Annotated in this window: 156 protein-coding genes (1 of these 156 only partly in view); 44 read left to right on the top strand and 112 right to left on the bottom strand. The window is 71.6% G+C overall.

What is annotated here, in order from left to right; genetic code table 11:
* Nucleotides 1–402: 402 nt before the first annotated feature.
* From QQM72_RS02820 to thyX, 3 genes are all read right to left on the bottom strand, one after another.
* Nucleotides 403–2,088, bottom strand: a complete 1,686-nt coding sequence (locus QQM72_RS02820) for a ribonuclease J (RefSeq protein ID WP_314219146.1) — start codon at nt 2,086–2,088, stop codon at nt 403–405.
* Nucleotides 2,089–2,215: 127 nt separating this feature from the next.
* Nucleotides 2,216–3,115, bottom strand: coding sequence for a 4-hydroxy-tetrahydrodipicolinate synthase (gene dapA, locus QQM72_RS02815; protein ID WP_314219145.1), 900 nt, complete (start codon nt 3,113–3,115; stop codon nt 2,216–2,218).
* Nucleotides 3,116–3,343: 228 nt separating this feature from the next.
* The gene (gene thyX / locus QQM72_RS02810; RefSeq protein WP_314219144.1) at nt 3,344–4,084 is read right to left on the bottom strand and encodes an FAD-dependent thymidylate synthase; all 741 of its coding nucleotides are present in this window, start codon (nt 4,082–4,084) and stop codon (nt 3,344–3,346) included.
* 167 nt (nt 4,085–4,251) lie between these two features.
* Between thyX and QQM72_RS02805 the strand changes: the two genes are divergently transcribed.
* Both QQM72_RS02805 and QQM72_RS02800 read left to right on the top strand, forming a co-directional pair.
* Nucleotides 4,252–4,488 carry a hypothetical protein gene (locus tag QQM72_RS02805; protein WP_314219143.1) on the top strand — a complete coding sequence of 79 codons (237 nt, stop codon included), beginning with the start codon at nt 4,252–4,254 and terminating at the stop codon, nt 4,486–4,488.
* A 90-nt stretch (nt 4,489–4,578) separates the two neighbouring features.
* Entirely contained in the window at nt 4,579–5,130 is a 552-nt protein-coding gene (locus QQM72_RS02800) for a YdbT family protein (protein ID WP_314219142.1), read from the top strand.
* Between the two features lie 94 nt (nt 5,131–5,224).
* Here QQM72_RS02800 and QQM72_RS02795 read toward each other — a convergent pair whose 3' ends face one another.
* From QQM72_RS02795 to rpsO, 5 genes are all read right to left on the bottom strand, one after another.
* On the bottom strand, nt 5,225–5,680 hold the full coding sequence (locus tag QQM72_RS02795) for a tetratricopeptide repeat protein (RefSeq protein ID WP_314219141.1): 456 nt from the start codon (nt 5,678–5,680) through the stop codon (nt 5,225–5,227).
* A gap of 7 nt (nt 5,681–5,687) precedes the next feature.
* Nucleotides 5,688–6,440, bottom strand: coding sequence for a 4-hydroxy-tetrahydrodipicolinate reductase (gene dapB / locus QQM72_RS02790; protein WP_314219140.1), 753 nt, complete (start codon nt 6,438–6,440; stop codon nt 5,688–5,690).
* Nucleotides 6,441–6,486: 46 nt separating this feature from the next.
* Nucleotides 6,487–7,866: a M16 family metallopeptidase gene (locus tag QQM72_RS02785; RefSeq protein WP_314219139.1), complete on the bottom strand. Its 1,380-nt coding sequence runs from the start codon at nt 7,864–7,866 to the stop codon at nt 6,487–6,489.
* The gene (locus QQM72_RS02780) at nt 7,863–10,082 is read right to left on the bottom strand and encodes a polyribonucleotide nucleotidyltransferase (RefSeq protein WP_057601401.1); all 2,220 of its coding nucleotides are present in this window, start codon (nt 10,080–10,082) and stop codon (nt 7,863–7,865) included. Before QQM72_RS02780 ends, QQM72_RS02785 begins: the two co-directional genes overlap by 4 nt.
* 423 nt (nt 10,083–10,505) lie before the next feature.
* A complete protein-coding gene (gene rpsO, locus QQM72_RS02775; protein WP_020128575.1) occupies nt 10,506–10,793 on the bottom strand; it encodes a 30S ribosomal protein S15 in 288 nt (95 codons plus the stop codon).
* 370 nt (nt 10,794–11,163) lie between these two features.
* Between rpsO and QQM72_RS02770 the strand changes: the two genes are divergently transcribed.
* Nucleotides 11,164–11,460, top strand: coding sequence for a DUF397 domain-containing protein (locus QQM72_RS02770; RefSeq protein WP_314219138.1), 297 nt, complete (start codon nt 11,164–11,166; stop codon nt 11,458–11,460).
* A 303-nt stretch (nt 11,461–11,763) separates the two neighbouring features.
* Here the strand turns inward: QQM72_RS02770 and eccD are convergent, their stop codons facing one another.
* On the bottom strand, nt 11,764–13,275 hold the full coding sequence (gene eccD / locus QQM72_RS02765) for a type VII secretion integral membrane protein EccD (protein WP_314219137.1): 1,512 nt from the start codon (nt 13,273–13,275) through the stop codon (nt 11,764–11,766).
* 318 nt (nt 13,276–13,593) lie between these two features.
* Here eccD and eccCa point away from each other — a divergent pair, with 318 nt between their 5' ends.
* From eccCa to QQM72_RS02740, 5 genes are all read left to right on the top strand, one after another.
* Nucleotides 13,594–17,559 (top strand): type VII secretion protein EccCa, encoded by a 3,966-nt coding sequence (gene eccCa, locus QQM72_RS02760; RefSeq protein WP_314219136.1) that lies wholly within the window; start codon nt 13,594–13,596, stop codon nt 17,557–17,559.
* A 259-nt stretch (nt 17,560–17,818) separates the two neighbouring features.
* On the top strand, nt 17,819–18,367 hold the full coding sequence (locus tag QQM72_RS02755) for a hypothetical protein (RefSeq protein WP_314219135.1): 549 nt from the start codon (nt 17,819–17,821) through the stop codon (nt 18,365–18,367).
* A gap of 441 nt (nt 18,368–18,808) precedes the next feature.
* The gene (locus tag QQM72_RS02750) at nt 18,809–19,252 is read left to right on the top strand and encodes a hypothetical protein (protein ID WP_314219134.1); all 444 of its coding nucleotides are present in this window, start codon (nt 18,809–18,811) and stop codon (nt 19,250–19,252) included.
* Nucleotides 19,253–19,261: 9 nt separating this feature from the next.
* A complete protein-coding gene (locus tag QQM72_RS02745; RefSeq protein WP_314219133.1) occupies nt 19,262–21,088 on the top strand; it encodes an alpha/beta hydrolase in 1,827 nt (608 codons plus the stop codon).
* Nucleotides 21,089–21,197: 109 nt separating this feature from the next.
* A complete protein-coding gene (locus tag QQM72_RS02740; protein WP_314219132.1) occupies nt 21,198–21,644 on the top strand; it encodes a hypothetical protein in 447 nt (148 codons plus the stop codon).
* Between the two features lie 630 nt (nt 21,645–22,274).
* Here the strand turns inward: QQM72_RS02740 and QQM72_RS02735 are convergent.
* The 7 genes from QQM72_RS02735 to eccB all read right to left on the bottom strand — a co-directional run bounded on the left by QQM72_RS02735 (nt 22,275) and on the right by eccB (nt 29,634).
* Complete coding sequence (locus QQM72_RS02735; RefSeq protein WP_020128583.1) at nt 22,275–22,577, bottom strand: WXG100 family type VII secretion target; 303 nt, start codon at nt 22,575–22,577, stop codon at nt 22,275–22,277.
* 52 nt (nt 22,578–22,629) lie between these two features.
* The gene (locus QQM72_RS02730; protein WP_020128584.1) at nt 22,630–22,968 is read right to left on the bottom strand and encodes a WXG100 family type VII secretion target; all 339 of its coding nucleotides are present in this window, start codon (nt 22,966–22,968) and stop codon (nt 22,630–22,632) included.
* Nucleotides 22,969–23,016: 48 nt separating this feature from the next.
* Complete coding sequence (locus QQM72_RS02725; protein ID WP_399075696.1) at nt 23,017–24,291, bottom strand: S8 family serine peptidase; 1,275 nt, start codon at nt 24,289–24,291, stop codon at nt 23,017–23,019.
* A gap of 28 nt (nt 24,292–24,319) precedes the next feature.
* Complete coding sequence (locus QQM72_RS02720; RefSeq protein WP_314219131.1) at nt 24,320–26,038, bottom strand: hypothetical protein; 1,719 nt, start codon at nt 26,036–26,038, stop codon at nt 24,320–24,322.
* Complete coding sequence (locus QQM72_RS02715) at nt 26,038–26,421, bottom strand: hypothetical protein (protein ID WP_314219130.1); 384 nt, start codon at nt 26,419–26,421, stop codon at nt 26,038–26,040. The genes QQM72_RS02720 and QQM72_RS02715 overlap by 1 nt, the downstream gene beginning before the upstream one ends.
* Before the next feature lie 265 nt (nt 26,422–26,686).
* Nucleotides 26,687–28,021, bottom strand: a complete 1,335-nt coding sequence (gene mycP / locus QQM72_RS02710; protein WP_399075692.1) for a type VII secretion-associated serine protease mycosin — start codon at nt 28,019–28,021, stop codon at nt 26,687–26,689.
* A gap of 86 nt (nt 28,022–28,107) precedes the next feature.
* Complete coding sequence (gene eccB, locus QQM72_RS02705; protein WP_314219129.1) at nt 28,108–29,634, bottom strand: type VII secretion protein EccB; 1,527 nt, start codon at nt 29,632–29,634, stop codon at nt 28,108–28,110.
* A 223-nt stretch (nt 29,635–29,857) separates the two neighbouring features.
* Here eccB and eccE point away from each other — a divergent pair, with 223 nt between their 5' ends.
* The 3 genes from eccE (at nt 29,858) to QQM72_RS02690 (ending at nt 35,966) form a co-directional block, all read left to right on the top strand.
* Nucleotides 29,858–31,162 (top strand): type VII secretion protein EccE, encoded by a 1,305-nt coding sequence (gene eccE, locus QQM72_RS02700; RefSeq protein WP_399075688.1) that lies wholly within the window; start codon nt 29,858–29,860, stop codon nt 31,160–31,162.
* A complete protein-coding gene (locus QQM72_RS02695; protein ID WP_314219127.1) occupies nt 31,159–31,935 on the top strand; it encodes a hypothetical protein in 777 nt (258 codons plus the stop codon). The genes eccE and QQM72_RS02695 overlap by 4 nt, the downstream gene beginning before the upstream one ends.
* 422 nt (nt 31,936–32,357) lie before the next feature.
* Complete coding sequence (locus tag QQM72_RS02690) at nt 32,358–35,966, top strand: SCO5717 family growth-regulating ATPase (RefSeq protein WP_449657426.1); 3,609 nt, start codon at nt 32,358–32,360, stop codon at nt 35,964–35,966.
* 102 nt (nt 35,967–36,068) lie between these two features.
* Here QQM72_RS02690 and QQM72_RS02685 read toward each other — a convergent pair whose 3' ends face one another.
* From QQM72_RS02685 to rimP, 9 genes are all read right to left on the bottom strand, one after another.
* Nucleotides 36,069–37,013 carry a bifunctional riboflavin kinase/FAD synthetase gene (locus tag QQM72_RS02685; protein ID WP_314219125.1) on the bottom strand — a complete coding sequence of 315 codons (945 nt, stop codon included), beginning with the start codon at nt 37,011–37,013 and terminating at the stop codon, nt 36,069–36,071.
* A 277-nt stretch (nt 37,014–37,290) separates the two neighbouring features.
* Nucleotides 37,291–41,184 carry a trypsin-like peptidase domain-containing protein gene (locus tag QQM72_RS02680; RefSeq protein WP_399075684.1) on the bottom strand — a complete coding sequence of 1,298 codons (3,894 nt, stop codon included), beginning with the start codon at nt 41,182–41,184 and terminating at the stop codon, nt 37,291–37,293.
* 396 nt (nt 41,185–41,580) lie between these two features.
* On the bottom strand, nt 41,581–42,486 hold the full coding sequence (gene truB / locus QQM72_RS02675) for a tRNA pseudouridine(55) synthase TruB (protein ID WP_314219123.1): 906 nt from the start codon (nt 42,484–42,486) through the stop codon (nt 41,581–41,583).
* Nucleotides 42,486–42,935, bottom strand: a complete 450-nt coding sequence (gene rbfA, locus QQM72_RS02670) for a 30S ribosome-binding factor RbfA (protein ID WP_054239652.1) — start codon at nt 42,933–42,935, stop codon at nt 42,486–42,488. Before rbfA ends, truB begins: the two co-directional genes overlap by 1 nt.
* A gap of 46 nt (nt 42,936–42,981) precedes the next feature.
* Nucleotides 42,982–43,275 carry a DUF503 domain-containing protein gene (locus QQM72_RS02665; protein ID WP_020128606.1) on the bottom strand — a complete coding sequence of 98 codons (294 nt, stop codon included), beginning with the start codon at nt 43,273–43,275 and terminating at the stop codon, nt 42,982–42,984.
* Nucleotides 43,276–43,459: 184 nt separating this feature from the next.
* On the bottom strand, nt 43,460–46,588 hold the full coding sequence (gene infB, locus QQM72_RS02660; protein WP_078615639.1) for a translation initiation factor IF-2: 3,129 nt from the start codon (nt 46,586–46,588) through the stop codon (nt 43,460–43,462).
* Between the two features lie 147 nt (nt 46,589–46,735).
* On the bottom strand, nt 46,736–47,032 hold the full coding sequence (locus tag QQM72_RS02655; RefSeq protein ID WP_314219122.1) for a YlxR family protein: 297 nt from the start codon (nt 47,030–47,032) through the stop codon (nt 46,736–46,738).
* A gap of 159 nt (nt 47,033–47,191) precedes the next feature.
* Entirely contained in the window at nt 47,192–48,178 is a 987-nt protein-coding gene (nusA, locus tag QQM72_RS02650) for a transcription termination factor NusA (protein ID WP_020128608.1), read from the bottom strand.
* A 2-nt stretch (nt 48,179–48,180) separates the two neighbouring features.
* Nucleotides 48,181–48,726 carry a ribosome maturation factor RimP gene (rimP, locus tag QQM72_RS02645; RefSeq protein ID WP_314219121.1) on the bottom strand — a complete coding sequence of 182 codons (546 nt, stop codon included), beginning with the start codon at nt 48,724–48,726 and terminating at the stop codon, nt 48,181–48,183.
* A 225-nt stretch (nt 48,727–48,951) separates the two neighbouring features.
* On the opposite strand from rimP, the gene QQM72_RS02640 reads away from it, so the two are divergent.
* From QQM72_RS02640 to QQM72_RS02630, 3 genes are read left to right on the top strand one after another with little or no spacing between them, the layout of a single operon-like run.
* Nucleotides 48,952–49,542 carry a hypothetical protein gene (locus tag QQM72_RS02640; protein ID WP_314219120.1) on the top strand — a complete coding sequence of 197 codons (591 nt, stop codon included), beginning with the start codon at nt 48,952–48,954 and terminating at the stop codon, nt 49,540–49,542.
* On the top strand, nt 49,539–50,057 hold the full coding sequence (locus QQM72_RS02635; RefSeq protein ID WP_314219119.1) for a ferritin-like domain-containing protein: 519 nt from the start codon (nt 49,539–49,541) through the stop codon (nt 50,055–50,057). The genes QQM72_RS02640 and QQM72_RS02635 overlap by 4 nt, the downstream gene beginning before the upstream one ends.
* A 28-nt stretch (nt 50,058–50,085) precedes the next feature.
* Nucleotides 50,086–50,985 (top strand): aminoglycoside phosphotransferase family protein, encoded by a 900-nt coding sequence (locus tag QQM72_RS02630; RefSeq protein ID WP_314219118.1) that lies wholly within the window; start codon nt 50,086–50,088, stop codon nt 50,983–50,985.
* A gap of 215 nt (nt 50,986–51,200) precedes the next feature.
* Here QQM72_RS02630 and QQM72_RS02625 read toward each other — a convergent pair whose 3' ends face one another.
* From QQM72_RS02625 to QQM72_RS02570, 12 genes are all read right to left on the bottom strand, one after another.
* On the bottom strand, nt 51,201–51,416 hold the full coding sequence (locus QQM72_RS02625; RefSeq protein ID WP_314219117.1) for a ferredoxin: 216 nt from the start codon (nt 51,414–51,416) through the stop codon (nt 51,201–51,203).
* Nucleotides 51,417–51,419: 3 nt separating this feature from the next.
* Nucleotides 51,420–52,637: an NADH-ubiquinone oxidoreductase-F iron-sulfur binding region domain-containing protein gene (locus QQM72_RS02620; protein ID WP_314219116.1), complete on the bottom strand. Its 1,218-nt coding sequence runs from the start codon at nt 52,635–52,637 to the stop codon at nt 51,420–51,422.
* Nucleotides 52,634–53,215, bottom strand: a complete 582-nt coding sequence (locus QQM72_RS02615) for a ferric reductase-like transmembrane domain-containing protein (protein ID WP_314219115.1) — start codon at nt 53,213–53,215, stop codon at nt 52,634–52,636. Before QQM72_RS02615 ends, QQM72_RS02620 begins: the two co-directional genes overlap by 4 nt.
* Nucleotides 53,212–54,186: an FAD:protein FMN transferase gene (locus tag QQM72_RS02610; protein ID WP_314219114.1), complete on the bottom strand. Its 975-nt coding sequence runs from the start codon at nt 54,184–54,186 to the stop codon at nt 53,212–53,214. The genes QQM72_RS02615 and QQM72_RS02610 overlap by 4 nt, the downstream gene beginning before the upstream one ends.
* A complete protein-coding gene (locus tag QQM72_RS02605; RefSeq protein WP_314219113.1) occupies nt 54,186–54,590 on the bottom strand; it encodes a hypothetical protein in 405 nt (134 codons plus the stop codon). The genes QQM72_RS02610 and QQM72_RS02605 overlap by 1 nt, the downstream gene beginning before the upstream one ends.
* A gap of 115 nt (nt 54,591–54,705) precedes the next feature.
* Nucleotides 54,706–56,406, bottom strand: a complete 1,701-nt coding sequence (locus QQM72_RS02600; RefSeq protein ID WP_314219112.1) for a proline--tRNA ligase — start codon at nt 56,404–56,406, stop codon at nt 54,706–54,708.
* 107 nt (nt 56,407–56,513) lie between these two features.
* Nucleotides 56,514–57,044 (bottom strand): GNAT family N-acetyltransferase, encoded by a 531-nt coding sequence (locus QQM72_RS02595; RefSeq protein ID WP_057601439.1) that lies wholly within the window; start codon nt 57,042–57,044, stop codon nt 56,514–56,516.
* A 21-nt stretch (nt 57,045–57,065) separates the two neighbouring features.
* The gene (locus QQM72_RS02590; RefSeq protein WP_314219111.1) at nt 57,066–57,914 is read right to left on the bottom strand and encodes a GNAT family N-acetyltransferase; all 849 of its coding nucleotides are present in this window, start codon (nt 57,912–57,914) and stop codon (nt 57,066–57,068) included.
* A gap of 431 nt (nt 57,915–58,345) precedes the next feature.
* Complete coding sequence (ispG, locus tag QQM72_RS02585; protein WP_028806657.1) at nt 58,346–59,503, bottom strand: flavodoxin-dependent (E)-4-hydroxy-3-methylbut-2-enyl-diphosphate synthase; 1,158 nt, start codon at nt 59,501–59,503, stop codon at nt 58,346–58,348.
* A gap of 181 nt (nt 59,504–59,684) precedes the next feature.
* Nucleotides 59,685–60,989 (bottom strand): M50 family metallopeptidase, encoded by a 1,305-nt coding sequence (locus QQM72_RS02580; RefSeq protein ID WP_314219110.1) that lies wholly within the window; start codon nt 60,987–60,989, stop codon nt 59,685–59,687.
* Nucleotides 60,986–62,239 (bottom strand): 1-deoxy-D-xylulose-5-phosphate reductoisomerase, encoded by a 1,254-nt coding sequence (gene dxr / locus QQM72_RS02575; protein ID WP_314219109.1) that lies wholly within the window; start codon nt 62,237–62,239, stop codon nt 60,986–60,988. Before dxr ends, QQM72_RS02580 begins: the two co-directional genes overlap by 4 nt.
* A gap of 316 nt (nt 62,240–62,555) precedes the next feature.
* Nucleotides 62,556–64,526 (bottom strand): acyl-CoA dehydrogenase family protein, encoded by a 1,971-nt coding sequence (locus QQM72_RS02570; protein WP_314219108.1) that lies wholly within the window; start codon nt 64,524–64,526, stop codon nt 62,556–62,558.
* A 413-nt stretch (nt 64,527–64,939) separates the two neighbouring features.
* On the opposite strand from QQM72_RS02570, the gene QQM72_RS02565 reads away from it, so the two are divergent.
* The 3 genes from QQM72_RS02565 to QQM72_RS02555 all read left to right on the top strand — a co-directional run bounded on the left by QQM72_RS02565 (nt 64,940) and on the right by QQM72_RS02555 (nt 69,416).
* On the top strand, nt 64,940–65,953 hold the full coding sequence (locus QQM72_RS02565) for a LacI family DNA-binding transcriptional regulator (RefSeq protein ID WP_314219107.1): 1,014 nt from the start codon (nt 64,940–64,942) through the stop codon (nt 65,951–65,953).
* 74 nt (nt 65,954–66,027) lie between these two features.
* On the top strand, nt 66,028–68,070 hold the full coding sequence (locus QQM72_RS02560; RefSeq protein WP_314219106.1) for a glycoside hydrolase family 31 protein: 2,043 nt from the start codon (nt 66,028–66,030) through the stop codon (nt 68,068–68,070).
* Between the two features lie 158 nt (nt 68,071–68,228).
* Nucleotides 68,229–69,416 carry a sulfotransferase family protein gene (locus QQM72_RS02555; protein WP_314219105.1) on the top strand — a complete coding sequence of 396 codons (1,188 nt, stop codon included), beginning with the start codon at nt 68,229–68,231 and terminating at the stop codon, nt 69,414–69,416.
* Between the two features lie 27 nt (nt 69,417–69,443).
* On the opposite strand, the gene QQM72_RS02550 is transcribed toward QQM72_RS02555, so the two are convergent.
* The 7 genes from QQM72_RS02550 to QQM72_RS02520 form a co-directional block, all read right to left on the bottom strand.
* Entirely contained in the window at nt 69,444–70,157 is a 714-nt protein-coding gene (locus QQM72_RS02550) for a glycoside hydrolase family 12 protein (RefSeq protein ID WP_314219104.1), read from the bottom strand.
* Nucleotides 70,158–70,183: 26 nt separating this feature from the next.
* Entirely contained in the window at nt 70,184–72,427 is a 2,244-nt protein-coding gene (locus QQM72_RS02545) for a glycosyl hydrolase family 95 catalytic domain-containing protein (protein ID WP_314219103.1), read from the bottom strand.
* Nucleotides 72,424–74,403, bottom strand: a complete 1,980-nt coding sequence (locus QQM72_RS02540; RefSeq protein ID WP_314219102.1) for a beta-galactosidase — start codon at nt 74,401–74,403, stop codon at nt 72,424–72,426. Before QQM72_RS02540 ends, QQM72_RS02545 begins: the two co-directional genes overlap by 4 nt.
* Nucleotides 74,400–76,613: a beta propeller repeat protein gene (locus QQM72_RS02535; RefSeq protein ID WP_314219101.1), complete on the bottom strand. Its 2,214-nt coding sequence runs from the start codon at nt 76,611–76,613 to the stop codon at nt 74,400–74,402. The genes QQM72_RS02540 and QQM72_RS02535 overlap by 4 nt, the downstream gene beginning before the upstream one ends.
* Nucleotides 76,614–76,881: 268 nt before the next feature.
* Complete coding sequence (locus QQM72_RS02530; RefSeq protein WP_314219100.1) at nt 76,882–77,808, bottom strand: carbohydrate ABC transporter permease; 927 nt, start codon at nt 77,806–77,808, stop codon at nt 76,882–76,884.
* On the bottom strand, nt 77,805–78,857 hold the full coding sequence (locus QQM72_RS02525; RefSeq protein WP_314219099.1) for an ABC transporter permease: 1,053 nt from the start codon (nt 78,855–78,857) through the stop codon (nt 77,805–77,807). Before QQM72_RS02525 ends, QQM72_RS02530 begins: the two co-directional genes overlap by 4 nt.
* On the bottom strand, nt 78,857–80,536 hold the full coding sequence (locus QQM72_RS02520) for an extracellular solute-binding protein (protein WP_314219098.1): 1,680 nt from the start codon (nt 80,534–80,536) through the stop codon (nt 78,857–78,859). The genes QQM72_RS02525 and QQM72_RS02520 overlap by 1 nt, the downstream gene beginning before the upstream one ends.
* Before the next feature lie 325 nt (nt 80,537–80,861).
* On the opposite strand from QQM72_RS02520, the gene QQM72_RS02515 reads away from it, so the two are divergent.
* On the top strand, nt 80,862–83,750 hold the full coding sequence (locus QQM72_RS02515; protein ID WP_314219097.1) for a glycoside hydrolase family 3 C-terminal domain-containing protein: 2,889 nt from the start codon (nt 80,862–80,864) through the stop codon (nt 83,748–83,750).
* Between the two features lie 97 nt (nt 83,751–83,847).
* Here QQM72_RS02515 and QQM72_RS02510 read toward each other — a convergent pair whose 3' ends face one another.
* From QQM72_RS02510 to gabT, 3 genes are all read right to left on the bottom strand, one after another.
* Nucleotides 83,848–85,293, bottom strand: coding sequence for an aldehyde dehydrogenase family protein (locus QQM72_RS02510; RefSeq protein ID WP_314219096.1), 1,446 nt, complete (start codon nt 85,291–85,293; stop codon nt 83,848–83,850).
* A 40-nt stretch (nt 85,294–85,333) separates the two neighbouring features.
* Nucleotides 85,334–86,092, bottom strand: coding sequence for a phosphatase PAP2 family protein (locus tag QQM72_RS02505; protein WP_314219095.1), 759 nt, complete (start codon nt 86,090–86,092; stop codon nt 85,334–85,336).
* Nucleotides 86,093–86,542: 450 nt separating this feature from the next.
* A complete protein-coding gene (gabT, locus tag QQM72_RS02500) occupies nt 86,543–87,877 on the bottom strand; it encodes a 4-aminobutyrate--2-oxoglutarate transaminase (RefSeq protein ID WP_314219094.1) in 1,335 nt (444 codons plus the stop codon).
* A 237-nt stretch (nt 87,878–88,114) separates the two neighbouring features.
* On the opposite strand from gabT, the gene QQM72_RS02495 reads away from it, so the two are divergent.
* Both QQM72_RS02495 and QQM72_RS02490 read left to right on the top strand, forming a co-directional pair.
* Entirely contained in the window at nt 88,115–90,490 is a 2,376-nt protein-coding gene (locus tag QQM72_RS02495; protein WP_314219093.1) for an ATP/GTP-binding protein, read from the top strand.
* Nucleotides 90,491–90,594: 104 nt separating this feature from the next.
* Nucleotides 90,595–92,223 (top strand): PucR family transcriptional regulator, encoded by a 1,629-nt coding sequence (locus tag QQM72_RS02490; protein WP_314219092.1) that lies wholly within the window; start codon nt 90,595–90,597, stop codon nt 92,221–92,223.
* Between the two features lie 470 nt (nt 92,224–92,693).
* Here QQM72_RS02490 and QQM72_RS02485 read toward each other — a convergent pair whose 3' ends face one another.
* The 7 genes from QQM72_RS02485 to QQM72_RS02455 all read right to left on the bottom strand — a co-directional run bounded on the left by QQM72_RS02485 (nt 92,694) and on the right by QQM72_RS02455 (nt 100,452).
* A complete protein-coding gene (locus tag QQM72_RS02485) occupies nt 92,694–93,146 on the bottom strand; it encodes a bifunctional DNA primase/polymerase (RefSeq protein WP_314219091.1) in 453 nt (150 codons plus the stop codon).
* A gap of 152 nt (nt 93,147–93,298) precedes the next feature.
* The gene (locus QQM72_RS02480; RefSeq protein WP_314219090.1) at nt 93,299–94,717 is read right to left on the bottom strand and encodes an NAD(P)/FAD-dependent oxidoreductase; all 1,419 of its coding nucleotides are present in this window, start codon (nt 94,715–94,717) and stop codon (nt 93,299–93,301) included.
* A gap of 23 nt (nt 94,718–94,740) precedes the next feature.
* The gene (locus tag QQM72_RS02475) at nt 94,741–95,547 is read right to left on the bottom strand and encodes an ABC transporter permease (RefSeq protein WP_054239690.1); all 807 of its coding nucleotides are present in this window, start codon (nt 95,545–95,547) and stop codon (nt 94,741–94,743) included.
* Nucleotides 95,548–96,477: an ABC transporter permease gene (locus QQM72_RS02470; protein WP_314219089.1), complete on the bottom strand. Its 930-nt coding sequence runs from the start codon at nt 96,475–96,477 to the stop codon at nt 95,548–95,550.
* Nucleotides 96,477–97,628, bottom strand: coding sequence for an ABC transporter ATP-binding protein (locus QQM72_RS02465; RefSeq protein ID WP_199875765.1), 1,152 nt, complete (start codon nt 97,626–97,628; stop codon nt 96,477–96,479). The genes QQM72_RS02470 and QQM72_RS02465 overlap by 1 nt, the downstream gene beginning before the upstream one ends.
* A 5-nt stretch (nt 97,629–97,633) precedes the next feature.
* Nucleotides 97,634–98,881 (bottom strand): ABC transporter substrate-binding protein, encoded by a 1,248-nt coding sequence (locus QQM72_RS02460; RefSeq protein ID WP_314219088.1) that lies wholly within the window; start codon nt 98,879–98,881, stop codon nt 97,634–97,636.
* Between the two features lie 56 nt (nt 98,882–98,937).
* Nucleotides 98,938–100,452 (bottom strand): gamma-aminobutyraldehyde dehydrogenase, encoded by a 1,515-nt coding sequence (locus QQM72_RS02455; RefSeq protein WP_314219087.1) that lies wholly within the window; start codon nt 100,450–100,452, stop codon nt 98,938–98,940.
* A gap of 222 nt (nt 100,453–100,674) precedes the next feature.
* Between QQM72_RS02455 and QQM72_RS02450 the strand changes: the two genes are divergently transcribed.
* Entirely contained in the window at nt 100,675–101,235 is a 561-nt protein-coding gene (locus tag QQM72_RS02450; protein ID WP_314219086.1) for an NADAR family protein, read from the top strand.
* A gap of 195 nt (nt 101,236–101,430) precedes the next feature.
* On the opposite strand, the gene QQM72_RS02445 is transcribed toward QQM72_RS02450, so the two are convergent.
* A complete protein-coding gene (locus QQM72_RS02445; protein ID WP_314219085.1) occupies nt 101,431–102,372 on the bottom strand; it encodes a DUF4190 domain-containing protein in 942 nt (313 codons plus the stop codon).
* Nucleotides 102,373–102,893: 521 nt separating this feature from the next.
* Here QQM72_RS02445 and QQM72_RS02440 point away from each other — a divergent pair.
* Nucleotides 102,894–104,024 (top strand): adenosine deaminase, encoded by a 1,131-nt coding sequence (locus tag QQM72_RS02440; RefSeq protein WP_399075650.1) that lies wholly within the window; start codon nt 102,894–102,896, stop codon nt 104,022–104,024.
* Between the two features lie 26 nt (nt 104,025–104,050).
* Nucleotides 104,051–104,737 (top strand): glycerophosphodiester phosphodiesterase, encoded by a 687-nt coding sequence (locus QQM72_RS02435; RefSeq protein ID WP_314219084.1) that lies wholly within the window; start codon nt 104,051–104,053, stop codon nt 104,735–104,737.
* 443 nt (nt 104,738–105,180) lie between these two features.
* Here QQM72_RS02435 and QQM72_RS02430 read toward each other — a convergent pair whose 3' ends face one another.
* Entirely contained in the window at nt 105,181–106,872 is a 1,692-nt protein-coding gene (locus tag QQM72_RS02430; RefSeq protein WP_314219083.1) for an RNA polymerase sigma factor, read from the bottom strand.
* Nucleotides 106,873–107,196: 324 nt separating this feature from the next.
* Here QQM72_RS02430 and QQM72_RS02425 point away from each other — a divergent pair, with 324 nt between their 5' ends.
* Nucleotides 107,197–108,360 (top strand): serine hydrolase domain-containing protein, encoded by a 1,164-nt coding sequence (locus QQM72_RS02425; protein WP_314219082.1) that lies wholly within the window; start codon nt 107,197–107,199, stop codon nt 108,358–108,360.
* Nucleotides 108,361–108,373: 13 nt separating this feature from the next.
* Here QQM72_RS02425 and QQM72_RS02420 read toward each other — a convergent pair whose 3' ends face one another.
* The 6 genes from QQM72_RS02420 to QQM72_RS02395 all read right to left on the bottom strand — a co-directional run bounded on the left by QQM72_RS02420 (nt 108,374) and on the right by QQM72_RS02395 (nt 113,651).
* Nucleotides 108,374–108,910 carry a hypothetical protein gene (locus QQM72_RS02420; RefSeq protein WP_314219081.1) on the bottom strand — a complete coding sequence of 179 codons (537 nt, stop codon included), beginning with the start codon at nt 108,908–108,910 and terminating at the stop codon, nt 108,374–108,376.
* Nucleotides 108,894–109,394: an RNA polymerase sigma factor gene (locus QQM72_RS02415; RefSeq protein ID WP_054239701.1), complete on the bottom strand. Its 501-nt coding sequence runs from the start codon at nt 109,392–109,394 to the stop codon at nt 108,894–108,896. The genes QQM72_RS02420 and QQM72_RS02415 overlap by 17 nt, the downstream gene beginning before the upstream one ends.
* The gene (locus QQM72_RS02410) at nt 109,391–110,023 is read right to left on the bottom strand and encodes a class F sortase (protein ID WP_314219080.1); all 633 of its coding nucleotides are present in this window, start codon (nt 110,021–110,023) and stop codon (nt 109,391–109,393) included. The genes QQM72_RS02415 and QQM72_RS02410 overlap by 4 nt, the downstream gene beginning before the upstream one ends.
* A complete protein-coding gene (locus QQM72_RS02405; protein ID WP_399075643.1) occupies nt 110,020–110,394 on the bottom strand; it encodes a sortase-dependent protein in 375 nt (124 codons plus the stop codon). Before QQM72_RS02405 ends, QQM72_RS02410 begins: the two co-directional genes overlap by 4 nt.
* 121 nt (nt 110,395–110,515) lie before the next feature.
* Nucleotides 110,516–111,709, bottom strand: coding sequence for an ABC transporter substrate-binding protein (locus QQM72_RS02400; protein ID WP_314219079.1), 1,194 nt, complete (start codon nt 111,707–111,709; stop codon nt 110,516–110,518).
* A gap of 484 nt (nt 111,710–112,193) precedes the next feature.
* Nucleotides 112,194–113,651 (bottom strand): gamma-aminobutyraldehyde dehydrogenase, encoded by a 1,458-nt coding sequence (locus QQM72_RS02395; RefSeq protein ID WP_314219078.1) that lies wholly within the window; start codon nt 113,649–113,651, stop codon nt 112,194–112,196.
* A gap of 164 nt (nt 113,652–113,815) precedes the next feature.
* Between QQM72_RS02395 and QQM72_RS02390 the strand changes: the two genes are divergently transcribed.
* The 7 genes from QQM72_RS02390 to QQM72_RS02360 all read left to right on the top strand — a co-directional run bounded on the left by QQM72_RS02390 (nt 113,816) and on the right by QQM72_RS02360 (nt 120,738).
* The gene (locus QQM72_RS02390; protein ID WP_020128673.1) at nt 113,816–114,334 is read left to right on the top strand and encodes an Lrp/AsnC family transcriptional regulator; all 519 of its coding nucleotides are present in this window, start codon (nt 113,816–113,818) and stop codon (nt 114,332–114,334) included.
* Nucleotides 114,335–114,353: 19 nt separating this feature from the next.
* Complete coding sequence (locus QQM72_RS02385) at nt 114,354–115,718, top strand: aspartate aminotransferase family protein (protein ID WP_314219077.1); 1,365 nt, start codon at nt 114,354–114,356, stop codon at nt 115,716–115,718.
* A 195-nt stretch (nt 115,719–115,913) separates the two neighbouring features.
* Nucleotides 115,914–116,657 carry an ABC transporter ATP-binding protein gene (locus QQM72_RS02380; RefSeq protein WP_314219076.1) on the top strand — a complete coding sequence of 248 codons (744 nt, stop codon included), beginning with the start codon at nt 115,914–115,916 and terminating at the stop codon, nt 116,655–116,657.
* Nucleotides 116,639–118,162 carry a hypothetical protein gene (locus QQM72_RS02375; protein WP_314219075.1) on the top strand — a complete coding sequence of 508 codons (1,524 nt, stop codon included), beginning with the start codon at nt 116,639–116,641 and terminating at the stop codon, nt 118,160–118,162. The genes QQM72_RS02380 and QQM72_RS02375 overlap by 19 nt, the downstream gene beginning before the upstream one ends.
* 108 nt (nt 118,163–118,270) lie before the next feature.
* Entirely contained in the window at nt 118,271–118,690 is a 420-nt protein-coding gene (locus tag QQM72_RS02370) for a VOC family protein (protein WP_314219074.1), read from the top strand.
* A gap of 35 nt (nt 118,691–118,725) precedes the next feature.
* Entirely contained in the window at nt 118,726–119,853 is a 1,128-nt protein-coding gene (locus tag QQM72_RS02365; protein WP_314219073.1) for an LOG family protein, read from the top strand.
* A gap of 162 nt (nt 119,854–120,015) precedes the next feature.
* Nucleotides 120,016–120,738, top strand: coding sequence for an LAETG motif-containing sortase-dependent surface protein (locus QQM72_RS02360; RefSeq protein WP_314219072.1), 723 nt, complete (start codon nt 120,016–120,018; stop codon nt 120,736–120,738).
* 102 nt (nt 120,739–120,840) lie between these two features.
* Here QQM72_RS02360 and QQM72_RS02355 read toward each other — a convergent pair whose 3' ends face one another.
* From QQM72_RS02355 to rpsB, 9 genes are all read right to left on the bottom strand, one after another.
* Nucleotides 120,841–121,860: an ABC transporter ATP-binding protein gene (locus QQM72_RS02355; protein ID WP_314219071.1), complete on the bottom strand. Its 1,020-nt coding sequence runs from the start codon at nt 121,858–121,860 to the stop codon at nt 120,841–120,843.
* Nucleotides 121,861–123,531, bottom strand: coding sequence for an ABC transporter permease (locus QQM72_RS02350; protein WP_314219070.1), 1,671 nt, complete (start codon nt 123,529–123,531; stop codon nt 121,861–121,863).
* The gene (locus tag QQM72_RS02345; protein ID WP_314219069.1) at nt 123,507–124,583 is read right to left on the bottom strand and encodes a thiamine ABC transporter substrate-binding protein; all 1,077 of its coding nucleotides are present in this window, start codon (nt 124,581–124,583) and stop codon (nt 123,507–123,509) included. Before QQM72_RS02345 ends, QQM72_RS02350 begins: the two co-directional genes overlap by 25 nt.
* 258 nt (nt 124,584–124,841) lie before the next feature.
* Nucleotides 124,842–125,948 carry a 23S rRNA (adenine(2503)-C(2))-methyltransferase RlmN gene (rlmN, locus tag QQM72_RS02340; protein WP_054239714.1) on the bottom strand — a complete coding sequence of 369 codons (1,107 nt, stop codon included), beginning with the start codon at nt 125,946–125,948 and terminating at the stop codon, nt 124,842–124,844.
* Between the two features lie 160 nt (nt 125,949–126,108).
* A complete protein-coding gene (locus tag QQM72_RS02335; RefSeq protein WP_314219068.1) occupies nt 126,109–127,290 on the bottom strand; it encodes a phosphatidate cytidylyltransferase in 1,182 nt (393 codons plus the stop codon).
* Nucleotides 127,290–127,847 (bottom strand): ribosome recycling factor, encoded by a 558-nt coding sequence (gene frr / locus QQM72_RS02330; protein ID WP_020128692.1) that lies wholly within the window; start codon nt 127,845–127,847, stop codon nt 127,290–127,292. The genes QQM72_RS02335 and frr overlap by 1 nt, the downstream gene beginning before the upstream one ends.
* A gap of 183 nt (nt 127,848–128,030) precedes the next feature.
* Nucleotides 128,031–128,789, bottom strand: coding sequence for a UMP kinase (gene pyrH / locus QQM72_RS02325; protein ID WP_054239716.1), 759 nt, complete (start codon nt 128,787–128,789; stop codon nt 128,031–128,033).
* 185 nt (nt 128,790–128,974) lie between these two features.
* Nucleotides 128,975–129,820: a translation elongation factor Ts gene (tsf, locus tag QQM72_RS02320; RefSeq protein ID WP_314219067.1), complete on the bottom strand. Its 846-nt coding sequence runs from the start codon at nt 129,818–129,820 to the stop codon at nt 128,975–128,977.
* Between the two features lie 146 nt (nt 129,821–129,966).
* Complete coding sequence (gene rpsB, locus QQM72_RS02315) at nt 129,967–130,911, bottom strand: 30S ribosomal protein S2 (RefSeq protein WP_314219066.1); 945 nt, start codon at nt 130,909–130,911, stop codon at nt 129,967–129,969.
* A gap of 280 nt (nt 130,912–131,191) precedes the next feature.
* Between rpsB and QQM72_RS02310 the strand changes: the two genes are divergently transcribed.
* A complete protein-coding gene (locus tag QQM72_RS02310; protein WP_314219065.1) occupies nt 131,192–131,767 on the top strand; it encodes a murein hydrolase activator EnvC family protein in 576 nt (191 codons plus the stop codon).
* Between the two features lie 187 nt (nt 131,768–131,954).
* Here QQM72_RS02310 and QQM72_RS02305 read toward each other — a convergent pair whose 3' ends face one another.
* The 18 genes from QQM72_RS02305 to proS form a co-directional block, all read right to left on the bottom strand.
* A complete protein-coding gene (locus QQM72_RS02305; protein ID WP_314219167.1) occupies nt 131,955–132,512 on the bottom strand; it encodes a TetR/AcrR family transcriptional regulator in 558 nt (185 codons plus the stop codon).
* A gap of 117 nt (nt 132,513–132,629) precedes the next feature.
* Nucleotides 132,630–133,472, bottom strand: a complete 843-nt coding sequence (gene whiG, locus QQM72_RS02300; RefSeq protein WP_307165625.1) for an RNA polymerase sigma factor WhiG — start codon at nt 133,470–133,472, stop codon at nt 132,630–132,632.
* A 263-nt stretch (nt 133,473–133,735) separates the two neighbouring features.
* Nucleotides 133,736–134,893 (bottom strand): DNA-processing protein DprA, encoded by a 1,158-nt coding sequence (dprA, locus tag QQM72_RS02295; RefSeq protein WP_314219064.1) that lies wholly within the window; start codon nt 134,891–134,893, stop codon nt 133,736–133,738.
* Entirely contained in the window at nt 134,890–136,515 is a 1,626-nt protein-coding gene (locus tag QQM72_RS02290; protein ID WP_314219063.1) for a YifB family Mg chelatase-like AAA ATPase, read from the bottom strand. The genes dprA and QQM72_RS02290 overlap by 4 nt, the downstream gene beginning before the upstream one ends.
* 1 nt (nt 136,516) lies before the next feature.
* Nucleotides 136,517–136,894, bottom strand: coding sequence for a YraN family protein (locus tag QQM72_RS02285; protein WP_314219062.1), 378 nt, complete (start codon nt 136,892–136,894; stop codon nt 136,517–136,519).
* 117 nt (nt 136,895–137,011) lie between these two features.
* Complete coding sequence (locus tag QQM72_RS02280) at nt 137,012–137,320, bottom strand: DUF2469 domain-containing protein (protein WP_005311352.1); 309 nt, start codon at nt 137,318–137,320, stop codon at nt 137,012–137,014.
* 56 nt (nt 137,321–137,376) lie between these two features.
* Nucleotides 137,377–137,913 (bottom strand): NUDIX hydrolase, encoded by a 537-nt coding sequence (locus tag QQM72_RS02275; RefSeq protein ID WP_314219061.1) that lies wholly within the window; start codon nt 137,911–137,913, stop codon nt 137,377–137,379.
* Nucleotides 137,903–138,679, bottom strand: a complete 777-nt coding sequence (lepB, locus tag QQM72_RS02270; protein WP_314219060.1) for a signal peptidase I — start codon at nt 138,677–138,679, stop codon at nt 137,903–137,905. Before lepB (QQM72_RS02270) ends, QQM72_RS02275 begins: the two co-directional genes overlap by 11 nt.
* Before the next feature lie 121 nt (nt 138,680–138,800).
* Nucleotides 138,801–139,784, bottom strand: a complete 984-nt coding sequence (gene lepB, locus QQM72_RS02265) for a signal peptidase I (protein ID WP_314219059.1) — start codon at nt 139,782–139,784, stop codon at nt 138,801–138,803.
* A complete protein-coding gene (gene lepB / locus QQM72_RS02260) occupies nt 139,672–140,769 on the bottom strand; it encodes a signal peptidase I (RefSeq protein ID WP_314219058.1) in 1,098 nt (365 codons plus the stop codon). The genes lepB (QQM72_RS02265) and lepB (QQM72_RS02260) overlap by 113 nt, the downstream gene beginning before the upstream one ends.
* Nucleotides 140,762–141,493, bottom strand: coding sequence for a signal peptidase I (gene lepB, locus QQM72_RS02255; RefSeq protein ID WP_314219057.1), 732 nt, complete (start codon nt 141,491–141,493; stop codon nt 140,762–140,764). The genes lepB (QQM72_RS02260) and lepB (QQM72_RS02255) overlap by 8 nt, the downstream gene beginning before the upstream one ends.
* A 45-nt stretch (nt 141,494–141,538) precedes the next feature.
* On the bottom strand, nt 141,539–141,889 hold the full coding sequence (gene rplS / locus QQM72_RS02250; RefSeq protein ID WP_020128707.1) for a 50S ribosomal protein L19: 351 nt from the start codon (nt 141,887–141,889) through the stop codon (nt 141,539–141,541).
* A 137-nt stretch (nt 141,890–142,026) separates the two neighbouring features.
* Nucleotides 142,027–142,860, bottom strand: coding sequence for a tRNA (guanosine(37)-N1)-methyltransferase TrmD (gene trmD, locus QQM72_RS02245; RefSeq protein ID WP_314219056.1), 834 nt, complete (start codon nt 142,858–142,860; stop codon nt 142,027–142,029).
* Nucleotides 142,860–143,450, bottom strand: coding sequence for a ribosome maturation factor RimM (rimM, locus tag QQM72_RS02240; protein WP_314219055.1), 591 nt, complete (start codon nt 143,448–143,450; stop codon nt 142,860–142,862). The genes trmD and rimM overlap by 1 nt, the downstream gene beginning before the upstream one ends.
* Nucleotides 143,451–143,563: 113 nt before the next feature.
* Nucleotides 143,564–143,803: an RNA-binding protein gene (locus QQM72_RS02235; RefSeq protein ID WP_003973401.1), complete on the bottom strand. Its 240-nt coding sequence runs from the start codon at nt 143,801–143,803 to the stop codon at nt 143,564–143,566.
* 5 nt (nt 143,804–143,808) lie between these two features.
* Nucleotides 143,809–144,228, bottom strand: coding sequence for a 30S ribosomal protein S16 (gene rpsP, locus QQM72_RS02230; protein ID WP_054239730.1), 420 nt, complete (start codon nt 144,226–144,228; stop codon nt 143,809–143,811).
* Between the two features lie 286 nt (nt 144,229–144,514).
* Entirely contained in the window at nt 144,515–145,111 is a 597-nt protein-coding gene (locus QQM72_RS02225; protein WP_028806665.1) for a hypothetical protein, read from the bottom strand.
* 261 nt (nt 145,112–145,372) lie between these two features.
* A complete protein-coding gene (proS, locus tag QQM72_RS02220) occupies nt 145,373–146,788 on the bottom strand; it encodes a proline--tRNA ligase (protein ID WP_314219054.1) in 1,416 nt (471 codons plus the stop codon).
* Between the two features lie 199 nt (nt 146,789–146,987).
* Between proS and QQM72_RS02215 the strand changes: the two genes are divergently transcribed.
* Nucleotides 146,988–147,869 carry a class I SAM-dependent methyltransferase gene (locus tag QQM72_RS02215; RefSeq protein WP_314219053.1) on the top strand — a complete coding sequence of 294 codons (882 nt, stop codon included), beginning with the start codon at nt 146,988–146,990 and terminating at the stop codon, nt 147,867–147,869.
* Between the two features lie 193 nt (nt 147,870–148,062).
* Here the strand turns inward: QQM72_RS02215 and ffh are convergent, their stop codons facing one another.
* From ffh to nsdA, 5 genes are all read right to left on the bottom strand, one after another.
* A complete protein-coding gene (gene ffh, locus QQM72_RS02210; RefSeq protein WP_028806666.1) occupies nt 148,063–149,613 on the bottom strand; it encodes a signal recognition particle protein in 1,551 nt (516 codons plus the stop codon).
* A gap of 122 nt (nt 149,614–149,735) precedes the next feature.
* Complete coding sequence (locus QQM72_RS02205; RefSeq protein WP_314219052.1) at nt 149,736–152,186, bottom strand: [protein-PII] uridylyltransferase; 2,451 nt, start codon at nt 152,184–152,186, stop codon at nt 149,736–149,738.
* Nucleotides 152,187–152,212: 26 nt separating this feature from the next.
* The gene (locus QQM72_RS02200) at nt 152,213–152,551 is read right to left on the bottom strand and encodes a P-II family nitrogen regulator (RefSeq protein ID WP_003997576.1); all 339 of its coding nucleotides are present in this window, start codon (nt 152,549–152,551) and stop codon (nt 152,213–152,215) included.
* Entirely contained in the window at nt 152,548–153,888 is a 1,341-nt protein-coding gene (locus tag QQM72_RS02195) for an ammonium transporter (protein ID WP_314219051.1), read from the bottom strand. Before QQM72_RS02195 ends, QQM72_RS02200 begins: the two co-directional genes overlap by 4 nt.
* Before the next feature lie 336 nt (nt 153,889–154,224).
* A complete protein-coding gene (gene nsdA, locus QQM72_RS02190; protein WP_314219050.1) occupies nt 154,225–155,709 on the bottom strand; it encodes a transcriptional repressor NsdA in 1,485 nt (494 codons plus the stop codon).
* 447 nt (nt 155,710–156,156) lie between these two features.
* Between nsdA and QQM72_RS02185 the strand changes: the two genes are divergently transcribed.
* Nucleotides 156,157–156,813 carry a bifunctional DNA primase/polymerase gene (locus QQM72_RS02185; RefSeq protein ID WP_314219049.1) on the top strand — a complete coding sequence of 219 codons (657 nt, stop codon included), beginning with the start codon at nt 156,157–156,159 and terminating at the stop codon, nt 156,811–156,813.
* Nucleotides 156,814–156,977: 164 nt separating this feature from the next.
* Here QQM72_RS02185 and ftsY read toward each other — a convergent pair whose 3' ends face one another.
* Together ftsY and QQM72_RS02175 are read right to left on the bottom strand one after the other, a co-directional pair.
* Nucleotides 156,978–158,177, bottom strand: a complete 1,200-nt coding sequence (ftsY, locus tag QQM72_RS02180) for a signal recognition particle-docking protein FtsY (protein ID WP_314219048.1) — start codon at nt 158,175–158,177, stop codon at nt 156,978–156,980.
* Nucleotides 158,178–158,235: 58 nt separating this feature from the next.
* On the bottom strand, nt 158,236–158,439 hold the full coding sequence (locus QQM72_RS02175) for a hypothetical protein (protein ID WP_314219047.1): 204 nt from the start codon (nt 158,437–158,439) through the stop codon (nt 158,236–158,238).
* A 91-nt stretch (nt 158,440–158,530) separates the two neighbouring features.
* On the opposite strand from QQM72_RS02175, the gene QQM72_RS02170 reads away from it, so the two are divergent.
* Nucleotides 158,531–159,502 (top strand): LLM class flavin-dependent oxidoreductase, encoded by a 972-nt coding sequence (locus QQM72_RS02170; RefSeq protein ID WP_314219046.1) that lies wholly within the window; start codon nt 158,531–158,533, stop codon nt 159,500–159,502.
* 96 nt (nt 159,503–159,598) lie between these two features.
* Here the strand turns inward: QQM72_RS02170 and QQM72_RS02165 are convergent, their stop codons facing one another.
* The 4 genes from QQM72_RS02165 to QQM72_RS02150 all read right to left on the bottom strand — a co-directional run bounded on the left by QQM72_RS02165 (nt 159,599) and on the right by QQM72_RS02150 (nt 165,923).
* The gene (locus QQM72_RS02165) at nt 159,599–161,017 is read right to left on the bottom strand and encodes a sugar porter family MFS transporter (RefSeq protein ID WP_314219045.1); all 1,419 of its coding nucleotides are present in this window, start codon (nt 161,015–161,017) and stop codon (nt 159,599–159,601) included.
* Between the two features lie 216 nt (nt 161,018–161,233).
* A complete protein-coding gene (gene smc, locus QQM72_RS02160; protein ID WP_314219044.1) occupies nt 161,234–164,791 on the bottom strand; it encodes a chromosome segregation protein SMC in 3,558 nt (1,185 codons plus the stop codon).
* A gap of 267 nt (nt 164,792–165,058) precedes the next feature.
* On the bottom strand, nt 165,059–165,262 hold the full coding sequence (locus QQM72_RS02155; protein ID WP_020128723.1) for a hypothetical protein: 204 nt from the start codon (nt 165,260–165,262) through the stop codon (nt 165,059–165,061).
* Nucleotides 165,263–165,641: 379 nt separating this feature from the next.
* Nucleotides 165,642–165,923, bottom strand: a complete 282-nt coding sequence (locus QQM72_RS02150; protein ID WP_020128724.1) for an acylphosphatase — start codon at nt 165,921–165,923, stop codon at nt 165,642–165,644.
* 198 nt (nt 165,924–166,121) lie between these two features.
* On the opposite strand from QQM72_RS02150, the gene QQM72_RS02145 reads away from it, so the two are divergent.
* On the top strand, nt 166,122–167,258 hold the full coding sequence (locus QQM72_RS02145) for a CAP domain-containing protein (protein WP_314219043.1): 1,137 nt from the start codon (nt 166,122–166,124) through the stop codon (nt 167,256–167,258).
* 45 nt (nt 167,259–167,303) lie between these two features.
* Here QQM72_RS02145 and QQM72_RS02140 read toward each other — a convergent pair whose 3' ends face one another.
* Nucleotides 167,304–167,891, bottom strand: a complete 588-nt coding sequence (locus QQM72_RS02140) for a flavodoxin family protein (RefSeq protein WP_314219042.1) — start codon at nt 167,889–167,891, stop codon at nt 167,304–167,306.
* A gap of 107 nt (nt 167,892–167,998) precedes the next feature.
* Between QQM72_RS02140 and QQM72_RS02135 the strand changes: the two genes are divergently transcribed.
* Nucleotides 167,999–168,400 carry a winged helix-turn-helix transcriptional regulator gene (locus tag QQM72_RS02135; RefSeq protein WP_314219041.1) on the top strand — a complete coding sequence of 134 codons (402 nt, stop codon included), beginning with the start codon at nt 167,999–168,001 and terminating at the stop codon, nt 168,398–168,400.
* On the opposite strand, the gene mutM is transcribed toward QQM72_RS02135, so the two are convergent.
* The 8 genes from mutM to recG form a co-directional block, all read right to left on the bottom strand.
* Nucleotides 168,373–169,233: a bifunctional DNA-formamidopyrimidine glycosylase/DNA-(apurinic or apyrimidinic site) lyase gene (gene mutM / locus QQM72_RS02130; RefSeq protein WP_314219040.1), complete on the bottom strand. Its 861-nt coding sequence runs from the start codon at nt 169,231–169,233 to the stop codon at nt 168,373–168,375. The two genes, QQM72_RS02135 and mutM, sit on opposite strands and share 28 nt — an antisense overlap.
* An 89-nt stretch (nt 169,234–169,322) precedes the next feature.
* Entirely contained in the window at nt 169,323–170,138 is an 816-nt protein-coding gene (gene rnc / locus QQM72_RS02125) for a ribonuclease III (protein ID WP_054239747.1), read from the bottom strand.
* Between the two features lie 19 nt (nt 170,139–170,157).
* Nucleotides 170,158–170,331 (bottom strand): 50S ribosomal protein L32, encoded by a 174-nt coding sequence (gene rpmF, locus QQM72_RS02120; protein WP_007493396.1) that lies wholly within the window; start codon nt 170,329–170,331, stop codon nt 170,158–170,160.
* Nucleotides 170,332–170,333: 2 nt separating this feature from the next.
* On the bottom strand, nt 170,334–170,981 hold the full coding sequence (locus tag QQM72_RS02115) for a YceD family protein (protein WP_314219166.1): 648 nt from the start codon (nt 170,979–170,981) through the stop codon (nt 170,334–170,336).
* Nucleotides 170,982–171,139: 158 nt separating this feature from the next.
* Nucleotides 171,140–172,240, bottom strand: a complete 1,101-nt coding sequence (locus QQM72_RS02110; RefSeq protein ID WP_314219039.1) for an ATP synthase F0 subunit B — start codon at nt 172,238–172,240, stop codon at nt 171,140–171,142.
* Between the two features lie 110 nt (nt 172,241–172,350).
* Nucleotides 172,351–172,830 (bottom strand): pantetheine-phosphate adenylyltransferase, encoded by a 480-nt coding sequence (gene coaD, locus QQM72_RS02105; protein WP_314219165.1) that lies wholly within the window; start codon nt 172,828–172,830, stop codon nt 172,351–172,353.
* A 26-nt stretch (nt 172,831–172,856) separates the two neighbouring features.
* A complete protein-coding gene (gene rsmD, locus QQM72_RS02100; protein ID WP_020128733.1) occupies nt 172,857–173,441 on the bottom strand; it encodes a 16S rRNA (guanine(966)-N(2))-methyltransferase RsmD in 585 nt (194 codons plus the stop codon).
* A gap of 153 nt (nt 173,442–173,594) precedes the next feature.
* The gene (gene recG, locus QQM72_RS02095) at nt 173,595–175,826 is read right to left on the bottom strand and encodes an ATP-dependent DNA helicase RecG (RefSeq protein WP_314219038.1); all 2,232 of its coding nucleotides are present in this window, start codon (nt 175,824–175,826) and stop codon (nt 173,595–173,597) included.
* A gap of 167 nt (nt 175,827–175,993) precedes the next feature.
* Between recG and QQM72_RS02090 the strand changes: the two genes are divergently transcribed.
* Together QQM72_RS02090 and QQM72_RS02085 are read left to right on the top strand one after the other, a co-directional pair.
* Nucleotides 175,994–177,841, top strand: coding sequence for an HSP90 family protein (locus QQM72_RS02090; RefSeq protein ID WP_314219037.1), 1,848 nt, complete (start codon nt 175,994–175,996; stop codon nt 177,839–177,841).
* Nucleotides 177,841–180,849 carry a tetratricopeptide repeat protein gene (locus QQM72_RS02085; RefSeq protein ID WP_314219036.1) on the top strand — a complete coding sequence of 1,003 codons (3,009 nt, stop codon included), beginning with the start codon at nt 177,841–177,843 and terminating at the stop codon, nt 180,847–180,849. The genes QQM72_RS02090 and QQM72_RS02085 overlap by 1 nt, the downstream gene beginning before the upstream one ends.
* 131 nt (nt 180,850–180,980) lie before the next feature.
* Here the strand turns inward: QQM72_RS02085 and QQM72_RS02080 are convergent, their stop codons facing one another.
* On the bottom strand, nt 180,981–182,741 hold the full coding sequence (locus tag QQM72_RS02080) for a DAK2 domain-containing protein (RefSeq protein ID WP_314219035.1): 1,761 nt from the start codon (nt 182,739–182,741) through the stop codon (nt 180,981–180,983).
* Between the two features lie 279 nt (nt 182,742–183,020).
* On the opposite strand from QQM72_RS02080, the gene rpmB reads away from it, so the two are divergent.
* The 3 genes from rpmB to QQM72_RS02065 all read left to right on the top strand — a co-directional run bounded on the left by rpmB (nt 183,021) and on the right by QQM72_RS02065 (nt 187,815).
* Complete coding sequence (gene rpmB, locus QQM72_RS02075) at nt 183,021–183,206, top strand: 50S ribosomal protein L28 (protein WP_013000438.1); 186 nt, start codon at nt 183,021–183,023, stop codon at nt 183,204–183,206.
* A gap of 268 nt (nt 183,207–183,474) precedes the next feature.
* Entirely contained in the window at nt 183,475–186,552 is a 3,078-nt protein-coding gene (locus QQM72_RS02070) for a BTAD domain-containing putative transcriptional regulator (RefSeq protein ID WP_314219034.1), read from the top strand.
* A gap of 57 nt (nt 186,553–186,609) precedes the next feature.
* Nucleotides 186,610–187,815, top strand: a complete 1,206-nt coding sequence (locus QQM72_RS02065) for an FAD-dependent monooxygenase (RefSeq protein WP_314219033.1) — start codon at nt 186,610–186,612, stop codon at nt 187,813–187,815.
* Here QQM72_RS02065 and thiD read toward each other — a convergent pair.
* Together thiD and QQM72_RS02055 are read right to left on the bottom strand one after the other, a co-directional pair.
* Nucleotides 187,790–188,605: a bifunctional hydroxymethylpyrimidine kinase/phosphomethylpyrimidine kinase gene (thiD, locus tag QQM72_RS02060; protein WP_314219032.1), complete on the bottom strand. Its 816-nt coding sequence runs from the start codon at nt 188,603–188,605 to the stop codon at nt 187,790–187,792. The genes QQM72_RS02065 and thiD overlap by 26 nt on opposite strands.
* Nucleotides 188,602–189,573, bottom strand: a complete 972-nt coding sequence (locus QQM72_RS02055) for a thiamine-phosphate kinase (RefSeq protein ID WP_314219031.1) — start codon at nt 189,571–189,573, stop codon at nt 188,602–188,604. Before QQM72_RS02055 ends, thiD begins: the two co-directional genes overlap by 4 nt.
* A 206-nt stretch (nt 189,574–189,779) precedes the next feature.
* Between QQM72_RS02055 and QQM72_RS02050 the strand changes: the two genes are divergently transcribed.
* Together QQM72_RS02050 and QQM72_RS02045 are read left to right on the top strand one after the other, a co-directional pair.
* Nucleotides 189,780–190,013: an Lrp/AsnC family transcriptional regulator gene (locus tag QQM72_RS02050; protein ID WP_020128743.1), complete on the top strand. Its 234-nt coding sequence runs from the start codon at nt 189,780–189,782 to the stop codon at nt 190,011–190,013.
* Between the two features lie 20 nt (nt 190,014–190,033).
* A protein-coding gene (locus tag QQM72_RS02045; RefSeq protein WP_314219030.1) for a DUF3515 domain-containing protein crosses the window boundary here: on the top strand, nt 190,034–190,226 show its start. 290 nt of this gene lie beyond the right edge of the window; 193 of the gene's 483 nt are visible here — the first part of the coding sequence; it begins with the start codon at nt 190,034–190,036; its stop codon lies beyond the right edge, outside the window.

Genomic DNA, 190,226 nt, shown 5'->3' with positions numbered 1-190,226 from the left:
CCGGGGACGGGGTATCAACATATCTGGCGTTGATTTTTGGCACGCTGTTGAGTTCTCAAGGAACGGACGCTTCCTTTGTACTCACCCGAGAGACTCTCTCAGGCTTTCCTCCGGGCGCTTCCCTTCGCTCTTGCGTTTCCGACTCTATCAGATCTTTTCTCGACCCGATTTCCTCGGTGCTTTCCAGGTTCCCGCTTTTGTTTCGCGGTTTCCTTTCCGGCGGTTCCGACTTTATCAGAAGTTCTGAGTCGGTTTTCCCGGCCCCTCCCGGGAGTGGATCCGGAGCGCGAGGCGTACCGGGTTCCCGTTCAGGCGGAGCCGTAAACGTACTGGAGCGGGGCTCCTCGATGCAAATCGAGGAGCCCCGCTCCGGGTTCACGCGTACGGGGAGCCGTACGTCGCTCAGACCTCGACCACGACCGGGAGGATCATCGGCCTGCGGCGATAGGTGTCCGAGACCCACTTGCCCAGCGTGCGGCGGATGAGCTGCTGGAGCTGGTGGGGCTCGACCACACCGTCCTGGGCGGAGCGCTCCAGGACCTCGGCGATCTTCGGGGTGACGGCCGAGAAGGCGGAGTCGTCGATCCCCGAACCGCGGGCCTGGATGTGCGGGCCTCCGGTGATCTTGCCGGTGGAGGAGTCCACGACGACGAACACCGAGATGATGCCCTCGTCGCCCAGGATCTTCCGGTCCTTGAGGGCCGGCTCGCCCACGTCTCCGACCGAGAGGCCGTCGACATAGACGTATCCCGCCTGGACCTTGCCGGCGATCTTCGCCTTGCCCTCGACGAGGTCGACGACCACGCCGTCCTCGGCGATCACGATGCGGTCGTGCGGGACGCCCGTCATGGCGCCCAGCTCGGCGTTGGCGCGCAGATGACGCCATTCGCCGTGGACCGGCATCAGGTTCTTCGGGCGGCAGATGTTGTAGAAGTACAGGAGCTCGCCCGCGGACGCGTGGCCCGAGACGTGCACCTTGGCGTTGCCCTTGTGGACGACGTGCGCGCCCCAGCGGGTCAGGCCGTTGATCACGCGGTAGACCGCGTTCTCGTTGCCGGGGATGAGCGAGGACGCCAGGATCACCGTGTCGCCGGGGACGATGCGGATCTGGTGGTCGCGGTTGGCCATGCGGGACAGGGCCGCCATCGGCTCGCCCTGGGAGCCCGTGCAGACCAGGACCACCTCGTGGTCGGGCAGGTCGTCGAGCGTCTTGACGTCCACCACCAGGCCCGGCGGGACCTTCAGGTAACCCAGGTCGCGGGCGATACCCATGTTGCGGACCATGGAGCGGCCCACGAAGGCGACCCTGCGGCCGTACTCGTGCGCGGTGTCCAGGATCTGCTGGATGCGGTGGATGTGGCTGGCGAAGCTGGCCACGATGATCCGCTTGCGGGCGTTCGCGAAGACCGTGCGCAGGACGTTGGAGATGTCCCGCTCGGGTGCCACGAAACCGGGGACCTCGGCGTTCGTGGAGTCGGAGAGAAGGAGGTCGATGCCTTCCTCGCTCAGACGTGCGAACGCGTGCAGATCCGTGAGACGGCCGTCCAGCGGGAGCTGGTCCATCTTGAAGTCGCCCGTGTGGACCACCATGCCCGCCGGCGTGCGGATGGCGACGGCGAGGGCGTCCGGGATCGAGTGGTTGACGGCGATGAACTCGCAGTCGAAGGGGCCGATGCGCTCACGGTGCCCCTCCGCCACCTCGAGGGTGTACGGACGGATCCTGTGCTCCTGGAGCTTGGCCTCGATGAAGGCGAGGGTCAGCTTGGAGCCGATCAGCGGGATGTCCGGCTTCTCGCGCAGGAGGTAGGGAACGGCGCCGATGTGGTCCTCGTGACCATGGGTGAGGACGATGCCCTCGATGTCGTCGAGGCGGTCCCGGATGGACGTGAAGTCCGGCAGGATCAGGTCGATGCCGGGCTGCTCCTCCTCGGGGAAGAGCACGCCGCAGTCGACGATCAGCAGACGGCCGCCGAATTCGAAGACCGTCATGTTCCGGCCGATTTCGCCGAGGCCGCCGAGCGGGGTGACCCTGAGGCCGCCCGCCGGGAGCGGCGGGGGCGGGGCAAGTTCGGGATGCGGATGACTCAAAAGACTCTCCTCAACCACACACGCCACGTACCGGTGGGCACGTGGCGCGCATGACGTTCGTGCAGTAGCAGTTGTCGTTGTGGATTGCAGGCACCGGTGGCCTGCTATTCAGTTGTGAAGTCTGTTGTCAGAGCTGTACCCCGCCCGCCGCAAGATCGATCTTGAGCTGTTCGATCTCTTCGGGCGAGCACTCGACCATGGGTGAGCGCAGCGGGCCGGCGGGCAGGCCCAGCAGGGTGAGAGCCGCCTTGGTGGTCATCACGCCCTGGGTACGGAACATGCCCGTGTAGACGGGGAGCAGCTTCTGGTGGATCTCGGTCGCCTTCTGGACGTCCCCGGCGCTGAAGGCCTCGACGAGGGCGCGCAGGTCCGGGGTGACCACGTGGCCGACGACGGAGACGAAGCCGACCGCGCCCACGGAGAGCAGCGGCAGGTTCAGCATGTCGTCACCGGAGTACCAGGCCAGCCCGGAGCGCGCGATGGCCCAGCTCGCGCGGCCCAGGTCGCCCTTGGCGTCCTTGTTGGCGACGATCCGGGGGTGCGCGGCGAGGCGGACCAGCGTCTCGGTGCTGATCGGGACACCGCTGCGGCCGGGGATGTCGTAGAGCATGACCGGCAGCTCGGCGGCGTCGGCGACGGCTGTGAAGTGCCGGTACAGGCCCTCCTGAGGGGGCTTGTTGTAGTACGGGGTGACGACCAGGAGGCCGTGTGCGCCCGCCTTCTCGGCGGCGTGGGCGAGCTCGACACTGTGGTGGGTGTCGTTGGTGCCGACGCCCGCGACGACGTGGGCACGGTCTCCGACGGCCTCCAGGACGGCTCGTACCAGGTCCGATTTCTCCGCGTCACTGGTGGTGGGGGACTCGCCGGTGGTGCCGTTGACGATCAGGCCGTCGTTGCCTGCGTCCACCAGGTGGGTGGCGAGCCGCTGTGCGCCGTCGAGGTCGAGTGCGCCGTCCGCCGTGAAGGGCGTGACCATGGCGGTGAGGACCCGCCCGAAGGGGGTCTGCGGAGTGGAGGTCGGAGCCATGGGTGACACGCTACTCGTTGCTCACCGTGGGGTCTGCCCACGGGGGGTGCGGAAAGTCATGACAAAGATGGAACCCGGCACTGCCTGCTCGGGGGTTCAAGCAGTGCCGGGTCCGTTTGATCAGGCTAGATGAACTTCTCTAAATGCCGCAATACGGACACTTCGCACGGATGATCCGTACATACGTCTCCGTCGGCCCGTCGCCCGCGCCCGCCTTCGCGGCGTTCGTCAGGGCGCCACTCGGCCGTTGGCGTTGAAGGCCGCGTAGGTAAGGGGCATGAGCCTGGCCCACTCGGCCTCCATCTTCTCGCCCACCATCTCGATCTCCCGCTGCGGGAAGGACGGGACCTTCGCCAGCTCGTGCTGGGTGCGCAGGCCGAGGAAGTGCATCAGCGAGCGGGCGTTGCAGGTGGCGTACATCGAGGAGAACAGGCCGACCGGCAGGACCGCACGGGCGACCTCGCGGGCGACGCCCTGCGCAAGCATCTGCTGGTAGGTCCGGTACGCCTGACGGTACGACTCCTCCATCGCATGGCCCACCAGCTCGTGCTGCTCCCGGGTGCCCTCGGCGAACACGTACTTGCCCGGCCGCCCCTGTTGGACGAGCTTGCGTGTGGTGTCCGGCACGTAGAAAACGGGCTGCAGCTCCCTGTAGCGGCCCGACTCCTCGTTGTAGGACCAGCCCACGCGGTGCCGCATGAACTCTCTGAAGACGAAGATCGGGGCACTGATGAAGAAAGTCATCGAATTATGTTCGAACGGGCTGCCGTGCCGGTCGCGCATGAGGTAGTTGATCAGGCCCGTCGACCGCTCCGGGTCCTTGTTCAACTCGTCCAGGGACTGCTCCCCGACGGTCGACACACGGGCCGCAAACAGCACATCGGAGTCCGACGCGCTGTGCTTGACCAGCTCGACTGTGACATCACTGCGAAGATCGATCTTGAACTCGTCGTCGGGGGTGGGGGTCACGATTCGGAGGGTCCTTCCCATCACATCTGGAGTGGGCGCCCACTCTACGGGGCCGTCATCGGCGCGCCGGAAGCGCCTTGCCGCGATCGTTATGAGGTGTGAGGCACCTTTTGGGGGACTCGTTCGTCTGTACTGGCAACGAGTTGTTCGAGAGGAAAGACATCACCATGTTCCGCCGGCGCGAGCCCGTACCCTTCGCCTTCCTCGCCGAGGCCGACCGGTTCCGTAGCAATGTCGCTCCCCCGCCCTCCGAGCGGTCCTCCGCCGGTCAGATAGCCGGACGGTGGCTGTTGGGGCTCACCATCGTGGCCGCGCTGGTGGGCTCCCTGGTCATCGGGATGCCGGCGCTGAGCCTGGACCACTCGGCGCAGACACAGCAGTCGCAGGCGTCCCAGGAACGCTGACGCCATCCGGCCCCCCGATGGTGGTGAGCCGGGACACAGGCGGATAACCTCACCGGGCACAGCCCACGCATGGACGAGTGAGGACCAGCCGTGCCCCTGCCCTTCCTGACGGCCGACCGCGCATTCGAGGCGACGGACGACGTCGCGCTGCCCTTCGAGGACCGTGAGCGCTGGCGGCGACCGTACCGGCCCGGACCCTGGCGGGTCGGGGTGGCCGCGGTGACGCTGCTGCTGGCCTCGTACGTACTGTTCGCGGCCGTCATCATCGCGTTGACCGGGTCGATGTCCGAGGCCGGCGCGGTCTTCGGCTTTTCCCTGCTCGTGATCGCCGCTGCCCTGCGGTTGCTGCGCATGGGTGTCTGGGTCAGCGACCGCGGGCTGCGGCACGTGCGTTTCCTCCTCACCCGCACGCTGCCCTGGGAGCGGGTCGTGGCAGTGCGGACGGTGCAGCAGCCGGTGCGCTGGCTGGGGCTGCCGCGGACCGTCCAGGGGCAGGCCCTGATCATGGGACGGCGGGACCGCCCCGAGGAGGCGACACAGCTGCTGACCACGCACGGGGCGGACTTCCTGGCACGTGCCGAGGCGTTCGACCGGGCGGCGGACGCGATCGAGGCGTGGGCCGCGGAGAACCGGCGCGGCTGATCCCCCGGACGCCGATCCGGCATCCGGCCGTACGCCGAAGGGGCCGGCCCGCACCCGCGGCGGACCGGGCGGACCGGCCCCTTCGGCGTACGGCTCAGACGGTCTGCACCGGCTTGCCGTCGTGCAGGGCGATCGCGCGTTGCATCGCCTTGCGGGCCCGCGGGGTGTCCCGGGCGTCGTGGTAGGCGACGGCGAGGCGGAACCAGGTGCGCCAGTCGTCGGGGGTCGCCTCGGTCTCGGCCTTGCGCCGGTCGAACACCTCGTCGGCGGAGTCTCGGTCGACGCGGCCGCTCGCGGTGCGCTTCAGTTCGTCGACGGGCAGTCCGCCCTCGGCGTCGAGTTCGGCGGCGAGGGCGTTGGCCCGGCGGACGAACTGGGTGTTCTTCCACAGGAACCAGACGCCGATGACCGGCAGGATCAGCACCGCCACGCCGAAGGTGACGGTCAGGAGTGTGCCGGCCTGGATGAGCATGACGCCGCGGCTGCCGACCAGGGCGAAGTAGAAGACCAGGACGGCGGCCGTGATGGCGTAGGAGAGCTTGGCGCGCATGTCAGCCTCAGCCGAGGTCGAGGAAGTTTTCCAGGCCGAAGGTGAGGCCCGGAGTCGACACCACCCGGCGGGCGCCCAGCAGGATGCCCGGCATGAAGCTGCTGTGGTGCAGCGAGTCGTGGCGGACCGTGAGGGTCTCGCCCTCGCCGCCCAGCAGCACCTCCTGATGGGCCAGCAGCCCGCGCAGCCGGACAGCGTGCACCGGGATGCCGTCGACGTTCGCGCCGCGCGCCCCGTCCAGGCCCGTCTCCGTGGCGTCCGGCGCCGGGGCCGTGCCCGCCTCGCGACGGGCCTCGGCGATGAGCTGGGCGGTGCGCGTGGCGGTGCCGGAGGGCGCGTCCACCTTGTTGGGGTGGTGCAGTTCGACGACCTCGACGGACTCGAAGTACGGCGCGGCGATCTGCGCGAACTTCATGGTCAGAACGGCTCCGATGGAGAAGTTGGGCGCGATGAGCACGCCCGTCCCCGGAGACTCGGCCAGCCGGGCCGTCAGGTGCGCGAGGCGCTCCTCGGTCCAGCCGGTCGTGCCGACCACGGCGTGGATGCCGTGTCCCACGCAGTAGTCGAGGTTGTCCATGACCGAGGCGGGCGTGGTCAGTTCGACCACGACCTGGGCGCCGTTCTCGGTCAGTGTCTCGAGCTTGTCGCCGCGGCCGAGGGCGGCCACCAGCTCCATGTCCTCGGCGGCTTCGACCGCCCGTACCGCCTCGGAACCGATCCGGCCCTTGGCGCCGAGGACCGCCACGCGCAGCTTGCTCATCTGTTGTGCTTCCTTACCGAAGTTGCCGAAGGCCTGTCGAAGAGGGTCAGGCGACCGCGTCGTGCAGCCGGGCGGCCTGTTTGTCCTTGAGCGGGCCGATGACCGACAGCGACGGGCGCCGTCCCAGGATGTCGCGGGCCACCGAGCGGACCTCGTCCGGGGTCACGGCCGCTATCCGGGTCAGCATGTCGTCGACCGACATCTGCTCGCCCCAGCACAGCTCGCTCTTGCCGATGCGGTTCATCAGCGCGCCGGTGTCCTCCAGGCCGAGGACCGTGGAGCCCCTCAGCTGGCCGATGGCGCGGACGATCTCCTCGTCGGAAAGACCGTGCTCGGCGACCTGGTCGAGTTCGTCCCGGCAGATCTTCAGCACGTCGTGCACCTGGCTCGGGCGGCAGCCCGCGTACACGCCGAAGAGGCCGCAGTCGGCGAAGCCCGAGGTGTACGAGTACACGCTGTAGGCCAGGCCGCGCTTCTCGCGGACCTCCTGGAAGAGGCGGGAGGACATGCCGCCGCCTAGGGCCGTATTCAGCACCCCGAGCGCCCAGCGCCGGTCGTCCGTGCGGGCCAGACCCGGCATGCCGAGGACGACATGCGCCTGTTCCGTCTTGCGTCCGATCAGCTCGACGCGGCCGGCCGAGCGGATCGCGCGCCGGCCGTCGCGCGGGGCGATGGGCGTGGCGTCCGGGTTCTTGAAGGCGCCCGCCTTCTCGAAGGCCGCGCGGACCTGGCGTACGACCTTGTTGTGGTCGATGTTGCCGGCGGCCGCGACCACGAGGTGGGTCGGGTCGTAGTGCTTCTTGTAGAAGCGGCGGATGCGGTCGGCGGTGAGGGCGTTGACCGTGTCGACGGTGCCGAGCACCGGGCGGCCGAGGGCGTTATCGCCGAACATCGTCTGCGCGAACAGGTCGTGCACGCAGTCGCCGGGATCGTCCTCGGTCATCGCGATCTCCTCGAGGATCGCGCCGCGCTCGACGTTGACGTCCTCCTCGCGGATGAGGGAGCCCGTGAGCATGTCGCAGACGACGTCGATGGCGAGCGGCAGGTCGGCGTCGAGCACGCGCGCGTAGTAGCACGTGTACTCCTTCGCCGTGAACGCGTTCATCTCGCCGCCGACGGCGTCTATCGCGGAGGAGATGTCCAGCGCGGACCTGCGGTTCGTCCCCTTGAAGAGGAGGTGCTCCAGGTAGTGCGTGGCGCCGTTCAGGGAGGGCGTCTCGTCGCGGGAGCCGACGTGCGCCCAGATGCCGAAGGTGGCGGAGCGGACCGAGGGGAGGGTCTCGGTGACGATGCGCAGGCCGCCCGGGAGGGTGGTCTTGCGGACGACACCGATGCCGGCCGTGCCCTTGATCAGGGTTTGGGTACGGGCGACGGCCCGCGCCTCCGAAGAGGTGCGGGCCGTCGCCTGCGAGCTACTCGACGTCACTTGTCGGTGTCGTCCTTCGTGTCCTCATCAGCTTCCTCGCCCTCGATCACGGGGATCAGGGAGAGCTTGCCGCGGGAGTCGATCTCGGCGATCTCGACCTGGACCTTGGAGCCCACACCGAGCACGTCCTCGACGTTCTCCACGCGCTTGCCGCCGGCGAGCTTGCGGATCTGCGAGATGTGCAGCAGACCGTCCTTGCCCGGGAGCAGCGACACGAACGCACCGAAGGTGGTGGTCTTGACGACCGTACCCAGGTAGCGCTCGCCGACCTCCGGCATGGTCGGGTTGGCGATGCCGTTGATCGTGGCGCGGGCGGCCTCGGCCTGCGAGCCGACCTGGGCACCGATGTAGATGGTGCCGTCGTCCTCGATCGTGATCTCGGCGCCGGTGTCCTCCTGGATCTGGTTGATCATCTTGCCCTTCGGGCCGATGACCTCACCGATCTTGTCCACGGGGATCTTGACGGTGATGATCCGCGGGGCGTTCGGGGACATCTCGTCCGGCGTGTCGATCGCTTCCATCATCACGTCGAGGATGTGGAGGCGGGCGTCGCGGGCCTGCTTGAGGGCCGCGGCCAGGACGGAGGCCGGGATGCCGTCCAGCTTGGTGTCGAGCTGGAGGGCGGTGACGAACTCCTTGGTGCCGGCGACCTTGAAGTCCATGTCGCCGAAGGCGTCCTCCGCACCGAGGATGTCGGTGAGGGCGACGTAGTGCGTCTCGCCGTTGATCTCCTGGGAGATCAGGCCCATGGCGATACCGGCGACGGGGGCCTTGAGGGGCACACCGGCGTTCAGCAGCGACATGGTGGAGGCGCAGACCGAGCCCATGGACGTCGAGCCGTTGGAGCCGAGGGCCTCGGACACCTGACGGATCGCGTAGGGGAACTCCTCGCGCGTCGGCAGGACCGGCACGATGGCGCGCTCGGCGAGGGCGCCGTGGCCGATCTCGCGGCGCTTCGGGGAGCCGACGCGGCCGGTCTCGCCGACGGAGTACGGCGGGAAGTTGTAGTTGTGCATGTAGCGCTTGCGGGTCACCGGGGAGAGGGTGTCCAGCTGCTGCTCCATCCGGAGCATGTTCAGGGTGGTGACGCCCAGGATCTGGGTCTCGCCACGCTCGAACAGCGCCGAACCGTGCACGCGCGGGATGGCCTCGACCTCGGCGGCGAGCGTACGGATGTCCGTGACGCCGCGGCCGTCGATGCGCTTCTTCTCCTTGATCACGCGCTCGCGGACCAGCTGCTTGGTGAGCGAGCGGTACGCGGCGGAGATCTCCTTCTCGCGGCCCTCGAACTCCGGCAGGAGCTTCTCGGCGGCGAGCGCCTTGACGCGGTCCAGCTCGGCCTCGCGGTCCTGCTTGCCCGCGATGGTCAGCGCGGAGGCGAGCTCCGGGCGGACGGCGGCGGACAGCGCCTCCAGGATGTCGTCCTGGTAGTCGAGGAAGACCGGGAACTCGCCGGTCGGCTTCGCGGCCTTGGCGGCGAGGTCGGCCTGGGCCTTGCAGAGCACCTTGATGAAGGGCTTCGCGGCGTCCAGACCGGAGGCGACGACCTCCTCGGTCGGCGCCTCGGCGCCGCCCGCGACGAGCTGGATGGTCTTCTCGGTGGCCTCGGCCTCGACCATCATGATCGCGACGTCGCCGTCCTCCAGGACGCGACCGGCGACGACCATGTCGAAGACGGCGTCCTCGAGCTCGGTGTGCGTCGGGAACGCGACCCACTGGCCGTTGATCAGCGCGACGCGGACGCCGCCGATCGGGCCGGAGAAGGGCAGACCGGCCAGCTGCGTGGACGCGGAGGCGGCGTTGATCGCCACGACGTCGTACAGGTGGTCGGGGTTGAGCGCCATGATCGTGGCGACGACCTGGATCTCGTTGCGCAGGCCCTTCCTGAAGGACGGGCGCAGCGGGCGGTCGATCAGGCGGCAGGTGAGGATCGCGTCCTCGGACGGCCGGCCCTCACGGCGGAAGAAGCTGCCGGGGATCTTGCCGGCGGCGTACATCCGCTCCTCGACGTCCACCGTGAGGGGGAAGAAGTCGAGCTGGTCCTTGGGGTTCTTGGAGGCGGTGGTGGCCGACAGCACCATGGTGTCGTCGTCCAGGTACGCCACGGCGGAGCCGGCGGCCTGCTTGGCCAGGCGGCCCGTCTCGAAGCGGATGGTGCGGGTGCCGAAGGTGCCGTTGTCGATGACGGCCTCGGCGTAGTGGGTCTCGTTCTCCACTAGCATTTTCTCCGTTACTTGTCGTCTTTCGTCCCTCGCTGCCCGTGTGGCAGGGGGACGGTGGCGGAGAAACGCTCGGTGCGGGCCGGTCTTCGATCGAAGCACCCGGGGTTCTCTTGCCCGGGGGCCACTACCGAGGACCGGCGGCGGCTAGGCGCGCTTCTCCTCGTTCGGTGGGCGTGGTGACGTTTACCCGCAGCGAGTACACGTCATCACGCTGTGTCGTACGTATGGCGTTGTGCTACCACACTACAAAGCGTTGGTGACACTCCGCACGTTTCCGCACGGCGACAGGGCGTACGACGGCCCCGTCGTCGGGGGGTATGGGTATCCGTGTGCGCCGGTGCGTACCGCTGTGTACCGGTACGTACGGCAAAGGGGAGCGGTCCCGATGGTCCGGGAACCGCTCCCCCTCACGGCGTGCTACTTGGCGCCCGCCGCACCGCGACGGATGCCGAGGCGGTCGACCAGCGCACGGAAGCGCTGGATGTCCTTCTTGGCCAGGTACTGGAGAAGGCGGCGACGCTGACCGACCAGGATCAGCAGACCACGACGGGAGTGGTGGTCGTGCTTGTGCGTCTTGAGGTGCTCGGTCAGGTCCGAGATCCGGCGGGACAGCATGGCGACCTGGACCTCGGGGGAGCCGGTGTCGCCCTCCTTCTGGCCGAACTCCGTGATGAGCTGCTTCTTCGTAGCGGCATCGAGCGGCACGCGTACTCCTCGTAGTCTTTGAGTGGCCACCGAGTGCCCCCGGTCTTGGTCTCGGGGGAGCTTCCGTTACTCGGGTGGCGGGGATCCGCTGGGCGCGGCCTCCGGAACCTTCAGGGACTCCCTGAGGGTGTTTCCGGGGGTGCGTACACAAACGGCCGAAAGCCAGGGTAGCAGGCCGGGACAGCGGGCCCGTCCGGGATATCGCGGCGGGCGCTCGGCCCGTACCGCGCCGTGCGGGGGCAGTGTACGGGCGACGACGGCGGGCCGGAACGTAAAAGAAGAACCTCTGAGCTGGGGGAACGTCGGCAAGTAGGCTGGCGCCACAGCTCGTTGGAACAGCGGGAACTCAGGGGAAAGGGTCGGAGCCGACATGGCGGATGCCGAGGACGAGGACGTCAAAGCGCGCAAGGAACGGGAGCGGGACGAGCTGTACGCGCTCGACATCTCCGGCGTCGAGTGGCAGTGCGCCCCGGGCACGGAGGAGCACGAGGAGCGCGTCGAGATCGCCTACCTGCCCGCGGGGGCCGTGGCGATGCGGTCGTCGCTCGACCCGGAGACGGTGCTGCGCTACACGGAGGCGGAGTGGCGGGCCTTCGTGCTGGGTGCCCGCGACGGCGAGTTCGATCTGGAGCCGGCGCCGCACAACGGGGGATCTGCCGCGCGGTAGCCGGGGCGGCGGCCGGTACGACGCGACTCCTACCGGCCGGCGGTCGCTACGACTGCGACCGGCAGGCTCCGACCGGGCCGACGTCCGCTACGACTGCGACCGGCAGGCTCCGACCGGGCCGACGGCCGCTACGACTCCGACCGGCCGACTCGGACCGGGCCGGCGGCCGGCAGGTGTCGGCCGTCGCTCGTCCGCACCGCGTACGGCACTGAACCCGGGCCGGAGCCGGTGACGGTGTGGCCGGGCGGGGGTGAGTCGCGGCTCGCGGCTCGCGCCCGGCGTTGCCTCGCGGCCGCCCGCGGGTCAGCCCGTCATCGACCGGGCTGCCGCGTACACGTCGAAGACGGCCAGCGCCAACGGGACGAGGGTCAGCAGCACGAAGCCCTCGGCGAGCTCCATGAAGCGGCCCCAGAACGGCGTGAGACCGCCGCGCGAGCCGATCAGGCCGATCGCGGTGACGATCGCGGACGCCGCCGCGATCGCCGCGACGAGCCAGACGGTACGGATGTCCAGGTCGGTGCGGTCGCCCGTCAGCGCGTCGCGGATCACCGAGTGCGGCGGGTTCAGCGCCAGGCCCAGCCCGAGCAGGACGAGGGAACCCAGACCCGCCGCCAGTACCGGGGCGACCTGGGCGGTGTACCGGAACAGATGGGCGCGCATCAGCAGAGCGATGCCCGCGGCCAGGGCGAGGAGCCGGGCCCAGACGTCGTCGGAGAACCCGAGGACCGCGCAGGCGCCGACCGTGATCACCGCGCAGCCGCCCACCAGCCCGACCAGGAGTTCGTGTCCGCGGCGGGCCTGGGCGGCGATCCGCTCGGCGTCGACCGGCTCCCGCGGGATGGGATCGGCGCCGTACGCGCTGCGCGGAGCGGTGGCCGGGGTGTCGAAGCCGATCGGCAGCCGGGCGAAGCGCATGGACAGGCCGGGCAGGAAGGCCAGCGCGCCCACGCCGACGGGGGCGCACAGGGCGGCGGTCTCGGCCGGGGTCCAGTGCGCGAGGATCGCCGCGAACACCGCTGCCAGGCCGACCCCGGAGGCGACCACGAAGGCGACGAACGGGCCGTCCCCGCGAGGGGAGCACAGAGTGAGCAGCACCGCGGCGAGCAGCACCGCGGCACAGGACAGCAGGAACGCCAGCCTGCCGATGCCCTGGCCGTCGGCGAGCGGGAGGAGCCCGGAGCCGGCCACCCCCACGTTGGGCAGCGCGCCGAGCCCGAGGGCGACGGCGGAGCCCCGGTCGTCGTAGACGCGGGCCCGGACACAGGCGAGGGCGACCAGCAGGACTCCGACGACCGCGGCGAGGATGCCGGGCGGGCTGTGCATGTCGTGACGCGGGTCGCCGCTCCAGGCGACGAAGGCGAGCAGGGCCGGCAGGACCCCTCCGCCGACGAGGCCCGCGGCGCGGGTCAGCTCGCTGCTCCACAGGGTGTGCTCACGCGTCACGGCCGAGGCGACCGCCTCCGACACGTCGTCGAAGACGGCGGGCGGCAGCGACTCGGAGAAGGGGCGCAGGGTGAGGAGCTCGCCGTCGAGGATGTGCTGGGCGGCGAACGAACGGGAACTGTCGAGGACGGTGCCGTCCCGGCGGACGAGGTGATAGCCGACCGGAGCGCCCTCGGCGGGGCTCTGCCGGGAGAGCCTGAGGATCTCCGGGTGGATGTCGGCGACGGGGACGTCGTCGGGCAGCGCCACGTCGATCCGGCTGTCGGGGGCGACGATGGTGACCCGGCAGAAGCCGAGCCCCGTCCCCGCCGCGGGAGCGGCCCCGGTGCCGCGCCCTTCTCCGGTGGCTGCCGCGGAGGCCGCGATACTCACCTGCTGCTCCCCCTCAGTGATGGTTCCGCGTCGGCATGTGCGGTGTAGGCGTGTGCAGTGACGGCGTGGTGTGCGGTGTCGGCGTGTGCGGTGTCGGTGTGCGGTGTCGGTGGGCGGTGTGAAGGTTGCGCGCCGGTCGGTGCGCGGCACGGCCCGCGGGTGTGCTCACGCGAACATCCGGCACCCTACCGCCCCTTGGTCGAAGGGGCAGTCAGTAGGATCACGCGGCGGCCCGCGTCCGTCCGGAACGGGGCGGCGGACGAGGTCTTCCGGGGTCGCGCAAGGGGATTCGGGGCCTCGCAAGGGGATTGGTGAGCAGTGAGCCACATCGTCGTGAAGCGCCAGCCACGGGTGCTGCCGTCCGAGGTGCCCACCGGTGAGGTTGTTCTGCAGCCTCCGCCGGAGCTGCCGCGGGGCCATCAGGAGAGCGTGCTGATGCAACTGCTGCCGACGCTCGGCATGGGCGGCTCGGTGGTCTTCTTCTTCACGAGCGGGCAGCCGTTCATGCGCATCATGGGCATGGTCATGATCGCCTCGACGGTGGCCATGTCGATCGCGATGGTGGTGCGCTTCCGGCGCGGCTCGCAGGGGCAGTTGGCGGATCTGCGCCGCGACTACCTGAGTTACCTGGCGCAGACCCGGCGTACCGCGCTCGACACCGCGCGGGCGCAGCGTGACGCGCAGTACTACCTGCATCCCTCCCCCGAACAGCTGTGGGCACTCGTCGCCGAGGGCAGCCGGGTGTGGGAACGGCGGCCCGGGGACGAGGACTTCGCCCAGGTGCGCGTCGGCCTCGGCGCCCAGGCTCTCGCCACCGCGCTGATCGCTCCCGAGACCGGTCCGGTGGAGCAGCTGGAGCCGCTGACCGCGGGCGCGCTGCAGCGCTTCCTCGCCGTCCACGACAGCCTCGACGACCTGCCGATGGCCGTCTCGCTGCGCGCCTTCTACCACGTCACGCTCAGCGGTGAGCCCCGGTCGGTGCGCTCCTGCGCCCGTGCCCTGGCCGGTTCGCTGGCCGCGCTGCACTCGTCCGAGGATCTCGTTCTCGTCGTCGCGGCGGGCCGGGAGGAACTGCCGCACTGGGAGTGGGCGAAGTGGCTGCCGCACGTCCAGGCGTCGGGGGCCGTGGACGGAGCGGGCAGCCGCAGGCTGATCGGCGCCGACACCCGTGAGCTGGAGAACCTGCTCGGGGCTCGGCTGACGGGCCGCCCGCGGTTCCATCCGCACGCGGCACCGCTGCCCGACGAGCCGCACATCGTCGTCGTCCTCGACGGCGTCTCGCTGCCCCCGGACTCGGTCCTGGCCAATCCCGAGGGGCTCCAGGGCGTGACGGTCCTCGAGATCGTCCCCGGTGAGCCGACGGGGGCCGGCGGCGAGCTCGACATCGTCGTACAGCCCGGCGTGCTGCGGCTGGAATCGGGGCACGGCGCCGTCTACGAGGGGACGCCGGACGCGCTCTCCCCCGAGTCCGCCGAGGCGCTCGCCCGGCAGCTCGCCCCGCTGCGGATGGCGTCCGGCGGGGACGACGACGAGCCGCTGCTGGCCAACCTGGAGTTCACCGACCTGCTGAGCCTCGGGGACGCCGCGGCCGTGGACACCCGGCGGACCTGGCGGCCGCGTTCGCTGGCGGAGCGGCTGCGGGTGCCGATCGGGGTGGGCGAGGACGGCCGTCCGGTGATGCTGGACCTCAAGGAGGCGGCGCAGGAGGGCATGGGCCCGCACGGTCTGTGCGTGGGCGCGACGGGTTCCGGCAAGTCCGAGCTGCTGCGCACGCTGGTGCTGGGTCTGGCGGTCACCCACTCCTCCGAGACGCTGAACTTCGTCCTCGCCGACTTCAAGGGCGGCGCGACCTTCGCCGGTATGGCGCAGATGCCGCACGTGGCGGCCGTGATCACCAACCTGGCGGACGACCTGACGCTGGTGGACCGGATGGGCGACTCCATCCGGGGTGAGCTCAACCGCCGTCAGGAACTGCTGCGGGACGCGGGCAACTACGCCAACATCCACGACTACGAGAAGGCGCGGGCCGCGGGCGCCGCCCTCCAGCCGATCCCCTCCCTGGTGCTGGTGATCGACGAGTTCAGCGAACTGCTGACGGCGAAGCCGGACTTCATCGAGATGTTCGTGCAGATCGGCCGCATCGGCCGCTCGCTCGGCGTGCACCTGCTGCTGGCCTCGCAGCGCCTGGAGGAGGGCCGGCTGCGCGGCCTGGAGACCTATCTGTCGTACCGCGTCGGTCTGCGCACCTTCTCGGCGGCGGAGTCGCGGGCGGCGCTCGGGGTGCCCGACGCGTACTCGCTGCCGAACGTGCCGGGTTCCGGCTTCCTGAAGTTCGGCACCGACGAGATGGTGCGGTTCAAGGCGGCGTACGTGTCCGGGGTCTACCGCTCGGGCGCCCAGCGGACGGCGGCGGGGGGCGGCCCGCTGCCGGTGGACCGGCGGCCCGTGCTGTTCACCTCGGCGGAGGTGCCGGTGCGGTACGCGCAGGTGCCGCAGGCGCGCCCGTCCGGCGACGCGGAGGTCGACGACGCGTTGGCGGACACCGTGCTCGACGTGATCGTGCGCCGGCTGGAGGCACAGGGCCCGGCGGCGCACCAGGTGTGGCTGCCGCCGCTGGACAGTCCGCCGTCGCTGGACGCGCTGCTGCCGGGACTCACGGCGGTGCCCGGCCGCGGCCTGACCCAGCCGGGGTACGAGGGCGCGGGCCGGCTGGTCGTGCCGGTGGGTCTGGTGGACAAGCCGTTCGAGCAGCGTCGCGACTCCCTCTGGGTGGACTTCTCCGGCGCCGCGGGCCATATGCAGATCGTCGGCGGCCCGCAGTCCGGCAAGTCGACCCTGCTGCGCTCGCTGGTCTGCGCCTTCGCCCTGACCCACACGCCGCACGAGGTCCAGTTCTACGGCCTCGACTTCGGCGGCGGCGCGATGGCGTCGGTGGCCGGTCTGCCGCACGTGGGCGGGGTCGCCTCCCGGCTCGACCCGGAGCGGGTACGGCGCACGGTGGCCGAGGTGTACGGCGTGCTGACCCGCCGTGAGGAGTACTTCCGCTCGGCCGGCATCCCGTCGATCGCGGAGTTCCGGGCCAGGCGGGCCCGCGGGGACATCTCGGTCACGGACCAGCCCTGGGGGGATGTGTTCCTGATCGTCGACGGGTGGGGCAACTTCCGGTCCGAGTACGAGGCGATGGACCAGGTGATCCTCGACATCGCGGCGCGCGGGCTCGGCTACGGCGTCCACCTGGTGCTGACGGCCTCGCGCTCGATGGAGGTCAGGGCCGCCCTCAAGGACCAGCTGATGAACCGGCTGGAGCTGCGGCTCGGCGACACGATGGACTCCGAGATCGACCGCAAGGTCGCCGCGAACGTCCCGGCCGGCGTGCCGGGCCGGGGCCAGTCGCCGCAGAAGCTGCACTTCATGGGGGCGGTGCCGCGCATCGACGGCCTCGCCTCCGACACGGACCTCGCCGACGCCACCCAGGCGCTGACCGCGGAGGTCTCCCGGCAGTGGCAGGCGGCGCCCGCGCCGGAAGTCCGGCTGCTGCCAAGGGAGTTCCCGGCCGACTCGTTGCCGCCGGGCGACCGCTTCCCGCGCCGCGGGGTCGCCTTCGCCCTCGACGAGGACCGGCTCGAGCCGGTCTACGTCGACTTCGAGCAGGATCCGTTCCTCCTCGTCTTCGGCGAGAGCGAGTCCGGCAAGTCGAACCTGCTGCGGCTGCTGATCAGGCAACTGACCCAGCGCTACTCGGGCGACGAGTGCAAGCTGTTCGTGGTCGACAACCGGCGGTCCCTGCTGGACGTGACGCCGGAGTCCCACCTGGCCGAGTACATCCCGATGTCCAACGCCATGGACCACCACATGGCCGCGCTGGCCGACCTGATGAAGCGCCGGGCGCCGACGGCAGAGGTGACGGCGCGCCAGCTCCGGGACCGCAGTTGGTGGCGTGGACCGACGGTGTTCGTCGTCATCGACGACTACGACCTGGTGGCGACGTCGAGCGGCAACCCGCTGGCCGGACTGACGGAACTGCTGCCGTTCGCCCGGGACGTCGGGGTGCGGTTCATCATCGCGCGGTCGACGGCGGGCGCGGGGCGGGCGTCGTACGAGGCGTTCATGCAGCGGATCAAGGAGCTGGGCGCCCAGGGCGTCGTGCTGGCGGGCGACCCCGGAGAGGGAGACCTCCTCGGCGGGGTACGGCCTCGGCCGATGCCCGCGGGACGGGGGATCTTCGTCTCACGGCGCCGGGGGAAGCCGTTGGTGCAGGTGGGGATGGCACCGGAGGGGGTGTGACGGGCTGTCCCTCGGACGTACTCGCCGCCCGTCCGAGGGGCCGTTCGAGGGACTTGCCGGGTGCTGGAATCGGCGGCTCGGCTTCGCCGCCGTCAAGCCGGACGGCGGTGAATCGGGGCGCGGAGGGCGGTTTCAAGGACTCGGGGACGAACTCCACCGCCATGGCTCCCGATCTCAAGACGGACGTCTGATGCAGGACCACGGCCGCACCTGTCGCACGCCCGCACAAGGATCAATCCGCCCAGAGAGGTCCCTGACCTTGAAATACGCACCGCTCCCGCTCTCAACAACGCTTCGACGCCTTGCAATCCTGACGGCATCGCTCGCTGTCGGAACCGCCTTGTCCGGATGCTCAAGCGGCGAGGAAAGGGAGTATTCCCTCCCACAGTCCCTGTGCGGGGTGGCCGTGGACCCCGACCTTCTGGCACCGTTCCTGCCGCCCGGAGAAAAGGTTTCCACCCGGCAGACCACACCCAACGGCGGAACCCAACGCTGCAATGTGAGCGTCGACGGTGAACTGGCCCTTGCGGCAGGCCGACTGTGGTGGGAGAAGACAGGAAGCGTAATCGACGTCGCAGCCGTGCACGCTCAGGTCAACAAGGGAGACGTGATCACCGGCGACGAGTCTCTCTATTCGGGGACCGGCGCGGTCGAGAAGATCGAGGAATGCACGGATTCAGCCCACCCGGACCAGGCTCTCTTCACTGTTGTCCAGGTCTTCGCCTCCGGTCGGGAGAGCTCGTCCACGATGAAGCGTCTTATCACCGAATACACCGAGCAAGTACAGAAGGAGAGTGACTGTACCTGATCTCGATCTCGACCCAACTCGATCCTCAGGACGCCAGCGCAGGAGTGTACGTGCCTTCCTCCCGTCGCCTGTTGCTACACCGCCTCCGCGCTTGCCGGGGCACCGCCGAGGTGAGTGTCAGCGGAGAGACCCGGCCGCCAAATCCCGCCGCCACCACCTCCCCTTCCGCAGACCTCTTCTCCTCGGACGACTTAATCGCTTGGGCTTCCGGTTGGCCGACGCATCCGGCCGTGGACCCCCTCGCACCCGGGCAATTGAGCCAACTGACTTCCGGGACGCCGCTACCAGGCAGACGACGGTGAATTGGGGAAAGTAGGGTGAGATCCGTGAACTCACTTGAACGGGGTTCATGGATCTGTCCTGTTGGTGGATCGGTGGAACGTCCGGTAGGACGGACGGGCTTGCTCTGTCCGACGGGCTTCACGGGGAAGGGGCTCACGCATGGCGTGGGAAGAGTGGGAGCAGCTCAAGAGTGCGGCGGCAGATCAACATGCGGCCCAGATGCAACTGAACCACGTACCACTCGGCCCGGGTGGTGACACCGGCACTCTGGTGTCGAACAAGACTGCCTGGTCCAAGGCCGGCCAGGACGTCGGCTCGCTCCGTCAGGGCATCAGCAAGGCGATGGCCAAGCTGACGGACGGCCAGAAGGGCCTCGGTGAGGACGCCGGCTGCCTGACCGCCGCGGCCCAGAAGGACGTCCACGACTCGTGGGAAACCTACGTCAAGAACGTGAGCGGGCGCTGTGGGAAGCTCTCAGGTCTGCTGGAGAAGGCGGGCAACGACCAGCTCAAGACCGATGAGGCGATCGAGGTCGAGATCGGCAATCTGACGGTGGAGTACGCGGACACTCCGACCGTCGGCGGTCAGGAGAAAGGGCGGTAACGGGACGTCATGGACCTCGCAATGCTCAAGGCCTTCAAGCCGACCGAGTACTCGGAAGCCGCCGACGGATACCGCAGCACCTCCGACATGGCGAGCGCGGCCAAGGACCGCATCGAGCATCAGATCGCCGTGGCGATGCGGAACTCGCTGAAGGGCGAGGCTGCGACCGCGGCGATCATGCAGTTGGGGGAGCTGGGCAAGAACTTCCACTACATCCAAGTCGAGTGCGGTCTGGTCAGTACGGCGCTCGAAGCCTTCTCCTACGAGGTGGGAGCAGCCAAGGTCAAGCTCGACTCGGCCCTCGACGGTGCCCAGGCCGCCGCACTCACCGTGCACGCCGACGGTTCGGTGTCCTACCCGGCGGGCGGGGAGAAGGATACCGACGGGAAGATCCCCGACGGCGGCACGGTAAGCGGCCTGACGGACGGCACGGCCGCGGCAGTGGGCCGTCAGGCGGCGAACTTCGACCCCAACCCCCATCACCGCCTCGCGCAGGACTACGCCGACCAGATCGCCGCCGCGCTCAAGGAGGCCACGGAGGCCGACGAGAAGTGGGCGCCGAAACTACGGGCGTTGAAGGCCGACGACGACCTCACCGTCTCCGACCGCGACTGGGCCGACGCGTCTTCTGATTCGAGCGGTGTGCGCGACGCGGGCAAGAAGTACCTCGACTCGTTGCCACAGCCGCCGAAGGAGGGCAGCCCGGAGGAGAACGCCGAGTGGTGGAAGCGCCTGAGCCCGGAGGAACAGTCCGCGTGGGTCTCCATGCGGCCGGATGCCATGGGCGCGCTGAACGGACTGCCCGCCACGGTCCGGGACGAGGCGAATCGCATGGTGTTCGACGAGACACGCGCACAGCTCCGGATAGAACTGGACTCGATCCCCAAGCCACCCGCCAACGAATGGACGTGGATCACCGCAGGACCGTACCCGTCAAAGGTGCACACCGATGAGTGGATGGACTGGTACAAACAGTACGGGGATCGCTCCGAACAGCTGAAGCAGACCCTCACAGGCATGGGCTACATCCAGGATCGCTTCAACCGGACTGGTGAAGGCGGCCTGCCCGAGGCATATCTACTCGGCTTCGACCCCACCGGACTGGATGACGGAAAGGTCATCCTCGCCAACGGCAATCCCGACGAGGCGGATCATGTAGCCGTCTACGTGCCCGGTACCCACGCCGGCCTCGAAAAGATCGGGGAAGGTGACGATCATGGGGACCTCGGCCGCGGGGAGACGCTGTGGGCGGAGAGCTCCAAGCTAGCGCCTGGCCAGAACGTGTCCACTATCACCTGGCTCGACTACAACGCTCCGGACAGCATCGTTCCGCAAGCGAGTAGCGGGAAGTACGCGGAAGAGGGCGGTCCGCGTCTGTACGACTTTCTCCAGGGAAGCAGAGCAGCCCACGAGGAACTCTCCGGGAACAGCGCCCACACCACGGTCCTCGGGCACAGCTACGGAAGCACGGTCGTCGGTGTCTCGGCCCAGTCCGGGAGTTGGAGGGACTCAGAGGCTGTCGACGATTACATGTTCGCGGGGAGCCCGGGTGTTCAGGCAGATCGTGCGGCCGACCTTGGCGTCGGGGCGGACCACGTCTGGGCGATGGGCGGGCCGGGGGATGACCAGTTCGTACGCCAGGGCGGTCGTCTCATGGGACTCGGCGATAACTCGATCATTCCCACCGATGAGTCGTTCGGCGGGAACGTAATGAAGAGCGACTCGGGTGGTCACAGCGGCTTCTGGGATACAGATGGGCACAACGCGTCGCTCAGCCTGGAGAACCAGGCCCGAGTGATCGCAGGAAGGTACGGAGATGTCGTTCTGGACGACTGAGAGTCCCCAGCCCTGCCGGGGAGTCCGCCTCGGCTCAGGGGCACTGATCGCTGTGTCCGCTCTTATGTTGGCAACAGGCTGCTCATCTACTCAGGGGAGTGAGAATTCGTTGGACTACGAGCCGAAGTCCCGGTCCACCGAGACGGTCAAGACCGAGGTCTCGGAACTGTCCAGCCAGATCTTCGATGTCATGAGCGTCAAGAGCAAGGTCACGGAGCCGGGACCGACTGTTCAGCCTTGCGAGTCCGGTGACGATGACTCGGGGAAGTTGTACAGGGTCCGGCACTCCTGGTCGGCGTACCAAGCGGGAAACGACATCATGGAGAAGGCCATGGCCAATCTGCGCCAGGGGCTCCCCAAACAAGGCTGGAAGGTCGAGAAGGTCGGCAACGACGGCAGCAAGAACAAGAACATGCAAATCCTGACTGTCCACGAAAATACCCTGAGTCAGGCTGAAATCACCTGGCTCAAGGGATTGGACGGACACGAGCCGCTCATAGAGGTGAACCTCTACTCCAGGTGCTTCCGGTCGGCGAATGACTCGGAGCAGCGATGAGTTTCCGGCATGTCGCGGCGCGGCTCGACTCGAAGAGAAAGTGAAGAGCGCCCAAATCAATGAAGAGGCGAACGGGTTTCCTCATGCATAAGGACATACGAATACTGACTCTCAGCGCGGCTGTCCTGGGTTTCACAGAGGGAACTACCGAAAAATGGATGGGAGATCGTCCAGCACGGTCCGGACACCAGCAAGAACAAGAACGTCGTTCTGGCCGCCGAAAATAGCAAGAAGAAGGTCAGTAAAGGCCATCGCAATGGCCAGGGATGACCCGCCGATGCTGACCCTGGACCTGGTGTCCGGCTGCTACAAGGTCCCCAACGGCCAAGAGGTCGAACGCTTTTGACGCTCAACTCCAGGCCGGCAACGCGGGTAAGCAGCAGGGTCTCGGTCGGGCCGACCCGTCCGGCCCGACCAGGCCCACGCGGCAGATGCTCAACCTCGGGTGTTGGACGCCCGCTCGGACGGGGTGCCGGTGCCCACTTCCTGGATCCTCTCCGCCGACGGACTGTGGCACGAGACCGTTGGCGCCGCGGCTGAGGCGGTCGGTGAAGGTTCCGGGCGCCGCAACACAGCACAGGGTGGGCACCTCCCGTGCGTGCCCACCCCGGTGTTGTGACGTACGCGCTGCTACATGAAGTAGCTGGCGCCCTTCAGGTCGCCGCCGCGGTAGTCACCGCCGGCGCCGTGGACCTGGTGCGAGATCTGGAGCAGCGCCGCGTGGATGCCGCGCGCGTGCTTGTTCCACTCCTCGCTCTTGCTCTGGAACTGCTGGAACGCCTCGCCGCCCCAGCCCGAGGACACGTTGAGCACGGCCTGCCTCAGCGCTTCGAGGTCCTCCTCGAGCTTCCTGGCCTGGTCGCCGAGCTCGGTGGCGAGCGCGTCCATGGTGCCGTAGGTGACGGCGAGTTCCTCGTAATGGGCTCCGGACATGATTCCCCTCGTTTCTGTGAAGACTTCAGCCGGACTTCGCCGGATTGGTCAGTCAGTAGCTGTTGAGCGCCGAAGTCTTTCCGCCCAGATCCTCGACCGAGATCTTGTTCATGTCGGCGGTGATCTGGTCCTCGAGGTTCTGCTTGTCGGTCTTCGTCATGTGGATGCCGTCGAGGAAGTCGTCGAGCATCTTGCCGATCGCGACCATATGGCCGTTGATCTCCGTCTGCTTGGTGTTGAAGGCGTTGGCACCCTGGCCCGTCCACGCCCTCTCGATCATGTCGATCGTGCCCTGCAGCTTCGCGAGGGAGCCCCGGATGTTGTCGTAGCGATCGATAACTTCCTTCTGGAGCTTCTGTACATCGCCGTCGTTTAGCTTGCGGTCGACCATTTCGGCACTCCTTTTCGCTTTCGTGAGCTGTGGTTCGTCATGTGTGGGTCATGTGGCTCGCCGTGAGCGGAGAACGGCGAAAGCGCCGCCTCCGATCACCAGGACTGCCGCCGCCGCGCCGAGCGCAATCCACATCGTGGTGTTGTCGGAGGTGTCCGAGGTTGATGCCGCCGCCGAGGTCTGGCCCCCTGACGTGGCCTTCGAGGGCGGGGAGGAACTTGACGCCGATGCGGAGGGTGCGTTGCCCGCCTCGTCCGTGACGCCCGTCGCGTTCTCCCTGGCGAGCGGGTCGGTGCCGGCCGGGCCGGGGTTGAAGTTGCTTTGCTTCAGCACCATGCGGGGGCGGATCAGTCCGTAGCCGAGGTACGTACTCGGGTCGTCCTTCGCCCAGTCGCGTCCGGCGGTGTCGATCAGGCTGGCGAGGACCTGGTTGGCCGTCCAGTTGGGGTGGGCGGACCAGATCAGGGCTGCGGAGGCGGAGGCGATAGCGGTGGCCATGCTCGTACCCACGCCATCGCAGTAAGAGCGGAACGTCTTGTCACACCACGCAGGTATGTCGAGCCCAGGAGCCGCCAGGTCGACGTAGTTTCCGTACTCCGAGAACTTTCCGACTGTTCCGGATTTATCGGAAGCAGCGACGCCGATTACGTACGGATAGGCAGCCGGGTAGCCGATGAGGTTCTTGCTCTCGGCATCGTTGCCGACACTGGCGAACATCAATTTCCCCTTGGAATGGGCGTACTTGATCGCCGCCGCTTCCTCTGGGTCCTCGCCAGGACTTCCGAAGGACATGCTGAGAATCTTGACGTCAGTGTCGGCGGCCGCCCGAATAGCCTGTGCCGAGCTTGCAGTCTTAGTGATCTCAGCCTTGTCTTTCAGGCTGTCGGCCACGATACGGAACGGCACAATCTTGGCCCCAGGTGCGATTCCTTTCAGTCCGTCTCCGGTTCCCGTGCCAGCGATCAATTCCGCCATCGTCGTTCCGTGACCCGTGTAGTCCCTTGTGGCACCGTAGGCGACGGCTGATGGCACCTCACCGGAAAGCACCTGCCCCTTCAGCGAGGGGATTGCAGCGTTGACGCCCGAGTCAATGACAGCAACCTTGATTCCCTGGCCGGTGCTCACCTTCCACATCTCGTCGGCTTTCATCGCCGCCAGGTACCACTGCCGGGACTGAACATCGGCAGCCGACGCGCTTGAAGCCATCCCTGCCGAAAGGATCGCGAAGGCACCGAGCGCCGAGCAGGCGGCGGAAACCCGTTTCCCGTTTCGTCCCCCGAAAGACGCGCTCCGCCCGCCGCGTCGGCTGATCAGTGCAACCATGCCTCTGTCTGTCCTCGCTCTTGTCCGGTCAGTCCGTCGTCGACGAGTCATCGCGCCGCTCGTCGCGGCGGGAACGAGCCTTGCCGGAACCCCGGTTGCGCCTGGAATCACGCGCCGCTCCCACGCCGCCCGACGCGTTTCCGTTGCTCTTGCTCTGGGCTACTCGTCCCTTCGGCGTTCCGACCACGCCGTCGGGGGTACCGGCAGGTCGGCGAGCCGCTTGCCCTGTCCCCGCGCCCGTCGTCGAACCGGGCGTCCCGATCACTCCACGCCGGCCGGGCCTCTCGCCTGCTGCGCGTGAGGTGGACGCGGCTTCACCGCCGACAACCGTGCCGCGCGGCAACTTGGAACCGCTGGCACCGGCGCCACTCCCTGTGACACGTTTCCCGCCGACAACCCCATCGCCCGTACGCCCGGCGCCGGTGCGCCCGGCGACCGGACGCCCGGGGTTCGTGGCACCCATGCCGGATGTGGGACCGCGTAAAATACCACCGGAACGTCCTGCCGCCTGCCCACCAGTTTTCGGCACCCCGCCGACTACGCCTCGTCCCGTGGGGCCATTGCTGCGACCGCTCGTTTTACCTGCTGCGGCGGTGCGTCCCGCCTGACCCATGGGACCGGTTCCCGTACGCCCTGCTGAGGTACCGCCCTGCATACCACCGACGCGCCCCCCAGCCGCAGCTTGAGCCCTGCTTCCCGGAACTGCGCCGAACCCTGTGGTCCGTCCGGCCGACCCTCGGGAGACGGGCGGTACGCCGGTGGAAGTAAAGGAAGGAACCGTTCCCGCGGGGGTTGCGCTGGGACCTGCCGTCGAGGGCGATACAACGGTGGTCGGCTTCACTGAATCCTGCGGCGGTAGAGTGCCGACGCTGTCAATCTCCGTGCCGACGGGCTTTTCCGGACGCGGGCCGGGATTGTCCGGCCCTACGGCGGATGGGAGAGAGGCGTGAGGCCGTGACCGCCCAGCCGTGTCACTCGGCGAGTCATGGGGCACTGCTTCCGAGCCGTTCGTGGCCGCGCCAAGTCCCCCGATACGTTCCCCTGGAGGCTCCGGGATCGCGTAACCCGGCGGTGGCTCAGGCACCCCCACGCTAGGCATCTCCGGAAACACCGGCTCCTCCGCCAGTTCCATCATCCCGCTCGACACCGTGTAGAACGACGCCAGCCGGTACATCTGGTTGATGGCTTCCTGGCGGTTCTTCTCCGCCGTGACCGCTGCCGTGTACTCCTCGTTGCCTTCGACCCGTTGGGGCGTCGGGATGTCCTCGACCTTCTTGGGGACCAGGCGGCTGTCGCGCGGGGGCATCGACTTGCGTACGGAGGCGAGGCCGGAGCTTGCCGCCAGGACCTGGGTGCCCACCTCGTCGGCGTAGCCGGCCAGGGCGAGAGCCGTGGTGGTCAGGTTCATGCCCCAGGTGTAGAAGGCGGTGTGGGCCTCGCCCTCCCAGTCGACGTCGCCCAGGTTGCGGCTGAGTTCGTTGGCGGCGTCGTTGATGGCGTCGCGGGCGTCGACGAGGGCCGTGGCCGCGCTCTCCATGGTCCCCGGGTTCGCCGACTCCACGATGTCGATCATCGCGTTGAGGTCGTAGCCCTCGAAGCTGGTGTTGCCGAAGCCGCCCGGACTGCTGAGGGACCCAGGGCTGATCACCACGGCCTTGTTCACGGCGTCGTCCACGCCGCTGTTCTGCTGGGCGGCGTCCTGGCGTTCCGTGCGGTAGTGGTCCGGCTGCTTCTTCTCGCCGCTCATCAGTACCCCGCGTCGGTGTGGTCGGCGTCGTTGGTCCGCTCGGTCTGCTTGTTCAGCGTCTCTTCACGGTCCCGGTTGACCTCGGTCCGGATCTCGTGGAACCGGTACCGGAGGTCCTCTTCGAGGTTGTCGAAGGTGACGTCCACACCGTGCACGGCGATCTGCATGGCCTCCAACTGGAGCCCCAGCGACTTGGAGAGGGACGTGATGCGTTCGTGGACGCGCTCGTACTGGAGGTGAAGCGTCTTTGCCTCCGGGAAGTTCCCCGCGCCGAAGGTGTGCTCCGCAAGACTGTGGTCCGCCACCTTCGCCGATCCGCCGGCCGACTTCTCGAAGGCCGTGAGCAGGTCGTCCACCCGCTTTTTGAACGTCGAGAGCGCCATATATCCGCGCCGTACGTCGGTGGGGCCCCCGCCCATGTCCGCAGGAATCACGCCAACCACTCTCCCCGTTTTCCCGCCGCCCGTCCCGGACGGAACCGCTCACGCCTTTCAAGTGTTCATGACCGCAACGCAACCACTGTAATGACTCCCTCTGACAGCCCCAACTGCCTTACGCAACAACCGCGTCACCACCGATACGCATGTACGACCCATTCGTCGGGTTGGGAGTGATTTCCGCTGCGCCCGGCGTCGATGGCCGCCGCCCCTATAGCGCCCCCGCGACCCTCCGCGCCCGCCGCCGCGCGTCGCGGATCGCCACCGCCGTGCCGCCGAGGATCGCCACCAGGACCGCCGCCGCGACGACGGCGTAGGTGGCAAGGCGGGTGTTGCGTTCGTCCGGGGTCTCGCCCGTGTGGAACTTTGCGGGGCTCGGGGCCTCGGCGGCGCCCAGGCCGTTCCGGGGGGTCGGGGACTCGATGGGGCGTTCGTCCTCCGTCAGGGCGCGGACCGGGTCGACGACACCCCAGCCGACGAGTCGGTCGTGGCCCGCGATGGTGCGTTCCGCGGTCTGTTCGATCTGGGCGACGATCTCGCGTGCGGTCCAGTCCGGGTGTCTCGCCTTGAGCAGCGCCGCCACGCCCGCCACGTACGGCGCCGAGAAGCTCGTCCCGTTGTCGGAGCAGTGACCGCCCTGGGGGACCGTGGAGACGATGTCGACGCCGGGGGCGGCCACGCCCACGAAGTCGCCGGACTGGGAGAAGGAGGCGCGTTCGTTGTTGCGGTCCGAGGCGGCGACCGCGAGGACACCCTCGTAGGACGCCGGGTAGGTCTCCTTGACGTTGCCGCCCAGGCCGTCGTTGCCCGCCGACGCCACGACGACGACGTTCCGGTCCAGGGCCTCGTCGACGGCCAGCTCCAGGTCGGAGCTCGGCCGGACCGCGTTGGAGGTGTCCTGGGAGATGTTGATGACCCCGGCCCCCGCCTGCACGGCGTAGCGGATCGCGGCGGCCAGGGACTTGGTGTCGCCGTGGCCCTCGGCGTCGTTCTGCTGGATCGGGATGACGGTCGCCTCGGGGGCGAGCCCCACGAAGCCGGTGCCGTCGAGGGGGCGGGCCGCGATGATGCCGGCGATCTTGGTGCCGTGGCCGACGGTGTCCGTGGTGCCGTTCTCGGCGCCCCGCTCGATCGGGTCGCCGTCGTCGTCCTTGAGGTTCTTCGGGAGGAGGTTGCGGCCGGCCTTCGCGTCCACCGCTTCGGTGAGCTGCGGGTTCTTCACGTCCACGCCCGTGTCGATGACGGCCACGCGGACGCCCTTGCCCTTGGAGCGGCTCCACAGTTCGTCCAGGAGGACCCGCTGGAGGGCCCAGGGGCGGCCCGGGTACGCGCCGTTGGGGAACGTGCACTGGTCCGAGTAGGGCAGCTTGTCCGCCGCCGACGCGGGGGGCGCGAGGACCGTGGCCGTGGCCGTGGTGAGGAGGGTCGCGGTCAGCACCAGAGCGGTACGGAGGAACGGAGCGGTGCGCGACACCAAGCCTGGCCGCCGTACCAGGGCCGTCCGCCGTAGCAGGGCCGTCCGCCCCACCAGGGACGTCCGCCGCATCAGGACCGTCCGCCCCACCAGGGCCGTTCGCCGTACTGTCGCCGTCCCAGGTGTCGTCGCCGTCCGCCGCACCGTCGTCCTCCTCCTCACGAGCCCTGCGGCTGGCGGGCCGCCGCCGTCGACAGGCGCGGGCCGGTGGGCAGGAACTCGGACCAGGCGGCCGGGATCGGCGCCGGGTCGACGTCCTTGTAGCCCAGCAGGGTCTGGGCCTGCCGCGCCTCCTGTTGCCGCTGTGCGCGCTGCTCGGCGGTGGTGCCGATGCCCGCGTCGTCCGTCGCGCTGTCGCCGTTGGACTGCAGGACGTAGCGCAGGCCCGTGTCGGTGACGAGGAAGACCGGGCCGTCCTTGGTCGCCTCACCCTGGAACTGGCGGTAGAGCTGGCCGGAGCCCGGCGTCACATACGCGCTGGAGGAACCGGTGGGCAGCTTGGCCGGGAAGTCCGTGCCCGCCCAGGTGCTCAGCGTCGTGGCGCCCGAGCCGGAGTTCACGCCGCGCAGGACGTTGCAGACCGTGCTGCGGCTCCCCGCGGCTCCCGACGCCTCGTTGACCGGCTCGGGGTCACCGCTGGGCCAGCGGTGATCGGTGCCGAACGCCTCGCCCGGCACGATCGCGCCGGGGCTCAGCTCGCGGGCGTGCCCGGCCTGGCCGAGGGGCGCCAGCTCCTTGCTGAACAGCAGCAGTTGGGCGACGAAGGCGGAGACGGGAGCGACACGGCCGCTCAACACCACGTAGTACTGCTCGGTGTTGTTGTCGAACGCCTTGAGCACCATCCCGACCCGGTCCGCCGACGTGTCCAGCTGGCCCGGCGCGCCGGCCTCCTCACCGGGCTGTCCGGGTACGTCCGGGAAGGCGATCGGATCGCCCTGGTGCAGGGTCGCCAGCCACTGCGCCGACACCCGTTGGGGCTCCCGGCCGGAACCGACCACCGCCCGCAGCAGCAACTCGTCGCTCTTGCCCACCGGGTACGCCGTGCCGCCCCCGTCCACGACGTAGCGTCTGCCGTCCGGGTCCGCCACATAGAGCAGTTGGCCGTCGTGCAGACGCCCCGCGCCCTCGGTCGCGTCCTTCTCGCGGGCGGCGAGGACCAGCGCCGCCTTCTGGACGGAGTCCCCGCCCCCCGCGCTCGGCCGCTCGCAGACCACCCACCGCTTCGCCTTGCCCGCCTCGGACGCCGACGGCAGCCGGTCGGGGGCGTACGGGATGCCGACGGTGACGCCGTGCGGGATCTTGCCGCTGTCGAGGACGGACTCCGAGACGGTCACCACCTGGCCCTGCCCCTCGTCGAGGAGCAGTTTCGCGGAGGCCATGTTGAGGACCGGGTGCAACTGGACCTCGTCGCTGGTCCGCAGCACCACGTAACGGGTGGTCGACTTGCTCGCGACGATCACCTTGGCGTTGGGCGTGTCCCAGCCCTTCGGCGCGGTCGGTCTGAACATGCCCCACGCCCCGAAGACGGCCATGACGAGCACCCCGACGACGATTCCGGGCAGGATCGAGCGCAACGGCCGCGGTGCCCCCTCCTCCGAGCCGTCGGGCGACGACTGGAGGAAGGCCGCGAGCATGCGGCGCTTCGCGAAGGTGTAGGCGTTGAGCTGGTCCCGCCGAGATGCCATCTGTGCCCGTCTCTCCCCGATCACCGGCCGATCCGCGTGGTCCGCAGCGCGGTTGACCGGCTCCCCGTCTCCGATGTCAGAGCGGCCACCTACTATGCCCGGTAACCGTGGGGACTTGAGGAGCGGGTAGGGTTCCCGGGCCGTCGAGTGCCCCGTGCGGTGCTGGAACACGGGCGGTTCGTGAGCGGAACGGGGGGACGGAGTGAGGGTTTCGGGAACGGGCGTGCGCTCCGCCGGCCGGTCGCGGACGCGGGGTTCCGCGTCGACCGGTCCGCGGCCGCCCGAGCGGCCCGACCGGTCGTCGGCACCGGGCACACCACATCTCAGGACGCGTGCGGGACAGGGCGGGACATTCCGCTTGCAACGCCTCGTCCTGCTGGAGATCGCGGCCGCCGTGCTGCTCATCGGCTGGGTGAGCGGTCCCGTGGTGCTGGTGGCGGCGGTGGTCGTCGCCGCCCTGTTGGTGGCCCTCGCCTTCGTTCGCCGTCGCGGCCGCTCGCTTCCGCAGTGGCTGGCCACCGCGCGGGAACTGAAGTCCCGTCGCCGAGTGGCAGCGCGGCTGGAGATACCGCCCGGGACCGAACCGGGGTTCGGGCCTGCCGTGGAATGCGATCCCGGGCTGCGGACGTACGCGTACGGCGGCCGTGACCGGCGGCCCGTGGGGATCGTCGGGGACGGCACGTTCGTCACCGCCGTTCTCCAGGTGGAGGCGGACACGACCGCGATGCGGGCCGAGCGCGGCCGGCAGCCACTGCCGCTCGCCCTGGTACGGGACGCCCTCGAGGTGGACGGGATCCGGCTGGAGTCCGCGCAGATCGTGCTGCACACCCAGCCCGCGCCCGCTCTGCACCTGCCCCCGCAGTCCGTGGCCGTGGCCAACTACGCGCCCTTGCAGGAGCAGACCGGGGCACCGGCGGTACGCATCACCTGGATCGCCCTGAAGCTGGATCCGGAGCTGTGCCCGGAGGCCGTGGCCGTCCGCGGCGGTGGTGCGGTCGGGGCGCAGAAGTGCGTCGTACGGGCGGTGGATCACCTCGCGAGCCGGCTGACCGGCGCCGGATTCCGGGCGACCGTCCTCGACGAGGAGGAGCTGACGGCCGCCTTCGCCACGTCCGCCTGCGCCAACCCGCTGGTGACGGCGGAGGCCGGGCGGACCGGGACGGTGGAGCGGCGGACCGAGGAGACCAGCCGGAGCTGGCGCTGCGACAACCGCCGTCACACCACCTACTGGTTGCGCCGGTGGCCCGCGCTGGGCGGCGACGGCCCGTCGCTCCCGCAGTTCGTCGCCCTGGTCACGGCCGTGCCCGCGCTCGCCACCACGTTCAGCGTCACCCTCGCGCGCGGTGACCGGCAGGAGGTGTCCCTGTCCGGGCACGTCCGGGTGACGGGACGCAGCGACGACGAACTCGTGGCGGCCCGGCGGGCGGTGCAGGGCGCGGCCCGGCACACCGGCGCCGGGCTCGCCCGTCTCGACCGGGAGCAGGTGCCCGGCATGCTCGCGACGCTGCCGCTCGGAGGTGCTCGATGACGGCGACGACGACACGCGGAGCCTCCGCTTCCGGCGAGCCGAATCCGTCCGCCGGCCGGTCCGGACGCCGCTCGCTGCGCAGCGGCTTCGGCCTGAGAGGGCCGCGGCACGGACGGCACTCGGTGTCCGAGGACCAACTGGCCACGCTCGCGCTGCCCATCGGGGACGACGGTGTCGTCATCGGCGTCGGCGCCGACGGCCGGCCGGCCGTGCTGGGGATCAACCGGCCCACGCCGTACGACGTCGTCCTGATCGGCGGGCTGTGGACCGCGCAGGTCCTCGCCCTGAGGACGGCCGCCACCGGGGCCCGGGTGGCCGTGGAGACGGGGCGGCCGCAGGCCTGGGTACAGATGGTGCACGCGATGGGCGGCGGGCAGAACGGGCTTGCCGTGTACGAGGTCGGCCGGGTGCCTCCGCAGGGCGCTTCGGCGGGCACGCCGGTGCTGGTGGTGCGGGACTGCGGGATGCGCCCGCCGCGCGGCCGGGTCACCTCCGGGCCCTGGCAGTCCGTGCTGACGCTGCTGCCGTATCTCAGTCCGGTCGCCCCGCGACTGGTCCGGCAGGCCCGGCTCGTCGGCGTACAGCGGATCTCGCCGGACGAGGCCGCGGAACTGGGCCGCGCGCTGTCGCTGCCCCGCGGGGACATGGAGGCACTGCCCACACTCGCCGACGGGTTCACCCTGTGGTGCGCCGACCGCGACCGGCAGTACGTGATGACGCAACCCACGGATGCGGAGATCGGGCTGCTGGGCACACCGAGACGAATGGACTGACGCGGCGGCGCCTCCCCTTACCTTCCTTGGCCTTCCTTGGCCTCCCTTGGCCTCCCTTGGCCTTCCTTGGCCTCCCTTCGCCTTCCTTGACCTCCCTCGGCCTCCCTCGGCCTCCCTTCGCCTTCCGTGACCTTCCTTCATGCCCCTTCACCCGTGCGGCACTTCGGCCGATATAGACGTTTTGCGAGTGGCCTTAAGTGCGTTTGCGGCCTCTTCGGGGGGTGCGTGACGTGGTGGACTGGTGCTGAGAGGTGGGCGGGCCTGCCGAGGTGGGCCGTCTGATGATTAGGCTGGTACGGGGCGCGATGCCGGAAACCATGGGGTGGACGTCGGCGTATCCCGGGGGAAAGCCGCATCGGACGACGTCAGACGGCCTCGAACCACTCAAGGACGACAGAAGCGAACGGTCGCCCCGGCACGGCATGAGGGTGCTCGACCAACCAGGAGGAATTGTGAGCAGCGATCGGGACGGGATCCGCGGGGGCTGGGCCACACCCGGCGATGACCAGCCCGACGCGGAGTCCGCCGTCGAGGCGACGGGCGAGTTCACCATCGACTACGCGCCGCCGGCCTGGTACACGCAGAACACGGGCGGCGGTCCGGGTCCGGAACCCGGCGCGGGCCCCGGGGTGGCACCCGGCGCGGCCCCCGGGCCGGGAGCAGGCGCGGAAGCCGGCGCGGGGGCGACGGGCACGCCTCCAGCACCGTTCGCTCCGCCTGCGCCGAACGCTCCGTTCACGCCACCCGCACCCCCGGCAGCGCCCACGTCTGAAGCTCCGTTCGCTCCGGCCGCACCGGCCGTGCCGGATGGGGGCTTCCCCTTGGCCGCACCGGGAGCGCCGGTCACCCCGGTGGCTCCTCCGGCGCCGCCCGTCCCGCCGGTCCCGGCGGCTCCCGCCGTGCCTCCCGGCGCGGGGTCGGTCGCCGTGCCGGGCCTTCCGGCGGGCAGCGGATTCGAGCCACAGCCACAGCCGCACTCGCAACCACAGCCCCACCAGCAGGAAGCCGTGGCCCAGTGGGGAGCCACGGGGGCTTCGGCGGGTCACGAGGAGAGCGGTTCCGGAAACGGGGACCTGGAGAGCGGTGCGACCATGCGCTTCTCCGCGGCCGCCCTCAAGCGGGAGATCGCGGAGCACGCCGCTGCCGTACAGCCCGAGCCGGAGTCGCCCGCCGAGCCGGTGGCCGAGGCCGCCGAATCCCTCCCGCCCGGCTCCGTACCGTCCGAGACGGCGGATTCGCCGGACGCGGCGGATGCGGCAGACGCGGCGGATGTGGCAGACACGGCGGACGCAACCGCCGACGCGGGCGTATCGGACGGCAACGAGGCTACGGTCGCTGCCGCCGAGGCCGGTGCCGAGACCGGGCCCCCGGCGGAAGTCCCCACCGACGGTACGGCCGACGAAAGCGGCACCGCACCGGACGGGGAAGACGCCCCCGCGGCTCCCGCGAGCGACGATGCGGCGATCCAGGACGCCGAGGACGTGACGGGCCCCGCACCCGACGGCGCCGCCGTCACCGAGGACGCGGCCGCGCAGAACGACTCCATCGTCGAGAAGCCCTCGGACGCCGTCCACACCGACCCCGCCGAGCCGCAGGGCAACGCGCCCCAGGCTCCCCCGGCGCAGCCCGCCTGGACTCCTCCGCCGGCCCCGCAGGGCGAACTGCCTCCGCTGCCGCCGTCGTACCAGCCCGCGGCACCCGCACCGGCGGCCCAGTGGCCGGTCCAGCCGCAGCCCGCCGATGCCGCCGCGCACGCTCCCGCACCCGCGGCGCCTGTCCGACAGCCGCCCGTCCAGCCGCAGGCGGCCCCGCCCCCGCCGGTCGGCTGGAACCCGCCGGCCCCGGAGCCGACCCCGGCCGCACCCCAGCCGGGCTACGGCTTCCCGCAGCCCGCCGCTCCCGCCCCGGCGGCCCAGCAGCCGCCCGCCCCGCAGCCGGGCTACGGCTTCCCGCACCCCGGTGGCGCTCCGGTCTCCGCCCCTGCGCCGGAACCGACCCCTCCGGCACCCCAGCCGCCCGCCGACGCCCACGCACCCGCACCCGCACCCGCCGGCTACGGCTTCCCCCAGCCCGCCGACGCACCTCCCGCCCCCGGCGGCTACGGCTTCCCCCAACAGCACACGGGACCCGCGGCACCCACCCCCACGCCGCAACCCGCCCCTCCGGCACCCCAGCCACCCGCCGACGCCCACGCACCCGCACCCGCACCCGCACCCGCCGGCTACGGCTTCCCCCAGCCCGCCGACGCACCCCCCGCCCCCGCCGGCTACGGCTTCCCCCAGCCCCCGGCACCGCAGCCGCAACAGCCGCAGCCGCAGGCGCAGGCGCAGGCGCACCCAGGCTTCCCGCACCCAGGCTTCCCTCAGCCCGGCATCCCGCAGCAGGCGGACGGGCAGTACCCGGCGGCCGCCTCCCAAGGGTTCCCGCAGGGAGCCCCTCAAGGCACGCCTCAAGGCACGCCTCAGGGCTTCCCCGGGCAGCCTCCCCAGCCGCAGCCCCAGCCGCAGGCACCGCATGCCGCGCAGGCACCGCATGCCCCGCACGCGCCCGCTCCCGACGTGTCCCAGGGTCCGCAGCCGCCCCAGCAGCACCAGCCGCCCGTCGACCCACGAGCCGGGGCCGCCTGGCCGCAGCCGATCCAGCACGACCAGCGGCAGCCGGTCAACCCCGGTGCGGCGCCGCTGGGTTACACGGCCGCCGTGGAGCTGTCCTCCGACCGGCTGCTCAACAACAAGAGGCAGAAGGCGAAGAGCGGGCGGCCCGCCGCCGCTCCCTCCCGCTTCAAGCTCGGTGGCAAGAAGGAGGAGGCCGAGCGGCAGCGCAAGCTGGAGCTGATCCGCACGCCGGTGCTGTCCTGCTACCGGATCGCCGTCATCAGCCTCAAGGGCGGCGTGGGCAAGACCACGACCACCACCGCGCTCGGTTCCACCCTCGCCACCGAGCGCCAGGACAAGATCCTCGCGATCGACGCCAACCCGGACGCCGGCACGCTCGGCCGCCGGGTGCGGCGCGAGACCGGGGCGACGATCCGTGACCTCGTCCAGGCGATCCCGTACCTCAACTCGTACATGGACATCCGGCGGTTCACCTCGCAGGCGCCGTCCGGCCTGGAGATCATCGCCAACGACGTCGACCCGGCCGTGTCCACGACCTTCAACGACGAGGACTACCGGCGCGCGATAGACGTGCTCGGCAACCAGTACCCGATCATCCTCACCGACTCCGGTACCGGTCTGCTGTACAGCGCCATGCGCGGGGTGCTCGACCTCGCCGACCAGCTCATCATCATCTCCACGCCGTCCGTGGACGGTGCGAGCAGCGCCAGCACGACGCTGGACTGGCTGTCCGCGCACGGATACGCCGAGCTCGTCTCGCGTTCCATCACCGTCATCTCCGGGGTGCGCGAGACCGGCAAGATGATCAAGGTCGACGACATCGTGTCGCACTTCGAGACCCGCTGCCGCGGTGTCGTCGTCGTGCCGTTCGACGAGCACCTGGCCGCGGGCGCCGAGGTCGACCTCGACATGATGCGGCCGAAGGTCCGGGAGGCGTACTTCAACCTCACGGCGATGGTCGCGGAGGACTTCATCCGCCACCAGCAGCGCCAGGGCCTGTGGACCAGCGACGGCAACCCGCCGCCGGTGGCCGCCCCGCCGCTGCCGGGCCAGCAGACGCCGGGCCAGCCGGTGCCCGGGCAGCCGTATCCGCAGCAACAGGGACAGCCGTACCCGCAGGCGCCCCAGCCCGGCCCCGGGCAGCCGTACCCTCCGCAGCAGGGGCAGCCGTATCCGCAGCAGCAGCCGGGGCAGCCGTATGCGCAGCCGCAGCCGGGGCAGCCGCAACCCCAGCCGGGGCAGGATCCGTACGCCCAGCCGGTGCAGGATCCGTACGCCCCGCCGCAGCCGCAGCCGCCGCAGCAGCAGAACCCGGGGTATCCCCCGGCCGGCTACGGCTACCCGCAGCACCCCCAAGCTCCCCAGGCCCCTCAGCCCGGACAGGCCGGACAGCCCGGACAGCCTCCGCAGCAGTGAGACAGTGAAACGCCGAAGGGCGGCGGGTGTCCTCGGACACCCGCCGCCCTTCGGCGTTCGTCGGTCTTACCGGGGCGGGGCGGAGCGGAGCGGAGGGAGCGGCTAGCGCGCCGCCACCAGCTCCTTGCAGCGCTTCACGTCCTCGGCCATCTGCTCCAACAGCCCGTCCAGCGACTCGAACTTCGCCTGGCCGCGCACGAAGGCGAGGAAGTCGACGGCGACGTGCAGGCCGTAGAGGTCGAGGCCGACCCGGTCGATGGCGTACGCCTCGACCGTGCGCTCGGTGCCGTCGAACTGCGGGTTGGTGCCGACGGAGATCGCGGCCGGCATCGCCTCGCCGTTCGCGTGCAGCCAGCCCGCGTAGACGCCGTCCGCCGGGATCGCGGTGTGGGGCAGGGTCTCGACGTTGGCGGTCGGGAAGCCGAGCTCCCGGCCCCGCTGCGCCCCGCGCACCACGATCCCCTCGACCCGGTGCGGGCGGCCGAGGATCTCCCCGGCGCCCGCGACATCGCCTTCGGCGACCAGCCGTCGGGTCAGCGTCGAGGAGAACGGCTGCCCGCCGCCCGCCTCACCGCACAGCACCAGGTCGACGACCTCGACGTCGAAGTCGTAGACCTTGCCCTGCCCGGTGAGGAACTCGACGTTGCCCGCCGCCTTGTGGCCGAAGCGGAAGTTGGGGCCCTCGACGACCGCCTTGGCGTGCAGCTTGTCGACCAGGACCTTGACCACGAAGTCCGCCGGGGACAGCTTCGAGAACTCCGTGGTGAAGGGGAGGATCAGCAGCGCGTCCACGCCCAGTTCGGCCATCAGCTCGGCGCGACGGTGGTGCGGGGCGAGCAGCGGCGGGTGGCTGCCGGGCCGGACGACCTCGCTGGGGTGCGGGTCGAAGGTGACGACGACGGCGGGAACGCCCAGTTCACGGGCCCGGTCCACGGCGTGCCGGATGATCAGCTGGTGCCCGCGGTGCACCCCGTCGTAGGACCCGATGGTGACGACGCTGCGTCCCCAGTCCTCGGGGATGTCCTCCAAGCCACGCCAGCGCTGCACTGTGACCGCTCCTCGAACCCGTGTCCGTATCTGCCCTTGCCTCTTACGCAGGACTAAGGGTGCCATGCCGGGTGCTCCCGGCCCGCATCGGCATGGAGGCTGTGACCCGACCCACGTGAGTCGGACCACAGGAATCGGACCACGGGACTCTGGCCCCGGGACTCAGGGCACAGGACTCGGGCCCCGGGACTCGGAGCCCAGCAACCGGACCGCGGGAGTCCGGGCACGGGACTCAGGGCACAGGGGTCGGGCCACCCTGGCGGCGTGGCGCGGCTCGTCACGCGGGCACCCGCGCCCCCGCCAGGTTCTCGATCGTCCGGCGGGCGCTGGGGCCGACCACCGCCGCCCACTCCCCCGGCGCGTCCGTGAGCCAGTCCACCACCCGCGCGGCGAAGCCCGGGACGTGCCGGGCCAGCTCGACCAGACCGCGGTCGAAACGGGTCGCGCCGTCGGGCGTGCGGACCAGAAGCATGCCGGTGCGGTGGACGAGAGCCCGCAGGTCCTCGCCGTCGCGCCCGGCGGCCCCGTGCAGTACGGCGTCCAGGACCTCCGGGGCGCGTTCGTGGGTGAGGAGGTGCTCCAGCAGTTCCTCACGCAGCGGGCGGGACTCCGGGGCGCCGGGGGTGGCCAGCACACCGGCGAGCGCGGCCCGCACCTGTTCGGGCCCGCCGCCGTCCAGCAGTCCCGTGACCAGCGGCAGGAGGACGGGCCGGGCGTCGGGGCCGTGGTCGAGGCGCCGGTCGACGTACGTGGCCACCTGCCCGGCGGCCTCCGGCCGGCGCTCCACCGCCTCCCGGACGAGGGCGGCGACCCGCTGGGCCAGCGCGGGCGTGGTGACGTCGGCGAGGGCGCGCAGGACCCTGCCGGTGTCCGCGCGGTCCCGCCCGTGCAGGCGGGACCTGAAAGCGTCCAGGACCGGCTCGGGATGGGTGCCCAGGGCGGCGAGCAACGCGCTCGGCGGCAGTTGCGGGTCCCCCGCCGTGAACCGCTCCAGCGCCTGCGCCAGGTGCCGGGAGCGGGTCCCGGGGTCGCGGACGAGGAGCGCGAGCGCGCCACCGTGCAGGGCGTGGTCGGCGGGGCGGGCCAGCAGGACGAGGGCCGCGTGGCGCAGCAGTCGGCGGTCGGCCTCCGTCCGGATGTGCGGGGCGACGCGCAGCCCGTACGTCATCGCCGCGCCCCGCCGGGGCTGCCGCTCGTCGTGCGACCAGCGGTCGACGGCCCGGCACAGCGCGGACGGCTCCTCCTGCGCCAGCACGGCGAGCAGTTCGGCGGCGCGGGGGTGCGCGCAGTCGACGAGGGCCTCCGTGAGGTCGTCCGGCGCCCGGTGCCGGTGGGTGTGCAGCAGCGCCTGCGCCGCCGTCGCCACGGTGGCGTGCGGGGTCGCGGGCAGCGGCCGCTCGTCGTCGAACCAGTGGGTGAGGCACGGCTGGACGGTGGTGGGGTCGGCGACGAGGAGCCGGGCGACGGCGTCGAGGTAGCGGGGCGCGTCCGCGTCGTGCGGGGCGCCGTCGGCGAGGACCAGACGGCGCAGCAGGTCGAGCCGGGCGTCGGCGGGCAGGGCGAGCCCGGTCCAGAACGCGGGGCCGAAGTCCACGAACCGGCCGTGCGTCTGGGCCCCCGCGCCGATCAGGTCCGCCAGGAGACTCAGGACGCCCGTGTACGGCGTCGCGTCCGGGACGCCCAGCAGGGTCTCGGTGAGCAGCCGGGCGGCCCACCACGAGTCCGGGTCGGCGTCCAGGGCGTGGACCAACTCCCGCAGCCGTAGGGCGAGTCCGTGCGGGCCCTGTTGGCGGGCGAGGACCAGCAGGGCCTGGACCACGGGACCGACCCGGTGGTGCGGGACGGGCAGCGGATCTCCCCCGTCGGGCGCGCGACGGCGGTGGACCAGGGCGCGCAGTGCCTCGTCCAGGTCGAGGTGGATGCCCTGGATCCAGTCGGCGAGCTCCTCCTGGGCGAAGCGGTAGCCGCGGCCCGCGGGCACGAGGATGCCTTCGGCGAGCACGGCGGAAGCCCAGCCGGCACCGCCGCCGAGGCGGGCCGGCGCCTGGCCCCAGGGGAACACCGCCTCGAACGACGCCCGGTCCAGTTCGCCCTGGCCGGGCCCGAGACTGCGGCGGGCGGCCTCGTGCACCTGGCCGGCGACCTTCGCCGCGAGACGGCGTACGGCGGTGCCGCGCAGCCCGTTCACGGCGGCGAGGCGGACCGCGACCCGCAGGCACATCAGGTCGAGGTACGCGGACAGGACGTCGTCGCGGTCGACGGGCGCCGGGGCCTGCGGGCCGGGGAGCGCGGCACGGACCTCGGAGAGGAGACGGAGGGTGAGGGGGTGCCGGTCGTCGGGGGCGGCGAGCGCGCCCTCGGGCAGGGCGTAGCGGACGCGGGCCTCGCGCGCCTCGTCGGCGGTCAGATCGCCCAGGCGGACGCAGGGCGGGAGCGGGTCCCCGGTCGCCGTGGCCCCGTACAGCAGCTCCGGCGGGAACTCCGCCCCGGCCCGTTCCCAGTACTCCCCCCGACACGCCACCACCAGCCGCGTGCCCGTCTCACGCAGCCATTCGGCCGTGCCCTCGGTCCACTCGGCGAGCCGGTGCGCGAGGACCGGGGGCATCTCCTCGGGCCCGTCGAGAAGCAGCAGCAGGGGGCGTCCGACGGCTCGGGCGAGGCGGGCGAGCCGCTCGGGGCTCACATCACCGAGGCCGCAGGGGCCGGACGCCCCGGACAACCCGGCCGCCCCGGACGGACCGAATGCCCCGGACGGAACGGCCGGAACGGCCCCCGGTCCCCGCCCCAGAACTGCTGCCGAGCCCGAGGCCGAGGCCGAACCCGAATCCGAGGCCGCCACGATGCGTGCCGCGCGGCTCAGTGCGCGGCGGGCGGCGTCGGCGAGGGAGTCGTCCCCGGCCCTCAGGTCGGCGCCGCGCAGCCACAGGGTGGGGGCCGGCCGCGCACCCCGGTCGCGGCGCGCGGCGAGGGCGGCGAGTTCCGTCGTACGGCCGCTGCCCGGTGCGCCGACGAGGCCGAGGACGGCCGCCCGGCTCATCGCGAAGGCGTCCAACTCCCTTGCCGGAAAGACGCGTTCGATCGGTTCCGCGACTGCTGCGAGGGAGCCCGACGCGGCCCGCCCGAAGTGGCCGGACAGCGCTCCGGGCGGGCCGTCCGAGCCGACCGACGTGGCGGTGAGTTCGAGGAGGCCGGCCAGGTTGAGGTCGGCGCCGTAGGCGGGCACGGTGGCCGCGTTACGCGCGAGCAGCTCGGCCAGCGGCCCGTCGGCCGTAACCCGCGCCCCGACCCCGCCCCCGGCCGCCCACGCCCCGACCCCCGTCCCCGCGTCACCGCCGCCCTCACCACGACCGCCACCCGCACCCGCACCCGCACCCGCCAGAGCCTCACCCGCTCCCACGAGCGGCGCTCTCATCGCGTCGCCGTCGCTCACGTGGTCGCTCGGCGGCAGCCCGACGGAGTTGTCGTCGGTCGTCCGCATGTCGTCGGTCGGCGGGAGGTCGTCGGTCGCCGGAATGGCCTCGGCCGTGGGCACCCGGGGGCGCAGCGGCACCGCGAAGCCGACGTCGCGGTGGCCGGACCGGAGCGCGGTGCCGAGAACGGCGACGACCGCGCCGGTCTCCGCGTCGAGGACCGGTCCGCCGGCCGCGCCACCGCCGAGCCGCAGCGCGTCCCGGCCCGCCGTGCCGATCGCCAGCTCCAGAGCGTCGTCGAGGAGGTGGGAGCGGTCCGTCGCCGTGTACGTCGCGGACGTCTCGGCCAGCACCCGCGCCTCGCGCCAGCAGCCGGCGGCCAGCCGGACGTACCGGCCGGTCTCGACGCCGTCCCGCACGGTCACCGGCAGCGGGACCCCGCCGAGGCCCTCGGTGCGGACGAGAGCCAGGTCGAGTTCCGGCAGGGGGGTGACCGCGTCGTCGGTCACGACGCAGCTGCGGTCGCCGGCGGCGTACAGGACGAGCCGGGACAGGCCGTCGACGGCCTCGTGACTGGTGACGACCGTGCCCTGGTGGTCGGCGACGAACCCGGTGCCGCGCGGCCGGCCGGCGAGGTCACGGATCCGGACGAGCGAGCCGTCGGCGTCGGCGGCGGCGGCGATGTGCGGGGCGAAGTCCGCGCCCCGGGGATCCGGGGCGAAGCCCGCGTCCAGGGGATCCGATGCGTGCGCAAGAGCCATGGGATCCGGGGGACCCGGAGGGCCCGGGGGATCCGCCGGGCGGTTCCGGGTCGTGCCCCGCAGGGAGTCGTGCCGCGGTGTCCGCGGGCCTCGTCCCGCCATCGTCGTACCTCCCGCCGCGCCCGCGTGCCCTGTGTCCGACGGTAGGGGCGGGATGATCAGCGGGACAGATCACGGAGCGAACGCGCCCCCCTGCACTCCCCGGGTTCACTCCGAGCGCCTGCCCGGACGGGTGAATGAACGGGGGCCGCTGGATACACCCTAGGGGTGGGGGAACCGAGGGGGGACCGTGGAGCGGCGGCGCAGCACAACCCCGTGTTCGCCGCTCCACGGGCACCGGGCGACGCGCCTCGCGCCGCCCTGCCGGACAGCACCACGCGACGCGCCTCGCGCCGCTCAGCCGAACACGGCCAGGCTCTTCGCCTTGCCCTTCTGCTCCTCGACCAGGGCCAGGAACCGGCCCTCGGGGTCGAAGACGGCCACGGCGCCCGCGCCGACGTACGCGTCGGGCATCTCCAGGCGTACGCCGTTGGTGAGCAGCTGGGCCCGCTTGGCGTCCACGTTCCAGCGGGGGAACGCGGCGGTGGCAGCCTCGGCGATCGGCATCACGGCCAGCTCCTGCTGGAGCTGGTCGAGCGTCTTCGCCGAGTCCAGCTTGTAGGGGCCGACGCGGGTGCGGCGCAGGGCGGTGAGGTGGCCGCCGACGCCGAGGTCGGCGCCCAGGTCGCGGGCCAGGGCCCGGATGTAGGTGCCGGAGGAGCAGACGACGGACACGACCAGGTCCAGGACCGGGGTGCCGTCCTCGGCGACCGCGTCACGGACGTCGTACACGGAGAAGGAGGAGACGGTGACCGGGCGGGCCGGGATCTCGAAGTCCTCGCCGTCACGGGCCCGCTTGTAGGAGCGGACGCCGTTGATCTTGATCGCGCTGACCTTGGACGGCACCTGCATGATGTCGCCGCTCAGCTTGGCGACGCCCGCGTCGATCGCGTCCCGGGTGACCTTCGAGGCGTCCGTGGACCCCGTGATCTCGCCCTCCGCGTCGTCGGTCAGGGTCGTCTGGCCCAGCCGGACCGTGCCCAGGTACTCCTTCTCGGTGAGCGCCAGGTGCCCGAGGAGTTTCGTCGCCCTCTCGATGCCGAGGACGAGGACGCCCGTCGCCATCGGGTCCAGCGTGCCGGCGTGGCCGACGCGGCGGGTCCCAGCGATCCCGCGCATCTTGGCCACGACGTCGTGCGAAGTGAAACCCGACGGCTTGTCGACGATGACAAGGCCGTCGGGCGGGGTCTGCTTGCGGTTCATCAGGCGGAGTCGTCCGTCTCGTCCTCGTCACCGGGCTTCTTGTACGGGTCGGCGTCGCCGGCGTACCCGGCGCCCGCGGACACCTCGCGGACCTTCTCGTCGGCGGCACGCGCCTTGTCGAGGAGGTCGTCGATGGTGCGGGCGTTGTCCGGCAGGGCGTCGGCGACGAAGGCCAGCGTCGGCGTGAACTTCACGCCCGCCGCGCGGCCCACCTCGGAGCGCAGGACGCCCTTGGCGCTCTCCAGCCCGGCGGCCGCGGCCGCCCGCTCCTCGTCGTCCCCGTACACCGTGTAGAAGACCGTCGCCTCCCTGAGGTCACCCGTCACCCGGGTGTCCGTGATGGTGACGTGGGAGCCGAGCCGCGGGTCCTTGATCCCGCGCTGCAGCTTCTGGGCCACCACCTGCTGGATGAGGTCCGCCAGCCTCTTGGCACGCGCGTTGTCGGCCACTGGTCCGTCTCCCGTTCTTTCTTCTTCTCTTGCGTTCTGTGGTCGGTCAGTCGTCTTCGCCGTGGAAGCGGCGTCTGACCGACAGCAGCTCCACTTCGGGGCGGGCGGCTACCAGCCGTTCGCACCGGTCCAGCACATCGGTCAGATGCTCCGCGTCACCGGAGACCACGGCGAGACCGATCCTGGTCCTGCGGTGGAGGTCCTGGTCGTCCACCTCGGCCGCGCTCACCGCGTACTTGCGCTGGAGCTCGGCGACGATCGGACGGACGACGGAGCGCTTCTCCTTCAGCGACCGTACGTCGCCGAGGAGGAGGTCGAAGGACAGAGTCCCCACGTACATGTGTAACCGGTTCACCCGCCGGTACGGGATCGATGGCCCTGCCGTCCATGGGACAGGGACATCACGAACGGTACAACGATCCGGGCGGTGGCTCGACGGGGTTTTACCTCGCTCATGCGTCCGCCGGACGCCGTACCGGCCGGCGGGGAGCGATCCCCCGCCGGCCGGTACGGACCTTGGGCGCTTACGCCCTCGGCTTCTCCCGCATCTCGTACGTCGCGATGACGTCGTCGATCTTGATGTCGTTGAAGTTTCCGAGGTTGATACCGCCCTCGAAGCCTTCGCGGATCTCGGTGACGTCGTCCTTGAAGCGACGCAGCCCGGAGATGGTGAGGCTCTCCGCGATGACCTTGCCGTCGCGGATGAGGCGCGCCTTGGTGTTGCGCTTGACCTCGCCCGAGCGGACCAGGACACCGGCGATGTTGCCCAGCTTGGACGACTTGAAGACCTCGCGGATCTCCGCCGTGCCGAGCTCGACCTCCTCGTACTCCGGCTTCAGCATGCCCTTCAGGGCCGCCTCGATCTCCTCGATGGCCTGGTAGATCACCGAGTAGTACCGGACGTCGACGCCCTCGCGCTCCGCCATCTGCGCGGCACGACCGGCCGCACGGACGTTGAAGCCGATGACGATGGCGTCGGAGCCGGTCGCCAGGTCGATGTCCGACTCGGTGACCGCACCCACACCGCGGTGCAGGACGCGGATGTCGACCTCTTCGCCGACGTCGAGCTGGAGCAGCGAGGACTCGAGAGCCTCCACCGAACCGGACGCGTCGCCCTTGATGATGAGGTTGAGTTCCTGCACCAGACCGGCCTTGAGCGCCTCGTCCAGGTTCTCCAGGGAGAACCGGACTCCACGCCGGGCGAAGTTGGCGTTGCGCTCACGCGCCGCGCGCTTCTCGGCGATCTGACGGGCCGTGCGGTCCTCGTCGACGACGAGGAAGTTGTCGCCGGCGCCCGGGACGTTGGTGAGACCGAGGACGAGGACCGGAGTCGAGGGACCCGCCTCTTCCACGTTCTCGCCCTTGTCGTCGAGCATCGCGCGGACACGGCCGTACGCGTCGCCGACCACCATGGTGTCGCCGACCCGCAGGGTGCCTCGCTGGACCAGGACGGTCGCGACGGCGCCGCGGCCACGGTCGAGGTGGGACTCGATCGCGATGCCCTGCGCGTCCTGCTCCGGGTTGGCCCGCAGGTCGAGCGAGGCGTCCGCGGTCAGGACCACGGCCTCCAGCAGGCTCTCGATGTTGAGGCCCTGCTTGGCGGAGATGTCGACGAACATCGTGTCGCCGCCGTACTCCTCGGCCACCAGACCGAACTCGGTGAGCTGACCGCGCACCTTGGTCGGGTCCGCGCCCTCGACGTCGATCTTGTTGACCGCGACCACGATCGGCACGTCGGCCGCCTTGGCGTGGTTCAGCGCCTCGATCGTCTGGGGCATCACACCGTCGTTGGCCGCCACCACGAGGATCGCGATGTCGGTCGACTTGGCACCACGGGCACGCATGGCGGTGAACGCCTCGTGACCCGGGGTGTCGATGAAGGTGATCCTGCGCTCTTCACCGTTGACCTCGGTGGCGACCTGGTACGCACCGATGTGCTGCGTGATGCCGCCGGCCTCGCCCGCGATGACGTTCGTCTTGCGGATGGTGTCGAGCAGTCGGGTCTTACCGTGGTCGACGTGACCCATGACGGTCACGACCGGCGGACGCGCGACGAGGAACTCCTCGCCGCCCTCGTCCTCGCCGAACTCGATGTCGAAGGACTCGAGCAGCTCGCGGTCCTCCTCCTCGGGGCTGACGATCTCGAGGACGAAGTTCATCTCGTCCGCGAGGAGCTTCAGCGTCTCGTCGGAGACGGACTGCGTGGCGGTGACCATCTCGCCGAGGTTCATCATCACGCCGACGAGCGACGCCGGGTTGGCGCCGATCTTCTCGGCGAAGTCGGTGAGCGACGCACCGCGCGACAGGCGGACGGACTGTCCGTTGCCGCGAGGCAGCATCACGCCGCCGACCGACGGGGCCTGCATGGCCTCGTACTCCTGGCGCCTCTGACGCTTCGACTTGCGACCGCGACGCGCGGGACCGCCGGGACGACCGAAGGCGCCCTGCGTGCCACCACGGCCACCGGGACCGCCGGGACGACCGCCGAATCCGGGACGGCCACCGCCGCCACCGAAGCCGCCGCCACCGCCGGGGCCACCGCCACCGGGACGACCGGCGAAACCGCCGCCGCCACCGGGACGGGCGCCGCCACCGGGACCGGCCGGACGACCTGCGAAGCCGCCGCCACCGGGACGACCGCCGCCGCCGGGACGACCCGCACCGCCGCCGCCACCCGGACCGCGGCCGCCGGGGCCACCGCCGGGACGCGGGCCGGCAGCGGGACGCTGCGGCATCATGCCCGGGTTGGGACGCGGACCGCCGCCGGGACGCGGACCGCCGGGGCCTGCGCCCTGCGGGCGGGGCATGCCGCCCGGAGACGGACGGGAGCCGCCCGGAGACTGCGGACGAGGACCGCCGCCCTGGCCACCGGGGCCCTGCGGACGGGGACCGGCGCCGGGAGCGCCACCGGGGCCGCCGGGACGCGGGGCGCCCTGCGGACGGGGCGCCTGCGGGCGCGCCATACCGGCGTTGCCGCCGGAGGTGAAGGGGTTGTTGCCCGGACGCGGACCCGAGGGACGGGCACCGCCCGGACGCGGGGCACCGGCGCCACCGGGGCGCGGCCCCTGAGCGGCGGCCGGACGCTGGCCGCGGTCACCACGATCGCCACGGTCACCGCGGTCGCCACGGTCCTGACCGGGCGCGGGACGGCCGGCGGGGCGCGGCGCGCCGGGGCGCGGGCCCTGCGAGGCCGGCCGCGGGCCGGACGACTGGGCCGGAGCGGCGGGGGCGGCCGGAGCAGCCGGCGGAGCGGTGAACTCCGGGGCGGCCGGGGCCGGACGCGGCGCGGGCTTGGGGCCCGGACGCGGACCGGAGGCCGCCGGCGCGGGGGCCGACGAGGCGGCCGGGGCGGCGGGGGCCGCCGGAGCCGCGGGCGTCTGCGCCGCGGGAGGCTTGGGGGCGGCCGGCCGAGGTGCGGCCGGGCCCGGACGGGCCGCCTGCGCCGGGGAGGGCGCGCCGGGCCTGGGGGCCGCCTTGCGCGGGGCGGGCTTGCCGCCGCCCTGGAAGGCATCTGTCAACTTGCGGACAACGGGCGCTTCGATGGTCGAAGACGCCGAACGGACGAATTCACCGAGTTCCTGGAGCTTGGCCATGACGGCCTTGCTCTCAACCCCGAACTCCTTGGCGAGTTCGTATACCCGGACCTTAGCCACTTCGCTCCTTTTAGGTCCGGGTGTGTCCGGACCGTCGCTACTTCATGGGCGTACTCATCGCGTGCTCATCGAGTGCTCATCGCAATCTCGACCTACTTCCAACTCGCGGGGTACCAGAGCCGCACGGAGGTTCCGTGCGACGCCTTCTTACGGTGTTGCCTGTTCGGCAACGGTCGTCTGCTCGACGTACTGGCGCAACGCCTTTGTGTCGAGCGCTCCCGGGGCTCGCAACGCCCTCGTGAACGCCCGGCGGCGTACCGCCTGGTCGAGACAGACCGGGGCGGGATGCAGATACGCACCCCGGCCGGGCAGCGTACCGCGTGGATCGGGGACGCATGCGTCCCCGATCGCCACGATGCGCAGCAGCTCCGTCTTGGCCGCCCGCTCCCGGCACCCCACACAGGTGCGTTCAGGGCATGCTCCGGTGTGCGTCCGGCCAGACACTCTTAAGTCTACCTCCCCGCGGCGACCTCACCCCTTTGGGCCAGGATTCGAACAGTTGCCGCGTTACATCTGTCGTGATCTGAGCCCCGGCAGGCCGAGATCTATTCCCCGCCGCCGGGTGACCTGGCAGGTGACGTACCCGCCGGGCTACTCGGTGGGCTACTCGGTGGGCTGTTCGACGTCCGGACGGATGTCGATGCGCCAGCCGGTCAGCCGGGCGGCGAGCCGGGCGTTCTGCCCTTCCTTGCCGATCGCCAGCGACAGCTGGTAGTCCGGCACCGTCACCCGCGCGGAGCGGGCCGCGAGGTCGACGACCTCGACCTTGGACACCCGGGCCGGGGACAGCGCGTTCGCCACCATCTCGGCCGGGTCGTCCGACCAGTCGACGATGTCGATCTTCTCGCCGTTCAGCTCGCCCATCACGTTGCGCACCCGGCCGCCCATGGGGCCGATACAGGCGCCCTTGGCGTTCAGACCCGAACGGGTGGACCTGACGGCGATCTTCGTGCGGTGACCGGCCTCACGTGCGATGGCGGCGATCTCCACCGAACCGTCGGCGATCTCCGGCACCTCCAGGGCGAAGAGCTTCTTCACCAGGTTGGGGTGGGTGCGGGAGAGCGTCACGGACGGGCCGCGCATACCCTTCGCCACCCGGACGACGTACGACCGCAGGCGCATGCCGTGCGGATACGTCTCGCCGGGGACCTGCTCCTGCACCGGCAGGATGGCCTCCAGCTTGCCGATGTCCACGAGCACGTTCTTCGGGTCGCGGCCCTGCTGGACCACACCGGTGACGATGTCGCCCTCACGGCCGGCGTACTCGCCGAGCGTCGCGTCGTCCTCGGCGTCACGCAGACGCTGGAGGATCACCTGCTTGGCCGTCGTGGCGGCGATCCGGCCGAAGTCGGACGGGGTGTCGTCGAACGGGCGGGGCTCCTGCCCCTCCTCGAGGTCCTCGGGGTCCTCCTTCGCCCACACGGTCACATGTCCGGTCTCCCGGTTGAGCTCCACGCGCGCGTGACGGCGGCTTCCCTCGGTGCGGTGGTAGGCGATGAGGAGGGCCGACTCGATCGCCTCGACCAGCAGGTCGAAGGAGATCTCCTTCTCCCGCACCAAGCCCCGCAGGGCACTCATGTCGATGTCCACGGCTACGCCTCCTCTTCCATCTCGTTCTCGTCGATCTCGTCGTTCTCGTTCTTGGCGTGCTGGTCGCTCTTGTCCTTGCGGTTGAACTCGACCTGTACGCGGGCCTTGTCGATGTCGCCGAAGGGGAGTCTGCGGGTGGTGGCCTTGCGGCCCTTCACGCCGGGGACCTCGAGACCGAGTCCCTCGTCGTCGACCGTCAGGATCCGGGCGACCAGCTCGCCGCCCTCGGTCAGCTGGAACCGCACCAGCCGGTCGACGGCACGTACGTAGTGGCGGTGCTCGGTGAGCGCGCGCTCCGCGCCCGGGGTGCCGACCTCGAGGGTGTACTCGCCCTCGCCCATCGCGTCCGTCTCGTCGAGCTTCGCCGAGAGCGCGCGGCTCACATCGGCGATCTGGTCCAGGTCCGCTCCGGAGTCGGAGTCGACGACGACGCTCAGCACCCGCTTGCGTCCGACGGAGTCCACGGCGATCTCTTCGAGATCCAGTCCCTGGGAGGCGACGAGCGGTTCCAGGAGCTCTCGCAGCCTCTCGCTCTGGGTGGTGCTCATCCGGGTGACTCCTCGGCCGCGTGTGCTGTTGTGGGATGGGGCTCGTGTCTGGTCAAAGGGTATCCGGTCGCAAGGTGTGTTGCCGTCCACCTGTGCACGGAGGGTGGCGAGCCCTCGCGGGGCGGTGCCGCTGAGTGGTACGGGGCGGCCGCGCGGGTACGGTGATCACGGGCCCGCCGCCCACCAGGACGCCAGTTCCGTACGAGTTCCCCGAGGACGCCCGCCGTGCCGTTGCCCCTCCCCTCGCGAACCCCCTCGGGGCCGCGCAGAAGATCCCTGCTCGCGTCGGCCGCGGGAGCGGTGCTGCTCGCGGGCTGCTCGTCCGGTACGCAGGAGTCCGAGGAGAGCGCGAGCGGCAGCCCGTCGGTCGCCGAGCGGGCACGCGCGCGTGCCGCTCGGGAGAGCGACGAGCTGGTGGCACGGTACGACGCCGTGCTCGCCGTCCATCCGGCGCTGGCAGGGCGGCTGGGGCCGCTGCGGGCGGAGGTCGTACGGCACGTGGAGGCGTTCGGAGGCGCCGCGAAGGCGTCCCCCTCCGCCACTAGGTCCGCCACCGGCTCCCCCGCCTCCGTCTCCCCCACGGCTTCCTCGACGAGCTCCGCCTCGGTTCCGCCGGCCGATCCCTCGGCCGCGCCGTCCGCCGTGCCGGTCACCGACACGGACGCGCTCGCCGGGCTGGCCGCGGCGGAGCGGGCGCTCGCCGACCGCAGGGCGACGGAGCTGCTGGACGTGCCGGGCGAGCTGGCCCGGTTGCTGGCCTCGGTGGCGGCGGCCGGCGCGGCACACGCCTACCTGCTGACGGAGGGGACGCGATGAGTGACGCCACGAGCGCGGAGCTGACGGCGCTCCAGGCGGCGCTGGCCGCCGAACACGCCGCCGTGTACGGGTACGGCGTCGTCGGCGGGCGGATCGGCGAGGTACGGAGCGCCGAGGCACGGGCGGCCTACGACGCGCACCGGGCGCGCCGGGACGCACTCGTGCGCGAGGTGCGCGGCCTGGGGGCCGAGCCGGTCGCCGCGAGCGCCGGATACGCGCTGCCGTTCCCGGTACCGGACTCCGCGGCGGCGGTCCGGCTCGCGACCGAGCTGGAGGAGCGGGTGGCCGGGGTGTACTCCGACCTGGTGCGGGCAGCCGGGGACGCACGGCGCCGGGAGGCCGCGGGCGCGCTGCGGGACGCGGCGGTCCGTGCGGTGCGCTGGCGTGGCGGAAGCGTAGCCTTCCCTGGTCTCGCCGAGCGGACCGGTACGGATCCGGCCACGGGCTCGGCGTCCGCACCGGCAGCGGCCACGCCTCCGGCGGCGGCAGCGCCCTCGGGCACACCGGCGGCTTGACCCGAAGCAGGAAGGGAACGACTCGCGCATGGCTTTCGAACCGCCGCAGCGTCTGGTCCGGGCGCTCGGTGAGACGGCACCGGACGGTGACGGCTGGTTGGAGAAGCTGCCGGAGGCGGCCCGACAGGCCGTCGCCGTGCGCGGGTTGACGGTCGATCGGGTGCAGGTGCCGGGCGGCCGGACCAGCATGGTCGTGCTCGTGCGGCGCGCGGACGGGACACCCGCCGTGCTGAAGCTGGCCCCACCCCGGTTCCGGCCGGAGGCGGAGCGGGCCGCGCTGACGCAGTGGGACGGCCTGGGCGCCGTCCAGTTGCTGCAAGAGCCGCAGACGGCGGGAGCGCTGCTGCTCGAGCGGCTGCACCCCGATGTGTCGGTGCGGTCGCTGGCGGAGGCGAAGGCCCTGCTGGAGGCGGCGGGGACGTTGCGGCGGCTGTGGGTGGAACCACCGGCCGGCCACTCCTTCGAGTCCGTGGCCGACCGCACCGGGCGGCAGGCGCAGGCGATGCGGGCGAGCGCCGAGGCGGAGCCCGAGGTGGCCGCCCTGGTGGACGCGGCGCTCGCCGCCCGTGCGGAGCTGCTGGCGGGACCGCCCGAGCACCGGCTGCTGCACGGCACGTTCCGGCAGAGCAAGGTGCTGGCGGGTGAGCGGATGCCGTGGCTGGCGGTGGGGCCGGATCCGGTGGTCGGCGAGTGCGCCTTCGACCTGGCCCGGCTGGTCCGCGACCGGGTGGAGGACCTGATCGCCTCGCCGTCCGGGGCGTCGACGACCCGGCGCCGGGTGAAGCGGCTCGCGGAGTCGCTGGAGCTGGACCAGGAGCGGCTGCGCGGCTGGACGCTGTTCCGGGCCGTGGAGTCGGGCGTCCGGGCCCGGCGGGTCGGGCGGACGCGGGACGCCGAGCTGCTGCTCGAGTTCGCGAGCTGGCTGTAGCGACGCCGTGCGCCGGGCCCCCCGCGCCGCGGGGCCGACGGCGGTCGCACGGACGCGGTGACGGCTGGGTGACCACGCGGTGACCGGCGCGGTGACCGGCGCGAGCTGGTGCCCCGCGTCGTCTCGGCGGAGTCCGGCGGGAGTCCGGCGGAGTTCCCGCCGGCCGGCCGGCAGAGCGGCACGTCAGCCCGTCGGCGCAGCACGCCGTCAGCGCATCAGCCCGTCGACGCCGGTGTGAGCCGCAGGGCGAGCACCGGGCAGTCGGCCGCCGCGCGGCGGGCCCGTCGCACGGTGCCGGCCGGGACCGGGGCGCCGTCGACCAGGGGGTAGCCCCATTCGTCGAGGACGATGTGTTCGGGGAGGAAGTCAGCGCAGAGGCCGTGGCCCTGGCAGGCCGTCCAGTCGATGTCGATGTGCTGGGCCGTGCTCATGGGTCAGCCCTCCTCGGGGACGGGCAGCAGGGGCCTGTGGTCGGTCGCGGTGCAGTGACCCCGGGCGTGTGCGTCGGCCTCGGCGGCGAAGGTGGTCAGGGCGCTGCGGACCAGGCGGACGGTGCCGTCGGGGTGGTGGCAGGCGCCCCGGCCCTCGACCAGGCCCGACCAGCGGGCCAGGTCGGCGCGGACGGTGCCCTGGGGGCCGGGTGCGGCGAGGGTGCAAAAGGCGGTGGCGATGCGGGGCAGGCCGTTGAGGCAGGGGCCGCACTGGCCGGCCGACTGGAGGGCGAGATAGCGCAGGACGCGCGCGGTCTCGGCGAGGCCGCAGCGGTCGACGGGCAGCGCGGCGAGCACGCCGGCGCCCAGGTAGCTGCTGTCCAGGGCCAGTTCAGCCGCCTCCGGGGCCGGTATCCAGGTGCCGTGGTAACCGCCGACCAGCACCGCCCGGGTGCCTTCCAGCGGCAGCAGTCGCCCCAGGGGCAGGCCGTAGGGCGCCTCCACCACCCGGGGTTCGCGGCCCGGCACATGGACCGTGCACAGCACGCTGCCGGGCTGGGTCGGGGTGCCGGCGGTGCGGTACCAGTCGGCGCCGTAGCGGGCGACCAGCGCGAGGTGGGCCAGGGTCTCGACGTTCTGTACGAGGGTCGGGGCCCGGTGCACTCCGCGCTCGCGGACCGGCGGGCGCTGGTGGGTGGGCAGGGCCGCGCCGCCGGAGACGTACCGGGCGAGGGCGGCGGCCTGGCCGGAGAGGAACGACTTGGGCAGACGGACGACCTTCACCGGCAGCGGGTCCGCGGTGCGCTGGGCGAGGGCGGATTCCAGCCAGGTCGCGCCGTCCTCCACGGCGAGGTACGCCTCCCCCGCGCCGACCGTGCGGGCCGCCAGCTGTAGCCCGTCCAGGACGAGATGGGGCGACCGGCGCAGCAGGGCCTTGTCCTTGCGGCTGGCCGGTTCGCCCTCGGCGCCGTTGGCCACCACGACGGGAGCGCGGCCGGTACGCCGGCCGGCCTCCGCGACGGAGACGAGTTTGCGGTACGTGGGGAAGCCGGCTCCGCCGCGCCCGGTGAGGCCGGACTCGGCGACCGTGCGGAGCAGGGTGTCGGGGTCGCCGTGGGACAGCGGGCCGTAGCGCCGGTGGTGGGCGGCCAGGTCGGCCGGGGTGGCGTCGGGGGCGAGGAGACGTGGGGGCATCTGGAGGTCCGGGAAGGTGGCGGTCACGGTCGGGCTCCTTCGGCGGTGCGCAGGAGGGCCGCGGGGGTGCGGCGGCCGGCGCGGGCGGCGTGTGCGAGGCGGGCGGCGAAGGCGGCGACCGCCGTGGCCACGCAGGCGACGGTCAGCCAGGTCATCCAGTCGGCGCCGGTGTCCGTGCCGATGCCGATGCCGTGGACGAGCGCGACCGGCCAGGAGACGTACGCCAGCCAGTGGACGGTTCGCCAGGTGCGGTGGCCGAGGCGTTCCCGCAGCAGGCTGGTGACCAGGACGGCGAGCATCAGGTCCAGGGCGACCGTACCGAGGCCGAGCCAGAGGGGCTGGTAGTCGCCGACGAAGGGGACGAGGACGTCCACGACGGTGATGTCGACGTAGCCGTCCACGATCGCGGCGGTGATGTGCAGGGCCAGGAACGCGGTCGCGGAGAGGGAGAGCGCGCGGTGCAGGCTCATCGTGCCGAACCGGGGGAGCCCGGGGAGCCGGGTTCTCGACCGGACCGCGATTCCCAGCAGGACGACGACGGTGAAGAGGACGAGGCAGACGGCACCGGTGGCACGGTTGGCGTACCAGAGGGTCTCGGAGGTCACGCGGCCGCCTCCCGTGCCGGAGCGGCCGACGTGGGCCAGCCGGGCGTGGTGACGACGGTGCCGTTCTGGGCCACCAGACGCGCCGGCAGGCCCCGCCTTCGCAGCCACCGCTCCGCGCCCGCGCCCTTCACCAGGGCCGCCGTGCTCGCCGCGTTGGCGTCGGCGCAGGTCGCGGCGGCGACGGAGACCGTGCGCCACGGGGAACGGACCGGCAGGCCGGTACGCGGGTCGACGATGTGGTGCAGGTCGTGACCGCCGCGCCGCCAGCGCCGGGCGGTCGTGCCCGAGGTGGCCAGGCCCCCACCGCGCAGGCCCACCGAGTCGTAGGGACCGTCGGCGGGGGTCTCGTCGACGGGTCCTGTGATGTCCTGGACGCGGATCTGCCAGCCGTCCGCCGGGGGCTCTCCCGCGACGGCCGTGTCGCCGCCCAGACTCACCAGGACTCCGCAGCCGGCCGCCGCGGCCAGCGTCCCGGCGGCCCGGTCGGCGGCCCACGCCTTGGCGGTGGCGCCCAGGTCGAGGCGGATGCCCTCGGGGACGGTCACCGTGCCGGTCGCCCGGTCCAGGCGCACGGTGCGCCACCCCGGGGTGCGCCGGACCGTGAGCCGGACCGGGCGGTCGTCCTCTCGGACGAGGGTGAAGTCGCGGTCGTAGCCGAGGGCGTGCATCGCGGAGCCGACGGTGGGGTCGACCGTCCCGTCGGTGGCCTCGGCCGCGCGCAGGGCCACGTCGAGGGCCTCGGTGAGCAGCGGGCTGACCCGGACCGGGCGGCCGGCGGTGCCGTCGAGGGCGGCCAGTTCGGAGTCGGCGCGGAACCGACTGCACGCCGCGTCGACCTCGGCGAGGTGCCGGGCGAGGAGCAGGTCGCACGACTCCAGCAGGGCCGGGTCGGTGACGACCAGGCGGACCGTGGTGCCGAGGGCCCGCCACTCCGCGGCGGCCGTGGTGCGGGACGCGAGGGGGGCGCTCATCACGACGCTCCCGACGTGGAGTCGGTGGAGCCGCCGGAGGAGGAGGTGAGACCGCTGTCCGAGGAGGAGCTGCCGCTGTCGGAGGACGACGAACCACTCGACGAACTGCTCGACGAGGAGTCCGTACCACTGTCGGTGCTGCTGTTGTCGGTACTGCTGTTGTCGGTGCTGCTGTTGTCGGTTGTGCCGGTGTCCGAGGAGCCGGTGTCCGAGGAGCCCGAGCTGGAACTGGAGTTGCCGCTCGTGCCGCTCGCCGCCGTCTCGGCGTCGGCCTGCATGGTGCCGACCAGGGCGAACACCCCGGCCGCCGCCGCGAGCGTGACCGCCGCGGCCAGGGCGGCCGTACGCCGCGCACCTCTGCGGACCGCTGCCGCGGCCCCCCGTTCCTGTTCCCTGGTCGCCATGACCGTTCCCCTCCGCAGTGACGTTCTGTCACGTCCTACGGTCGGGGAACGATCTGAGAGAAGTCTGTGAGGCAGCCATACGCCCCGGCAGAACTCCCTGAGACGTTGCTTTAAATCAGGCCGTCAGCCGGGCGATCGCCTCGTCGACGGTGAGCTCCTCGCGCTCGCCGGTCCTGCGGTCCTTCAGCTCCAGGACGCCCTCGGCCGAGCGGCGGCCCGCCACCAGGATCTTCGGCACGCCCATCAGCTCGGAGTCGGTGAACTTCACGCCCGGGGAGACGCCGGCCCGGTCGTCGACCAGGACGCGCAGCCCGGCCGCGCGCAGCTTCTCGGAGACGTCGAGCGCCAGCTCGGTCTGGAGGGCCTTGCCCGCCGCGACGACGTGCACATCGGCCGGGGCGACCTCCGCGGGCCAGCACAGGCCCTTCTCGTCGGCGCTCTGCTCGGCGAGGGCGGCCACCGCGCGCGAGACGCCGATGCCGTACGAGCCCATGGTCACGCGGACCGGCTTGCCGTTCTGGCCGAGCACGTCGAGCTTGAGGGCGTCGGCGTACTTGCGGCCCAGCTGGAAGATGTGGCCGATCTCGATGGCGCGGTCCAGCCTGAGGCCGGTGCCGCACTTCGGGCAGGGGTCGCCCTCCTGGACGACCACGACGTCGACGTAACTGCCGACCTCGAAGTCCCGGCCCGCGACGACGTTCTTCGCGTGCACGCCCTCCTTGTTGGCGCCGGTGATCCAGGCGGTGCCCGGGGCCACGCGCGGGTCGGCGATGTACTTCACCTTGTCCAGACCCTGCGGGCCGACATAACCGCGGACCAGGTCCGGACGGCCCACGAAGTCCTCGGCGGTGACCAGCTCGACGGCGGCCGGGGCGAAGTGCGCCTCGACCTTGCCCAGGTCGACCTCGCGGTCACCGGGGACGCCCACGGCGACGATCTCGCCGCCGACCTTCACCAGGAGGTTCTTCAGGGTGGCCGAGGCCGGGACGCCGAGGTGGGCGGCGAGGGTCTCGATGGTGGGGGTGTCCGGGGTGGGGATCTCCTCGAGAGCGGCCACACCGTCGGCGTCCACCGGCTTCAACTCGTACGTGATCGCCTCGGTGTTGGCCGCGAAGTCGCAGTTCGGGCAGTCGGCGAAGGTGTCCTCGCCGGCGCCGGCCGGGGCGAGGAACTCCTCCGACTTGGAGCCGCCCATCGCGCCCGCGGTCGCCGCGCAGATCCGGTAGTCCAGGCCGAGGCGCTCGAACACCTTCTGGTACGCCTGGCGGTGCAGGGCGTAGGACCGGGCGAGACCCTCGTCCTCGGTGTCGAAGGAGTAGGAGTCCTTCATCAGGAACTCACGGCCGCGCAGGATGCCGGCCCGGGGGCGGGCCTCGTCACGGAACTTCGTCTGGATCTGGTAGAGGATGACCGGCAGGTCCTTGTACGAGGACGCCTGGTCCTTCACGATCAGCGTGAAGATCTCCTCGTGGGTGGGGCCGAGGAGGTAGTCGCCGCCCTTGCGGTCCTGGAGGCGGAACAGCTCCGGGCCGTACTCGTCCCAGCGGCCGGTCGCCTCGTAGGGCTCACGCGGCAGCAGGGCGGGGAGGCTGACCTCCTGGGCGCCGATCGCGTCCATCTCCTCGCGGACGATGCGCTCCACGTTGGCGAGGACCTTCTTGCCGAGCGGCAGCCAGGACCAGATGCCGGCGGCGGTACGGCGGACGTAGCCGGCGCGGACCAGGAGCTTGTGGCTCAGGACCTCGGCGTCCGCAGGGTCGTCGCGCAGCGTCTTCGCCATCAACTGGGACATGCGCTGGACCGGTGCGTTCGCCATGGTTCTCGTACTCCTGCCGAAGGGGGTCCCCCGCTCGAGCGCCGCCGAGAGCGGGGGAGGGTGTTGGCTAGGAGGTTAGCCGGGGAGCGTGGCGGGCCGGAAATCCGTTATCCGCGCAGGAGGGGGAGCGGGGCGCCCATCACCGCGTACGGACGGGGAGCGCTGGGGAACAGGACGCGGCGGGCCAGGTCCTGGTAGCCCAGGGAGTGGTAGAGCGCGCGGGCGGGGCTTTCGGTGTCGATCGCGGAGAGGATCGAGCGGGGCTGGGTCGCGGTGTCGGTGATCGTGGTGATCAGGGCCCGGCCCGCGCCGCGGTTCTGGTGCGCGGGGTGGACGTGCAGTTCCGTGATCACGAAGGAGTCGTCCAGCCACTGCTCGTTGCCCTGGGCCCGGAGGTAGGGCTGTACGACCGTCGACCACCAGTGGGCCCGGTCGTTGGGCATGCCGTAGACGAAGCCGACGAGTCGCTCTCCGACGGTCGCGCCGAAGGCTCTCGCACCCGGGTGCGCCATGTGGCGCAGGACGATCTGCCGGCGCACGGCCACCTCGTCGGGGCCCAGTCCGAAGGCGATCGCCTGTACGGCCAGGGCCTCGTCCACATGGGCGGGGAGGTCCAGGGGGCCGATCACGAGGTCCATGGCGGGGAGCCTACAGGGGCCTCAAAAGAGGACGCTCGTGAAGGCGCCGACCTCCTGGAAGCCCACCCTCCTGTACGTGCGCCTCGCCGTGGTGTTGAAGTCGTTCACGTAGAGGCTGACCACCGGGGCCACGTCGGCCAGGGCGTAGCGCAGCACCGCCGCCATGCCGGGGGCGGCCAGGCCCTGGCCCCGGTACTCCGGGGCCACCCACACACCCTGGATCTGGCAGGCGTGGGAGGTCGCCGCGCCGATCTCCGCCTTGAAGACGACCCTGCCGTGGTCGTCGAGGCGGGCGAACGAGCGGCCGGAGCCGACGAGTTCGGCCACCCGGGCCTGGTAGAGCAGTCCTCCGTCGCCGGCCATCGGGGAGACGCCGACCTCCTCGGTGAACATCGCCACGCACGCCGGCATGATCGTGTCCATCTCGTCCTTGCGGATGCGGCGGACGTAGGGATCCGGGGCGGGGTCGGCGGGCATGCGGTCGGTGACCATGAGGGGCTGTCGGGTCCGGATCTCGCGGGCCGGGCCCCAGTGGGGTTCGAGGAGGCGCCACAGCTGGGTGGTCGGCTCGGCGGGGCCGACGATCGAGGAGCAGCGGCGGCCCGCCCGGCGGGCGCGGTCGGCGAAGGCGCGCACCGCTCTCGGTGTCGCGCAGATCGGGACGAGGTTGGCGCCCGCGTAGCACAGGGACGTCAGCATGCCGTCCTCGTACCAGCCCCACATCTCGCCGCCGAGGCGCCACGGGTCGAGGCCCGCGACCTGTACACGTGACGTGACGAAGGCGTTGGCGACCGGCTCGCGGTCGAGGACGGCGAGCGCGGCGTCCAGGTCGCTCGGTTCGAGGACCCGGGAGGTGGTCTGGGTCAACACGCGCGGGGCCTCACACTCAGGTCTGCTGGTCCCCGCACTGTACCTGCGGAAGCTGAGCGGTGCCGACCCGTGTTCAGCCGGCGTTCGTCTGCCGTGACCGTGGGGTGTCGTGCCGTCCCCTGGGGGCTGCCGCCCCCAGACCCCCGGCGGTCGGCCTGAACGGCCTCGTCCTCAAACGCCGGACGGGCTGGACGCACCTGCCTTGCGCGCAAGCTCGGGACGGCCGCCCCTCGCCCTCCCCACCAGCAGCCAGGTGGGATGCACCCGGCCCCGCGCACCGGCTGAGGACGGCCTCGGCCTCCGCAACCGCCGCACGGGCCGGATGCACCGGCCCGTGCGAAAGCTCGGAACAACCACGGTCCCTCGCCCCCACCATCAGCAGCAGCCAGGTGGGATGCACCCGGCCCCGCGAACCGCAGGATCGGGGACGGTCAGCCCGCGACCGACACCGACGGCTCGCCGGAGGTGATGCCGTCCGCCTCCATCTGTTCGGCCAGCTTCATGGCCTCCTCGATGAGGGTCTCCACGATCTTCGACTCGGGCACGGTCTTGATGACCTCGCCCTTGACGAAGATCTGGCCCTTGCCGTTGCCGGAGGCGACGCCGAGGTCGGCCTCGCGGGCCTCGCCGGGGCCGTTGACGACGCAGCCCATGACGGCGACGCGGAGGGGGACCTCCATGCCCGTGAGGCCCGCGGTGACCTCTTCGGCCAGCTTGTACACGTCGACCTGGGCGCGGCCGCAGGACGGGCAGGAGACGATCTCCAGGCCTCGCTGCTTGAGGTTCAGGGACTCCAGGATCTGGTTGCCGACCTTGACCTCCTCGACCGGCGGGGCCGACAGGGAGACGCGGATCGTGTCGCCGATGCCCTGGGAGAGCAGGGCGCCGAAGGCGACCGCCGACTTGATCGTGCCCTGGAAGGCGGGGCCGGCCTCGGTGACGCCGAGGTGGAGCGGGTAGTCGCTCTGGGCGGCGAGCTGGCGGTACGCCTCGATCATCACGACCGGGTCGTTGTGCTTGACCGAGATCTTGATGTCGCGGAAGTCGTGCTCCTCGAAGAGGGAGGCTTCCCAGAGGGCGGACTCGACGAGGGCCTCGGGGGTCGCCTTGCCGTACTTCTGGAGCAGGCGGCGGTCCAGCGAACCGGCGTTGACGCCGATGCGGATCGGGGTGCCGTGCTCCTTGGCCGCCTTGGCGATCTCCTTGACCTTGTCGTCGAACTGCTTGATGTTGCCGGGGTTCACCCGGACCGCGGCGCAGCCCGCCTCGATCGCGGCGAACACGTACTTCGGCTGGAAGTGGATGTCCGCGATCACCGGGATCTGCGACTTGCGGGCGATGGTCGCGAGGGCGTCCGCGTCGTCCTGCGTGGGGCAGGCCACGCGGACGATCTGGCAGCCGGAGGCGGTGAGCTCGGCGATCTGCTGGAGGGTGGCGCCGATGTCGGAGGTACGGGTCGTGGTCATCGACTGCACGGACACCGGGGCGTCTCCGCCGACCGCCACGGATCCGACCTGGATCTGCCGGCTCTTCCGGCGCTCGGCAACCCTGGTCGGAACGGACGGCATGCCGAGAGAAATCGCAGTCATCTGCTGTGCAACCCCAAGTCGTGGATCAAGGCCCAGGTCCCGTCTTCAGGCGGGTTCCCGGCTTCGAGATTACGGCACCGGCCCGCGCGCGGGCACCTCACCGTCGGCAAACCCACTCGATGGAAGGCGGCCCGGAACGATCGTCCCGGGCCGCCGCGAACCATGTGTGACGAGAAGGTGGCTACGAGATGCGCACCGGGTTCACCACGTCCGCGATGAGGACCAGCACCGTGAAGCAGATGAAGATGCCCGCCACCACGTACGCCACCGGCATCAGCTTCGCCACGTCGAACGGACCCGGGTCCGGCCTGCGCAGGACCTTGGCCAGGTTGCGGCGCAGGGACTCCCACAGGGCGCCCGCGATGTGCCCGCCGTCCAGCGGCAGCAGCGGGAGCATGTTGAAGAGGAACAGGGAGAGGTTGAAGCCCGCGACCAGCATCACGGCCATGGCCAGCTGCTGCGAGGCCGGGATGTCGAGGGTGAAGATCTCACCGCCGACGCGGGCCGCGCCGACCACGCCCATGGGTGAGTCGGGCTCGCGCGGAGCGCCGTCGAAGGCGGCGTTCCACAGGGCCGGGATCTTGCCGGGGAGGGCGGCGATGGAGTCGACGGCCTCGCCCACCCGGTCGGTCATCCAGGACACGGAGTCACCGAAGTCCTGCTTGACGACGCCGGTGGCCGCGCTGAAGCCGAGGAAGCCGGCCTTGATGTACTCGCCCTGGACGTAGGTCCCGTCGGAGTCCTTCTTGGCGACCTGGTTGGTGGCGATCTTCGTGTGCAGGGTCAGTTCCTTGCCGCCGCGGTCGACGACGATGGCCACCTCCTTGCCCGCGCTGACCCGGATCAGGTCGGAGAGGGTGTTCCAGTCGGCCGTCTTCTCCCCGGCGAAGGAGACGATCTTGTCGCCCGGCTTCATGCCGGCGGCCGCGGCCGGGGAGGCCGGGTCGGTCGACCTGCACTCGTCGCGGTTCTGGCTCTGCGAGATGACGCAGGGGGAGATCGAGCTGACGGTGGTGGTCTGCTGCTGGATGCCGAAGCCCATCAGGACGGTGAGGAACAGGCCGACCGCGAGCACCAGGTTCATGAACGGGCCCGCGAACATCACGATGACCCGTTTCCACGGCTTGCGCGTGTAGAACATGCGCGTCTCGTCGCCCGGCTGGAGCTCCTCGTACGCGGCCGAGCGGGCGTCCTCGATCATGCCGCGCCAGGGTGAGGTGGAGCGGGCCGTGATCCGGCCGTCGTCGCCCGGCGGGAACATGCCGATCATGCGGATGTAGCCGCCGAAGGGGATCGCCTTGACGCCGTACTCGGTCTCGCCCTTCTTACGGGAGAAGACCGTCGGGCCGAAGCCGACCATGTACTGCGGAACCCGGATGCCGAAGAGCTTGGCCGTGGACAGGTGTCCCAGCTCGTGCCAGGCGATCGAGATCAGCAGGCCGACCGCGAAGACGACTATGCCGAGGATCATCATCAGGGCTGTCATGCACGCGCCTCCGCAGTAGCCGTCAGTTCCTGGGACCGGGCCCGTGCCCAGGTCTCCGCTTCGAGGACGTCCGACACGGTGAGTGAAGTTCCCGTCGCCGGCGTGCCGTGCTCGCGCACGACCCGGGTGACGGTCTCCATGATCCCGTTGAACGGGAGCGCGCCCTTGCGGAACGCCTCCACACACTCCTCGTTGGCGGCATTGAACACCGCCGGGGCCGTGCCCGCGAGCTCGCCCACGTGCCGGGCGAGGTTCACCGAGGGGAAGGCCTCGTTGTCGAGCGGGAAGAACTCCCACGTCGACGCCGTACTCCAGTCGAAGGCGGGCGCCGCGTCGGGGACGCGCCGGGGCCAGCCCAGACCGACGGCGATCGGCCCGCCCATGTCGGGGGGCGTCGCCTGGGCCAGCGTCGATCCGTCCGTGAACTCCACCATCGAGTGGACATACGACTGGGGATGCACGACGACCTCAATGCGGTCGAAGGGAATGTCGTAGAGAAGGTGCGCCTCGATGACCTCCAGCCCCTTGTTGACCAGGGTCGCGGAGTTGATCGTGATCACCGGGCCCATGGACCAGGTGGGGTGGGCGAGGGCCTCCTCGACCGTCACGTGCGCCAGCTGCTGCTTGGTGCGGCCCCGGAAGGGACCGCCGGAGGCGGTGACGACCAGCTTGCGCACATCCGCGCGGGTGCCGGCCGCGAGAGCCTGGAAGAGGGCCGCGTGCTCGGAGTCCACCGGGATGATCTGGCCGGGCTCGGCCAGCGCCTTGACCAGCGGGCCGCCGACGATGAGCGATTCCTTGTTGGCGAGCGCGAGGGTGCGGCCGGCCTCGAGGGCGGCGAGGGTGGGCGCGAGGCCGATGGAGCCGGTGATGCCGTTGAGGACGGTGTGGCAGTCGGAGGCGGCGAGCAGGGTGGCGGCCTCCGGGCCAGCCAGGATCTCGGGGAGCGGCTCCCCCGTCCCGTACTCGGCGGCGAGGGCCTCGCGCAGGGCCGCCACGACGTCCTCGCGGGCGACCGCGACGGTCCGCACCCGCAGCCTGCGGGCCTGCTCGGCGAGGAGGGCGACCCGGCCGCCGTTGGCGGACAGGCCGGTCACCCGGAAGCGGTCCGGGTTGCGCAGCACGAGGTCGATGGCCTGGGTGCCGATCGAACCGGTGGAGCCGAGGATCACCACGTCCTTCGGGCCGTCGCCCGCGACCGGGTCGTAGACGAGGTGCGGGTCGGCGAGGGGGGCTGGACTGTCGCTCATCCCCCCATTGTTGCCGCATCGGGTGTGCGGCAGGACCGGGGTGTCCCCCGGGAGGGTCCACCGGTCGCGTACGCCCCACCCCGCGCGGCCGAAGGTGGTCGACCGTGCGCTCTTCATGTCGTCGGCCGTACGGAGTTTTCCGCACGGTTTCCCATATGGATCATTTGGTCTGTTTCGTTGGTGCTTCACCTCTCCGTGCCGCCGGCTTTCGGGCGGGAAACGCGGTCCGGGTGCCGGCCAGGGGGCACCCGGAGCCGCGGGCCGCGCCGCCGGGGGTGAGTCCGCGACCGTGCGCGGACTCACCCCCGGCGCCCGGTCAGCGGATGGGACGGTGGACGTTCGTCCGCTCGCTGGGTCCCGGTGTGGTGTCGGCGATCCAGGGGCCGTCCCCGGACGGGTCGATGATGCCGTGCTCCAGCCACTCGTAGGTGCCGGCCATGACGCCCTTGACGACCTTGCCGTCCACGTCGTCGGTGTTGCTCCACAGCCGGCCGAAGAGCTCGTCGACGCGGATCCGGGACTGGCGGCAGAAGGCGTCGGCGAGCTGGTAGGCCTCCCGGCCGTTCTCGCCGCGCGAGCGCAGCATCTCGGCGCGCACGCAGGCCGCGCTCATCGCGAACAGTTCCGCGCCGATGTCGACGATCCGGCCGAGGAAGGCCTGCTTCGTCTCCATCCGGCCCTGCCAGCGGGACATCGCGTAGAAGGTGGAGCGGGCGAGCTTGCGGGAGTGCCGCTCGACGTGCCGCAGATGCGGGGAGAGATCGATGCCGTGCTTGAACTCCGAGTAGGAGGAGGGAAGTTGGCCTGGTCCCGCCACGAGTTTCGGCAGCCACTTGGCGTAGAAGACGCCTGCGTTCGCGCCCGCCCTCGCCTTGTCCTGAAGGGACTTGTCGGGGTCGATCAGGTCACCGGCGACCGAGAGGTGGGCGTCGACGGCCTCACGGGCGATGAGGAGGTGCATGATCTCCGTCGAGCCCTCGAAGATGCGGTTGATCCGCAGGTCGCGCAGGACCTGCTCGGCGGGGACGGCCTTCTCGCCGCGGGCGGCCAGCGAGGCCGCCGTCTCGAAGCCGCGGCCGCCGCGGATCTGGACCAGCTCGTCGGCCATGCGCCAGCCCAGCTCGGAGGCGATGAGCTTGGCCAGCGCGCCCTCGATCCGGATGTCGTTGCGGTCCTCGTCCGCCATCTGGGAGGACAGGTCGAGCACCGCCTCCAGGGCGAAGGTGGTCGCCGCGATGAAGCTGATCTTCGCGCCGACGGCCTCGTGGCGGGCGATCGGCCTGCCCCACTGCTCACGGGCCGCGGACCACTCACGTGCGATCTTCAACGACCACTTGCCCGCCGCCACGCAGGACGCGGGCAGCGAGAGCCGTCCCGTGTTGAGCGTGGTCAGGGCGATCTTCAGGCCCGCGCCCTCGGGGCCGATGCGGTTCGCGGCCGGGACCCGGACCTGGTGGAAGCGGGTCACGCCGTTCTCGATGCCGCGCAGGCCCATGAAGGCGTTGCGGTTCTCGACGGTGATGCCGGGCGAGTCCGCCTCCACGACGAAGGCGGTGATGCCGCCCCGGTGACCCTCGCTCTTCGGCACCCGGGCCATCACGACGAGCAGGTCGGCGACCACGCCGTTGGTGGTCCACAGCTTCACCCCGTCGAGGACGTACTCTCCCCCACTCTCGAAATCGGTCGAGCGGGAGGCGCCCCCGTCGTCCGGCACCGCGCTCGTCGCGAGCCGCGCCGGGTCGGAGCCGACGTCCGGCTCGGTGAGGAGGAAGGCGCTGATGTCGGTGCGGGCGCAGCGCGGCAGGAACCGCTGCTTCTGTTCCGGGGTGCCGAACAGCTTCAGCGGCTGCGGCACGCCGATCGACTGGTGCGCGGAGAGCAGCACGCCGACCGCGGGGCTGACGGAGCCCACCAGGGCCAGCGCCTTGTTGTAGTAGACCTGGGTGAGGCCGAGGCCGCCGTACTTGGGGTCGATCTTCATGCCGAGGGCGCCGAGCTCCTTGAGCCCGTTGATCACCTCGTCGGGGATGCGGGCCTCACGCTCGATGAGGGCCGAGTCCACCTTCGTCTCGCAGAAGGCGCGGAGTTTCGCCAGGAACTGCTCACCGCGCCGGACGGCCTCGTCGGTGGGCAGCGGATGGGGATGGATGAGGTCCAGCCGGAAGCGGCCGAGGAAGAGTTCCTTGCCGAAGCTGGGCTTGCGCCAGTCCTGCTCCCGCGCCGCCTCGGCGACCTGGCGTGCCTCGCGTTCGGTGACAGTGGGCTTCTTGAGGGGTGGTGCGGACATGAGGCTCACCTCGCCGCGAATCGGGATCTCGGGCCACATTGGTTACCGATGGGTGCTACCCGATCGTTGGTACCCGATCCAGGGCGAGGTGGCCACCCCACGCGCGTGCGTCCGGCCCGCGCCGGAGGCGCACGACGGCCGTCCCGGTGGCCTGTTCCCTTCGGGGCTCGGCGCCCGCTCCACCGCCGGGGACGCGCCCTTCGCCGGTGCGGAGCTTGCGCCGAACGAGTGGCGGCCGCGGGGGCCGGAAAAGCTTGCCGTACCCTTCTTCACCAATCCCCCACAACTCGCTGTCGAAGCGCTTCGACAACCTATGGACACCCACCCCCGCTAGAGCTACTGTCGAACCACCCTCACCCGCCCCTGTTCGCCCTGCGCACTGTCGAAGCGCTTCACAAAACTTGGAGAGCTGGATGGTCACCCTCGCCGAGGTCGCCCAGCACGCCGGAGTCTCGGCGAGCACGGTGAGCTATGTCCTCAGTGGCAAGCGGTCCATCTCCACGACCACCCGTACGCGGGTCGAGCAGAGCATCCGGGAACTCGGCTACCACCCGAACGCGGGCGCCCGCGCCCTGGCCAGCAGCAGGTCGAACATCATCGCGCTGATGATCCCGCTGCGCACCGACATGTACGTGCCGGTGATGATGGAGATCGCCATCGCGGTGGCCACCAGCGCGCGCACGCACGGGTACGACGTCCTGCTGCTCACCGGCGAGGAGGGTCCCGACGCCGTCCGCCGTGTCACCGGCAGCGGTCTCGCCGACGCGATGATCCTGATGGACGTCGAGCTCGACGACGAGCGGCTGCCGCTGCTGCGCTCCACCGACCAGCCGTCCGTACTGATCGGACTGCCCGCCGACACCTCCGGTCTGACCTGCGTCGATCTGGACTTCGCGGCGACCGGCGCGCTGTGCGTGGAGCACCTGGCGATGCTGGGGCACCGTGACATCGCTGTCATCGGCGAGGCGCCGGCCGTCTACGAACGGCACACCGGTTTCGCCGAGCGCACGCTCGACGGACTCCGCTCCCGGGCGAAGGAGTTGGGCCTGCGGCTGCTGCACCGCCCCTGCGAGGGCGGGTACGACGCGATGGCCGTGACCCTGGCCCGGATCCTCGACGAGCGTCCGGGCACCACCGGGTTCGTCGTGCAGAACGAGTCGGCGGTCGAGCCGCTGCTCGCGCTGCTGCGCCAGCAGGGCCGGGCCGTACCGGAGGACGTGTCGGTGGTGGCCGTCTGCCCCGACCAGGTCGCCGTCCAGGCCTCGGTGCGGCTGACGTCGGTCGCCATCCCCGCGCAGGAGATGGGCCGGCACGCCGTGGAACGCCTCGTCGCCAAGCTGGAGGGGCACGGCGGCGACGAAGTCGTGCTGATCGCCCCCGAGCTGACGGTCCGGGCGAGCACGGGACCGGCGCCCACCGCCCTCTGACCCACCCCGCTCTTCCGCCGTCGCGCCCTTGCCAGGGCACCGCCATGTCTGCACTCCTTCAAGGAGCACCTCACATGAACCAGCCTGCCGAGAACCAGCCTCAGGTCAGCCTCGCGCAGTCGTCGCCCACGGTCGGCACCTTCCGTGAGCACGGCGGCGCCCTGGAGTGGAGCGGCCGCCAGGAGACCCTGCGGGTCGAGCCGTGGGGTCCGGACGCCGTCCGGGTGCGCGCCCGGCTCGGCGGGCCGATCCTCGAAGGGCTGCCGGGCGCGCTCCTCGACGAGCCGCAGGCCACCGAGAGCAGCGCCAAGATCACCGATGCCGAGGGCCGGTTGACCGTCGGCGCGCTCACCGTCGAGGTGAGCGCCGAGGGCGTGATCCGGTTCCTGCGGACGGACGACCTCACCGAACTCCTGGCCGAGGAGCGCGCCCACTTCTGGTGGCCGGGCACCCGCCTCTACACGGCCGTCGGCAACGGCCACCACCGCCTGGAGCAGCGCTTCGCCGCCTACGACGACGAGAAGCTGTACGGCCTCGGCCAGCACCAGCACGGCCGTCTGGACCAGAAGGGCCTGGTCCTGGACCTGGTCCAGCGCAACGCCGAGGTGGGCATCCCGGTGCTCACCTCAAGCCGCGGCTACACCCTGCTGTGGAACAACCCGGCGATCGGCCGGGTGGAGCTGGCCGGCAACGGCACCCGCTGGGTCGCGGACTCGGCCCGGCAGATCGACTACTGGATCACCGCCGGGGCCCCCGCCGACGCCCAGCGCCGCTACAGCGCGGCCACCGGCCGCACCCCCATGCTGCCGGAGTGGGCGGCGGGTTTCTGGCAGTGCAAGCTGCGCTACCGCACCCAGGACGAACTGCTCGGCGTGGCACGGGAGTACAAGCGCCGGGGCCTGCCGCTCGACGTCATCGTGTGCGACTTCTTCCACTGGACCCACCTGGGCGAGTGGAAGTTCGACCTGGCCGAGTGGCCCGACCCGGCGGCGATGGTCCGCGAACTGGACGAGCTGGGCGTCAAGTTGGTGGTGAGCGTCTGGCCGTCCGTGTCGCCGCTGAGCGAGAACCACCAGGTGATGGAGCAGCGCGGCTACTTCATCGGCACCCAGTACGGCCCGATGGCCCACGCCGACTGGCCGGACAAGGGTGTCGCGTCGACGGTCCAGGTGGCGTTCTACGACGCGACGAACCCCGACGCCCGGGAGTTCGTGTGGTCGAAGATCCGCGACAACTACCTGGCCCCGTACGGGATCACGGCCTTCTGGCTGGACGCCTGCGAACCGGAGCTGAAGCCCGGCTTCCAGGAGAACCTGCGCTACTGGGCGGGTCCGGGCCTGGAGGTCGGCAACATGTACCCGGCCGAGAACGCCCGCACCTTCCACGAGGGGCTGCGCGCCGCGGGCGAGAACGAGATCATCAGCCTCAACCGCTCCGCGTGGGCGGGCAGCCAGCGTTACGGCGCCGCCCTGTGGTCCGGTGACATCGGTACCGACTTCGCGACCCTGCGCCGGCAGATCGCGGCGGGCCTCAACACCGCGCTGTCGGGCATCCCGTGGTGGAACACCGACATCGGCGGCTTCCACGGCGGCGACCCGAGCGACCCGGCGTACCAGGAGGTGATGGTCCGCTGGTTCCAGTTCGGCGCGCTGTCCCCGCTGATGCGGCTGCACGGCTTCCGCGACCCGGGCATGCCGCTGGGCCCGGACATGACCGGCGGCCCGAACGAGGTGTGGTCGTACGGCGAGGCGGCCGGCGTGGTGCTGGAGAAGTACCTGCGGCTGCGCGAGCGGCTCAAGCCGTACGTGCTGCGGGTGATGCGGGAGGCCCACGAGGAGGGGCTGCCGCCGATGCGACCGCTGTTCCTGGAGTTCCCGGACGACCGGGCGGCCTGGTCGGTGGACGACTCCTACCTCTTCGGCCGGGACCTGCTCGTCGCCCCGGTGCTGACGGCGGGCGCCACGGCCCGCACGGCCTACCTCCCGGCCGGCGCGACCTGGACGGACGCGTGGACGGGCGAGACCTACGAGGGCGGAGCGGCCGTGACCGTCGACGCCCCGCTGGACCGCCTCCCGCTCTTCCTGCGGGACGGGGCGCGGCTGCCGGTGACGGAGTAGCCGCACGGGGAGAACCCGGACGGCCGGTCCCGGATCAGGGGAGGGACCGGCCGTCCGTAAAACCTGAGTCATCGGTGAACTCCCGTTGAAGCAAAGGTGAGTTGACTGGGTAAGGACCACCCGTCCTGCCCGTCCCCGCTTCGAAGGGTGTCCCGCCCATGTCCTCACCCCCGCTCGCCCTCACCCTGGCAGATCTGCTGCTCCGGCCGGGCCACGGCTCCCGGCGCACCCCCGACCGCGTCTTCGGCCGTCTCCTCGCCGAAGCCGGACAGGCCGACGGCGACCAGCGGTTCGTCGACGACTTCCGGCTGCTGCTGCGCCACTGGTCCCGGGACGAGAACCTCACGCCGGTCGGCTGGTGGTCCGCGCAGGGCCATGTCCGCAGGCATCTCGCCAACCGCGCCCGGGTACGGCGGCTCGTCGCCGAGCACCCCGGGATCGCGAGGGAGCCCATCGAGAGGCCGGTGTTCGTGGTCGGTCTGCCACGCACCGCGACCACCCTCACGCACGGCGTGCTGTCCCTCTCGGAGCAGCACCGATGTCCCCTGCTGTGGGAGTTACTGACCCCGGACCTGGAGGGACCGGCCGAGCGGCGCCGGAAGGCGGTCACGGCCGCGCGTCTGATGGTCGGCGGCATCGACCTGTTCGCCCCGCGCTACCGCGACATCCACCCCCTGGCCGCCGAGGGCCCCGAGGAGTGCACGTTCGCGCTCCCGCACACCGTCATGCCGCTGTCCCAGGCGCGTATCCCGGGCTACCGGGCCGCGCTCGACGAGCGGGACTACGTCCCCGACTACGCGTACCTCAAGCAGATCTACCAGGTGCTCCAGTACGGCCGGCCCCGCCGCCGCTGGGTGCTGAAGTCGCCCCTGCACACCGGGAACCTCGACGCGCTGCTCACGGTGTTCCCGGACGCCACCCTGGTGTGGACCCACCGCGACCCGGCCGCCGTCGTGGCCTCCTTCTGCAGCATGATCGAGCACGGGATGGCCATCACCGCGCGCCCCGTCGACCTGCACGGCCTCGGGGCCACCTGGCTGGAGCTGCTGAGCCGCTCGGTGCGGCGCGGCCTCGCGGTCCGGTCCGCCGTAGCCCGCGAGGCGCTCGTCGACGTCCCGTACTCCTGGCTGGGCTCCGATCCGGCGGCCGGCGCCCCGAAGCTCTACGCGGCCGTCGGCGCCCGCTGGACGGAGGCCGACGCGGCCCGGCTCCCGGCGATCGCCTCCCGACCCAGAGGCGCCCGGCCGCACAGTTACGACCTGTCCCGGTACGGTCTGACCCGCGCCGACGTCGACTCGGCCTTCGCCGCCTACAACGCGCTGCGGGCCGAGGTCGACCGGGCGTAGGTACGCCGGCCGGCCCCGGCCCCGACGTCAGCTGCTGCTGACGGTGAGGTTGTTGGTCACGAAGTCCAGCCCGCCAGAGGACGAGGTGATCTCGTATCCGAACTGCACGTCACCGATGGTCTCGTTGCCGAACCAGCCCTTCGTGTCCTTGATCCACTTGAGGATCGGCAGGATGCTGACGGTGCCGGAGGACGAGTCGGAGGTGCGCAGGAACGAGAACACCTCGTTCGCGCCGTTGTTGCCCTTGTAGACGGTCCAGGTGTGGCCGCCGAGGGTGACGTTGCCCTGCGAGGTGCCGAGCGGACCGACGGCGCCGTTGTAGTTCACCCAGAGCATGATCTCGTAGTCGTAGTCCGTGTCCCAGATGTCGTACGACGTGTTGTAGGCGCCGGACGACGGGACCGTGACGTTGTAGCTGCTGGACAGCGAGCCGAGCGAGGTGATCGTCTTGTTGATCACCTTCTTGGAGTTGGGGTACGACTTGATGCCGCCGGTGTTCGGGTGGTTGGCCCAGACGCCCCAGTTGGTACCGGAGTTGGCCCAGACGCACTGGCTGCCGGCGCCGGAGCCCCAGATGTTGTTGTAGAGCGTGTAGCCGTTCAGGCTGGTGTTGCCCCACTGGTCGCAGGAGTTCCAGACGGCGGCCTGGGCGGGGGCGGCGGCGAGTCCGACGGTCGCGCCGAAGGCGAGCGCCGGGGCCAGCAGGGCCTTGCCGACCCTGCTCGACATACGTGTTGCCATGGTGTCCCTTCCATGGGTGGGGGGAGTCACCACGTCCCCGAGGTGAGGACGTGGTCTTCTCCGGCGACCAGGTCGAGCGGCGATGCGCCGCCGGAGGAAGTCCGGACTTCGATGCGGTGAGCGCGCCGCGGCCGCAGGACGGCCCGGCTGCCGTCGGGACCCCAGGAGAGGTCGAGATCGGCGCCGAACCGGGTTCGCACTCCCCGCAGTTCGCCCGACGGGAGCTCCGGGGGGAGCGCCGGCAGCAGGACCAGCCGGTCGGGGGTCGACTGGACGAGCGTCTCGATCAGCACGGCGGGGAGGGTGTGCGCGGCGTCGGCGTTGTACACGTCGCGGCGGGGGTAGTGGGCGCTCATCAGGGAGGCGTGGAAGAAGTCGCCGTCCAGGACCTCGCCGAGGGCGTGGGCGACCCGCCGGCCGTCCCGGAGGCGGGCCGCGACCAGCGCGTGGTGCAGGTGGCCGTGCGCGGAGTCGTTCTCGGCGCCGCGCAGTTCGAGGGCGCGGCGGGCGGCGGCGGCAGGCCCCGGGGTGTCGTAGGGGTTGATCTCGTCGAGGGGCCAGACGCCGTAGAGGTGGCTCAGGTGGCGGTGGTCGTAGGTGTCGTCGAGGCCGGGCCTGGCCCATTCGGCGAGGGCGCCGTCGGCGTTGGTCCGGTGCGGCGGGAGGCGGTCGGCGAGGGCACGCCAGCGGTCGGCGCGCTCGGGGTCGTCCGGGTGGTACGCGGCGGCGGTCAGCAGTGCGTGCCGGGCAGCCGAGAGGTCCATGGCCGCGTTCACGGCGCCCCAGCTGCCGCCCGTGGGCCGGTTCTCCGGCGAGTAGGAGGGGACGACGACGAGCGGCCCCTCGGGGTCTTCGGGGTCGGTACGGGTGAGGAAGTCCTCGTAGAACAAAGCGACTTCGGCGAGCGCCGCGGCGGTGCGCGGGTCGCGGGCGCCGCGCGTCTCGTCGTGGTCGACGAGGGGTTTGAGCAGCCAGTCGGCGCCGGCCGTCCACAGGTGGAGCGGGTATTCGCGGCTGAAGTGGTAGGTCAGCCCGGACTCGCCGTCGGAGTGCGCGGGCGCGACCGCGCCCCGGGCGCCGAAGACCGCGCGGGCGTTCTCCCGCCAGTCGTCGAGCTGCCGGTGGATGAGGGAGGCCAGTGCCTCGGTGACTTCGGGGAGGGCGGCGGCCGCGGCGGAGGCCGTCTGGAGGTTGACGTTGGCGTCGTTGGTGAACGCCCCGGACCAGGCGGTGTCCCAGTCGCCGGTCCACAGTCCCGGCAGCCGGGGCGGGTTGATGCCGCAGGAGGAGAGGAGGTGGTAGCGCCCCGCCGCGAAGAGGCGTTCGAGCAGCGCCCTGCTGCGGGGGCGTTCCAGCAGCTCGGAGCCGGGGAGCCCGCGCTCCTCGGGCTCGGCGTGGAGGTCGAGGGTGACGCGCTCGTAGGCGGTGCGGTGCAGGGGGAGGTGGCGGGCGAGCAGGTCGTCGTAGAGATGCGGCAGCTCGCTCAGGGCGCGCTGTTCCCCGGTGACGTCCAGTTCGCCGGTGTGCCTGCGGACGCGGGTGAGCAGCAGCACGCACTCCGCGCCGGTGACCCGTACGCCGGGGTGGGTGAGCTCGGTGCGGCCGCCGGTGACGACGAGGAGGGTCACGCCGGTGTAGGCGCGGTCGCTGTCGGGGTAGCGGGCGCGCAGGGTGAGCAGGGCGCCGTCCGGGGTGAGGACGGACCCCTGGCCGACGGCGAGGCCCGCGGGTGCGCCCGGCAGCCGGTGGTCCAGCCAGATGTCCAGGTCGAGACCGGTGACCCGCTGGACGATGACGTCGTCGGCGCGGGAGACGAAGACCCGGCTGGTGCCGCCCGCGCAGGTGGCGGTGGTCTCGCCGGTGGCGAAGTCGACGGTCCGCAGGTGGTGGCGGCGTGGCTCGTCCGAGGTCGCTCTCAGCCGTATCCGGAAGGCCGGGTGGAAGGGCTGGACCCATTGCAGGGGCCGGTGGTCGGTGAAGGTCTCGGCGGCCTCCCACTCTCCGGCCAGCAACTTGTCCTGGAGGGAGGGGAGCTCGGCGGCGAGTTCGGGCGGGCGGGCGTGTTCGGCGCCGTTGGGGCGGACCAGGGTGTGGTGGGTGACGACGACCCGGTCGTCGTACGGATCGCCGAACGTGAGGGCGCCGTGCCGGCCGTTGCCGCTGAGGAAGGCGTCCTCCCAGCGGTCGGCGGGCCGGTGTTCGTGGGTTGCGTGCACGGGGCGGTCGGTGCCCGGGAGGCCGGGGTGCGCAGGCGACGAGGCTTCGGTCATGAGCGCAACACCACCACGCCGTAGCGGCCCAGCGTGATCTCGTCCGTGTGGGAGGTCCCGGTCAGCAGGTCGTGGTGGGTGCCCGGGAGCTCGACGGTCACCGGCTCACGGCCGTGGTGGAGCAGGAACAGCAGCTCGCCCCGGCGTACGGCCTCGACCCGCGGAGGGAGGCCTTCGAGGACGGGCCGGGCGCCCGCGTCGGCGGCGATGCCGGCGAGCAGCGCGCGGAGGGCCTCGGGCTCGGGGAGGGTGGAGACGTACCAGGCGCGGTCGCGGCGCAGGACGGCGGGCAGTCCGTCGAGTTCGCCGCCCTTGTAGCGGGTTTGCACCGCGTCCTGTTCGGCTTCCAGCTCCTCCGACCACAGGGTCCCGCGGAAGCCGTCGGTCCCGACGTGCTCCCCCGCCTCCAGGGGCCACCACTCGTGCAGGGTGCGGATGCCGAACAGCTCGCGCAGGCGGGCGTCCATCCCGCCGGGGCGGATCCGGTCGTCCTCGTCGGCCACGCCGGTCAGGAAGCCGGCCACGAGGGTGCCGCCGCCCTGGACGTAGGCCAGCAGGTTGTCGATGGCCGCGTCCGTCAGTGCGTACAGCTGGGGGACGACGACCAGCCGGTAGCCGCCGAGATCGTGCCCGGGGTGGGCGAAGTCGGTGGTGATCCGGCTCTCCCACAGGGCGCGGTGCCAGGCGTGCAGGACGGCCGGGTGGTCGACGCGGGTGGAGGGGCGGCCGTCCTGGGCGCCGGCCCACCAGGCGTCCCAGTCGTGCAGGATCGCGACGTCCGCCGTGACGCGACTGCCCGTCGCCTCCGGCCCGATCCGGGCGAGTTCGGCGCCCAGCCGCTTGACCTCCTGGAAGGTACGGCCCCGCTCCCCCGCGTGGCTGACCATCCCGGAGTGGAACTTCTCGGCGCCCTGGCGGGACTGGCGCCACTGGAAGTAGCAGACGGCGTCAGCGCCGCGGGCCACGGCCTGGAGGGACCAGAGCCGGTTGAGACCGCGCGGCTTGGGGTGGTTCACCCCGCGCCAGTTGACCGGTCCCGCCGCCTGTTCCATCAGCATCCAGGGGCCGCGCGCCTGGGAACGGGTCAGGTCCTGCACGAGTGCCCCGTGCTGGGCGCCCAGCGGGTCGCGTGGATCGGGGTAGAGGTCGACGGAGACGACGTCCTCCTCCTCGGCCCAGCGCCAGGCGTCCTGGCCGAAGGAGAGCGGCATGAAGTTGGTGGTGACCGGGATGTGCGGGGTGTGCCGGGCCACGATGTCACGCTCGGCGAGGTAGCACTCCAGAAGCATGTCGGAGGTGAAGCGCCTGAAGTCCAGCACCTGGCCCGGGTTCTTCAGGTAGTGGGTGCGGCGGGCGGGCAGCACGGTGTCCCAGCTGTCGTAGCGCTGGCCCCAGAAGTCCGTGCCCCAGGCGGCGTTGAGGGCGTCCAGGGTGCCGTACTTCTCGCGCAGCCAGCGGCGGAAGGCGACGGCCGCCTCGTCGCCGTGATCGGCCGTGCAGTACTCGTTGTTGATGTGCCACATCGTGAGGGCGGGGTGGCCGCCGTAGCGGGCGGCCAGGTCCTCGGTGATGGCGGCGGCGTGCCTGCGGTAGGTGGCGCTGGAGTGCGAGAAGTGCTGCCGTCCGCCCCACCACTCGACGTCGCCGTTCTCGTCGCGGGGCAGGGTGTCCGGGTACAGCCGGCCCAGCCACGGGGGCGGGGCGGAGGTGGGGGTGGCGAGGACGACGCCGACGCCGTTGGCGTGCATCAGGTCCATCAGCGTGTCGAGCCAGCCGAACTCCCGTGCGCCCGGCTCGGGTTCGAGCCGGGACCAGGAGAAGACACCGAGGGTGACGGAGTTGACGCCGGCGTCCCGCATGAGCCGGACGTCCTCGTGCCAGGTCTCCTCGGGCCACTGCTCGGGGTTGTAGTCGCCGCCGAAGAGGATGCGGCCGCGGGTGGCGTCGGCGAGGGAGGGCCGGCCGGCGGCGGTCATCGGACGGGCTCCCCGTACTGGATGCCCCGGCCGTTGGTGGCGAGGTACACCCGGCCGTGGATCCGCGGGTCGGCGGCGATGGCCGCGCCGATCCAGCCCCACTGGTGCCGGTCGTCGTTGATCCGCACCCAGCTGCGCGCGCCGTCGTCGGAGCGGTACACGGCGGTGATCGCCTCCGTGGAGCCGACCTGGTAGACGGCCGGGTACGCGGCGCCGTCGGCGGCCTTCCCGAAGGCGACGGTGTACGAGGCCCAGCAGCTGGTCAGCTTGGTGAAGCCCGCACCGCCGTCGGTGGATCGGTACAGGCCGTTCCACTTGGTGCTCAGCCACAGGTCGCCGGAGCGCCCCGGGGCCGCGGCCAGCTGGAACTGGCTGTCGCCGGAGGGCAGTTGGCCCGCCCGAGCGGTGAAGGTGAGGCCGGCGTCGGTGCTGGCGAACACGGTTCCCGTGTCGGTGTCGTACGCGTAGAAGCGTGCCGGGTCGGCCGGGTCGGCGAGCGGGGTGGCGCCCTTGGGGAAGGAGGCGACCTCGGACCAGGTCGCCCCGTTGTCGGTGGAGCGCTGGGCGGGGTACCTGGTGCCGTCCCGGTGCACGAAGGTCCACAGCAGGACGCTGCCGTCGGTGTTCACGGCGATGGGCCCCGTGGCGTCCTTGGCGAGGGCGGGCTGGGCGGCGAAGGGCGCCCAGGATCTGCCGCCGTCGGTCGACCGGGCGCCGTTGCCGTGGTCGCCCCAGCCGGTGCGGACGACGTACGACGTCCGGTGCGCGGCCTGCGCGAGTCCCGTCACCGTCCCGAACACGGGGTTCGTCGCCATGCCCCGGGACGGCGAGGCCGTGAGCCGCTCGTGGTACATCACCCCGACGTCCCCGAGGCCGCTGATCAGGTGTGCCTGTCCGGTCGGGGGCGAGATCAGGTGTCGTACGGAGGTCTCCTCCAGGCCGCGGATCCGCGGGGCCCAGTGCTTCAGGTCCCGGGTGCCGTAGAGCGTGGCGCCGGTGCCGAAGACGACGTGCTTCGAGTCGTACGGGTCGACGGCGACGGCCTGGATCCACCAGCCGAACTTGGGCTGCTCCTCACCCCACTTCAGGTAGGGCGTCTCGGACACGTCGAGGACTGCGGTGTCCTTGAGGGACGTCCAGGTGCGGCCGCCGTCCGTGGTCCGGTACAGGGTGTCGACCGCCGACCAGCGGTTGTTGGTGGAGACGACGACGGTGCCGGGGCGCCGGGCGTCCACGGCGACGCCGCCGTAGCCGAAGGTGTCGGAGGAACCGTCGCCGGTGGTGCCGCCCGGCTTCACCGGCGTGACGTCCGTCCACTTGCCGCTCACCGTGGCCAGCTTGTGCACACTGCCGTCCGCCTGGCCGTTGGGGCCGGGCGCGTCGGCGTACGTCACGTACAGCTCACGGGTGTGGCGGTCGTGGGCGGCGCGGACGGGCACCTTGGCGGAGCCGCCGGCGGGCCTGCCGGGGACGGCCTCCCAGGTGGTGCCGTCGGCGGTCCGGTACAGGTTGGCGCTCGTCCCGTCGGAGTCGCCCCAGCCGGCGTAGAGGGTGCGGCCGGCGGCGACGAGGAGGGTGACGCCCTGGCCGCTCGCGCTCGGCGTGCCCGGGAAACCGGTGGCGGCCGACCAGGTGGCGCCCCGGTCGGTGGACCTGAGGAGCCCGTCGTGGCGGGTGCCCAGCCACAGGGTGTCGCTGTCCCGCGGGTCGACCAGCAGCCGCTCCCCCGCGCCCCGGCCGTCCTCGTTGCCGCCGAGCTTCACGGTGAGGTCGCCGCGGGTCCAGGTGTCGCCGCGGTCCTCGGAACGCAGCACGGCCCCGTTGCCCGCCCAGGACTGGGCGTAGGCGCCGAGGGCGAGGTAGAGCCGGTCCGGGTGCGCGGGGTCGACGGCGAGGGCCTCCACGCCGAGGAGGTTCCAGTCGTCCCAGCCGAGGTGGTCGGTGAGCGGGGTCCAGCGGGCCGCGCGGTCGTCCCAGCGGTAGGCGCCGCCGATGTCCGTACGGGCGTAGGCGAGACCGCGGACGGCCGGGTGGAAGAGCACACCGGTGACGAATCCGGTGCCGCCGATGACGGCGTTGCGCCAACGGTAGGCGGGGGCGGCGGTCCCGGCGGCCAGGGCGAGCCCTTGCCCGGCGGGCAGCGCGGTGATCGCGGCGGCGGCCGCGGTGCCGGCGAGGAGTGTGCGCCGGCTTGGGGAGGGCGTGTGCATGAGGTACCTCGCAGGGGGTGGTGGACCTGGGTTCGTTCGGTGCCGTGTGCCGTGTCGGCCGGGGGTGGGGTCACCCGCCCGCGTTCGCGGGGTGCCGCCGCGTCCACCGGCGCCGCCCCACCGGCCTGACTGCCGGAAGCTGGGGGGAGGTTGGGGCGCCGCTGACCGCAACCCCCGGGGGTGCGGGGAACCGCGCGACCGGCCACGACGGACCCGCACCGCAGTACGCCGCGGCCCTACGCCGGTCCCCGCTCCCCGACGCCGGGTGTCAGCCCTTGACCGCCCCGGTGAGCATGCCCTTCTTGAAGTGCCGCTGGACGAGCGGCGATGCGATCGCGACGGGGATCAGGGCAAGGACCATGACAGCCATCTGGAGCCCCAGGGAGGAGAGTTGACCGGTGCGAACCGCCTGTTGGAGGCCGGTCGGCGCCTCGGTGTTCTTCTGGACCAGCTGGATGAGGACGTTCTGAAGCGGCATCATCTGCTGGTCGGTCAGGTAGATGGAGGCGTTGAACCAGGCGCTCCAGTACCCCACCGCGTAGAACAGGGAGATGACGGCCAGCACCGCCCGCGACAGCGGCATGATGATGGTCAGCAGGATGCGCAGGTCACTGGCCCCGTCGATGCGCGCGGACTCGGTGAGTTCGGGGGAGATCCCCATGAAGAAGGCCCGCAGGACGAGGATGTTGAAGACGCTGACCGCGCTCGGCAGGATCAGGGACAGATAGGTGTCGGTGAGGCCCAGCGACTGCACCAGAAGGTACGTCGGAATGAGGCCGGCCCCGAAGAACATCGTCGCCATCATGGTGATCAGCAGGAACCGGTGGCCCAGACTGCCCGGCCGGGACAGGCCGTAGGCCGCGAGCACCGACACCGTCATCGAGAACAACGTGCCGAAGAGCGTGACGCCGAGCGAGACCATGATCGCCCGGCTGACCTGGCCGCCGCTGAGCAGTTCCGTGTAGTTGACGAAGGTGATGCCCTGGGGGATCACGACGAGGCCGCCGACCCGGTCGATCACCGGTTTGGGCGAGAGACTGGTGACGATCACGATCCACAGCGGACCGAGCACCCCCAGGCAGCACAGGACGAGGAGGCCGCCCTTCGCGGTGAGTCCGGTCCTGCCCGGCGGCTCCTCCCACGCGGGGCGGGCGGGCGCCTTGAGGCTGCGGACGAGCTGCGTGTCGAGGCTCACTTCTGGTACACCCCCTGCTCGCCGAGCAGGTGCGCGAACTTGTTCGCGCCCAGGACGAGACAGACTCCGATGGCGCCTTTGACGAGGCCGACCGCGGCCGCGTAGCTGAAGTCGCCGTTCTGGATACCCATGTTCCACACGTACGTGTCGAGGACCTCGCTGGCCCCCACGCCGACCGCGTCCCGCTGGAGCAGGAACTGCTCGAATCCGACGCTCAGCGCGTCGCCCACCCGTAGGACCAGCAGGAGCGCGATCACCGGGCGCAGCGCGGGCAGCGTCACATGCCACATGCGCCGCCAGCGCCCCGCGCCGTCCATGGCGGCGGCCTCGTACAGATCGGTGCTGACGGCGGCCAGCGCGGCGAGGAAGACGATGATCCCCCAGCCGGCGTCCTTCCACACGGCCTGCGCGGTGACCAGGTACTTGAAGAGGTCGGCGTCGGTCATCAGGTCGAAACCGCTCCAGCCGTGGTCCTCGAGGGTCTGCGCGATGATGCCCGCGCCGCCGAAGACCTGCTGGAACACGGTGACCACGAGGACCCACGAGAAGAAGTGCGGCAGATACATGATCGCCTGCGCCACGGCCCGGACCCGGGGCCGGATCACGCTGTTGATGAGCAGCGCGAGGGCGATGGGGATCGGGAAGAACAGCACCAGTTGGAGGGAGAACAGAAGGACGGTGTTCTTCGCGGCACTCCAGAACAGCGGGTCGTCGACCATCCGCGAGAACTGCTCCACACCGACCCAGGGGCTGTGGAAGATCGCCGTGACGCCGTTGCTGGACACGTACGGGTCGTAGTCCTGGAAGGCGACGACGTTGCCGAGCAACGGGATGTAGTTGAAGAGCAGGAGCAGCACGATGACGGGCAGCGTCATCAGGATGAGCGCGCGGTCGCGGCGCAGCCGGATCCGCCAGGGGACCTTGCCGGCCCTGCCCGCCTTGCGCGGCACCCGCTCCTTCGCCACGGCTGTGGCGACCGCGGCCGTCGGTTCCTCGACGGCCGCGGGGGGACGAGTCCCTTCGGGTCTGCTCCCGGCCGTGAGAGACATCAGTTGCCACTGCCGTTCTTGTCGAGCAGCTGCTTGTACCAGTCGCGCAGCTTCTCGCCGCCGGAGGACTTCCAGGTGGAGATGGCGGCCTGCACGTCGGACAGCTTCCTGTTGCCGCGCACGTAGTCGATCTCCAGCTGCTCGAACTGGCTGGAGAGGTTCGCGTACCGGGTCGGCTCGACGATGTTCATGCCGTACGTGGACGTCTTCTTCATGAAGGCGCCCATCCGCTGCTGCCACTCGACCTGCTTGCGGGCGATCTCGGGGTGGTCGGGGTGGGCGTAGTAGGCGGCCGGCGCGGACAGCATCACCCAGGCGTTGATGACCTCGGAGTTGCCCAGGTCGGTCTTGACCGGGACGCCGTCCTTGACCGTGTAGTGGGTGCCCTCGACGCCGTAGTCGACGAGCATCCGCTCCTTGGTGCCGTAGGGCGCGGCCGCGAAGTCGGCGGCGGCCAGCGCGTTCTCGATCGTCGTCTTCGAGGCGCCCTTGCGGATCATCGACCAGATGCCGGCCGGCTGGGCCGCCCACAGGGACGGGTCGCCGCCGTCCGGGCCGAAGAGGTCCATGCCCTCGATCACGAAGTCCGGGTTGGCCGCGGCCTGTTCGGCGGTCTTGCCGTACCAGGTGGACATGTCGTTGTTGAAGACCAGGATCTGTCCGGCGGTGAACCGCTGGCCCGCGTCACCGGAGCGCGCCTTGTCGTCGGGATGCACGACACCCGCGTCGAACAGCTTGCGGGTCCACTCCAGGGCCTCGAGGTACTCGGGCTGCTCGATGCGGTAGGTCAGCTTGCCGTCGGACCCGATGTTCCAGCCGATCGGCCCGGAGGCACGGACGCCGAAGATGTTGAAGGCGCTCCAGGACATGTCCCCGCAGGCGTACACCTTGGCCTTGGCGCTGGTGGCCTCCTTGGCCCAGCTGAGGAACTCGTCGGGCGACTTGGGTACGGAGTAGCCCTTCTTGTCGAAGATGTCCTTGCGGTAGTAGGGCACGATGAAGGACGCGGTGGCGGCCGGCATCGGGATGCCGCGCAGCGCGCCGCCGAAGATGCCCATGCGCCAGGCGTCGGAGGGGATCGCGGCGAGGTTCGGGTACTTCTTGACCTTGTCGCCCGCCAGGTGGGGGCCCAGGTCCATGAACTTGGCGGTGACCGCGTTGGAGATCTTTCCGACCAGTTCCCAGCTCGGCACGACCACCATGTCGGGTATGGAGCTGGAGGCGAGGACGGCGCCCAGCTTCTGGCCGTAGGTGTTGCCGTCCTGGTTCTGCCAGGTGATCTTGGTGCCCGCCGCGGCGTCGAGCGCCGTGTAGTAGGCGCAGCCGGCCTTCGGCGGGGAGCCCCAGAACGGGGACATGATCTTGAAGGAGGCGCCGGTGCCGAGCTTCTCCGGGACCGAGGCGGTCAGGGTCGCGAGGTCGACCTTGCCGGTGTAGCCGGCGGACGAACCGTTCTTCGACGGAACGTCCGGCTGGGCGACCGTGCTGGCGACGTACGTCGGCAGCAGCTTGTTCGCGTCCTTGCCCGACGTGGTGCCGTCGCGCGAGCCGCTGTCCGTACCGCCACAGGCGGCGAGCAACGGCATCCCTCCGGCCACCGCGGCGGTGGCGACCGCCGTCGAGGCGAGGAAGCTTCTCCGGCTCGGGCCGGAGGAGGCGGAAGCGGCGTTCGGCGTCATTGCGTCAACCCTTCATGGCGCACCAGGACACCCGGCGGTGGCCGTCGGCTGCGGTGTCTCGAGTGGAACTGGCTGAGCTGAAGCGGTCCTCCGACGATGTTTCGACAATTCCCAGTCGAAGCGCTTCGATGTTGCTGCGAGGTTAAGTGAACACCCTGGGGCGCACAAGGGTCGCTCCCAACATTCCTCCGAGGTATGCGGGGCGACCTCTCCTTATGCGCTGCTTGAAATAGCGGTGAAGTCCCCTTGACACCCGCCCCACCGTCGAATGAGCATCGAAGCGCTTCGAAAGAGCCTCCCCGCTCCACCGCAAAGGGATCCCCACGTGACCGCACACACGCCGCCCACGCCGCCTTTCCGCGATCCGCAGCTGCCGTTCGCGAAGCGCATCGACGATCTGCTGTCCCGGCTGACCCCCGAGGAGAAGGTCTCCTTCCTGCACCAGTTCGCGCCCGCCGTCGAGCGGCTCGGCATCGCCGCCTTCCGCACCGGCCAGGAGGCGCTGCACGGCGTCGCCTGGATGGGCCCGGCGACGGTGTTCCCGCAGGCCGTGGGACTGGGCGCGACCTGGAACACCGACCTGGTGCGCCGGATCGGCGAGGCGGTGTCCAAGGAGGTCCGGGCGATGCGCGCCCGCGACGAGCGGGTGGGCCTGAACGTCTGGTCCCCCACCGTCAACCTGCTGCGCCACCCCCTGTGGGGCCGCAACGAGGAGGGCTACTCCGAGGACCCCCGGCTGACCTCCGCCATCGCCACCGCCTACACGCACGGGCTGCGCGGCGATCATCCGACGTACTGGCGCACGGCCCCGGTCCTCAAGCACTGGCTGGCCCACAACAACGAGACCGGCCGGGACGTCACCTCGTCCTCGGTCCGCCCGCGTGTGCTGCACGAGTACGATCTGCGCGCCTTCCGCGGATGCGTCGAGGCGGGCGCGGTGGCCGGGGTGATGCCGGCGTACAACCTGGTCAACGGCCGCCCCAACCATGTCTCGCCGTATCTGCGCGAGCAGCTGCGCGCCTGGACCGACGAGGAGCTGCTGGTCTGCTCGGACGCGGGCGCGCCCTCCAACCTGGTGGACTCCGAGCACTACTTCGACACCCACGAGGAGGCGACGGCGGCCGCGCTCGTGGCCGGCGTGGACAGCTTCACCGACCACGGCACCGACGGCTCGAAGATCGTCGCCCGGGTCGAGGGGGCTCTGGAGCGGGGCCTGCTGACCCAGGCCGACGTCGACGCGGCGGTCCGCCGCCAGCTCTCGGTCCGCTTCCGGCTGGGCGAGTTCGACCCGCACTACGACCCGCACGCCGGCACCGGCGAGTTCGACTCCCCGGCCCATCGCACGCTCGCCGGGGAGGCCGCCGAGCAGGCGGTCGTCCTGCTGCGCAACGACGGTGTGCTGCCCCTGGCCGCCGACACCCGGATCGCGGTGGTCGGCCTGCTCGCCGACGAGTGCAAGCTCGACTGGTACAGCGGCACGCTGCTGCACCGCTCCACCCCGCTGGAGGGCCTGTACGAGCGGTTCGGCGCCGAGCGCGTGGAGTTCGCGGAGGGCGTGGACCGGGTCCTGCTCAAGACCTCCGCGGGCGCGTTCCTGAAGGTCCCCACCGCTCCCGAGGCCACCGACGAGGTGCGCGGCGCCGAGGGCGCGCTCGACCCGGCGCTGCTCGCGGGCCGCACCGACCTCCCGCCGCTGACCACGGACGCGACCGGTACGGAGCTCGCGCTCGTCGACTGGGGCGAGGGCGTGCTGACCCTGCGGGCGCCCGACGGGCGCTACCTCTCCGTCGCCGAGGACGGCTACCTGCGCGCCTCCGCCGACCAGCCCGGCGGCTGGGTCGTCCAGGAGACGTTCCGCCTGGAACCGCGCGCGGACGCCGACGGGAACACGCCCGGGAACACCCAAGAAAACGGTCACCTCCTGCTGCATCTGGGTACGGGTCGCCACGTCTGTGTCGCCGCCGACGGCGTCAGGGTTGCCGGGCCGGACGAGGAGAATCCCGAGGTCGTCGAGGTCATCGTCGTCGAATCCGGCGAGGACGCAGTGACCCGCGTCACGGCCGGGGCCGACGTGGTCGTGGTCGTGGCGGGCAACGACCCGCACATCAACGGCCGGGAGACCGAGGACCGCACCACGCTGCGGCTGCCGGCCCACCAGGAGCGGCTGCTGGCGGCCGCCCGGGCGGCGAACGCGCGCACGGTGCTGGCCCTGGTGTCGGCGTATCCGTACGCGATCGAGCCGGGCCCGCTGTCCGCGGTGCTGTGGACGGCGCACGGCGGCCAGGCCGCGGGCACCGCTCTCGCGCGGGTGCTGGCCGGTGACGTCTCCCCGGCCGGACGCCTCCCGCAGACCTGGTACGCCGGCGACGCCGATCTGCCCGACCTGCTCGACTACGACGTGATCGGCGCCCGTCAGACGTACCTCTACTTCGAGGGCACCCCGCTGTTCCCGTTCGGACACGGCCTGTCGTACGCGTCGTTCTCCTACGCGGACCTGGCGGTGCGCGTCGAGGAGGGCACGGCGCACGTCTCCTGCACGGTCACCAACACCGGGGAGATGACGGCCGACGAGGTCGCCCAGCTCTACACCCGCGCCGTGGACCCCTCGGTCACCCGGCCGCGCCGCGAGCTGCTGGACCACCGCCGTGTCACGCTCGCCCCGGGCGCGAGCGCGGAGCTCTCCTTCGACGTGCCGCTGTCCGCCTTCGCGTTCTGGGACGTGGCGCAGGGGCGGTGGCGTCTGGAGTCCGGCCCGTACGAGCTCCTGGTCGGCGCGTCCAGCGCGGACGTCCGGCTGCGGACGACCGTCACGCTGGAGGGCGAACCGTCCGCCCCGCGCCCGGTCCGGCTGCGCGGTCTGGAGGCCGCCGACTTCGACGAGCAGAGCGGCGTCGAGATCGTCGACCGGACGAAGGTGTCGGGCGACGCGGTGACGCCGGTGGCGGGCGGGACGGGCGAACTGGTCTACCGGGCCTGCGACTTCGGCGCGGGCACCGGCACGACGGGCGTGACGGTGACGGCGGCCGGCTCGGGCACCGTGGAGCTGTCGCTCGACGGCGGGCCGGTCCTGGCCACGCTGACGGTCGCCCCGCCCACGCCGGGACCGTACGACCACCTCACCGTGGACGCGGCCCTCACCGCCGGGGGCGTCCACGATCTGCGTATCGGACTGCGCGGCCCACTGCGGCTGGCGCATGTCGGCTTCTCCGGTTGAGGGTCCGGAGGAAGCCGGCACGAAGAAGGGGTCCGGCACCGGAAGGCAACGGTGCCGGACCCCTTCGGGGAGCCTATATGAAAATGGTTCCCATGAGCTAGAGCGCGAGCCCGGTGAGGACCAGCACCCGCTCGTACGTGTAGTCGTCCATCGCGAACCGCACGCCCTCACGCCCCACGCCGGACTGCTTGGCGCCGCCGTACGGCATCTGGTCGGCCCGGTAGGACGGCACGTCGCCGACGATGACACCGCCGACCTCCAGCGCCCGGTGGGCACGGAAGGCGACCTGGACGTCGTGCGTGAACACGCCCGCCTGGAGGCCGTACTTGGAGGAGTTGACGGCGGCGAAGGCCTCGGCCTCGCCGTCCACCTTCGTCACGGTCAGGACCGGTCCGAAGACCTCCTCGCAGGCGAGGGTGGTGTCCGCCGGCACGTCGGTGAGGACGGTCGGCGCGTAGGAGGCGCCGTCGCGCTTGCCGCCCGCGAGGAGCGAGGCGCCCGCCGCGACGGCCTCGTCCACCCAGGTCTCGACGCGCTTGGCCGCGTCCTCGCTGACCAGCGGACCCACGTCGGTCCTGTCGTCCGAGGGGTCGCCGGTGACCTGCGCCTCGACGGCGGCGACGATGCGCGGCAGGAGCCGGTCGTACACGGAGGCGTCCGCGATGACCCGCTGCACCGAGATGCAGGACTGGCCGCCCTGGTAGTTGGAGAAGGTCGCGATGCGGCCGGCCGCCCAGTCGAGGTCGGCGTCGCTCGCGAAGTCGCCGAGCACGACGGCCGCGCCGTTGCCGCCCAGTTCCAGGGTGCAGTGCTTGCGCGGCACCGAGTCCATGATCGCGTAGCCGACCTTCTCGGAGCCGGTGAAGGAGATGACCGGCAGCCGCTCGTCCTGGACGAGGGCCGGCATGCGGTCGTTGGAGACCGGAAGGATGCTCCAGGAGCCGGCCGGCAGCTCGGTCTCGGCGAGCAGGTCACCGATGATCAGGCCGGACAGCGGGGTCGCCGGGGCCGGCTTGAGGATGATCGGCGCACCGGCCGCGATCGCCGGGGCGATCTTGTGGGCGCACAGGTTCAGCGGGAAGTTGAACGGCGCGATGCCGAGCACGACCCCCTTCGGGAAGCGCCGGGTGAGGGCGAGCCGCCCCTGGCCGCCGGCGTCGGTGTCGAGGCGCTGGGCCTCGCCGCCGTTGAACCGCCGGGCCTCCTCGGCGGCGAACCGGAACACGGAGACGGCTCGGCCGACCTCCCCCCGCGCCCACTTGATCGGCTTGCCGTTCTCGGCGGAGATCAGCAGGGCGATCTCCTCGGTGCGCTCGACGAGCCGCTTGCTGACGTGGTCGAGGGCGGCGGCGCGCACATGGGCCGGGGTGGCGGCGAACTCGTCCCGCACGGCGTACGCGGCGGCCACGGCCTCCTCGACCTGCGCCTGCGTGGGCACGCTGACCTTGCCGACGAGACGGCCGTCCCACGGCGAGGTGACGTCGAAGCTGTCCTCGCCGGTGACCTGGCGGCCGGCCAGCCAGAAGGCGTGGGTGGCCCCCACATTCTTTTCCTGGGGCATTTGCGAGTCCCGGCCCTTCCGCTTAGGGGGTGTCCTGTGGCTTTCGTGCTCCACGGTAGGGGCGGGAGGCCGAAGGGTCGCTTGTCCGAGTCGTACGGGTGGGCGGCCGGGGTGCGCCGGTTTGGCACGGTCGCCCCGCTGCCGTGCGGAGCCGCTCCCGTGCCTGCCGCTCGCGTTCCAGGACGAGCCACAGCGCACCGAGCAGCACCGTGCACAGACACCAGCTCGCCACGACGTCGAGCGGCCAGTGGTAGCCGCGCCTGACCAGCCCGAAGGACACGGCCAGGACGAGCAGGGCGCTCGTCGCGAGGGCCAGCCGGCGGGCGGACGCGGTGCCCAGCCACGGCAGCAGGACCAGCGCCGCCGCGCCGTAGGCGACGGCCGCCGTCGCCGTGTGCCCGGAGGGGTAGTAGCCGGTGGCCGGAGGCACGGCAGGCGTACCGGGCCGGTCGGTCCACACCTTCAGAGGGACGACGATCAGCGGCACCAGCAGCAGCACGGCGAGCGCGGCGAGGGACGGCAGCCACCACCGCGCCCCGCCCGCCGCTCTCCCCCGCCACGCCGCGTACCCGGCGACCAGCACCAGGACGGGCACCGCGACCTGCACCTCGCCCAGGTCGGCCAGCAGCTCGGAGGCCCGGTCGGGATGGACGAGGGCGCGGCTGAGGCGCTCGTCCGGGCGCAGCAGCGGGCCGTCGGCGGCGACCTGCCAGGTGATCAGCGCGAAGAGCAGGGCGGGCGGCAGGAGACCGAGAACGGCACGGCTGGGGCGGGACGGCATGGGCCCCAGCTTGTCAGGAGCGGCCGGACGGCGGAAAAGGAACCCGGATCGAAAAAAGACCCCGGATCGGATCCGGGGTCTGCTTTGCGTGGTCTGCGCCGGAGGAGGAGGTCGGCCACCCCGGAACAGGGGGGGTGGTTCCGGGGTGGCCGTCCGGACCGGGGTGCCGGCCGCCCCGGGGGGTTTGGGGCGGGCGGCCGTCCGATCGGTGTGGAGATCCGAAGCCTGAAGCTCCGGTTGTGTGCGCGAGGGCACGACCAGGTCGAAGCTGGGGAGGCCCCGGCCTGGATCCGTCCGCAGTCCCCTGTGGACGGGGTGTATCTCTCATCTGGTGAGAACCTACGGCAGAGGCAGGCGGTACGACAGGCCGTATCCCGTCCCGCCATCCTCCTCGCACACCTTCTTCACACCCTCTGCGGCCGATGGGGATCAGCTGTGCGGTACCTCGGCTCAGATGCGCGCGAAAGCCTGCTCGATGATGTCGAGGCCCTCGTTGAGCAGGTCCTCGCCGATGACCAGCGGCGGCAGGAAGCGCAGCACGTTGCCGTAGGTGCCACAGGTCAGGACCAGCAGGCCCTCCTGGTGGCAGGCCTTGGCCAGCGCGCCGGTCGCCTCGGGGTTCGGCTCCTTCGTCGTACGGTCCTTGACCAGCTCGATCGCGATCATCGCGCCCCGTCCGCGGATGTCGCCGATGATCTCGAACTTCTCGGCCATGGCGGCGAGGCGGCCCTTCATGACGGCCTCGATGTGCTTCGCCCGGGCGTTGAGGTCGAGCTCCTTCATCGTCTCGATCGCGCCGAGCGCACCCGCGCAGGCGACCGGGTTGCCGCCGTAGGTGCCGCCCAGGCCGCCCGCGTGGGCGGCGTCCATGATCTCGGCGCGGCCGGTCACCGCGGCGAGCGGCAGACCGCCCGCGATGCCCTTGGCCGTCGTGATCAGGTCGGGGACGATGCCCTCGTCCTGGCAGGCGAACCACTGGCCGGTGCGGCAGAAGCCGGACTGGATCTCGTCGGCGACGAACACGATGCCGTTGTCGGACGCGAACTTGCTGATGGCCGGCAGGAAGCCCTTGGCGGGCTCGATGAAGCCGCCCTCGCCGAGCACCGGCTCGATGATGATCGCGGCCACGTTGTCCGCGCCGACCTGCTTGGTGATCTCGTCGATGGCCTGCGCGGCGGCCTCGGAGCCGGCGTTCTCGGCGCCGGTGGGCCAGCGGTAGCCGTAGGCGACCGGGACGCGGTAGACCTCGGGCGCGAACGGGCCGAAGCCGTGCTTGTACGGCATGTTCTTCGCCGTCAGCGCCATGGTGAGGTTGGTGCGGCCGTGGTAGCCGTGGTCGAAGACGACGACCGCCTGCCGCCTGGTGTACGAACGCGCGATCTTGACGGCGTTCTCGACGGCCTCGGCACCGCTGTTGAACAGCGCGGACTTCTTGGCGTGGTCACCCGGGGTGAGCTCGGCGAGGGCCTCGGCCACCGCCACGTAGCCCTCGTAGGGGGTGACCATGAAACAGGTGTGGGTGAAGTCGGCGAGCTGGGCGGTGGCCCGGCGCACGACGGCCTCGGCCGAGGCGCCGACGGACGTCACGGCGATGCCGGAGCCGAAGTCGATCAGGCGGTTGCCGTCGACGTCCTCGATGATGCCGCCGCCCGCGCGCGTGGTGAAGACGGGGAGCACCGAACCGACACCGGCCGCGACCGCGGCGGTACGGCGGGCCTGGAGTTCCTGCGACTTCGGGCCGGGGATGGCGGTGACGACGCGGCGCTCCTGCGGAAGGGCGGTCATGAGGGGCTCCTGGGGTTTTGCGGACACTTTCGTTCTTTTCTCGCAGGCTAGGACGGGGAGTGGAGGGTGGGCATGCTCCATGTGGGCGGTGTCGGCGGGGCGGCTTGTCCGTCATGGACAGTGCCGCCGGACGGTGATCGTCACAGGCCCGGCCGCGTAAGCGGTGAACTCCCCTTGCGGGCGCGTTAGATTGACTCGCTGATGGTGGACGGAACGGCTGGTCGGGGGGCAGGGGCGATGGACGGCGACGGGACGCAGGACGCGCGGGGTACGCAGGCGAATCCCGTGCCGCGCCCGGCGGGGCCGGCGCGGCCGTCGACGCCGCCGCGGCCGGACCGGGCGCCGGGCGTACCGCCTGCCCCCGGGCACTCCCCGCGGGCCGCGTCCGCCGTCGCCGACTGGCTCGACGAGGCGCGTCCCACGGCGCGGACGGGGATCTGGCGCTACGGGTACCGGCCGCCGAAGGCGGCCCGGACGACGGAGCGGCTCGCGCCGGTGACGGTCTTCGGCATGCTGGTCCCGCTGGTCGTCGCGCTGGTCCTGTGGTCGCTGTGGCGCCGGGGCGGCCTGCCGTACCAGTTCACCCTGCTGCGGCTGTTCACCCCGGACGACTGGTGGTGGGGCGGCACGATCGCGTCCCCGAAGTCCATGGAGGGCGCCGAGGCGCGGGTGGTCTACGACGGCCTGTTCTTCGCCGTCCTCGTCTGCGCGATGGGCCGGCTGGGCAGCTGGGCGCACGCGGTGCGGCACTTCGTGGGCCGCAGGCCGCAGCCCGCGCGGGCTCTCGTCGCCCTGCTCGGCGCGCTCGCCACCCTCAGCTTCGTCTTCCCCGGCGCCTTCGGGGTCGGCTGGGACGCCCTGCCCGTCATCGACCCGCTGTTCTCGCTGATCGTCCTGATCTCCGGCAGCTACGAGCTGTTCGCCTCCCCCCTGTTCACGAACGCGCTGTACACGGTCATCACGCTGCTGGTGGTGTGGCCGTTCGCGAAGGTCGGCGGCTGGTGGCCGTACGTGCAGGAACGACTCGCCACCCGGCGCGCCGAGCCCGGCCGGGCCGCGCCCGCGGTCGAGCTGCCGCGCGCCCAGTGGCCCGAGCTGCGCAACGCGGGGCAGTACGAGGCCGCCGAGCTGCTGACCGCCGAGGTCGCCGCCGGCCGGATGAACGACGTGGACTGCGTGCGGGTACGACGGGCCTGGACGGCGGGGATCCCGGACTTCCGGGACACCGTGCTGCGCCACGGCGGGGCCGCCTGGACCCACCCCTCCGGCGCCCGCGACCTGCCCCGGCGCACCGCGCGCCACGATCTGCTCACCGGGCAGGTGAGGGTCGGCCGCTGGGTGGCCGCCGAACGCACCCCGGACAGCTATCACGACGCGGGCGCCGCGCTCGGCCCTGAGGTGCTGGGCACCTCGCTGCTGGCGGTCGGGCCGTCGGGATCGGGCAAGACCCGGACCCTGGTCGAGCCGCTGACCGAGGCGCTGGCCCTGCAGGCGCTCACCGGGGCGTGCGCGGTCGTCGCGGTGTCGTCGCCCGGCGGCCCGCTCGGCTCCGACTCCGCGTTCGACGTGATCGTCGGGATCGGGGACCCCTCGTCCGTGCACGACCTGGACCCGTACGCGGAGTCCGAGGACCCGGACGAGGCGGCCGCGATCCTCGCCGAGGCGCTGGTCGGCGACCTCGACACGGTGAGCGGCCAGAGCGCGACGACGGCGCTCGCCCAGGTGCTGGGCCCCTACCGGAGCGCGCACGGGTGCTTCCCCACGCTGCCCGAGCTGCGCGAGCTCCTGGAGGGCGAACCGGCCTCGCTGTCCGCGCTGCGGGAGGCCGTGGCCGGTGACGAGGTGATGCGCCGTGAGCTGGAGGCGCGGGTCCGGCAGACAGGGACCCCGGGCGACGCGGGCCGGGCCCTCGCCGACCGGCTGGCGCTGCTCAACCGCCCGGTCTTCGCGGAGTTCTTCGGCGGCGGCAGCAACGCGCACCGGGCGTTCTCGCTGCGCGCCGTCGCCCACCACCCGCTGCGGGTCCGCGTCGACCTGCCCGAGCGGGGTCACGAGGAGGCCGCCCGGCTGATCACCCGGCTGGTCCTCGCGCAGTTCCACACCGTCGTACGGGAGCGGCGCGACCACTTCGCCTGTCTGGTCCTGGACGACGCGACGGGAACGGTCACCGAGGGGTCGGTGCGCCGGCTCCAGCGGCTGCGCTCGCAGAACGCCGGCGTGGTCCTCGCCCTGCGCTCCATCGGCGACGTCCCGGAGGCGCTGCACGGTCCGCTGTACGGGGCCGTCGGCTGCCGGATGGCGTTCTCCGGCATCACCACCTGGGACGGCGGCCGGTTCGCGCAGACCTGGGGCACCGAGTGGGTGGAGACCACCGAGGTCGCCAAGCACACCGTCTTCGCCGACCAGCCGATGACCCGTGCCATCCACGCCCTGCGCAAGCTCGTCACCGGCAAGGCGGTGACCACGGACGCGGTGACCGTGCGCCAGGTGGAGCGGGAGCGGTGGTCGGCGTCCCGGCTGGCGCACGAGGTGCCGCCCGGCCACGCGGTGCTGTCCCTGACCGACGTGCGGGGCGAGCACGCGCCACCGCTGCTGGTGGACCTGCGGGGCTGAAGACGCGTCCGCGGTCCGTACAGTGAGGCAGAATCGGGAGAGACCGTTCATACGCGGCGGCCAAAAGATCACGCCGCCGATCACTCCCCCGACCTGAAGGCCCCATGCCTCCCACGCTCGCCTCGCTCGTCCACCACTCCGCGCTGAAGCTGACCGTGCGGGCCGGCGGGGACCGTCTGGACGTGCCGGTGCGCTGGGCGCACGTCAGCGAGCTCGCGGACCCCGTGCCGTACATGGAGGGCGGGGAGCTGCTGCTGATCACCGCGCTCAAGCTGGACGCCGAGGACCCGGAGGCCATGCGGCGCTATGTGCGGCGGCTGGCCAAGGCCGGGGTGGTCGGGCTCGGCTTCGCCGTCGGCGTCAACTACGAGGACATCCCGAAGGCCCTCGTGGACGCGGCCGAGGAGGAGGGCCTGCCCCTGCTGGAGGTGCCGCGCCGCACGCCCTTCCTCGCCATCAGCAAGGCGGTGTCGGCGGCGATCGCCGCCGACCAGTACCGGGCGGTCACGGCAGGGTTCGCGGCCCAGCGCGAGCTGACGAAGCAGGCGCTGACGGACGGCCCGCAGGGGCTGCTCCGCGCGCTCGCCGCGCAGGTCGACGGGTGGGCGGCCCTGTACGACGCCTCGGGTGCCGTCGTGGGAGCCGCGCCGGAGTGGGCGGGCCGGCGGGCGGGGCGGCTCACGGCGGAGGTGGAGCGGCTGCGGGAACGGCCGGCCCCGGCCTCCGCGGTGGTGGGCGGCGGCGGGGGGCCGGAGCGCTCCGGATCCGACGGCCGGCACGACGACCGGGTCGAGCTGCACTCCCTGGGCACCGGCCGGCGCCCGCGCGCCGCGCTCGCGGTCGGCACCGCCTCGGCTCTCGGCACCGCCGAGCGGTACGCCGTCCACTCGGCCATCGCACTGCTCACCCTGACCACCGAACGCTCGCGCTCGCTGCACGCGGCGCAGCAGCGGATCGGCGCGGCGGTGCTGGGCATGCTGCTGGCGGGCGAACCGGACCACGCGCGGGCCGTCGCCGGGGACCTGTACGGCGGGCTGCTCGACGCCCCGTTCCGGCTGATCCTCGCCGACGCGACGGCGGCGTCGGCCGCGGCCGACGGGGGCGCAGACCCCTTCGACGGTCTCGCCGAGGCCGTCGAGTCGGCGGCCGCACGGGCCGGGGAGGCCGTGCTGGTGGTGCCCGAGGGCGATCGGCTGGTGGCCCTGGTCGCGGACGGGGGCGCGGCCGCGGAGGCGTGCGCGCAGTACACGGCCGCGCTGGAGAACGCGCGGGCGGCCGGGGGCGTCGCGTCCGAGTCCGGCGACGAGGTCGGACTCGTCGTGGGCCTGTCCGCGCCGGCCGGGCCGATCGCGGCGGCATCGGCGTACAAGCAGGCCGAGCAGGCGCTGTCCGTCGCCCGGCGCCGGGGCCGGGTCTTCGTGGAGCACGAGCGGCTCGCGGCGGGTTCCGTGCTGCCCCTTCTCGCGGACGACGCGGTGAAGGCGTTCGCGGACGGCCTGCTGCGCGCCCTGCACGAACACGACGCGACCGGCCGCGGCGACCTGGTGGCCTCCCTGCGGGCCTGGCTCTCCCGCCACGGCCAGTGGGACGCGGCAGCGGCCGACCTGGGCGTCCACCGGCACACCCTGCGCTACCGGATGCGGCGGGTGGAGGAGATCCTCGGACGGTCCCTGGACGACCCGGATGTCCGGATGGAACTGTGGCTGGCGCTGAAGGCGACGTCGACGGAGTAGCACGACGGGCGGGCAGGGCGAGGCGGGGCCGGACAGGTCGGGGCGACGAAGCGAGGCGCGAGGCGCCGTCGCCGAAGCAGCACGACGGGCGGGCAGGGCGAGGCGGGGCCGGACAGGTCGGGGGCGACGAAGCGAGGCGCGAGGCGCCGTCGCCGAAGCAGCACGACGGGCGGGCAGGGCGGGGCGGCGGAGCAAGGCGCCGCCCCGGCAGCATGCGCTGGCACAGGCACAGGCACGGAGACAGACACCGGGCACCAGGCACCAGCACCAGCACCAGCAAGCGGAGCAGCACCAAGTAGCCGTCGCTGCGCCGGAGGCGGAGGCGTCCGCGTCGGCCGCACGGGCGGCCGACGCGGAAAGGATCTCCCGGGATCTCCCGGGATCCGCCGGCTCCCGGTCCGGGGGAGGTGAAGGCGGGCCGGTCCCGACCCGGTCGGTGGTCGGGTACCGCGGCGGAGGTGTCCGGCCGGTCAGCCGCCCTCTCCGCCGGCCAGGACCGCCGCCGCCTCGTGCATCGCCAGTTCGAGCAGCGCGGTATCGGTCAGGGTGCCGGAGCCGTCCGGCGGGACCAGCCAGCGGACACCCCGGGCCGACCGGCCCGGATACGGCACGACGATCCGGGTGCCGGCCCCCGCCGTACGGATACCGGTGCCGAGCCAGCAGGCGGCCGTGCCGGGCGCCACGAAGAAGCCCATGCGGTTGTCTCCGAGGTCGACGAGCACGGGGCCCGGCCGATGCAGGATCCGGGTGAGCACGTCGAGGGTGGGACAGCCGAGCTCGCCCGGCAGGATGAGTACGTCCCAGGCCTTGCCCGCGGGCAGCAGCGCCACCCCCAGGGGGTTGCGCTCCCACTCCCGGCGGCACGCCTCGGGATCCGGTGCGACGGATGCCAGCCATTCGACAGCCGTCTTCGCCCCAGCCATGAGAAGACCTCCCTCTCGCTCGTGGACGCGGTCGCGTCACGAGGGAGAGGGAGGTCCCCGGCGGGCATTACGCGGGTCGGGGCCACCCGTTGGGGTGAACCGGGTCACACCGCACCGGCATCGGTCGGCCGTCGACCGTGGTGCCGCGGCTGTCAGCTGTCGAAGCCCAGCCCCAGCCGGTCCATCGTCTTCAGCCACAGGTTGCGCCGCCCGCCGTGCGCGTCGGCGCGGGCCAGCGACCACTTGGTGAGGGCGATGCCGGTCCAGGCGAAGGGCTCGGGCGGGAAGGGCAGCGGCTTCTTGCGGACCATCTCCAGCGACGTCCGCTCGGTGCTCTCCCCTGCCAGCAGGTCCAGCATCACCTCGGCCCCGAAGCGGGTGGCCCCGACACCGAGGCCGGTGTACCCGGCCGCGTAGGCCACCTTCCCCTGGTGCGCCGTGCCGAAGAACGCCGAGAAGCGCGAGCACGTGTCGATGGCCCCGCCCCAGGCGTGGGTGAAGCGCACCCCCTCCAGCTGCGGGAAGCAGCCGAAGAAGTGGCCGGCGAGCTTGGCGTACGTCTCCGGCCGGTCGTCGTACTCGGCGCGCACCCGGCCCCCGTAGGGGTAGACCGCGTCGTATCCGCCCCACAGGATCCGGTTGTCGGCCGACAGCCGGAAGTAGTGGAACTGGTTGGCCGAGTCCCCGAGGCCCTGCCGGTTCTTCCACCCGATCGAGTCGAGCTGCTCGGCGCTCAGCGGTTCCGTCATCAGCGCGTAGTCGTAGACCGGGACGGTGTACGCCCGCACCCGCCGGACCAGGCTGGGGAAGATGTTGGTGCCGAGCGCGACCTGCCGGGCCCGCACCTGCCCGTAGGGGGTGCCCACGGCCATTCCGGCGCCGTAGGGCTTCAGCGACAGGGCGGGGGTGTGCTCGTAGACACGGACGCCCAGCCGCACGCACGCCTGCTTCAGCCCCCAGACGAGCTTGGCGGGATGGAGCATGGCGACGCCCCGGCGGTCGTACAGACCCGCCTGGAAGGTGGGCGAGGCGACCTGCTCGCGCACCGCGTCCGCGTCGAGGAACTCGAGCCCGCCCGCGAGACCCTTGCCTTCGAGCTCCTCGTACCAGTCGCGCAGTTCCCACGCCTGGTACGTCTCGGTGGCGACGTCGATCTCGCCGGTGCGCTCGAAGTCGCAGTCGATGCCGTGCCGGGCGATCGCCGCCTCGATCTCGTCGAGGTTGCGCATCCCCAGCTCCTCGAGCCGGTGGATCTCGTCCGGCCAGCGGGTGAGCCCGTTGGGCAGCCCGTGGGTGAGGGAGGCCGCGCAGAAGCCCCCGTTGCGGCCCGAGGCGGCCCAGCCCACCTCACGGCCCTCCAGCAGCACCACGTCCCGCTGCGGTTCGCGCTCCTTGGCGACGAGCGCGGTCCACAGTCCGCTGTAGCCACCGCCGACGACCAGCAGGTCGCAGGTCTCGGGGCCGGTGAGCGCGGGCTCGGGGCGCGGCTTGCCGGGATCTTCCAGCCAGTAGGGCACGGGCTGTGCGTCGGAAAGAGAAGTGATCCACCGGTTCATGGCGCTTGGGGCCATGATTTCAACTCCCTACAGGGCTTTTAAGATGACGCCTTTTGCTTGTTGCGGCGATTTCCGATGACCATCGAGGTCAGTACGAACAGTACGGCGATGAGGAACATGGCCGTACCGATGACATTGATCTGAACGGGCGTTCCGCGCTGCGCCGAACCCCAGACGAACATGGGGAAGGTGACGGTGGAACCCGCGTTGAAATTGGTGATGATGAAATCGTCGAAGGAGAGCGCGAAGGCGAGCAGCGCGCCAGCGGCGATTCCGGGGGCGGCGATGGGCAGCGTGACGCGCAGGAACGTCTGCGCCGGCCCGGCGTAGAGGTCCTGGGCGGCCTGCTCCAGGCGCGGGTCCATCGACATCACGCGCGCCTTCACCGCCGTCACGACGAAGCTGAGGCAGAACATGATGTGCGCGATGAGGATCGTCCAGAAGCCCAGCTGGGCACCCAGGTTGAGGAACAGGGTGAGCAGCGAGGCGGCCATCACGACCTCGGGCATCGCCATGGGCAGGAAGATCAGCGAGTTGACGGCGCCCCGCGCGCGGAAGCGGTAGCGGACGAGCGCGAAGGCGATCATCGTGCCGAGGGCGGTCGCGCCGATGGTCGCCCAGACGGCGATCTGGAGGCTGAGCGACAGCGACCCGCAGAGCCCGGCGACCCCGCACGGGTCCTTCCAGGCGTCGGTGGAGAACTGCTGCCATTGGTAGTTGAAGCGCCCCTTCGGTTTGTTGAAGGAGAACACCGTGACGACGACGTTCGGCAGCAGGAGATAGGCGAGCGTGAGAAGTCCCGCGATGACCACGAAATGGCGCTTGAGCCAGTTGACGAAGGGCATTTAGACCAGATCCTCCGTCCCGGACCTGCGGATGTAGAGAGTGACCATGAACAGAATCGCGGCCATCAGGATGAATGAGAGAGCCGCCGCCGTCGGATAGTCCAGGACGCGCAGGAACTGCGTCTGGATCACGTTTCCGATCATGCGGGTGTCCGTCGAGCCGAGGAGTTCCGCGTTGACGTAGTCGCCGGCCGCCGGGATGAAGGTCAGCAGCGTCCCGGAGACCACGCCCGGCATCGAGAGCGGGAAGGTGACCTTGCGGAAGGTGGTGACCGGCCTGGCGTACAGGTCCCCGGCCGCCTCGTGCAGCCGCCCGTCGATGCGCTCGAGCGAGGTGTAGAGCGGCAGGATCATGAAGGGCAGGAAGTTGTACGTCAGACCGCAGACCACCGCGAGCGGGGTGGCCAGCACCCGGTCGCCCGCGGTCCAGCCGAGCCAGCCGGTGACGTCGAGGACGTGCAGGGTGTTGAGGGCGCCGACGACCGGGCCGCCGTCCGCGAGGATCGTCTTCCAGGCGAGGGTGCGGATCAGGAAGCTGGTGAAGAACGGCGCGATCACCAGGATCATGATCAGGTTCCGCCAGCGGCCGGCCCGGAAGGCGATCAGATAGGCCAGCGGGTAGCCGAGCACCAGGCACAGGATCGTCGCGGCGGCCGCGTACAGGACCGAGCGCAGGAACTGCGGCCAGTACTCGCTCAGCGCGTCCCAGTAGGTCGCGAGGTGCCAGGTGACCTTGTAGCCCTCCTCCAGGGAGCCCGTCTGCACGGACGTGGAGGCCTGGTAGATCATCGGCAGCGCGAAGAACACGAACAGCCAGAGCAGACCGGGCAGCAGCAGCCAGTACGGCGTCCAGCGCCCGCGCTTGCGGGGCGGCTTCGCCGTCGGCGCCGTCGGGGACAGCGGCGGGGGCGCCTCGGTGAGCGTCGCCATCAGAGCGCCGCCTCTTCCTGGATGCCGGCGTCGATGTCCTGGGCGGCGTCGAGGCCGAACGTGTGGGCGGGGCTCCAGTGCAGGACGACCTCGGCGCCGGGGGCGAGCCGGGCGTCCCGGTCGATGTTCTGGGCGTAGACCTCGAACTCGGGGCAGACCGGGGTGTCGATGACGTACTGGGTGGAGACGCCGATGAACGACGAGTTCGCGATGCGCCCGGTGATGCGGTTGCGGCCTTCGGGAATCTCGCCGGCGTCGTCGGCGTGGGTGAGGGATATCTTCTCCGGGCGGACGCCGACCAGCACCTTGCCGCCGGTCGTCGTGGGCGCGGAGCAGCGCGACTCGGGCAGCACGAGTTTGCCGCCGCCGGCCTTCAGCACGATGTCGTCGCCGCTCTTGGTGTCGACCTCGGCCTCGATGAGGTTCGAGGTGCCGAGGAAGTTGGCGACGAAGGTGGTGTTCGGGTTCTCGTAGAGGTCGGTCGGCGAGCCGAGCTGCTCGACCCGGCCCGCGTTCATCACGGCGACCGTGTCGGCCATGGTCATGGCCTCCTCCTGGTCGTGCGTGACGTGCACGAAGGTGATGCCGACCTCGGTCTGGATGCGCTTGAGCTCCAGCTGCATCTGACGGCGCAGTTTGAGGTCGAGGGCGCCGAGGGGCTCGTCGAGCAGCAGCACTCCGGGCTTGTTGATCAGGGCGCGGGCCACGGCGACCCGCTGCTGCTGGCCGCCGGAGAGCTGGTGCGGCTTCTTACGGGCCTGCTCGCCGAGCTGTACGAGCTCCAGCATGTCCTCGACCTGCTTCTTCACGCTCTTGATGCCGCGCCGGCGCAGACCGAAGGCGACGTTCTCGAAGATGTCGAGGTGCGGGAAGAGGGCGTAGGACTGGAAGACGGTGTTGACCGGGCGCTTGTACGGCGGGAGTGCCGTCACGTCCTGGTCGCCGAGGTGGACGGTCCCCGAGGAGGGTTCCTCCAGACCGGCGATCATGCGCAGGGTGGTGGTCTTGCCGCAGCCGGAGGCGCCGAGCAGGGCGAAGAAGGAGCCCTGCGGGACGGTCAGGTCGAGCGGCTGGACGGCGGTGAAGGAGCCGTAGGTCTTGCTGATGCCGGTCAGGCGGACGTCGCCGCTGCCGCTGTTGGTCGTCTTCATCGTCGTCACGCCCCGGTGAGCTTCGCGAACTTCGCCTCGTAGGCGGTCTCTTCCTTCGAGCTCAGCGAGCGGAAGGAGTGCGACTTCGCCTGCATGGCCTGGTCAGGGATGATCAGCGGATTGTTCGCCGCATCCTCGTCGATCTTCGCCAGCGCGTCCTTCACGCCGTCCACGGGACAGACGTAGTTGATGTACGCGGCGAGTTCGGCGGCCGGCTCCGGCTCGTAGTAGTAGTCCATGAGCCGTTCGGCGTTCGTCTTGTGACGTGCCTTGTTGGGGATCAGCATGTTGTCGCTGGACGTCAGATAGCCGCTTTCCGGGATGACGAAGTCGACGTCGGGACTGTCCGCCTTCAGCTGCACGACGTCACCGGCCCAGGCGATGCAGGCCGCGAAGTCGCCGCTGGTGATGTCGGAGGTGTAGTCGTTGCCGGTGAAGCGGCGGATCTGGCCGCTGTCGACGCCCTTCTGGAGACGGGCGATGGCGGCGTCGTAGTCGTCGTCGGTGAACTTCTCCGGGTCCTTGCCCATGTCCAGCAACATCATGCCCATGCTGTCGCGCATCTCGGTGAGGAAGCCGACGCGGCCCTTGAGCTTGGGGTTGTCGAGCAGGTCGGAGACCGACTTCACCTCGACGCCGTCGAGCGCCTTCTTGTTGTAGGCGATCACCGTGGAGATGCCCTGCCAGGGATACGAGTACGCCCGGCCCGGGTCCCAGTCGGGGCTGCGGAACTGGGCCGACAGGTTGGCGTAGGCGTGCGGCAGGTTGGCCGGGTCCAGTTTCTGGACCCATCCGAGGCGGATGAGGCGGGCGGCCAGCCAGTCGGTGAGGACGATGATGTCGCGGCCGGTGTCCTGGCCCGCGGCGAGCTGCGGCTTGATCTTGCCGAAGAACTCGTTGTTGTCGTTGATGTCCTCGGTGTACGCGACCTTGATGCCGGTGCGTTTCGTGAAGGCGTCGAGCGTCGGGTGGTGCTTGCCGCTCTCGTCGACGTCCATGTACTCGGTCCAGTTGGAGAAGCTGACGGTCTTCTCCTTCGCCGAGTGGTCGTCGGCGGCCGTGCCGCCCTCGGTCTTGCCGGCCGCGGGGATCCCGCAGGCGCTGAGCGCGCCGAGGCCGCCCAGTGCCAGGGCGCCTCCGGTGGAGGCGCGCAGCAGCGACCGGCGGGTCATGGCCGCCCTGCCGTTGCGGAGGCTGCGCCGCATGGCGGCCACTTGGGCCGGGCTCAGGCGGTCGGGCTCGTACTGCTCCATGCGCGTGGTGCCCTTTCGGGAGGGTCGGCCGTGGTCGGCGGCCGGTCGTAGTCGCTCTAACAGTCCCCGAAGATGGTGCGGTGCCAGGGCTTGCGGGCCACCGCGGTGTTATCGAACATAACGTGCTTTACCTGTGTGTACTCCTCGAACGAGTACACGGACATGTCCTTGCCGAAGCCGGAGGACTTGTAGCCGCCGTGGGGCATCTCGCTGATGATCGGGATGTGGTCGTTGACCCACACGCACCCGGCCTTGATCTCGCGCGTCGCCCGGTTCGCCCGGAAGACGTCCCGGCTCCACGCGGAGGCGGCCAGCCCGTACGGGGTGTCGTTGGCGAGCGCGATGCCCTCGTCGTCGCTGTCGAAGGGCAGCACCACCAGGACCGGGCCGAAGATCTCGGACCGCACGACCTCGCTGTCCTGCGCGGCGTCCGCGATCAGGGTGGGGCGATAGTACGCGCCGTTCTTGAGATCCCCCTGTGGAACCTCACCGCCGGTCACCACGCGCGCGTAGCCACGCGCCCGGTCGACGAAGGCGGCGACCCGGTCGCGCTGGACGTGCGAGACCAGCGGGCCGAGGTCGGTTCCGGGGGCGAAGGGATCACCGAGCCGGACGGTCTCCATCAGGGCGGCCGTCCGCTCGACGAACGCCTCGTAGAGGGGCCGCTGCACGTACGCGCGCGTGGCCGCCGTGCAGTCCTGCCCGGTGTTGATGAGCGCCCCCGCGACCGCGCCGTTGGCCGCGGCCTCCAGGTCGGCGTCGTCGAAGACCACGAAGGGCGCCTTGCCGCCCAGCTCCAGGTGGAGCCGCTTGACGGTCGCGGTGGCGACCTCGGCGACGCGCTTGCCGACGGCGGTGGAGCCGGTGAAGGAGGTCATGGCCACGTCGGGATGCCCGACGAGCCGCTCACCGGCCTCCTGTCCGGTCCCGGTGACGATGTTGATCACGCCGTCGGGGATGCCGGCCTCCGTCGCCGCCTGGGCGAAGAGCAGCGAGGTGAGCGGGGTGAGCTCGGCGGGCTTGAGCACGATGGTGTTGCCCGCCGCGATCGCCGGGAGGATCTTCCAGGCGGCCATCTGGAGGGGGTAGTTCCAGGGCGCGATGGAGCCTACGACGCCGATGGGTTCACGGCGGACGTAGGAGGTGTGGTCACCGGAGTACTCACCGGCGGACTGGCCCGCGAGATGGCGGGCCGCGCCGGCGAAGAACGCGGTGTTGTCGATGGTGCCCGGCACGTCGAACTCGCGGGTCAGCTTCAGCGGCTTGCCGCACTGGAGGGACTCGGCGCGGGCGAGCTCCTCGGCGCGGTCGGCGAGGACCGCGGCGAACCGGTGCAGCGCGTCGGAGCGCTCACCCGGCGTGGTGCCGGCCCAGCCCGGGAAGGCGGCGCGGGCGGCGGCGACCGCCGCGTCGACGTCGTCGGCGCCCGCCAGCTCGTAGGTGAAGACCTCCTCGCCGGTGGCGGGGTCGATCACGGCGTGGGTCCGGCCGGACGTGCCGTGCCTGAGACGGCCCCCGATGTACTGAGCGCCGTCCGCGAATCGTTCCTGCGCGGGGAACCGGTCCTGCATGTCGCTCTCCTCCGCCTTCGCCCCGCTGTGCGCGGCGGCGGCTGGCGTAGCTCCAGCTTGATTTGATTGCCGATCCTGACAGAGCAAGGGCACTCCAACAAGTGATTCCGTTGTTGCCTTTTGGTTACGCGACGGAATCTGTCGAGGGCGGGTCGACCAGGTGTCGAGTCCGAGCGGAAAAGGCGGGACGCACTGTCAGTGGCGCGTGCCAGACTCGCGTGCATGGAGAAGATCGATTGCCAGGAGGCCCTGGTCAGGCAGGTCCGGGCCGGGGCGAGGATCAAGTATCTGCATTTCTGGGGGCACCGTCCGCGACCCGACGGCCGGCTGGGCTCGAGCTGCCTGAGCCAGTGGTGGCCGTCACCCTTCGTGGTCGACGGGGTCACCTACGCGACGGCCGAGCACTGGATGATGGCAGGCAAGGCCCGCCTCTTCGAGGACGCGGAAGCGGAGCGGCGGGCGCTGGCCGCGGCCTCCCCCGCCCAGGCGAAGAAGGAGGGGCGGCTGGTGCGCGGCTTCGACGAGACGACCTGGCAGCGGGAGCGGTTCCGGATCGTGGTCGAGGGCAGCGTCCACAAGTTCGCCTCGCAGCCCGGACTGCGGGCGTTCCTGCTGAGCACGGGCGAGCGGGTGCTGGTGGAGGCGAGCCCGATGGACCGCGTATGGGGCATCGGGCTCGCGGCGGACGACGAGGCGGCGATGGATCCACAGCGCTGGCGCGGGCCGAACCTGCTGGGCTTCGCGCTGATGGAGGCCCGGGAGAGAGTGCGGGCGGCGGCCTGAGCCGCCGCTGCCGCATGAGGGACGGGCTCTGCCCCGGTCGCAGCCGCCTGGGGTGCCGCTGCTCGGCCCGGGTCGCCGCAGCCGCCCGAGGCGTCTGAGCTCTGCCTGAGGCGCGGCCCCGGTTGCCCCCGCGCCCGCGCCTGCCGGGACCTCAGGGCTGCACGATCACCGCCTCAGGGCTGCACGATCACCGCCTCAGGGCTGCACGATCACCAGCACGCCCAGTCCGATCGCGAGCAGGATGCCCACGCTGCCGCAGATGATCCCGGCCAGCGCCTGACCGGGGTTCGAGGCCTCGCCCCGCCTGGCCTTCCCGCGCCCGACCGCGCCGAAGGTGATCCCGAGGATGCCGAGCACGACGGCCAGCGGCCACATGCAGAAGCCGACGGCCGAGACGATCCCGAGGACCATCCCGGCGATGCCCATGCCGTTGCTGTCCCCCGCCCCGCCGGGCCAGCCGTAGGGGCCCGGAGCGCCGCCCCCGTAGTGGGGCGGGGACGGGTAGCCGTAGCCGCCCGGATATCCGTACGGGACCTGTCCGGGCCCGTAGGGCGCGGGGGGCGGCGGCGGGACCGGCCCGCCCGCGCCGGGGGAAGCGAAGGGGTTGCCGGGGTTGAACGGCGGGCCGCCGGCCGACGCCGTGCCGGGGTGGGGCGGCGGGAAGGCGCCGAACGGGGCGTTCCCGGGCGGGTTCCCGAAGGGGGTGGCCCAGGGCTGCGGGGTGACGTCCGCGGGCGGTGCGGGCACGCTGGGCAGGGCGGTGACCGTCCGCTGGTCGTGCACGTCCAACGGCACCTGGTCCGAGGGGACGGAGGGAGAGCCGGGGGCGGGGGTCAGCGGTTCGTTCGCGGCGACGGTGAAGCCGGCCCCGCTCTGCGCGCTGTCGCCCGGGGCGGCCCAGGGGTTCGACGCGGCCGGGGGCCCGACAGGGCCGACCCCGTCTTCCGCCGTGCCGGTCGTGCCCGGGGTGCCCGTCGTTCCGGTGTCCGTGCTGCCCGGGGTGCCGGTGCCCGTGCCGCCCTTGTCCAACGGCACCCTGGGAGCCGCGTCCTGCGGACCGTCCGCCTCGTCGGAAGCGGGCGCGGGCCACGGGTCATGGGCGGCGTCACCGGCCGGAGTCGGCGCGTCGTCGGACATGCGTGGATCCCCTCTGTCGCCCTCTGCCCCGCGTTCCGCCAGGCGTTCGGTCCCGCGCGTACCGTCCCGCGCGTTCCCGCTTGCGTTCCGTCGTCCGTACACCGTTCCGCCCCGCGTACGTTCCGTCATGCTACGGCCCGCGGCCGGCGCGGTGGGCGGCGGTCCGTGCGACGGGCGGCGTCCCGTGGCCAGGGCGGCGGACCATGCGACGGACTGCGGACCATGGCCAGGACGGCGGACCATCCGACGGACTGCGGACCATGGCCAGGACGGCGGACCATGCGACGGGCGCCGTCCCGTGGCCAGGGCGGCGACCACGCGACGGGCGGCGGTCCGTGGCCGGGGCGGCGGCCGGGGGTCCGGGCCGCCGCCCGTGCCGTGGGCGGTGGTTCATGCCGCGGGCGAGACCGAGGCTCTTCTCCCGCGCGCTCCGCCTACGATGATCCCGACTCATCGATCAGCCGATCACCCGCGTCCCGTCCGGCCCGCTCGGCCCGGGGCGCCGTCCCGGGGAGGACCCCATGACCGACCGCTTCGACGCATCCGCCGCCGCCCCCGGCTCTCCGGGCTCCCCCGTCTCCGGCGCACCCGCCGGTCCCACCGCTGCCGCCGCGGCCGGCTCCCGTGACGTGCACGCCTTCATCGCCGGGCTGCCCAAGGCCGAACTGCACGTCCACCACGTCGGCTCCGCCTCCCCCCGCATCGTCGCCGAGCTGGCCGCCCGGCACCCCGACTCCAAGGTGCCGACCGACCCCGAGGCCCTGGCCGACTACTTCACGTTCACCGACTTCGCCCACTTCATCGACGTGTACCTGTCCGTCGTGGACCTCATCCGCACCCCGGAGGACGTCCGGCTGCTGACGTACGAGGTCGCCCGGGACCTGGCCCGCCAGCAGGTGCGGTACGCCGAGCTGACCATCACCCCGTTCTCCTCGACCAGGCGCGGCATCGACGAACTCGCCTTCATGGACGCCATCGAGGACGCCCGCAAGGCGGCGGAGGCGGAGTTCGGGACCGTGCTGCGCTGGTGCTTCGACATCCCCGGTGAGGCCGGTCTCGAGGCCGCCGAGGAGACGACGCGGCTCGCCACCGACGACCGGATCCGCCCCGAGGGGCTGGTCTCGTTCGGGCTGGGCGGGCCCGAGATCGGCGTACCGCGCCCGCAGTTCAAGCCCTACTTCGACCGGGCGATCGCCGCCGGGCTGCGATCGGTGCCCCACGCGGGCGAGACCACGGGACCGCAGACGGTGTGGGACGCGCTGACGCACCTGCGCGCCGAGCGCATCGGTCACGGCACCAGCTCCGCGCAGGACGAGAAGCTGCTCGCACACCTCGCCGAGCACCGCATCGCCCTGGAGGTGTGCCCGACCTCGAACATCGCCACGCGCGCGGTCCGCACCCTCGACGAGCACCCGGTCAAGGAGTTCGTGCGGGCCGGCGTCCTGGTCACGATCAACTCCGACGACCCGCCCATGTTCGGCACCGACCTCGACAACGAGTACGCGGTCGCCGCCCGCCTCCTCGACCTCGACGAGCGGGGCCTCGCCGCCCTCGCCGGCAACGCGGTCGACGCGTCCTTCCTGGACGAGGCCGGCAAGGCACGCATCAAGGCCGAGATCGAGGCCTACACGACGGGCCGGCTCGCTCCCTGAGGACCGGCGGCCGCCACAATGGGCCCATGCACAACGTGACTGCCGTGGCCCATCGTGGCGACCCCTATCGCTTCCGTGAGAACACCGTCGACTCGTTGCGTTCCGCGCTCGACCGGGGCGCGGACGCCGTCGAGTTCGACGTACGGCTCACCCGCGACGGCGTACCGGTCCTGTTGCACGACGAGACGTTGAAGCGGCTGTGGGGGCAGGACCGGCCGCTGCTGTCGCTGTCGGCCGCCGAGGTGCGCGGGCTGACGGCCGGCGCGGTGCCGACCCTCGCGGAGGCGCTCGCGGCGACCGAAGGCAGCCGGCTGATGCTCGACCTGCCGGGGACGCGGGACGTGCGCACGGCACGGCGGATCGTGGACGCCGTCCGCGAGGCCGGGGCGGCGGACCGGGTCTACTACTGCGCCGACGCCGGTGCGATGCTCGCCGTACGCGCCGCCGATCCGTCCGCCGAGATCGCCCTGACCTGCACCAGCCTGGCGCCTCCGCGGCCCGCGCTGCTCGACGCGGTGAAGCCGCGCTGGCTCAACTACCGCTTCTCCCTGGTGGACCGGGAGCTGGCCGCCCGCGTGCACCACGACGGCTGTCTGCTCTCCGTCTGGACCCCCGACACCCGCCGTTCCATGCGCCGGCTCGTCGACTTGGGCGTCGACTCCATCACCACCAACCGGATCGAGGTGCTGACGGCTCTGCGCAAGCAGGGCTGACCGCGCGCGTGGTCGGCGTCCTGCGGCCTGGTCCGAACGACGGCCCTGTCCTGCCGCGTACGCGGGCGGCGGTGAGATCGCCTGGGCGTCCGCGCCCTCCCCCGGCCACGGCCGGATCAGCAGCGGCGCCGTCGCCTCCAGCAGACCGGCCCTGTCGAGGCCCCCGCGTTCAGCGGCTCGCGGCCCAGGTCGCGGACGAGCCGGCGGACGACGGACAGGGCCGCTTCGCCGTCCCCGCACAGCGGGGCCGCCAGGGGGCGGCCGTGGAGAAGACGGGCGGGTCGAGGCGCCGGACGCCGACGTGGACAGGTTGAAGGCCTTCACCACGTGCGCGGCGGGCGGGGCGGGCGGGGCGGGCGATACGTTCGGCCGCCGCCGGGCCGTCCGCCGTGAGCAGGCCGGAATCCGGGCCCACCGCACGAGGTGACCCGGGCCCGGGACCGCTACACGCGCGAGGCCTGAGGGACCGTCGCCGGGTCGGCCGGCGTCTCACGGGTGACGTACTGCGGGACCGGTGTGCCGTCCTCGCCGGTGTCACGGACCAGACCGTAGCGCCCTGCGCCCTGGCCGGGGCCGGTGATGACGTCCTTCCGCACGGCGTCCCAGGTCGTCGGGAAGACGTTGAGGCCGTAGTCGGCACCCCGCTCGTTCACGGTGAGGGTGACGCTGCCGGCGAGGTAGAAGTACTCGTTCTGCCACATCTGCTGGGTGCCGGACGGCAGGACGGCGAAGCCGGTGGCCTTGCTGCCCATGCCGGTGGCGGTGGTGTCCGTCGCGCCGACGGGGTCGTCCATGCGACGGCCGCCGCCGGAGGCCACGTGGAACAGCTTGCCCTTCAGCCCCGTCCAGCTCGGCATGACCAGGGCGCCGGGCCGGTACTGCGGCGATATCTGCCAGCGCACGAGGACATAGCCCTGTCCGCTGAGCGTCACGCCGTCCCCGCGGTGGTTCATGGTGGCGTGCGCGCCGCCGCTGCTGGTGACGCCGGACGCGGGCCGTTGCGGCAGGGCGGCGGGCGGGGTGTCCGGGTCGGGCGCGCCGTCGACGGCGTCGACGACACTCCCGTACCGGGCCGTCCCGCGCTCGTTCGCCGACGCCGAGGGGGATGCCGAAGGCGAGGCCGAGCCGGAAGGCGGGGGGCCGGGGACGGACGGTGCGGTGGCGGGTGTGCTCGCCGTGGGGACGACGGCCGCCCGTGCGGGCGGGTCCTCGGGGGTCTGTACGACGACATAGGCGCCGCCCGCGGCGAGTGTCGCGCCGGCCGTGACCGCGACGGCCGGTTTGGTGAGCGCGGTGAGCACCTTCGCGGACCAGCCGACGGTAGCCGTGCCGGTGGCCGCGGCGGCCGTCTTGCCGCCGAGCGCGAGGGAGAGCGTGAAGCCGGCCGGCACCGGGACCAGCGCGATCCCGACGAGCAGCCGTTCCGCCGGTACGACGGACTCGCGGGTGTCGCCGCAGTAGCCGCAGCCGCGGATGTGCCGGGCCAGCCGCTTGCGCCACACGGAGTCCGGCCGGCCGTTCCAGCGGGCGGTCAGGTCGCGCAGGCCGGGGCAGGCCCCTTCGAGGGCGCGGACGATGCCCCGCGAGACCTCCAGGCGCTCCTTCACCCGCTGGACGCGCACGGCGGCGTGCTGCCTGCTGATGCCGACGGCCGCGGCCAGCTCGCGGCGGGTGAGCTCGCCCGCGACCTCCAGCCACCACAGGGACAGCAGTTGCCGGTCCTCGTCGTCGAGCCAGCGCGCCGCCTCCGCGACCTCGCGCCGCTGCCCCTCCAACTGGAGCCGGAGCACGGTGAGTTCGGCGAAGTCGGCGGCTTCGCCTGCCGGCACGCTCTCGTCGAGGCGCTGTGGTGTCCTGCGCCGCGCGCGGTCGCGGATCTGTCGCATGGCGATCGCGACCAGCCAGGAGCGGAAGCTGTCGGGGTCGCGCAGCGAGCCGAGGTTGTCGACGGCGCGCAGCATGGTCTCCTGCACGACGTCGTCGACGTCGGCGTGGCCGTTCAGAGCGCGGCCGACGATGTTGTAGACCAGCGGCAGCCAGCCCGCCACCAGTTCGTCCAGCGCCCGCCGGTCGCCGGCCTGCGCGTCGGCGATGGTGGCCCGCCAGTGCCGGCCCGCCTCGGCGTACGTCCTCATGCCCGCACCCTCTCAGCCGGGACCCCGCTGTCGGCAATGTCGGAGATCACATCCAGGGAGACGGCCGTGACGGCCCGCGGATAACACTTTTTCACCACCCGGACCGGCACCCGGACCGGCACCCGGACCGGCGCACGGACCGGCGCCCCGCCCCTCACCCGTCCGGCACCCGTAAGGGGCACCCTGATCAACTCCCTTAAGCAACAGGACAGTTGCTCAGGGTTTCCCCAGGGTCGGGCACCCTCCTCGGCGACGATCCACGGCGGTCGCATCCCGGCGGAGGATCACGTCGAACCCTTCGGCACCCCTTCCTCTGGAGCCCGTATGCACGCTCGCCGTCGCACGACCGTCCTCGCCGCCTCCCTGGTGGCCGTCCTCGCCGCGGGCCCGCTGGCCGCGCCCGCCTTCGCGACGCCCGCGCCCGCGCCGGCCTCGGCCTCGGCCCACCCGGCGAACGCCCTGGACGTCGAAGCGCTGAGCGCCGCGCTCACCGGGCTCCCGGACCAGGACGCGACCGCCGCCCTCGTCCGGGTCGGCGGCACCGACGGAACCTGGCGCGGCAGCGCGGGCGTGCGCGACCTGCCGAGCGCCGCACCGGCCGACGCCGACGCCCGGTTCCGGGCAGGTTCGACGACCAAGGTGGTGACGGCGGCGGCCGTCCTGCGCCTGGCGGCCGAGCGGAGGGTCGACCTCGACAGGCCGGTCCAGCGCTACCTGCCCGGCCTGCTCGGCGGGAAGTTCCGGCCGATCACCGTACGGCAACTGCTCAACCACACCAGCGGCATCCCGGCGGGCGACGGCCTGGGGGACTCCTTCGAGGAGGTGTACGCGCACCGCTTCGACACGCTGCCCCCGCGGCAGGTCGTCGCGTCCGCGGCGGCGAAGGGGCCGGAGTTCCGTCCGGGCGAGCGGCAGCACTACCTGAACATCAACTACACGATCCTGGGCCTGCTGATCGAGAAGGTGACCGGCCGGTCGTACGCGTCCGAGGCCACCCGCCTGGTCCTGGCACCCGCAGGCATGAAGGACACGTACTTCCCCGGCGCCGACCCGCGCATCGCCGGCCCCCACAACCGCGGCTACCAGGCGGTGAGGAAGGCGGACGGGACGACGGAGCTGGTGGACGTCACCGAGTGGAACCAGGCGGACCGGTTCGCGGCCGGCGACATGATCTCCACGACCGCGGACCTGGAACGCCTCCTCACCTCGCTCTTCCGGGGCCGCATCGTCCCCGGGCCCCAGTTGCGGGAGATGTTCACGGTCCCCGCGCACATCGACGGCGCCACCTACAGCGCGGGCCTCCAGCGCTTCGTGTACGAGGGGAAGGTCTACTGGCTCAAGTCGGGCGGCCGCTACGGCTACAACGCGCTGATCGCCGGCACCCGGAACCTCGGTCGCACCCTCGTCTACTCGGTCAACTCCACCGACGCGAAGGGCGAGGGCATGAACGCGGTGGCCCAGCGCATCGCCATGGCCGCACTCAAGTGACGGTGCGCCGGGCTCACTCCGCCGAGCGATCCGACGGCTCGACGGACGGGGTGGGCCGCGCCGCCGAGGACGTGCCCGGCTCGCTCGCCGTGGTCGGCTCGCTCGCCGTGCTCGGTTCCGGCGAGTCGCTACGGCCGTCGCCGTCCATGGTCGGGACAGCGGTGCCGCCGGGCGCAGTCGACGTCCGCGGATCCGGGGCCGGGGTCGCGGCCCCCTCGGTAGGGCGCTCGGTGTCCGGTACCGGCGAGGGCGGGGGCACGGTGGACGGACCGCTCACCGACGGCGGGGCCAGCGGGACCGCCGGGCTGGTGGGCGCGTCGGACGCCGTCAGGTGCAACGGCAGCAGGACGGCGAGCGCGGCGATCCCGCAGGTCGCGCCGACCCCGGCCACGGTACGCAGCAGCCGGCGCCGGACCGCGCCGCGGCGGATCTCCTCGTAACGGCCGGGCGGCGGGCCGAGGTGGCCGGGGACGGGCCCCAGGATGACGGTGAGGGGGTCGTCGGGGTCGAGGTCCGGGCCGTCGTCGAAGTCGTCAGTGGGTGTGATCAAGGCTTCTCCTCAGGTGGGCGCGGAGCAGTTCGCGGGCCGCGTGCAGGTCGGCCTTGACGGTTCCTTCCTTGCGCCCGGTCAGCACGGCCACCTCCCGGATCGGCATGTCAGCGTAGTAGTGCAGCAGGATCGGGACGCGCAGCCGGTCGGGCAGGGACTGCACGAGCAGCCGCACCGAGGGATCGGCCGGTTCGGCGGGCGGGGCGACGGCGGCCTCGACGGTGGCCCGGCGCAGGGCCCGGCGCTCGCGTTCGAGCTTGCGCCAGTGGTCGCGGACCAGGTTGGCGGCGGTGACGAAGAGGAAACCCTGGGGCTCCGCGACGGCCGTCCAGCGGGCCCAGAGCCGGGTGAACGCCTCCGAGGCGATCTCGTGCGCCGTCTCGTCGTCGTCGACGAGACGGCGGCACCAGCCGGCGAGGCGCGGGTAGAGGGCGGCGAACAACTCGGACGCCGCCCTCTCACGGGACCGCGAGGGCCGTTTCAACGTTCTCCCGCGGGGGTCAGGGCGGCGAAGACGATCACGTTGTCGCGGTATCCGTCGCCGGCCCGCGGGCCGCCGCACGTGATGAGACGCAGTTCGGGGCGGTCCACGTTCCCGTAGACCTCTTCGGTCGGGAACTGCGCCTTGTCTACGGTCCTCACCTCGGTGACGGCGAACTCGGCCGTGGTGCCGTTCTCCAGACGCGCCCCGATCCGGTCGCCCCGGCGCAGCCGGTCGAGGTGCCGGAAGACACCGTCCCCGTAGCTGCCGACCGTGACATGGGCGAGGATCACCGACGGGCCGGTCTGTCCGGGTGTCGGCGAGTTCTCGTACCATCCCGCCCGGTCGTGCTCCTCGACCGGAGGCACCCCCACGGTGCCGTCGGCGGCCAGCCCCAGCCGCATGACCGGGGTGTCGACCCCGATCGCCGGAATCCGCAGCCCGACCGGCACCGAGCGCGCGAGGGGACGCGCCGCCCGGACGGAGGGAGCCGCGGAGGGGGCCGCGGAGGTGCCCGGCGTACGTGCGGCGCCGCCCGGGGCAGCCGGGTCGGCCGGGTCGCCGGCACAGCCCGCGACCAGCGGGGCCGCCAGGGCCGAGAGGATCAGGGCGCGCCTGGAGAGCGGGCTCATGCGCCGGTCGCCCTCCGGCGCCGTACGACGTAGAAGCCCGTGCCGGCCGCCGCGGCAACCGCTGCCGCGCTGCCGCCGATCAGCCCGCCTCGGCCCTCGGACGGCTCCGCGACCCCGGTGTCGGCACCGCCCCGCGGCACCACACCGACCTGACTCGGAACGGTGGACGGAGCGGTACCGGCCTCGGTCGGGGCCGGGACCGGGGTAGCGTCGGCGCCGTCGTCGGCGGGGGCCGGTGTCGCGCTCCGGCCCGCGGTGGTGGGGCCGGGCGTGGGCGTCCCACCGTCGGCCAGCGCGGGCGCCGCGCCCACCAACAGGGCGGTGCCCGCAACTACCAGGGCGGCAAGGCCCGTTCGCGGCATGAGTCGCATGAATCGCTCTCTTTCATCGGTCCGTTGACGGATCGAGCGAAGAGACGAGACAGCCGGGGACCGGGTTGCAAAGAGATGGCAAAGCCCCGCTCGGGAACCCGCGGGCCGAAAGGAGCCGCCGTCAGAGCCCCGCGATCGCGTTCCACCGCTTGGCGAAGTCCAGGCGCTCCGTGGAGGTGATGTCACGCGCGATCGCGAGGTGTTCGCGCATTTCTGCGTCCGGGAAGATCAGCGGGTTCTCCGCGAGGGCGGCCGTCTCCTCGTCGTCGGAGTCGGCGAGGACGGCCTGTGCGGCGGGGACCGGGCAGACGTAGTTCACCCAGGCGGCGAGCTCGGCGGCGACCTCGGGCCGGTAGTAGTGGTCGATCAGCTTCTCGGCGTTCGCCTTGTGCCGGGCGAGGTTGGGAATCATCAGGGACTCCGCCCACAGTTCGGCGCCCTCCTCGGGGACGACGAAGCGGATGTCGGGGTTGTCGGCCTGGAGCTGGATGACATCGCCGGAGTACGCCTGACAGGCCAGGACATCGCCGCTGACCAGGTCCTTGGTGTAGTCGTTGCCGGTGAAACGGCGTATCTGGCCGCGGCCGACCTGCTTCTCCACCTCGTCGCAGACCTGGTGGAAGTCGTCGGCCGTCCACTTCGTGACGTCCACGCCGTTGCCCTGCATCAGCAGCGCGAACGCCTCGTCCAGACCGGACAGAAGCGTCACCCGCCCCTTGAGGTCGTCGGCCCACAGTTCCGAGACGCTGCGTATCTCCCGGCCCAGTTTCCGCCGGTTGTAGGCGATGCCCGTGATGCCGGACTGCCACGGCACGGTGCACGCGCGTCCGGGGTCGAAGGCGGGCGAACGCAGCAGCGGGTCGAGGTACTCGGTGACGTGGGGCTGCGCGGCCCGGTCCATCTCCTGCACCCAGCCGAGCCGTACGAACCGGGCGCACATCCAGTCGCTGATGACGATCAGGTCGCGGCCGGTCTGCTGATGGTTCATCAGCGCGGGGCTGATCTTGCCGAAGAACTCGTCGTTGTCGTTGATCTCCTCGACGTAGTCGACGGCGATGCCCGTGCTCTTGCGGAACGCGTCGAGGGTCGGCCGCCGGTCGGGGTCCTCGTCGTCGGTGTCGATGTAGAGCGGCCAGTTCGCCCAGGTCAGCCGCTTGTCATCGGCCGAGAGGTCGGCCCCCGCGCGGTCACCCGGCCGCACGTAGGCGGCCGGCACCCCGCAGCCGGCGAGCCCGCCGAGCGCGGCGGTCCCCCCGAGCGCGCGCAGCAGGGAACGGCGGGACACGGCGCGCGAGAGCGAGGGAGTCTGGGGCACGCCGTCAGCATGCCGTGGGGCCGACTCCCGGACAATCGGCGCAGCGTCGAGCACACCGCGCGCGAACCGACACCTTGTCGACCACCGCCCCGACGAGCACAGAGGAAAACGGCCCCCGGTCCAGGAACCGAGGGCCGAACTCCCCAACTCACGCAGGAAATCCGACGGCCACGGGAAACCCCGACCAGCCGAACTCCCCGAGAAACGCGGGAATCCACACCCCCCGGCCGAACCACCCGACGCCCACGGGAACACCGTGAGCGCCGAACCACCCGACGCCCACGGGAACCCCGTGACCGCCGAACCACCCGACGCCCACGGGAACCCCACGCCCAGCCGAACTCCCCAAGGGGCGCGGGGAACTGCGCGACCAGCCACAGCGCACCCGCACCCGAACCGGCACCCGCACCGGTACCGGCTCGGCCCCGGCCCCCGGCCCCCGGACGACCAACCCGGACGAACAACCCGCCCGACCCGCGGAGCGCTACGCGTCGAGGGACGTCATGACGTGCTTGATGCGGGTGTAGTCCTCGAAGCCGTAGCCCGACAGGTCCTTGCCGTAGCCGGACTTCTTGAAGCCGCCGTGGGGCATCTCGGCGACCAGCGGGATGTGGGTGTTGATCCACACGCAGCCGAAGTCGAGCTTCTTGGACATGCGCATCGCGCGGCCGTGGTCCTTGGTCCACACCGAGGAGGCGAGGGCGTACTCGACGCCGTTGGCCCACTCGACCGCCTGGTCCTCGTCCGTGAAGGACTGGACGGTGATGACCGGCCCGAAGACCTCGTTCTGGATGATCTCGTCGTCCTGCTTCAGCCCGGAGACGACGGTCGCGGCGTAGAAGTAACCCTTGTCGCCGACCCGCTGTCCGCCCGCCTCGACCTTGGCATGGGCGGGCAGCCGCTCGATGAAGCCGGAGACCTGCTTCAGCTGGTTGGGGTTGTTCAGCGGGCCGAAGAGCACGTCCTCGTCGTCCGGCTGCCCCGTCTTCGCCTCCGCGGCGGCCTTCGCGAGCGCGGCCACGAACTCGTCGTGGATGCCCTCCTGGACGAGGACGCGGGTGGCCGCCGTACAGTCCTGGCCGGCGTTGAAGAAGCCCGCCACGGAGATGTCCTCGGCGGCCTTGGCGATGGCCGCGCTGTCGAGGTCCCCGAACACCACGACCGGCGCCTTGCCGCCCAGTTCGAGGTGGACGCGCTTGAGGTCCTTGGACGCCGACTCGGCGACCGACATGCCCGCGCGCACCGAACCGGTGATGGAGGCCATCGCCGGGGTCGGGTGCTCGACCATCAGCCGGCCGGTGTCACGGTCGCCGGTGACGACGTTGAAGACGCCCTTGGGCAGGATCGAACCGATGATCTCGGCGATCAGGACGGTGGAGGCCGGCGTGGTGTCGGACGGCTTGAGCACCACCGTGTTGCCGGCCGCGATCGCCGGGGCGAACTTCCACACGGCCATCATCATCGGATAGTTCCACGGCGCGACCTGCGCGCAGACGCCGACCGGCTCACGGCGGACGATGGAGGTGAGCCCCTCCATGTACTCGCCGGCGCTGCGCCCCTCCAGCATCCGGGCCGCGCCCGCGAAGAAGCGGATCTGGTCGACCATGGGAGGGATCTCCTCGGAGCGGGTCAGCCCGATCGGCTTGCCCGTGTTCTCCACCTCGGCCGCGATGAGTTCCTCGGCCCGCTCCTCGAACGCGTCCGCGATCTTCAGCAGGGCCTTCTGACGCTCGGCGGGCGTCGTGTCGCGCCAGCCCGGGAACGCCTCGGCGGCGGCGGCCATCGCGGCGTCGACGTCCGCGGGGCCGGACAGCGGCGCGGTCGCGTACGCCTCGCCGGTCGCGGGGTTGACCACTTCGGTGGTCCGTCCGTCGGCGGCGTCCCGGAACTCGCCGGCGATGTAGTTGCGTAGCTTGCGCAGCCGTCCCAGCTCGGTGCTCACTGCCGGCCCTCCAGGTTCGGTGTCCATTGACTGAGACACCCACACTAATCCTTGCCCCGACGTTTTCAACACCCCCGATCCCGTCGCGGCTGCGGAATCCGCAGATCTCCGTTACGTAAACAACGAATTTCATCGCCTCGGCCTTGCGGAACGGTCGAGACGTCGTGCACAGTGAGGCCGTGGCCAGTCGAAGCGCAGAGCACAGGGACTCCCGCGAGTCCAGGAACGGCAGCACCCCTCACCTGGATGCCGTCAGCCTCGCCATCATCCAGCAGCTCCAGGAGGACGGCCGTCGGCCGTACGCCGCGATCGGCAAGGCCGTCGGCCTCTCCGAGGCGGCCGTGCGCCAGCGCGTCCAGAAGCTGCTCGACCAGGGCGTGATGCAGATCGTCGCCGTCACGGACCCGCTCACCGTGGGTTTCCGCCGGCAGGCGATGGTCGGGATCAACGTCGAGGGCGATGTCGAGTCCATAGCGGAAGCGCTGACCGACATGGCGGAGGTCGAGTACGTGGTGATGACCGCCGGCTCGTACGACATCCTCGCCGAGATCGTCTGCGAGGACGACGACCACCTGCTGGACGTCATCAACAAACGCATCCGTGCCCTGCCTGGCGTGCGCTCGACCGAGAGCTTCGTCTATCTGAAGCTGAAGAAGCAGACCTACATGTGGGGAACCCGATAATCGTGAGGACCCGATAACCGTGAGCACCAAGGACCTCAGCCGCACCGCGTACGACCACCTGTGGATGCACTTCACCCGCATGTCCTCGTACGAGAACTCCCCCGTCCCGACCATCGTCCGGGGCGAGGGCACCTACATCTACGACGACAAGGGCAAGCGCTACCTCGACGGTCTCGCGGGCCTGTTCGTGGTCCAGGCCGGCCACGGCCGGGTGGAGCTCGCCGAGGCGGCGTTCAAGCAGGCGCAGGAGCTGGCGTTCTTCCCGGTGTGGTCCTACGCCCACCCGAAGGCCGTGGAGCTCGCCGAGCGCCTCGCGGACCACGCGCCCGGCGACCTGAACAAGGTCTTCTTCACCACCGGCGGCGGTGAAGCCGTCGAGACCGCCTGGAAGCTCGCCAAGCAGTACTTCAAGCTCACCGGCAAGCCGACCAAGTACAAGGTCATCTCCCGCGCGGTCGCCTACCACGGCACCCCGCAGGGCGCCCTGTCCATCACCGGTCTGCCGGCCCTGAAGGCCCCCTTCGAGCCGCTCGTCCCGGGCGCGCACAAGGTCCCGAACACCAACATCTACCGCGCCCCGCTGTTCGGCGACGACCCCGAGGCCTTCGGCCGCTGGGCCGCCGACCAGATCGAGCAGCAGATCCTCTTCGAGGGCCCGGACACGGTCGCCGCGGTGTTCCTGGAGCCGGTGCAGAACGCCGGCGGCTGCTTCCCGCCGCCGCCCGGCTACTTCCAGCGCGTGCGCGAGATCTGCGACCAGTACGACGTCCTGCTGGTCTCGGACGAGGTCATCTGCGCCTTCGGCCGTCTCGGCACGATGTTCGCCTGCGACAAGTTCGACTACGTCCCGGACATGATCACCTGCGCCAAGGGCATGACCTCGGGCTACTCCCCGATCGGCGCCTGCATCATCAGCGACAGGCTGGCCGAGCCGTTCTACAAGGGCGACAACACCTTCCTGCACGGCTACACCTTCGGCGGCCACCCGGTCTCCGCGGCGGTCGGCCTCGCCAACCTCGACCTGTTCGAGCGCGAGGGCCTCAACCAGCACGTGCTCGACAACGAGGGCGCGTTCCGCTCCACCCTGGAGAAGCTGCACGACCTGCCGATCGTCGGCGACGTCCGCGGCAACGGCTTCTTCTACGGCATCGAGCTGGTGAAGGACAAGCACACCAAGGAGTCCTTCAACGACGAGGAGACCGAGCGCGTCCTGTACGGCTTCCTCTCCAAGGCGCTGTACGACAACGGCCTGTACTGCCGTGCCGACGACCGCGGCGACCCGGTCGTCCAGCTCGCCCCGCCGCTGATCTCCAACCAGGAGACCTTCGACGAGATCGAGCAGATCCTGCGCGCGACGCTGACGGAGGCGTGGACGAAGCTGTGATCGTCAGCCTGATCAGCTGATCAACACCGGCCCCGGTGTCGACCGTTCGAGTGAGAAACGGCGACCCGGGGCCGTGTGCTGTCCGGCCTTCCCCTCCTGGCTGCCTAGCGTGCGAGTGACCGATCGGCCCTGTCTTCGTTCCCCCGCACGGGGGATTGGCACGGGAACCACAGATCTGAACCGAGGTGTACGCCCATGGAGGCCCCGCCGGACAACGACGTGCTGTGGGCACGCTCCCTGTACTTCACGCACCGCGACGGCTCACCGGCGCTCGGCGGTGTCTCGCTGGGCGTGCGGGAGGGCGAGATCCTCGCCGTCAGCGGACCGCGCGGCAGCGGCAAGACGACCCTGCTGCACTGTCTGTCCGGCCTGGTGCCCGCCCAGCGCGGCGAGGTCTGGTTCAACAGCGTCCCCGTCCACACGATGGGCCCGACGGCCCGTGAACGGCTGCGGCGCAACCGCTTCGGCTGGATCGACCCGGCGCCGGTCCTCGTCCCCGAACTCAACGTCTGGGAGAACGCGGCCCTCCCCCTGATGCTGCGCGGCACCAGCCGCCGCCGGGCCAAGGCCGCCGCGCTGGAGTGGCTGGACCGCCTGGACATCGGCGACAGGTCCCGGAGCCGCCCGCACGAGCTCACCCAGGCCGAGCGCCAGCGGGTCTGCATCACGCGCGCCCTGGCCCCGGCCCCCTCGGTCCTCTTCGCGGACGAGCCGACCGCGCCCCTGCACCGCGCGGACCGGGCCCACGTCCTGCGCACCCTGACGACGGCGGCCCGCTCCCACGGCATCACCGTGGTGCTGGCCACCCACGACCCGGAGACCGCCGCCCTCGCCGACCGCACGGTGCCGCTGATGGACGGGCGCCGGGTGAAGACGGTCCATCTGCCGCCGGTCACGGAGCCGGAAGGCCGGGGGGCCGCGTGCTCGCTCTCCGTCTGACGCGCAGCGCCCACCCCGCCGTCCAGCTCCGCCGCCTCCTGGTGGCGACGGCCTCGGCGGGCACCGGCTTCCTGCTCCTGTGCACCCTCGGCCGCGCGCTGACCCACCCCGAGGCCCCGGCCGCGTCCGTGCTCCGCCTCGCCTGGTGCGCGGTCCCGCTGGCCGCGACGGTCTACTTCGCCCAGGCGGTGGCCCGCACCGACCCCGGCACCCGCCCGCGCCCCGGCCTGGCGGCGATCGGCCTGGGCCCGGCCCGCCTGATGGCCGTCTCGGCGATGACGACGGCCCTGTCGACGCTGCTCGGCTCCATGCTCGCCCTCCTCCTCTTCCTGCACCTGCGCGGCGACCTCACGGGCATGCCGTTCGACGGAGCGGCAGACGACTTCCTGGCCGCGAACCAGCCCCTCCCGTTGCCGGCGTCCCTGACCCTGCTGGCACTGGTCCCGGTGACCTCGTCCCTCGCGGTGGCCCTGATGCTCCGCCCGAGGGACGCGCGCGTGGCGGACCGGGCGGCCCCGGGGATGTTCGGCCGGTTCGGCGCGTTCGGCAGAACAGGGCCGGGCGACAGGTTCGGCGAGTACGGCCGCTTCGGGGCGAGGACGGTGAGCGGCCTGCCGACGCGCCCGGCCGCGGAGGCCGGCCCCGCCGAGGCGGCTCCCGACCCGGCGACGAGCGGCAGGCCCTCCCACCCGGCCGCGGGCGGCGGCCCCGCCACGACGGCCGGCCCGGCGGCGGACGGCATCCCGGGGACACCGGGCACCACGGTCCTGTCCTCGGCGTCCTCGACGTCCCCGGCCTCGGCGCCGGCCCTGGTCGACGGCACAGCGGAGGCCTCCGCCGACGGCGCCCCCGCGGCACGGGCGCAGACACGGACACCGCCCCGGACACAGACGGGACCGCCCCACCCCACCGCCCTCCCCTGGGGCATGGCCCTCCTCGCCGCCGGCCTGGCCGTGGAGGCGTACGCGAACCGCACCGCGAACCCCACCACCCTCCCGCTCCCCGGCGGACTCCCCACCGGCCCCGCCGCGGTCCTGGTCGGCTGGACCCTCACCGCCGTGGGTCTCGCCCTCGCCGGCCCCGGCCTCACCCACCTCTGCGGCCGGCTGCTCCAGTCGGCCCGCCCCGGCGCCCTCCGTCTCCTCGCGGGCCGCGGCCTGATGCAGGAGGCGGCCCGGATCGGACAGCCGCTCGGCGTGGTCTGCGCGGTGGCGTCCGGCGCGTACACGATGGCCGCGCTGTACGACCCGGCCGATCCCGCCTTCGGCCCGCTCACCACCCTCGGCGCCCTGGTCGTGGCGGGCTGCGCGGTCGCCACGCTCCTGACCGCGGCCGTGGAGGCGCGGCAGGTCCGTGCCGACACCACCGCCGCCCTGCTCCGCCTCGGCGCCCCGGCCACGACGCTGCGCAGCGCCGCCGCCCTGCGCACCGGTGCCCTGCTCGCCCTCTTCGTCCCGCTCACCCTGATCGTGGCCGAACTGGCGGCCCTCCCGCTGACCGGCTGAGGCCGCGCACGAAGAAGGTCCCCGCCCCGCGATGAGTTCCGCACGGCCCCTCGGTCTACCCCACCGAACGCCACACACCAGCAACGCGCATCCCCTGGGAGAGACCCGATGACCACCCCGGCCTACCAGCAGATGATCTTCGTGAACCTGCCCGTGAACGACCTCGGGGCCTCGAAGAAGTTCTTCACGGAGCTCGGCTACACGATCAACCCGCAGTTCAGCGACGACAAGGCGGCCTCCGTGGTGATCAGCGACACGATCGTCGCGATGCTGCTCACCAAGCCGTTCTACTCGACGTTCACCAAGAAGGAGATCGCGGACTCCTCGAAGACGAGCGAGGTCCTGATCGCCCTGAGCGCCCAGAGCCGCGAGAAGGTCGACGAACTCGTCGACAGGGCGCTCGCGCTGGGCGGTTCGCCGAGCGGCGAGACGCAGGACATGGGCTTCATGTACGGCCGTTCGTTCGACGACCTCGACGGCCACACCTGGGAGGTCGTGTGGATGGACCCGTCGGCCGTCGGGAGCTGACCCACCGCTCGTCCGGCGCTGCCTAGCATGGGCGGGTGCATCCGACGACACCCGCCCAGCCGTACGACGGCTCCCACGACCGTGAGATCGAGTCCCTCGCCGAGTTCGACGAGGTGGCCGCCACCCACGGCACGCTCTCCCACTTCCGCGTCCAGTCCGTCGACCTGACGGCCCGTACGGACGCGCTCCTCGCCCTGGACACCTCGGGCGCCGTCTTCCTCGGCTGCCCGATGGAGCCGGCGGCGGCCACGAAGTCCCGCGCCTCGGGCGCCCTGGTCTTCCCGCCCGTACCGGGTCTGCCGTTCGACCCGTACCGCGGATTCGTCTACTCACCCGACGAGTTGTTCGCGTCCCTGGACGAGGGCTACGAGGCGACCCCGGACGCCCGCACGTACGCGTGGTTCCAGCGCACGAAGGCGGACGGCGACATATTCGGCTCGCTGCTCCGCTCGATCCACGACGACGCCGTCTCCGACGCGCTCGACGAACTCCTCGTCGGGGAGCGCGTGGTGGGCGTCATGGGCGGCCACGCCATGGCGCGCGGTACGGAGGCCTACGCCGGCGCGGCCCGGCTCGGCCGTGAACTCGCCCGGGACGGGCTCATGGTGGCGACCGGCGGCGGTCCCGGCGCGATGGAGGCGGCGAACCTCGGCGCGTACGCGGCCCCCTTCGACGGCGCGATGCTCACGGACGCGCTCCGACTCCTCGCCAAGGCGCCGAAGTTCACGCCCTCGATCACCGACTGGGCGACGGCGGCCTTCGAGGTGCGGGCCACATGGCCGGGCGGCGGCCCCTCGGTGGGGATCCCCACCTGGTTCTACGGCCATGAGCCGCCGAACCCGTTCGCCGCGCACCTCGCCAAGTACTTCTCCAACGCCACCCGCGAGGACGGCCTGTTGGCCCGCTGCACCGCGGGGGTGGTGTTCCTGCCGGGCGCCGCCGGGACCGTACAGGAGATCTTCGACAACGCGACGCCCAACTACTACGGGTCGCGGGGCGAGCCGACTCCGATGGTGCTCGTGGACCGGGAGCACTGGACGCAACGGCTGCCCGCCTGGCCGCTCTTGCGGTCACTCGCCCGGGAGCGGTCGATGGAGTCCCGTATCGCCCTCGTTGACCGGATCGAGGAGGCTCCGGAGGCGTTGAAACGTCTCGGTGGTTAATAAGCGGGCAAAGCCAGCCGCTGGGAGGGGTCCCCGCATTGACACTTCTTATGGAACGCTTATAGACCTGTGAGTCTGCTGGGGATGGTGACGCACTCGGCTCACCGGGGGCGCCATCTCCCCCTCCACCCCCCGCAGTTGCGCTTCCCGTAAAGGACAAACGTGTCCCTTTCCCGCCGTACCGCCGCCCGTTCGGTGCGCATGCTCGGTGTCACCGCCGCCTCCGCCGCCCTGGCGCTCAGCGCCGCCGGCACCGCGCTGGCCTGCGACATCAGCGAGTTCTCCGCCACTGCCGCCTGTGACGGCGCCAAGGGTGTCATCACCGTCACCGACAAGGACCCCACGGGCGTCCCGGCCGTCATCACCGTCTTCCTCGAGAACAACGGCGCCGACCTTCGGCAGGTCGGCGCGGCACAGACGGTCGAGGGCTCACAGAAGGGCGTGACCGTCTCCTTCGCCGAGGCCTGGGAGCCGAACGCCGAGTACCGGATCCACGTCAAGGCCGTCAAGGGCAAGAAGATCCTGGTCGACAAGGACATACCCGGCAACCTGACCACCCCGTCCAAGGCCTGCGAGGCCGAGGACACGTCCACGCCGTCCACCACCCCCTCCACCACCCCGTCCTCGACCCCGTCGGACAGCACGACCACTGCGCCGCCGGCCGGGACGACCACCCCGTCACCGTCCGCCCCGGCGAGCGACAACGCCGCGCCCGCGCCCTCCGCGAGCAACGCCCCGTCGCCCGCGGCCCAGGAGTCCAACCTGGCCGAGACCGGTGCCGGCTCCAACACCGGTCTGATCGTCGGCATCGCGGCGGTCCTCGTCGCCGTCGGCGGTGGCGCGGTGTTCTTCGGTATGCGGCGCCGCGGGTCCAGCAACCGCTGACCCGCACCCCCGGCCGGCCCGCCGGACGCAGCCGAGTGGCCCGCCCCCTGTCTCCGGGGGGCGGGCCACCCGCATGTCACGCTCCCGCGGGGTGGGCCGGTCTCAGTCGAGTACGACGGTCTCGGTCGCGTCGAAGGACACCCCCACCACGCCGCCGACCTCCGGCGCGTCCCGCAGCGTGCACGCCGCCTCCAGCCTCGGTGCGCCCTCCGGCTGGAGGTGCACGGCGACATGGGTACCGCGGAAGGTGCGGGCGGTGACCGTGCAGCGCAGTCCCTCGTCCGCGCCCACCAGGCGCACCCCGGCGGGCCGGACGAGCAGCGTGCGCGCCCCCTGCGCCGACCCGGCCGGCACCGGCACCTTGCCCCACGGCGTGACCGCGGCCTCCTCCGTGACGGTCGCCTCCACCACGTTGTCGAAGCCGAGGAAACGCGCCACGAACGCGTCCGCCGGCCGCTGCCACACCTCGAGAGGCGTACCGGACTGGGCGATCCGCCCGTCCCGCATCACCACGACCCGGTCGGCGAGCGCGAACGCCTCACCCTGGTCGTGGGTGACCGCCAGCACGGTCGTCCCCAACCGGCCGAACAGCTCCCGGAGTTCGACGACCAGGCGCTCCCGCAGCGACCGGTCGAGCTGGCCGAGCGGCTCGTCGAGCATCAGCAGCCGGGGGCGCGGCGCCAGGGCCCGGGCCAGCGCCACCCGCTGCTGTTCCCCACCGGAGAGCGCGGCCACCGCACGGCCCGCCGCGCCCGGAAGCCCGACCAGGTCGAGCAACTCCGCCACCCGCTCGCCCTGCCGGACCCTGGGCATGCCGTGCATCCGCAGCCCGAAGGAGACGTTGCCGCCCACGTCGCGCTGCGGGAACAGCTGATGGTCCTGGAACATCAGGCCGAGCTCCCGCTTGTGCGCGGGCACCCCCGCCTGGTCGCGCCCGTCGAGCAGCACCCGCCCGGCGTCCAGCGGCTGGAGCCCGGCCACCGCCCGCAGCAACGTCGACTTGCCGCTGCCGCTCGGCCCCAGCACACACACCACCTCGTGCTCGGCCACCGCGAGATCGACGGCGTCGAGCACGGGCCGCCCACCGAACCGCACGGTGGCGCGCTCCAGTTCCAGCAGCATCTACAACTCCCCCGTCCGGTCGGTCCGCAGTCGCTCCAGCACCAGCAGCGCCACCACGCACACCACCATCAGAATCGTCGAAAGGGCCATCGCCTGGCCGTAGTTGAGCTCGCCGGCCCGCCCGAGCAACCGCGCCACGGCGACCGGCAGCGTCGGGTTGTCGGGCCGCGCGATGAACACCGTCGCCCCGAACTCCCCCAGCGACACCGCGAAGGCGAACCCGGCCGCGACGAGCAGCGCCCGCCACACCATCGGCAGGTCGACCTCCCGCCACACCCGCCAGGGCGACGCACCGAGCACGGCCGCCGCCTCGCGCAGCCGCTGGTCCACCGCCCGCAGCACCGGCAGCATGGTCCGTACGACGAAGGGGATGCCGACCAGCGCCTGCGCGAGCGGCACCAGGATCCACGTGCCGCGCAGGTCCAGCGGAGGCTCGTCGAGCGCGATCAGGAACCCGAAGCCGACGGTCACCGCGGAGACGCCCAGCGGCAGCATCAGCAGCGCGTCGAAGCCGCGGACCAGCCGTCCGGCGTCGCGTCGGGTGAGCGCGGCCGCGGCGAGCCCGCCGACGGCGACGGCGATCGCGGTCGCGGTGACGGCGTACTGCAGCGAGTTGCCGATCGCGTCGATCGGGGGGACCAGGAAGACGTTGCCGTCGTCGCTGGTCAAAGCCCGGTAGTAGGCGAAGCCGGGCGCGTCGAGCGAGCGCTGCGCCAGCACCGCCAGCGGCAGCACCAGCAGCACGGCGATCGTGCCGAGCACTGCGGCGAGCAGCGCCCACTGCCCGGCGCCGCGCGGCCGCCGCGCCGTCACCGACGCGTCCACCAGCCGCAGCGCGCTCTCGCGCCTGCGTACGGTCCCCGCGTGCACCGCGAGGATCGCGCCGACGGCCAGGAACTGGACGATCGTGAGGACGGCCGCCGTGGACAGGTCGAAGATCTCGGAGGTCTGCCGGTAGATCTCCACCTCGAGGGTGGAGAAGGTGGGACCGCCGAGGATCTGCACCACGCCGAAGGAGGTGAAGGTGAAGAGGAAGACCATCAGCGCGGCAGCCGCGACGGCGGGCCCCAGGGCGGGCAGGGTGACCGTGCGCCACGCCGTCAGGCGGGACGCGCCGAGCATCCGCGCCGCCTCCTCCTGCCGCGGGTCGAGCTGCGACCACAGCCCGCCCACCGTCCGTACGACGACCGCGTAGTTGAAGAAGACGTGCGCCAGCAGGATCGCCCACACCGTGGTGTCCAGCCGTACGCCCCACAGGTCGTCGAGCAGTCCACCGCGCCCGACGAGCGCCAGGAACGCCGTGCCGACGACGACCGTCGGCAGCACGAACGGAACGGTGACGACGGCGCGCAGCACCTGCTTGCCCGGGAACTCCAGGCGCGCGAAGACATACGCGGCGGGCAGCGCGACCAGGAGCGTCAACGCGGTGGAGGCCAGCGCCTGCCAGGTGGTGAACCACAGGACGTGCCGGATGTCGGACTGCGCGAGCACGTCCCACAGCCGCCCGAAGCGCCGGCCCCCGTCGGAACCGAGCCCCCGGGCGACGATCGCGGCGACCGGGTAGGCGAAGAACACCGCGAAGAACGCGACGGGCACGGCCATGAGTCCGAGCCGCGCCGCGTTCCCCGTGCGGGCCGCGCGCCCGGTCACCTCAGTACGAGCGAGGTCCATGACTTGACCCAGTCGTCACGGTTGTCGGCGATCTTCGCCGGGTCCAGGGTCTCCGGGTCCTTCGCCTGCGGGCCGTACTTCGTGAACTCCGCCGGCACCGCGGCCCCCTCCCGCACCGGGTAGACGAACATGTTGAGCGGCATGTCCTGCTGGAACTCCGCGGTGAGCAGGAAGTCGAGGAGCGCCTTGCCGCCCTCGGGGTTGGCCGCGTTGCTCAGCAGACCCGCGTACTCGACCTGGCGGAAGCAGGTGCCGGTGGAGACGCCGGTCGGGGCGGTGGCCGGCTTCGGGTCCCCGTAGATCACCTCGGCGGGCGGCGAGGAGGCGTACGAGACGACGAGCGGCCGGTCGGCCCCCGCCTTCTTGCCGCCCGCGGAACCGGAGAACTCCTCGTTGTAGGCCTGCTCCCAGCCGTCGACCACCTTCACGCCGTTGGCCTTCAGCTTCTTCCAGTAGTCCGCCCAGCCTTCGTCGCCGTACTTCGCGGCGGTCCCGAGGAGGAATCCCAGCCCCGGCGAGGAGGTGGCGGCGTTCTCGGTGACCAGCAGGTTCTTGTACGCGGGCTTCAGGAGGTCGTCGAAGGAGGCGGGCGGGGTCAGCTTGTGCGCGCTGAAGTACGCCTTGTCGTAGTTGACGCAGATGTCGCCGGTGTCGACGGGTGTGACCCGGTGCTTCTTCTGGTCGGCCCGGTACGCGGGCAGGACCTGGTCCGCGCCCTTCGCCTCGTACGACTGGAACAGCCCGTTGTCGAGGGCGCGCGACAGGAGCGTGTTGTCGACGCCGAAGAAGACGTCGCCCTGCGGGTTGTCCTTGGTGAGGATGGCCTTGTTGACGGCCTGGCCGGCATCGCCGTCCTTGAGGACCTTCACCCGGTAGCCGGACTTCTTCTCGAAGTCGGCGAGCACGTTCTTGGAGACGGCCCACGAGTCGTGGCTGACGAGGGTGACGGTCTTGGACTGCGCCGCCGAACCGTCGTCGTCCGACGATCCGCAGGCGGACAGCGTGACGAGGCCGAGGCCGACGGCCGCGGCCACGAACGTCCTGGTGTGCACTGGATTTCCTCCTGGGGTTGACCAGGAAGAGACGCGGCCCTGCCCGGGCACCGGCGGAAGCTTCCGCCGGTGCCCGGGCAGGGCGCAACAGCTTGAGTGATGACCGAACTTCCTACCCAGAATGACCTGGGCAAGGTTCAGAGGGTCTGCGGACTCTCCCGCACTCTCAGCGCTGTGGCGCTCCCCTGTCGGAATATGAAGATGTACTGATACGGACGTACTGATACCCGATACGTCATACCTGATACCGGGGTCAGACTACCGCTCGGTGGCCGCGAGCTGACCGCATGCCCCGTCGATCTCCTGGCCACGGGTGTCCCGCACCGTGACGGGCACCCCGTGCGCGGCGATCGCCTCGACGAACGCCTTCTCGTCCTCGGGCCGGGACGCCGTCCACTTCGAACCCGGGGTCGGGTTGAGCGGGATGAGGTTGACGTGCACGGGCTTGCCGCGCAGCAGCCTCCCCAGCCGGTCACCACGCCAGGCCTGGTCGTTGATGTCCCGGATCAGCGCGTACTCGATGGACAGCCGGCGTCCGGACCGCTCGGTGTACTCGAACCCGGCGTCCAGCACCTCGCGCACCTTCCACCGTGTGTTCACGGGGACGAGGGTGTCGCGCAGCTCGTCGTCCGGCGCGTGCAGGGAGATCGCGAGCCGGCACTTGAAGCCCTCGTCGGAGAACCGGTGGATGGCCGGCACCAGCCCGACCGTCGACACGGTGATGCCCCGCTGCGAGATCCCGAGCCCGTCAGGAGCCGGGTCGGTGAGCGCGCGGATGGCGCCGACGACCCGCTTGTAGTTGGCGAGCGGCTCGCCCATCCCCATGAAGACGATGTTGGAGAGCCTGGCGGGCCCCCCTGGCACGTCCCCGTCCCGCAGCGCCCGCATCCCGTCGACGATCTGGTGCACGATCTCGGCGGTGGACAGATTGCGGTCGAGACCCGCCTGCCCGGTCGCGCAGAACGGGCAGTTCATCCCGCACCCGGCCTGCGAGCTGATGCACATCGTCACCCGGTCCGGGTAGCGCATCAGCACCGACTCCACGAGCGTGCCGTCGAACAGCCGCCACAGGGTCTTACGGGTGGTCCCCTGGTCCGTCGACAGATGCCGCACGACCGACATCAGGTCCGGCAGCAGTGCCTCACGCAGCTTCTCGCGAGCACCGGCGGGGATGTCGGTCCACTCCGCCGGGTCGTGCGCGTAACGCGCGAAGTAGTGCTGCGACAGCTGCTTGGCACGGAACGGCTTCTCCCCGATCTCCGCCACGACCTCCTTCCGCTCGGCGGGCGAGAGGTCGGCGAGATGCCGCGGCGGCTTCTTGGCTCCGCGGGGGGCGACGAAAGTGAGTTCTCCGGGTGCAGGCATAACCCCTCCAGTGTCGCAGATCGAATGCGTGGCCCCGGCTGTGAGCCATACGGCGTGATCGCCGGCGGCCGGGCGCGGCGAACCGCCATGTCACACGGCGACGGGCCCCCTCCCCAAGGCACAGGGAGAGGGCCCGTACGAGCCGGTCGTGCGGTGTGGGTCAGCCGGAACCCACGAACAGGACGAGCAGCAGCCACACCACGGGAGCCGTGGGCAGCAGCGAGTCCAGGCGGTCCATGATGCCCCCGTGGCCCGGGAGCAGCGTGCCCATGTCCTTGATGCCCAGGTCCCGCTTGATCATCGACTCGCCGAGGTCGCCGAGCGTGGCGCTGGCCGCGACGGCCAGGCCGAGCAGCAGACCCTGCCACCAGGTGCCGTCGTCGATCACGAACTGCATCAGCAGCGCGCCGGCGACCATCGCGAACGACACCGCGCCGAGCAGGCCCTCGCGGGTCTTGCCCGGGCTGATGCGCGGAGCGAGCTTGGTCTTGCCGAAGCGCCAGCCGACGGCGTACGCGCCCGTGTCGCTGACGACCGTCAGGACCAGGAACGTCATGACGCGGAAGGCTCCGTCGTCGGCGGTGAGCATCAGGGCGACGAACGTGGCCAGGAACGGGACGTAGAAGGCCGCGAAGACGCCGGCGGTGACGTCCTTCAGGTAGCCCTCGGGCGGTTCGGTCATCCGCCAGACCAGCACCGCGAGCGCGGTGAGGGCCATGGCGACCCAGGCGCCCTCGGGACCCCGGACGTATCCGGCGACGACCATCGCCGCCCCGCCGACCGCGAGCGGCACGAGCGGCGCCTTGATGCCCTTGCGCTCCTGAAGCCTGCTGGTCAGCTCCCACAGGCCGACGACGACGGCGACCGCTATCACGCCGATGAACACGGCCTTGACGACGAACAGCGACGCGATGATCACCACGCCCAGCCCGACCCCGACCCCTATGGCCGCGCCCAGGTCTCGGCCCGCACTCTTCTTCTGGGGTGCGGGCGCCGGGTGAGAGGCGTCGGGCATGGGCTCCGGATTCTGCGGCACCGCCGCGTGGGGCTGTGCCGACGGTGTGTCGTGGCCGTGGGCGGCGTCGCCGTACGGCTGGTTGCCGTAGGGCCGGTCCGGGAACAAGGGGCCGCCCGACCGAGCGGCCCCCCGGTCGTCATCCTGGTTTCCGCCGCGCGCGGGTACGTCGGGGACGATGGGCATGGGGCGAGTCTGCTGCGCCTCAGGCGCATCGTACGCGGGACCCGCCGGGGCGGCCCCCTGGACCGGCCCCTGGTCGACGGGCCCCCAGTACCCGGCCCGCGACCCGGCGTGTGGCGGTGAGCCCCAGGAAGAGTCGTTCATCAGACCTCGAGCAGCTCCGCTTCCTTGTGCTTCAGGAGCTCGTCCACCTGGGCGACGTACTTCGCGGTGGTGTCGTCGAGCTCCTTCTCCGCACGGCGGCCCTCGTCCTCGCCGACCTCGCCGTCCTTGATCAGCTTGTCGATCGCGTCCTTGGCCTTGCGGCGGACCGCGCGGATGGACACCTTGGCGTCCTCGCCCTTGCCCTTGGCGACCTTGATGTAGTCGCGGCGGCGCTCCTCGGTCAGCTCCGGGAACACCACTCGGATGATGTTGCCGTCGTTGCTCGGGTTGACGCCCAGGTCGGAGTCGCGGATCGCCTGCTCGATGTTGCGCAGCGCGGTCTTGTCGAACGGGGTCACGACCGCCATGCGCGGCTCCGGCACGGAGAACGAAGCCAGCTGGTTGATCGGCGTCGGTGCGCCGTAGTAGTCGGCAACGATCTTGTTGAACATCGCCGGGTGCGCACGGCCGGTGCGGATCGCGGCGAAGTCCTCCTTGGCGACCACGACGGCCTTCTCCATCTTCTCCTCGGCCTCGAGGAGGGTCTCTTCGATCACCACTTGCTCCTGCGTGTCTTGAGTAGGCCCGGCTGCGGTTCCTTGCGGAGGCGGCGGCCGGCTGCGTCGCGTCTTCTTCCTGCACGGTTCCCGACCGGCAGGACATTGTCCATCCCCCGGCCAGGGTCCGTCCCCCGGTCAGGTGTTGTCGTACGGAACCGGGGTTCTACGGGGTCGTACCGGTCAGGACCGGCTGCCCTGCTCACCCACAAGCGTGCCGATCTTCTCACCCTTGACGGCGCGAGCGATATTGCCTTCGGTCAGAAGCTCGAAGACGAGGATCGGGAGCTTGTTGTCGCGGCACAGCGTGATCGCGGTCATGTCGGCGACCTTCAGGTCGCGGGTGATGACCTCGCCGTAGCCGAGGGCGTCGAACTTGACGGCCGCCGGGTTGGTCTTCGGGTCGGAGTCGTAGACGCCGTCCACGCCGTTCTTGCCCATCAGCAGCGCCTCTGCGTCGATCTCCAGGGCGCGCTGGGCGGCGGTGGTGTCGGTGGAGAAGTACGGCATGCCCATACCGGCACCGAAGATGACCACGCGGCCCTTCTCCAGGTGCCGCACGGCGCGCAGCGGGATGTACGGCTCGGCGACCTGGCCCATGGTGATGGCGGTCTGCACGCGGCTGTCGATGCCCTCCTTCTCCAGGAAGTCCTGGAGGGCGAGGCAGTTCATGACCGTGCCGAGCATGCCCATGTAGTCCGAGCGGGCCCGGTCCATGCCGCGCTGCTGGAGTTCGGCGCCGCGGAAGAAGTTGCCGCCGCCGATCACGACCGCGATCTCGGCACCGTCACGGACGACGGCGGCGATCTCACGGGCGATCTTGTGCACCACGTCGGGGTCCACGCCCAGGCCCCCGCCACCGGAGAATGCCTCCCCGGACAGCTTCAGCATGAACCGGCCGCGTAGTTTGCCGTCGTCGCTCTTCTGGGCCTTGGTGGTCATGGGAGATCCCGCCTCTTTCACGTGGTGCACATGCGAAGAAGGCCATTGCCGGTGGGGTGTTCCAACCCGTGCGCGGCAATGGCCTCCTCGTCAGATCTGCTGTCGTCCGTCACGCACGCGCGTGACGGCGTACCGGACGACTGCGTCCGACCCTATCGGGCCGGAGCGTCGATCGCGGTACGGACTCAGATGCCGACCTTGATACGCGTGAAGCGCTTCAGGGTGACACCGGCCTCGTCCAGGACCTTCTGGACGGACTTCTTGTTGTCCAGCGCGTACGGCTGGCCGAGCAGCGTGGCGTCCTTGAAGAAGCCGTTGAGGCGACCCTCGACGATCTTCGGCAGGGCGGCCTCGGGCTTGCCCTCGGCGCGGGTGGTCTCCTCGGCGACGCGGCGCTCGGACTCGACGACCTCGGCCGGCACGTCCTCCTTGGAGAGGTACTTCGGCGCGAAGGCGGCGATGTGCTGGGCGATGCCCTTGGCGACGGCCGCGGCCTCATCGGTCTGCTTGTCGAACTCGACGAGGACACCGATCTGCGGGGGCAGGTCGGGCATCGTGCGGTGCATGTACGCGGTCACGAAGCCGTCGGCGAACTGCGCGAAGCGGTCCAGCACGATCTTCTCGCCGAGGTTGGCGTTGGCCTCGTCCACGAACGCCTGGACGGTCTTGCCGGCCTCGATCTCGGACGCGAGCAGCGCCTCGAGGTCGGCCGGGGAGGTCTTGGCGACGTGCTCGGCGATCGCGTTGGCGACGGCCTGGAACTTGTCACCCTTGGCGACGAAGTCCGTCTCGCACTTCAGCTCGACGAGGACGCCGGAGGAGTTGTCGTCGGCGATGATCGAGACCACGGCGCCGTTCTCGGCGGAGCGGCCCTCACGCTTGGCGACGCCCTTCTGGCCCTTGATCCGGAGCGCCTCGACGGCCTTGTCGACGCTGCCCTCGGCCTCGTCCAGTGCCTTCTTGCAGTCCATCATGCCGGCGCCGGTGAGCTCACGGAGCTTCTTGACGTCAGCGGCGGTGTAGTTCGCCATGATCTGTGAATCTCTCTCGGAGTTCGAAGTCTCGAAGATCGGGGGGCTGTGGGTGAACGGCGGGCGATGCGCTCGGCACCCCCCGCCGTCACTTCGTCCCTAGGGCCGTACGGACGATCTGGCGCCCGTACGGCCTACGGCCTGGCTCAGGCCTGCTCGCCCTCGGCGGCCGGAGCGGCCTCGGCGGCGGGGGCCTCAGCCTCGGCGGCGGGGGCCTCGGCCTCGGCGGCGGGAGCCTCGGCGGCCGGGGCCTCAGCCTCGGCAGCGGCCTCGGCCGGCTTCTCGGCGGCCTCGTCCGTGGTCTCGGCGTCGGCCTTCTTCTCGCCCTCGAGCAGGTCGCGCTCCCACGCGGCCAGCGGCTCGCCGGCGGCCTTGTCGCCCTTGTCACCGGTGGCGACGCCGGAACGGGAGATGAGGCCCTCGGCGACGGCGTCGGCGATCACGCGGGTGAGCAGGGTGACGGAGCGGATCGCGTCGTCGTTGCCCGGGATCTTGTAGTCGACCTCGTCGGGGTCACAGTTGGTGTCGAGGATGGCGACGACCGGGATGTTGAGCTTGCGGGCCTCGCCGACCGCGATGTGCTCCTTCTTGGTGTCCACGATCCAGACGGCGCTGGGCACCTTGGACATCTCGCGGATACCACCGAGGGTCTTCTCGAGCTTGGCCTTCTCACGCGAGAGGACCAGGAGCTCCTTCTTCGTCAGACCCGAGGCGGCGACGTCCTCGAAGTCGATGAGCTCGAGCTCCTTGAGGCGCTGAAGGCGCTTGTAGACGGTCGAGAAGTTGGTGAGCATGCCGCCCAGCCAGCGCTGGTTGACGTAAGGCATGCCGACGCGGGTGGCCTGCTCCGCGATGGCCTCCTGCGCCTGCTTCTTCGTACCGACGAACATGACCGTGCCGCCGTGGGCGACGGTCTCCTTGACGAACTCGTAGGCGCGGTCGATGTACGACAGCGACTGGAGCAGGTCGATGATGTAGATGCCGTTGCGCTCGGTGAAGATGAAGCGCTTCATCTTCGGGTTCCAGCGACGGGTCTGGTGACCGAAGTGGACGCCGCTTTCCAGCAGCTCCCGCATCGTGACGACGGCCATGGCCGTTCTCCTTGGGTTTCTCGGTTGTACCGCGGGGACCGGACGGCTCCCGCGCCTGACGCCCGCGATGCGCCGAGCCACGAAGGACCGAGGGGCGCAGATACCGGAGAACCGACCGTGGCCGGCCCCCGATACCGGGGCGTGCGAAGTCGACCCGGTGACCCGGATCGCCAGAAGAAGTGTACGGGACCGGCGGGGCACCGGGTGACGCCGCTGTCCACAACCGGCGGGTGGTCCACAGGCTCCGGCGGCGGTCACGGGGCCACGCGACGGTGGCGTCATGCACGCACAGCGAATCACGGCCCTGCTGCCGGTCCTGTCGATGATGGCGCTGGCCACGGTGGCGTGGGCGGACCCGCAGGTCGCGCGGGGAGCCCGGGCGCTCCCCGCGCCGCCCGTCCCGGCGATCGGCCGGGCCTGGCCGGTGGGCGGCCGTCCGGCGGTGCTGCGGGGATGGGAGCCACCGGCCGGCCCGTACGCCCGCGGCCACCGAGGTGTCGACCTCGCGGCACCCCCGGACGCTCCGGTACGGGCGGTGGCTGCCGGCCGGGTGTCCTTCGCGGGGCGGGTGGCCGGCCGGGGCGTCGTCTCGGTGGAACTGTCGGCGACGGGCAGGCCGCCCCTGCGGACCACCTACGAGCCGGTGCGGGCGTCGGTGCGCAAGGGCGACGAAGTGGCCCCGGGCCAGATCGTCGGCACGGTGGAACCGACGGGCTCGCACTGCGGACGAACGTGTGTGCACTGGGGGCTGCTGAGCGGCAGGACGTATCTGGACCCGCTGTCGCTGCTGCCCCCGTGGCTGCGGCGGACCGGCCCGTCACGGCTGCTGCCGGTGCTCGGCGTCCCCCTGCCATGACCCAGCCCCGCCAGACCGGCCCGTCACGGCTGCCGCCGGTGCTCGGCGTCCCCCTGCCATGACTCAGCCCCGCCAGACCGGCCCGTCACGGCTGCCGCCGGTGCTCGGCGTCCCCCTGCCATGACCCAGCCCCGCCAGACCGGCCCGTCACGGCTGCCGCCGGTGCTCGGCGTCCCCCTGCCATGACTCAGCCCCGGACGCCCCGCAGCACCATGCCCACGGCGGCGTCCGTGATCGCCGTGGGATCCTCCGCGGCCCCGAGCTCGATCCGCCGCACCGCCGCGTCCACCACACCCTGCAACAGCATCGCCGCCAGCCGGGGCTCCGCATGCCCCAGTTCCGCCAGCGCAGCCCCGATCATCGCCACGAGCCCGCCGTGCGCCGCCCGGATCTTCTCCCGGGCCCCCGCGTCCAGCTCGCTCGCCGAGATCGCCACGACGGCCCGGTGCCGCCGGTCGCCCACCAGGGCGAGCTGCCGTCGCACATACGCCTCGACCTTGGCCTCGGCCCCGTCGGCCGCGGCCATCGCCGCCTCGACCTCAGCCGCCCACACGGGGAAGTCGACCTCGCACAGCTCCTCGACCACGGCGGCCCGCGACCGGAAGTACTCGTACACGGAGGAACGCGCGAGTCCCGTGCGCTCGGCGAGGGCCGGGAAGGTCAGCGCCTCCGTACCGCCCTCGGACAACAGGGAGCGTGCCGCGTCCAGCAGGGCGGCACGCTGCATCGACCGGTGCTCGGCCACGGAGGCCGCTCGAATCCTTGGCACGTCGACCACTCTACGGACGCTCCACCCCCGGCGGGAGTGACTGCGCCCGCACTTCCGCCGTCCGGCCGGGGCGGTCCGGCCGGTCCGGCCGGTTCAGCGGCCGAAGCTCGCCAGTTTCGCGCGCAGCTGGAGGACCGACTTGGTGTGGATCTGACTGACCCTGCTCTCGGTCACACCCAGCACGTTCCCGATCTCGGCGAGCGTCAGGCCCTCGTAGTAGTAGAGCGTGACGACCGTCTTCTCCCGGTCGGGCAGCGTGTTGATCGCCCGCGCGAGGAACCGCCTGAGCTCCCGGTCCTCGGCCACCTCCACGGGGTTGTCCGCGGCGGTGTCCTCCAGCGTGTCCATGAAGCTGAGGCCGTCCCCGTCCTCACCCCCGACGTGCAACAGCTCCTCCAGCGCCACCACGTTGGCGAGCGACAACTGACTGAACACCGCGTGCAGTTCGTCCACCGCGATGCCCAGCTCGGCGGCCACCTCGCACTCCGACGGAGTCCGCCGCAGCCGGGCCTCCAGCGTCGCGTAGGCCCGCTCGACGTTGCGCGCCTTCTGCCGCACCGACCGCGGGATCCAGTCCAGCGCGCGGAGCTCGTCGATCATCGCGCCCCGGATCCGGGTGATCGCGTAGGTCTCGAACTTGATCTCCCGTCCGATGTCGAACTTCTCGATCGCGTCGATCAGTCCGAAGACCCCGGAGGACACGAAGTCGGCCTGCTCCACATTGGGCGGCAGGCCGACGCTCACCCGGCCGGCCACGTACTTCACCAGCGGTGAGTAGTGCAGGATCAACTGCTCCCGCAGCCGTTCGTCCCCCGTCGCCTTGTACGACCGCCACAGCTCGTCGAGCGTCGAGGGAGCGGGCGGCCGCACGCTGCCACCGTCACGGGCGGCTGGGGTGATCGCCGCCCGGTCGGACCCGGAGGTGTGCTGGGGCATTCGTCGCCTTGTGCCGTTCTGCCGTGAAGTGCGTGAGGTGGGTACCGCGTGGTGCAGAGGTGCCGTTCTGTGCCGGAATCCTCGTGAGCGTAGCGTGACTGAAGTGTCGCGGTGCGCGAAGAGCGGGCCCCGACCGGTACGCAGATACGTTCCGCTGGACGCACTCCAGGGTCACGGCGGTCACGACGCCGACCTCGGGGGTGGGCCAACTGCCGGAATCCCCAAGGCTTTCGGCGTTCCCCCGGACGGCCGAACACGCCGGGTCAACACCCACGCCGACCCCCTCGAACGGAGACCACCGCCTGGCGTGTCAACTTCCAGCCGTCGCCGTGTCGTTCGACGTAGCCGAGCGCTCTGAGTTCGTACAGTCTCGCGATCGCGTCGTCCGGTGTGGTCCGGGCCTCGCGGGCGACCTCGTCGACCGCCGCCGGTCTGCGGGCGGGCAGCGCGGCCAGGACCCGCCGGGCGGCCGGCTCCAGCAGATCTCGCGGCAGCACGGGGCCACGCCGGTCGGGGGCCAGCTCACCCATGTCACCGACCAGTTCGACGACCTCCGCGGCGTCGGTGACCAGCACGGCCTCTCCCCGCAGCAGTTCGTGCACACCGGCGGAGAGTCCGCTCGTGGCCGGCCCCGGTACCCCCATCGTGTGCCGGCCCAGCCGCTGGGCCGCCCGAGCGGTGACCAGCGAGCCGCTGCGGTAGGCGGCCTCGACGACGACCGTGCCCCGGGTGAGTGCGGCGATCACCCGGTTGCGCAGGATGAACCTGGTCGGGGTCGGATGGTCGCCGGGCGGCAACTCGCCGATCACCAGACCCTGTTCGGCGATCCTGTTGATCAGCACCGTGTGGCCGCGCGGGTAGGGCTGGTCGACCCCGCAGGCGAGGACGGCAACGGTGGCGCCACCCGCGCCGAGGGCGCCCCGGTGGGCGGCGCCGTCCACGCCGTAGGCACCGCCCGACACCACCACCCAGCCCTGTTCGGCGAGGCCGGCGGAGAGGGTGGCCGCCATGTGGGCGCCGTACTCGGTGCAGGCGCGGGCACCGACGACGGCCACCGACCGCAGCGCCCACATCCGCAGACTGGGCCGCCCTCGCACCCAGAGCCCCAGCGGCCGGGCGTCCCCCAGCTCGTCCAGCGTCCCCGGCCACTCGGCGTCTCCCGGGCACACGAACCGCACCCCGGCCTCCCGCGCGAGGGCCAGGTCCCGCTCCGGCTCGGCCTGCGCGGCCCGCGCCCGCAGTCCGGCCCAGCGCCGCGCGGTCACCCCGGGCAACGGCTCCCCGTCGTCCCGCAGCCGGCGCACCACCTCCGGCACGCCCCGCTCCCGCACCCACTGCCCGCCCACCTCGTCGCCGGGCTCGAGGACGCGCCCGAGGAAGACCCGGGCGAGCCGGTCGCCCGCCGGCTCGCCGCCGTTCACGTGAGGGCTCCGAGGGCCATCGGCACACCGCGCGGCACCCCCGTGCGCAGCTGGAGTGCCAGGTTCACGTCCATCAGGCCGGGCCGGTCGTGTCCGACCAGGTCGGCGACGGTCCAGGCGACGCGCAGGACCCGGTCGAGCCCCCGGGCGGTCAGCACGCCTCGCTCCAGGCTGCGCTCGGCCTCGTCCATGGCACCGATCGCGGCATGCCAGCGGTTGCGCAGCTCCCGCCCCGGCACCTCGCTGTTGGTCCGCCACGGAGTGCCCGCCAGCCGGGCCGCCGCACGTTCCCGGGCGGCCCTGACCCGGTCGGCGACGATCGCCGTGGACTCGCCTGCCGGACCGCGGTGCGCGAGCTGGGCCCGGCTGACCGGGTCGACCTCGACCCGCAGGTCCACCCGGTCGAGCAGCGGGCCGGAGAGCCGTGCCTGGTAGCGGCGGATCGCGGAGGGCGGGCACTCGCACAGGGTGTCCCGCTGCGAGAACCGGCCGCACGGGCAGGGGTTCGCCGCGAGCACCATCAGGAACCGTGCCGGGAACCGCACCACTCCGGCGCTGCGCGCGATCACCACGTGCCCGGCCTCCAGGGGCTGCCGCAGGGCGTCGAGTGCGTGGCTGCCGAACTCCGGGGTCTCGTCGAGGAAGAGCACCCCTCGATGGGCCAGCGAGACGGCGCCGGGGCGGGCGAACCCGGCCCCGCCCCCGACCAGCGACTGCAGCGTGGCCGAGTGGTGCGGGGCGCAGTACGGGGCCACGTCGATGAGGGGCTTGCCCGGCGGCAGCAGCCCGGCCACCGAGTGGACCGCGGTGACCTCCAGCGACTCCTGCCGGCTCAGCCGGGGCAGCACGGCCGGCAGGCGCTCCGCGAGCATGGTCTTGCCGGTACCGGGCGGTCCTTCCAGGAAGAGGTGGTGTCCGCCGGCCGCGGCCACCTCCACCGCGGTCCGCGCCGAGCTCTGTCCGACGACGTCCGCGAGGTCGTGCTCCTGGTCCGGATGGGCGGCTCCGATGCCGTGCATGCCGGTGGCCGCTCCCGTGCCGGGCATCCGCAGGCCGGCCAGGAGCGGATCCGGGCGGCCCGCCTCGTCCGGTTCCTCGTCGGGGACCGGCTCGTCGGCGAGGATCGCGATCAGCTGCCGCAGGCTGCGCACCCCGAGCACGGACACGCCGGGGACCAGTGCCGCCTCGGCGGCTGCGCACTCCGGCACGACCACCTGTTCGTATCCGGCGTCGGCCGCGGCCAGCACGGCGGGCAGGATGCCCCGGACCGGGCGCACCCGCCCGTCCAGGCCGAGTTCTCCGATCATGACGATGTCGGCGAGCACCCGCGGGTCGATCCGTTCGGCCGCGCCGAGCACGGCACTGGCGATGGCCAGATCGAAGCCGCTGCCGGCCTTGGGCACCGATGCCGGGCTGAGGCCGACGGTGAGCTTCTTCTGCGGCCAGTCGCCGCCCGAGTTCGCCACCGCCGCCCGTACCCGGTCGCGGCTCTCGGTCAGGCTCTTGTCCGGCAGCCCCACCAGCGTGAACGCCGCCACTCCCGGTTCGAGGTCGGCCTGCACCTCGACGACGACCCCTTCGACGCCCACCAGCGCCACCGAGCACGTACGCGCGAAGCCCATCTCAGGCCACCCCCCGCGCGTGCTCGACGACGGCCGCGCCGCGGCGGGGCAGGACGACGCCGACCAGATCGATGCGGACGCCGCCCGGCGGGGCTCCCCCGTGCGCCTGGACCCACCGCTCGGCCAGGCCGCGCAGCCGTTCGGCCTTCTCCGGTGTCACCGACGCCATCGGGTGCTGGAATCCGCCGCCGCTGCGGGTCTTCACCTCGCAGACGACCAGGACGTCACCGTCCCTGGCGACGATGTCGATCTCACCGGTCCTGCCGCAGCGCCAGTTGCGCTCCAGGACCGTCATCCCGGCCTGGACCAGCCGTCGTGCGGCCAGTTCCTCGCCGTACCTGCCGCGTGCGCCTCGGGCCAGATCCGTGTGGGTGTTCATGTGGGCACCACCTCCGGCACCCACGTTCACGCATCCGCCGCCACGAAAAAGATCTTGGTGGACAACCAGAGGGCTGTGGAAAACCCCGTCACCCGCACGAGCGCTCCCCTACGGGATTCAGCTCCCGGGAAGCTCCAGATCGCTCTTGTTGAGCTCCTCGATGTTCACGTCCTTGAACGTGAGCACCCGTACCTGCTTCACGAAGCGGGCCGGCCGGTACATGTCCCACACCCAGGCGTCCGCCATCGACACCTCGAAGAACACCTCACCCTGGACCGAGTGCACCTGCATCTCGTAGTCGTTGGTGAGGTAAAAACGCCGCTCGGTCTCGATCACGTATTTGAACAGACCGACGACATCGCGGTACTCCCGGTAGAGCTTCAGCTCCATCTCGGTCTCGTACTTCTCGAGGTCCTCGGCGCTCATGGCATGTTCCCCTTCAGCCGTGCGATCTCCTCATTGTGCGCCAGTCCCGTGCGCCTCTAGACGATTTCCGTGTCCAGGGTTACGGGTCCGGCCGGAGGACCTTCGTCGAACAGCCTGCGCAGCAGCTCGGCGAGTCTGGTCGGATACACCGTCTCATGTGTCCGCGTCAGTTCCTCACAGGTCCACCAACGCGCTCCGGCGACGCTGCGCCGCTCCAGCTCGGTCAGGGCCGTGGCACGGGTCGCCGTCACCGTCGTACGGGCCAGGTAGTACCACTCGTCCTGGTCCCAGCGGCGGCCCGCGAACGGGAAGGAGCACATCCGCCGCCACAGCACCGGGCCGAGGTCGACCTCGGTGATGCCGGTCTCCTCGACGAGTTCCCGCAGAGCCGCCTCCTCACGGGTCTCGTCGCCCTCCACGCCGCCACCCGGGGTGAACCACCACTTGTCGGCCGGGTCGTCCGGTTCATGGCCGTGCAGCAGCAGGATGCGGTCCTGCGGGTCGAGGAGGACGACCCGGGCCACCTTGCGCAGCCCGCCCTCGTACGAGTCGACGCCCGCGCCCGTCGGCTCGTCCGTGGTCTCAGCGGGCACCGGCCGCCTCCGGCCGGGCACGGCGGCCGGACGTCCGCTTGGCGATCGGGCCGTACGCAGCGCCACCGAGGACCAGCACACCACCGGCGACGATCAGCCAGCCGATCGTCCCCAACGGACCGGGCTGGGAGAGGGCGCCGAGCGTCTTGAAGCCGGTGGGGCGCTCCAGCATGCCGTTCATGGGCCAGACCACGGCGTCGACACGGGCCGCGACGGCGCTGCGCGCGACCGTGCCCTGGGCCGCGTCCGTGAGGTGGGCGGTGGAGTCCAGGGAACCCTCCCGCTCGTCGCCGAGCAGGAAGAGCCGGCCGTCCGGGACCTTCACGGTCGGGAAGTTCTTGATCTCGGCCAGGCTGCCCGCGGGCAGGTACGGCTCCTCGATCTGCTCGCCGTTGACGGTCAGCTTGCCTTCGGTGCAGCAGGAGACCGTGTCGCCGCCGACCGCGACGACCCGCTTGACCACGGGCGCGTTGCTCGCCCAGGTCTTGTCGGTGAAGACGACGACGTCCCCGCGGCGCACCTCGTCGCCGTCGACGCGCTGGGCCAGCACCCGGTCGCCGGCGGCGATCGTCGGGCTCATGGAGCTGGTGGGCACGGTGTACGGCCGGTAGATCAGGGCTCCCCATCCGAAGCCGCCGAGGAACAGCACGAGGCCCAGTGCGACGGCCAGTCCGGACAGACGCTGTCCGGTCCGGCTGCCCACCGGGCCACTGTTGGTGCCACCGCCGCTGTGCGGGGCCGTACGCGTAGTGCTCTCGCCACCCATGGATCCGCACCCTACCCGGCGGTACCGAACCGGGTCAGCCCTTCCTCCCCGGTCTTCCCGAGCCTTGGTCACAAGCTTGGGAAAGGGTTTGCCGAGTGGCGGCCGCGCAAAGGCCGGAAGGTCAGCGAGCCGCGGAGTCCTCCGTGCGCCGGCGACGCCACAGGACGACGGGGACGACGCCGACGAGGGCGAGGCCCTGCGGAGCGACCGTCAGGGCCGCGGGTCCGGCGGACTGGGTGTTCAGGCCGTCCTGGTCGAAGGTGTCCGGCACCGGCAGCGTGCCCCAGCGGGTGAGCGGCCAGGCCTTGACGACGGCACGGCCGACGACCTGGTCGACGGGCACCATGCCGTGGTTCTTGTCGGACTGGTTGTAGCGCGAGTCGCGCGAGTTCTGACGGTGGTCGCCCATGACCCAGATGAAGCCCTTGGGGACCTTCACGGTGAACTGGCCGCCCTGGTCGTCCTGGCTGCACGGGGTGTTGCCGGCGTACACGTACGACGCCTCGTTCAGCGCCTTGCCGTTGACCGTGAGCGGGCCCGTGCCCTTGCACGAAATGGTGTCGCCGCCGACCCCGATGACCCGCTTGATCAGGTCCTTCTCCTCGGCGGACGGCATCAGGCCGATCCAGCTGAGGACGGTCTGGAAGGCGTTCGGATCGACGGTGGCCTCGCCCGCCAGCCAGTTGTCGGGGTCGTGGAAGACGACGACCTCGCCGCGCTCCGGCTCGGAACCGAACCACGGGGTCAGCTTGTCGACGAGGACCCGGTCACCCTCCTTGAGGGTGTTCTCCATCGAAGCGGACGGGATGGAGAACGCCTGCACGAGAAACGTCTTGATCAGCAGCGCGAGGACGAGCGCGATACCGATCAGGATCGGCAGCTCCTTCCAGAAGGAGCGGGGCTTCTTCGGCTTCGGGGCCGGACCGCCGGACCCTTCGCCACCGCTCCGGGGCGGCTCGTCCGCCGGCGGGCCGTCGCCGCCCGCCGCCGGGTCACTCCCGGAGGTCACGGCGCTGTCGGAAGCCGGGTCGGCGGCTTCCACGGGATGACCGCGGTACTCCTCGCCGTCGTGCCCGGACCGTGCGCCAACCGCCACATCCCCCACGCCAACTCCTCACTCTGTGCCGCTGCCTGCCCCACGTACGACGCAGGCCCACTACTCCCATAACGAGCGGGAGTTCCGCAGGGCTCGGGAGTTGTCGAACCGATCCATTCGGATCGCCGGGGGCAACCCTATGCGACAGCTCGGCGGACGCGGTCGCCGTGGCGGCCGAGCCGGTCACGGATGCGAAAGTTTGCGGTTCCTTGAGACGGACCCAGTGCCCCAGCGGCCAGGCGATGACCATGGCGCGCCCCACCACCTCGTCCTCCGAGACGGTGCCGCCGTAGTCGGTGTTCTGGTGGGCCCGGGAGTCGGCGGAGTTGGCCCGGTGGTCGCCCATCACCCACAGCCGCCCCTGGGGGACGGTGATGTCGAACGACGTGCTGGAGGGGTCGTTCCCGGGATACAGATACGCCCCCTCCTCCAGGGGCACGCCGTTGACGGTGACCCGCCCCTGCGTGTCACAGCACACGACGCGGTCGCCGCCCACCCCGACGACCCGCTTGATGAGGTCCTTCTCGTTGTCGGACGGCAGCAGACCGATGAAGGTGAGCCCTTCCTTGATCTGCTTGACGACGACCGGGTCCTCCTTCTTGACGGTGGTCTGCTCGTCGTTGAGCCAGCCGCCGGGGTCCTTGAAGACGACGACGTCCCCGCGCTCGGGCTTGGAGCCGAACCACGGGGTGAACTTGTCGACCAGGACGCGGTCGCCGATCCGGATCGTCTGCTCCATGGAGCCGGACGGGATCACGAAGGCCTGCACCAGGAAGGTCTTGAGGACCAGGGCTATCAGGACGGCCACACCGACCAGCAGCGGTATCTCGCGGACGGCCGAACGCCTGCGCTTGCGCTTGACCTTGCGCTGGAGCTTGCGCCGCTCCGCGCGCGTGCGACCGCTGCCCGCGCTGGAGGTGCGCCTGGCGCCGGTGGGCAGCAGGTTGTCGGCGGCGCTGGTCGGGATGCCGCGCGGCCTTCCACGGTTACCCATGGGCGCCCTCCGCGCCGGGCACGCGCGCGTAGGCGCTCGGGCGGGGCAGGCGGGTGAGATGCGCGTAGGGCCAGAGGATCCAGTCGGCGCGGCCGATCACCCGTCCGACGGGGATCATGCCGCCGCCGGGTGAACCGAGGTGGTCCCGGGAGTCGCTTGAGTGGCTGCGGTGGTCACCGAGGACGAACAGGGTGCCCTCGGGCACGATGACGTCGAAGTCCACCGTGGACGCGCCGTCGCCGGGATACAGGAACGTCGACTCGTCGACCGACCGGCCGTTCACCTTGATCCTCCCCTCCTTGTCGCAGCAGACCACGTGATCTCCCCCTACACCCACGACGCGCTTGATGTAGTCGAAGTTCCCGAAGTACCCGGCGCCGTCGAACACGACGACATCGCCGCGCCGCGGCTCGGCACCGAAACGGTACGCCAACTTATTTACGAGAACGCGGTCGCCGATCCTCAATCCGTTTTCCATGGATCCGCTGGGAATCTGGAATGGTTGCGCCACGAAAGCGTTGAGGACCAGCAAAGACAGCAGGCAGATCAGCAGGGTCAGACTGATCCGGCCGCCCGGGAGCCACTGCGTGATCCGCCCCGCCAACGCGAAACGCGACCGTCCCTCCGGTCCTTCCGCCTTTGGGGTCTCCTGGGAGACGTCCGCGGGAACGGAAGGGTGGGAGGAGCGGTCGCGCTCCGTCGTCGGCTGAGCTTCGGTGTCCATCGGGGCCAGATGCTATCCGGCCGCTCCATGAACCCCTGAAGGCACTCAGTTGTCGCGCTTCTCCTTGATCTTCGCGGCCTTGCCGCGCAGCTCGCGCAGGTAGTAGAGCTTGGCGCGACGCACGTCACCGCGGGTGACGAGCTCGATCTTCTCGACGATCGGGGTGTGCACCGGGAAGGTGCGCTCGACGCCGACGGAGAAGGAGACCTTGCGGACCGTGAAGGTCTCGCGGACACCGGCGCCCTGGCGGCGGATGACTACGCCCTTGAACTGCTGCACACGGGAGCGGTTGCCCTCGATGACGCGGACGTGGACGTTGACGGTGTCACCCGGGCGGAAGGCCGGGACGTCGCTGCGCAGCGACGCGGCGTCGACAGAGTCGAGCAGGTGAGACATTTCGTCTGCTTTCTTCGCTGATGCCACAGGTCATCAACGGAACTAGATGTTCGAGGATTGAGTGCCGTGTGCCCGTCGAGGCGGGCGTCGTGTCCCCCTGCGGCAGGGGCGCACACCGGACGGCGCACAACAGCGACCTATTGTTCCACGTCGTCGGTCCTGCGCCAAAATCGACCGTACGGCGCACCCTCCGGATCGGGCGTCCAGCCCAGGATGGAGAGCATTTCTCGGTCCTTCTTGTCGAAGGTCCTCGGCTCGCAGCGCTCGATCAGGTCGGGCCGGTTGGCCGTCGTGCGCCGCAGGGCCTCGTCCCGGCGCCAGCGGGCGATCTTGCCGTGGTGGCCGCTGAGCAGCACCTCGGGGATCTCCCTGCCGCGCCAGGCGGGCGGCTTGGTGTAGACGGGGCCCTCGAGCAGGTTGGCCATGGCGCCGGGGGCGAAGGAGTCGTCGCGGTGGGACTCGGCGTTGCCGAGCACGCCGGGCAGGAGGCGCGCCACGGCCTCGGTGACGACCAGGACGGCGGCCTCCCCGCCGGCCAGGACGTAGTCGCCGATGGAGATCTCGTAGACCGGGATCCGGGTGGCGTACTCGTCGATGACCCGCCGGTCGATGCCCTCGTAACGGGCCGGGGTGAAGATCAGCCAGGGGCGCTCGGAGAGCTCGACCGCGAGTTCCTGGGTGAAGGGCCGGCCGCTGGGGGTCGGAACGACGATCGCGGGCGCGTGCGCGCCCCGCTCGTAGCCGTCGGCCAGGACGGTGTCGAGGGCGTCACCCCAGGGGTCGGTCTTCATGACCATGCCGGGGCCGCCGCCGTAGGGGGTGTCGTCGACCGTGTTGTGCCGGTCGTACGTCCACTCCCGCAGGTCGTGCACCTGTACGTCCAGCCGGCCACGCGCGCGTGCCTTGCCGACCAGGGAGACGTTCAGCGGGTCGAGGTACTCGGGGAAGATCGTGAGAACGTCGAGGCGCATTACGGCCGGTCCCCGTCCTCGGCCGCGTCCCCGTCCGAGCCCTCGGCCGCGTCCTCGTCCCGCGCGGACGCGATCTCGGCCCGGTCGTCGATCAGACCGGGCGGCGGGTCGATGACGGCCCGCTGTTCCTCGAGGTCGATCTCGGTGACGATCGCCTCGACGAAGGGGATCATCACCTCGCTGCCGTCTGGCCGCTCGACGATGAAGAGGTCCTGGGAGGGCAGATGCGAGATCTCGGTGATCCGGCCGACCTCGAGGCCGTCCTTGGTGACCACGTCCAGGTCCATCAGCTGGTGGTCGTAGTACTCGTCCTCCTCCTCGGGCAGCTCCGCGGGATCGATCTCGGCGATCAGGAGGGTGTTGCGCAGGGCTTCGGCGGCGGTGCGGTCCCGCACCCCTTCGAAGCGCAGGAGGAGACGACCGCTGTGGACGCGGCCGGTCTCGATGGTCAGCGGGCCGGTCGAGGCCGGGTCCGTGGCCAGGACGGCGCCGGGCGCGAGCCGCTGCTCCGGCTCGTCGGTGCGTACCTCGACGGTGACCTCGCCCTTGATGCCGTGGGCGCGGCCGATCCGCGCGACTACGAGCTGCACTTCTGAAGATCTCCTGTCGTACCTGTCGTACCTGTCATCACGACTGCCGTAACGACTACGGGCCGGGGACGGCCAGTGGCCCTCCCCGGCCCGAGCCGGTGCTGCGAAACGCGTCAGCGGACGTGATCCACGTCGACGAGGTCGACGCGGACGCCACGGCCGCCGATGGCGCCCACGACGGTGCGCAGAGCGCGTGCGGTGCGGCCGTTGCGGCCGATCACCTTCCCGAGGTCGTCGGGGTGTACCCGGACCTCGAGCACCCGCCCACGGCGCAGGTTGCGCGAGGCCACCTGCACATCGTCGGGGTTGTCGACGATGCCCTTCACGAGGTGCTCAAGCGCCTCTTCGAGCATGCTGCTCAGGCCTCGGTCGACTCGGACTCGGCGGCAGCCTCGTCCTTCTTCTCAGCCTTCTTCTTCTGGGTGATGGCCTCACCCTTGCCCGAGTCGTCGCCACCGAGGGCCTCGAACACGGGGCGAGCCTTCTTCGGCTCGGCGACGAGCAGCGGCGCCGGGGCGGGCTCGCCCTTGAACTTCTGCCAGTCGCCGGTCTTCTTCAGAATGGCGAGCACCGGCTCGGTCGGCTGCGCGCCGACACCCAGCCAGTACGCCACGCGGTCGGCGTCGACCTCGATGATCGACGGGTGGTACGTCGGCTGGTACTTGCCGATCTCCTCGATCGCACGACCGTCACGACGGGTGCGGGAGTCGGCGACGACGATGCGGTAGTGAGGCGCGCGGATCTTGCCCAGACGCTTCAGCTTGATCTTGACTGCCACGGAAGTGGTGTCTCCTGGTCTTGACGTGGTTGGGCACGGCGAGATGGCCGCGTGGGGTTGCGGTACCCGAGTGCCCGATGGACGCGTCAGCCGGAGGAGAGAGGGGTCCTGTGCGACTGTCGAGTACAGCTAGCCATTGTGCCACACCGCGCGGGTCCCTTCCGGCCGCGGGTGGTTTCCGGGCATGCGGCAGAAACGCCCGGCGCTTGCGGGGCGCCGCCTTAGACGGCCCCCCGCATCACGCTGAACCGGCAGCCACGAGATGCCGGTGCATGACGGCACGCGCCTAGGCCGCGCCCGCGATCTCCGGGATCCGGAACGGCTTGCCGCAGCCCCCGCACACGATCGGCGCCTGGGCCAGGACCGACGGGACGACCCGCACATTGCGGCCGCAGTCGCACACTGCCTTGACCCGGACGCCGCCGCCGGAGGAGCCGTGCCGGGCCGCCGGACCGCGGAAGCTACGGGTGGTGTCGGAGGAGGTGGCCGCCAGATGGGCCTTGAGGGCCCGCTGGAGGCGCTCGATCGTCGGCCGGTAGCGCCGCTTGGCCTCGGGGTTGAGCGTGACCAGGGAGAAGCCGCTGCTGGGGTGCGGCTCCTCGGGGTGGTCCAGACCCAGTTCCTCGGCGATCGCGAGGAATCTGCGGTTGTGGTAGCGGCCGGCGCGGGAGGTGTCGCGCACGCCGCGGGCTGCGGCGATGCCATGGACTGCCTCGTGAAGCAGTCGCTCGAAGGAGAGCTCGTGACCGCAGGCGGACGACGACTCCCCGATCAGGGACTCTGGCGCGGCAAGATCCGGCAGCTCGGGGTGGTACCGCTGAATGTCGGCCCACGCCTCTGCCAGCTCTGCGGCGAGAACAGGTGGTGTCTGTGTCGTGCTCACGTAATGACAACGAGCGGGGGTGCCCCTGTGTTCCTATTCCGGGCCATCCCAAATAATTTGCACGTACCAGTCAGTTGCCGCTGATGCGTCCTGACGAGGGCGGGTGCGCTGATCTGCGGAGAAGCCTCACAGCTCCTACCAAGGTGGTGCGTAGGCCCACGTACGACCCGGCGCGTAGACGATGTCCGCACGCCGGGGTAGGGATGTTCCGCAGGGGCGCAAGAGACGTTTCGGTCGCTCTCGCGAGCGGAGGGCGCCGTCTCAGTAAGCGCGCGCGACGATCGCGACGTTACCGGGGGCGTCCCCGTCGTCCGGCACCGACCCGTCCTCCGCGACCAGACAGCGCACGGTCAGCGACTGCTCGGCCAGCCTGGCCTCGCCTTCTTCGCCGAGGGTCGCCCACGGGACGCGCGCCCAGCCGCCGGCGACGGCCGCCTCGGCCGCCTCCTCGATCGTCGAGACGTCCGTCGTGCGGGATTCGCGGCGCTCACGGGACTGCTTCAGCAGCAGCGCCTGGTCCGCTTCGAGGACGGCGGGCAGCAGGGCCTCGATCGCGTCGATCGCCACCGGCTCCTTGCCTCCCGGGATGCGCCGGGCCAGCATCGCGGTGCCGTTCTCCAGGTCACGGGGGCCGATCTCGACGCGGACGGGCACGCCCTTGAGCTCCCAGTCGACCGCGCGCCGCCCGAAGGGGACGTCGGTGCGGTCGTCCACCCGGACGCGGAGCCCCGCCGCCTTCAGCCGGTCGCCCAGCTCGCGGACCTTGGCCAGAACCGCCTCGTCGCCCTTGATCGCGAGGACGACGACCTGGATCTGCGCCAGCCGCGGCGGCACCCGCAGCCCGTCGTCGTCGCCGTGGGTCATCACCAGGGCGCCGATCATGCGGGTCGTCGAACCCCAGGAGGTCTGCCAGACCAGTTCCTGGGTGCCGTCCTTCGTCAGGTAGCGGGTGTTGAAGGCCTTGGCGAAGTTCTGGCCCAGCTCGTGGCTGGTGACCATCTGGAGGGCCTTGCCGTCGCCCATCATGCTCTCGAGGGTGAGGGTGTTGACGGCACCCGCGAAGCGCTCCTTGACCGTCTTGCGGCCGGAGACGAAGTCGATCGCGAGGACGTTCTCCAGGAAGTCGCCGTAGACCTCGCGCTGGATGCGCGCGGCGAAGTCGCGGGCCTCCTCGTACGTGGCGTGCGCGGTGTGCCCCTCCTGCCAGAGGAACTCGGAGGTTCGCAGGAAGAGACGGGGCCGCAGCTCCCAACGGACCACGTTGGCCCACTGGTTGATCAGCAGGGGCAGGTCGCGGTAGCTCTGCACCCACTTGGAGAAGTACTCGTTGACGATGGTCTCGGAGGTGGGCCGGACGACCGCCGGCTCCTCCAGCTCCTTGCCGCCCCCGTGCGTCACCACGGCCAACTCGGGTGCGAATCCCTCGACATGGTCCGCCTCGCGCGTCAGGTAGGACTGCGGGATCAGCAGCGGGAAGTAAGCGTTCTCGGTGCCCGTCTCCTTGATGCGGGCGTCCATCTCCGCCTGCATCCGCTCCCACAGTCCGTAACCGTACGGTCGGATCACCATGGTGCCGCGCACCGGTCCGTTGTCGGCCAGTTCCGCCTTGTTGATCAGATCCTGGTACCAGCGGGGGAAGTCGTCCGCCCGCGGGGTGAGAACGGGAGCCTTTGCCATGGCGCGATGGTACGGCCCCAAGTTGCCGGAATGTGAATTCTCGCCACAGGCACAGCCGGCGCACAAGCGGGGCCCCGAGACCCCTGGACGCCGTCGCGTACGGGGAGTTACCTGGCATACGGGGGAAGTGCGAGCGCACTGCACGGGGGCCACCTGATCGGTTACTGCGGCAACTCTCGGCGGATTGGGGCGCTTATCCATGACACCTACGCTCGTGCGGCAGCACCTGCCACTCGCGGGGCCGACGCCCCGCGCGGACCCGGGTGCACGCGCGCGTGACTGGTCGGAGATCCAGGAGCGGATGCTGGTCCCGCTCTACGAGGCCGTCTACGAGCGACTGGACGTGGGGCCCGGCACCAGGCTCCTCGCCCTCGGCTGCGGTTCGGGGCTCGCCCTGCTGATGGCGGCCTCCAGGGGCGCGGCGGCCCTCACCGGTGTCGAACCCTCCTCACCCGAACGGCTGACCCTCGCGCGCGAGCGCCTGCTGCCGAAGGAGCCCGGGGAGCGGGGCGCGGGCGCGCGTGGGGGCGGTGGCGGCATCCGCCTCACGGACCGGTTACCGAAGGACACGGCCGGCCCTGGCACGCGCGCGTACGACCTGGTGACCGCGTTCGAGCCGATCGGGTGCCTCGCCGGCGACGCGGACGGGCTCGGCGGTCTGCTCGCGGCCACGACACCGCTCGCCGCGCGCGGGGCGCCGGTGGTGCTCGTCGGCTGGGGTCCACCGGAACGCTGTGCCACGTCCGCGGTGTTGCGGATCGCGACCAAGCTGGCCGAGCCGCTGCGCGGCAGCACGGTCCGGCTGCGCCCGGCGCTGCGCGACGACCTGGAGGAGGTCGCCGGGCGGGCCGGTCTGAGGCCGGACGGATCGGGGCGGGTGGCCTGTCCCTTCGGGTACGCCGACGTGGAGAGCGCCCTCAAGGGCCTGCTGTCCACCGGGCTGTTCGACGCGGCGGTCGCGGCGACGGACCAGGCGCAGGTCGACAAGGAACTGACCGAGGCGCTGCACCCCTACCGGCGCCCGGACGGGACGGTGTGGATGCCGAACGTGTTCCGGTACCTGATCGCGCGGACTCCCTGAAGCTCCCGCGTCGCCCGAGGACCACACCTCCCCGTGGGTCTGCGCCGGCCGCGTGACGCCCGCGCCGGTGCGCGTGCCCGCGCGCGGCCGCTTCCCGTCCGTACGCCGTGTGGGGCGCCCCTCCGCGAACGGAAGAGCGCCCCACACGGCGTACGGACGGGCTCGGCTCGGTGCCGAGCCGCTGCGGCGGGCGTCAGCCCATGAACTTCTTGAACTCGTCCGGCAGCTCGAAGTCCTGGGCGCCCTGCTGCGGCAGCCCGAGCGCGTTGCCGCCCTGGGCCTGGGCCTCGCGGCGCTGGGCCTCCTCCAGCTCCTGCTGCTTGCGCTTCATCGGGTTGCCGGAGCGCTGCTTGCCCTTGGCCTGCTTCGGCTGCTTCTTCTGCCGGCCGGCGCCGCCACCCATGCCCGGCATGCCCGGCATCCCGGGCATGCCGCCGCCCTGGGCCATCCGGGACATCATCTTGCGGGCCTCGAAGAACCGCTCGACCAGGCCCTTCACCGCGCTGACCTCGACACCGGAACCCTTGGCGATACGGGCGCGGCGCGAGCCGTTGATGATCGTCGGCTCGTGACGCTCGGCGGGGGTCATCGACTTGATGATCGCGGCCGTGCGGTCGACGTCACGCTCGTCGAGGTTGGCGATCTGGTCCTTGATCTGGCCCATGCCGGGCAGCATGCCGAGCAGCTTGCTGATGCTGCCCATCTTCCTGACCTGCTCCATCTGGGCCAGGAAGTCGTCCAGGGTGAAGTCCTGGCCCTTCTTGGACGCCAGCTTGGAGGCCATTTTCTCGGCCTCTTCCTGACTGAACGTCTTCTCCGCCTGCTCGATCAGGGTGAGCAGGTCACCCATGTCGAGGATGCGGGAGGCCATCCGGTCGGGGTGGAAGGCGTCGAACTCGTCGAGCTTCTCGCCGTTCGAGGCGAACATGATCGGCTTGCCGGTCACCGAGGCGATCGACAGGGCCGCGCCACCGCGGGCGTCACCGTCGAGCTTCGACAGCACGACACCGTCGAAGCCGACGCCGTCGCGGAAGGACTCGGCCGTGTTGACGGCGTCCTGACCGATCATCGCGTCGACGACGAAGAGGATCTCGTCGGGCGAGACGGCGTCGCGGATGTCCGCGGCCTGCCGCATCAGCTCGGCGTCGATGCCGAGCCGTCCCGCGGTGTCCACGATCACGATGTCGTGGACCTTGACCTTGGCGAACTCGATCGAGTCCTTGGCGACCTGGACCGGGTCGCCCACCCCGTTACCGGGCTGCGGGGCGTACACGGCCACGCCTGCGCGCTCGGCGACGACGCTGAGCTGGTTGACGGCGTTGGGGCGCTGGAGGTCACAGGCGACGAGCAGCGGCGAGTGGCCCTGCTCCTTCAGCCAGCGGCCGAGCTTGCCGGCGAGGGTGGTCTTACCGGCACCCTGGAGGCCGGCGAGCATGATCACGGTCGGCGGCTGCTTGGCGAACCGCAGCCGCCGGGTCTCGCCACCGAGGATCGTGACGAGTTCCTCGTTGACGATCTTCAGGACCTGCTGGGCGGGGTTCAGCGCCTTGGAGACATCGGCGCCGAGAGCGCGTTCCTTGACGTTCTTGATGAACGTGCGGACGACCGGCAGGGCCACGTCCGCTTCGAGGAGTGCGATGCGGATCTCGCGCGCCGTGGCGTCGATGTCCGCTTCGCTCAAGCGCCCCTTGCCGCGCAAGTTCTTGAAGGTCGCTGAAAGGCGATCGGAGAGAGTATCGAACACGGCGGCGTCGGTCCTCGGAGTCGGGGGCAGTCTGAGCGTCTTCCAGGGTATCCGGCCGCGCAAGACATTCGTCCCCGCCTGCTGCAATCAGCGGGCGGGGACGCGTGCCACGCGGCACACGGTCACGCCCGCAGTGTCTCCTCCAGCTTGCGGGTCACCGAGGCGGCCTCGTCGCCGGGCAGCGGCGCGCCCTCGGCCCCGGTGACGTAGAAGGCGTCCACGGCGTTCGCGCCGAGGGTCGAGACATGCATGCTGCGGACCCGCAGTCCCTCGTCCTCCAGGGCCCGGCCGATCCGGAACAGCAGCCCCGGCGCGTCCTGCGCGCGTACCTCGATGACCGTCGCGTGCCGGGAGGCCGCCGGGGCCACCGTCACCCGCGGCGGAGGCGCGACCACGCCCCGCCTGCGGGGGTAGGCGGCGTCCCGTTCCGCGAGCCGTCCGGCGATGTCCAGGGAACCGTCCAGGGCGCGGACCAGGTCGGCGCGCAGCCGGGCCGCCTGGGGCAGCGAGCCGTACTCGGCGGCGACCCGCCAGTTCAGCAGCAGGACGGAGCCCTCGACCCCGGTGGGCAGGTCCAGGGCGCGCAGCTCCGCGGTGCGGACGGTCAGCCGGTGCATGGCGAGGACGCCTGCCACCGCGGGCAGCACGCCCGCCTGGTCGGGCACGGCGATGAGCAGTTCCACCCCGAGCGGCTCGGGGTCGCCCGCCGGCCCGTCCTCCGTGGGGGGCTCGGTCTGGGCGCGCAGGGCCAGCACCGGGCTGCTGGTGGCGACCGCCTCGATGGCGAGCCGTTCCTGCTCGGCGGTGGGCGCGGCGGCGTCGGGCTCGTCCGGCTCGTCCCCGGCGAGCACCGCCGCCACCCGCTTGACCAGGTCCGCCACGAGCGAACCTCGCCAGGACGACCAGGCGGCGGGGCCGGTGGCCAGCGCGTCCGCCTCGGTGAGCGCGTGCAGCAGCTCCAGGGTGCTCTGCGAGCCGACCGCCTCGGCGACCGAGCGGACCGTGGCCGGGTCCTCCAGGTCGCGCCGGGTGGCCGTCTCGATCAGCAGCAGGTGATGCCGTACGAGCGTGGAGAGGACGGCGACCTCGGCGCGGTCGAAGCCGATCCGGGCGGCGACGTCCTTGGCGATGATCTCGCCCGCGACCGAGTGGTCGCCCGGCCAGCCCTTGCCGATGTCGTGCAGCAGCGCGGAGACCAGCAGGAGGTCGGGGCGGCTGACCCGGCGGGTGAACTCGGAGGCGCGGACGGCGGTCTCGATGAGGTGCCGGTCGACGGTCCAGATGTGCACGGCGTTGCGCTGCGGGCGGCAGCGCACCCGCTCCCAGTCGGGCAGCAGCCGCGTGATCAGGCCTTCGGCCTCCAGCGCCTCCCAGACCTCGATGGTGGGCTGTCCCGAACCGAGCAGGGTGACGAGCTGCTCACGGGCCTCCGCGGGCCAGGGCGTGGGCAGCGGGCGCACGGTGGCGGCGAGGCGCCGTACGGCGTGCAGGGAGAGCGGGAGACCGGCCTGGGCGGCGGCGGCCGCGGCGCGCAGCGGGAGCACGGGGTCGCGTTCGGGGCGTGCGGCACGGGCGAGCACCACCTCGCCGTCCTGCTCCACCACCCCCTCGGCCAGCGGGGACCGTTCGGTGGCGGGCTTGGCACCGCCCCCCAGCATGGCGCGCAGCCGCGGCCGCACGGCGCGTGAGCGCAGCACGCGCCCCACTTCGCGCCAGGTGACATCGCTCGCATACGAAATGACGCGGGCCGCCTCGTACACCTGCCGCAGCAGCGTGTCGGCGTCCAGCAGGCCCAGCTCCGCGGCCACCTGATCCTGTTCCTGGAGGGCCAGGCGGTCGGTGGCGCGGCCGGTGGCCAGGTGCAGGGCGTCCCGCACGTCGAGGAGCCGGCGCCGGGCGTCGTCGAGTCCCTCGCGCGGCGCGTCGGCCAGCCAGGAGGCGGCGACGGCCCGCAGCGCGGTGGCGTCCCGCAGCCCGCCCCGCGCCTCCTTCAGGTCCGGCTCCAGCAGGTACTGGAGCTCGCCCTGGCGTTCGGCGCGCTCGACGCAGAGCTCCTGGAGCTCGGGGAGGCGTTTGGGCGCCTGGTTGCGCCAGTCGGCGAGGACGGCCGTACGCAGTCCCGCCGTGAGGCCGGGGTCGCCGACGAGGTGGCGGGCGTCGAGGAGGCCCAGCTGGACCTTGAGGTCCTCCCCGGCGGTCTTGCGGGCCTCGGCCGGGGTGCGGACGGAGTGGTCCAGCGCGAGGCCCAGGTCCCATACGGGGTACCAGAGCCGGTCGGCGAGGGCGGCGACCGCCTTGGGGTCTGCGCCGTCGTGCAGCAGCAGGAGGTCCAGGTCGCTGCGCGGGGACAGCTCGCCCCGGCCGTAGCCGCCGACGGCGACCAGGGACACGCCCTTCAGGTCCTCGGTACCGGCCGTGAAGAGCCCCGACAGCCAGTCGTCGGTCAGTTCCGCGAGGGCGGAACGGCGCGGCGGCCCGGACCGCGCCCCCTCGGTGAGGAGGCGCAGCCGGGCCGCCGCGTAGCCGCTGGGTCCCGAGTCCTCTGCATCCTTGCGCACGTCCGTACTCGTCACCCAGCGACTCCTGTTCTGTTCTGCCGTCAGAGCGCGTCCGGGCCGCGCTCGCCGGTGCGGACCCGTACGGCCGTCTCGACCGGGAGGGACCAGACCTTGCCGTCACCGATCTTGCCGGTACGGGCCGCCTTGACGATGACGTCGATCAGCTGCTCGGCGTCGTCGTCCTCGGCCAGCACCTCGATGCGGATCTTGGGAACGAGGTCGACCGTGTACTCGGCGCCGCGGTAGACCTCGGTGTGTCCCCGCTGTCGACCGTAACCGCTGGCCTCGGTGACCGTCAGACCGTGGACGCCGAAGGCCTGAAGGGCTTCCTTGATCTCGTCGAGCCGGTGGGGCTTGACGACGGCGGTGATGAGCTTCATGCGTCCACCTTCTTGCTCGCGTCGGTGACCGCGGTCGGGAGGGCGGTCGTGCGGGCGGCGCCGCCGCCGGCCCCGCTGAAGTCGTATGCGGTCTCGGCGTGCTCGGCCTGGTCGATGCCGGCCACCTCGTCGTCCTCGGAGACCCGCATGCCGATCGTCTTGTCGAGGAGGAAGGCGAGGATCGCGGAGACCACCAGCGAGTAGCCGAGGACCGCGAACACACCGGCGCACTGCTTCCAGAACTGGTCCAGGCCGCCGCCGTAGAAGAGGCCCTCGACGTCGGACTGGCCCTTGCCGCTGGCGAAGAGGCCGATCAGCAGGGAGCCGACGACACCGCCGACCAGGTGGACGCCGACGACGTCGAGCGAGTCGTCGTAGCCGAACTTGTACTTCAGGCCGACGGCCATGGCGCACAGGACACCGGCGATGGCGCCGACGGCGATCGCGCCGAGCGGGGAGACCGCACCACCGGACGGGGTGATGGCGACCAGACCGGCGACCGCACCGGAGGCGGCGCCCAGCGTGGTGAACGCGCCGTGCCGGATCTTCTCGTAGACGAGCCAGGCCAGCATGGCGGCGGCGGTGGCGACCTGCGTGTTGACGAACATCAGCGCGCCGACGCCGTCGTCGTTGCCGAGCCACGAGCCGGCGTTGAAGCCGAACCAGCCGAACCACAGCAGACCGGCGCCGAGCATGACCAGCGGCAGGCTGTGCGGGCGCATCGGGTCCTTCTTGAACCCGACGCGCTTGCCGATGACGAGGATCACGCCGAGGGCCGCGGCACCGGCGTTGATGTGCACCGCCGTACCACCGGCGAAGTCGATGACACCCAGCTCGAAGGCCCAGCCGCCGGCGCCCCAGACCCAGTGCGCGACCGGGAAGTAGACGACCGTGGCCCACAGGGCGACGAACAGCGCCCACGCGGAGAACTTGACGCGGTCGGCCAGCGCACCGCTTATCAGGGCGGGCGTGATGATCGCGAACATCATCTGGAAGACCATGAACACGAAGATCGGGATGGTGTAGCCGTCCCACAGCTGCGTCAGGCCGATGTTGCTGAGACCGACCCAGTCGGAGTTCCAGCCGATGAGGCTGCCGGAGTCGGTGCCGAAAGCGAGGGAGAAGCCGTACAACACCCACAGGATGGTGACGATGCCGATGCTGATGAAACTCATCATCAGCATGTTGAGCGTGCTCTTGACGCGGACCATGCCTCCGTAGAAGAAGGCGAGGCCCGGGGTCATGATCAGCACCAGGGCGGAACAGATGAGCATGAAGCCTGTGTTCGCGGACGACAGCGTGGGTGCGTCCGCCGCAAGCGTGATGGCTGCTGCCATCGGCGTCTCCTCGTCGTAGGTACGGCCCCGTGCGGGCGAAGCCAGAGCGGGTCGTGAGGGGTGGGCCGGTTATGCGCCATGAGATTCGCGCAGCGCCGTTTCGGTGGACGCCCCTCGTTGTTTCGCCGCTGTGACGAAGGCGCCTCGTGCGTTACGCCTCGATGAACTGACTGATGTTCGCCGAATGGATCGTTATCGTGGCGCAACCTTCGGAGAACGCAATAAACCGGCCGCGGGCGGCCTTCCGAATGACCTGGCATGGGGGAGCCGAGTCGGGCAGTTCGGGAGGGCCGGCCGCGGCCGGAGTCCAGGGTCGTGCGCTGTGGATCAGCCGGATCAGACCGCTTCGGCCGTCTCCGGCAGCTCGATGGTGAGGCGCTCGGTCAGGTCCACGACCTCGGAGAGATCCCCGAAATCGCGTACGGCGCTGTCGACGGTCTTTCGGATACGAGTGTTGACGCGCTCGGAGCGCACCTTCTTGGCCTCCTTCATGGCCTGGGTGGCGAGGGTGGCGCTCTGCTCGGGCTCGTGCTGGAGGAGGTGCACCGTGGCCATGCCGATCAGGTTCAGCACATAGGACCGCTGGTGGTCGTGGTCGCCCGCGAACAACTGCACGGCCTTGCGCATCAGGGGCTCGGCCAGCGAGGCGTAGGTGGGGCTGCGGCCGGCGACATAGGCGAGGTCGCGGAACGAGTGACTGTTCTCGCCGTAGAGCTCGGCCTCGGAGAAGAAGCGGATCCAGTCGGGGTCCGGCTCGTCCCACTCGTCCGACTCGGCGAAGGTGTCCTCGGCCATCCGCACCGCCCGCTTGCACCGGCCGGGCTGCCCCATGTTGGCGTAGGCGCGGGCCTCCATCGCATACAGCATGGACTGGGTGCGCGGGCTCGCGCAGTCCCGGCTGCCGTACTGCGCGAGGTGGATCAGTTCCAGGGCGTCCTCGGGCCGGCCGAGGTGGATCATCTGACGGCTCATGCTGGACAGCACGTAACTGCCGAGCGGCCGGTCGCCGGCCTCCTTCGCCGCGTGCAGGGCGAGCACGAAGTACTTCTGCGCGGTGGGCTGGAGCCCCACGTCGTAGCTCATCCAGCCCGCGAGCTCCGCCAGTTCCGCGGCGACCTTGAAGAGCCTCCTCGCGGTGGACCCGGGCTGCGGCTCCTGGAGGAGGTCAGTGACCTCGTGCAGCTGCCCGACGACCGCCTTGCGGCGCAGCCCGCCGCCGCACTGGGCGTCCCACTGCCGGAACATCACGGTGGTGGACTCCAGCAGGTCCAGCTCGGGCCGGGAGAGCCGGCCGCGGGCCCGGCTGGTCGGCATCGAGTCCGGTTCCTCGAGCGGGGCCGGCGGCGAGGGGACGAGCCAACGCTGCATGGGCTCGATGAGGGACGGGCCCGCGCACAGGGCGAGCGAGGTCCCGAGGAAGCCGCGCCGCGCCAGCATCAGGTCGCTGCGGGAGAACTCACTGAGCTGGGCCACCGTCTGCGGGGCCGTCCACGGCAGGTCGACGCCGGTCACGGAAGGCGCCTGGCGCGCGGCGCGCAGCCCGAGGTCCTCGACGGAGACGACACAGCCGAACCGCTCGGAGAACAGCTCGGACAGGATCCTGGGGATGGGCTCGCGGGGGTTCTCGCCGTCCAGCCAGCGACGCACGCGCGAGGTGTCCGTGGAGATGTGGTTGGCGCCCAACTGGCGCGCTCGGCGGTTCACTTGACGGGCGAGTTCGCCCTTCGACCAGCCGCTGCGCACGAACCACGAGGAGAGCAGCTCGTTCGGGCGCTTGTCCCCGCCCGCAGCGTTGTTTCCGCTTCCGCCGTTGCCGCTCACTGGAACGCCCCCATCCCTGAGACCACTTGTCACTGAGTGCGCCAAGCCTTATCAGAATGCCGGTAAATACGGCCTGCCGTACGGTACTTGTCACCCTTCGAACGGAAAGCCGACTTGCCTCCGGCATACCCACAAGCGCATGTGCCTCCAGGACCCGCACACTCAAAGTAATCCTACGATCACGGCTCCGGCCACGAGGATCCCGGAATCGCCACCATTCGCCACCCCTTCGAATGAACTCCCGGTGGCTCATACGCGATTCACTTGACATAGGACAGCCGGAAGTGGGCGGAGCGAAGCGCTCAGGGGCGCGCACCGCCCGGCACACCACCCGAAGCGCTTCCAGGCGCTGCCTGGATCGAGCGGTCGACGGGGAGTGAGAACACGCAGAGTCACGATGATCGATCGCTGCGTAACCATCGGCGCGTCGAACCCGTTGGAGGGGGCATGGGCTTCACGATCGGCGGCATTCGCGAGATCCGCTCCGGCGCGCGCAGGCGCGGTCGCTCGTCCGAGTGCACCGCCGTCGCCGAGTTCACGGGACTGTGGGGCTGGGACGCGGTGCCCGGCGCGCGAGCCGCGGCGGGCGCCTGCTCGTGCGGGCGCTCCGACTGCCGCGAACCCGGCGCGCATCCCCTGGCGTTCGCCCCGCGGATCCCCGCCGGAGCCACACTCGACGACGTGAGCAGGACCTGGTCGGAGTTCCCGGGCGCCGCGGTCATGCTGCCCGTGGGGCGCGCGTTCGACGTGATCGACGTCGCCGAACCCGCCGGCCGTCGCGCCCTGGTCCGGCTGGAGCGCATGGGCCTCCCCCTCGGCCCGGTCACCGCCACCCCCGAGGGCCGCACCCAGTTCTTCGTCGCCCCCGGCGGCGCCGCCGAACTGGCCGGCCTGCTCTACCGCATGGGCTGGGACGACCCGACCGCCCTGGACCTGCGCGGCCTCGGCCCCGGCACCTGCATCACGGCCCCGCCCTCCGACCGTGGCGGGCTCGGCCCGGTGCGCTGGCTGCGCCCACCCGCACTGGACTCGGCCACCCGCCCGCCGCAGGCCCGCCTGCTACTGGGCACCCTGGCCTATCTGGCCCACCGGTCGCGCGCCTGAGCCGGACGGCGCGCACACAGCCGAGCGCCCGCTCCCACTGCACCTGGGGGCGGGCGCTTCTCGCTCTTTCACGCCTGGACCGGCGCCGCTCCCGCGGCTCTGGCCGGTCGCCGTCGTGGGACCTCGATGGATGGTCGCGGTCCATGCGTGGCGGCTGACGGCTCTCAGTCGCCGATAAGGGCATCCACGAAGGCCTCCGGCTCGAAGGGCGCCAGGTCGTCCGCGCCCTCGCCGAGTCCGATCAGCTTGACCGGGACGCCCAGCTCGCGCTGGACCGCGATCACGATGCCGCCCTTCGCCGTGCCGTCCAGCTTGGTCAGGACGATGCCGGTGATGTTCACGACCTCGGCGAAGACACGGGCCTGGACGAGACCGTTCTGCCCGGTGGTGGCGTCGAGGACGAGCAGCACCTCGTCGAGCGGCGCGTGCTTCTCGACGACCCGCTTGACCTTGCCGAGCTCGTCCATGAGCCCGGTCTTGGTGTGCAGCCGCCCCGCGGTGTCGATGAGGACGACGTCCACCCCCATCTCCTTGCCCTCCTTCACCGCGTCGAACGCGACGGAGGCGGGATCGCCCGCCTCGGGGCCCCGCACGGTGTGCGCGCCGACTCGCTCGCCCCAGGTCTGGAGCTGGTCGGCGGCGGCGGCGCGGAAGGTGTCGGCGGCGCCGAGGACGACGGTCCGTCCGTCGGCCACGAGCACGCGCGCGAGCTTGCCGGTGGTGGTGGTCTTGCCGGTGCCGTTGACCCCGACGACCATCACGATGCCCGGCTTGCGCTCCTCGGGCTCGGTCTTCACGGTGCGGTCGACCTCGGTGCCGACCAGCGTGAGCAGCTCCTCGCGCAGCAGGCTGCGCAGCTCCTCGGGGGTGCGGGTGCCGAGCACCCTCACCCGCTCGCGCAGCCGGTCGACCAGCTCCTGGGTGGGCTGCACGCCGACGTCGGCGGTGAGCAGCGTGTCCTCGATCTCCTCCCAGGTGTCCTCGTCGAGGTGCTCGCGGGAGAGCAGCGTGAGCAGGCCCTTGCCGAGCGCGTTCTGCGAGCGGGACAGACGGGCGCGGAGGCGGACCAGCCGCCCCTCGGTGGGCTCCGGGATCTCGAGAGGCGGGGCGACGGGCGGTTCCTCGACGGCGGTGCCGGTCGAGCCGCCGTCGGGAAGATCCACCTCCTCTATCGTGCGGCGCGGTTCGTCGCGCGGCGTCTCGGCCTCGTCGCCGACGTGCGGCTCGGCCGGAGGGGCGGTGATGTCGGGCGCGGTGGGGGGCGGCGGGGGCAGCGACTTCTTCCGTCGGCTGCCGACCACGAGCCCGCCGAGCACACCGAGCACGACCACGGCGATGACTACAGCAAGGATGACGGTTTCCATAACCCGTCCAGTATGCGTGACCCCTCCCCGCCGGTGCGGGTGGCGACCCGGCCGCGCGTCAGTCCGTCGGCCCGCTCTTGTGCGGCGCGGCCCTCGCCCAGGAGCGCGGGCGCTGACAGCGGTCCTCGACCTCCGCGGGCGCGTCCGCGGGACAGCGGCAGTGCTCCGCGAGCCACAGCAGGTCGTCGGGGTCGGGCCAGCGGGCGACGCGCCCCCGCCCGGCCTCGCCCCGGGGGGCGGTCGGCACGACGGCTCGGGTCATGGCCGGAGCGTACGGCCGGCTCGTACCGACCCATGGCCATCTGACACATCGTCAGCTACGGTCCCCCACATCCGCCGAAGGGGGGCCTCCCATGCCCGTCACCGTCGTCCGTTTCAACCTCGTCGCTCCCGGCGCGACCCCGGCCGAGCTCGGTGTGCGGTACCGGGCCGCTCTGGAGATGGCCGCGTACGCCGACGAGTGCGGGGTCACGACCGTACAGACCGAGGAGCATCACGGGGCCGAGAACAACTGGCTGCCGTCGCCGTTCGCCTTCGCGGGCGCCGTGCTCGGCGCGACCCGGCGGCTCGCGGTCACCGTCTCGGCGGTGATCGGTCCGCTGCACGACCCGCTGCGGCTGGCCGAGGACATCGCGGTGCTCGACCTGCTGAGCGGCGGCCGGCTGGTCACGGTCGCCGGGATCGGGTACCGGCCCGAGGAGTACGACCGGGCGGGGGTGGACTGGAAGCGGCGCGGGCGGCTCCAGGACGAGCTTCTCGACACCCTGCTGAAGGCCTGGACCGGCGAGGAGTTCGAGTACCGGGGCCGTACCGTACGGGTCACCCCGCGTCCGTCCTCCGCTCCGCACCCCCTGCTGCTGGTCGGCGGCTCCTCGAAGGCGGCTGCCCGCCGGGCCGCCCGGCTCGGCCTGCCCTTCTTCCCCAGCGCGCACCTTCCGGAGCTGGAGGCGTACTACAAGGAGCGGCTCGTGGAGTACGGGACCGAGGGCTGGACGATGATGCCGGCCGCCGAGACCCCGCTGCTGCACATCGCCGAGGATCCGGACCGGGCGTGGGCCGAGTACGGCGAACACTTCCTGCACGAGGCACGGACGTACGCCTCCTGGCAGTCCGGCGAGATCCGCTCGGCGGTGCGGTCGGCGGCGGGCAGCGTCCGGGAGCTCCGGGACGAGGGGGTCTACCGGATCCTCACGCCGGACGAGTGCGTGGCGCAGGGGCTCGACAACCTCGTCCTGCATCCGCTGGCCGGCGGGATGCCGACGGCGGAGGGGTGGCGCGGACTGCGGCTGTTCTGCGAGAACGTGCTGCCCCGGCTCGACGGGTGAGCCGGGGCGGCGCGTCCTACGGGTATCGAGGAGCGGGCAGCGGGGATGTGGCCCGGCTCCTCGAGATCAGGGGGCTCGGGGGCCTCTCGCAGAGGCTCAGCCCATCTCCTCCAGCGACTTGCCCTTCGTCTCCTTGACGTACTTCAGGACGAACGGGATGGAGAGCGCGGCGAAGACCGTGTAGATCACGTAGGTCGCGGAGAGATTCCAGTCGGCCAGCGACGGGAAGCTCGCGGTGATGGCCCAGTTGGCGATCCACTGCGCGGAGGCGGCCACGCCGAGGGCGGCGGCACGGATCCGGTTGGGGAACATCTCGCCGAGGAAGACCCAGACGACCACGCCCCAGGACAGGGCGAAGAAGAGGACGAACACGTGGGCGGCGATCAGGGCGATCCAGCCCTGGGTGGCCGGCAGCTTGCCGTCGACCAGGTCGAAGGAGAACGCCCAGGCCTCCAGCCCGAGGCCGACGACCATGCCGATGGAGCCGATGAGGGCCAGCGGCTTGCGGCCGACGCGGTCCACGAAGATCATCGCGATCACGGTGCCGACGATGTTGATGATCGACGTGGTGAAGGAGTAGAAGAACGAGTCCGTCGGGTCGACGCCGACCGACTGCCACAGCGTCGAGGAGTAGTAGAAGGCGACGTTGATGCCGACGAACTGCTGGAAGACCGACAGGCCGATGCCGACCCAGACGATCGGCTTGAAGAAGAAGGAGCCGCCGAGCAGGTCCTTGAAGGTGGACTTGTGCTCGCTCCTCATCCCGTGCTCGATCTCGGCGACGCGGGCGTCCAGGTCGATCTTCTCGCCCTCGACCTCCTGGAGGATGCCGCGGGCCCGCTCGTACTTGCCGACGGAGATCAGGAAGCGCGGGGACTCGGGGATGGCGAAGGACAGCAGGCCGTAGAGGACGGCCGGGACCACCATGACGCCCAGCATGACCTGCCAGGCCTCCAGGCCCATGAGCTCGCCGCGCTGGTCGCCGCCGGCGGCGTTCAGCAGACCCCAGTTGACCAGCTGCGAGATCGCGATGCCGATGACGATCGCGGCCTGCTGGAAGGACCCGAGGCGGCCGCGGTAGGCGGGCGGGGCGACCTCCGCGATGTAGGCGGGGCCGATGACGGAGGCCATGCCGATGGCGAAGCCGCCGACGACCCGCCACGCGGCGAAGTCCCACAGCGCGAAGGGCAGCGCCGAGCCGACGGCGCTGACGGTGAACAGCACGGCGGCGATCTGCATGACCCGGATGCGGCCGATGCGGTCGGCGATACGGCCGGCGGTCGCGGCGCCGATGGCGCAGCCGATCAGGGCGATGGCGATGACCTGCGCCAGGGCCGCGGAGCCGACGTCGTAGCGGTCCCGGATGGCCTCGACCGCGCCGTTGATGACGGAGCTGTCGTAGCCGAAGAGGAAGCCGCCCATCGCGGCCGCCGCCGCGATGAAGATGACGTGCCCGAGATGATCGGGGTGAGCCGTCCCGGCTCCTGACTTTTGTGCCTGCTCTGTGCTGGTCACGTTCAACTCCTCGGGCCGCCGGCAACGCCGCCGACGGGATCAACACCTCCAGATAGGTGGTACCTGAAGGTAAAAGCAACGGTGCCGAGACTATGCCTTCAAGTGTCGAAGTCAAGAGGGTCCGACTGTGAGGTTTCAGCGCACATGCGAGGAGCATGTGTTCAACTCTTGAAGAGATGCTCGGAGCTTGGTTTCTGGTACCCCGCTCCGGGCCGCTCAGCGCAGGCGCTGGCTGATGACCTTCGACACACCGTCGCCCTGCATGGACACGCCGTACAGCGCGTCGGCGACCTCCATCGTGCGCTTCTGGTGCGTGATCACGATCAGCTGCGAGGACTCCTGGAGCTCCTGCATGATCCGGATCAGCCGCTGCAGGTTGGTGTCGTCGAGAGCGGCCTCGACCTCGTCCATGACATAGAACGGGCTGGGCCGGGCCTTGAAGATCGACACCAGCATGGCGACGGCGGTCAGCGACCGCTCGCCACCGGAGAGCAGGCTGAGCCGCTTGACCTTCTTGCCGGGCGGCCGGGCCTCGACGTCGACGCCCGTGGTGAGCATGTTGTCGGGGTCGGTCAGGATCAGCCGCCCCTCACCGCCCGGGAAGAGCCGGCTGAACACACCCTCGAACTGCCGTGCGGTGTCCCGGAACGCCTCGGTGAAGACCTGCTCGACCCGCTCGTCGACCTCCTTCACCACCTGAAGGAGGTCGGCACGGGTCTTCTTGAGGTCCTCCAGCTGCTCGCTGAGGAACTTGTGCCGCTCCTCCAGCGCGGAGAACTCCTCCAGGGCAAGCGGGTTCACCTTGCCGAGCTGCTGATAGGCGCGTTCGGCCGCCCGCAGCCGCTTCTCCTGCTCGGCCCGCAGGAAGCGCCTCGGCTGGTTGCGCGGGTCCTCGGGGTCCTCCGGCAGCACCTCGCCCTCGGCGGGCGGCGAGGGCGGCACCGGCTGGTGGGGTCCGTACTCGGAGACGAGCCCCGCGGGCTCCACGCCCAGCTCCTCCAGCGCCTTGGTCTCCAGCTGCTCGATCCGCATCCGCTTCTCGGCGCCGAGCACCTCGCCCCGGTGGACCGAGTCCGTCAGCTTGTCCAGCTCGGCCTTGAGGTCGCGTCCGGCGGTGCGGGCGGCGGCCAGTTCCTGCTCGCGCCGCGCCTTCGCGGCATCGGCGGCGACCCGCTCCGCCTCGGCCCGCCCGAGGGACACCTCGACATGGATGAGCAGTTGGCGCGCACCGGAGGCGACGGCCTCCGCGACGGCGGCCTCGTGCCGCAGCCGCGCCCGCCGCTGCTCGGCACGCGCGCGTGCCTCGCGTTCCGCCCGCGCGGCCCGGTCCAGCGAGTCGGCCCGCCCGGCCAGCCCCTTCACCCGCTCCTCGTGCGTACGGACCTGGAGCCGCGCCTCCATCTCGGTCTGCCGGGCGTTGGCCCCGTCCGCGGCGAGCCGGTCGCGCGCGGAGGTGTCGGGCTCCTCCTCGACCGGCATCTCCTCGGCGACGGCCAGCCGTTCGGCCAGTTCCTCGGCCTCTTCCACGGCCCGGTCCAGCGCCTCCTGCGCCCGCACCGCGGCCGCCGTGGACCGCTCGGCCTCACCGGCGGCGCCCCGAGCCTGGCCCGCGAGCCGCCCGAGCTGCTGGGCCACGGCCGACTTCTCCCGGTCGGCGGCCCGCCGCCGCTCCCCCGACTCCTCGACGAGCGCGGCACACTCCTTGCGCCGCTCCCCCGCCGCGAGCTGCGCCCGGGTCAACTCCTCGCACCGCACGGCCAGTTCCTCGAGCTCGGCCGCGGCCTCGTCGACGGACGCCTGCACCTCCAGCAGACTGGGCGCCCCGGCGGACCCGCCGTGCGCGAAGTGCGCCCCCAGCAGGTCGCCCTCGGCGGTGACGGCGGTCAGATCGGGCCTGGCGTAGACGACCTCCTCGGCGTCCTCCAGCGTGCCGACGACGACGATCCCCCGCAGGAGACGCCGTACGGCGGGCAGGAGATCGGCGGGGCCCCGGACGAGGTCGGCGGCGTACCGCGCTCCTTCGGTCTCCCGCGGCTCCTCGGGTACGTCGTCCGAAGCGCCGCTCAGCAACAGCGCGGCCCGGCCGCCGTCCTGCTTGCGCAGCAGGCGGATCGCCTCGGCGGCCGCGGACGGACCGGTCACGGCGAGGGCGTCCGCCGCCGCCCCGAAGGCCGCCGCGAGGGGAACCTCGTACCCCTGTGTCACCGTCAGCAGTCCGGCCGCCGGACCCAGCAGTCCGCTCAGCCGGTCCCGTGCGCCGAGCAGCGCGCCCGTGCCGTCCTTGCGGCGCAGGCCCATCGCCAGGGTCTCGTGGCGGGCCTGGGTCGCGGCGCGTCTGCGTTCGGCCCCCGTGAGCGCCTCGCGGGCGGAGGTGAGAGCGGCCTCCGCCTCGACGAGCCGGCGCTTGGCCGCCTCGTGCTGTTCCCCCAGCTCCTGGTCACCCGCGTCGAGGCCGTCGACCTCCGCCTTGAGCTCCTCGTACTCCTCCTGCGCGGTGACGGCCCGCTCCTGGGCCTCGTCGCGGGCGGCGGCGAGCCGGTCGATCTCGGCCTGGGCGGAGGCGGCACGCGAACGGGCCGCGTTGACCTGGCCGTTCAGCCTGGCCAGGCCTTCACGGCGGTCGGCGATGGACCGGGCGACGTCCTTCAGCCGACGTTCCTCGACGGCGAGCTCCCGCTCCAGGTCGGCGCGGTGGGAGACGGTGTCGTCGAGCGCGTGCTGGGCCGCTTCGAGGGCTGCCTCCAGCTCGGCCTCCTGCTCGCGGACCCGGGCGGCCTCGCGCTCCATGTCCTCGGGATCGCGGCCGCGGCGTTCCTCGGGCGGCGCGGAGGTCGCGCTCTTCACGCGCGCGTCGGCGAGCGAGATCGTGCCGCGGACGCGTTCGGCGAGCTGGGACAGCTCGTACCAGGTCTGCTGGGCACGCTGGAGGCGCGGCGCGAGCCGGCGGACCTCGTCCTCCAGGAGGGCCTCCCGCTGGAGGGCCTTGCGCAGTTCCTGCTCGGCGGCCTCCTTGCGCTCCTTGAGGGCGGCCTCGTCGGCGACCTCGGCCCGGAGGGCCTCGCGCAGCCGTACGAGATCGTCGGCGAGGAGGCGCAGGCGGGCGTCGCGCAGGTCGGCCTGGATGACGGCGGCGCGGCGGGCGACGGCGGCCTGACGGCCGAGAGGCTTGAGCTGACGCCGTAGTTCGTCGGTCAGGTCCTGCACGCGCGCGAGGTTGGCCTGCATCGCGTCCAGTTTCCTGAGCGCCTTCTCCTTGCGCTTGCGGTGCTTGAGGACGCCCGCGGCCTCCTCGATGAACGCGCGGCGGCCCATCGGATCGGCGTGCAGGACGGAGTCGAGCTGGCCCTGGCCGACGATGACGTGCATCTCGCGGCCGATGCCGGAGTCGGACAGCAGGTCCTGGATGTCGAGGAGCCGGCAGGTGTCACCGTTGATCTGGTATTCGCTGCCGCCGTTGCGGAACATGATCCGCGTGATGGTGACCTCGGCGTACTCGATGGGCAGCGCCCCGTCGGAGTTGTCGATGGTCAGGGACACCTCGGCGCGGCCCAGCGGGGGGCGGCCGGTGGTGCCGGCGAAGATGACGTCCTCCATCTTGCCGCCGCGCAGCGACTTGGCGCCCTGCTCGCCCATGACCCAGCTGAGCGCGTCGACGACGTTGGACTTGCCCGAGCCGTTCGGTCCGACGACGCACGTGATCCCCGGTTCGAACCTGAGCGTGGTCGCCGATGCGAACGACTTGAACCCTCGGAGGGTCAGGGCCTTGAGGTGCACGGCGCTGGACTCTACCTTCCGGGGGTGTCTCACTCCATGAACCCGCGGTTTCACCCATGAACGCGCAGGGCACACCAGACGTTAAGAGACTGAAAGGGTGCACGGGGGAAGCAGAAGAACGAGCGGGACGACGGCGGGAAAGACGAGGCGGGGGAAAGAAAGAAGGGACGCCGAAGCGTCCCTTGCAAACTCTGACAACTTAGCGGTCCGACGCGGTGAGATGAGCCGCCCGACCACTGCGTGTGCCGTTGTACAGCGGTGCAGCGATCAGGTGAGCGCAGGCTCCGCCTGGCGTGCGTCGATGCTCTCCAGAAGCGATTCGTGAGAAGCGGCAGCCGTCAGCGCGTCGTTCTCGGCCTGGATCCGTCCGAGCTCGGATTCCAGGTCCTGTACACGCTGCTGGAGCCGTCGCATCTCGGCGAGGAGTCGCGGGTCGGAGCCGCCGACGTAACCGAGAAGCGCCTTTGCCATGATGGATGGTCCTCCACAATGAGTGACCGACCGAAGCGGTGTGGGTCGTGAGGGATTCGCACCCGCGGTGCTTGCCAGGATCTTGGTGGTGCTGCCGTTCATCCATGCCAAACAGCTGAGGTGCGGGGGGTGCTTTCAGCGTCTCACCAAAAAGTTTGACGGTCAACACGATCACGCCCCGTATTGGCGGGCATCCCGGTGGCGCGCGGCCTGAACGGCGGCGCTGCGACTCCTGCGGGGCCCTCGGGGCGTGGCGATCATCCTGACGTGCGGAGCGTCCCACCGCAAGCAGTTCTCGGCAACCACCTGCCCCTTTTCGCCGGGGCAGGTGCCGCTGGCATGTACCGGCGCCCGTTCCGGGCCGCTCCGCGCGAATTCCTCAGCGGATGGCGAAGCCGTCGTAGCCGCCGCGCGGTGTGTCCCATATCTCGGTGACGCCGTCCACCCGCCCGGGCGTGTCGTCACCCAGGAGCCACCCGAGCAGCCCCTCACAGCCCTCTCGGGCCCCTTCCGCGACGACCTGAACCCGTCCGTCGGCCAGATTGAGAGCAAAACCACTCAGTCCGCCGATCTCCAGCGCCTTGGCCCGGGTGAACCAGCGGAAACCCACGCCCTGGACGTGTCCGCGCACCCAGGCGACCAGCCGTACATCCTCGTTCATGGGTGCAACCTAACCGGGCAAAGTCGCTCCGGGCGCTTCCCCCCTCAGGGCCATGCGGTACCGTCCCCACCCAATGATTCTCATATGAAACTCACTCGATCGGGTGAGTCAGGTCGACCAGAGGGCGCAGGAGGCGCGCGTCGCCCCGGCGCTTCGGCCGACCGACGGGAACACCGCTTGGACGAGGAAGGCAAGGACATGGGACGCCACCGACGCTCCGCCGCCGGCCGCGCCGCCACGAGCCGCGCCACGGGGGTCACACAGACGCACGGCTCGCACGCGGACAGTCACACCCCGCAGGACCCGTACGCCGCCGAGCGCCCCACGATGGGCATCGCCCCATATCTGAACCCGGAGGCGTACGCCGACTCCGTCGCCAGGAGCCGGGAGTACCTGTACGCCACCGGCGACGAGTACGCCCACGACGACACCGCGGTCTTCTCGGTGGACGGCTTCCTGCCCGACGACGGTGACCTTCGGCCGGGCTCGAACCGGGCGGCGGCCGGCCGCCGCCGCAAGCGCAAGGTCGCCACACCGGTCAAGTCGGGCCTGCTGGGTGTCTCCGCGGCCGTCGCCATCGGCACCGTCGCGGTGGCCACGGGCATGGTGCCCGGTCTCGACAACTACCAGCTCGGCGGCGGCAGCGGCGCGGGCGACAAGGTGCAGGCCGCCGACTCCCCGACCAACTCGGCCTCCGAGCAGGGCGGCACGTCCGGCTCCGCCGCCGACACCGAACGCGGTGGTACGTCGACCAGCCGCGACTCCGGCCGGTCCACCTCGCCCTCGGTCTCGCCCACGCCTTCCCCCTCCACCTCCACCGCGTCGGCGTCGCCGACCGAGACGGCCACCGAGAAGCCGCAGGCCACGCCCTCGAAGAAGCCGAAGACCACTCCGTCCAAGTCGAAGACGGCCACCAAGGCACCGGAGAAGTCCGAGTCCCCGGTGACGGTCTCGGCCGAGGCACAGGCCGCGGCCGAGGTGCTGAAGCTGGTCAACGAGGAGCGGGCCAAGGTCGGGTGCAGTGCCGTCTCCGCCAACAGCGCGCTGTCGACGCTCGCCGAGCAGTTCAGCGACGACATGGCCGCGCGCGGCTTCTTCGACCACACCGATCCGGACGGGGCGACCCCGTGGGACCGGGCCGCGAAGGCCGGGATATCCGACCTCGGCGGCGAGAACATAGCCCGTGGCCAGGCCGACGCGGCCGCGGTCATGGAGGCCTGGATGAACAGCCCCGGCCACAAGGCCAACATCCTGAACTGCGACTTCAAGACGCTGGGCGTCGGTGTCCACCTGGGCTCAGGCGGCCCTTGGTGGACACAGGACTTCGGCTACTAGGGCCGAAGAGGGATCGGGCGGCGGGTACCGGGCCCGCAGAAACGATCAAGCAGCCTGGGTGCGGCCGGCCAGGAAGACCTTCGCGGTCTCGGCTACGCGCCGCCCCAGGTGTTCCGCCGTCGCCGCGTCGGCCTTGTGGACGGCGTCCGGGCCCTCGTCGACGTTGGTCTGCGCGGCCGCACCCAGGAAGACGCCCAGGCGGTTGAGGTCGTGCTCGGACGCGGTGCTGCTGTTCCAGCCGGGCAGCAGGCCGAGGTTGACCCAGTGCATGCCGAGCTGCGCGGCGAGGATCTGGAAGAACTGCAGCGTGTGCAGCTTGTCGCCGCTCTTGGAGCCGGAGTTGGTGAACCCGGCGGCGAGCTTGTCCTTCCACGCCTGGGTGGCCCAGCGCGCGGAGGTCGCCTCGGCGAAGGCGTGGAAGGCACCGGACGCGGTCCCCATGTAGGTCGGGGAGCCGAAGACGATCGCGTCGGAACCGTCGAGCAGCGTCCACTGCTCCTCGGTGATCTCGTCGACCTTGATCAGGCGCACCTCCGCCCCGGCGTCGGCGGCCCCGGCACGGACGGCCTCGGCGAGTACGGCGGTGTGGCCGTAGCCGGAGTGGTAGGCGACAGCGATAACGGGCGTGGACATGCGGCACTCCTTGAACAGGGCAGGTCGAATGCGGTAACCACAGGAAAGCACTAACTTTTGGTTAGTGCAACCTGCCGGATAGCGCTGCCTTCGAGTACGCTTGACATATGGACGTCACCCAGGAGCGCGCGGAGGACCAGGACCTCCCGTTCGACGTGTTCGCCAAGGCCTGCCCCTCGCGCGGCACGCTGGAGCACGTCACGGGCCGCTGGGGCGGACTCACGCTCGGGGCCCTGTACGAGGGTTCGCTGCGCTTCAACGAGCTGCGCCGCCGGGTGGACGGCGTGAGCGAGAAGATGCTCTCCCAGACGCTGCACGCGCTGGAGCGCGACGGCCTGGTGCACCGCGAGGCCCAGCCGACCAACCCGCCCCGCGTGGACTACGAACTGACGCCGCTGGGACGCGAGCTGGCCGAGCGCCTGCTGTCCCTCATCCACTGCGTGGAGGGGCGCATGAGCGACGTACTGGCCGCCCGCGAGCGCTACGACGGGACGCGCGGCACCTTCTGACACTTCGGGCAGAAGTAGCTGGACCGGTTCATCCACGGGCGCCGGACCATCGGCGTGGCACACCGCTTGCAGGGCAGGCCCTCGCGGCCGTACGCGTCCAGCGACCGGTCGAAGTAGCCGGACTCGCCGTTGACGTTGACATACAGGCTGTCGAAGCTGGTGCCGCCCACGGCGAGCGCCGCGTTCATCACGTCCCGGACATGGCCGAGGAGTTCGAGCGTGCGGGGACGGGTGAGGTTCGCGGTAGGACGGTCGTAGTGCAGACGGGCACGCCACAGCGCCTCGTCCGCGTAGATGTTGCCGACCCCGCTGATCAGCGACTGGTCGAGCAGGGCGCGCTTGATGGTGGTGCGCTTGCGCCGCAGCGCCTGGTGGAACGCCTCGTCGTCGAACAGCGGGTCGAGGGGGTCACGGGCGATGTGCGCGATGACGTCCGGAAGGCCGTCGGGGGTGGTGTCGTGCAGCGACAGTCCGCCGAAGGTGCGCTGGTCGACGAAGCGGAGCTCGGTGTTCACCTCGTCCGCGAAGCGCACCCGGACGCGCAGGTGCTTCTCGTCGGGGGCCTCGTGCGGCTGGACCAGGAGCTGCCCGCTCATGCCGAGGTGGGCGAGCACCGCCTGGTGCGTGTCCGTCAGCGGCAGCCACAGATACTTGCCCCGGCGGCTGGGGGCGCCGATGCGGTGGCCCTTGAGCCGGTGCGCGAAGTCGTCGGAGCCGGCGACATGACGGCGTACGGCACGCGGGTGCAGCACCTCGGCCTCGGCGACCGTGCGATGGGCGACCCACCGCTCCAGACCGCGCCGGACGACCTCGACCTCGGGCAACTCGGGCATGGGATCCCCCGTACGGAGCGCCCGCCTCCCAACGGGGGCGGGCGCTCGTCTCGTACTGCTGTTCTACTTTTCTGCTGTGCCGCTGTTCGTCAGGCGGAGGCGGACTCCGGGTCCGGGCTGCCGTCGGCCGCCGGGACGGCCTCGACGGCCTTCGCCGCCTCGGCACGCTCGTCCGCCGCGGCCCGGATGGACCGCCATGCGGACTCGGCGGCCTGCTGCTCCGCCTCCTTCTTGCTGCGGCCGGTGCCGGTGCCGTACGAGACGCCTCCGACGCGGGCAGCAGCAGTGAAGGTCTTCTCGTGGTCGGGGCCGGTCTCCGTGACCAGGTACTCGGGGACACCGAGGCCTTCGGTCGCGGTGAGCTCCTGGAGACTGGTCTTCCAGTCCAGGCCGGCACCGAGGTTCGAGGACTTCTCGATCAGCGGGTCGAACAGGCGGTGCACCAGTTCGGAGGCCGCGTCGAGGCCCTGATCGAGATAGACCGCACCGATCACCGCTTCGAGGGTGTCGGCGAGGATGGATGCCTTGTCCCGGCCGCCCGTGCCCTCTTCGCCCCGGCCGAGCCGGATGAAGGAGCCCAGGTCGAGGCCACGACCGACCTCCGCCAGCGCACGCGAGTTGACCACCGCGGCCCGCAACTTGGCCAGCTGGCCTTCGGGCAGGTCGGGGTGGGTGCGATACAGCGTGTCCGTGACGACGAGGCCGAGCACGGAGTCCCCGAGGAACTCCAGCCGCTCGTTGGTCGGCAGACCGCCGTTCTCGTATGCGAAGGAACGGTGGGTCAGCGCACGCACCAGAAGGGCGGACTCGAGCTGATAGCCGAGCCGCCCTTCCAGAAGCGTGTGGGACGAGGCCGTGTTCTCCGCCTTTTTCTTGGCGGTCGTGTCCGCCTTGGCGTCAGACATGGAGCCTCTCACCAGCCGCTCAGACCTCGAGAACCTGGCGCTTGTTGTAGGTGCCGCAAGACGGGCACGCAATGTGCTGCAGCTTGGGCTCGTGGCAGCGCTCGCACGCAACCAGGGTGGGGACCGCAGCCTTCCACTGCGACCGGCGGTGGCGCGTGTTGCTGCGCGACATCTTCCGCTTCGGAACAGCCACGGCTACTTCTCCTGCTTCTCGTTGGCGCGCGCCGATCGAGGCGCTTCGCCACTCATCTCGTCCTTCTCGCCGTCTTCGAGTGAACCGGCGAGTCCCTGCAATGCCGCCCAACGGATGTCGGTGGCGTCGTGGTGGTGGTCCGGGTCGTCCGTGAGCCGCGCTCCGCACTCGGAGCACAGGCCCAGACAGTCGTCCTGGCACACCGGCTGCATCGGCAGTGCGAGCACCACCGCATCACGCAGCACGGGTTCGAGGTCGAACAAGCCGTCCTCGATGAAGAGCCTGTCCTCGTCTTCCTCGGCGTCGTCGACCGGCTCCGCTTTGGGGCGGCCCCGGTCGTCGGCGTCAGGGTACGAGAACATCTCCTGGAAGTCCGCTTCGAGCACCAGCTCCAGCGGCTCCAGACACCTTACGCACTCCCCCTCGGCCTGTGCACGGGCGGTGCCTGTGACGAGCACACCTTCCATGACCGACTCGAGTCGGAGATCGAGTTCCACCGGGGCGCCTTCCGGCACTCCGATCACTCCCTGGATCCCGAGATCCCGGGGAGCGTCGAACTCGCGGGTCAGGCGCTGCAGCGCACCAGGACGCCGCCCCAGCTCGTGTGTGTCGAACACGAGAGGCTTGCGGTGGTCGAGGCGGGCGTTCAGGGCCGTTCCTGCTTTCGATCTTCTGAGCTCGGGGGATGCTGCCCTACTACGGTGCTGCGGGCAGCTGTGATCGCGGACGTACACGCGACCGAAGAGCCAGGATACTGGAGCATTCGCCCACAGCCCAATCCGGGGCCTTTTCCCGGGCTGCCCCGGTGCTACAGGCCGCGTTCCTGCTCGAAGGCGCGCAGCTGCTCGGCACTGATCATGCCGGTGTCGAAGAGGCTGGTCTCGTCGAGGGCGTATCCCTGCTGGACCTGCTGCTGGTGTTGCTGCTGGGGCTGCTGCGCTGCCTGGTTCGGGTCGTACGGGGCCTGCTGGGTGTCGTAGCCCTGGACGGGGGCCCCGCCCGATTGAGCGTAGTCAAAAGTGGGGGAATACGGATCGGCCTGCTGCTGGTAGCCGTAGGCATCCTGCTGGCCGTAGCCCTGCTGCTGATAGCCGCCGTAGGGGTCGGTCTGCTGCTGGTAGCCGTAGGCCGGCTGCGGTTCCGGCTGGTCGTACGGCTGCTGGACGGGCTGCGCCGCCGCGGCGTCCTGCTCCGCGAGGGCGGTCAGGTCGGCGAGGTAGTCGGCGTCGGAGGAGTGCTGGAACACCGTGGCGTCGTCGGCGAGGGCGCCGAGGTCGTCCGTGGCGATACGGCCGTGCAGCTTCTGGCGGCCGCGGCCGACCGCGTCCAGGGTCTTGGCGAGGACCGCCTCGAAGGCGCCCAGTTTGGTGTCGACGTAGGCGTCGGCGTCGCGGCGCAGGGTCTCGGGGTCGTGGCTGCGCTCGGGGGCGTCCTCGTCCTCGTAGCCGTGCTCGTCGGTGCCGGGCCCGGTGCCGAGGAGCTTCTCGCGGCCGCGGCCGACGGAGCCGAGCGTCTTGGTGAGGACGACCTCGAAGTTCGCGAGCTTGGAGTCGACGTAGTCGTCGGCCTCGGCGCGGACCTCCTCGGCCTCCTTGCGGGCCTCGGCGAGGATGCGGTCCGCCTCGGACTGCGAGCGGCGGGCGATCTCGGTGTCGGAGATCAGCGAGCCGCGCTCGGCGTGCGCGGTGGAGATGATCCGCTCGGCCTCCTGGCGGGCCTGCTCGACCATCTGCTCACGGCCGCCGATCAACTCCTCGGCCTGGGCGAGGGAGTCGGGAAGGGCCCCGCGCACCTCTTCCAGCAGGGCGAGCAGGTCCGCGCGGTTGACCACACACGAGGCCGACATCGGCATCGACCGGGCACTGGAGACCGCCGTGACGATCTCGTCGAGCTTCTTCTGCACGTCCACCGGTTGCTCGCCACTCTCTGCGCTGTGTTGGAGACGGACGGGACGACTGTACGGCCATGAGGTGTCCGCCGGACACCGGGTGACGAGCCGTCAGCGAACCGGTCCCGGAGTCAGTCCTTCCTGAGCCGTTCGCCCAGTGCTTCCAGGACCAGCGGCGGCACCAGGTGGGAGACGTCGCCGCCCCAGGTGGCGACCTCCTTGACCAGGGAGGAGGAGAGGAAGCTGTACGTGGGGTTGGTCGGCACGAACAGCGTCTCGACGCCCGAGAGGCCGTTGTTCATCTGGGCCATCTGCAGCTCGTAGTCGAAGTCGCTGACCGCCCGCAGGCCCTTGACGATGGCCGGAATCTCGCGCTGCTTGCAGAAGTCGACGAGGAGGCCGTGGAAGGCCTCGACCCGGACGTTGCCGTACTCGGCGGTGACCTGGCGGATCAGGTCGATCCGTTCGTCGATCTCGAACAGGCCCTTCTTGGCCTTGTTGATCATGACCGCGACATAGACCTCGTCGTACAGACGAGAGGCGCGGGAAATGATGTCGAGGTGTCCGTTGGTGATCGGGTCGAACGACCCGGGACAGACGGCACGGCGCACTTGTGGTCCCTCGCTCTCCAGTCCGGTCATCGTGCGTCTTCGCACGTAGAGGCGGCGCGACCGTACCAAAACGTTCCCTCGCCGTAGCGACGGGCCCGAAGTGCCTCGAAGCCGTCCGGCCAGGGGAACTCCCCGCCTCTGGTGCTGCGCTCCACGGTGACGAGGGCATCGGCCGCGAGCCAGCCCCCCGAGCGGAGTGTGAGCAGAATCTCCCGAAGATCGTCGTTCGAGACGGCGTACGGGGGATCGAGGAAGACGAGGTCGTACGGGGCTGTCGGCGGTGTCTGGATGATCTGCTGGGCCTTGCCGGCTCTGACCTCCGCGCCGGGCAGGCCGAGGGCCTTCACGTTCTCCCGGACCGTGCGCGCCGCCCGCGCGTCGGCCTCGACGAGGAGGGTGTGGCCCGCGCCCCGGGAGAGGGCCTCCAGGCCCACGGCGCCGGAGCCCGCGTACAGGTCGAGGACGCGTTCGCCACCGAGGGGGCCGCCCAGCAGGGACTGCCAGGTGGAGAAGAGACCCTCGCGTGCGCGGTCGGAGGTGGGGCGGGTGCCGGTGCCCGGCGGGACCGCCAGGCGACGTCCACCGGCTGCGCCGGCGATCACGCGGGTCATCTCGGGGTCCTTGTTCGGGGGCGGGTACCCGTCCAGTCTGGCAGGCGCAGATGTGCGGGTGCGCTCCGGCGGGAGCGGCCGGGGGCCGTGAAGCGTCGCACCCCGGCGGCGGAGCCGCGCACCGGGGGCGCCCCGCGTCCGGGGCGGCCGGCCTCAGCCCTTGTCCAGGTACTGCTCCCGCTCCTCGTCCAGGAGGGCGTCCAGGGCCGTGCGCAGGCCGGGCAGGGTCTCCAGCTCCGGGTCCGCGGCGACCAGGCGGGCCGCCTCCTCGCGCGCCTGCGCGATCACCTCCTCGTCCTCGATGACCGCGAGTACCCGCAGGCTGGAGCGGGCACCGGACTGGGCCTGGCCCAGGACGTCGCCCTCGCGCCGCTGTTCGAGGTCGATCCGGGAGAGCTCGAAGCCGTCGAGGGTGGCGGCGACGGCGTTGAGGCGCTGGCGGGCCGCGCTCGCCTCCGGCATCTCGGAGACCAGGAGGCACAGTCCCGGCGCCGAGCCCCGGCCGACGCGACCGCGCAGCTGGTGCAGCTGGGAGACGCCGAAGCGGTCGGCATCCATGATCACCATCGCGGTGGCGTTCGGGACGTTGACGCCGACCTCGATGACGGTCGTGGCGACCAGGACGTCGGTGTCGCCCGCGGCGAAACGGCGCATGACGGCGTCCTTGTCGTCGGGGGGCATGCGGCCGTGCAGGACCTCGACCCCGAGGCCGTGCAAGGGCCCCTTGGCGAGCTGGTCGGCGATGTCCAGGACGGCGAGCGGCGGCCGCTTCTCGGCCTCGTCCTCGGGGGACTTCTTCTTGGCGCCGGCCTTCCTCGGGCTCCCCGGTTCGTCGACGTCGTCGCCGATGCGCGGGCAGACCACGTACGCCTGATGGCCGTTGCCGACCTCCTCGCGGACCCGCTCCCAGGCGCGGGCCAGGAAGTGCGGCTTGTCGGCTGCCGGGACGACATGGCTGGCGATCGGCGAGCGGCCGGCCGGGAGCTGGTCGAGGACGGACGTCTCCAGGTCGCCGAAGACGGTCATTGCGACGGTGCGCGGAATGGGCGTGGCCGTCATGACGAGCAGGTGCGGGGGCTGTTTGCCCTTGCCGCGCAGAGCGTCGCGTTGTTCGACGCCGAAGCGGTGCTGTTCGTCGACGACGACCAGCCCGAGGTCGTGGAAGCGGACCTTGTCCTCGATCAGCGCGTGCGTGCCGATCACGATGCCGGCCTCTCCGGTGACGAGGTCGAGCAGTGCCTGCCTGCGGGCGGCCGTGCCCATGGACCCGGTCAGCACCACGACCTTGGTGGCCCGCTCGGATCCGCCGAGCATCCCGCCCTCGGCCAGCTCGCCCATCATCTCGACGACGGAACGGTGGTGCTGCTGGGCGAGGACCTCGGTGGGGGCGAGCATGGCGGCCTGCCCGCCGGCGTCGACCACGGCGAGCATGGCGCGCAGGGCGACCAGGGTCTTGCCCGAACCGACCTCGCCCTGCAGCAGCCGGTGCATCGGATGGTCCGTCGCCAGGTCGTCGAAGATCTCCTTCGAGACCTTCTGCTGGCCTTCGGTGAGGGTGAAGGGGAGCCGGGCGTCGAAGGAGGTCAGCAGGCCGTCGGCGGCGGGCTCGCGGGGAACGGCCGGGAGTTGGGCGTCGGCGTGGCGTCGGCGGGCGAGGGCGACCTGGAGGACGAACGCCTCGTCCCACTTCAGCCGCGCGCGGGCGTCGGCGATGTCCGCCTTGGTGTGGGGGCGGTGGATCTTCAGCAGGGCCTCGGGGAGGGAGACCAGGCCACGGCCGTCGCGCAGCGAGTCCGGGAGGGGGTCGATCACCTCCTGTGCGCTGGGCAGGACGGTCTGGATCGCCTTGCCGATCTTCCAGGACTCCAGTTTCGCGGTGGCGGGGTAGAGCGGGATGAGGGCGCCGGCCCAGGTCTCGACCGATTCCCCGGTGTCGGCCCGCAGCAGTTCGTAGGCCGGATGGGCCAGCTGGAGGCGGCGGTTGAAGACCGAGACCTTGCCCGAGAACATCGCGCGCGTGCCCGGCAGGAGATCCTTGTGGGGTTTGTGGACGCCGCTGCCGAAGAAGACCAGCTGGAGCCGGCCGCTGCCGTCGGTGATGGTCACCTCCAGGCGCTGGCCCTTGCCCCGGGGGGCCTTGGCCGAGGCGAAGCTGTGCAGCCGGGCGTCGGCGACCTGGGCGACCACGGTGACGTGCTCGTCCATGGGGAGGTCGGCGAGGTGGGTGAGCTGGCCGCGCTCCTCGTATCTGCGGGGGTAGTGGTGCAGGAGGTCGCCGACGGTATGCAGGCCGAGGTGCTCGGCCATCACCTTCGCGGTGGCGGGGCCGAGCACTGACTTCAGTGGCTGTTGCAGTGGTTCTTTCAGCGCGGGCACGAGATCCATTGCACACCACGCCACTGACATTGCCGTATACGTGTCCCGAAACCCCTGGTCAGACGGCTCGTTCGGGCTCTAGGATGACGCGCCCCGGCCATCATCCGCGGTCACCGCCCCACCGGGACCGCCCGACCCCGCGCCGTGCTCCTCCCCCAGCCCGCGGCGCTGCAGCGATGGACTCCCAGACCTCACAGTCATCCCAGCCGCCTCATACGTTCCAGGTCGACCTGCGTGGTCTGGTGGACCTGCTGTCCCATCACCTCTACTCGAGCCCCAAGGTCTACCTGCGGGAACTCCTCCAGAACGCCGTGGACGCGATCACCGCCCGGCGGGCCGAGGAGCCCGATGCCCCGGCGCGGGTGCGGCTGTTCGCGGCCGAGGGCCGGCTGCGGGTGGAGGACTCGGGCGTCGGGCTCACCGAGGCCGACGTGCACAGCCTGCTGGCGACGATCGGGCGCAGCTCCAAGCGCGCCGAGGGGCTCCAGGAGGTCCGTTCGGACTTCCTCGGGCAGTTCGGCATCGGGCTGCTGGCCTGTTTCGTGGTGGCCGAACGGATCCGCGTGGTCAGCCGCAGCGCGCGCACGCCGGACGCGCCGCCGGTGGAGTGGACGGCACGCGACGACGGCTCCTACACCGTGCGGACGCTGCCTCACGAGGAGCGCCCCGAGCCTGGTACCACCGTGCATCTGGTGGCGCGGGCCGGTGCCGGCGAGTGGCTCACGCAGGGGCGGGTGCTGGCCCTGGCCCGGGACTTCGGATCGCTGCTGCCCTACGACGTCCGGGTCGGCGAGGAGGCGGTGACCGATCTGCCGGCGCCCTGGAACCGGTCCTACCCCTCCCCCGCCAACCGGCGGGTGGCCCTGGCCCGGCACTGTCACGAGCTGTTCGGCTTCACGCCGTTGGACTCGGTGGAGCTGGACCTTCCGGTGGCGGGGGTCCGCGGGGTGGCGTACGTGCTGCCGTCGGCGGTCAGCCCGGCGCAGCGCGCCGGTCACCGGGTGCACCTCAAGGGAATGCTGCTGACCGAGCGGGGCGAACAGCTGCTGCCCGACTGGGCGTTCTTCGTGCGCTGCGTCCTGGACACCGACAGCCTGCGGCCGACGGCCTCACGGGAGTCGCTGTACGAGGACGAGACGCTGGCGGCGGTCCGGGAGGCGCTGGGGGAACGGATCCGGTCGTGGCTGACGGGTCTGGCGGCCGGTGATCCGAACCGGCTGGCTGCCTTCCTGGAGGTGCACCACCTCGGCGTGAAGTCCCTGGCGCGGCACGACGAGGAGATGCTGCGCACGATGCTGCCGTGGCTGCCCTTCGAGACGACCGACGGACGGCTGTCGCTGGAGGAGTTCGCGCAGCGGCACCCGGTGGTGCACTTCACGCGGACCGTGGAGGAGTACCGGCAGGTCGCGCCGATCGCGTCCGCGCAGGGCGTCGGGGTGGTCAACGGCGGTTACACGTACGACAGCGAGCTGGTCGAGGCGCTGCCGTCGGTGCGGCCGGGGACGGTGGTCGCCGAACTGGACGCCGACACCGTGACCGCCCACCTGGACACCGTCGCCGCGGCCGACGAGCCGGCGCTGGCGGGCTTCCTGGCGGCCGCGCGGGCGAAGCTCGACCCGCTGGGCTGCGATGTCGTCCTGCGGGCCTTTCACCCGTTGTCGGTGCCCGCGCTGCATCTCGACGACCGGGGGGCCCGGCACGAGCAGGCACGCGCGCAGGCCGAGGCGCAGGCCGACGACCTGTGGGCGGGCATTCTGGGCTCGCTGCGCGGGAGCGCCCCGCGCGCGCGTCTGGTGCTCAACCATCTCAACCCGCTGATACGGCGGATCAGTTCGTTGAACGATCCCGAGCTGATCGGCACCGCCACGGAGTCGCTGTACGGGCAGGCGCTGCTGATGGCACAGCGCCCGCTGCGGCCCGCGGACTCGGCGCTGCTGAACCGGGCGTTCATCGGCCTCCTGGAATGGGCCACGCACGGGGAGTCGGCGCCCGGGGAGCCGACCGAGGAACAGGGCGGTCACTGATGAGCGAGATCACGGACTTCGACTCCCTCCGCCGGGCGATGGCGGAGAACGGCGAGCAGCCGGAGGGCCCGGCCCGCAACGCGCGCGCGGAGCAGCTGCTGGTGGAGGCCGAGAGGCTCGGCATCCCGCTCGCCGTGATCGAGGCGCTCGGGCACCAGCTGAAGGTCTACAACTACAGCTCCGAGAAGGCGAAGATGTTCGTCCCGTTCGCGCGGCTGCTGCGCATGTGGGACGAGCGGCCCGAGGACTTCGACGAGTACGAGACGCACTCGCTGCACTGGGTCTTCAAGTGGATGTCGGCCGGCATGCTCGACCAGCCGCACGTACCGCTGGCGTCCGTCGAGAAATGGCTCGGCGAGATGGAGCACCGCTACCGGCTCGCCGGGCACTCCACGCGGGCGGTGCGCAGCGCCGAGTTCAGCGTGGCCGCGCACGTCGGCGACGTGGAGCGGGCGGAGCGGGCGTTCTCCGCGTGGCTGGCCGCGGACCGGGACACCATGGCCGACTGTCACGCGTGCGAGCTGCACGGACAGGGCTGGTGGCAGGCTGAGCGGGGCCGCGACGCGGAGGCGCTCGCGCTGTGGGCGCCGGTCCTGGAGGGCGAGTACACGTGCGCGCACGAGCCGCACACGGTGCTCGCGTCGTCCCTGGTGCCGTTGCTGCGCCTCGGTCGCCCGGAGGAGGCCCGCGCGCACCATCTGCGGGGCTTCCGGCTGGTGCGGTCCATGGAGAGCATGCGGGGCGCCTACGCCGACCACGTCGAGTTCTGCGCGCTGACCGGCAACGAGGCGCGGGGCCTGGAGCTGCTCGCGGAGCGGCCCGCGTACTTCACGGACGAGGGGCATCCGCACAGCAAGCTGGAGTTCCTGAGCGTGGTGGTGCTGCTCATGGAGCGTCTGTCCGAGCTCGGTCTCGCCGGTCAGCGGGTGCCCGGGCCGGCCGGGCGGGAGTGGACGGCGCTGGAACTCGCGGAGCACGCGCGCGCGGAGGCCCTGGCGCTGGCCGCGCGCTTCGACGAGCGCAACGGCACGTCGTACGTCAGCGACCGGGCACGCGCGCGTATGTCCCGGCAGCCCCTGGTGGAACGGCTGCCGCTGGGCGTACGGGCGGCTCGTCCCGCCTCCGCCGTGGCCGCGGCGGCGCCCGGGGCGGCCGCTCCGGCTCCGGCTGCGGAGGCCGTCGAACCTGATCTGGCGGTCCTGCTCGCCGAGGCCCAGCGGCTGTCCGACACGCTCCAGCCGCATGCCGTCGAGGCGTGGGCGCGGGTGGCCCGGCTGGCCGAGGAGGTGGAGGGCGTCGAGCTGGAGGCGCGGCACCGCGCGGAGATCGCCGACCACGAGGCGATAGGTCTCGGTCCCGACGGCGCCGAAGCGTTCGAGCACGCCGCCGAGCTGTACGCGCGGGCGGGCGACCCCGGCGAGGCCCTGGCGGCACGCGCGCGTGCCGCGTACGTCCGTGCGCTGACCGGCGAGATCGACGAGGCGCTGGCGGCGGTCGCCGAGCCGTACGACCGGGTGCTCGCGCTGTACGCCGAGGGCGACACGGCGGTGCCGCAGGCGGCGGGTGTGCTGATGGGCCGGGCGCGGATCCTGATGCGGCGCGTCCACGAGGCCGAGGGGGAGGTCGTCGACGAGGCGGTCCTCGCGGAGGCGGAGGCGGCGGTGCGCGAGCTTCTGGCGCTCGTCGAAGGGCGCGCGGGGACCGACGTACGGCTCGCCGCCCGGGTCGCCGAGGGGCACGCGATGCTGGCGGAGCTGGCGACGCACTCCGGGAACCCGGAGGCGGGCGCGGAGCTGTTCGCGCGGGCCGCGGCGGAGTTCATCGCGACGGGTCTGCCGTGGTTCGCCGTGGAGTACGAGGCCCGGCTGGCCGGTCTCGCCCATCAGCTGGGTGACATGCGGGAGGCCGAGCGGGCCCTGCGGGCGGCCCTGGAGCACGGCGGACCGTATCTGGAGGCGGTCGGCCGGGCCCAGCTGCACCTCCAGCTCGCCGAGGTCGTCGGGGGCCGCGGGGAGGCCGAGGAGGCCGCGGAACACGCCCTGGAGGCGGCGCACTGGGCGGACGAGGCGGGTGCGGGCCCCACGCTCGGCGCGTGGGCGCGGCACCAGCTCGGCGGGTTCCTGGTGCGCCAGGGCCGCTGGGCCGAGGCCGCGGAGGTGCTGGAGTCCGCGCTGGCGGAACTGACCGCCGAGACGCACGGCGACGGCGCGGTCGTCCAGACGCAGTGGTGGCTGGGTGACTGTCTGAGCGAGCTCGGGGAACACCGGGACGCCGCCGAACGCCGGCTCCAGGCCGCCGAGATCGCCCGGCACTGGCCCGAGCAGCACGACCACGCGACCCTCGCCCACCTGGCCGCCGAGTCGCTCGGCCAGGCCGGTCTGCGCACCGAGGCGGACCAGGCCTACGCCCGCGCGGGCGAGCTGTGGCGCGGCCTCGGCAACGTCCACGGGCTCGTCCGCTCGCTGCGCGCCCGCGCGTGGCTCGCCCTGCGCACCGAGGACGGGACGGACGCGGCACGCGACCTGATGACGAGTGCCGTGGAGGAGTGCGCGGACGCGTTCGACACGGCGGACGACGACGAGGCGCGGCTGCGGCTCGTCTCCGAACTCGGCCACACCCACCGCCAGTTCGGTGACCTGCTCGCCCGTTCCGCCGCCGAGGACGCCGACGACGACTCGATCCGGGCGACCCTGGACGAGGCGCTCTCCCAGATGGCCGAGGCCGTCGCGGTGTTCGTCGCCCTGGGCGAGGGCACTGTGCACGCCAGGACCGGCGCGGAGCTGGCCGCGGGCTGGCTGGAGACCGACCTGGGACGCCCCGCGGCTGCGGCGGCACGCGCGCGTGCGGTGCTGCGGGCCTACGCCGATGCCGATGCCGCTGCCGAGGGCGGCCCGGACGCCTACAGCGGCGGCGACGAGGGCGGGAACGGGGCGGACGAGACGGTGCGGGCGCGGCGGGCCGAGGCGGAGCAGTTGTTGCAGGCGGCGGAGGAACAGAAGGATCGTTGAACGACCCGGGCGGACGGTCGTCGGGGACCGCTCGTGACCCGGCCGTCCGCCCGCCTCGCCTCCTGACGCACCCGCACGTCACCACCCGTGCGGCACCCCTACCGCACCCCCTGCGTCACCTCTTCCTCCACCTACTCCACTCCGATCAACACCAGCGCACCCTGCCGTCCTCCGCGGTACACCACCGTGTCCACGGCGAGGTAGGCCTCCCGCACCCGTGCCTCCAGGCGCTCGGCGACACCTTCGGGCGCCTCGTCGCCGAGCACCAGGGTGACGAGTTCGCCGCCCGCAGCCAGCATGCGGTTCAGGACGGTCTCGGCGGCGGTGGTGACGTCGGAGCCGATGACGGCCACGTCGCCGTCGATCAGCCCGAGGACGTCACCGGCCTGGCAGATGCCGGCCATGGTCCACGACTGGCGCTCGGCGACGGTGACCTCGGCGTACCGGGTGGCGCCCGCCGCCGAGGTCATGGAGACCACGTCCTCGTCGAAGCGGCGGTCCGGCTCGTGCACGGCCAGCGCGGCGATCCCCTGGACCGCGGACCGGGTGGGGATCAGCGCCACCCGGATGCCCTCCGTGCGGGCCTGCTCGGCGGCCGCGGCGGCGGTGTGCCGCAGATCGGCGTCGTTGGGCAGCAGCACGACCTCACGCGCGTGTGCCCGTCGTACGGCCTCGACGAGCTCTCCGCTGGCGGGCGGCTCCCCGGGGCGCGCGAGCACGGTGGTCGCGCCCGCCTCGGTGTACAGCCCGGCCAGGCCCTCGCCGGGCACCACGGCGACGACCGCCCGCTGGACGCGCTCGCGCGGCGGACGCTCGCCACCGCGTGTGTGCGCGTCGTCGGCGCCGAAGTGGGTGATGCGGATCCGGTACGGCCGGCCCGCCTCGACGCCCGCCTCCACGGCGGCGCCCGCGTCGTCCACGTGCACGTGCACGTTCCACAGGCCGTCGCCGCCGACCACGACCAGCGAGTCGCCCAGGGCGTCCAACCGCTGCCGCAGCCGCGCCACGGCCGTGTCCTCGGCCTCCAGCAGATAGATCACCTCGAAGGCGGGACCGCCTCCACCGCCCTCGCCGCCCTCGAGGCCCTCGCCGCCCTCGAGGCCCTCGCCGTCCGGCCCGTCGTCGGCGCGGTCCGCCGCCCGCGCGGCCTCCACGCGCCCGTGGGCCGCGGCAGCGGCAGCGGCAGCGGCTGCAGACACGGCGCCCGAGAGCTCCGGCACCTCCCCGGTGAACGTCTCCACCAACGCCGCGAGGACCGCGACCAGCCCCCGGCCGCCCGCGTCCACCACTCCCGCGCGCTCCAGGACGGCCAGCTGGCCCGGGGTGGCGGCGAGCGCCACGCACGCCCCCCGGTAGGCCGCCCTGGCGACCGTCCCGCAGTCCCCCTCGGCTCCCTCCGCCGCGTCGGCGGCGGCCGAGGCGACCGACAGCACGGTGCCCTCGACGGGGTGGGCGACGGCCTGGCGGGCGGAGTCGGCCGCGTGCCGAAGGGCCAGGCCCAGCCCGTCCCCGTCGGTGTGCGGGGTCTCACCCTCGGCGGTGAGCACCTGGGCCATGCCGCGCAGCAGCTGCGCGAGGATCGTCCCCGAGTTCCCGCGCGCCCCGATGAGCGCGCCGTGCGCCATCGCGCGCGCGGCGTCGGCGAGAGAGGGCTTCCCGGCGGGCACGGAGCCGGCACCGGAACCGGCCTCGTGACCGGCGAACACCGCCTCGACGGCGGTCGCCGCGGACTCGACGGTCAGGTAGAGGTTGGTGCCGGTGTCCCCGTCCGCGACCGGATAGACGTTGATCGCGTCGATCTCCTCGCGCGCCCGGCCCAGCGCCGTGAGCGCCAGGCCGCACCAGGTGCGCACCGCGAGAGCATCGAAGAATGTCTGCGGCACCTGCGCCACCTGCGCCTCCTTGGACTGCTGGACTGGACGCAGCGTAGACCCCGGGCAGGTGTCCGCCGGAAAGCGGGCCGGGCAGGAGCGGGCGGGGACCGACCGGGGCGGGGGGCAGGGCCCTGAGCAGCCATGGTAGTTTCGTTGCACTGGCGCAGTCGTTGTATGCTGCTCCGGTTGCCCGATCCGCATCGGGCCATCCCCCTGGCAGCGCCACTCAGATCCTAGATCCTGATCCCGGCATGCCGGGATCATCCGTAAGTGCATCTGAAGTCTTTGGAGTGACCCGTGGCTGCCAACTGCGACGTCTGTGGCAAGGGGCCGAGCTTCGGCAACAACATCTCGCACTCGCACCGCCGTACGTCCCGTCGCTGGAACCCCAACATCCAGCGCGTCCGTACCGTGGTGGGCGGGACGCCGAAGCGCGTGAACGCTTGCACCTCGTGCATCAAGGCCGGCAAGGTCTCGCGCTGACGCACATCCCCCCACTCTCGACTCCGCTCGAGCCGGGGGGACCCCCAACGCGCGCGGCCACTGCTGGTTCGCTGCATAGAGCCGGTCCACCCAGGTGGGCCGGCTTTCTGCTGCGCCCGGATCCGGGTGCCCCGGATCGCGCCGCCTCTGATCGCGCCGCCTCTGATCGCGGTGCCCCAGACCGCGGTGCCCTTGATCCCGGTGCCCTTGATCCCCATGCCTCCGGATCTCGATGTCCGGGCTCCCGCCTCCTGCCAGACTCCGGGGAATGCGCTTCGGCATCCTGGGCACCCTCGACCTCCGCACCGGCGACGGCACACCCGTCGACCCGGGCGGTCCCCGTCCCCGCGCCCTGCTCAGCCTCCTGCTGGTCGAGGCCGGCCGTGGCGTCTCCGTGGAGCGCCTGACCGACGGTCTGTACGGCGCCGAGCCGCCCTCCGGAGCGGGCAACGCGCTCCAGTCCCAGATCTCCCGGCTGCGCCGCCGCCTGGCCCCGCACGTTCAGATCGAGGCCACCCCCGCCGGCTACCGGCTGGCCGTCCCGCCCGACGCCGTCGACCTCCACCGCTTCGAGCGGCTGACCGGCCAGGGGCGGGCCGCTCTCGCCGCCGGGGACCCTGCCGGAGCGGCCACCCTGCTGCGCGAGGCCCTGGCCCTCTGGCGCGGCCCCGCCCTGCCCGACCTCCCCGACGCGCACGCCGAGCGGGCCCGGCTCGACGCACTGCGGCTGAGCGCCGTACAGGACCGGGTCGAGGCGGATCTCCTGCTCGGCGCCGGGTCCGACCTGGTGTCCGAGCTGCGGGGCCTGCTGACCGCGCACCCGCTGGGCGAGCGGCTGTACGGACAGCTGATGAGGGCCCTGCACGCGGGCGGGCAGCCCGCCGAGGCGCTCACGGTGTTCGAGGAGGCCCGCAGGGTCCTCGCCGAGGAGTTGGGCGCCGACCCGTCACCCGAGCTGGCCGCGCTCCACCTGGAGCTTCTCCGGGGCGGCGGGTCCGGTCGGTCCTCCCTGCCCGTGCAGCTCACCCGCTTCGTCGGCCGCGAGAGCGAACTGGCCCGGATCGCCGAGGCGCTGTCCGGGGCGCGGCTCGTCACCCTCACCGGACCGGGCGGCGCCGGAAAGACGCGGCTGGCGATCGAGGCGGCACGCGCGCGTGCCGAGGCGCCGCTCCGCCCCTCCCCCTCGGCGGCTCGTGAGGACGTGTGTTTCGTCGAGTTGGCGCCGCTCGCCGACGGAGCGCGGATCCCGTACGCCGTGCTCGCGGCGCTCGGGGTGCGTGAAGGGTTCCGTACGCCCGCCGGGGACGGCGCGGGCCGGCTGTCGGCGGTGCTGGAGGACCGCGAGCTGCTGCTGGTGCTCGACAACTGCGAGCACCTGGTCGAGGACGCGGCCCGGCTGACGGCCCTGCTGCTCGCGTTCTGCCCAGGGGTGCGTGTGCTGGCGACGAGCCGGGAGTCTCTCGGGATCACCGGCGAGGTGCTCGTCCCGGTGCCGCCGCTGCCGCCGGATCCCTCGGTGCGGCTGTTCCTGGACCGCGCGCGTGCCGTGCGGCCCGGTTTCGACGGCCACGCGCGTGTGCCGGGCATCTGCGCGGCCCTCGACGGGCTGCCGCTGGCGATCGAGCTGGCGGCGGCCCGGCTGCGCACCCTGACCCCGGACGAACTGGCCGACCGGCTCGACGACCGGTTCCGGCTGCTGTCCCGCGGTGATCGTTCCAAGGCGCCCCGGCACCGCACCCTGCGCGCCGTCGTGGAGTGGAGCTGGGACCTGCTGGACGAGGAGGAGCGGGAGCTGGCCCGCCGGTTCACGGTGTTCTGCGGGGGTGCCACGCTGGACGCGGTGGAGACGGTGTGCGGGCTGCCGTACCCGGAGGACCTGCTGGCCTCGCTGGTGGAGAAGTCCTTCCTGGAGGTGACCGAGAGCCCGGCGGCGGCCGAGGGCCGGTACCGCATGCTGGAGACGATCCGGGTGTTCGCCGCGGAGAAATGCGCGGGTGAACCGGCCCTGCGGGACGCGCACGCCCGCTATTTCCTGCGGCTGGCCGAGCGGGCGGAACCCTGTCTGCGCGGCCAAGACCAGCTCCCCTGGCTTGCCCGGCTGGACGCCGAGCACGACAACCTGGACGCGGCCATGGGGCTCCTGACCGCCACCGACCCCTCCGCCGCCCTGCGGCTCATGGCGACGCTCACCTGGTTCCGTCGGCTGCGCGGGCAGCACGGCGAACAGCTGCCGCAGGCCCGCGCGCTGCTGACGGCCGTGGGGGACGAGCCGGCCGGCGAGCCGACCGAGGACTACGCGCTCTGCCTGATGAACACCGTCGCCGGGCGGGGCGACGACCCCGACGAGGCGGTGCGCGTCGCGCGCGCGGTGGCCGTGATGCGGTCCCTGGACCGGCCGCTGCGGCTGCCGTTCACCGTGATCGTGTGGTCGCTCACCGGCGGCCCCCTGCTCGCCGCGGACGAGCAGGTCCGCCTCCAGGTCGGCGAGGAGCCGTGGGGTCACGCACTGCTCGACCTCGGCCTGGCCTACCAGGAGCTCTACGCCGGCCGCGCGACCGCCGCGGAGGCCTCCTTCGCCCGTGCCCTGGAGGGCTTCCGGGCCACCGGCGACCGCTGGGGCATGGCGAACTGCCTCGATCCGCTGGCCCTGTTCGCCGACGGCCGCGGCGACCACGCGCGCGCACTGGAACTGCTCGACGAGGGGCTGGCGTACGTCCGGGAACTGGAGGCCCCGGAGGAGATCGCGGACCTGCTGCGTTCCCGCGCGGCCGTGCTGCTGCACCAAGGTGACGCCGAGGAGGCGGCCGCGCACTTCACCCGCTCCGCGGCCCTGGCCCGCACGGCGGGTGTGCCCGACAAGGTGGCCGGCGCCCGGCGGGGCCTCGGTGACGTGGCCCGGCTGTCCGGCGACACCGCCCACGCGCGCGTGCACTACGAGAGCGGTCTGGAGCTGTGCACCGCCACCTGGTTCAGCACGGGCGAGACGGTACGGCTCCTCGTCGGGCTGGGGCGCACTGCCGCTGCGGAGGGACAGGACGAAACGGCCCGCGAGTGGTTCGAGCAGGCCCGTGCACCGGCACTGGAGTCGTTCGACGTCCTGGCACTGGCCGATCTGGCCGACGCCCTGGCCTCCGTCGCCCCGCGACCCGAACGCGCGGCCGAACTCCTGGGCGCCGCCGCGGGCCTGCGGGGCACGGTCCTCCTCGGCGACCCCGATGTCGTCCGCACGGTGAACGACGTCCGCGCAAGGCTGTCCCCGCAGGCGTACGACACGGCCTTCGCGCGGGGCCGCAGCCTGCGGTCGGCGGCGGTCGGCGAACCGCAGCGGTCGGCGGACGGGCGGTAGGCGGGCGGTAGGCAGGCGGTAGGGAAACGGTCAGCGGTCGCCGCGAGGCTGCCGGGCATGACGAAGACCCGCAACAGCCTCGGCCACTTGTCCGTCCTGATCTCCGGCGCGAGCGTCGCCGGCCCGGCGCTCGCGCTCAACCTGGCCCGGTACGGCGCCCGCGTCACCGTGGTCGAGCGGTCCACGGATCTGCGCGCGGGCGGCTTCGCCGTCGACTTCCGGGGGCACGTCCACCGCGGGATCCTCACCTCCATGGGCATCTGGGACGAGATCCACGCCCGTAAGACCCGCATGGGCCGCCAGATCGTCGTCGCCGAGGACGGCTCGCCGCGCGTGGACCTGCCGGCCGAGATGATGAGCGGTGACGTCGAGATCCTCCGCGGCGACCTCGCGCAGATCATGTACGAGCGCACCCGGGACCACGTCGAGTACGTCTTCGGCGACTCGATCGCCGGCCTCACGGACACCGCCGCGGGTGTCGACGTGACCTTCGAGGAGAACGCGCCGCGCCGCTTCGACCTCGTGTTCGGCGCCGACGGCCTGCACTCGAACACCCGTCGGCTGGTCTTCGGCGACGAGTCCCGCTGGCTGCGCTTCTTCGATCACTACGTGGCCGCCTTCGAGGTCCCCAACCACCTGGGCCTGGACCGTACCGGCCGGCTGTACAGCGAGCCGAGCCGCGCGATCGCCCTGGGCAACTACGACGGCGACCCCGAACGCGCCGGCGCGCTGCTGGTCTTCCGTTCGGAGCAACTCGCCTACGACCGGGGGGACATCGCCGCGCAGAAGCGGATCCTGGCCGAGCGGTTCGCGGGAATGGGCTGGGAGGGGCCGAGGGTGCTCGATGCGCTCGCGGACGCCGACCGGCTGTACTTCGACGCGATCGCGCAGATCCACGTCGACCGCCTCGCCGAGGGCCGGGTGGCCCTGCTGGGGGACGCCGGGTACGGCGCGACCATGGGCGGCATGGGGACGGGCGCGGCCATCGTCGGCGCCTACGTCCTGGCCGGTGAGCTGGCCCTCGCGGGCGGCGACCACCGGACCGCGTTCGCCGGGTACGAGAACAGGATCCGGTCCTTCGCCAGGGGCTGCCAGAAGATCTCCGGCAACGCGGGCCCCTTCCTCGCCCCGCCGACCGAACGGCGCATCCGCAACCGGGACCGGATGTACCGGCTGCTCGGCTCGCCGCTGCTGGCCGGTGTCTTCAAACGGCTCACCGAGAAGGCGGCGACCGACATCAGGCTCCGGCCGTACCCCGGGTGAGATCCCAGCCGTGATCCACGGGGCCGATGCCGGCGCCGAGTGCGAACCCGGCGGCGATCGCCCCGGTGACGTAACGCTTGGCCGCCGCCACCGCCTGCGGTACGGAGCTCCCCTTCGCCAGCTGTGCCGCGATCGCGGACGCGAGGGTGCAGCCCGTGCCGTGCGTGTGCCGGTTGTCGTACCTCGACGCCCGCAGCCAGTGCTCCTCGTGCCCGTCCGTCAGCAGGTCGACGGCGGCACCGGGGAGATGGCCGCCCTTGATGAGCGCCCAGCGCGGCCCGTACGCCAGCACGGCGGCCGCCGCGTCCCGCAGCTGCTCCTCCGACTCGACCCGTACGCCGGTCAGTTGGGCCACCTCGTCGAGGTTGGGGGTGGCGACGGTGGCCACCGGCAGCAGTTTCGTCCGTACGGAGTCCAGCGCGGTGGCGGCCAGCAGCGGATCCCCGTGCTTGGAGACCCCGACCGGGTCGACGACGACGGGAGCACCGGCGCCCGCGAGCAACTCGGCTACCGCCTCGACGAGTTCGGCGGAGGCGAGCATGCCCGTCTTCACCGCCTGGACGCCGATGTCGTCGACGACGCTGCGGTACTGGGCGCGCACCGCCTCCACCGGCAGCTCCCAAGCCCCTTGTACGCCTTGGGAGTTCTGCGCGGTGACCGCCGTGATCACGCTCATGCCGTGCACGCCGAGCGCGAGCATCGTCTTCAGGTCGGCCTGGATCCCGGCCCCGCCGCCGGAGTCGGAGCCGGCGACGGTCAGCACCCGGGGCGGGGTCCCGGGCGCGCTCACGACTCCATGTCCGCGTCCCCGAAGTGGTCCCAGCCGCCCTTGCTGGTCCAGGGCGCCCCGTCGACCGTCACCTGGGGCAGGGCGGACGGGTTGAGGACCTCGCCGATCACCTTCCAGCGGGCGGGCAGCTTCACGTCCGGCGGGAAGGTCGCCACGATCGCGTGGTCCTCTCCCCCGGTCAGCACCCACTGCATCGGGTCGACGCCGACGGCCTGCCCGATGTCGTTCATCTGGGTGGGGATGTCTATGGCGCCGGAGCGGATGTCGATCCGGACCTTGCTGGCCTCGGCGATGTGCCCGAGGTCGGCGATGAGCCCGTCGCTGACGTCGCACATCGCCGTCGCGCCGAGCGAGGCCGCGGCCGGACCCGCGTGGTAGGGCGGCTCGGGACGCCGGTGGGCCTCCACGAAGGCGCGGGGCGAGCGGAAGCCGCGGGAGAGGACCGCGTACCCGGCGGCGGACCAGCCCAGCCAGCCGGTCACCGCGACGAGGTCACCGGGCTGGGCGCCGCCCCGGGTGACGGGTTCCTGGTTGCGCAGGTCGCCGAGCGCGGTGATCGACACCATGATCGTGTCGCCCCGTACGACGTCGCCTCCGACCACCGAGGCGCCGGCGACCTGGCACTCGTCGCGCAGGCCGTCCATCATCTCGGACGGCCAGGTGACCGGCAGTTCGGCGGGCACGACCAGGCCGAGCAGCAGGGCCGTCGGCACCGCGCCCATGGCGGCGATGTCGGCGAGGTTCTGCGCGGCGGCCTTACGGCCCACGTCGTAGGCCGTGGACCAGTCGCGGCGGAAGTGCCGGCCCTCCAGCAGGATGTCGGTGCTGGCCACGACCCGGCGGTCGGGCGCGGCGACCACCGCGGCGTCGTCGCCGGGGCCGACCCGTACCGCGGGGGTGGTGGTGAGACGGGAGGTGAGCTCCCTGATGAGCCCGAACTCCCCGAGCTCACCAACAGTGCCCTTCATTGCCCTTTCGCCCCTTCTGTACCTGTCCGTGCCCGGTCGCGCGTAACCAGTGTCCTCGATACGGTCGAGTCAGCCGTCAACTTCTGTCCTGCCCGCACCCCGGCGCGCGAGCCGTGGTGCGCGCAGGTCTCCCCGCGGCGAGCGGCGACGCGATACCGTGGCGTTCCTTTTCCCCACATGATCCTCGTGGCCGCCCTGGAGGTTCCGTGGTACAGGCGTACATCCTGATCCAGACCGAGGTCGGCAAAGCGTCGACCGTCGCCGAGGAGATCGGCAAAATCCCTGGCGTCGTCCAGGCCGAGGACGTGACGGGACCCTATGACGTGATCGTGCGTGCCCAGGCCGACACCGTGGACGACCTCGGTCGCATGGTGGTCGCCAAGGTCCAACAGGTGGACGGAATCACCCGCACCCTGACCTGCCCGGTCGTGCATCTGTAGCCCCCGTCTAACCTTGGCCGGTGAACCTTTTCCGTCACCGGCCCATCGGCCTGCCCTCGCTCGCCCTCCTGCTGCTCGCGGTGGGCTGCTCCTCAGCAGACGGTGACACGTCGGCGGCGGTTCCCAGCCCCTCGGCATCGGTCACGAAGCTGTGCCGAAACCTGGACGAGGCGCTGCCGTCCACCGTGGACGACCTCGGCCGCGGGGATCCCT

The organism is Streptomyces zaehneri (assembly GCF_032248645.1).
Taxonomy (GTDB): Bacteria; Actinomycetota; Actinomycetes; order Streptomycetales; family Streptomycetaceae; genus Streptomyces; species Streptomyces coriariae.
Note: the sequence above shows the minus strand (reverse complement) of the source record. Positions and strands in the feature narration are given on the sequence as shown.

What these genes read in the sequence shown, in the direction of transcription:
- QQM72_RS02065 (WP_314219033.1), top strand. Translation starts at nt 186,610, where the DNA reads ATGACGAAGACCCGCAACAGCCTCGGCCACTTGTCCGTCCTGATCTCC.
- QQM72_RS02290 (WP_314219063.1), bottom strand. Translation starts at nt 136,515, where the DNA reads ATGGGCTTCGCGCGTACGTGCTCGGTGGCGCTGGTGGGCGTCGAAGGG.
- QQM72_RS02715 (WP_314219130.1), bottom strand. Translation starts at nt 26,421, where the DNA reads ATGGCGCTCTCGACGTTCAAAAAGCGGGTGGACGACCTGCTCACGGCC.
- QQM72_RS02430 (WP_314219083.1), bottom strand. Translation starts at nt 106,872, where the DNA reads ATGAGGACGTACGCCGAGGCGGGCCGGCACTGGCGGGCCACCATCGCC.
- QQM72_RS02310 (WP_314219065.1), top strand. Translation starts at nt 131,192, where the DNA reads ATGCACGCACAGCGAATCACGGCCCTGCTGCCGGTCCTGTCGATGATG.
- QQM72_RS02380 (WP_314219076.1), top strand. Translation starts at nt 115,914, where the DNA reads ATGGAGGCCCCGCCGGACAACGACGTGCTGTGGGCACGCTCCCTGTAC.
- truB (WP_314219123.1), bottom strand. Translation starts at nt 42,486, where the DNA reads ATGAACCGCAAGCAGACCCCGCCCGACGGCCTTGTCATCGTCGACAAG.
- QQM72_RS02545 (WP_314219103.1), bottom strand. Translation starts at nt 72,427, where the DNA reads ATGACCGAAGCCTCGTCGCCTGCGCACCCCGGCCTCCCGGGCACCGAC.
- QQM72_RS02455 (WP_314219087.1), bottom strand. Translation starts at nt 100,452, where the DNA reads ATGCAGGACCGGTTCCCCGCGCAGGAACGATTCGCGGACGGCGCTCAG.
- dxr (WP_314219109.1), bottom strand. Translation starts at nt 62,239, where the DNA reads ATGAGCGACAGTCCAGCCCCCCTCGCCGACCCGCACCTCGTCTACGAC.
- ftsY (WP_314219048.1), bottom strand. Translation starts at nt 158,177, where the DNA reads ATGGAAACCGTCATCCTTGCTGTAGTCATCGCCGTGGTCGTGCTCGGT.
- QQM72_RS02445 (WP_314219085.1), bottom strand. Translation starts at nt 102,372, where the DNA reads ATGTCCGACGACGCGCCGACTCCGGCCGGTGACGCCGCCCATGACCCG.
- QQM72_RS02540 (WP_314219102.1), bottom strand. Translation starts at nt 74,403, where the DNA reads ATGACCGCCGCCGGCCGGCCCTCCCTCGCCGACGCCACCCGCGGCCGC.
- QQM72_RS02680 (WP_399075684.1), bottom strand. Translation starts at nt 41,184, where the DNA reads ATGGCTCTTGCGCACGCATCGGATCCCCTGGACGCGGGCTTCGCCCCG.
- trmD (WP_314219056.1), bottom strand. Translation starts at nt 142,860, where the DNA reads ATGCGCCTCGACGTTCTCACGATCTTCCCCGAGTACCTCGACCCGCTG.
- QQM72_RS02465 (WP_199875765.1), bottom strand. Translation starts at nt 97,628, where the DNA reads ATGAAGACGACCAACAGCGGCAGCGGCGACGTCCGCCTGACCGGCATC.
- QQM72_RS02770 (WP_314219138.1), top strand. Translation starts at nt 11,164, where the DNA reads ATGGCGGATGCCGAGGACGAGGACGTCAAAGCGCGCAAGGAACGGGAG.
- proS (WP_314219054.1), bottom strand. Translation starts at nt 146,788, where the DNA reads ATGGCAAAGGCTCCCGTTCTCACCCCGCGGGCGGACGACTTCCCCCGC.
- QQM72_RS02535 (WP_314219101.1), bottom strand. Translation starts at nt 76,613, where the DNA reads ATGCACACGCCCTCCCCAAGCCGGCGCACACTCCTCGCCGGCACCGCG.
- QQM72_RS02630 (WP_314219118.1), top strand. Translation starts at nt 50,086, where the DNA reads ATGGCTTTCGAACCGCCGCAGCGTCTGGTCCGGGCGCTCGGTGAGACG.
- QQM72_RS02405 (WP_399075643.1), bottom strand. Translation starts at nt 110,394, where the DNA reads ATGCGACTCATGCCGCGAACGGGCCTTGCCGCCCTGGTAGTTGCGGGC.
- QQM72_RS02805 (WP_314219143.1), top strand. Translation starts at nt 4,252, where the DNA reads ATGTTCCGCCGGCGCGAGCCCGTACCCTTCGCCTTCCTCGCCGAGGCC.
- QQM72_RS02490 (WP_314219092.1), top strand. Translation starts at nt 90,595, where the DNA reads ATGCCTCCCACGCTCGCCTCGCTCGTCCACCACTCCGCGCTGAAGCTG.
- gabT (WP_314219094.1), bottom strand. Translation starts at nt 87,877, where the DNA reads ATGACCGCCCTTCCGCAGGAGCGCCGCGTCGTCACCGCCATCCCCGGC.
- QQM72_RS02520 (WP_314219098.1), bottom strand. Translation starts at nt 80,536, where the DNA reads ATGACGCCGAACGCCGCTTCCGCCTCCTCCGGCCCGAGCCGGAGAAGC.
- ispG (WP_028806657.1), bottom strand. Translation starts at nt 59,503, where the DNA reads ATGACTGCGATTTCTCTCGGCATGCCGTCCGTTCCGACCAGGGTTGCC.
- QQM72_RS02725 (WP_399075696.1), bottom strand. Translation starts at nt 24,291, where the DNA reads ATGGTTGCACTGATCAGCCGACGCGGCGGGCGGAGCGCGTCTTTCGGG.
- QQM72_RS02235 (WP_003973401.1), bottom strand. Translation starts at nt 143,803, where the DNA reads ATGCTCGAAGAGGCGCTTGAGCACCTCGTGAAGGGCATCGTCGACAAC.
- QQM72_RS02610 (WP_314219114.1), bottom strand. Translation starts at nt 54,186, where the DNA reads ATGAGCGCCCCCCTCGCGTCCCGCACCACGGCCGCCGCGGAGTGGCGG.
- QQM72_RS02565 (WP_314219107.1), top strand. Translation starts at nt 64,940, where the DNA reads ATGGTCACCCTCGCCGAGGTCGCCCAGCACGCCGGAGTCTCGGCGAGC.
- QQM72_RS02550 (WP_314219104.1), bottom strand. Translation starts at nt 70,157, where the DNA reads ATGGCAACACGTATGTCGAGCAGGGTCGGCAAGGCCCTGCTGGCCCCG.
- mycP (WP_399075692.1), bottom strand. Translation starts at nt 28,021, where the DNA reads ATGCGGCGGACGTCCCTGGTGGGGCGGACGGCCCTGCTACGGCGGACG.
- QQM72_RS02745 (WP_314219133.1), top strand. Translation starts at nt 19,262, where the DNA reads ATGGACCTCGCAATGCTCAAGGCCTTCAAGCCGACCGAGTACTCGGAA.
- QQM72_RS02750 (WP_314219134.1), top strand. Translation starts at nt 18,809, where the DNA reads ATGGCGTGGGAAGAGTGGGAGCAGCTCAAGAGTGCGGCGGCAGATCAA.
- QQM72_RS02450 (WP_314219086.1), top strand. Translation starts at nt 100,675, where the DNA reads ATGGAGAAGATCGATTGCCAGGAGGCCCTGGTCAGGCAGGTCCGGGCC.
- QQM72_RS02635 (WP_314219119.1), top strand. Translation starts at nt 49,539, where the DNA reads ATGAGTGACGCCACGAGCGCGGAGCTGACGGCGCTCCAGGCGGCGCTG.
- QQM72_RS02285 (WP_314219062.1), bottom strand. Translation starts at nt 136,894, where the DNA reads ATGAACACCCACACGGATCTGGCCCGAGGCGCACGCGGCAGGTACGGC.
- QQM72_RS02090 (WP_314219037.1), top strand. Translation starts at nt 175,994, where the DNA reads ATGGACTCCCAGACCTCACAGTCATCCCAGCCGCCTCATACGTTCCAG.
- QQM72_RS02425 (WP_314219082.1), top strand. Translation starts at nt 107,197, where the DNA reads ATGCACGCTCGCCGTCGCACGACCGTCCTCGCCGCCTCCCTGGTGGCC.
- dapB (WP_314219140.1), bottom strand. Translation starts at nt 6,440, where the DNA reads ATGAGCAAGCTGCGCGTGGCGGTCCTCGGCGCCAAGGGCCGGATCGGT.
- rsmD (WP_020128733.1), bottom strand. Translation starts at nt 173,441, where the DNA reads ATGACCCGCGTGATCGCCGGCGCAGCCGGTGGACGTCGCCTGGCGGTC.
- QQM72_RS02555 (WP_314219105.1), top strand. Translation starts at nt 68,229, where the DNA reads ATGTCCTCACCCCCGCTCGCCCTCACCCTGGCAGATCTGCTGCTCCGG.
- QQM72_RS02730 (WP_020128584.1), bottom strand. Translation starts at nt 22,968, where the DNA reads ATGGTCGACCGCAAGCTAAACGACGGCGATGTACAGAAGCTCCAGAAG.
- QQM72_RS02460 (WP_314219088.1), bottom strand. Translation starts at nt 98,881, where the DNA reads ATGGAGCAGTACGAGCCCGACCGCCTGAGCCCGGCCCAAGTGGCCGCC.
- QQM72_RS02215 (WP_314219053.1), top strand. Translation starts at nt 146,988, where the DNA reads ATGACACCTACGCTCGTGCGGCAGCACCTGCCACTCGCGGGGCCGACG.
- rlmN (WP_054239714.1), bottom strand. Translation starts at nt 125,948, where the DNA reads ATGCCTGCACCCGGAGAACTCACTTTCGTCGCCCCCCGCGGAGCCAAG.
- QQM72_RS02070 (WP_314219034.1), top strand. Translation starts at nt 183,475, where the DNA reads ATGCGCTTCGGCATCCTGGGCACCCTCGACCTCCGCACCGGCGACGGC.
- lepB (WP_314219058.1), bottom strand. Translation starts at nt 140,769, where the DNA reads ATGGGTAACCGTGGAAGGCCGCGCGGCATCCCGACCAGCGCCGCCGAC.
- pyrH (WP_054239716.1), bottom strand. Translation starts at nt 128,789, where the DNA reads ATGACCACCAAGGCCCAGAAGAGCGACGACGGCAAACTACGCGGCCGG.
- QQM72_RS02085 (WP_314219036.1), top strand. Translation starts at nt 177,841, where the DNA reads ATGAGCGAGATCACGGACTTCGACTCCCTCCGCCGGGCGATGGCGGAG.
- QQM72_RS02695 (WP_314219127.1), top strand. Translation starts at nt 31,159, where the DNA reads ATGACGGCGACGACGACACGCGGAGCCTCCGCTTCCGGCGAGCCGAAT.
- QQM72_RS02185 (WP_314219049.1), top strand. Translation starts at nt 156,157, where the DNA reads ATGGGCTTCACGATCGGCGGCATTCGCGAGATCCGCTCCGGCGCGCGC.
- rnc (WP_054239747.1), bottom strand. Translation starts at nt 170,138, where the DNA reads ATGTCTGACGCCAAGGCGGACACGACCGCCAAGAAAAAGGCGGAGAAC.
- QQM72_RS02145 (WP_314219043.1), top strand. Translation starts at nt 166,122, where the DNA reads ATGGGACGCCACCGACGCTCCGCCGCCGGCCGCGCCGCCACGAGCCGC.
- tsf (WP_314219067.1), bottom strand. Translation starts at nt 129,820, where the DNA reads ATGGCGAACTACACCGCCGCTGACGTCAAGAAGCTCCGTGAGCTCACC.
- QQM72_RS02735 (WP_020128583.1), bottom strand. Translation starts at nt 22,577, where the DNA reads ATGTCCGGAGCCCATTACGAGGAACTCGCCGTCACCTACGGCACCATG.
- QQM72_RS02170 (WP_314219046.1), top strand. Translation starts at nt 158,531, where the DNA reads ATGCCCGTCACCGTCGTCCGTTTCAACCTCGTCGCTCCCGGCGCGACC.
- QQM72_RS02370 (WP_314219074.1), top strand. Translation starts at nt 118,271, where the DNA reads ATGACCACCCCGGCCTACCAGCAGATGATCTTCGTGAACCTGCCCGTG.
- QQM72_RS02280 (WP_005311352.1), bottom strand. Translation starts at nt 137,320, where the DNA reads ATGAGCGCCGAGGACCTCGAGAAGTACGAGACCGAGATGGAGCTGAAG.
- QQM72_RS02200 (WP_003997576.1), bottom strand. Translation starts at nt 152,551, where the DNA reads ATGAAGCTCATCACCGCCGTCGTCAAGCCCCACCGGCTCGACGAGATC.
- whiG (WP_307165625.1), bottom strand. Translation starts at nt 133,472, where the DNA reads ATGCCCCAGCACACCTCCGGGTCCGACCGGGCGGCGATCACCCCAGCC.
- dapA (WP_314219145.1), bottom strand. Translation starts at nt 3,115, where the DNA reads ATGGCTCCGACCTCCACTCCGCAGACCCCCTTCGGGCGGGTCCTCACC.
- rimP (WP_314219121.1), bottom strand. Translation starts at nt 48,726, where the DNA reads ATGAGCACCACCCAGAGCGAGAGGCTGCGAGAGCTCCTGGAACCGCTC.
- QQM72_RS02690 (WP_449657426.1), top strand. Translation starts at nt 32,358, where the DNA reads ATGAGGGTGCTCGACCAACCAGGAGGAATTGTGAGCAGCGATCGGGAC.
- QQM72_RS02175 (WP_314219047.1), bottom strand. Translation starts at nt 158,439, where the DNA reads ATGACCCGAGCCGTCGTGCCGACCGCCCCCCGGGGCGAGGCCGGGCGG.
- QQM72_RS02560 (WP_314219106.1), top strand. Translation starts at nt 66,028, where the DNA reads ATGAACCAGCCTGCCGAGAACCAGCCTCAGGTCAGCCTCGCGCAGTCG.
- QQM72_RS02600 (WP_314219112.1), bottom strand. Translation starts at nt 56,406, where the DNA reads ATGGCGAACGCACCGGTCCAGCGCATGTCCCAGTTGATGGCGAAGACG.
- QQM72_RS02625 (WP_314219117.1), bottom strand. Translation starts at nt 51,416, where the DNA reads ATGAGCACGGCCCAGCACATCGACATCGACTGGACGGCCTGCCAGGGC.
- recG (WP_314219038.1), bottom strand. Translation starts at nt 175,826, where the DNA reads ATGGATCTCGTGCCCGCGCTGAAAGAACCACTGCAACAGCCACTGAAG.
- QQM72_RS02055 (WP_314219031.1), bottom strand. Translation starts at nt 189,573, where the DNA reads ATGAAGGGCACTGTTGGTGAGCTCGGGGAGTTCGGGCTCATCAGGGAG.
- QQM72_RS02480 (WP_314219090.1), bottom strand. Translation starts at nt 94,717, where the DNA reads ATGGCCCCAAGCGCCATGAACCGGTGGATCACTTCTCTTTCCGACGCA.
- QQM72_RS02485 (WP_314219091.1), bottom strand. Translation starts at nt 93,146, where the DNA reads ATGGCTGGGGCGAAGACGGCTGTCGAATGGCTGGCATCCGTCGCACCG.
- QQM72_RS02595 (WP_057601439.1), bottom strand. Translation starts at nt 57,044, where the DNA reads ATGGACCTCGTGATCGGCCCCCTGGACCTCCCCGCCCATGTGGACGAG.
- QQM72_RS02605 (WP_314219113.1), bottom strand. Translation starts at nt 54,590, where the DNA reads ATGGCGACCAGGGAACAGGAACGGGGGGCCGCGGCAGCGGTCCGCAGA.
- QQM72_RS02665 (WP_020128606.1), bottom strand. Translation starts at nt 43,275, where the DNA reads ATGTACGTGGGGACTCTGTCCTTCGACCTCCTCCTCGGCGACGTACGG.
- rplS (WP_020128707.1), bottom strand. Translation starts at nt 141,889, where the DNA reads ATGTCTCACCTGCTCGACTCTGTCGACGCCGCGTCGCTGCGCAGCGAC.
- QQM72_RS02155 (WP_020128723.1), bottom strand. Translation starts at nt 165,262, where the DNA reads ATGGCAAAGGCGCTTCTCGGTTACGTCGGCGGCTCCGACCCGCGACTC.
- QQM72_RS02150 (WP_020128724.1), bottom strand. Translation starts at nt 165,923, where the DNA reads ATGAACGAGGATGTACGGCTGGTCGCCTGGGTGCGCGGACACGTCCAG.
- QQM72_RS02335 (WP_314219068.1), bottom strand. Translation starts at nt 127,290, where the DNA reads ATGAACGACTCTTCCTGGGGCTCACCGCCACACGCCGGGTCGCGGGCC.
- QQM72_RS02135 (WP_314219041.1), top strand. Translation starts at nt 167,999, where the DNA reads ATGGACGTCACCCAGGAGCGCGCGGAGGACCAGGACCTCCCGTTCGAC.
- QQM72_RS02720 (WP_314219131.1), bottom strand. Translation starts at nt 26,038, where the DNA reads ATGAGCGGCGAGAAGAAGCAGCCGGACCACTACCGCACGGAACGCCAG.
- QQM72_RS02475 (WP_054239690.1), bottom strand. Translation starts at nt 95,547, where the DNA reads ATGCCCTTCGTCAACTGGCTCAAGCGCCATTTCGTGGTCATCGCGGGA.
- QQM72_RS02350 (WP_314219070.1), bottom strand. Translation starts at nt 123,531, where the DNA reads ATGGACCTCGCTCGTACTGAGGTGACCGGGCGCGCGGCCCGCACGGGG.
- QQM72_RS02435 (WP_314219084.1), top strand. Translation starts at nt 104,051, where the DNA reads ATGCACAACGTGACTGCCGTGGCCCATCGTGGCGACCCCTATCGCTTC.
- QQM72_RS02570 (WP_314219108.1), bottom strand. Translation starts at nt 64,526, where the DNA reads ATGTCCGCACCACCCCTCAAGAAGCCCACTGTCACCGAACGCGAGGCA.
- QQM72_RS02140 (WP_314219042.1), bottom strand. Translation starts at nt 167,891, where the DNA reads ATGTCCACGCCCGTTATCGCTGTCGCCTACCACTCCGGCTACGGCCAC.
- mutM (WP_314219040.1), bottom strand. Translation starts at nt 169,233, where the DNA reads ATGCCCGAGTTGCCCGAGGTCGAGGTCGTCCGGCGCGGTCTGGAGCGG.
- lepB (WP_314219057.1), bottom strand. Translation starts at nt 141,493, where the DNA reads ATGGACACCGAAGCTCAGCCGACGACGGAGCGCGACCGCTCCTCCCAC.
- QQM72_RS02355 (WP_314219071.1), bottom strand. Translation starts at nt 121,860, where the DNA reads ATGCTGCTGGAACTGGAGCGCGCCACCGTGCGGTTCGGTGGGCGGCCC.
- QQM72_RS02470 (WP_314219089.1), bottom strand. Translation starts at nt 96,477, where the DNA reads ATGGCGACGCTCACCGAGGCGCCCCCGCCGCTGTCCCCGACGGCGCCG.
- QQM72_RS02795 (WP_314219141.1), bottom strand. Translation starts at nt 5,680, where the DNA reads ATGCGCGCCAAGCTCTCCTACGCCATCACGGCCGCCGTCCTGGTCTTC.
- QQM72_RS02440 (WP_399075650.1), top strand. Translation starts at nt 102,894, where the DNA reads ATGACCGACCGCTTCGACGCATCCGCCGCCGCCCCCGGCTCTCCGGGC.
- rpsB (WP_314219066.1), bottom strand. Translation starts at nt 130,911, where the DNA reads ATGGCCGTCGTCACGATGCGGGAGCTGCTGGAAAGCGGCGTCCACTTC.
- lepB (WP_314219060.1), bottom strand. Translation starts at nt 138,679, where the DNA reads ATGGGTGGCGAGAGCACTACGCGTACGGCCCCGCACAGCGGCGGTGGC.
- QQM72_RS02410 (WP_314219080.1), bottom strand. Translation starts at nt 110,023, where the DNA reads ATGAGCCCGCTCTCCAGGCGCGCCCTGATCCTCTCGGCCCTGGCGGCC.
- QQM72_RS02495 (WP_314219093.1), top strand. Translation starts at nt 88,115, where the DNA reads ATGGACGGCGACGGGACGCAGGACGCGCGGGGTACGCAGGCGAATCCC.
- QQM72_RS02505 (WP_314219095.1), bottom strand. Translation starts at nt 86,092, where the DNA reads ATGCCGTCCCGCCCCAGCCGTGCCGTTCTCGGTCTCCTGCCGCCCGCC.
- QQM72_RS02580 (WP_314219110.1), bottom strand. Translation starts at nt 60,989, where the DNA reads ATGACAGCCCTGATGATGATCCTCGGCATAGTCGTCTTCGCGGTCGGC.
- eccB (WP_314219129.1), bottom strand. Translation starts at nt 29,634, where the DNA reads ATGGCATCTCGGCGGGACCAGCTCAACGCCTACACCTTCGCGAAGCGC.
- QQM72_RS02525 (WP_314219099.1), bottom strand. Translation starts at nt 78,857, where the DNA reads ATGTCTCTCACGGCCGGGAGCAGACCCGAAGGGACTCGTCCCCCCGCG.
- QQM72_RS02195 (WP_314219051.1), bottom strand. Translation starts at nt 153,888, where the DNA reads ATGGCAGCAGCCATCACGCTTGCGGCGGACGCACCCACGCTGTCGTCC.